The sequence below is a fragment of the Bariatricus massiliensis genome (assembly GCF_900086725.1).
GTDB lineage: Bacteria > Bacillota > Clostridia > Lachnospirales > Lachnospiraceae > Allocoprococcus > Allocoprococcus massiliensis.
Map to the genome: position 1 here is coordinate 1180959 of NZ_LT574838.1, position 230686 is coordinate 1411644.

216 protein-coding genes, 1 tRNA gene and 4 pseudogenes (2 of these 221 only partly in view) are annotated in these 230686 nt (G+C 46.0%); 50 read left to right on the forward strand and 171 right to left on the reverse strand.

Annotated elements, in window-relative coordinates; genetic code table 11:
* Positions 1-589 carry the 5' end (the start) of a uracil permease gene (gene uraA, locus BN6465_RS17250; protein ID WP_066737531.1) on the reverse strand. Its footprint begins 665 nt before the window's first position, so 589 of the gene's 1254 nt are visible here — the first part of the coding sequence; its start codon is at positions 587-589; the stop codon falls past the left edge of the window.
* 252 nt (positions 590-841) lie between these two features.
* Here uraA and BN6465_RS17255 point away from each other — a divergent pair, with 252 nt between their 5' ends.
* The gene (locus tag BN6465_RS17255; RefSeq protein ID WP_066737533.1) at positions 842-1603 is read left to right on the forward strand and encodes an SDR family NAD(P)-dependent oxidoreductase; all 762 of its coding nucleotides are present in this window, start codon (positions 842-844) and stop codon (positions 1601-1603) included.
* Positions 1604-1670: 67 nt separating this feature from the next.
* On the opposite strand, the gene BN6465_RS17260 is transcribed toward BN6465_RS17255, so the two are convergent.
* The 4 genes from BN6465_RS17260 to BN6465_RS17275 all read right to left on the reverse strand — a co-directional run bounded on the left by BN6465_RS17260 (position 1671) and on the right by BN6465_RS17275 (position 14210).
* Positions 1671-4892, reverse strand: a complete 3222-nt coding sequence (locus BN6465_RS17260; RefSeq protein WP_066737535.1) for a discoidin domain-containing protein — start codon at positions 4890-4892, stop codon at positions 1671-1673.
* The gene (locus tag BN6465_RS17265) at positions 4889-10282 is read right to left on the reverse strand and encodes a discoidin domain-containing protein (protein WP_199882860.1); all 5394 of its coding nucleotides are present in this window, start codon (positions 10280-10282) and stop codon (positions 4889-4891) included. Before BN6465_RS17265 ends, BN6465_RS17260 begins: the two co-directional genes overlap by 4 nt.
* A gap of 205 nt (positions 10283-10487) precedes the next feature.
* Positions 10488-10898 carry an ureidoglycolate lyase gene (locus tag BN6465_RS17270; RefSeq protein WP_066737538.1) on the reverse strand — a complete coding sequence of 137 codons (411 nt, stop codon included), beginning with the start codon at positions 10896-10898 and terminating at the stop codon, positions 10488-10490.
* Positions 10899-10925: 27 nt separating this feature from the next.
* On the reverse strand, positions 10926-14210 hold the full coding sequence (locus tag BN6465_RS17275) for a DUF5107 domain-containing protein (protein WP_066737539.1): 3285 nt from the start codon (positions 14208-14210) through the stop codon (positions 10926-10928).
* A gap of 165 nt (positions 14211-14375) precedes the next feature.
* Here BN6465_RS17275 and BN6465_RS17280 point away from each other — a divergent pair, with 165 nt between their 5' ends.
* The 3 genes and pseudogenes from BN6465_RS17280 to BN6465_RS21645 form a co-directional block, all read left to right on the forward strand.
* Positions 14376-15221, forward strand: a complete 846-nt coding sequence (locus BN6465_RS17280; RefSeq protein ID WP_066737540.1) for an AraC family transcriptional regulator — start codon at positions 14376-14378, stop codon at positions 15219-15221.
* Between the two features lie 169 nt (positions 15222-15390).
* Positions 15391-15682: pseudogene (locus BN6465_RS21640) on the forward strand (nucleotidyltransferase family protein).
* A 99-nt stretch (positions 15683-15781) separates the two neighbouring features.
* Positions 15782-15952, forward strand: a pseudogene (locus BN6465_RS21645) (IS256 family transposase); the annotation flags it as partial.
* 299 nt (positions 15953-16251) lie between these two features.
* Here the strand turns inward: BN6465_RS21645 and BN6465_RS17290 are convergent.
* From BN6465_RS17290 to BN6465_RS17305, 4 genes are all read right to left on the reverse strand, one after another.
* Positions 16252-21735 carry an Ig-like domain-containing protein gene (locus BN6465_RS17290; RefSeq protein ID WP_066737541.1) on the reverse strand — a complete coding sequence of 1828 codons (5484 nt, stop codon included), beginning with the start codon at positions 21733-21735 and terminating at the stop codon, positions 16252-16254.
* A gap of 361 nt (positions 21736-22096) precedes the next feature.
* Positions 22097-23131 carry an arabinose ABC transporter substrate-binding protein gene (locus tag BN6465_RS17295; protein WP_227183504.1) on the reverse strand — a complete coding sequence of 345 codons (1035 nt, stop codon included), beginning with the start codon at positions 23129-23131 and terminating at the stop codon, positions 22097-22099.
* A 74-nt stretch (positions 23132-23205) separates the two neighbouring features.
* Positions 23206-24225: an ABC transporter permease gene (locus BN6465_RS17300; protein WP_066737544.1), complete on the reverse strand. Its 1020-nt coding sequence runs from the start codon at positions 24223-24225 to the stop codon at positions 23206-23208.
* Positions 24222-25781: a sugar ABC transporter ATP-binding protein gene (locus tag BN6465_RS17305; protein WP_227183502.1), complete on the reverse strand. Its 1560-nt coding sequence runs from the start codon at positions 25779-25781 to the stop codon at positions 24222-24224. The genes BN6465_RS17300 and BN6465_RS17305 overlap by 4 nt, the downstream gene beginning before the upstream one ends.
* 401 nt (positions 25782-26182) lie before the next feature.
* Here BN6465_RS17305 and BN6465_RS17310 point away from each other — a divergent pair, with 401 nt between their 5' ends.
* Positions 26183-27841, forward strand: coding sequence for a fibronectin type III domain-containing protein (locus BN6465_RS17310; protein ID WP_066737546.1), 1659 nt, complete (start codon positions 26183-26185; stop codon positions 27839-27841).
* Between the two features lie 105 nt (positions 27842-27946).
* Here the strand turns inward: BN6465_RS17310 and BN6465_RS17315 are convergent, their stop codons facing one another.
* The 4 genes from BN6465_RS17315 to BN6465_RS17330 form a co-directional block, all read right to left on the reverse strand.
* Complete coding sequence (locus BN6465_RS17315; protein WP_066737548.1) at positions 27947-29827, reverse strand: beta-L-arabinofuranosidase domain-containing protein; 1881 nt, start codon at positions 29825-29827, stop codon at positions 27947-27949.
* A gap of 23 nt (positions 29828-29850) precedes the next feature.
* Positions 29851-30678 carry a carbohydrate ABC transporter permease gene (locus BN6465_RS17320; protein ID WP_066737550.1) on the reverse strand — a complete coding sequence of 276 codons (828 nt, stop codon included), beginning with the start codon at positions 30676-30678 and terminating at the stop codon, positions 29851-29853.
* A gap of 9 nt (positions 30679-30687) precedes the next feature.
* The gene (locus BN6465_RS17325) at positions 30688-31572 is read right to left on the reverse strand and encodes a carbohydrate ABC transporter permease (protein WP_066737552.1); all 885 of its coding nucleotides are present in this window, start codon (positions 31570-31572) and stop codon (positions 30688-30690) included.
* A 72-nt stretch (positions 31573-31644) separates the two neighbouring features.
* Positions 31645-32907 carry an ABC transporter substrate-binding protein gene (locus BN6465_RS17330; protein ID WP_066737553.1) on the reverse strand — a complete coding sequence of 421 codons (1263 nt, stop codon included), beginning with the start codon at positions 32905-32907 and terminating at the stop codon, positions 31645-31647.
* A gap of 229 nt (positions 32908-33136) precedes the next feature.
* Between BN6465_RS17330 and BN6465_RS17335 the strand changes: the two genes are divergently transcribed.
* Positions 33137-34060 carry a helix-turn-helix transcriptional regulator gene (locus tag BN6465_RS17335; protein ID WP_066737555.1) on the forward strand — a complete coding sequence of 308 codons (924 nt, stop codon included), beginning with the start codon at positions 33137-33139 and terminating at the stop codon, positions 34058-34060.
* A gap of 89 nt (positions 34061-34149) precedes the next feature.
* Here BN6465_RS17335 and BN6465_RS17340 read toward each other — a convergent pair whose 3' ends face one another.
* From BN6465_RS17340 to rpsJ, 34 genes are all read right to left on the reverse strand, one after another.
* Positions 34150-36132 carry an oleate hydratase gene (locus tag BN6465_RS17340; protein ID WP_066737557.1) on the reverse strand — a complete coding sequence of 661 codons (1983 nt, stop codon included), beginning with the start codon at positions 36130-36132 and terminating at the stop codon, positions 34150-34152.
* A gap of 102 nt (positions 36133-36234) precedes the next feature.
* Complete coding sequence (locus tag BN6465_RS17345; RefSeq protein ID WP_066737559.1) at positions 36235-36798, reverse strand: TetR/AcrR family transcriptional regulator; 564 nt, start codon at positions 36796-36798, stop codon at positions 36235-36237.
* Positions 36799-36931: 133 nt separating this feature from the next.
* The gene (locus BN6465_RS17350) at positions 36932-37468 is read right to left on the reverse strand and encodes a bL17 family ribosomal protein (protein WP_066737561.1); all 537 of its coding nucleotides are present in this window, start codon (positions 37466-37468) and stop codon (positions 36932-36934) included.
* A 286-nt stretch (positions 37469-37754) separates the two neighbouring features.
* Positions 37755-38714, reverse strand: coding sequence for a DNA-directed RNA polymerase subunit alpha (locus BN6465_RS17355; RefSeq protein WP_066737563.1), 960 nt, complete (start codon positions 38712-38714; stop codon positions 37755-37757).
* Between the two features lie 117 nt (positions 38715-38831).
* The gene (gene rpsD / locus BN6465_RS17360; protein WP_066737565.1) at positions 38832-39425 is read right to left on the reverse strand and encodes a 30S ribosomal protein S4; all 594 of its coding nucleotides are present in this window, start codon (positions 39423-39425) and stop codon (positions 38832-38834) included.
* Between the two features lie 95 nt (positions 39426-39520).
* Positions 39521-39916 (reverse strand): 30S ribosomal protein S11, encoded by a 396-nt coding sequence (gene rpsK / locus BN6465_RS17365; RefSeq protein WP_066737567.1) that lies wholly within the window; start codon positions 39914-39916, stop codon positions 39521-39523.
* Positions 39917-40070: 154 nt separating this feature from the next.
* A complete protein-coding gene (gene rpsM / locus BN6465_RS17370; protein WP_066737569.1) occupies positions 40071-40439 on the reverse strand; it encodes a 30S ribosomal protein S13 in 369 nt (122 codons plus the stop codon).
* A gap of 438 nt (positions 40440-40877) precedes the next feature.
* Complete coding sequence (gene rpmJ, locus BN6465_RS20350) at positions 40878-40991, reverse strand: 50S ribosomal protein L36 (protein WP_074017808.1); 114 nt, start codon at positions 40989-40991, stop codon at positions 40878-40880.
* Between the two features lie 174 nt (positions 40992-41165).
* The gene (gene infA / locus BN6465_RS17375) at positions 41166-41384 is read right to left on the reverse strand and encodes a translation initiation factor IF-1 (protein WP_004607275.1); all 219 of its coding nucleotides are present in this window, start codon (positions 41382-41384) and stop codon (positions 41166-41168) included.
* A 1-nt stretch (position 41385) separates the two neighbouring features.
* On the reverse strand, positions 41386-41652 hold the full coding sequence (locus BN6465_RS17380) for a KOW domain-containing RNA-binding protein (RefSeq protein WP_066737571.1): 267 nt from the start codon (positions 41650-41652) through the stop codon (positions 41386-41388).
* 5 nt (positions 41653-41657) lie between these two features.
* Entirely contained in the window at positions 41658-42422 is a 765-nt protein-coding gene (map, locus tag BN6465_RS17385) for a type I methionyl aminopeptidase (RefSeq protein ID WP_066737573.1), read from the reverse strand.
* A 3-nt stretch (positions 42423-42425) separates the two neighbouring features.
* Positions 42426-43070, reverse strand: a complete 645-nt coding sequence (locus tag BN6465_RS17390; RefSeq protein WP_066737575.1) for an adenylate kinase — start codon at positions 43068-43070, stop codon at positions 42426-42428.
* A 97-nt stretch (positions 43071-43167) separates the two neighbouring features.
* On the reverse strand, positions 43168-44520 hold the full coding sequence (gene secY / locus BN6465_RS17395) for a preprotein translocase subunit SecY (protein ID WP_066737577.1): 1353 nt from the start codon (positions 44518-44520) through the stop codon (positions 43168-43170).
* Positions 44520-44960 (reverse strand): 50S ribosomal protein L15, encoded by a 441-nt coding sequence (gene rplO / locus BN6465_RS17400; protein ID WP_066737578.1) that lies wholly within the window; start codon positions 44958-44960, stop codon positions 44520-44522. The genes secY and rplO overlap by 1 nt, the downstream gene beginning before the upstream one ends.
* Before the next feature lie 25 nt (positions 44961-44985).
* On the reverse strand, positions 44986-45168 hold the full coding sequence (rpmD, locus tag BN6465_RS17405; protein ID WP_066737579.1) for a 50S ribosomal protein L30: 183 nt from the start codon (positions 45166-45168) through the stop codon (positions 44986-44988).
* Between the two features lie 13 nt (positions 45169-45181).
* On the reverse strand, positions 45182-45691 hold the full coding sequence (gene rpsE / locus BN6465_RS17410; protein WP_066737580.1) for a 30S ribosomal protein S5: 510 nt from the start codon (positions 45689-45691) through the stop codon (positions 45182-45184).
* A 14-nt stretch (positions 45692-45705) separates the two neighbouring features.
* A complete protein-coding gene (rplR, locus tag BN6465_RS17415; RefSeq protein WP_066737581.1) occupies positions 45706-46074 on the reverse strand; it encodes a 50S ribosomal protein L18 in 369 nt (122 codons plus the stop codon).
* A 19-nt stretch (positions 46075-46093) separates the two neighbouring features.
* Positions 46094-46636, reverse strand: coding sequence for a 50S ribosomal protein L6 (rplF, locus tag BN6465_RS17420; RefSeq protein ID WP_066737582.1), 543 nt, complete (start codon positions 46634-46636; stop codon positions 46094-46096).
* Between the two features lie 178 nt (positions 46637-46814).
* Positions 46815-47216, reverse strand: a complete 402-nt coding sequence (rpsH, locus tag BN6465_RS17425; RefSeq protein ID WP_066737584.1) for a 30S ribosomal protein S8 — start codon at positions 47214-47216, stop codon at positions 46815-46817.
* A 279-nt stretch (positions 47217-47495) separates the two neighbouring features.
* The gene (locus BN6465_RS17430) at positions 47496-47681 is read right to left on the reverse strand and encodes a type Z 30S ribosomal protein S14 (RefSeq protein ID WP_066737586.1); all 186 of its coding nucleotides are present in this window, start codon (positions 47679-47681) and stop codon (positions 47496-47498) included.
* A 12-nt stretch (positions 47682-47693) separates the two neighbouring features.
* The gene (gene rplE, locus BN6465_RS17435) at positions 47694-48233 is read right to left on the reverse strand and encodes a 50S ribosomal protein L5 (RefSeq protein WP_066737588.1); all 540 of its coding nucleotides are present in this window, start codon (positions 48231-48233) and stop codon (positions 47694-47696) included.
* 23 nt (positions 48234-48256) lie between these two features.
* Positions 48257-48568 carry a 50S ribosomal protein L24 gene (gene rplX / locus BN6465_RS17440; RefSeq protein WP_066737590.1) on the reverse strand — a complete coding sequence of 104 codons (312 nt, stop codon included), beginning with the start codon at positions 48566-48568 and terminating at the stop codon, positions 48257-48259.
* 15 nt (positions 48569-48583) lie between these two features.
* Positions 48584-48952 (reverse strand): 50S ribosomal protein L14, encoded by a 369-nt coding sequence (gene rplN, locus BN6465_RS17445; RefSeq protein ID WP_066737592.1) that lies wholly within the window; start codon positions 48950-48952, stop codon positions 48584-48586.
* A 13-nt stretch (positions 48953-48965) separates the two neighbouring features.
* Positions 48966-49220: a 30S ribosomal protein S17 gene (gene rpsQ, locus BN6465_RS17450; protein ID WP_066737593.1), complete on the reverse strand. Its 255-nt coding sequence runs from the start codon at positions 49218-49220 to the stop codon at positions 48966-48968.
* Positions 49221-49248: 28 nt separating this feature from the next.
* Entirely contained in the window at positions 49249-49458 is a 210-nt protein-coding gene (rpmC, locus tag BN6465_RS17455) for a 50S ribosomal protein L29 (protein WP_066737596.1), read from the reverse strand.
* Positions 49448-49885, reverse strand: coding sequence for a 50S ribosomal protein L16 (gene rplP, locus BN6465_RS17460; RefSeq protein ID WP_066737598.1), 438 nt, complete (start codon positions 49883-49885; stop codon positions 49448-49450). The genes rpmC and rplP overlap by 11 nt, the downstream gene beginning before the upstream one ends.
* The gene (gene rpsC / locus BN6465_RS17465; RefSeq protein WP_066737600.1) at positions 49885-50541 is read right to left on the reverse strand and encodes a 30S ribosomal protein S3; all 657 of its coding nucleotides are present in this window, start codon (positions 50539-50541) and stop codon (positions 49885-49887) included. The genes rplP and rpsC overlap by 1 nt, the downstream gene beginning before the upstream one ends.
* Before the next feature lie 11 nt (positions 50542-50552).
* Positions 50553-50939 carry a 50S ribosomal protein L22 gene (gene rplV / locus BN6465_RS17470; RefSeq protein WP_066737602.1) on the reverse strand — a complete coding sequence of 129 codons (387 nt, stop codon included), beginning with the start codon at positions 50937-50939 and terminating at the stop codon, positions 50553-50555.
* A 31-nt stretch (positions 50940-50970) separates the two neighbouring features.
* Positions 50971-51252, reverse strand: a complete 282-nt coding sequence (gene rpsS, locus BN6465_RS17475; RefSeq protein ID WP_066737604.1) for a 30S ribosomal protein S19 — start codon at positions 51250-51252, stop codon at positions 50971-50973.
* Between the two features lie 25 nt (positions 51253-51277).
* Complete coding sequence (rplB, locus tag BN6465_RS17480; protein WP_066737606.1) at positions 51278-52120, reverse strand: 50S ribosomal protein L2; 843 nt, start codon at positions 52118-52120, stop codon at positions 51278-51280.
* A 196-nt stretch (positions 52121-52316) separates the two neighbouring features.
* Positions 52317-52622 (reverse strand): 50S ribosomal protein L23, encoded by a 306-nt coding sequence (rplW, locus tag BN6465_RS17485; RefSeq protein ID WP_066737608.1) that lies wholly within the window; start codon positions 52620-52622, stop codon positions 52317-52319.
* Positions 52622-53242 (reverse strand): 50S ribosomal protein L4, encoded by a 621-nt coding sequence (gene rplD, locus BN6465_RS17490; RefSeq protein WP_066737610.1) that lies wholly within the window; start codon positions 53240-53242, stop codon positions 52622-52624. Before rplD ends, rplW begins: the two co-directional genes overlap by 1 nt.
* A gap of 30 nt (positions 53243-53272) precedes the next feature.
* Complete coding sequence (gene rplC, locus BN6465_RS17495; RefSeq protein WP_066737612.1) at positions 53273-53953, reverse strand: 50S ribosomal protein L3; 681 nt, start codon at positions 53951-53953, stop codon at positions 53273-53275.
* A 74-nt stretch (positions 53954-54027) separates the two neighbouring features.
* Complete coding sequence (gene rpsJ / locus BN6465_RS17500; RefSeq protein WP_066737614.1) at positions 54028-54345, reverse strand: 30S ribosomal protein S10; 318 nt, start codon at positions 54343-54345, stop codon at positions 54028-54030.
* Positions 54346-55307: 962 nt separating this feature from the next.
* Here rpsJ and BN6465_RS20870 point away from each other — a divergent pair.
* Together BN6465_RS20870 and BN6465_RS17510 are read left to right on the forward strand one after the other, a co-directional pair.
* A complete protein-coding gene (locus tag BN6465_RS20870) occupies positions 55308-55460 on the forward strand; it encodes a hypothetical protein (protein ID WP_154670283.1) in 153 nt (50 codons plus the stop codon).
* A gap of 161 nt (positions 55461-55621) precedes the next feature.
* The gene (locus tag BN6465_RS17510) at positions 55622-56719 is read left to right on the forward strand and encodes a sulfite exporter TauE/SafE family protein (protein WP_066737618.1); all 1098 of its coding nucleotides are present in this window, start codon (positions 55622-55624) and stop codon (positions 56717-56719) included.
* Positions 56720-56793: 74 nt separating this feature from the next.
* On the opposite strand, the gene BN6465_RS20570 is transcribed toward BN6465_RS17510, so the two are convergent.
* The 9 genes from BN6465_RS20570 to BN6465_RS17560 form a co-directional block, all read right to left on the reverse strand.
* The gene (locus tag BN6465_RS20570; protein WP_066737620.1) at positions 56794-58329 is read right to left on the reverse strand and encodes a sensor histidine kinase; all 1536 of its coding nucleotides are present in this window, start codon (positions 58327-58329) and stop codon (positions 56794-56796) included.
* The gene (locus BN6465_RS17520; protein ID WP_074017809.1) at positions 58301-59008 is read right to left on the reverse strand and encodes a response regulator transcription factor; all 708 of its coding nucleotides are present in this window, start codon (positions 59006-59008) and stop codon (positions 58301-58303) included. Before BN6465_RS17520 ends, BN6465_RS20570 begins: the two co-directional genes overlap by 29 nt.
* Positions 59009-59093: 85 nt before the next feature.
* On the reverse strand, positions 59094-59567 hold the full coding sequence (locus BN6465_RS17525) for a glycine/sarcosine/betaine reductase component B subunit (protein ID WP_066737624.1): 474 nt from the start codon (positions 59565-59567) through the stop codon (positions 59094-59096).
* A 14-nt stretch (positions 59568-59581) separates the two neighbouring features.
* Complete coding sequence (gene prdD, locus BN6465_RS17530; RefSeq protein WP_066737626.1) at positions 59582-60340, reverse strand: proline reductase cluster protein PrdD; 759 nt, start codon at positions 60338-60340, stop codon at positions 59582-59584.
* Positions 60341-60425: 85 nt separating this feature from the next.
* Positions 60426-61151: a D-proline reductase (dithiol) protein PrdB gene (gene prdB / locus BN6465_RS20575; RefSeq protein WP_082891766.1), complete on the reverse strand. Its 726-nt coding sequence runs from the start codon at positions 61149-61151 to the stop codon at positions 60426-60428.
* Between the two features lie 20 nt (positions 61152-61171).
* Positions 61172-61447 carry a CBO2463/CBO2479 domain-containing protein gene (locus BN6465_RS17545; protein ID WP_066737630.1) on the reverse strand — a complete coding sequence of 92 codons (276 nt, stop codon included), beginning with the start codon at positions 61445-61447 and terminating at the stop codon, positions 61172-61174.
* Positions 61448-61463: 16 nt separating this feature from the next.
* A complete protein-coding gene (prdA, locus tag BN6465_RS17550) occupies positions 61464-63329 on the reverse strand; it encodes a D-proline reductase (dithiol) proprotein PrdA (RefSeq protein ID WP_066737632.1) in 1866 nt (621 codons plus the stop codon).
* Between the two features lie 60 nt (positions 63330-63389).
* A complete protein-coding gene (prdC, locus tag BN6465_RS17555) occupies positions 63390-64718 on the reverse strand; it encodes a proline reductase-associated electron transfer protein PrdC (protein ID WP_066737634.1) in 1329 nt (442 codons plus the stop codon).
* 141 nt (positions 64719-64859) lie between these two features.
* Positions 64860-64957 (reverse strand) — tRNA-Sec (locus BN6465_RS17560).
* A 288-nt stretch (positions 64958-65245) separates the two neighbouring features.
* On the opposite strand from BN6465_RS17560, the gene BN6465_RS17565 reads away from it, so the two are divergent.
* The 5 genes from BN6465_RS17565 to BN6465_RS17585 all read left to right on the forward strand — a co-directional run bounded on the left by BN6465_RS17565 (position 65246) and on the right by BN6465_RS17585 (position 70615).
* Positions 65246-66277, forward strand: coding sequence for a proline racemase family protein (locus tag BN6465_RS17565; RefSeq protein ID WP_066737636.1), 1032 nt, complete (start codon positions 65246-65248; stop codon positions 66275-66277).
* A 111-nt stretch (positions 66278-66388) separates the two neighbouring features.
* Positions 66389-66976, forward strand: a complete 588-nt coding sequence (locus tag BN6465_RS17570) for a TetR/AcrR family transcriptional regulator (protein WP_066737638.1) — start codon at positions 66389-66391, stop codon at positions 66974-66976.
* Between the two features lie 185 nt (positions 66977-67161).
* Positions 67162-67881, forward strand: a complete 720-nt coding sequence (locus tag BN6465_RS17575; RefSeq protein WP_066737640.1) for a FadR/GntR family transcriptional regulator — start codon at positions 67162-67164, stop codon at positions 67879-67881.
* A gap of 1 nt (position 67882) precedes the next feature.
* Entirely contained in the window at positions 67883-69412 is a 1530-nt protein-coding gene (locus BN6465_RS17580; protein ID WP_066737641.1) for a phytoene desaturase family protein, read from the forward strand.
* Entirely contained in the window at positions 69413-70615 is a 1203-nt protein-coding gene (locus BN6465_RS17585) for an iron-sulfur cluster-binding domain-containing protein (protein WP_066737642.1), read from the forward strand.
* A 71-nt stretch (positions 70616-70686) separates the two neighbouring features.
* Here BN6465_RS17585 and BN6465_RS17590 read toward each other — a convergent pair whose 3' ends face one another.
* From BN6465_RS17590 to BN6465_RS17600, 3 genes are read right to left on the reverse strand one after another with little or no spacing between them, the layout of a single operon-like run.
* A complete protein-coding gene (locus tag BN6465_RS17590; RefSeq protein WP_066737643.1) occupies positions 70687-71880 on the reverse strand; it encodes an ABC-2 transporter permease in 1194 nt (397 codons plus the stop codon).
* Entirely contained in the window at positions 71867-72784 is a 918-nt protein-coding gene (locus BN6465_RS17595) for an ABC transporter ATP-binding protein (RefSeq protein ID WP_066737644.1), read from the reverse strand. Before BN6465_RS17595 ends, BN6465_RS17590 begins: the two co-directional genes overlap by 14 nt.
* Positions 72781-73695 carry an ABC transporter ATP-binding protein gene (locus tag BN6465_RS17600; protein WP_066737646.1) on the reverse strand — a complete coding sequence of 305 codons (915 nt, stop codon included), beginning with the start codon at positions 73693-73695 and terminating at the stop codon, positions 72781-72783. The genes BN6465_RS17595 and BN6465_RS17600 overlap by 4 nt, the downstream gene beginning before the upstream one ends.
* A gap of 120 nt (positions 73696-73815) precedes the next feature.
* Between BN6465_RS17600 and BN6465_RS17605 the strand changes: the two genes are divergently transcribed.
* Entirely contained in the window at positions 73816-74397 is a 582-nt protein-coding gene (locus BN6465_RS17605) for a TetR/AcrR family transcriptional regulator (protein WP_066737648.1), read from the forward strand.
* A gap of 59 nt (positions 74398-74456) precedes the next feature.
* Here BN6465_RS17605 and BN6465_RS17610 read toward each other — a convergent pair whose 3' ends face one another.
* The 19 genes from BN6465_RS17610 to BN6465_RS17700 all read right to left on the reverse strand — a co-directional run bounded on the left by BN6465_RS17610 (position 74457) and on the right by BN6465_RS17700 (position 94105).
* Positions 74457-75608, reverse strand: a complete 1152-nt coding sequence (locus BN6465_RS17610) for an amidohydrolase family protein (protein ID WP_066737650.1) — start codon at positions 75606-75608, stop codon at positions 74457-74459.
* Entirely contained in the window at positions 75608-76723 is a 1116-nt protein-coding gene (locus BN6465_RS17615) for an amidohydrolase family protein (RefSeq protein ID WP_066737652.1), read from the reverse strand. The genes BN6465_RS17610 and BN6465_RS17615 overlap by 1 nt, the downstream gene beginning before the upstream one ends.
* Before the next feature lie 56 nt (positions 76724-76779).
* On the reverse strand, positions 76780-78477 hold the full coding sequence (locus tag BN6465_RS17620; protein WP_066737654.1) for a peptide ABC transporter substrate-binding protein: 1698 nt from the start codon (positions 78475-78477) through the stop codon (positions 76780-76782).
* Positions 78478-78535: 58 nt separating this feature from the next.
* Entirely contained in the window at positions 78536-79510 is a 975-nt protein-coding gene (locus BN6465_RS17625; RefSeq protein ID WP_066737655.1) for an ABC transporter ATP-binding protein, read from the reverse strand.
* A 1-nt stretch (position 79511) separates the two neighbouring features.
* Positions 79512-80543 carry an ABC transporter ATP-binding protein gene (locus BN6465_RS17630; RefSeq protein ID WP_066737656.1) on the reverse strand — a complete coding sequence of 344 codons (1032 nt, stop codon included), beginning with the start codon at positions 80541-80543 and terminating at the stop codon, positions 79512-79514.
* 12 nt (positions 80544-80555) lie between these two features.
* On the reverse strand, positions 80556-81506 hold the full coding sequence (locus BN6465_RS17635; RefSeq protein WP_227183500.1) for an ABC transporter permease: 951 nt from the start codon (positions 81504-81506) through the stop codon (positions 80556-80558).
* Positions 81507-81529: 23 nt separating this feature from the next.
* Positions 81530-82465: an ABC transporter permease gene (locus BN6465_RS17640; RefSeq protein WP_066737657.1), complete on the reverse strand. Its 936-nt coding sequence runs from the start codon at positions 82463-82465 to the stop codon at positions 81530-81532.
* 23 nt (positions 82466-82488) lie between these two features.
* Positions 82489-83169 carry a GntR family transcriptional regulator gene (locus tag BN6465_RS17645; RefSeq protein ID WP_066737658.1) on the reverse strand — a complete coding sequence of 227 codons (681 nt, stop codon included), beginning with the start codon at positions 83167-83169 and terminating at the stop codon, positions 82489-82491.
* 203 nt (positions 83170-83372) lie between these two features.
* Positions 83373-83609, reverse strand: a complete 237-nt coding sequence (locus BN6465_RS17650) for a DUF3343 domain-containing protein (protein ID WP_066737660.1) — start codon at positions 83607-83609, stop codon at positions 83373-83375.
* The gene (locus BN6465_RS17655) at positions 83609-83812 is read right to left on the reverse strand and encodes a sulfurtransferase TusA family protein (protein ID WP_066737662.1); all 204 of its coding nucleotides are present in this window, start codon (positions 83810-83812) and stop codon (positions 83609-83611) included. Before BN6465_RS17655 ends, BN6465_RS17650 begins: the two co-directional genes overlap by 1 nt.
* 144 nt (positions 83813-83956) lie before the next feature.
* A complete protein-coding gene (gene yedE, locus BN6465_RS17660) occupies positions 83957-85054 on the reverse strand; it encodes a YedE family putative selenium transporter (protein ID WP_066737664.1) in 1098 nt (365 codons plus the stop codon).
* A 39-nt stretch (positions 85055-85093) separates the two neighbouring features.
* Positions 85094-86233 carry an aminotransferase class V-fold PLP-dependent enzyme gene (locus tag BN6465_RS17665; RefSeq protein ID WP_082891767.1) on the reverse strand — a complete coding sequence of 380 codons (1140 nt, stop codon included), beginning with the start codon at positions 86231-86233 and terminating at the stop codon, positions 85094-85096.
* Between the two features lie 179 nt (positions 86234-86412).
* Entirely contained in the window at positions 86413-86916 is a 504-nt protein-coding gene (locus BN6465_RS17670) for a hypothetical protein (protein ID WP_066737668.1), read from the reverse strand.
* Positions 86917-86932: 16 nt separating this feature from the next.
* A complete protein-coding gene (locus BN6465_RS17675; protein ID WP_066737670.1) occupies positions 86933-87844 on the reverse strand; it encodes a selenium metabolism-associated LysR family transcriptional regulator in 912 nt (303 codons plus the stop codon).
* Positions 87841-89757: a selenocysteine-specific translation elongation factor gene (gene selB / locus BN6465_RS17680; protein ID WP_066737672.1), complete on the reverse strand. Its 1917-nt coding sequence runs from the start codon at positions 89755-89757 to the stop codon at positions 87841-87843. The genes BN6465_RS17675 and selB overlap by 4 nt, the downstream gene beginning before the upstream one ends.
* A 17-nt stretch (positions 89758-89774) precedes the next feature.
* Positions 89775-91202: an L-seryl-tRNA(Sec) selenium transferase gene (gene selA, locus BN6465_RS17685; protein WP_066737674.1), complete on the reverse strand. Its 1428-nt coding sequence runs from the start codon at positions 91200-91202 to the stop codon at positions 89775-89777.
* 63 nt (positions 91203-91265) lie between these two features.
* A complete protein-coding gene (selD, locus tag BN6465_RS17690) occupies positions 91266-92315 on the reverse strand; it encodes a selenide, water dikinase SelD (protein ID WP_082891768.1) in 1050 nt (349 codons plus the stop codon).
* A gap of 24 nt (positions 92316-92339) precedes the next feature.
* Complete coding sequence (yedF, locus tag BN6465_RS17695; protein WP_066737676.1) at positions 92340-92948, reverse strand: sulfurtransferase-like selenium metabolism protein YedF; 609 nt, start codon at positions 92946-92948, stop codon at positions 92340-92342.
* A gap of 134 nt (positions 92949-93082) precedes the next feature.
* A complete protein-coding gene (locus BN6465_RS17700; protein WP_066737678.1) occupies positions 93083-94105 on the reverse strand; it encodes a CPBP family intramembrane glutamic endopeptidase in 1023 nt (340 codons plus the stop codon).
* A 340-nt stretch (positions 94106-94445) separates the two neighbouring features.
* Between BN6465_RS17700 and BN6465_RS17705 the strand changes: the two genes are divergently transcribed.
* Positions 94446-95303, forward strand: a complete 858-nt coding sequence (locus tag BN6465_RS17705; RefSeq protein WP_066737680.1) for a class I SAM-dependent methyltransferase — start codon at positions 94446-94448, stop codon at positions 95301-95303.
* 59 nt (positions 95304-95362) lie between these two features.
* Here BN6465_RS17705 and BN6465_RS17710 read toward each other — a convergent pair whose 3' ends face one another.
* From BN6465_RS17710 to BN6465_RS17720, 3 genes are all read right to left on the reverse strand, one after another.
* A complete protein-coding gene (locus BN6465_RS17710; RefSeq protein WP_066737682.1) occupies positions 95363-97150 on the reverse strand; it encodes an aminopeptidase P family protein in 1788 nt (595 codons plus the stop codon).
* Between the two features lie 305 nt (positions 97151-97455).
* Positions 97456-98073 (reverse strand): TetR/AcrR family transcriptional regulator, encoded by a 618-nt coding sequence (locus BN6465_RS17715; protein ID WP_066737684.1) that lies wholly within the window; start codon positions 98071-98073, stop codon positions 97456-97458.
* Positions 98070-99176, reverse strand: coding sequence for a radical SAM protein (locus BN6465_RS17720; protein WP_066737685.1), 1107 nt, complete (start codon positions 99174-99176; stop codon positions 98070-98072). The genes BN6465_RS17715 and BN6465_RS17720 overlap by 4 nt, the downstream gene beginning before the upstream one ends.
* A gap of 195 nt (positions 99177-99371) precedes the next feature.
* Between BN6465_RS17720 and BN6465_RS17725 the strand changes: the two genes are divergently transcribed.
* Positions 99372-99587 (forward strand): LbetaH domain-containing protein, encoded by a 216-nt coding sequence (locus BN6465_RS17725; RefSeq protein WP_066737687.1) that lies wholly within the window; start codon positions 99372-99374, stop codon positions 99585-99587.
* Positions 99588-99657: 70 nt separating this feature from the next.
* Here the strand turns inward: BN6465_RS17725 and BN6465_RS17730 are convergent, their stop codons facing one another.
* Positions 99658-102093 carry a PAS domain-containing hybrid sensor histidine kinase/response regulator gene (locus BN6465_RS17730; RefSeq protein ID WP_066737688.1) on the reverse strand — a complete coding sequence of 812 codons (2436 nt, stop codon included), beginning with the start codon at positions 102091-102093 and terminating at the stop codon, positions 99658-99660.
* A 181-nt stretch (positions 102094-102274) separates the two neighbouring features.
* Here BN6465_RS17730 and BN6465_RS17735 point away from each other — a divergent pair, with 181 nt between their 5' ends.
* A complete protein-coding gene (locus tag BN6465_RS17735) occupies positions 102275-103741 on the forward strand; it encodes a GntR family transcriptional regulator (RefSeq protein WP_066737689.1) in 1467 nt (488 codons plus the stop codon).
* A gap of 10 nt (positions 103742-103751) precedes the next feature.
* Here the strand turns inward: BN6465_RS17735 and BN6465_RS17740 are convergent, their stop codons facing one another.
* The 25 genes from BN6465_RS17740 to BN6465_RS17865 form a co-directional block, all read right to left on the reverse strand.
* Positions 103752-104189 (reverse strand): DUF3021 family protein, encoded by a 438-nt coding sequence (locus tag BN6465_RS17740; RefSeq protein ID WP_066737690.1) that lies wholly within the window; start codon positions 104187-104189, stop codon positions 103752-103754.
* Positions 104190-104201: 12 nt separating this feature from the next.
* Positions 104202-104639 carry a LytTR family DNA-binding domain-containing protein gene (locus BN6465_RS17745; RefSeq protein ID WP_066737695.1) on the reverse strand — a complete coding sequence of 146 codons (438 nt, stop codon included), beginning with the start codon at positions 104637-104639 and terminating at the stop codon, positions 104202-104204.
* An 11-nt stretch (positions 104640-104650) separates the two neighbouring features.
* Positions 104651-105565, reverse strand: coding sequence for an ABC transporter permease (locus BN6465_RS17750; RefSeq protein ID WP_066737697.1), 915 nt, complete (start codon positions 105563-105565; stop codon positions 104651-104653).
* Entirely contained in the window at positions 105558-106481 is a 924-nt protein-coding gene (locus BN6465_RS17755; RefSeq protein ID WP_066737699.1) for an ABC transporter ATP-binding protein, read from the reverse strand. The genes BN6465_RS17750 and BN6465_RS17755 overlap by 8 nt, the downstream gene beginning before the upstream one ends.
* A gap of 365 nt (positions 106482-106846) precedes the next feature.
* Positions 106847-109108 carry a bifunctional diguanylate cyclase/phosphodiesterase gene (locus BN6465_RS17760; RefSeq protein ID WP_066737702.1) on the reverse strand — a complete coding sequence of 754 codons (2262 nt, stop codon included), beginning with the start codon at positions 109106-109108 and terminating at the stop codon, positions 106847-106849.
* 104 nt (positions 109109-109212) lie between these two features.
* Positions 109213-109983, reverse strand: coding sequence for an ABC transporter permease (locus BN6465_RS17765; RefSeq protein WP_066737707.1), 771 nt, complete (start codon positions 109981-109983; stop codon positions 109213-109215).
* Entirely contained in the window at positions 109973-110863 is an 891-nt protein-coding gene (locus tag BN6465_RS17770) for an ATP-binding cassette domain-containing protein (RefSeq protein ID WP_066737709.1), read from the reverse strand. The genes BN6465_RS17765 and BN6465_RS17770 overlap by 11 nt, the downstream gene beginning before the upstream one ends.
* A gap of 91 nt (positions 110864-110954) precedes the next feature.
* On the reverse strand, positions 110955-112511 hold the full coding sequence (locus BN6465_RS17775; RefSeq protein ID WP_066737711.1) for a sensor histidine kinase: 1557 nt from the start codon (positions 112509-112511) through the stop codon (positions 110955-110957).
* Positions 112508-113182, reverse strand: a complete 675-nt coding sequence (locus tag BN6465_RS17780; protein ID WP_066737713.1) for a response regulator transcription factor — start codon at positions 113180-113182, stop codon at positions 112508-112510. The genes BN6465_RS17775 and BN6465_RS17780 overlap by 4 nt, the downstream gene beginning before the upstream one ends.
* Before the next feature lie 159 nt (positions 113183-113341).
* Entirely contained in the window at positions 113342-114682 is a 1341-nt protein-coding gene (locus BN6465_RS17785; RefSeq protein ID WP_066737715.1) for an FtsW/RodA/SpoVE family cell cycle protein, read from the reverse strand.
* Positions 114679-115014, reverse strand: a complete 336-nt coding sequence (locus tag BN6465_RS17790; RefSeq protein WP_066737716.1) for a PadR family transcriptional regulator — start codon at positions 115012-115014, stop codon at positions 114679-114681. The genes BN6465_RS17785 and BN6465_RS17790 overlap by 4 nt, the downstream gene beginning before the upstream one ends.
* Positions 115015-115116: 102 nt before the next feature.
* Positions 115117-115986: an SIR2 family NAD-dependent protein deacylase gene (locus BN6465_RS17795; RefSeq protein WP_066737718.1), complete on the reverse strand. Its 870-nt coding sequence runs from the start codon at positions 115984-115986 to the stop codon at positions 115117-115119.
* A complete protein-coding gene (locus BN6465_RS17800) occupies positions 115986-116381 on the reverse strand; it encodes a pyridoxamine 5'-phosphate oxidase family protein (protein ID WP_066737720.1) in 396 nt (131 codons plus the stop codon). The genes BN6465_RS17795 and BN6465_RS17800 overlap by 1 nt, the downstream gene beginning before the upstream one ends.
* 321 nt (positions 116382-116702) lie before the next feature.
* Positions 116703-117146: an Rrf2 family transcriptional regulator gene (locus BN6465_RS17805; RefSeq protein ID WP_066737722.1), complete on the reverse strand. Its 444-nt coding sequence runs from the start codon at positions 117144-117146 to the stop codon at positions 116703-116705.
* 138 nt (positions 117147-117284) lie between these two features.
* On the reverse strand, positions 117285-118505 hold the full coding sequence (pepT, locus tag BN6465_RS17810) for a peptidase T (protein WP_066737725.1): 1221 nt from the start codon (positions 118503-118505) through the stop codon (positions 117285-117287).
* A gap of 201 nt (positions 118506-118706) precedes the next feature.
* A complete protein-coding gene (locus tag BN6465_RS17820) occupies positions 118707-120005 on the reverse strand; it encodes a glycine/betaine/sarcosine/D-proline family reductase selenoprotein B (RefSeq protein ID WP_082891770.1) in 1299 nt (432 codons plus the stop codon).
* A gap of 13 nt (positions 120006-120018) precedes the next feature.
* A complete protein-coding gene (locus BN6465_RS17825; protein WP_066737734.1) occupies positions 120019-121311 on the reverse strand; it encodes a glycine/sarcosine/betaine reductase component B subunit in 1293 nt (430 codons plus the stop codon).
* Entirely contained in the window at positions 121311-123191 is a 1881-nt protein-coding gene (locus BN6465_RS17830) for an aminopeptidase P family protein (protein ID WP_066737736.1), read from the reverse strand. The genes BN6465_RS17825 and BN6465_RS17830 overlap by 1 nt, the downstream gene beginning before the upstream one ends.
* 41 nt (positions 123192-123232) lie before the next feature.
* Positions 123233-124930 carry a M3 family oligoendopeptidase gene (locus tag BN6465_RS17835; RefSeq protein ID WP_227183511.1) on the reverse strand — a complete coding sequence of 566 codons (1698 nt, stop codon included), beginning with the start codon at positions 124928-124930 and terminating at the stop codon, positions 123233-123235.
* A gap of 10 nt (positions 124931-124940) precedes the next feature.
* Complete coding sequence (locus BN6465_RS17840) at positions 124941-125903, reverse strand: ABC transporter ATP-binding protein (RefSeq protein ID WP_066737740.1); 963 nt, start codon at positions 125901-125903, stop codon at positions 124941-124943.
* Positions 125900-126877 carry an ABC transporter ATP-binding protein gene (locus BN6465_RS17845; RefSeq protein WP_066737742.1) on the reverse strand — a complete coding sequence of 326 codons (978 nt, stop codon included), beginning with the start codon at positions 126875-126877 and terminating at the stop codon, positions 125900-125902. The genes BN6465_RS17840 and BN6465_RS17845 overlap by 4 nt, the downstream gene beginning before the upstream one ends.
* A gap of 39 nt (positions 126878-126916) precedes the next feature.
* Positions 126917-127795: an ABC transporter permease gene (locus tag BN6465_RS17850; protein ID WP_066737744.1), complete on the reverse strand. Its 879-nt coding sequence runs from the start codon at positions 127793-127795 to the stop codon at positions 126917-126919.
* 6 nt (positions 127796-127801) lie between these two features.
* Complete coding sequence (locus BN6465_RS17855; protein ID WP_066737747.1) at positions 127802-128737, reverse strand: ABC transporter permease; 936 nt, start codon at positions 128735-128737, stop codon at positions 127802-127804.
* A 30-nt stretch (positions 128738-128767) separates the two neighbouring features.
* Positions 128768-130306 carry an ABC transporter substrate-binding protein gene (locus BN6465_RS17860; RefSeq protein WP_154670286.1) on the reverse strand — a complete coding sequence of 513 codons (1539 nt, stop codon included), beginning with the start codon at positions 130304-130306 and terminating at the stop codon, positions 128768-128770.
* 82 nt (positions 130307-130388) lie between these two features.
* Entirely contained in the window at positions 130389-131600 is a 1212-nt protein-coding gene (locus tag BN6465_RS17865) for a metal-dependent hydrolase family protein (RefSeq protein ID WP_066737751.1), read from the reverse strand.
* Between the two features lie 364 nt (positions 131601-131964).
* On the opposite strand from BN6465_RS17865, the gene BN6465_RS17870 reads away from it, so the two are divergent.
* The 3 genes from BN6465_RS17870 to BN6465_RS17880 are packed head-to-tail and all read left to right on the forward strand — an operon-like array spanning position 131965 to position 134974.
* Entirely contained in the window at positions 131965-132570 is a 606-nt protein-coding gene (locus BN6465_RS17870) for a TetR/AcrR family transcriptional regulator (protein WP_066737753.1), read from the forward strand.
* 25 nt (positions 132571-132595) lie between these two features.
* Entirely contained in the window at positions 132596-133870 is a 1275-nt protein-coding gene (gene pepT / locus BN6465_RS17875; RefSeq protein ID WP_066737756.1) for a peptidase T, read from the forward strand.
* On the forward strand, positions 133871-134974 hold the full coding sequence (locus BN6465_RS17880) for an aldo/keto reductase (RefSeq protein WP_082891771.1): 1104 nt from the start codon (positions 133871-133873) through the stop codon (positions 134972-134974).
* Here the strand turns inward: BN6465_RS17880 and BN6465_RS17885 are convergent.
* The 11 genes from BN6465_RS17885 to BN6465_RS17935 all read right to left on the reverse strand — a co-directional run bounded on the left by BN6465_RS17885 (position 134971) and on the right by BN6465_RS17935 (position 147917).
* Complete coding sequence (locus BN6465_RS17885) at positions 134971-135966, reverse strand: Gfo/Idh/MocA family protein (RefSeq protein ID WP_066737758.1); 996 nt, start codon at positions 135964-135966, stop codon at positions 134971-134973. The genes BN6465_RS17880 and BN6465_RS17885 overlap by 4 nt on opposite strands.
* Before the next feature lie 6 nt (positions 135967-135972).
* A complete protein-coding gene (gene dhaL / locus BN6465_RS17890; RefSeq protein WP_066737760.1) occupies positions 135973-137712 on the reverse strand; it encodes a dihydroxyacetone kinase subunit DhaL in 1740 nt (579 codons plus the stop codon).
* Between the two features lie 15 nt (positions 137713-137727).
* Complete coding sequence (locus BN6465_RS17895; protein WP_066737762.1) at positions 137728-138291, reverse strand: phosphoheptose isomerase family protein; 564 nt, start codon at positions 138289-138291, stop codon at positions 137728-137730.
* Positions 138292-138308: 17 nt separating this feature from the next.
* A complete protein-coding gene (locus BN6465_RS17900) occupies positions 138309-139196 on the reverse strand; it encodes a sugar phosphate isomerase/epimerase family protein (protein WP_066737764.1) in 888 nt (295 codons plus the stop codon).
* Between the two features lie 24 nt (positions 139197-139220).
* Positions 139221-140222 carry an ABC transporter permease gene (locus BN6465_RS17905; protein ID WP_066737766.1) on the reverse strand — a complete coding sequence of 334 codons (1002 nt, stop codon included), beginning with the start codon at positions 140220-140222 and terminating at the stop codon, positions 139221-139223.
* Between the two features lie 16 nt (positions 140223-140238).
* Entirely contained in the window at positions 140239-141744 is a 1506-nt protein-coding gene (locus tag BN6465_RS17910) for a sugar ABC transporter ATP-binding protein (protein WP_066737768.1), read from the reverse strand.
* Between the two features lie 77 nt (positions 141745-141821).
* On the reverse strand, positions 141822-142820 hold the full coding sequence (locus tag BN6465_RS17915) for a substrate-binding domain-containing protein (RefSeq protein ID WP_066737770.1): 999 nt from the start codon (positions 142818-142820) through the stop codon (positions 141822-141824).
* A 234-nt stretch (positions 142821-143054) separates the two neighbouring features.
* Positions 143055-143645 carry a hypothetical protein gene (locus BN6465_RS17920; RefSeq protein WP_066737772.1) on the reverse strand — a complete coding sequence of 197 codons (591 nt, stop codon included), beginning with the start codon at positions 143643-143645 and terminating at the stop codon, positions 143055-143057.
* A gap of 223 nt (positions 143646-143868) precedes the next feature.
* A complete protein-coding gene (locus tag BN6465_RS17925) occupies positions 143869-145278 on the reverse strand; it encodes an ATP-binding cassette domain-containing protein (RefSeq protein ID WP_066737775.1) in 1410 nt (469 codons plus the stop codon).
* A gap of 4 nt (positions 145279-145282) precedes the next feature.
* Positions 145283-146287, reverse strand: coding sequence for a sensor histidine kinase (locus tag BN6465_RS17930; protein ID WP_066737777.1), 1005 nt, complete (start codon positions 146285-146287; stop codon positions 145283-145285).
* Between the two features lie 13 nt (positions 146288-146300).
* Positions 146301-147917, reverse strand: a complete 1617-nt coding sequence (locus BN6465_RS17935) for a response regulator (RefSeq protein ID WP_066737780.1) — start codon at positions 147915-147917, stop codon at positions 146301-146303.
* 315 nt (positions 147918-148232) lie between these two features.
* Between BN6465_RS17935 and BN6465_RS17940 the strand changes: the two genes are divergently transcribed.
* Positions 148233-148436, forward strand: coding sequence for a cold-shock protein (locus tag BN6465_RS17940; protein WP_066737782.1), 204 nt, complete (start codon positions 148233-148235; stop codon positions 148434-148436).
* Between the two features lie 91 nt (positions 148437-148527).
* The gene (locus tag BN6465_RS20360; protein ID WP_082891827.1) at positions 148528-149217 is read left to right on the forward strand and encodes a M24 family metallopeptidase; all 690 of its coding nucleotides are present in this window, start codon (positions 148528-148530) and stop codon (positions 149215-149217) included.
* 106 nt (positions 149218-149323) lie between these two features.
* Here BN6465_RS20360 and BN6465_RS17950 read toward each other — a convergent pair whose 3' ends face one another.
* A complete protein-coding gene (locus tag BN6465_RS17950) occupies positions 149324-150469 on the reverse strand; it encodes an aldo/keto reductase (RefSeq protein ID WP_066737784.1) in 1146 nt (381 codons plus the stop codon).
* 286 nt (positions 150470-150755) lie between these two features.
* Between BN6465_RS17950 and BN6465_RS17955 the strand changes: the two genes are divergently transcribed.
* On the forward strand, positions 150756-151412 hold the full coding sequence (locus tag BN6465_RS17955) for a phosphoribosyltransferase family protein (RefSeq protein ID WP_082891772.1): 657 nt from the start codon (positions 150756-150758) through the stop codon (positions 151410-151412).
* 78 nt (positions 151413-151490) lie between these two features.
* The gene (locus BN6465_RS20875) at positions 151491-151670 is read left to right on the forward strand and encodes a hypothetical protein (protein ID WP_154670287.1); all 180 of its coding nucleotides are present in this window, start codon (positions 151491-151493) and stop codon (positions 151668-151670) included.
* A 108-nt stretch (positions 151671-151778) separates the two neighbouring features.
* On the opposite strand, the gene BN6465_RS17960 is transcribed toward BN6465_RS20875, so the two are convergent.
* The 7 genes from BN6465_RS17960 to BN6465_RS17990 all read right to left on the reverse strand — a co-directional run bounded on the left by BN6465_RS17960 (position 151779) and on the right by BN6465_RS17990 (position 160410).
* Positions 151779-152966: a M20 family metallopeptidase gene (locus BN6465_RS17960; RefSeq protein ID WP_066737786.1), complete on the reverse strand. Its 1188-nt coding sequence runs from the start codon at positions 152964-152966 to the stop codon at positions 151779-151781.
* A gap of 33 nt (positions 152967-152999) precedes the next feature.
* Positions 153000-154523 carry an AbgT family transporter gene (locus tag BN6465_RS17965; RefSeq protein ID WP_066737788.1) on the reverse strand — a complete coding sequence of 508 codons (1524 nt, stop codon included), beginning with the start codon at positions 154521-154523 and terminating at the stop codon, positions 153000-153002.
* A gap of 169 nt (positions 154524-154692) precedes the next feature.
* The gene (locus BN6465_RS17970; protein WP_082891773.1) at positions 154693-156354 is read right to left on the reverse strand and encodes a ribulokinase; all 1662 of its coding nucleotides are present in this window, start codon (positions 156352-156354) and stop codon (positions 154693-154695) included.
* Positions 156355-156366: 12 nt separating this feature from the next.
* Entirely contained in the window at positions 156367-157134 is a 768-nt protein-coding gene (locus BN6465_RS17975) for an SDR family oxidoreductase (RefSeq protein ID WP_066737792.1), read from the reverse strand.
* 71 nt (positions 157135-157205) lie between these two features.
* Entirely contained in the window at positions 157206-158021 is an 816-nt protein-coding gene (locus BN6465_RS17980; protein ID WP_066737794.1) for a carbohydrate ABC transporter permease, read from the reverse strand.
* A 13-nt stretch (positions 158022-158034) separates the two neighbouring features.
* A complete protein-coding gene (locus BN6465_RS17985) occupies positions 158035-158913 on the reverse strand; it encodes a carbohydrate ABC transporter permease (RefSeq protein ID WP_066737797.1) in 879 nt (292 codons plus the stop codon).
* A gap of 123 nt (positions 158914-159036) precedes the next feature.
* Positions 159037-160410 carry an ABC transporter substrate-binding protein gene (locus tag BN6465_RS17990; RefSeq protein ID WP_066737802.1) on the reverse strand — a complete coding sequence of 458 codons (1374 nt, stop codon included), beginning with the start codon at positions 160408-160410 and terminating at the stop codon, positions 159037-159039.
* Between the two features lie 385 nt (positions 160411-160795).
* On the opposite strand from BN6465_RS17990, the gene BN6465_RS17995 reads away from it, so the two are divergent.
* The 3 genes from BN6465_RS17995 to BN6465_RS18005 are packed head-to-tail and all read left to right on the forward strand — an operon-like array spanning position 160796 to position 163787.
* Positions 160796-161860, forward strand: a complete 1065-nt coding sequence (locus BN6465_RS17995; protein WP_066737804.1) for an NAD(P)-dependent alcohol dehydrogenase — start codon at positions 160796-160798, stop codon at positions 161858-161860.
* Between the two features lie 39 nt (positions 161861-161899).
* Positions 161900-163399 carry an FGGY-family carbohydrate kinase gene (locus BN6465_RS18000; RefSeq protein WP_066737806.1) on the forward strand — a complete coding sequence of 500 codons (1500 nt, stop codon included), beginning with the start codon at positions 161900-161902 and terminating at the stop codon, positions 163397-163399.
* The gene (locus BN6465_RS18005; protein ID WP_227183488.1) at positions 163392-163787 is read left to right on the forward strand and encodes a VOC family protein; all 396 of its coding nucleotides are present in this window, start codon (positions 163392-163394) and stop codon (positions 163785-163787) included. Before BN6465_RS18000 ends, BN6465_RS18005 begins: the two co-directional genes overlap by 8 nt.
* A 128-nt stretch (positions 163788-163915) precedes the next feature.
* Here the strand turns inward: BN6465_RS18005 and BN6465_RS18010 are convergent, their stop codons facing one another.
* The 9 genes from BN6465_RS18010 to BN6465_RS18050 form a co-directional block, all read right to left on the reverse strand.
* Positions 163916-165163 carry an ROK family protein gene (locus BN6465_RS18010; RefSeq protein ID WP_066737808.1) on the reverse strand — a complete coding sequence of 416 codons (1248 nt, stop codon included), beginning with the start codon at positions 165161-165163 and terminating at the stop codon, positions 163916-163918.
* A gap of 19 nt (positions 165164-165182) precedes the next feature.
* Complete coding sequence (locus BN6465_RS18015) at positions 165183-165848, reverse strand: HAD family hydrolase (protein ID WP_066737810.1); 666 nt, start codon at positions 165846-165848, stop codon at positions 165183-165185.
* Between the two features lie 183 nt (positions 165849-166031).
* Positions 166032-167825 carry an L-fucose isomerase gene (locus BN6465_RS18020; protein WP_066737812.1) on the reverse strand — a complete coding sequence of 598 codons (1794 nt, stop codon included), beginning with the start codon at positions 167823-167825 and terminating at the stop codon, positions 166032-166034.
* Positions 167826-167838: 13 nt separating this feature from the next.
* A complete protein-coding gene (locus BN6465_RS18025; protein ID WP_066737813.1) occupies positions 167839-169332 on the reverse strand; it encodes a rhamnulokinase in 1494 nt (497 codons plus the stop codon).
* 19 nt (positions 169333-169351) lie between these two features.
* Positions 169352-170113 carry a GolD/DthD family dehydrogenase gene (locus BN6465_RS18030; protein WP_066737815.1) on the reverse strand — a complete coding sequence of 254 codons (762 nt, stop codon included), beginning with the start codon at positions 170111-170113 and terminating at the stop codon, positions 169352-169354.
* 118 nt (positions 170114-170231) lie between these two features.
* Positions 170232-171230: a sugar ABC transporter substrate-binding protein gene (locus BN6465_RS18035; protein WP_066737819.1), complete on the reverse strand. Its 999-nt coding sequence runs from the start codon at positions 171228-171230 to the stop codon at positions 170232-170234.
* A 67-nt stretch (positions 171231-171297) separates the two neighbouring features.
* Positions 171298-172281 (reverse strand): ABC transporter permease, encoded by a 984-nt coding sequence (locus BN6465_RS18040; RefSeq protein ID WP_066737821.1) that lies wholly within the window; start codon positions 172279-172281, stop codon positions 171298-171300.
* A complete protein-coding gene (locus tag BN6465_RS18045; RefSeq protein WP_066737823.1) occupies positions 172278-173777 on the reverse strand; it encodes a sugar ABC transporter ATP-binding protein in 1500 nt (499 codons plus the stop codon). The genes BN6465_RS18040 and BN6465_RS18045 overlap by 4 nt, the downstream gene beginning before the upstream one ends.
* A gap of 44 nt (positions 173778-173821) precedes the next feature.
* Positions 173822-174460, reverse strand: a complete 639-nt coding sequence (locus BN6465_RS18050; protein WP_066737824.1) for a class II aldolase/adducin family protein — start codon at positions 174458-174460, stop codon at positions 173822-173824.
* A 340-nt stretch (positions 174461-174800) separates the two neighbouring features.
* On the opposite strand from BN6465_RS18050, the gene BN6465_RS18055 reads away from it, so the two are divergent.
* The 3 genes from BN6465_RS18055 (at position 174801) to BN6465_RS18065 (ending at position 177223) form a co-directional block, all read left to right on the forward strand.
* Positions 174801-175565, forward strand: a complete 765-nt coding sequence (locus BN6465_RS18055; protein WP_066737825.1) for a DeoR/GlpR family DNA-binding transcription regulator — start codon at positions 174801-174803, stop codon at positions 175563-175565.
* 269 nt (positions 175566-175834) lie between these two features.
* The gene (locus BN6465_RS18060; protein ID WP_066737827.1) at positions 175835-176290 is read left to right on the forward strand and encodes a transposase; all 456 of its coding nucleotides are present in this window, start codon (positions 175835-175837) and stop codon (positions 176288-176290) included.
* A gap of 174 nt (positions 176291-176464) precedes the next feature.
* Positions 176465-177223 (forward strand): DeoR/GlpR family DNA-binding transcription regulator, encoded by a 759-nt coding sequence (locus tag BN6465_RS18065; protein ID WP_066737829.1) that lies wholly within the window; start codon positions 176465-176467, stop codon positions 177221-177223.
* A 12-nt stretch (positions 177224-177235) separates the two neighbouring features.
* Here BN6465_RS18065 and BN6465_RS18070 read toward each other — a convergent pair whose 3' ends face one another.
* From BN6465_RS18070 to BN6465_RS18090, 5 genes are all read right to left on the reverse strand, one after another.
* On the reverse strand, positions 177236-178255 hold the full coding sequence (locus BN6465_RS18070) for a sugar ABC transporter substrate-binding protein (protein ID WP_082891776.1): 1020 nt from the start codon (positions 178253-178255) through the stop codon (positions 177236-177238).
* Between the two features lie 23 nt (positions 178256-178278).
* A complete protein-coding gene (locus BN6465_RS18075; protein WP_066737832.1) occupies positions 178279-179241 on the reverse strand; it encodes an ABC transporter permease in 963 nt (320 codons plus the stop codon).
* An 18-nt stretch (positions 179242-179259) separates the two neighbouring features.
* The gene (locus BN6465_RS18080) at positions 179260-180753 is read right to left on the reverse strand and encodes a sugar ABC transporter ATP-binding protein (RefSeq protein ID WP_066737833.1); all 1494 of its coding nucleotides are present in this window, start codon (positions 180751-180753) and stop codon (positions 179260-179262) included.
* A 215-nt stretch (positions 180754-180968) separates the two neighbouring features.
* Entirely contained in the window at positions 180969-181922 is a 954-nt protein-coding gene (locus BN6465_RS18085; protein WP_066737834.1) for a carbohydrate kinase family protein, read from the reverse strand.
* A 19-nt stretch (positions 181923-181941) separates the two neighbouring features.
* Positions 181942-183066, reverse strand: a complete 1125-nt coding sequence (locus BN6465_RS18090) for an ROK family transcriptional regulator (protein WP_066737835.1) — start codon at positions 183064-183066, stop codon at positions 181942-181944.
* 168 nt (positions 183067-183234) lie between these two features.
* Here BN6465_RS18090 and BN6465_RS18095 point away from each other — a divergent pair, with 168 nt between their 5' ends.
* The gene (locus tag BN6465_RS18095) at positions 183235-184272 is read left to right on the forward strand and encodes an NAD(P)-dependent alcohol dehydrogenase (RefSeq protein WP_066737836.1); all 1038 of its coding nucleotides are present in this window, start codon (positions 183235-183237) and stop codon (positions 184270-184272) included.
* Positions 184273-184344: 72 nt separating this feature from the next.
* On the opposite strand, the gene dhaL (BN6465_RS18100) is transcribed toward BN6465_RS18095, so the two are convergent.
* From dhaL (BN6465_RS18100) to BN6465_RS18155, 12 genes are all read right to left on the reverse strand, one after another.
* The gene (gene dhaL / locus BN6465_RS18100) at positions 184345-184986 is read right to left on the reverse strand and encodes a dihydroxyacetone kinase subunit DhaL (RefSeq protein WP_066737837.1); all 642 of its coding nucleotides are present in this window, start codon (positions 184984-184986) and stop codon (positions 184345-184347) included.
* A 16-nt stretch (positions 184987-185002) separates the two neighbouring features.
* Positions 185003-185998 carry a dihydroxyacetone kinase subunit DhaK gene (locus tag BN6465_RS18105; protein WP_066737839.1) on the reverse strand — a complete coding sequence of 332 codons (996 nt, stop codon included), beginning with the start codon at positions 185996-185998 and terminating at the stop codon, positions 185003-185005.
* A gap of 26 nt (positions 185999-186024) precedes the next feature.
* Positions 186025-187017 (reverse strand): aldo/keto reductase, encoded by a 993-nt coding sequence (locus BN6465_RS18110; RefSeq protein ID WP_066737841.1) that lies wholly within the window; start codon positions 187015-187017, stop codon positions 186025-186027.
* Between the two features lie 32 nt (positions 187018-187049).
* Positions 187050-188009 carry an ABC transporter permease gene (locus BN6465_RS18115; RefSeq protein WP_066737843.1) on the reverse strand — a complete coding sequence of 320 codons (960 nt, stop codon included), beginning with the start codon at positions 188007-188009 and terminating at the stop codon, positions 187050-187052.
* A 23-nt stretch (positions 188010-188032) separates the two neighbouring features.
* On the reverse strand, positions 188033-189511 hold the full coding sequence (locus BN6465_RS18120) for a sugar ABC transporter ATP-binding protein (protein WP_066737845.1): 1479 nt from the start codon (positions 189509-189511) through the stop codon (positions 188033-188035).
* A gap of 105 nt (positions 189512-189616) precedes the next feature.
* A complete protein-coding gene (locus BN6465_RS18125) occupies positions 189617-190765 on the reverse strand; it encodes a substrate-binding domain-containing protein (RefSeq protein ID WP_199882861.1) in 1149 nt (382 codons plus the stop codon).
* A gap of 79 nt (positions 190766-190844) precedes the next feature.
* Positions 190845-192260 carry an L-fucose/L-arabinose isomerase family protein gene (locus tag BN6465_RS18130; RefSeq protein ID WP_066737849.1) on the reverse strand — a complete coding sequence of 472 codons (1416 nt, stop codon included), beginning with the start codon at positions 192258-192260 and terminating at the stop codon, positions 190845-190847.
* 210 nt (positions 192261-192470) lie between these two features.
* Entirely contained in the window at positions 192471-193253 is a 783-nt protein-coding gene (locus BN6465_RS18135) for an IclR family transcriptional regulator (RefSeq protein WP_066737851.1), read from the reverse strand.
* A gap of 125 nt (positions 193254-193378) precedes the next feature.
* Positions 193379-195058 carry a putative ABC transporter permease subunit gene (locus BN6465_RS18140; protein WP_066737853.1) on the reverse strand — a complete coding sequence of 560 codons (1680 nt, stop codon included), beginning with the start codon at positions 195056-195058 and terminating at the stop codon, positions 193379-193381.
* Positions 195042-195776: an ABC transporter ATP-binding protein gene (locus BN6465_RS18145; RefSeq protein WP_066737855.1), complete on the reverse strand. Its 735-nt coding sequence runs from the start codon at positions 195774-195776 to the stop codon at positions 195042-195044. The genes BN6465_RS18140 and BN6465_RS18145 overlap by 17 nt, the downstream gene beginning before the upstream one ends.
* Before the next feature lie 53 nt (positions 195777-195829).
* Entirely contained in the window at positions 195830-196135 is a 306-nt protein-coding gene (locus tag BN6465_RS18150; protein ID WP_066737857.1) for a hypothetical protein, read from the reverse strand.
* Between the two features lie 130 nt (positions 196136-196265).
* Positions 196266-198773 (reverse strand): LuxR C-terminal-related transcriptional regulator, encoded by a 2508-nt coding sequence (locus BN6465_RS18155; RefSeq protein WP_066737859.1) that lies wholly within the window; start codon positions 198771-198773, stop codon positions 196266-196268.
* Between the two features lie 165 nt (positions 198774-198938).
* Here BN6465_RS18155 and BN6465_RS18160 point away from each other — a divergent pair, with 165 nt between their 5' ends.
* A complete protein-coding gene (locus BN6465_RS18160; protein WP_066737861.1) occupies positions 198939-199352 on the forward strand; it encodes a hypothetical protein in 414 nt (137 codons plus the stop codon).
* A 97-nt stretch (positions 199353-199449) separates the two neighbouring features.
* Here BN6465_RS18160 and BN6465_RS18165 read toward each other — a convergent pair whose 3' ends face one another.
* Both BN6465_RS18165 and BN6465_RS18170 read right to left on the reverse strand, forming a co-directional pair.
* Positions 199450-199833: a DUF3783 domain-containing protein gene (locus BN6465_RS18165; RefSeq protein ID WP_066737864.1), complete on the reverse strand. Its 384-nt coding sequence runs from the start codon at positions 199831-199833 to the stop codon at positions 199450-199452.
* Positions 199830-200696 (reverse strand): YitT family protein, encoded by an 867-nt coding sequence (locus BN6465_RS18170; protein ID WP_066737872.1) that lies wholly within the window; start codon positions 200694-200696, stop codon positions 199830-199832. The genes BN6465_RS18165 and BN6465_RS18170 overlap by 4 nt, the downstream gene beginning before the upstream one ends.
* A 153-nt stretch (positions 200697-200849) precedes the next feature.
* On the opposite strand from BN6465_RS18170, the gene BN6465_RS18175 reads away from it, so the two are divergent.
* Positions 200850-201815, forward strand: a complete 966-nt coding sequence (locus tag BN6465_RS18175) for an AEC family transporter (protein WP_066737874.1) — start codon at positions 200850-200852, stop codon at positions 201813-201815.
* A gap of 22 nt (positions 201816-201837) precedes the next feature.
* On the opposite strand, the gene BN6465_RS18180 is transcribed toward BN6465_RS18175, so the two are convergent.
* From BN6465_RS18180 to BN6465_RS18190, 3 genes and pseudogenes are all read right to left on the reverse strand, one after another.
* Positions 201838-202299, reverse strand: a complete 462-nt coding sequence (locus BN6465_RS18180; protein WP_066737875.1) for a low molecular weight protein-tyrosine-phosphatase — start codon at positions 202297-202299, stop codon at positions 201838-201840.
* Positions 202300-202395: 96 nt separating this feature from the next.
* Positions 202396-202557: pseudogene (locus BN6465_RS18185) on the reverse strand (helix-turn-helix domain-containing protein); the annotation flags it as partial.
* Complete coding sequence (locus tag BN6465_RS18190; protein WP_082891782.1) at positions 202544-202735, reverse strand: type II toxin-antitoxin system RelE/ParE family toxin; 192 nt, start codon at positions 202733-202735, stop codon at positions 202544-202546. The gene BN6465_RS18190 and the pseudogene BN6465_RS18185, both read right to left, overlap by 14 nt.
* An 804-nt stretch (positions 202736-203539) precedes the next feature.
* On the opposite strand from BN6465_RS18190, the gene BN6465_RS18195 reads away from it, so the two are divergent.
* From BN6465_RS18195 to BN6465_RS18230, 9 genes and pseudogenes are all read left to right on the forward strand, one after another.
* On the forward strand, positions 203540-203728 hold the full coding sequence (locus BN6465_RS18195; protein ID WP_066737877.1) for a helix-turn-helix domain-containing protein: 189 nt from the start codon (positions 203540-203542) through the stop codon (positions 203726-203728).
* Positions 203725-204432, forward strand: a complete 708-nt coding sequence (locus BN6465_RS18200) for a response regulator transcription factor (RefSeq protein ID WP_066737882.1) — start codon at positions 203725-203727, stop codon at positions 204430-204432. The genes BN6465_RS18195 and BN6465_RS18200 overlap by 4 nt, the downstream gene beginning before the upstream one ends.
* Positions 204433-204434: 2 nt before the next feature.
* On the forward strand, positions 204435-205358 hold the full coding sequence (locus tag BN6465_RS18205; protein ID WP_066737884.1) for a sensor histidine kinase: 924 nt from the start codon (positions 204435-204437) through the stop codon (positions 205356-205358).
* Positions 205359-205515: 157 nt separating this feature from the next.
* Complete coding sequence (locus tag BN6465_RS18210) at positions 205516-206439, forward strand: ABC transporter ATP-binding protein (protein WP_082891783.1); 924 nt, start codon at positions 205516-205518, stop codon at positions 206437-206439.
* Positions 206423-207166, forward strand: coding sequence for an ABC transporter permease (locus BN6465_RS18215; RefSeq protein ID WP_330384841.1), 744 nt, complete (start codon positions 206423-206425; stop codon positions 207164-207166). Before BN6465_RS18210 ends, BN6465_RS18215 begins: the two co-directional genes overlap by 17 nt.
* A gap of 9 nt (positions 207167-207175) precedes the next feature.
* Positions 207176-207937 (forward strand): ABC transporter permease, encoded by a 762-nt coding sequence (locus BN6465_RS18220; protein ID WP_066737889.1) that lies wholly within the window; start codon positions 207176-207178, stop codon positions 207935-207937.
* Between the two features lie 39 nt (positions 207938-207976).
* A complete protein-coding gene (locus BN6465_RS21650) occupies positions 207977-208102 on the forward strand; it encodes a PspC domain-containing protein (RefSeq protein ID WP_408605617.1) in 126 nt (41 codons plus the stop codon).
* Between the two features lie 240 nt (positions 208103-208342).
* A pseudogene (locus BN6465_RS18225) lies at positions 208343-208643 on the forward strand (hypothetical protein).
* Positions 208644-208678: 35 nt separating this feature from the next.
* Entirely contained in the window at positions 208679-209023 is a 345-nt protein-coding gene (locus tag BN6465_RS18230; RefSeq protein ID WP_066737890.1) for a hypothetical protein, read from the forward strand.
* A 230-nt stretch (positions 209024-209253) separates the two neighbouring features.
* Here the strand turns inward: BN6465_RS18230 and BN6465_RS21085 are convergent, their stop codons facing one another.
* The 5 genes from BN6465_RS21085 to BN6465_RS18260 form a co-directional block, all read right to left on the reverse strand.
* Positions 209254-209571 (reverse strand): hypothetical protein, encoded by a 318-nt coding sequence (locus BN6465_RS21085; RefSeq protein WP_066737891.1) that lies wholly within the window; start codon positions 209569-209571, stop codon positions 209254-209256.
* A 269-nt stretch (positions 209572-209840) separates the two neighbouring features.
* Positions 209841-210254 (reverse strand): DUF3788 domain-containing protein, encoded by a 414-nt coding sequence (locus BN6465_RS18245; RefSeq protein ID WP_066737895.1) that lies wholly within the window; start codon positions 210252-210254, stop codon positions 209841-209843.
* A gap of 121 nt (positions 210255-210375) precedes the next feature.
* Positions 210376-211035, reverse strand: coding sequence for a CatB-related O-acetyltransferase (locus BN6465_RS18250; protein ID WP_066737897.1), 660 nt, complete (start codon positions 211033-211035; stop codon positions 210376-210378).
* A 159-nt stretch (positions 211036-211194) separates the two neighbouring features.
* Positions 211195-211671: a tRNA (N6-threonylcarbamoyladenosine(37)-N6)-methyltransferase TrmO gene (tsaA, locus tag BN6465_RS18255; RefSeq protein ID WP_066737899.1), complete on the reverse strand. Its 477-nt coding sequence runs from the start codon at positions 211669-211671 to the stop codon at positions 211195-211197.
* Positions 211672-211720: 49 nt separating this feature from the next.
* Positions 211721-212539: a MerR family transcriptional regulator gene (locus BN6465_RS18260; protein ID WP_066737901.1), complete on the reverse strand. Its 819-nt coding sequence runs from the start codon at positions 212537-212539 to the stop codon at positions 211721-211723.
* A 123-nt stretch (positions 212540-212662) separates the two neighbouring features.
* On the opposite strand from BN6465_RS18260, the gene BN6465_RS18265 reads away from it, so the two are divergent.
* From BN6465_RS18265 to BN6465_RS18280, 4 genes are all read left to right on the forward strand, one after another.
* Complete coding sequence (locus BN6465_RS18265; RefSeq protein ID WP_066737903.1) at positions 212663-213559, forward strand: helix-turn-helix transcriptional regulator; 897 nt, start codon at positions 212663-212665, stop codon at positions 213557-213559.
* A gap of 73 nt (positions 213560-213632) precedes the next feature.
* Entirely contained in the window at positions 213633-214580 is a 948-nt protein-coding gene (locus BN6465_RS18270) for a multicopper oxidase domain-containing protein (protein WP_066737905.1), read from the forward strand.
* Between the two features lie 117 nt (positions 214581-214697).
* A complete protein-coding gene (locus tag BN6465_RS18275) occupies positions 214698-215543 on the forward strand; it encodes a metallophosphoesterase (protein ID WP_066737907.1) in 846 nt (281 codons plus the stop codon).
* Between the two features lie 95 nt (positions 215544-215638).
* The gene (locus BN6465_RS18280) at positions 215639-216382 is read left to right on the forward strand and encodes a GNAT family N-acetyltransferase (protein ID WP_066737909.1); all 744 of its coding nucleotides are present in this window, start codon (positions 215639-215641) and stop codon (positions 216380-216382) included.
* A 43-nt stretch (positions 216383-216425) separates the two neighbouring features.
* Here BN6465_RS18280 and BN6465_RS18285 read toward each other — a convergent pair whose 3' ends face one another.
* The 4 genes from BN6465_RS18285 to BN6465_RS18300 form a co-directional block, all read right to left on the reverse strand.
* Complete coding sequence (locus tag BN6465_RS18285) at positions 216426-217334, reverse strand: signal peptidase I (protein ID WP_066737910.1); 909 nt, start codon at positions 217332-217334, stop codon at positions 216426-216428.
* A 99-nt stretch (positions 217335-217433) separates the two neighbouring features.
* On the reverse strand, positions 217434-217928 hold the full coding sequence (locus tag BN6465_RS18290; RefSeq protein ID WP_066737912.1) for a hypothetical protein: 495 nt from the start codon (positions 217926-217928) through the stop codon (positions 217434-217436).
* A 125-nt stretch (positions 217929-218053) separates the two neighbouring features.
* Positions 218054-218986: a LysR family transcriptional regulator gene (locus BN6465_RS18295; RefSeq protein WP_066737914.1), complete on the reverse strand. Its 933-nt coding sequence runs from the start codon at positions 218984-218986 to the stop codon at positions 218054-218056.
* Between the two features lie 84 nt (positions 218987-219070).
* Positions 219071-219412, reverse strand: a complete 342-nt coding sequence (locus tag BN6465_RS18300; protein WP_066737915.1) for a response regulator — start codon at positions 219410-219412, stop codon at positions 219071-219073.
* A 191-nt stretch (positions 219413-219603) separates the two neighbouring features.
* Here BN6465_RS18300 and BN6465_RS18305 point away from each other — a divergent pair, with 191 nt between their 5' ends.
* From BN6465_RS18305 to BN6465_RS18315, 3 genes are read left to right on the forward strand one after another with little or no spacing between them, the layout of a single operon-like run.
* On the forward strand, positions 219604-220320 hold the full coding sequence (locus tag BN6465_RS18305; RefSeq protein WP_066737916.1) for a LytR/AlgR family response regulator transcription factor: 717 nt from the start codon (positions 219604-219606) through the stop codon (positions 220318-220320).
* A 10-nt stretch (positions 220321-220330) separates the two neighbouring features.
* Entirely contained in the window at positions 220331-221836 is a 1506-nt protein-coding gene (locus tag BN6465_RS18310) for a hypothetical protein (RefSeq protein ID WP_066737917.1), read from the forward strand.
* The gene (locus BN6465_RS18315; RefSeq protein WP_066737921.1) at positions 221833-223767 is read left to right on the forward strand and encodes a sensor histidine kinase; all 1935 of its coding nucleotides are present in this window, start codon (positions 221833-221835) and stop codon (positions 223765-223767) included. The genes BN6465_RS18310 and BN6465_RS18315 overlap by 4 nt, the downstream gene beginning before the upstream one ends.
* Here the strand turns inward: BN6465_RS18315 and BN6465_RS18320 are convergent.
* A complete protein-coding gene (locus tag BN6465_RS18320; RefSeq protein ID WP_066737924.1) occupies positions 223757-225046 on the reverse strand; it encodes a hypothetical protein in 1290 nt (429 codons plus the stop codon). The two genes, BN6465_RS18315 and BN6465_RS18320, sit on opposite strands and share 11 nt — an antisense overlap.
* Before the next feature lie 14 nt (positions 225047-225060).
* Positions 225061-226161 (reverse strand): flagellin lysine-N-methylase, encoded by a 1101-nt coding sequence (fliB, locus tag BN6465_RS18325; protein ID WP_066737926.1) that lies wholly within the window; start codon positions 226159-226161, stop codon positions 225061-225063.
* Positions 226162-226410: 249 nt separating this feature from the next.
* Between fliB and BN6465_RS18330 the strand changes: the two genes are divergently transcribed.
* Positions 226411-228654: a sensor domain-containing diguanylate cyclase gene (locus BN6465_RS18330; RefSeq protein WP_082891785.1), complete on the forward strand. Its 2244-nt coding sequence runs from the start codon at positions 226411-226413 to the stop codon at positions 228652-228654.
* Positions 228655-228753: 99 nt separating this feature from the next.
* Here BN6465_RS18330 and BN6465_RS18335 read toward each other — a convergent pair whose 3' ends face one another.
* The 3 genes from BN6465_RS18335 to BN6465_RS20580 form a co-directional block, all read right to left on the reverse strand.
* On the reverse strand, positions 228754-229926 hold the full coding sequence (locus BN6465_RS18335) for an iron-containing alcohol dehydrogenase (protein ID WP_066737928.1): 1173 nt from the start codon (positions 229924-229926) through the stop codon (positions 228754-228756).
* Between the two features lie 102 nt (positions 229927-230028).
* Positions 230029-230646 carry a manganese catalase family protein gene (locus BN6465_RS18340; RefSeq protein ID WP_066737930.1) on the reverse strand — a complete coding sequence of 206 codons (618 nt, stop codon included), beginning with the start codon at positions 230644-230646 and terminating at the stop codon, positions 230029-230031.
* A protein-coding gene (locus BN6465_RS20580) for a spore coat protein CotJB (RefSeq protein WP_082891786.1) crosses the window boundary here: on the reverse strand, positions 230647-230686 show its final stretch. It continues 422 nt past the right edge of the window; the window shows 40 of its 462 coding nt (coding positions 423-462); its start codon lies beyond the right edge, outside the window; its stop codon occupies positions 230647-230649.

Below are 230686 nucleotides of genomic sequence, written 5' to 3' on the forward strand. Positions count from 1 at the left end.
AAAGAGCCGCCACATAACCCGAAATGACCGCAATCAATATGGGAATCACCGACAAAAACTTCCGGAACAAAATCGAGCCAAACACAGCGACCCCCGCTGTCACCAAAAATACAATCACTTTCCTAGAATCTATCTGCTCATCCAAAAGTCCTGCATTGCCTGCAGCGCTCCCTGCCAATTCCAGCCCGATAAGAGCCACAACCGGCCCCATCGCTGCGGGCGGCAGTACAATATCAATCCAGTCAGAACCAAACTTATAAATAATTAGTGCCAGGATACATCCGCAGAATCCAACCGCCACAAATCCTCCCAGCGCATATTCGTATCCCCACTTCGCAATCACGATACCTGCAGGCGCCAAAAATGCAAAACTTGAGCCCAGATAAGCCGGTGCTTTCGCTTTCGTAATCAAAATGAACAGCAAAGTCCCCACACCATTCATGAACAATACAACCGCCGGATTAATCCCAAAAATAAACGGAACCAGTACGGATGCGCCAAACATGGCAAACATATGCTGAATGCTCAGCGGTATCAATAGCTTTGCCGGCACCTTGTCCTCAACCTGAATAATCTTACGTCCTTCCATCTTAACTTGTCCTCCTCATGCTCTCATAAAAATAAACCACAGGCAGTCCATATCCCCTAACCCGGTTTTGCCCGCCGCTTATTTTAGTATATCATATTTTTTGTTCAAATACAGTACCGTGTCCCTCAATATTATTTGTCAGTTTTTTTACACTTCTTCTATTTATTTTCTGTTATTTCCATAGTATAATAGCTTATAAGAGGATGAAATCTATAGATTGTTCTCGCATACATTAAAGGAGGTAATAGGAAAATGGGATTATTAGAAGGTAATGTAACAATTATCACAGGCGGTGGCCGTGGTATCGGGTATGGCATCGCACGTGCCTTTGCCAAACAGGGGTCAAACCTTACGATCTGTGGTCGTACAGAATCCACACTGCTTCATGCCAAAGAAGAATTAGAGAAAGAATTTGACGTTGAAGTACTTTGTGTGGCCGCCGACGGCTCTGATGAAGCACAGGTGCAAAATGTCGTAGATAAGACTATTGAAAAATATGGAAAGATTAATACAATGGTCAACAATGCCCAAGTTTCTAAATCCGGCGTGTTACTGGCCGATCATACCAAGGAAGATTTTGATTTAGCAATATATTCAGGACTGTACGCCACCTTTTTCTATATGAAAGCATGTTTCCCCTATCTAAAGGAAACGAAAGGCTCAGTTGTAAACTTTGCGTCCGGAGCCGGCCTCTTCGGCAAACCCGGCCAATCTTCTTATGCGGCGGCAAAAGAAGGAATCCGTGGTCTTACCCGTGTAGCCGCTACTGAGTGGGGCGAGTTCGGAGTTCGCGCCAACTGTGTATGCCCTCTGGCCATGACAGAAGGTCTGGTGAAATGGAAAGCAGAATATCCACAATTGTTCGAGCAGACGATCAAGGGAATTCCACTGCAGCGTTTCGGTGATCCTGAGACAGATATCGGTTCCGTAGCAGTATTCCTCGCATCCGATTTGGCTGCCTATGTATCGGGTGAGACTATCACTTGTCAGGGCGGAAGCGGACTGAGGCCGTAATTTTTCAATAATAAAACTAGCCGCAGGCTCCCCAAAAGTCTGCGGCTAATCTCATTTTTTCTCTCTTTTATCTTTTTCTCTTTTTGTATCCGACAGCTCCGGCCAAACCAATCGATGCTATCACAAGTACTACCCATACGCCTGTATTCACTGTATCGCCGGTCTGTACCTTATCCGTCGTGCCATTTCCCGGTTTTTGATTCCCCTCTCCTAACGGTTTCTCTGTTCCCGGTTTTTCGTTCCCCGGTCCATCCGGATCTACTGGTTTATCAGGCTCAGAGATGCCTTTCACTACTATCACATCAATTTCAGCTTCAATGCCTTCTGGATTCTCTACTCCTTCCGTCAGCACCAGCTCACCGGTAAGAGTGGCCTTGCCCTCTCTATCCTTGACATACCCCTCTTCTTTCCAGCTAACTTCTAGCTGGCGCTCTTCCCCATTTTCCAATAACGCTGTCACAGAATGCGGAAGCTTCAAATCCTTAAATACAGTCCCAATTTTGACTTCCAGTCCTTCCGGCTTTGTCACACCAGTAATTTTAAGCGGCATCTCCGGCTCTTCTGTCTGTCCGGGGAATACTTCCTCGAACTTCCATGCATCCTTCCACTCCATAGTCATAGCCTTTGCCTCAGCGTCAAATTCCAACGGAAGCCAGATATATCGTGAATCCTTCAAATCATTGGGAATCCATCTGTCGCCGATATAGACATACTGTCCGGGAATCTTATTTCCCTCGGTGTCCCTCACCGGAAGTATAAAGGTGCTCTGGCTGTGAAATGTAGTGCCCCTGTTCGGATCCGAGACCGGATTCCCTGAAAGGTCATAATCACCCACACAGAACGTCTGGTTTTCAGCCCAATCGGTAGACATGATATCGCCCTTCACCCATGACCACTTGCACGGATTCGGATTCCAGCCTGACTGTCCCGATGTCACCATGTAATAGGTGTCTCCCTCTTGGAAAACAGCCGGTGCTTCTCGGTAGTGTCCCGGGAACACTTTCACCCAATCCTTGCCTTCTTCTGTTCCCGCCACATCAGTATACTCTTCATTCAGCCTGTGTATAATAGTAGTTGCATTCTCCTCTGACGCATAAATCAAATATCCCGTACCGTCGTCATCCACAAATACATTCATATCCCTAAGCATGCCCGCGTCTGTCGGGTTATCCGGCAGTAATCTCTTCGTTCCGAGGAACTTAAAAGGTCCTATCGGAGAATCACTGACTGCCACGCCGCCCATTGCATCATAATACTGACCTGCTGCCGGTCCGTCCTGATGCCACCACATCACATACTTTCCGGTGGACTCATTGTACATTACCTTCGGTCTTTCCACTACCTTATTCCAGTTGAAGTTCAAGTACAATGCTCTTTTATCCTCATAGCTCATTCCCTCATAGAGGGCATTTGCCTCCTCGATAAATTCCGGAGTTGAATACTGTGAAAGTGTAGGGAACGGCGCTTTTGCAACAACCGGTCCCCCTCCACCCGAGGTGTATCCCGGGAATTCCTGCAGAGGGCTGTTCTTATATTCCTCTGTTTCCTCTGATAAATACAGCGGGTAGTCATCACTTGGCTCACTGCCGTCTACTAACTGCGGATTATTGAATACAGGGAACACAACACCCTCATTTTTCCAGTTATATAAATCTTTTGAGGAGTAGCAGGAAACACCCACTGCTGGATTGCCGCTGGTCGCTCCTGTATTTACATTGTCTGTACCTTTGTGGTCTCCATACCAATAATAAGTTTTTGTCTTTTCGTCATAATTAATATTACCACTGTGGGCCTGAATCACTGCCCCATCGGTATCCAGCCACACTTCTCCGCTTTTAATCTCTGTTACATTGCCCACGTTGGTGTACAAGTCCACCAGTTTTTGCAACTCTTTTTCAATCAGTACTACAGATTCCGGGGTAAATGTCTCGCCTTCCACTTCACTGAGCTTCTTCTCAATCGCATCCACCACGGCCGGTTTATCGGACGCTTCTTTAATCTCCTTAAGTTCCGTGATAAGCTCTGCAATTCTCCCTTGCCCGTCATCCACGTCGGCGCCCTGACCGAACTGCATCTCGGCACAGCCAATAGTATTGCCATCACCACCTATGGAGAATGCCTGCAGCGCTATATAACGTGCATTCACCGGACGAAAGCTTGAGACATAATCATCCATAGAAGTTACATCCCAAAGTCCTGTCGCCATATACTCAAAATGTTCATCTAAAAATTCTTGTTCACCGGTAACATCAACACCCTCCAGATTCTCATTACTTGTCCAGATTCTATGGCGCTTCACTCTTCCATTCTGACTATCCTGCCTTGGTGTGTAGGTAATCTTAGAAAGATTGGAAACCGTTTTCCCTAAATCAAACACAAGATAATCGCCGGCTTCAAAATAAAAAGATTCATCCGCCCAGCTTGACTCAAAAAATGTGCTCTTATCCCCATCAAGCATCTTGGCGCTTTCGTAGCCGGACGCCTCGCTGGGAACATATTTGACCGAAACTTTCAGTTCTAACTCCCCGGCGATTGCCCGCTCCAGACTCCCAATGTGAACAGCCGTATCCTCATTTGCCAGAACCTCAAACTGCGCAATGTCAGCCTCTGCCCTATCTATCTTCTCCTGAAGCTGTGCTTTGTAATCCGCATCCTCGGACTCCGCTAATTTCTCCTTTGCCGCTTCAATCAGTGCAGCCAGCTGGTCCTGTCCTGAGACAACACCCTCTTGAACTCCCACATTGAACTCGGCACAGGTCGTAGTGTGCTTGGTCTCACCGCCACTTACGTTAATGGATGTATCCCACACACGCAGGGTAATATACTGTGCCTTCCGGGATGCAAATGTGGCGAATTTGTCTTCATTATCACCTCTGTCCGTGTCCGAGAACTCCCAGTAGCCTCCCGCTGCCACTTTCATAGCATCCTTGCTCTCTCCGGTAAGAATTTGATACTTTTTCACCTTTCCGTTAATGTCATCCTGTCTGGGGGTATATTTCACCTGACTGACATTGTCTTTTAACTCTCCCAGATTGATTGTGAAAACATCCGCCGGGTATTCGTCCCCTGGTCCTGTCCAATCTGTACTCCAGAGAGTATTTTTATCCCCGTCAAGAATGTTGGCAATCGGTGTGCTTGCATGCTGGCTTATACAATCTTCAACAGACATCTGAGCCTGTTCCAGCCAGCTCACCCCCTCCTCCGCTTTCACGGAGGAGCTCGGGGGCAGAGTACTCAGGGCTAACGCTAGACCAAGTACCAGCACATTGATTTTTCTTAAAGTTTTCATCTTTTTCGTCCCCTTCTCTTCTTTGTAATACAAACGCCCACAATACCACCGAATGCCAGCACAAGAATAACTGCCCACAAATCCATATTGGCACTATCGCCCGTCTCTACCTTGTCTGTCTTATTTCCATTGCCCGGTTTCTGCTCCTGATTACCGTCTGAAGTTCCCGGTTTGTCTGGAGTATCTGGCTTATCCGGATCTACCGGCTTGTCAGGGTCTATCGGCTTATCGGGCTCTATCGGCTTGTCAGGGTCCTCACCCTCCTTGACAATCTTAATCTCCACCGTGTCCGTTATTTCCGGATTAGACTTTAAGGCTGCCCTAACATATACTGTGCCTTCTGCGGACGGCTTCAGCACTCCGCTTATAGATACCTTCGCAAGAGCGGATTTTTCTCCATTCTCATCCAAAACTGACCAGCGGACCTTCGTATCATTTGCATTTTCTGGCTGATAGGAAATTCCCAATTCCAGCGTGCTTCCAAGCTCTACCGTAGTCTTATCATCCTTGGATACAATCTTGATACTCTCAGCGGGAATCTCTTTTTCATAGACGATGAACTCACTGAGCGCGATGCCCATGCCTTCCTGATGCTTCATGGTAATACGGATCTCTGATGTAGTAACCGCGTCAAAGGTGATAGTATTTGTCCCTTTGACAAACCCTGTTGTCATAGAAGGATTGCTCACCAGAACGTAATTATTCTCCTCATCCAGATACTCCACGATGACCTCCTGAGGCGCTTTACAGCCACTATCCTCAAAGAATGGCAGTTCTACGGTATCTACAGTATAGGACTTGTCAAAGATTCCCATAATTTCTGCTGGATTCGGATAATTACCACTGGTATTCCAGTCTGTCCATGAACGAGATGGCGTTTCCACATCTATACGCCCGTCGTTCAGCTCCAATGCACGGTCCTGCGGATTATTGTCATATCCAATCTGACATGTAATTGTATTTTCTCCAAGCTTTACATTACCGCCGTTGGACTTCTCCACTACATTGTGACGGCTCTTGGTCTCTGTGCCGATGACTGACTCGTTAATCTGCTCTGCATTTACTTCAAACTGTGGGTCGAACTCATCAGAATTCATATAGTTGAGAATGGAATTCTTAAGCGCTCTCGCCTCAGGATAATCATTCTGTAACTGCTCTAGTCCCATGGAGGAGACCATTAATTTACCTTCTCCTATTCTTGCCTCGTACAAAAGTCCCATCGTTCGGATTGTGGAGAAGCTGTCAAGCACCTGAACCAACGGCTGAATCTTTGTGCCGTCCTCCTGCGTCAGATTCTCAAGCACCATTGGCCGTCCTAGTTTCGCCATAGGCCACCACTGATAATTGGAGTGGTACTCTGTCGGGAATCCGTCAAATACCGGATGCTCCGGATCCATCAAAAGCCCCATGGACCCCGGCTGTGATTCGCTTACAAACTGGGAAGACCAGAATGCAGTTGTAAATGTTCCAGTAATACTATTTGGCAGCGCTGTTTTACTTGCATCCGGAGTAAGCAGGACTTTTCCGCCCTCTCCCAGAACATACATTGCTTCTTCATCAAGGAACTCTGTAATGTACACATCGCCCTCCGACGCTTTTTCTCCTGACGGGTATACCCAGATATCATAATAATTCTCTACATCGCCCAGACCGATTGTAAGCTTCAGCTGTTTCGGCTCCTTGACACCCGCTAAAGAAATTGTAATCTCCTCCGCAGTCGTCACATCGCCCTGCTTAAACTCTACGTTGTCGGTTTTCCCTTCTGCGACTGTTGTTTTTCCGTCGCTTAGGCGGTAGAACATCTTCCCGCTCATATCGTCCGGCCCATAGTTGGCAAGCATTAGCTTACCCTTGAACTCTTCGTCATTTGTCCACACAAACTTCTCTGTCTCCAAAAGCGCCGTCTCTGGACTGAAGAAGGTTGCAAATTCCTCTGGATTGGCAAAATCATACGGCTTCGCCTCTCCCAGTGCATTCATCATACCTACAAGGGCCGTGCTCTGACCACTGAAATCTTGAATTCCCAGCAGAGAGATTCCACTCATGTTCTTTGTGCGCAGCGCCGCCTCGATTTCCATTCTATACCCAATTCTTGAGAGCATTCCGCTGGCATCAATAAATTTCTTTGTTGTCTCGTCTGAAACTCCCTTTTCTGCCAGACGCGCCTCCACCAGCTGCAGATTACGCGGCTCCAGAACGCCTGTATACTTCTCAAGCTCTGTAAGCACGTCCGGGAATACTTGGAACTGGCCTACCTCAAAGCTGAACGCCGGAACTCCTGATTCCTTTGCCGCACGCTGTATTGCGTCATTATAGTTTGCCGTGGACGCCGGTCGTGTCTGGTTGATGAATCCACTCATGCCCGCGTAAATTCCACGCATTGATGTACCGTTATACACCTGTCCTGTAAAGAAATCGGAATTTGACGTTGGCTTCGTGCTGCCGTAATCGCTGTTCGAGGCAAAGGAATAAAGCCTTGTGCTGTCCGCTTCCTTCAACTGGCCAATCAGCGCATCCGCATACTCATATCCGCCCCCCGCGAAATGCAGCTCATTACCGAATGTAAACATGACAAATGACGGGTGGTTCGCATACTCCTTTATAATGGCATGCGCTTCTTTCGTAAAATATTCTTTCTCTGTATCGTCCCCAAACATGCTGCCCGGATCCCAGCTGGAAAGCTCTGGCTGCAGATACATCCCCATTCTGTCCGCTACTCGGAACGCCGCATCCGGAGGACACCAGCTGTGAAAGCGCACAGAATTGATTCCGAAGGACTGGTAGGAGGCAAATAATTTTTCCCAGCCCGCATCATCCATAGGCGCATACGCTGTCAGCGGAAATACTGCGCAGTTTGCTTCATTTCTGAGAAATACTTTCTTTCCGTTATTCATAAGCTGCTTTGTGTCCTTGTCCACCTCAAACACACGCATACCGAACTTTTCTTTTGCTTTCTCTCCGTTATCCAGCTGAGCCTTCATGGTATAAAGATTTTGTTCAAACTCACTCCACAACTTCACAGACGCTCCCATATCGTAATCCGGAACAGAAATTGTTGCCTGCTCCCCTGCCTTTACCGATACAACAAGTTCTCGCTCTGTAAGGCCCTCTGCCTGAACTGTCAGTCTTCCACTGTAGTCTTCGGCGCTATTGTTCTGTACATCCACTTCCACCGCGGCGGACTTCAAATCCTTATTCGGATATACACGTAAATCTGAAATATTTACAGCATCCTTTGCACGAAGTTCAAATGCACCTACGATGCCATTCCAGTTTGTCTGTGTCTCCTCTGTAGCCATTGAGGAAGTAGTGATAGCATCCTTTGGAGAATGTGTATAGGAGTTATCCACCTCTATGGTGATTATATTGAGCTCGCCAAACTTAATCTGGGATGTCAGATTGTATGTCTGACTCACCGCCATAAGGTTCGAGCTGTCTGGCGCCAAAATCTCCACATCATTCACCCACACTCTTGTCTCACGGGAGCGTTCCATAAACAGTGTAATCTGCTTTCCTTCCCACGCATTAGGAATAAATACCTGACGCTCAAAGGATGCAGGGCCTGTATAGACATAATATCTACTCAAACGGCGAGGATCCTTAAAGGAATTGTAGCTTCCCTTTTTGTTCTCATCTAACGTGCCCGGAAGTGTTACGTTATCGGCCAGAGCTTCACCCTCTGTATAAGCACCCATCTTGAAATCCCACTTCCCAGCAAGACTGTAATGATTTTCTCCAGCGATACTCATGCCGTCTAAGGTGGCTTTTAAGGCCACCGCCGCTTCGTGTATTTCTACCGCTGTGCTGTCCTTATTACCCGCCACATCCTGTGCCGTCTTGATTGCAGCCTCCATTAATTTCTTATCTTTTCCTTCCAGCTTTTGGGCAAGCTCTTGGGCTTGCTTAATAAACTCTTTTAAATCCTTTATCCCATATCGATTCACTTTATCTGCGAATTTTTCTTTTTCTTTCTGTATCTTTTCAGCTACCTTATAGCATTCTGAATTCGTGCGTTCCTCCTTCAGACTCTCCGAAAAACTATCCAGCACTGTGCGGAATTCTTCCTTTGTCTCCTTGGAATACTGTCCGATTTCATCACCTGTCTGGGCATTTCCCAGAAGATCTTCTGCTTCACTGTATGTATTCAGCATCAGAACGCGTCCGCGGTCATAGCTGTCCACCGCCACCTCTGCGATTGCTGTGTTGGCATCTGAACCTTCCAGCGCCTTGATACATAAATACCTTGCCTGCCTGTAATCTACCGAAATCTCAGTGATGCTTGAGGCACGGAACTCTGCCACCAACTCCATCGCATCCAGTGTGTTCCCTGCATACAGTTCACCCTTCGTGATTCTGCCGCTTCCCATATCCTGTCTAGGCGTAATCTTTATCTTGTCCAGCATAAATGAATACCCTAAATCAATGGTAAGCTCATGCGGATGCTCCGTGTTTTCTGGCGTCCACTGAGAATGCCATATGGTAGACAAATCTCCATCCACAGCCTTTGCCGCCTCATAACCGTCATTCTCTGTATTTGCTGTGGCTGTCATCGTAGTATGGGGAATCCCTCCTATCAAGGCTTCCTCCTCTGCCTTGTTACTTGCCAGCAGTCCATCTATGGCATTTTTCGCCGCCTCAAGCGCCATCCATACCGCATCTCCGTCACCTGATCCAGTGAGAGCTTCCAGATTGTTTTTCGCTTCCTTTAAAATATCTACCGCTTCCGTCGTGAACTGATGCTCTCCACTTCCCACATCCGCAGAGGCATACTCCAGAAGCCGTTTCACCCTTTCTAATGTTCCATCGATTTCCTCGTCATAGCTTCCTTCTTCCTGACTTGCCAAACCGAATTTAAGCTCTGAGGCAGACGCACTGTAAGTATCATTGTAATTGCTGTCTACCTTCTCGCGGGCTACGAACCTTACAAGCGCTGCAGATGTGGCTTTGAACTTGGCCTCCGCCGTCTTTGCGCGCTCCCATGTTCCTTCCGTGACTTTCTGAAGATTCTCCTCATTATTGTCCGGGCTTATCCACACTTCATAGGATGTGATAAACTGAAGTCCGGCGGCATCCCTTGCCACATAGACAAGAGAATCTATCGTCTGCGCTTCACTGAATTCCACCTGTATCCAGTGCGGAAATGTAGGCGCATCCGCATCCCACGGGGTATGCCAGCAGTTATTGCGGTCATCCTCAATTCCATCCACTACTTTCTCTGGCCCATAGCCCTCAGCAAATGAACTGGCCGTAACCTCTTTTACAAGCTCATTGCTCACGTATGCCTTTTCCGGCTCATCCGCAGCCTTTACATCTGGTATCGGCTGGGGCACAACGCCCAAAAGCATGGCTGCAGTAAGCGCCAGTACGCCGATTTTCTTAATTCCTTTCATACTTTCCTCCTTCATGAAACACTCATTATGCTGCTATATTCCTCCTAACCAGATTGTAACTTTGGCCGACTGTTTTGACATTATACAAATTTGCCTTTCTATTTATAAATATTGCTTCATTTTTTTGTGTGCTTTTAACAAAGGAAAACCGGATGCGTAGATTTCGCGCATCCGGTTTTAAAAGGAGTCTGTCCCCAATGGACAATTAAATCATCACTGATTTGGCTGTATCATATTCATAAAATACTGATTCCACTTCACGGTTCTCTGTAATCTTGACCGACGCTTCTGGGGTCAGCGTTAGCACCTGATGCCAGATTCCTTTCTTCAGACAGATTGGCTTATCCAGTACAAAGGCCCGGTATTCCTCAGGCGTATCATGCCCTGCCACAAGAAGAACCGTGATTCCTTCCAGCGGTTCAAAGGACTCTTTGGAGAAAGGATGATTTTCAATCCGCCGGATTTCTTTGTTCTGGTAGCGGAACACTGCCACCCGCCACCCCCCTTTCTCCTCCGTGTCAACAATAACAAAATCTTCCCTGCACTTTACTGGGAACTCCAGCACTGTGCCGAAGGGGGCAAATGCTTCACTTGTCACACTTTCCAATTGCCTCATAATCAACCACCTTTCCTCATATCGCTGTTATTCCGCCAGTTTCAGATAAATCCGACAGTTCTGATGATTATAATCATACTTCAGTGCTTCTTTGAACCAACGAGCGGCTTCCGCCTTATCTCCAAGTCCCAATCTGGCAAGTCCCATCAAATAATAGCAGTGAGCTTTGTTCTTCTTATTTAAGTCATCCTCAAATATGAGGAAATCCGGTAAAGAAACTGCAAAGTAATCAATTTTCATCTCATCCCGAAGATGCTGCTCTCCGTAGTCCAGAAGCTTATAGAAACAGGCATAGGCCTCCTTCTTCTCACCAAGCTCCTCTTTTGCAAGCCCTTTGTAGAGAATCATATCCGCCGGCTGATCATAGTAATACATCATCCCTGCCGGTTCATTTTCACCAAGCTGCGCCACACGGAACGCCTTCTCCGCCTCTTCGTTTTGACCGAGGGCCTTCTTCGCTATGCCGAGGTAGTAATACAGATTGTTATCCTTTGTACCTTCCAGACGTCCTTCGCCCAGATTCTCCGGATATACAAGTGCTTTTTCCAACAGGTCAAGGGCCTCCTTTGCATCCCCTTTCTTGAGTTGCTCCTTAGCCATTTCGGTAAGCGCTACCTTATACTGAGTCGTAATCTTACCCTCTGCACCTTCCCATGGCCGGAAAGTATGGGACATAATCACTTCATAAGCCTTCTCATGTCTTCCGAGCAGATTATAAAGTGTCACATACTCTATCATTACATCATCCCGCTCAAGTGGAAGCTGCGGATGGTTCTCATAATTTTCCAGACGGGTGGCAAAATCCACGTCCAGCTTCTTATAGAGCTGGTCCAGCTCAAGAAATACCCTTGCGTCCGTCTCATCAAGTGCAAAAGCTTTCTCCATCTCCCGCCTTGCGCCTTCAATGTTTCCCTGCTTATTGTAATAGGCAAGTGCCAGATTCCTGTGCACGGTAGGATAACTGCCATCCAGTTCAATAGACTTCTCCCAGAGCAGTGCCGCCCGTTCAAACTGCAGCTTATCATAGCAAAGGTTGCCCAGATAATAATACGCCTTTGCCCCCTGACTAAAATGCTCCATAGCCCCTTCCAGAACAGCAATATCTTCCAATTTATTTGGGAAACAATACAAAGGAGAACAGGCATTGGCATTAGCATACTCTGTCTGCGCCTTCTCCGCATATCCCATCTTCTGTAAATAATGCGCTTTGTAGTAAGCCAGCATAGGAGCTTCTTTCGTGCACTGGTTAAGAATCTCAACCGCCTCCTCGAAACATCCTGCTTCTGCATAATCTCTCGCAGTCTGAAGATAGTTTTCATGAAAATCACGCATCAGTGCATTCATTTCCTCCAAAATATTCTCTTTATCCTCTCCGGAAAGCTGTGCCAGTTCAAATCTGGAAAGATAATCAAAACCATCCACTTTAAGGTTGTCCAAAGCCTGTGCTTTTGCCTCCTCAATTCTTCCCAGCTTACGCAGAATTACTACTTTTGCTCCTCTAGCCTTAATATTATGAGCATTTTTCACCAGCCCTTTTTCTACAAACTCCAGAGCCTCTGTGTAATTTCCCCGGAGCATCTCAATGGCTGCCAGATAGTAAAAGGACATTTCCTGCTGTTCATTGCTCCATGTGGCTTTATAAAATGCGTCAAATGCCTCATCGTTCTTGCTCTGGTAAAATAGTGCAACTCCCAAAAGATAGTATGCTTCACTGTCATATGGGTTCGGATTCTTCCGTGTAAGCCGCTCAATGGCCTTTCTAAAATGCCTCTCAGCCTCTGCAAAGCATCCCCTTCTAAAGAGCAGAAGGCCATAAGCATTGTTAATCCGGATGTCACCTTCATCTCTCTTTAATCCTTCCAGATAGTAAGAATCCGGTAAATATGTGGCGTGACGATACTGCTCGATGTGCTGTCCTGTCAAGAACAGTTCTTCATTTGTCATAATCTCTTCCGGGTCTTTAGCCGCCTGTGCCGGTTTTGCCAACTCCGGAATTCCCTCTTCCTTCGCCTGATAAGCAACCAGAAGCTTGTCTCCTGAGCAGACCTCCACTTTGACATCACTTGCTTTTGCCCCGGAAATCTCGATGCTCTTCTCGTAAATATCGCAGGGGGACAGAACCGCTTCTTCCTCAGACACAAGCTGACCTTTGTGGTATACGCTGACCTTAGCATCCTCGTAACGGCCCGTGGCATAAACAGTCACCTGTGTCTTTCCATCTGCCACTTCCACACCGAGCACAGCATTGATGGTAGCATTTTTTACGGAGCCCACCTTTTTGTAAGGCATGAAATATTGCCGGAATGTCTTTTCCTCAAAAGGCTTCAGCCATGTGAAGTCCGGCTGGTTATCTGTATACACTCCTGTCATTAACTCTATGTACGGACCGTCCTCATCGGTCAGGTTTCTGTCCCACGCCTGTCCGAACTCTCCGCATCCCCAGGTCCATTGTTTCTTCCCCGGCGAAATGTGGTGGTCCGCCACATGAAGGATTCCTGCCTCCTGACGGTAATCATAGCCGCCTACAAAATCATAGTCTGATTTCTCCGCCATGTAGGAAGTTGGCACTGGAATATTTTTATACCGAGAAATATCCACGCCTTCACTATAATCATGTTTATAGTAAACACCCTTAGCGATAGGAAAACGAGAAACGTCTCTTTTCCCGTGGTCCATCACGGAATGTACATCCGGCGGGAATATGGACTGCGTATAATCATTGACCGGAACCGCCGGGTTAGCCCACCAAAGAAAAGTCTGGGGCATAGCAGTACGGTTATAGAGCTGTCCCCTGATTTCTATATAGGCCTTATCCGGATATAGGGTAAATCCCGCAATTCCCTTCGTTCCATACATCTGATCCACATCGTTGACCAGCAATGTCTTACTGCCGCCTTCATTTTCCTGAATCAAATAGTCTACCGGCATGTAGGTAGTCGGGCGGTGATGCTGGGGCCAATTGAACTCAATTCCCCCTGATATCCATGGCCCTACAAGTCCTACCAGCGCCGGTTTGATTACATGATTGTAGTAGACAAAATCATATCCATTGGTCTTATCGTAAGCTCTCTGGATTCTCCCCCCAAGTTCCGGCAGAACCATGACCTTCAAGTACTCATTTTCAAGATAGACCACACGGTAAGTCTTATCCTTCTTTTCGTGACTAATCTTCTCAATAGTAGGATAGGGATATACCTTGCCACTGCTGCCCTGATACACTCGTTTTTCCAAAAACATCGGATTTTTATCCGGTTCCCCCACCTCATAAGTAGGGATGACAACATTTTCTTCCCAGATTTTTACCTCGTTCATCCTTATCTCCTTTGCTTCTATTATTCATTTAATAATTTAACCATATTATATCTGGCTACTTTCACAGAATCATTACTTTTTCTTGCCTATGGATTTAAATAAATTGCTCTTTTCAATCAACTGTTTTTCCTATATAATTACAGTATAAAATGAAGGAGGGTCGTTATGCGTTCTCAAGAATTAAAGATATCTCCCCAATCGGATTATTATGTTTATGTCCCCAGCGCACTGGCAAAGAAGCTCTATCTTTATCCTGTATCAGTTGGGTATTTTATCTATGAACCGGACTATTTTATCAGCCGAAATAACTTTGACAGTTTCCTTATCATGCATATAGCAAAGGGTACTTGTCATATTAATACCGAAGGCAAAAATTATAAAGCGAACGCTGGGCAGTTTGTATTGCTGGACTGCTATATTCCCCACAAGTACGGAAGTCCTGATGCTTGGGAGGCCATCTGGATACATTTTGACGGCCCGCTGGCGCGGGAGTATTTTAAAGAAATCACAGGAAACTACGGACATGTAATTAGCCCCAACAACCCTACCGCACTCAGCCACTCCATGGGCAAGATATATGACTCTTTCCATAATGCCCTGCCCATTAACGAATCCAAGCTTTCTGGCTACCTTACCAACGTGCTCGACGGCTTCTTAAGCGCACCGGAAAATAAAAAGTCCTTCCTACACACCGTCACTATCGCCGACAGCGTGGCTTATATCAACGAGCATTTTCATGAACCGATTTCTCTGGATGAGCTGGCAGCAAAGGCGGGGCTGAGCCAGTTTCATTTTACAAGAATTTTCACAAAAGAGACGGGGTTCACCCCCCATCAGTATTTAATCAATACGAGAATCTCCGCCGCACGTTTTATGCTGAAATCTTCTGAGACATCGGTAAAAGATATCGCCTTCAGCACCGGCTTCAACAGCGAGAGCAGCTTCTGCTCTACCTTTAAAAAATGGGAGAAGAAGACGCCGAGCCAGTATAGGGATGAGATTTTAGGTTAAATATTTTACACCTTCCAAAAAAATGAGAGAAAATTTACATTCCGCCTTTTTGTACGATTTGGAGCATTCTTCTATCAACACCCCAAATCTCCTTCGGTTCGTTGACACCCCCTCTGACAGATGTTAGTATTTAAATACAATCTTTTTTTTACAATCACGGGGGTACGGTATGGGAGAAACAGGTATCAGGCAACAGGTAATTGAAGAGATTCAGGCGCTGGCTCAAAAATATAACGTCAGCAAGGTCATTTTATTTGGCTCCCGCGCAAGGGGGATTTCAGAAGAACCAGCGATATTGATTTGGCAGTGACGGGTGGTGATTTCGATCGTTTCGCTCTGGATGTGAATGAGGATACATCGACCCTATTGGAATATGATATTGTGAATTTGGACAGAGATATGCAGCAGGAGCTGCGGGATTCAATAAGAACGGGGGGATGATAATCTATGAAAAAATATGAAAACTTTTGTGTTTCTCTGGCAAAGATGAAAGAAATCTATAACTACAATGAACCATACGACAACGTTATCCTGACCGGATAACTGGAGTGTATGAAAATAATTCCATGAGGAGTTGGAAACAGAACTAAGATGCTATCACGCCGATTTTCAAATTTTCCACAGCGGTCAGAACGTTTGAAGCCACAAAGAAATGGTCCATGCCAATCAGGAATTGGGGGCAGGTATATGGTGAACTAAGCATCATGTATGAGGGCAGACTGCCTGAATAAGCTAATTCAGCCTATTTATCACAGGCGGATTTTCCGCCTGCTTTTGACATGCAACAGTAGTTGCTGTTATATATAAAACAAAGACTGATGTGATTTCTGCTCGTCAGACCAGAGATCTGCCAGTGGGTTGGTATGTACCCACATCCAACTTCCTACAGATTCTACCTCACGATAGACACCCTTGCCTTCGCTATATCCTTCCCACTATCAGGCGAATTCCGGACTTGTACGTTTAGAAACGTATGCCGCCGGGCGCACGTTCCCCAAAAATGAGGCCTCTTAGGCCTCATTTTTTATCCTTAATGTTTCTTTCTTTTCCTATATCTGGAAAATCCAAGCAATCCAAGCGCTGCCACCACCAATACTGCCCACATGCTTGTATTCATTGTATCACCGGTCTGTACCTCATCTGTTGTGCTGGTCTCCGGTTTTTGACCGCCTTCCGCGGCTGGTTTGTCCGGATTTGGTTTGTCCGGATTTGGTTTGTCCGGATTTGGTTCATCCATGTCTGGTTTATCCGGATTACTTTCTTCAGTCACCGTCACTTTGCATTGTGCCTTAAAGCCGCCGTCCTCTGTAGTCACTGTAATGACAGTCTCACCCTTAGCCACAGCCTTCACCATTCCCATCTGGTTGACGGACGCCGCCTCCGGAGCGCTGCTGCTCCATGTGACATTTTTGTTTGCTGCATCCGCAGGTGTAACTTCCGCCTGTAGTTTCACAGCAGTTCCGATTTTCAGTGTAATCTCTTCTTTATTCAGTGAAACTCCTGTCACAGCTATCTCTCCTTGCGCCGGAACCAATCCCGCAATGGCATCCAGAAGCTTTTCCGTCATGACATCTGTGTCGTGTTGTGTTGCATTTGTCAAAGCTCCAAAGCTCTTTGCCTGCTGGTAAATCTTGTCGAATTCCTTCCATGAATCCGGCGTATAGTCCTCCCGCTTCCGAGTCCCTGCGTCCTCCAGAGCTTTGTTGAATTCTGTCGTGTCCGCCGGTGTGGTCAAATCCTTGGGCAGTACTGTTACCTTGTACTGTGCCTTCCGGTTGCCCATATTGACTGCGCCTTCTGCAAAAATAGTTCCCTCCATGGTGTACGTACCCGCAATAAGCGGATTGTAGGAAGATGTATTCCAGATTACAGGAGCCTCGGCTTCGTTCTGGCCATCCACGGTAATCTTCACCGTCTTAGGGAATGTGATTTTGCTCATAAGCTTCTCCAAAGATGTTCCGAACCGTACCTCTGCCTCAGGAAATTCCTCTATCGCTGTCACCATATGTCCGCTATAAATCTGCAGTTCCGCTATAGCCGCCGCATTTTTGCTTGTGGAGTCCATAACTGCATCCTCCACAATTAATTTTATGCTGTCCGCCTCTGTCTGAGGGAAGGTAAATACAAGCTCCTTTTGTTTTTCATCAAACACTGCATGCTCTATAACCATGTCATATTCAGTCTGGCCGCTTCTCTTTACAGCTATGCTGGCTCTCAGTATGGCTCCTCCTATATTACCTTTTCTCGCCGTGCAGCGGATGGCGCTCACTGCCGTCGGCCGGTCAAATACCAGTTCTACCTCCTGAGGCATCCCCTGCTCCGGATTGGAGTAATCAGAATGCCAAAATGTATTCTCATCTCCGTCAGTCATGTTAGCCGCCGGGAAAGATGGATCCTGACTGCTCACATTAATCTGTAAGGAATCCGTAGGTACTGCCTCCGCTTTGGCAGCGCCTACTACCACGACTACACTAGTCTCATACGTAATCTCCTCTGCAGTTACCCGCACTGCAATTTCTGTCATTCCTGCACTTATACCGGTTATTGTTCCTTCTGCATCTACTTCCGCCACCTGACTATTCTTACTTTCGTATTCGACGTCTGCGCCCTGAGGCATATCTACGTTATTGCCCTGATAATCTACACATTTCACTGCAATGGCTGCTTTCTCATCTACCGCTATCTCTTCCTTAGCACTTGCCGTGATTCCCTTCATATCCTTTGCAGGCAAAAGTGTTCTGACATATTCCGCCTCCAGCTCGACCTCCGGTTTAAATTTATCCGAGCTCATATACTTCTTCACAGAATATAACAGCTGCTTTGCAGGCGCAGATTCCTTATTCAAAAGGTCAATAGATGAAACTACAAGCTTACCTTTTCCTACTTTTGCCTCAAAGAGCGTGCCCAGACGGTCATCCAAATCAATGGTTGGAATGGCCTGCACCATCGGTTTTAAGGACACCGGTGCGCCTTCCAACAAAATGCTGCGCGAATTGCTAACCAAATCGTACCACTGCCAGTCCGCATAGGTATCTGTCGGAAAGTCTGCGAATATGGGGTGCTCTTTATCTATGTAACATCCCAGAACATACCCGTCATTGTCAGCATTGTGGAACATAGGGCTCCAGAAATCAGGGCGGAAGGTCACAGCCTTGCTCTGTGGAAGCGCCGTACTTGTACCATTTGAAACAATCAGTACATTCTTTCCATTCTCCAGATCCTTTTTGGCCTGATTATCGAACTGGGTGTACACGGAAACATCATCCGGAGTCTTCTCGGAAACATCATCCGGATATACCCAAACAGAGTAGTCATTGTCTCCTGTGGCGTAAGGAGCGATTCCAGCGCCCGGCTTCTCTGTCATCTCCAGTCGCAGCTTCAGTTTCTGTGCCGTCTTCACCCCACTCAAATCCGCTTCGATTGTCCCTGCTTTTGTCACCTTGCCTTGAAGCGCTTCTATCGCCTCCAGTTCACCGGATTGAACTTTTGTTCCATCCTCCGTCTCAAGCGTCCATTTCACTCCGGTCGTCACATCTGCCGCACTGTAATTCGGGATTACGATATCTGCAGTGTAAGTCTCATTATTCTTCCAGACAAATTTAGAGAATTCTCCAAGCACCGTAAGTTCTGAGCAGGATCTTCTGAATTCCTCCGGGGTAATATCACCCTTTGATTCCATAAATGCATCCAGCATGCCCACCAGTGCAGTTCCCTGCCCCGAGAAATCCTGAAGTCCCAGAAGCTGGAAGCCTCCCGCCCCCGGTGTCCTTAAGTATCCCTCGGTCATGTAACGATAAAGCATGGCTGATAATTCTCCTGAAGACTGGTTGAACTTCTTTGCCATGTCTCCCATGCCGCCACCTTCCAGTATCTTTTGGAAATGCTCCAGATTTCGTGGCTTCATCAGTGAATTTTTATCATAGTATTTCCGAATCTCTTCTTCATAGTCAGGATATACCTGAAGCTGACCCGGCTCATGTGCCAGAAACGGCACCGGCGTCCGATTCGTATTGTCCCAGTGATTCCAGTCTGTAGTCGGATCGACTCTGTGGAGATAGTTGGCTCCCCGTGTAGGCACGGATCCGGAAAATTCCACATTACTCGTGTATGCGCTCCATCCTGCGATATCCGTATAGAGTATCTCCGGTTCCAGCTCCTCACATTTCTCAAGGAAAATATTGTAATAGTAAAATCCGGGACGAAGCTCGTTGCCAAGGGCCATCATAACTGCCGATGGAGAATTTAGGAAAAATTCAGAAATCTTCACGGTTTCATTCCAGTAATAGTCAGATACCGAGGTATCGCCTTTATCAATATCACCAAACATCTTATGTCCCCACTGTGGCAACTCGTACTGTATGTACAGCCCCAGAAAATCCGCCGCTTGAAACGCTGCTTTTGGCGGTACCCATGTATGAAAGCGAACATGATTAAATCCATAGTCCTTATATATTTTCATGACCTCAAGCCATGAATCCAAATCCATAGGTGCATATCCGGTCATAGGGAATACTGCGCAGTTGATTTCGCCTCGAAGCTGTGTAGCACGCCCGTTCACAGAGAACTGCTTTCCGCCGTCTCCCACGTAGAGCGCCTCAAATTTGCGCATACCGAAGCTCTGTTTTTCCACGCTGGCATGAACCTCTTCTCCTGCGGCTGAGCGCAGCACTGCCGTCATCTCATAGAGGTTGGGATTGAATTCATCCCATAAGAGCACACTGTCTCCCATCTTGTATTCCAAGGTCAATTCTGCTTTGTTTTCCCCCTCCGGTATCGCATAGGCGAAGCTCTGTACATCAGCAATATGTTCCCTTGACTTATTGTTATAGCTTTTTGCCCGCAGCTCTATGCTCCCACTGACAGCGCCTTCCTTTCCATCTCTTGCAACCGTCATCTTCACACGGGCAATATTGGCATCCACATCTGGACGTATCTTAAAGCTTTCTATATGTATCACAGGTGCCGCTTCAAGCTTTATCTCGCCGAGAATACCATTCCAGTTTGTCTGAGTATGCTCACTTACCATATGCCCCCATGGGAAATCCTTCTCAAACGTAGTGTACATTGCTTCTGGCATATCTTTCGGTGAATTGTCAACCTCGATGGTGAGAACATGACTCTTTCCCGCCTGTACGTTAGCAGTCAAGTCATACTCATGAGGGGCCGTATAGCTCTTTTCCTGCCCGCTTCCCACTTGATTTCCGTCAACCCACACTCTTGTCTTACGCGTACGCTCTAAGAATAAGGTGACCACTTTTCCGTCCCAGTCTGCTGGAATCTCAATCTCCCTCTGATAGGTGGCCGCCCCGGTATATACATAATCCCGGTTCAGATATGTTGGAGAAATATTGGAAGTATTATCATTTCCCTTCCCATTCTCATCCATGCTGCCCGGAAGCGTTACCGTCTCATTAAGATTCTGCGCCTCCTCCATGGCAGCCATCTCAAAGCTCCATGTCCCTGAGATGTCAATACTGTCACTCTCGTCCTCTATGATGATAGTACTCATAAAATCCGACATGGCCTTTTTCAGCTTTTGATATTCTCCAAAAAGCTTGTCCATATCCGTTTCGCTAAGTTTTGCTTCCGCCGCCGTAATTGCAGCCTGAAATGCTTCCTTGGCCTCCTCCGGGCAGTTTCCTGATTCAGTCCCCACCTGTGTTCTGGCATCCAGCGCCTTCGCCTCTTCAATTAACTGTTCAAAGTTCGCCCGGCCAAAGATTATCTGTGATGCCTCAAATGCAACAACTGCCTCCGCAAGCTCCTCAAGCGCCTGCTCTACCTGACTGTCGTCTCCTGCGAGCGCCCCCTCGGCGCTGTCAGCCGCTCCCCTCAGGGCATCTACAGCCGACTGTGGATACTGATTAAAATCCTTTCCCACTACCGCATTGTCCGCCAGCGCTCTTACTTCTTTAATCTTTTCTATTAGCTCTGCTCTCTTCTCTAAATTCACATCGTCTCCATAGACATATGCCTCAAACTCGGCAATCGCCATAAAATTGCTGCTTCCTGTTATCTTTATATGGCTGGCCTTACAGTTCAAGACAATCGTTGTCTCCGCCCCGCCTCCGTCTGTAAGACGCACATCTTTCACGGCCTCCGTGTAATTCTCACCGTCCAGACTTGTCCACACTGTACAGAACACATTGTTAATACTTTCGTGGGCCGGATTGACATCTTTGCGTGAGGTGAGCTTGATGCTCTCTACCTTCTTGGCCTCCGCATTATCCTTGTCCAGCTGAACGCTGAACCAGTGGGGCGGAATATCATTCCCCTCCCATTGACCATGCCAGAGCGTCCCTGTATCCCCATCAATGGCCTTGTCTGCGGTATAGTTGTCCGCCCCTGCGCTGCTGGCGCTAGCGCTCATGTTTGCTTTCGGCCAGCCGACGCTCTCTGTAGCGGCCGCGGCCGAAACGCCGGTATCGTCGTCCGCACGAGCGACCATCACATTTCCCAAAATCAGGGAAAATGTCAGCAGTGCACTTAAAAATCTGCGTGCTTTTCTTCTCATTTTTTCCTCCTTCTAGCTATATTTGAGTCTTAATTATTTGAATTATAACCTCTACAGATAAGATTTACATTACGGTTATTTGCTCCTCTATTTATAATTTTTGCTCTATTCCATATTATTTAATCAGTATTTTTGTGCACTTTGTATAATCTCAGGGTCTACGGTATGGGAGAAAGTTATAACCACAACGAACTGTACGACAACGTTATCCTGATCGGATTAGTTTCGCCTACAATCATAAAGTAGTCGAGGACAACTGGCTATAATATACTGCCACTACAAATAGAATAAATGCTGCCCGCAGCCTAATCTGGTTACGGACAGCATCTTTTTGCCTTTAATTACCTTTGCTTCTCTTCAATTATTCAGCGTAGCTTCCCATCTCTTCTTTGTAATTTTCCGGTGTTACTACCACTGCGTCTACTGCTGTTTCCATCTCTACCTCTTTTCCTTCGATAAGGTCAAGCAGTACTTCTACAGAACCTGCCCCTACAGACTCAGCTGAGAAGTAAGCAGATGCCTTCATGCATGTTCCGTCAGCACCCTTGTTATTCCATTCATCTTTCGCCATGTAAGCGCCAAGGCCAACTACGCAGGCATCTTTATCAAGACCAGCGCTCTCAAGTGCACGTACCGCACCAATACAGCCTTCTTCATTAGCTCCTGTTACAATCCACTTTTTGATTTCCGGATGAGCTGTGATAACTGCTGCTGCCGCCGTGTTACCTTTGTCCGTTGTTCCGTCATAGTCAGCTTTGAAGATTTTTGCCTGATCGAATTCCGGAACTAATTCTGTAAACTTGTCAAATTCGCCTTCTGCACGAGGTACACAGCTGGAAACAGTATCCATCGTCATCAATAACATACCAACTTCCGGGTCTTCTGTGAGCTTGTTTTCTTTTGTATAGTTCGCAAGCCATTCACCGTTTGCTTCACCTATCTTATATGCATTGATACCTACCCATGGCACAAGTTTTTTACCGGCTTCATCTTGAAGTGCATCGTCCGCCGCAACTACAGGAATCCCTGCCTCTTCACACTTGGATACAGCCGCCTGAGACATGGTCTGGTCCGGGATACAGGTCACGATACCTGATGCATTGTTTGCAATGGCATTGTCAATCGCTTTTAAGTATTCTTCCGGATTCATCTTTGCGTCTACATAGATGAATTCTCCTCCAGCATCCTCTACCGCCTTCTGTGCGGCTTTTCCTTCATCGATGAACCATGTCTGGTCACCTGCTTTATAGATGCCATAGACTACCAGCTTTTCGCTCTTTGCATCTTCTTTTTTCCCAGACTCCTTTTTCTCTGTTTCTCCGTTGCTGCATCCTACAAGCATAGCTCCTGTCATAGCCAATGCTAAAAGTGCCGCTGCCACTCTTTTCATTTTCATATAGAGTTCCTCCTTATAATGGGCGCCCCTGCGCCATATTTTCAACACACACTTTCGTGTGAATTGTACTGTTATTAAGCTGCATTTTTCATACTTGCCGCAAGCAGTTCCTTGTCTCTCTTTTCTTTTCTGATATAGTCAAATGTCAGCGCAAACAACAACAGTGCTCCACGCGCTACATACTGCCAGAAAGAAGGTACATTCACCATGATCAAACCGGTATTGAATGCCTGAATCAAAAGTACTCCGAGTACGGTGCCGCCCATGCTTCCCACACCGCCCGCAAAAGATACACCGCCAAGAATAACTGCCGTGATGGCATCAAACTCCAGATTGACGTTGGCCGCGGGTTGTCCCGCGTTCATACGTGCAGAGAATACAATACCGCCCATTGACGTAAGCACACCGATTAAAATGAAGCAAATAGTAATAATCTTCTTAGGATTCAGTCCGGCAAGCCTTGCCGCCTCCGAGCTTCCTCCGATTGCATACACGCTTCTTCCAAATTTTGTCTTCGACAGAATAAATCCAAATAAGACGAAGGATATAATCATAAGCCATACCGCAACCGGCAGCTGAAGTATTCTTAATGTTCCAAGCTTGATGAATGCAGTGTTGCTGACTGCAACCGGCTTTCCGTCACAGATGATATAAGCAAATCCTCTTACAATCGCCTGTGTTACCAATGTTGCAATGAATGCTTCCAGCTTAATCTTGTTGACCATCCATGCGTTAAACAAGCCTACAAGAGCGCCGGCTGCCAGTGTTACAATAATGGCGATCCACAGCGGTACACCCCAGCTCAAAAGAAGTGCCGCCATGACTCCGGAGAATGCTGCAAGCGAGCCGGGGGACAAGTCATTCTGTCCTGCGATAATCAAATATGTATGTCCGACCGCAACCACACCTACAAGAGAGGCCGCAACCAGAAGGTTGACCATATTCTGCCAGCTTAAAAAGTTGCTGTTCAAAGAGGTGAAAAGTACAAATACCACAATGATAGCTGCCATTAACACCAGTTTGTCTCCGCCGATGGCCGATACGACTTTCTTTAATCCACTTTCTTTCTTTTCCACAGTCTCTACTTTTTTCATTCCTTTACTTCTCCTATCATTCCTAAACTCAAAAGCTTATCCTCGGTTGCGTCCGACGCCATGATCTCCCCTGATATCCGCAGAGATTTCATGACAATAATCCGGTCGGAAAGTCCCATGACCTCCGGAAGTTCTGACGAAATCAGAATAACGCCCAGCCCCTGCTTTGCAAATTCACAAATCATCTCATAAAATTCGGATTTGGCTCCCACATCGATTCCCTTTGTAGGTTCATCCAGAATGAGAACCTTTGGCTGCGTCGCAATTCCTCTGGCAACGATACATTTCTGCTGATTCCCACCTGACAGCTCCACAATTTTCTTATCTGGTGACGGAGTCTTTATCTTGAACGTATCAATTCCCTTTCGTGCTTCCGACTTTTCCTTTGCCGTACTGATAACTCCAATTGAGTTCGAGTTCCTGTCCAGCAGGGAAATGTTGATATTCCCGGCCACGCTCAAGTTGGAGACAATTCCCTGAAGCTTTCTATCCTCCGGCACAAGAACGATTCCATTGGCCACCGCCTCCTTAGGAGAACGATTTACAATCTTCTTTCCCTCCAGCCATACCTCGCCGCTCCGCATCTTATCGGCACCAATTATGGCCCGCATAATCTCTGTTCTTCCCGCCCCGACTAGCCCTGAGAATCCCAGAACCTCACCCTTTCTCAAGGTGAAAGATACTTCTTTTACATAGTCGGAGGAAACCCCTTTGACCTCAAGCAGAATATCTCCGATCTCCTTACTCTTATCAAGCTTTGCGTAAATGTCTCCAAGGTCACGGCCCACCATCATTTGAATCAATTTCTTCTCCGGTACCTCATGGGTATTCACTGTTGCTATGTACTGACCGTCTTTAAAAATAGCCACCTTGTCGGTAATTCTCTGTATCTCACTCATTCGGTGTGATACATAGATGATAATTTTCCCTTCTTTTTTTAACTTTTTTATAATTTCAAATAAACTGTCGATTTCTGCGTCACTCAAACTGGCTGTAGGCTCATCAAAGCAAATGACCTTTAAGTTGTCACGGCTGTAAGCTTTCATAATCTCAACCATCTGCTGATACGCAATGCTCAAGTCTTTTACCTTGGTGGACGGCTGAATGGGAAGACCAAAGTCTTCAATAATATTCTTCGCCATTTTGTTCGCCTTCGCGATGTCAATCACCCCAAGCCTGTTGGACGGCATTCTTCCCAGATAGATGTTCTCCGCCACACTCAGCTCCAGCAGAATCTGACGTTCTTGATAAATAACGCTGATTCCCTCTTCTATCGCCTCATGGGGAGACCGGAAATGCTTCTGTTCCCCGTTCAGAAGGTATTCCCCTTTATCTGGCTGATAATCTCCGTTCAGCACTTTTAAGAGTGTGGACTTGCCCGCCCCATTCTCCCCGAGAAATGCCAGTACCTCGCCTCCATATGCCTTAAAGCAAATGTCATCAAGTGCCTTTACCCCCGGAAAATATTTGGAAATATGCTTAAATTCAAGAATACTTTCCATCTCTTTCCTCCCTTTCTTATCGTGTATCACTTCGGAGACTTTTGTTCTCCGCATTCAGACTTCCTTGTCAATTTGTATGTTAAAGCGATTATAGTACATATTTTTTTGTGTATCATTACTGAAACTTGCCTATCCATTTAAAAAAATTGCTTTTTATTTTCATTCTCTCTTTGATTATCCTTGGCGGAAGTAATATTTGCATTATGCAAAATTGCTGCGGTCTTTATAAATCTTGCTTCGCTGTTATCATACCTATATATTTTCCTTGTATCATTTTTATCGTCATTATAATCTGTTAATTATTGATTTTATTATTTATTTACAATTAATTCTTTATGATTTTATTAATTTTCTCTCACTTTAAACATATATCTGTTTTCTTATGCTATAATAATAAGAACAAAAACCAGTATTTAACATTTAAGATATCATACGAAACAGAAAGAGGTGAGATTATGAAATCAAGAGGAAAAAAATTGTTATCTACACTGCTGGTTATAGTCATGGTCTTTTCGACCAGCGCGCTATATGTTCTTGCAGCTGACGCGCCGGTTTCCAACGAAAAGGAACCGCAATTATATGCCAGCACGGAAAACAGCATTATACTCAAAGCAGAGGCAGGTCATAAATATGCGGTACAAATAGACAAAGAAGAAGACAAAGTGTGGCAATGGGCCAGTGCCGAACAATACAATCCCGAAGACCACACTGTTAGTTTCACAGGCCTAAAGGCAGACACTTCTTATACCTTTGCCAGCATGGCAGACGATGGCGATGAGGTTCTGCCCCAGAATATACAATCCTACAAAACTAAGTCTTTGATTGAAGAAGAAACTAAAGAAACACAAATTATAGATAATAACAATGCGAAAAATGATGCGCCATCAACCCCGCAGGCCGGCAAACCGTCGCTTCCTGAAGTCGAATCGAGAACAGACACCAAAATCCGATTCCAGCTTCCCGGCGATTTAGACGCAAAATTTGCAGAGGGTTATGAAATTTATTTTTCAAAGGATAAAGGCGTTAATTTTGACCTTCTATCTGCGCCTTACGAAGTGACTGGACTGGACGAAGATACCGAATATATCTATTATGCGCTGATTGCGGCAGGCACCTATGACGGAACGGCCTATTTACAAAGTGATTCCACCGACCATGCGAATGTCAAAACACTAAAATCTGCAGCCGCCGCGCCCGAGGCTCCCACAGTATCAAGCAGAACAGAAACCACCATAACGCTAGCGGCAAAGGACAATCAAGAATTTGCTATCGTCCAAGGCAATATGGCTGGCCAGTGGCAGGTATCACCAGAATTCACTGGTCTGACGCCTAACACAGAATACAAATTTATAACACGCTTTGTCTTTGATTCCGATGAAGCCATGGAGAGTAAAGCAAGTGAAGCAGTGACCACAAAAACGGTGATTCCTTTTACCGGCTCCACCATCACAGGTATTACGCCCAACGCTTCTTATACACCGGGCACGTCCCTCACAGCGGCAGCTGCCGGGAACGGTATGGAGAATACTCATCCTGTCAAGAATGACACCCGCTGGGTACCCGACAGCTGGTACTGGAACAGTAAGAAAGTCAGTAAATGGGACAAAGAACCTTATTCTATCCCATTTACATTAAAAACTGCCGGGAATTACAAGCTCACCGTTAATTTCAGGCTGGAAGAGTATGATGGTTCTGCTTGGACTTCCCTAAATAAAACGGAAGCCTCCTCTGTGGAATTTAAAGTTACGGCTCCGACTGTGGAGAAGTATAACATCACCGCATCCAGCGGCACCGGGGGCAAGATATCTCCTTCCGGAACCGTCAGTGTGGAAAAGGGGCAAAACAGTACCTTTACTTTTACATCAGATAAGAACTACAAAGTTTCCAAAGTCTATATTGACGGCAAGGAGACTAAAGTCAAAAATAATAATTACACCTTTGAAAATGTAAGTTCGGACCACAAAATTTCTGTAACCTTTGAAAAAACCTCCAAACTTACCGCCGCCAAGACAGGGGACAATTCTATGCTTCCTCTCTGGATATTGGCCGGCATTTCCGGCTGCTGTATCGTTGTATTGATTGTCAGGCGGAGATACAGTAAGAAGAATTTATAATGATCACTAAGTATGCATAGTAATGCGGCTTTTGCCACCCATAATAAAATGCACTGTCTGGCGTCATGCAGACAGTGCATTTTCTGGTTTTTATAAAATCGGCAGCTACTCCTCACAATATGGAAATTGTGTAATTCTCAGGTGTGTACATCCAAACGGTATCAAACGTATTTCCTCTTCCTTCTCCGCTGTTGGCACCGGGCTGACCGGCACGTCCTCGGCCGTGCCTTTCTTCATCTTCCAGTCCTTCACTCTTTTGGCCCTTGCCTTCAGCACCACCGGCGGACGTTCCTTGGAAAACGGGTAAGCGGCCTCCTCCACGTTGGCTACAGAAATTTCTTTTCCCTTGATCAGTGCATAATTCCAAGGACTGTGAGACGTAACCTCATAATCAGAAATTCCCGCCTTCTCCCGGTATGCCGTCCACTCCTCTTCCATATCTAACGCATATACAAGCGGCCCCCTCTCCACAGCCAGACTATTGTGGTGCCAGCTGCTGATAAAGATTTCGGCTTTAAACTCAACTATCAGACAGTCCCCTTGCCTTAATCCCTGCTCCAAGATAAGAAACTGTTCTTCTTCCCGGAACTCGGCCAGCCGCGAATTACAGGTGATACTACACTGACGGCACCATGCCGGCCTGCGGATTTTCAGCAGGACAGGCTGTGCCCCCGCCTCTTTTATCTCATAGCGTACCGTCGTTTCTGACGGATAGTTCGTCTGCGTTTCAATGCAGACCCGCTCTCCGTTTATCTCGGTAGTCAGGCTGTTGGGCGCGAACACCATAGATACCAGCCGGTCCCCCTCTTTGAACCACAGACTCTTTAAAAATTTGGGCCAGGCCTGATGCATATTCGCTGTACAGCAGCCGAAATTCGGCTCCAACCCATATGTATTAGAATCAGGAAGATTATTGAACCAGTCCCGCTCTTCATTGGTAGCGGCCACCTGATTCGCCTGCTCCAGATATTGATGGCCCATATAGTCCTCAGTAAACATGGCCGGATAGGCATTATAAGCAATACGCTCCAGATAATCTCCATACTTTGCCTCTCCAAATATTTCCATGATGACTTGGAGGCTGAACATATACTCGGCAACCGCGCACAGCTCCGTCCCTCTGGAAGGGCTGCTGCCGCTCAAATGCTCGTCCCCATTGATTGCCCCTGTGGCCACACCGTGATATTTTACCATCTTCCGAATCGCCTGCTCCTGCAGTCCAGCATAGGCCTCGTTCTGCGTGAGCCAGGCAGTGACAGCCGGATATTTAAAGGCCATAGTCACATTTACAATATGTGTGGCATGGAATTGCATAAGCTTTGGAATCATATCTTTTGAAAACAGCTCTAATTCTTTCCAATTATAATATTCCTCGGTAGGTCTCGTAAAGGGAAGTTGGCGGAACATCTCATTCCAATCCCTGCTTTGTTCTTTCACCAGTCCTGCAAGTTCCAGCAAGTACTCCTCAGGCCGTTGTTCATAGAACCATTTAATGCAGTACAAAAGCTCTGCGCTCCTCGCCTTTCCCCAGCCAGTGAGGGGCCTCAAGATTAGGGTTTTCAACTGATACCGAAAATACCTATCCATAAATTTCAGGACTTCTGGCTCCTCCGTAATTTCATAATACTGTATCAGTACTTTGAGCATTACCATCCGGGACCACCAGTCATCTTTGCTTGCGTCTGGGCCGAAATTTCCTTCCTCATCCTGACTGTCAATGGTCCACCTTACAAAGCGGCGAGCAGTTTCATACAACTCTTTATCTTCGATCAGATAGGCTAACGGCAGAATACCGTCCACAAAATATGGCCCCCTTTCCCAGTTTTCCCCGCTTCCACCCAGCCATCCGCTGTATTTTCCCACGCTCTCCCAAATATCGAACAATTTTCCCGACAAGCCTTCCGCCTGAATCTCCAATTGTTTTTTCAGCCAACCTTCCGGCTTGACTTCCTTGACTTTAAGCGTCTGCATTTTTTTGTAAAACATAAATATCCTCCGTCGAGTTCATTTTATTTCATGGCTCCTCCAAGCATCCCTTTTATGAAGTATTTCTGCAAGAAGATGAATAAGAGCATAATCGGAGCAAGGCCTATAATGGAACCGGCCGTCAAAAGCCCCCATTCGGTTCCGTACTGGCCGATTGCTAGATTAGTAAGTCCTACGTTAAATGTCTTTATCGAATCATTATTCGCAAAAACAACCGCAATCAGATAATCATTCCACGTAGTATAGGCCGAATATATAAAAATCGTGGCAATGGAAGCCCACGTTGTAGGCATCATGATTTTGAAAAAAATCCGGATGTCCCCGGCCCCGTCTATCTGCGCCGCTTCCCTCAGTCCATCAGGTATGGCGTCAAATGCATTTTTCATCATGTAGATGGCAAAGGGTGTCTGAAAAGTGGCGTAAATCAATATCATGGACAATCTGGAATTCGTAAGCCCCAAATTTGCCATCACGGAATACAGCGGAATCATCAAAGTCTGGAAGGGAATCATCAGCGCTGAGATAATCAAAAGCATTACTATCTTTTTCCCTTTTACCTGCATTTTGGAGAGGGCATAACCTGCGAGCAGGCTTACTGCCGCTACAAGAATCATTGTCAGTAGTGTCGTGACAACTGAATTTTTTAAATATCCAAGAAATACCCCGTCATTTTTCAGCAGAATCTCTTTATAGTTCGTCCAATTGATCCCTTTAGGGAGCAATTGAGGCGGCTGCTGGTATATTTCATTCTTCCCCTTTACAGACGTTATAAATGTCCAGTACAGCGGCATTAATATAATAAGGGACAGAATGGTATTGGCAATTATTTTTCCGGTATGTTTTTCTCTCATCCTCTCCTCCTACTCCGTCGGGTCTTTCATCATGCGCATCTGCAAAAGGCTCAATAGCAGCATAATGGCCAACAGTACCATTGTCATCGCAGAACCATATCCGAACTTATAGTATTTGAATGACGTATTGTAAATATAATGCACCAAAGTCGTCGTTGTCTCTGTCGGCCCTCCCTTGGTCATAATTAAAAACTGCTCAAATGCCAGCACGGAGCCAATCACCGACATAATCATGGCTAACCCTACCTGCGGCCTGATAATAGGCAATGTTATGCGGAAAAATCGTTGTATTTTGGATGCTCCGTCTATGTCCGCCGATTCATATATCTCCATATCGACTGACTGGAACGCCGCCAGAATAATAAGCATAGAGAATCCCGCCATTTTCCAAGTAATCATAAACACAATCGCCGGAAGTGATGTCTTCTCTGTCCCCATCCATAAGACCGACTTATCAATTACACCAAGCTTTAGAAAAATGTAATTCAATATACCATACAAATCATTATAAATCCAAAGCCAGATTAAGCTGCATGATGTCATAGAGATGACCACTGGCGAAAAGTAAATCGTCCGGAACAAAGTCACGCCTTTGAATTTCCCGTCGATCAGCAGTGCCAGAATAAAAGCCATAATGAACAAGGCAGGCGTGACCAACAGCGTGTATTTGAAAGTGAACACAAGCGACACTCCAAACTGTCCGTCTGTAAATAAAGCTTTGTAATTCTCTAATCCTACAAATATTTTTTCTCCTAGCAATGGCCAATCGAAGAACGACATCAGCAGGGATTGTATAAACGGCAGGCAGAAGAACACCAGATTAATCAGCAGCGCCGGGCCGATAAATAGATATGGTATCATTGTTTTTTTTATTTTCCTGCTTCTACTTCTCATATTCTTTCCCTTTCTAGTACCCGCAGGGTGGAAATGAGTGCGGCCGGTATGCCTGCCGCACTCCCTATCTACTTACTGCATAATCTTATTAATCTCATCTGTCGCGGCCTTGAATGCCTCCTCTGCGGTGGCATTTCCCATCAGGCAGCTCTGCGTCGCATTGACCAGCGGCTGATTCATTTCATTATAATTCTCTGACCAAGATGCGCGGGAAACCTTCAGAGCCTCCTGCAGTACCTTGTATTTATCATTCCCGTTAAAATATTCGTTGTCGAACAAATCTGTTCTTGCCGGCAGAAGTCCGTTCTTGGCAAATAACTCTACCTGAACCTCCTCGCTGAGCGCATACTCGACAAAGTCCCACGCCGCCTCTTTATGTTTTGACTGCTCCATGACCGCAATCAAATCTCCGCCGCCAAAGGAGGTGTATTCCCCATTATCACTTTTCGGAATCAGGCAGACCCCAAAATCAAAATCAGGGTAATCTGTCAAGAACGTATAGAGCTGTGAATTGCCCAGCACCGTCATACTTACCTTTCCAGTCAGGAACGCATCCTGCGACTCAGACCAAGAATAAGTGGTAACTCCTTCCGGGGTCACCTTATATTTATTCGTCAAGTCATCATATAGCTGAAGTGCCTCCACCGCCTGCGGCTGATCCAAAAGACAAGTTTTTCCATCCTCGGATAGAAGGTCTCCTCCGTTGCTCCATATATAAGGGACAAAGGTAAACATCTGTCCGCCGCCTCCGTTATAGGTATAGCCGAACCGCTCGTTGGTGGTCAGCTTCTGTGCATATTCGATCAACTGAGTCCAGTTCTCTGGCCCTTTTTCAGGATCCAGCCCTGCCTCTTTGAAGTGCTCTTTGTTATAAAACATTACGGAAACATCGGGTGCAAACGGTATCGCATACTGTTTTCCGTCATATTTTCCAAGCTCCACCATTCCCTCACTAAAAGTATCTTTGTATGGGAGTTTGTCAAACTGTTCCGTCACGTCAGAAAGTGCCGAAATTGAATTGTAATACGGTGCAAGAATATCATCCAGTGAAACGATGTCCGGAACATTACCCGATGACAATGCTAACGTGAGCTGGTCAGTCAGTTCATTGTCAGGATAGACCACTGCATTTACTTTCACCTTATCCTGCTTCTCATTGTACTGTTTCACAGCGGCCGTGATGGGCGCTTCCATCTGTTCTCTCACCCATATGGTAACTTCTGTCTTTCCGCCGTCCTTTTTTTCCTCTTTTGCTCCTCCGGAGCATCCAATTAGCCCTAAACATAATGAAATACAAAGCCCCGATGCCAATAATCTTTTCACAATCTTTTTCATACTTTTCCTCCTTATGGTTTGATTTTCCTGATATTTCATGAAATATTCTAACTATAAGCAGATTATATCTTGTGATTTTAGAATTAACAATGTATACTATTAACATATTAGTATAATAAAATTAACACAGTTTTTGATGATTATTATAATATAATTAACATTTTTTTTTTTAAATCTAGACTATAGTTCTGATTTTCGACATAATACGTCGTACAGAAAGGAGATAAAAATGATTTACATGCATTTCGAGTGTCCTCCCACTCCACACTTTATTGCGGCAGGTAAGGCAACTTACCGCAAAGGCGATAAACACAAAAAACGCTCCAACATCGGAGTGTTCGACCTGCTCTTCGTCGTTTCCGGCAGGTTGTATATAGTAGAAGAAAATGAACATTATGTCCTAGATAAAAATCAACTTCTAATTCTTTCTCCTGACAAGACTCACCACAGTTATAAACTCTGTGATACGGAGACTGTGTTCTATTGGCTTCACATGGGATGCACCGGCTCCTTCTATGAATCCGGACATCTGCATCCGGTCAACCGTACAGTCAGCAAGTCTTTGTTCAGAGATACTTTATTTTATATTACGCTCCCCAAATACCACCAGCTTCCTGAGCCTCTTGCCGATACACTGAAAAAATATATTGAACCATTGTTGATGTTTACAATCAATAAGTACAACAGCCAGACAGAATCCACCACACTGACTACCCGTAATTACACGAACTTAAATCCCCTGCAGCAGCAGCGTTTATTTGTGGATATCCTAAATCTCCTGAACTTAGACACAAAGTTCAGCAATGCCTCAGATAGTCTGGCCTCTGAGGTTATGCAGTATATTCAGAATAACTATCGTGAAAGCTTCACCATTAAGGACTTGGCCAAAAAGTATAATTTCCACCCGGTACATATCATCCGCTGTATGAAGAATTCTTACCACATCACTCCGATTCAGGCCCTGACTACTATTCGATTGGAAAAATCGCGGGAGCTGTTATTGACAACGGAATCCAGTATACGGGAGATAAGCGAAGCTGTCGGCTTTTCCTCCAGTGCATATTTTACTAAGCAGTTCAAGTCATATTACGGAGTCACGCCTTCCGAGTTCCGTCTCCAAAGCAGCAGCGGCGCATATAGCTCGCCCCTGTGATTGTCTCTGTTCCTCGTAAAACAAATATCTTGGCAAATAAAATGGCATAGACGACAGTAAATATCGTCTATGCCAAATCTCGTTTCCTTTTACATATAGTCCTTCAGAACATGATGCTCTCTGAGCAGTTTTTCAATAACATTTCCTTTTACAAACCGTATGAGTGGTTTCTTTAGTGCGTTCAGCGGCCCGGGCAGCTTGATTTCAAACGGTGATTTTCCGTCCATTAGCTTTACAGAACTGTCAAGCAGCTCTCTGATATCGTAGACGCTTCCCCATACTTCCGGAACCCCCCGGTCTACCCCAAGCAATCCGTAGACAGCCTCCATCGCCGTCCTTACCGAATATTCTGTAGTGAAGACAGTGTCTCTCGGTGTATCCGCAAACTGTCCTAAAAACGCAAAGTTCACACATCCGTCAGGAATGACGTCCGGTCTGTCCCCTTTGGCTCTCGGCATGAAAAACGCTGTGATATACGGCATCATGGTCGGAACACATACGGCGCTATTTTCTGCCAGCTCCGGAATGAGTTCTGTCGGAACTCCTATATGGTATAGCCATTCCTCCGTAATCTCTTTTCCGGTACAGTCTCTCATGGGCTTTTTCACATAATCTCCGGGGACATCTGTAAATAATCCGTATACCCACACACAGACCTTATCCGGGTCTTGCTCCTTAAACTGTCCCTGACGATTGATCGTCCAGCTCATCAGCCATTTAGAATCCTGACAGCTTACAATTCCTCCGGTTACCACCTTGCCGCTCTTCGGGTCACGTTTGCAGATATTGGTAATATACGGAATGATTTTGTCATCCTGCGTGGTGATTGTGGCAGACTCCCAATTGGTCTTAGCTATATCGGAGCAGAATTTCTCCGGATGGCCAAAGGCCGCATTCTGCTTGGCAATATTTTTCCACAAGTTCCAACATCCGCTAGTCCTTACCTCCGCGTCCCCGTTTGGCGCATGGTTCTGGTCTCCGTAAATCGTTCCTTCGGTACAGCTACCGTTCGTCACAAATACCAAATCATTTTCTGTGAGAAGAATTCCCTTCTCCGCCCCCTTAACCTTACACTCAATGGCTGTCGCCACTTTTTTATTTTCTTTACAATCAAAGATAACGTTGGTCACTTCTGTATTGAATTGGAAATCTACACCTGCCTCCTCCAGATATCTCTGCATCGGAAGAATCAAGGATTCATACTGATTATATTTTGTGAACTTCAATGCGCTGAAATCCGGAAGGCCGCCGATATGGTGGATAAATCTCTGGAAGTACAATTTCATTTCCAGTGCACTGTGCCAGTTTTCAAAGGCAAACATGGTACGCCAGTAGAGCCAGAATGTGGAATCAAAAACTTCTTCGTCAAACACATCTTCTATCGTTTTATCATACAAATCTTCGTCTTTTGTCAAAAAGAGCTTCATAATCTCCATGCAGCCCTTCTGGCTCAGATTGAACTTCCCGTCTGTGTGGGCGTCTTCTCCACGGTTAACGGTAGCTCTGCACAAGGAGTAGTTTGGATCATGTTTGTTCAGCCAGTAATATTCATCCAGCACAGAGACGTCCGGTGTCTCAATGGACGGGATACTGCGGAATAAATCCCACAGGCATTCAAAATGGTTTTCCATCTCCCGCCCGCCGCGCATAATATATCCTCTGGTGGAATCATAGATACCGTCACAGGCGCCTCCTGCAATGTCCATGGCTTCCAAAATGTGTATATGGGAGCCCGGCATCTGTCCGTCTCTTACAAGGAAACAAGCCGCCGCTAAAGAAGCCAAGCCACTTCCCACGATATATGCGTTTTTTTCATCGACTCCCGCCGGTTTTTCCGGTCTGGCAAATGCCTCATAGTTGCCATTACTATAGTAGATGCCTTTACTGTTTTTAGCATCCTTTCCCCGCTCGGTGTTGCGGTAATCCTTTTCCTGCTCCACCGTTTTATTATTTTTTGTATTTTGAGGTTCTTCATTCTTACTCTTCATAGATTTCTTCGCGTATAATGCTGCCGCGCCTGCACCTACTGCCAATGCGGAAGCAACACCGATTTTAGTACCTTTTTTCGCCATAACTGTTACCACCTTTCTTATTTTTGTTTCGCTGTACTCTTATCATAATCACCATATCTTTACTCTGCAATTTACAAAACGAGGCAAATGATAAGCTTTTTATCATTTGCCCCGTTTTGTAAAATTGTGAATAGAATTCCCAATGTTTCCTTTGAGTGTAATACTGATTTTATCTGTTATATCATCGTAGTCTTCCTTCATGCCGTCTTTGATCCAGTCAAGCATAATACCTACGAATCCGTATTTATAGAAGTCTGCAATAAATGCTTTTTCCTCCTCGGAAATATTGATTCCATCTGATTTTTCTTCCACCACTCCCATCAGCAAGTCATGTGTCAGCTTAAATAGATAATTCTCTATCTGCTCCCTGCTGAGCGTGCGGTATACGTTCATGATGAAAGGTTTATTTTCCACAACTGCCTCAAATATCTGCAGCAGCCCTTCCTGCCATGTGTCGTAAGTCTTCTTTCCCTGAATCGCTCTTCTTGCGTCCTCCAGACATACCCATTCCACGAAGTCATAGATATCCTTAAAATGATAGTAGAATGCCATTCGGCTGATTCCACATTCACCGGTCAAGTCATTGATAGTAATCTTGTCCAAGGGCTTTTTCAAAAGCAGTTTCTTAAAGGCCGCCTCCAATGCATATTTTGTCGCGTTTGACATAAATTATTCCTTCCTTTTAGGATAAAGTGGACAAGTCCACTTCAACTCCTCATGAAATAAAGAAAAGCCTGCGCAGACCCCTCTCGGACTCTTGCACAGGCTGCCTATTTATACTCTTAATAGCACGCTGTTATTATACTAATTCAATCAATACTTCCATAGCAGCGTCACCTTTACGCTGTCCGATCTTGATGATTCTTGTATAACCACCATTGCGGTCTACATACTTAGGAGCGATTTCTGTAAATAATTTATCTACCAAATCAACTTCCTTAGTATTTTTCTTTCTTCCTGCATTTCCAGCCGGAACTTCTTTAACCGGGTAAAGAACCTTCAACATCTGACGTCTTGCATGAAGTCTGGACGGAGCATCTTTTTTGATTGTCTTCTCAACTTCGTCGTATACAGTAACTTTCTTACCGTCTACAACTTCTTTGACTCTCTTGCCGTCTTTATCTTTTCTGGCAACTTTTGCTTTGATTGTTACTTCTTCAAAGTTGTCTTTTTCTTTCACTGCGGAAGCGATAAGTCCTTCTGCAATCTTGCGGATTTCCTTAGCTTTTGCTTCTGTAGTTCTGATTTTGCCGTGCTGTAACAGCATTGTTACCTGATTTCTTAATAATGCTTTTCTCTGGCTTGACGTTCTGCCAAGTTTTCTATATTTTGCCATTTTTCTAGTCCTCCATTATTTGGGACATATCACATGCTTCTTCGGACTTACTGGATATGCCATCTGGTTATGCTTCATCGGGCTTACTAGCCAGATAATTGGGTGTCAAAAGGGAGTTCGCACTAACCTCAAGCTGCGCCTTCCGGCTTGTGCTCGCTAAGTGAGACGTGGTAGTTCCTTCGTCTCTAAATTCGTCTCTCGTCTTCGACTCGGTCTCATTAAGATACGAAGAACGGAATTCGCACTAACCTCAAGCTGCGCCTTAGGCTTGCTTTCGCTAAGTGCTCTATTCCTCTCCCTGGCTCAGCTCTAGGCCGAGTTCTTTTAATTTTGCAAGAACTTCTTCCAATGATTTGCGTCCGAGGTTGCGGACTTTCATCATATCTTCCGGAGTTCTGTTGGTAAGCTCTTCTACGGTATTGATTCCTGCTCTCTTGAGACAGTTGTAGGAACGTACGGAAAGTTCCAGCTCATCAATACTCATTTCCAATACTTTCTCTTTTTCATCATCTTCTTTTTCAATCATAACCTCGGCTGCCTGAGCAACTTCAGATAAGTCGATGAATAATTTGAGATGTTCGTTCAGTACTTTGGCCGCAAGACTGACAGCCTCGTCCGGCATCAATGTCCCGTTGGTAAATACATCCAGTGTCAGTTTGTCAAAATCTGTAATCTGACCGACACGTGTATTTTCTACCGTAAGGTTTACACGTTCTACCGGTGTATAGATAGAGTCAATCGGAATCACTGCGATAGGAAGGTCATCGCTCTTGTTCTTGTCAGCACTCACATAGCCGCGTCCCTTTGTAATAGTCAGCTCCATGTAAAGCTTGCTGTCGGCTCCTCCATTCAGTGTAGCGATAACTGTCTCAGGATTCATGATTTCAATATCAGAATCCACCTGAATGTCAGCAGCTGTCACAACGCCTTCTCCTTCAAACTCAATATAAGCTGTCTTCGGCTCATCTGTATCGGAAGTATTTTTGATTGCCAGTGATTTCAGATTCATAATAATCTCGGTAACGTCTTCTTTTACGCCCGGAATAGAACTGAATTCATGCAGTACACCGTCGATTTTAATCTGGCTTACAGCAGCACCCGGAAGGGAGGAAAGCATGATTCTTCTAAGGGAATTTCCCAGAGTTGTCCCATATCCTCTTTCCAGCGGCTCTACCACAAATCTGCCATATCTCTTATCATCTGAAATTTCAGTAATTTCAATATTCGGTTTATTAAAATCAAACACTATTTTGGTCCCTCCTTGTGGGTTATTAAATGTTGAGGGTGTCTGTTTCCTAACAGAACCTTAACGAACCTTACAAACAGGTTCGTTAAGTGGTGCATTTTTCTACAGAAATCCGCTCTATTTAGAATATAACTCGACAATCAACATTTCGTCTACAGGAACATCGATTGCTTCACGAAGTGGAAGCTCTTTTACAGTACCTTTCAGATTCTCGATATCAACATCCATCCAATCCGGTACCATGCGTCCGCCTGTCACTTCCACGATATCTTTGTATCTCTGGGAGCCTTTTTTTGCCTCTTTAATCTCGATCACATCGCCTGCTTTTACAAGGAAAGAAGGAATGTTTACCTGTTTTCCGTTTACCAGTACATGCTTGTGGTCTACAATCTGTCTTGCCTCACGTCTTGTTCTTGCAAATCCCATACGGAATACTACGTTGTCAAGTCTGGACTCAAGGATGATCATCAGGTTTTCACCTGTCATACCCTTCATCTGTTTTGCTTTTACATAGTAGTTTCTGAAAGGTTTTTCCAAAACACCGTAGATAAATTTAGCTTTCTGTTTTTCACGCAACTGAAGACCGTACTCGCTCATTTTTCTATTTGATCTTTTTAACTGTCTGTTAGACTTTTTGTCAATTCCTAAATATACCGGATCCATTCCTAAAGAACGGCATCTTTTAAGAACTGGAACTCTATTTACTGCCATGTTCTAATATCCTCCTACATTAATGACGTATTACAGCGGATTGCTCTTAGCACCGCTTGGTTTCCTAATCCTACTAAATCACCAAAAGCCCGAGACTAAACTCTTCTGCGCTTCGGCGGGCGGCATCCGTTGTGCGGTACCGGTGTTACGTCTCTGATGCTTGTTACATCAATTCCGCAAGCCTGAAGTGCACGGATTGCTGCTTCTCTTCCTGAACCAGGTCCTTTTACGAATACGTCTACTGTTTTAAGACCATGTACTAAAGCTGCCTTTGCTGCTGTTTCAGCTGCCATCTGAGCTGCATATGGAGTAGATTTCCTTGAACCTCTAAATCCCAGACCGCCTGCACTTGCCCATGATAAAGCATTTCCCTGTGCATCTGTCAAAGTAACGATTGTGTTATTGAAAGATGACTGGATGTGTGCCTGTCCGCGTTCAACGTTTTTCTTGACACGTTTTTTTGTCACTTTTTTTGTAACTTTCTTAGCCATTTAAACTAACCTACACTTTCCTAAAATTATTTCATTGGTTTCTTTGCAGAAGCTCGATTCACTAAGCCCCCTTAGGTAGTTCTGCGCACCCTCGGTGCTCAGAACAAAGAAATAGCTAACCTCAAGCTGCGCTTATCAGCTTGCTTTCGCTAAACTATTTCTTTTTATTAGCAACAGTTCTCTTTGGTCCTTTTCTTGTTCTTGCGTTGGTCTTTGTCTTCTGACCACGAACTGGAAGACCTTTTCTGTGACGGATTCCTCTATAGCATCCGATTTCCTGAAGTCTCTTGATGTTCATGGCGATTTCACGACGAAGATCACCTTCTACAGTCTGAGTTTCGTCGATTACTGCGCTGATTTTCTTAACTTCTTCATCTGTTAAATCTCTGCAGCGAGTGTCAGGATTAACTCCTGCTTCTGCTACGATACGGGTTGCGCTTGTTCTACCGATTCCGTAGATATAAGTCAATCCGATTTCTACACGTTTGTCTCTTGGTAAGTCTACACCTGCAATACGAGCCATTTGTGATTTCCTCCATTTTCTGTTTCATGTTCTGGTTCTGTCCATTGTCAAAAACTGAGGCTGCGGGCAACGAACTAAGTTATGCCCTACCGGAATCCTGTTCCGATATCCCAGCCCAGATGCGTCGGTATCCGCATCCTTTCCGGCAACCGTTTATTCGGTTAATGACCGCCGGTATTTAAGCAATATACTAGAAACCACCTAACCCGTGGTGTCATGTATATTAAATAGTAGATAGCGCCCACACACACCCTGGCGTATCCTACTATCAGCCGCCTAAATTAGTTTGCACAAAATTAACTTGAGACTTCTTAGTCTCATTAAGACATACAAGTTCCGTGCGCCTAAGCTCCTCTGTCGCCTGTCGGCTCGTCGTCGCTAACGCTTGGGAACGGCTTTCTCACTAAGCTCAGCTACGCTTCGCTAAGTGTTCAATGCCTAGCCTTGTCTTTGTTTGTGCTTCGGGTTTTCGCAGATAATTCTGACGCTCCCTTTTCTTCTGATAACTTTGCATTTTTCGCAAATCGGTTTTACTGATGATCTAACCTTCACGTCAAATCCTCCTTTCATACCTTATCCCTGACCGCATAGCTGCGGTATACGTTGAGGGATGCCCTATCGGGTATACCTTGCTTTGTCTGCAGTTTCTACTATTCCCAGCCAATTTGTCCGAGAACAGTTCGCCTAATATTATAACACTACTTTTTTCCTAAAGTCAATACTTTTTTATTTATCTCTCCAGATAATCCTTCCTTTAGATAAATCGTATGGTGACAGCTCTAATGTAACTTTGTCACCCGGCAGAATTTTAATAAAGTTCATGCGAAGTTTGCCGCTGATATGCGCAAGTACTTGATGACCATTCTCCAATTCAACCTGAAACATTGCGTTGGGCAGTTTCTCTACTACAGTTCCTTCGATTTCGATTACGTCTGCTTTTGACATGTTAGTTTTCCTCCTTCATTCCTGCTTTCTGGTTTTCATACTCTTTCAGTATCCGTTTAATTCTCACATCGTCCGCTGCTTCTATTTCATACTGTCTGCGAATGAGCTGCACATGTTTTCTTTTTTTCTTTTTCAGCTTGGCAAGTGTTCTAATCTTACCGTCCGCTAGATATACATATGTCTCATCCAAATCAATAATTACATAGATTTTTCCGCTATCATGTCCGGCCAGCGACTTTGCAAGCATTCCTTTTTCCCATCTATCCATACTTCCTACACCCCTTGGTCCGACAATGTCAGAAGCTTCGGTTCTCCCTTTGTAATCAGCACTGTATTTTCATAATGTGCCGATAAAGCGCCGTCCTTTGTGACTACTGTCCAGTCATCCGAAAGCCATTTGACCTTTTCTGTGCCGGCATTGATCATAGGCTCAATTGCCAATGTCATTCCCGCCTTCAGTTTCGGCCCGCGCCTGTTCATAGGAAAGTTTGGAATCTCCGGCTCCTCGTGGAGGTGAGTACCGATTCCATGTCCACACAACTCCCGCACAACTCCATAGCCTTTTGCCATAGCATATTTTCCGATTGCCTCTGAAATCTCAAATAGATAATTGCCTTCTTTCGCAAACTTTATACCCTCAAAGAAACTTTCACGGGTAATCTGTATCAATTCCTGTGCCTCGCGGCTTATCTGCCCTACCCCGTAGGTGCGGGCCGCGTCGGAATGATATCCCTTGTATATAACTCCTGCGTCAAGACTTACAATATCTCCTTCTTTGACTATACGTTTGCCGCTCGGAATCCCATGGACTACTTCTTCGTTGACAGAGACACAGATAGACGCCGGATACCCGTTGTAATTTAGGAAAGAAGGCTCGCAGCCGTAGCTGCGAATCACTTCCTCACCCAACCTGTCAATATCCAATGTTGTCATTCCCGGCTTCAATGCTTCCCGAAGCGTGTCATGTACGATTTCCAGAATCCTTCCGGCTTCTGTCATCAGCTCAATTTCTCTTTCTGATTTAATCGTAATCGACATATATTACTCTCCTAATATAGAAACAATTGCTGCAAATACGTCTTCCATATCTACAGTTCCATCCACAGTCTTTAAAATACCGGCTTTTGTATAGTAGTCAATCAGCGGCTGTGTCTGTTCATGGTAAACGCCAAGGCGTTTCTCTACTGTTTCCGGTTTGTCATCGTCACGAAGAATCAATTCTCCTCCGCAAGTATCGCAGATACCGTCTTTTTTAGGCGCCGCGTATACTAGATGATATGTAGCTCCGCAGCCTACACACGCTCTGCGGCCGCCCATACGCTTAATAATGTTTTCATCCGGAACATCAACATCGATGGCATAATCCATCTTCTGCCCCTGTGCTTCAAGAGCCTTGTCAAGGGCTTCCGCCTGAGGAATCGTTCTCGGGAATCCGTCAAGAACATATCCCTTCTGGCAATCCTCCTGATTCACTCTGTCTACAACCAAGTCTACGACCAGTTCATCGGGAACCAAGAGTCCCTGATCCATAAAGGTCTTCGCCTTTTTTCCAAGCTCTGTACCGTTCTTGATATTGGCACGGAAAATGTCGCCTGTAGAAATATGTGGAATATCATATTTGGCAGCTATTTTCTTTGCCTGTGTTCCTTTGCCCGCTCCCGGCGCGCCTAACATAATTATCTTCATTCTGCGGCCTCCTTTTATTTTTGTTTAGATAGTACTTAACTCGTTGGCTTTTATTCCCCGCAAGGAATAAAAAACAACGAGCTAAATTGTCTTATTTTTAATATCCAAGGAAACTATTTTTCATATTATTTCCTTTGTTATTTAAAAATCCTGTATAGTTACGCACGAGCATCTGTGACTCAATCTGTTTAATTGTCTCCAATACTACACCAATGATAATAATCAGTGATGTACCACCGAAAGAAACATTTGCTCCCAGCGTTCCGTTGAATACGTACGGAATAACCTGAATGATAACCAGACCGCATGCACCTACAAAAATGATATAATGCAGAATTTTATTCAAGTATTCTACCGTAGGTTTGCCCGGACGAATACCCGGAATAAATCCCCCGCTCTTCTTCATGTTATTTGCGATTTCCAACGGGTTAAAAGTAATGCTCGTATAGAAATATGCAAAGAAGACTGTCAAGGCAATGTAAATAAGAAGTCCCCATGAATATTTAATATGCTGTGGGTTACACCAGTTTCCTGAATTAAGTCCACGGAGAATCTCGCTGCCAATTCCAGTCCCATCTCCTTTTCCAAGGAATGACGCTATCACGATTGGGAACTGCATAATGGATGATGCGAAGATTACCGGGATAACTCCAGCTGTATTCACCTTCAGCGGAATGTTAGTGGACTGTCCGCCCACGGTCTTTCTGCCCTGAACCTTCTGGGAATACTGAACAGGAATTCTTCTCTCACCGCCTTGTAGGATTACAGTAAGTACTACTAATACTAAGATGATTGCAAGTATAATAAGTCCTGCAAGTCCTCCTTTAGCAAGTCCTTTTCCTTTGATGAACTTCTCATAAAGGGTCGTAAGGTCTGACGGCACACGGGATAAGATATTGATGAGCAGGACGATGGAGATACCATTTCCCACACCCTTCTCCGTGATACGTTCACCGATCCACATAAGGAATGCAGAACCAGCTGTCATAGTAAGAACTACAATCGCTGCATTTACAAAATTGTATTCTTCTAAGAATCCCTGACGTCCAAAGCCTACTGCCATAGCAGTGGACTGAATCAGCGCCAGAGCAACCGTCACATAACGGGTGATTGCGGTAATCTTCTTCCGGCCATCCTCGCCCTCCTTCTGCATTTCCTCAAGCTTCGGAATTGCAATTGTAAGGAGCTGCATGATAATGGAAGAAGTAATATACGGTGTGATACTCAATGCGAATATAGCCATCTGTTCAAAGGAACCGCCGGTGAAGGCGCTGAAGAAATTGAACGTTTCACCGGACTGATTCGCAAAAAAGTCTTTAATATACTGCCCATTCACTCCCGGTATCGGCAGCTGTGAGCCTAGACGTACTACAAACAACATCGCAAGGGTATACAGTATCTTTTTCCGTATATCATCAATTTGAAACGCCTTACGGAATGTCTGTAGCATTAGATCACCTCTGCTTTTCCACCAAGAGCTTCAATCTTTTCTACAGCGCCTGCGCTGAACGCATTTGCCTGAACTGTAAGCTTTTTGGTTAATTCTCCATTTCCAAGAATTTTAACACCATCTCTCGGGTTCTTAACGATTCCCGCTTCGATTAATGTCTCTACAGAAACAACACTATCATTATCAAACGCTTCCAGAGCACTTATATTAATTCCAACAATTGTCTTAGAGTTTCTACATGTGAATCCTCTCTTCGGGATTCTTCTGTATAACGGCATCTGGCCACCTTCGAAACCAGGTCTTGTTGCTCCTGAACGAGCTTTCTGTCCTTTGTGTCCTTTTCCGGCAGTCTTACCGTTTCCTGAACCGTGTCCACGGCCTCTTCTGAAATTATCGCTATGTTTTGCCCCATCAGCAGGTCTTAAGTTTGATAAGTCCATTGTGACACCTCCTTATCTATAAGATTTAAGCTTCTTCTTCTACTTTTACCAAATGTCTTACCTGCTGTACCATTCCTCTGGTCGCAGCATTATCCGGTAAAACAACTGTCTTGTTAAGCTTTCTAAGGCCTAACGCTTCTACTGTTTTTTTATGTTTCGGAACAGCGCCGATTGTTGATTTTACTAATGTGATTTTCAAGTTTGCCATTGTAATCTCCTCCTTAGCCTAAAATCTCTTCTACAGATTTACCGCGAAGTTTAGCTACGTCTTCCGGAGCTTTCACCTGACTTAATCCATTAATAGTAGCAAGTACTACGTTCTGTTTATTTCTGGAACCCATGGATTTTGTACGGATGTTTTTGATTCCTGCCATTTCAATAACGGCACGCGCCGGTCCTCCGGCGATAACTCCTGTACCATCCGGAGCTTTCTTCAGAAGTACGGAAGCGCTTCCGAATTCTCCTACGAGGTCATGTGTAATACTTCCATTATCATCCATTGATACTGTAATTAATTTCTTCATAGCATCTTCTTTTCCTTTGCGGATAGCTTCCGGAATTTCAGTTGCCTTTCCTAAACCTGCACCAACATGGCCATTTCCATCACCAACAACAACTAAAGCTGTGAATCTGAAGTTACGACCACCTTTAACAACTTTGGTAACACGTTTGATTGATACTACTTTTTCGTTCAGCTCTAACTGACTTGCATCAATACGTTCTTGTTTCATGTGTGCTCCTCCTTCTAGAATTCTAACCCAGCTTCTCTTGCTGCGTCTGCTAATGCTTTAACTTTTCCGTGATAGATGAATCCTCCTCTGTCAAATACAACAGAAGTGATTCCTTTCTCGATTGCTTTTTTCGCAATCACTGTTCCAAGATATGCTGCTGCATCAACGTTGTTGGTCTTTTCTAATTCAGCCTTCACGTCTTTCTGAAGAGTGGATGCTGAAACAAGAGTATTTCCAACTGTATCGTCAATAATTTGAGCATACATATGATTATTGCTTCTAAACACAGCCAAACGCGGTCTTTCAGCAGTACCGCTGAAACGGTTGCGCAGTTTTCTATGCTTATTTAAACGAACTTCGCTTCTTGATTTTTTACTAACCATTTGTTCACACTCTCCTTACTTATTTTTTACCAGTCTTACCAACTTTACGTCTGATAACTTCATCAGCATACTTAATACCTTTACCTTTGTATGGCTCCGGTCTTCTCTTATCTCTGATTTCAGCTGCGTATTGGCCTACTTTTTCTTTGCTGATACCCTTAACGGTGATTTTGTTCTGTCCTTCGAGAACTGTCTCAATTCCTTCAGGGTCTTCCATTTCAACTGGATGAGAGTATCCTAAACTTAATGTTAACTTATTGCCTGATTTTGCTGCTCTGTAACCTACACCGTTGATTTCAAGAACTTTCTCATAGCCGTCAGTTACACCGACTACCATGTTGTTAATGAGAGTTCTTGTCAATCCGTGCAAGGATTTCATTTTCTTCAAGTCGTTCGGTCTTGTTACAACGATCTGACCTTCTTCTTGTTTAATTTCCATCTCTACCGGGAGTTCTCTTGTGAGAGTTCCCTTAGGACCTGTTACAGTCACTACATTATTCTCTGCAATCTCAACAGTAACGCCTGCCGGAACTGCGATTGGAAGTCTTCCTATACGTGACATTCCATTTACCTCCTACACTTAAATTCTCGGAACGGGGGCTAAGCCCGCTCTGTTTTCAGTTGCTTGCGCAAGGAAGTTCTTCTCGCTAAGCTCGATAATACCTCGCTAAGCTCCAAGAACGCCCTCGCACTAAGTTCAAGCTTCGCCTACGGCTCGCTTTCACTAAGTTGCTTTCGGGCTACCAAACAAACGCTAAAACTTCTCCGCCTACTCCGCGTTTTCTTGCTTCTTTGTCGGTGATTACGCCTTCGTTTGTGGAAATGATTGCTGTTCCCAGTCCTCCAAGTACCTTCGGAAGTTCATCTTTACCTGCGTAAACACGAAGTCCCGGTTTGGAAATCTTTTTGAGGCCAGAGATAACTTTTTCATTTTTGTCAGCACCGTATTTTAATGTTACACGGATTGTTGTGAAGTTTCCTTCTTCTACTAAATCATATTTTTTGATGTATCCTTCATTTAAAAGAATATCAGCGATAGCGATTTTCATTTTAGATGCAGGGATATCAACTGTATCGTGTTTTGCAGTGTTTGCATTACGGATTCTTGTAAGCATATCTGCAATTGGATCACTCATAGTCATTTGGGCATCCTCCTTTTATATTCTAATTATCATAGGTTTGCAATACCGCTCCACTTAGTCTTTCTAAGACAGACAACGTTCCGTGCGCCTAAGCTCAAGCTTCGCCTTCTGCTCGCTTTCACTAACGCTTGGAAACAGCCTTCTCACTAGACTCGGACCGGCGCAACCTTAAGGTAGTTCTTCTCGCTAAGCTCGAAAATACCTCGCTAAGCTCCAAGAACGGCCTCGCACTAAGTTCAAGCTTCGCCTATGGCTTGCTTTCACTAAGTTGCTTTCGGCCTACCAACTAGCTTTCTTTACTCCTGGAATTTGTCCTTTGTATGCCAGTTCACGGAAGCATACACGGCAGATTCCATATTTTCTTAAATACGCATGTGGACGTCCACAAATTCTGCAGCGGTTGTATTCTCTTGTAGAGAATTTCTGTTTCTGCTGCTGTTTATTTTTCATTGATGTCTTAGCCATGAATTTCCCTCCTTACTTAGTGAATGGCATGTTGAACTGTGTTAATAATTCACGTGCTTCTTCGTCTGTCTTTGCAGTTGTAACGAAGATTACGTCCATACCTCTAACCTTGTCAACCTTATCATATTCGATTTCAGGGAAAATCAACTGTTCTTTAATTCCAAGAGCATAGTTACCTCTTCCGTCAAATGCGTTCGGGTTTACACCTCTGAAGTCACGTACACGAGGCAGTGCGAGGTTGATGAGCCGGTCAACGAACTCATACATTTTTTCTCCCCTTAAAGTAACCTTACATCCGATTGCCATGCCTTCACGAATCTTGAAGTTAGCAACAGAGTTTTTAGCTTTTGTCAGAACAGCCTTCTGGCCGGTAATCTTTTCCATATCAGCTACAGCTGAATCCAATGCTTTCGCATTGTCTTTTGCTTCGCCTACACCCATGTTGATAACAACCTTATCGAGCTTCGGCACTTCCATAATATTTTTATATCCGAATTTTTTAACCATGTTGTCCATGATTTCATTCATATATTGTTCTTTCAGTCTACTCAAAGCTTTGGACCTCCTTCCTCGAATTAATCAATTACATCGCCTGTTGATTTTGCAACACGCACTTTTTTATCTCCGTCCATCTTGAAACCTACTCTTGTAGCTTTTCCTTTATGGACATACATTACGTTAGAAGCGTCGATTGGACCTTCCTGATGGATAATCCCGCCTTCTGCGTTAGAAGCGCTCGGTTTTGTGTGTTTTGTTCTGATGTTGACACCTTCCACAAGAACAGTACTGTTTTTCTTATCTACAGAGATAACCTTGCCTTCTTTATCTTTATCTTTACCAGCGATTACTTTAACAGTGTCGCCTTTTTTGATTTTCATTGTTGACATTATGCTCGCACCTCCTTACAGTACTTCTGGAGCCAGTGAAACAATTTTCATAAACTGTTTTTCACGAAGTTCTCTGGCTACAGGTCCAAAAATACGAGTTCCTCTTGGGTTTTTGTCATCTTTTATAATTACAGCTGCATTTTCATCAAATCTGATGTAAGAACCATCTTTACGGCGTGTCTTATTTACAGTACGGACAACAACTGCCTTTACAACGTCGCCTTTTTTAACAACGCCGCCTGGTGTTGCATCTTTGACCGTAGCAACAATAATGTCGCCGATAGCTGCATATCTTCTTGTAGAACCGCCCAACACACGGATACAGAGTAATTCTTTAGCACCTGTGTTATCTGCTACTCTTAATCTGCTTTCTTGCTGTATCATGCAGGTAAACCTCCTATTTAACTTTTTCTACTACTTCGACAAGTCTCCATCTTTTATCTTTGGATAACGGTCTTGTCTCCATAACTTTTACTCTATCGCCAATCTTGCATTCGTTATTCTCATCATGTGCTTTCAGCTTATAAGTTCTTTTTACGATCTTATTGTAAAGCGGATGTTTTACATGGTCTTCAACTGCAACAACAACTGTTTTGTCCATCTTGTTGCTTACAACCTTACCAACTCTCGTTTTTCTCAGGTTTCTTTCCACGGTTTTGCTCCTTTCTAGAAATCACTATCTATGCTTGTTCGTTCGCCTTTTCAGTGATCACTGTCTGAATTCTTGCGATATTTTTTCTAACTTCTTTAATTCTGCTTGTATTATCTAACTGGTTTGTTGCGTTCTGGAATCTCAGGTTAAAGAGTTCCTTCTTAGCAGCTACTAATTCTTCATTCAGTTCTGCAGCTGATTTTGCCTTTAAATCTTCTACAAATGTCTTAATTTTCACTGTTATCACCGCCTTCTAAATCTGCACGAGAAACGATTTTACATTTACAAGGTAATTTGTGCATAGCAAGACGCAGAGCTTCTCTTGCAACTTCTTCAGGTACTCCTGCAAGCTCGAACATTACTCGTCCTGGTTTAACAACTGCTACCCAGTATTCTAAAGTTCCTTTACCGGAACCCATACGCGTTTCAGCCGGTTTCGTAGTTACTGGTTTATCCGGGAAAATCTTAATCCAAACTTTACCGCCACGCTTGATGTAACGTGTCATCGCGATACGGGCTGCTTCTATCTGATTGGATCTAATCCAGCATGGTTCCATAGCAACGAGGCCAAACTCACCGTTCGTGATTTTGTTTCCTCTTAATGCTTTACCTTTCATGGAGCCGCGGAATTGTTTTCTACGTTTTACTCTTTTTGGCATTAACATTATTTATCGCTCCCTTCCTTACTTGCCTTTGTTGGAAGTACTTCGCCTTTGTATATCCATACTTTAACACCAACTTTTCCGTAAGTTGTGTCAGCTTCAGCGAAGCCATAGTCAATGTCAGCTCTCAGTGTCTGAAGCGGAATCGTACCTTCGCTGTAGAACTCTGTACGAGCCATATCAGCTCCGCCGAGACGTCCGGATACGGAAGTCTTAACACCAAGTGCTCCTGCTTTCATAGTTCTTCCCATACAAGACTTCATAGCACGTCTGAAGGAGATACGGTTCTCCAGCTGCTGTGCGATGTTCTCAGCTACTAACTGAGCATCCTTGTCTGGTCTCTTAACTTCTTTGATATCTACGATTAATTTTTTGTCTGTCATCTTCTGAAGTTCTGCTTTTACCTTCTCGATTTCAGATCCGCCTTTACCGATTACTACACCCGGTTTAGCTGTATAAATAATAATTTTTACACGGTCAGATGCTCTTTCGATTTCAATCTTAGAAACACCGGCACTGTATAATTTCTTTTTAAGAAATGTTCTGATTTTGTGGTCTTCTACTAAATAATCTGCGAAGTCTTTTTCAGCATACCATTTAGAGTCCCAGTCTTTGATTACACCGACTCTCAAGCCATGAGGATTAACTTTCTGTCCCATTATTGCCCTCCTTATCTTTCATTCAGCACTAAAGTAATGTGGCTCATTCTCTTTTCGATTCTGTAAGCTCTACCCTGTGCTCTCGGTCTGATTCTCTTCATTGTTGGCCCCTTATTTGCGTAACATTCTTCAATATAAAGGTTCTCAACGTTCATACCGTTATTGTTCTCAGCATTAGCGATAGCTGATTCTAATAATTTCTTTATAATGCTTGAAGCGTATCTTGGGTTGTAAGTTAAAATACCAAGCGCTGTTGTAACATCCTTACCTCTGATGGCATCCAATACGAAACATGCTTTCTGAACAGAAACTCTAGCGTAAGATAACTTCGCTGAAGGTCTTGTGTCTTTGTTTGCATTTCTTTCTCTCTTAATTTGACTTCTATGTCCTTTTGCCATGGGATGAAACCTCCTTTCGATTCGTTAAATATTATCTAACTTTAGATTTCTTTTCGTCTTTTCCATGTCCTCTGTAAGTTCTTGTAGCAACGAACTCTCCGAGTTTATGTCCAACCATATCTTCTGTCACATATACCGGAACATGCTTTCTTCCGTCATGAACTGCGATTGTATGTCCAATCATCATTGGGAAGATTGTAGAACGACGAGACCATGTCTTGATAACGCCCTTGTCTCCTGATGCGTTCATTGCTTCCACTTTCTTAAGCAGGCTTGCGTCTGCGAATGGTCCTTTTTTAAGTGAACGAGCCATAGGTTCTAACCTCCTTCAAAATTGTCTATTTGATTCCTCTACCGTCTTTTCTTCTGATGATCAGCTTGTTAGACTGTTTGTTTTTCTTACGAGTCTTAAGACCAAGTGCCGGTTTACCCCAAGGAGTACACGGACCCGGACGGCCGATTCCAGTCTTACCTTCACCACCACCGTGTGGATGGTCATTCGGGTTCATAACAGAACCACGAACTGTAGGTCTAAAGCCCATGTGACGTTTACGTCCTGCTTTACCAACATTGATGAGGTTGTGGTCACCATTTCCGACAACGCCGACAGATGCGCGGCATTCGATCGGAACCATTCTCATTTCGCCTGACGGCAGTCTGAGTGTTGCATATTTGCCTTCTTTAGCCATTAACTGAGCGCTGTTTCCGGCTGAACGAACAAGCTGTCCGCCTTTTCCCGGGTGAAGCTCAATATTGTGAATCTGTGTACCAACCGGGATATTAGCAAGCGGCAGGCAGTTTCCTACTCTTACTTCTGCTTCCGGTCCGTTCATAACTTTCATTCCGTCTGTTAAGCCTTCCGGAGCAAGGATGTAAGCTTTTTCTCCGTCTGCGTAGCAGATGAGCGCGATGTTTGCGCTTCTGTTCGGATCGTATTCGATTCCGATTACTGTAGCCATGATTCCGTCTTTTTTACGTTTGAAGTCTACAAGTCTATATTTTCTCTTAACTCCGCCTCCGCGGTGTCTAACTGTAATTTTACCCTGATTATTACGTCCGGCTGTCTTGTTCAAAGATACAACTAAGGATTTTTCCGGAGTTGTCTTTGTGATTTCGGAGAAATCAGAACCGGTCATATGTCTTCTGGAAGGTGTATATGGGCGGTATGTTTTAATTCCCATTACTATATCTCCTTTCGTTACTTACTAATTATTTGTGTCACGGAATTGCACCGTTTAAATGATTGAGTCACTTAGTGGGGATGTTCTCCTCGCTAAACTCATCTGCCACCACTTGAGTGGGGACGTTCTCCTCGCTAAGCTCCGAGAACGGGTCTCGACTAAGACTCAATCTTCGCTCCGCTCGTTTTCGTCAAGTCTACAGACCCTGGAAAATCTCAATCTCAGCGGATTCAGCTGTGAGCTGAACGATAGCTTTTTTTGTCTTTGCTGTCTTTCCGAATGTCATAGAGCCACGAGCTCTTTTTTTCTTTCCGTCAAGGTTCATTGTGTTGACATTTGCAACCTTTGTTCCCGGGAACATTTTTTCAACAGCTTCTTTAACCTGAGTCTTGGTAGCCTCTGTGTGAACTAAGAATGTGTATTTCTTGTCAGCCATAAGCTCCATTGTCTTCTCAGTTACTACTGGTTTAAGGATTACATCATAATACTGAATGTTTGCCATTATGCGTACACCTCCTCGATGTTTGCAACAGCAGCTTTCGTTGCGATTACTGTGTTGTATTTCAGGATATCATACACATTGATTGTATTTGTGCGGGCTGTCTTGATGTCAGCGATGTTTCTTGCTGAAAGCTCTGCGTTCTTGTTTCCGTCTTCTAATACAACTAATGCTTTAGATACTGACAGGTTGTTTAATACTTCCTGGAATTTTTTTGTCTTGATTTCGTCGAAGTTGATTTCATCAACAACAATAAATTTCTTAGCCTCTACTCTGGATGTCAGTGCAGACTTAAGAGCAGCTCTTTTTTCTTTTTTGTTCAATTTGAAAGAATAATCTCTCGGTGTCGGTGCGAATACTACTCCACCGCCTGTCCACTGCGGAGATCTTGTAGAACCCTGTCTTGCATGACCTGTTCCTTTCTGTCTCCACGGTTTTCTTCCGCCGCCGGAAACTTCAGCACGTGTCTTTGCTTTCTGTGTTCCCTGACGATTATTTGCAAGCTGGCTTACAACTGCCATGTGTACAAGGTGTTCGTTTACTTCTACACCAAATACAGCGTCGTTTAAGTCGATTGTGCCAACTTCTTTACCTTCGATATTGTAAACAGATACGTTTGCCATCTGTGTGTTCCTCCTTTCCTAGTGCAAATCTTAGATAGATTTTACAGTTTCCCTGATTGTTACTAAAGATTTTTTCGGTCCCGGTACGGCACCTTTTACTAAGAGCAGATTGTTCTCAGCGTCTACCTTTACGATTTCAAGGTTCTGAACTGTAATTCTCTTTGCTCCCATGTGTCCTGGCATCTTTTTGCCCTTGAATACTTTACTCGGGTCTGATGCAGCACCATTGGAACCAGCGTGACGATGGAACTTGGAACCATGTGCCATAGGTCCTCTGTGCTGGTTGTGTCTCTTGATTGCACCCTGGAATCCTTTACCTTTGGAAATAGCTGTCGCGTCGATTTTGTCTCCAGCCTCAAAGATATCTGCTTTAATTTCCTGAGCCAATGCAAATTCGTCTGCATTGTCGAATTTGAATTCTCTTACGAATCTTTTTCCGCTTACGCCGGCCTTGTCAAAGTGTCCTTTTTCAGCCTTTGTAACACCGTGTCTGTGCACGATTTCTTTTTTGCCGTTCTTGTCAACGTTAACGATTCTGTCTTTCTTGTCAACGAATCCAACCTGAACTGCGCTGTAACCGTCGTTTTCAACTGTCTTGATCTGTGTTACTACACATGGGCCAGCCTGAAGAACAGTTACCGGAGTTAACACTCCATCTTCGTTGAAGATTTGAGTCATTCCGACTTTGGTAGCTAAGATAGCTTTCTTCATTATAATTACCTCCTGTGATTTACAGCGGAACGTGGCTTGCACGTTCATCCTAAAACTTAGGAATTACTGTGTTCTTATTTGCTTTTCATTTTGATATCAATATACACGCCTGCCGGCATTTCCAGTCTGGACAATGCGTCTACAGTTTTCTGTGTAGGTGTGATGATATCGATGAGTCTCTTGTGAGTCCTCTGCTCGAACTGCTCTCTGGAGTCTTTGTATTTGTGAACCGCTCTTAAGATAGTAACTACTTCCTTCTTAGTCGGAAGAGGTACCGGTCCGCTAACCTGTGCTCCGTTCTTCTTTACAGTTTCGATGATTTTCTTGGCAGATGCATCTACTAATTGATGATCGTATGCCTTCAATGTGATTCTCATTACTTGACTTGCCATAAAAAAAGTCGCCTCCTTTTCGTACTTAAACCTCAGTACGACAAGCGGTGACTGTACACTTCCCCGTGTGTGTCGTGAGCAACTCACACGTTGTTACCACATTTCAGTGGCTGTTATGATTCGTACAGTGACTTGTCGCCAGTTTCCTAACTTGACATTCGCTCCGCGGAAAACCTGCCATATATGGGCAGCAACCTCTCGCTTCACAGCTATCAATGTCACAGCTTTTTTAGTATACATGATTAATATTAGGTTTTCAAGTAGTTTGTTGAAAATATTGTATTTTTTTCAATACAATCAATTTAAGTAAAAATTCATAATCATTTCCTCTATATTATGATGTCAGGGTCAAAAGGTTATACAATGCATGCTTGCATGCAATTGGATAACTTTGGGACCCGTAAAACATGAGAAAGTAGCCCGATTAGGGCGGATTTCGAATGTTTTTAGGATTTTGGGAGCACGAAGTGCGGAGAAATCCGTAGACATCAAGGTCAAAGAGTGTTTTGACCCCAGCATCATATTATAATAGAAGAAACACTATTAGAAATTAATTGTGTCTCTGCTCAGCGTACAATTGTACGCATAAAAATACAATAGTTTTCAAATTATTTATTGACACTACCACGACAACGTGGTATAGTGTAACCAACTTAATTGAGAAAAGACGTACAACCAAGGGCGGTTCCGTAACAGAGGGATACCGCTATTTTTGAAAACTCAGTTGAGTCCGACCAATTTGGTTGTTATTGCAGTTATATTGTTGCCGATTGTTTCCCCCAAGAATAATCCTGCAGCGATAAACTCCAATTGATATATACATCCTCTTTGTAGGAGCATTCCCCAGCTTTGTATATAAAACAAACTGCAATGCAACGAGGAAAAACCTCTCAATGACATACCAAAAAGAAAAGGCATGACTGCTGTCATGCCTTTTCTCTTACCCAAAAGGAGGAAATACCATGTCCGAAGAGAAAAAGCAAAAAGCACAAGAGTCCAAGCCAGAAGAGTTAAAGGATGAATATAAGGCCGGCCAAAATGACGAGTGGGCCGCCGATTCTCAGGACGAGCTGGAAGACTGGATCGAAGAACAAGGGATACAGCTGCGCTACTAACGCGCAGCTTTTCCGCCCCTCATTATCATCTGTTTTTCTACGGTGCACACGCCTTAACTTCCTTTAATTTTTACATTATTTATTCTTTACATTTCTCCCTAACTCGCCTATACTCTTTTATGGATATTAAATATAGTTAAATTTCATTGGGAGGAAATTTTATGGACATTATGTTACTTATCAAGGCAGCAATTATCATTTATGGTTTCGTCTTCGCCTTTATTCTCGTCCGCGACTGTATACAGCACAAGGAAGACTTTACCCGCACAAAGCTGGTACCTTTGGCGGCAATCGGCTTCATCAGCGACCTACTTGATACTTGGGGAATCGGCAGCTTCGCTACATGTCAGGCCGGGTTCAAGTTCAGCAAATCTTGTGATGACGAGATGATGCCGGGCACATTGAATATCGCCCACACCATCCCTACTATTCTGGAATTCCTGCTTTTCCTTGAGCTGATTCAGATTTCAGGTGTCACATTGATCGCATTGATTGCCGGAGCTGTTGTGGGGGCTGTTTTCGGCGCATCTATTGTATCCAAGTGGTCAAAGAAACTGATTCGTATCGCGCTGGGCTGTGCACTGGTAATTCTAGCGGGAGTGCTCTCCTGTAAACTGGCACATATAGGCCCCTTCGAAAGTACAATGAAGCCAGCGAAAATTGTTTCCGAAATGCAGAATCAGGGAATCACGATTGTAGGGGGAGACATTTGGGCCGATAAGACCGCCCAAAGCTCTAAACTCAGCAAACGTGAGCAGGCCGTATTCAGCGACCCTTCTGTGGCTCCGAGCGAATTGAACCACGTGATAGACGCCTTGAAAGAATCAGGAAACACGCAGATTGATAAGCGCAAGCTTTCCTCGGCTATCAAGGACAATTTGATATATGAGCTCACCGGTTCTAAGTTGATTATAGGCGTAATCGGAAATATGCTTTTAGGTGCGCTGATGACAATCGGCGTCGGACTGTACGCACCGTGTATGGCTTTAATCAGTACCTTAGGCATGAACGTAACGGCAGCTTTCCCTGTCATGATGGGTTCCTGCGCCTTTCTCATGCCTTCGGCCGGACTTCGCTTTTTAAAAGCCGGCAAGTATGACCGTAAAGCAGCGGTGATGATTACTATCTTCGGATGCGTTGGAGTATTTGTGGCCTATAAGGTCGCATCCATGCTGCCAATGAATATTCTCACCGGAATCATCGTGTGCGTGATGCTTTATACCGCATTCACCTTCTTCCGCGACCGCAACAAGGCGTAAATTATTTGAATAACATACAAAAGTCCGTGTAATCATACACGGACTTTCTGTTTATATATAGACTCCCCAGCCAACTACAAAGCCTCCATTATTACAGTCACTTTAAACTGGTCGCCATCAATCTCTACGTGGAAGGTTCCACCCATGTTTTTCACGAAGCTTTCGGCAATGGCAAGCCCAAGTCCGTGTCCTTCAGTATTTCTAGCTCTGTCCGCCCTCGCGAAGCGTTCCAGCACTTCCTCTTCCGTAAAATCCATCTCATACGAAGATGTATTTTTAACGGCCACTTCAATCTTCTTTCCCACACGTGTTTCCTCTATATAAATACGTGTTCCCTTCAAAGAATACTTCAAGGCATTGGAAATTAGATTTTGGAATACTCTGTACATTTTTTTGCTGTCACCAATGAATTTTGCGGGTTCTTCAGACAGCCTCTTCCTAATCACCATGCCGCTCTCAGTAATCGCGTCTTCCATATCCCCCAGCGTCTGCTCCAGCAGTTTTTTCATATCCAGCTCTTCCAGCTCGAGTTCCACCGTACCGCTGGTAGCCTTTGACAGCTCAAAAATATCCTGTATCATATCTTTCAGTTGTTCCTGCTTCACGCCCAGAATTTCTACATAGTCTTTCGCCTCACTGCTAAGCTCTTCCTTTTTCAGCAAATCAATATAGCCCACCATGGAAGTAAGCGGTGTCTTCAAATCATGGGAAACATTTGTAATCAAATCTATTTTCATCCGTTCCGCCTGCATTTGTTTCTCCATGATGTGTTTTAGATTCTTGCTGATACCGCAAAGCTTTTCCGAGGAACGCCGGATATCCGGATCGTCTATCTCTTCCGTTTCCAGCTCCAGATTCCCCTCCGCCATCACATCGATTTGATGTAGAAGTTTCCCCACATCTTTATAGCTTTTGCTTTTGAGCCTTATTATGGCGGCTCCTATAAGTACTCCAGCCACGGCAACCCCACTGATGAGGACGAAGAACGGCGACCACCATACCGCCAGCCCTTCATAAAGGTTTATCAAAAGCATGGCCAGTGCGCTCAGCATTACGACCACAAGTCCAAAATGTTCTTCTTTACGGAGACGCTTTTCAAACAATTCCGCCTCTTTCCAAGAACGATACTTTTTCCACAGAACAGAATCTTCTTCGATAGTTCTCAGAAGCTTTTTTCTAACAAACAGCACGATCATTCCCTGAAGAAGTGCACTGGGAAGAAGAAAAACGCCAAAACTGATAAATAAAGAGGGGACAAATCCCCAGCGGTACTGTAATGAGTAATTCCCTCTCATACCGGATGTTATAGCCCAAACACCTAATAACAGCAGCGCCGTCATGGCGGCGAGGATTTCTGTTTTTACTTTATCCCACCAGCCTGCCTTCAACTCTCTGCGCTCTTCTTCCGGGTAGGAAGTGATATATGCAAAAATCGCTATCGTTTCCAATACTATCAGTGTCAAAAGGCTCGCCATTTCCAGAGTACTTACTCCGTAACTGCCCGGCGACCTCCACAAGCACAGGTGTATTACCAGCGCCACCGTAAAAATTCCCCAAATAATAAATACTTTTTTTTCCTGCTTACTCATATTTTTCAATCTTATAGCCAATGCCCCACACCACCTTCAAATATTTTGGATTTTTCGGAGTGATTTCGATTTTCTCACGGATACGACGTATATGTACTATGACCGTGTTTTCACCGGCATACGCTGTCTCCTGCCATACTCTCTCGTAAATCTGCTCCGCCGAAAAAACGAATCCGGGATGTTCCATCAGGAGTTCTAGTATCTTATATTCTGTGGCCGTAAGTTTCACCGGCTCCCCATCCACCATAATCTGTTTGGTGTTCCTGTTGAGCTCAAGCCCTCCCGTGCGGAGCACGTCTTTGTCCGCCTTGCCGTCTCCTGCCGCGCCGAACTGGAAATACCGCCTTAGCTGGGATTTCACCCGTGCCATAAGCTCCGCCGTATTATAGGGCTTGGTGATATAATCGTCCGCTCCCATGGACAGGCCGATGACCTTATCGCTTTCTTCTGTCTTCGCGGACAGCATAATGACAGGAATATTGTTCTGCTCTCGAATCTTCATCAGCGCCGACAGGCCGTTCATCTGCGGCATCATGACATCCATGATAATCAGATGTACTTTATCTGTAACAAGTCTATCGAGAGCCCCTATTCCGTCATACGCTTTAAGCACACAATACCCTTCCAGCTCTAGAAGCTTGCCGAGCGAGCGCACAATCTCTTTGTCATCGTCAACAACTAAAATACGATATTGCTCCATCCCTAACTCCTCCGGTCTTTCGTTTCTCATTTGAAAGTGTACTATAAAAAGCTAAGATTTTCTCTTCATAAATCTAACATTTTTCTTAAGATTGATTCCGCCTGCGCATCTCCAGCTTAAGACGGGCGGTTACCTTCCGGGCATCCAGTTCCGTCACATTATTTTCCCCTACCATATTCGTCTCCACGCCCTCGGCGCTTTTATTAAAATCCAGAATACCGCTCAGATAATCATTCGTGACAACAAACTGGCCCGCCGTGCCGCTGAATTTCAACCCCGTCACCGGTATGCCACGCTTGCCCAGCTGCTCTGCCGTGTTGGCAAAATCCACATCACTGTTTCCCCAGCCGTCCATGGACATAATGACACCGTCCGCGCGCATGGCTTCCGCCCAGACTGCGGCTCTAGTTCCCACAAGCATCTTTTCTTCATTGTCATCCGGTGTCCCCACCAGCATAATACCCATCAAATCCAAATCCTCATCCGATGAGACCACATCGAGAAGCGGATCTCTGAAATGATGAAGAGAGGTTTCTTTTGTCGATGGTCCTATTCCCATATTTTCTGCACCTCCTACTGCATGGAACGGATGATTCCGTCCCTGTATTCATTTGGCGTCACTATGACCGGCATATTTCCCATATCAATAATGGAATGCCCCGCTTCCGTACCGGACGGCTCCTTCGCAAAGAGAGAAGTATCATACATAGCGCCCTGCCCGGCGACCTGTTTGATAATCAGCACCCTCTTTTTGCCGGGCCGGGCCACATCGTGGTACTCATGGCGCTCCGTACATTTTTCCCCACGGAACTTTTTCATCTGCTCCCGGAAGATTTTTATAAATTCATCACAAGCCCGGTGGGCGGCCAGAACACCTTCGCGCTCCTGTCCCATACCGGCTTTCAAGACAACGTCGAAGGAGACGATGAAATCCCCATTCCCCGGCGTCCCTGCCCGGTTCAGATATAATTTCTCACGCAAATTGCCCTCCGAAGAGCCGAACTCATGAGCCTGTTTTCCATTCACATCCACTCCCGTCAGCATCACATAGACGCCCGTCAGCGTATGGGTAATTCCCTCGCCCAGAGCGCCAAGCACCTTCGTCGAAATTGGAATGATATCCATGATCGTATTCGTCCAACGGTCATGAGCCCCCGGACGGATCACCTGCACATCCAGCTTCTCAAGCTGGGGGTATTTACTAAGTATCCCTTCCAAAACATCAGAACTCACTGTCATTTTTCCGTCTACCGTCACCCTGTTCTCATCCCCCGCCAGAACCTCCGTGACATGATACGCTTTAATGACAAGTCTGCGCAAATCCTTCTCCATACAATTCACCTCCAAATTGCCAGAATATTTCTGGAATTGTAGAGGGGGACAGGTCCCGATGAATCGGGACCTGTCCCCCTTGAGCTTAAACTTTAGCTACATATTCGTAAGGCAGTGCTACGACTTTACCCGGCTGGTCAATCTTGATCAGCTCTCTGAGTGTATCTTTTACGATAGCAGTCTGCATTTCTACGTTGTTAGGTTCTCCGGCGTTAGCTCCCATCGGAACAAGCGGAGCTACCGCACGTGGTGTACCGGTCTGACGAACAACCGGAGGAAGAGCAGCAATAATGATTGTAGGAATTCCTGCTTCTTCAATCGCTCTCTGCACCAATACTGCAGAGCGGTGGCAGGTACCTCAGCCAGCGGTGAGGATTACAGCGTCTACGCCTTCCTCAATAAACATCTGTGCGATGGCCGGACCAGTTTCGTTCTTGAACTTCTCCTGATTTCCGCCGCCGCCCATGAATCCGGCGTGTACCGGTGCGCATGCTTTGATAAATCCTTCTTTTGCAAGCTCATGGATTCTATCAATCGGGAACATACAGTTAATGTCCTTGTTGACATCTCCGTTATCATATCCACCGTGGGATACCATCAATTCATTTGACGGCATTGTGTCAGTAATCTTTCTCCAAGTAAAGTCACCTGCAAGGTTGAATCTTTCCTGTTCTTTATGGTGTACACCCGCTGCTGTCGCAAGTGCAATCGTCATATCTTTTAATTCTTTTGTCACAGGCGCCCATACCGGCGGCGGAGTAATCGGAACATAGATTTCTGACTGCAGTCCTTTAACAACTGTTAAACTCATGTTATTACCTCCTACAAATTCTATTTATCATCTTTTCGAGACTTCATTTCTTCCTGTCGTCTCTGATAAGTGTCCAGGTTGCTTACATACTTTTCATTGGCTTCCGGCCCGAGCTGCTCGACAAAACTCATGTTCCATCCCACTTCCTGACCGACCACTAACGGATAATCCGTAATCAGCATACGCATCGGGATTTTCAGATATCCCAATCTGCCTTTTAGGTCAATACCGACGCAGCCGTCATGTATCTCCACGATTACGCCTTCCATATAAATGATTTTATCGCCATATTTCATCGTAGGTCACCTGTTCTTAGTCGTATTTTTCTTTTCTCTTCTGGCTCATCGGCAGAGACTGTTCATTTGCTACAAGCTCAATGGTCTTGTCCATTGTCTTGGAAATAAGCTCTACGTTTGTTGCCTTCACATTCGGATTCCACTTCTTCTCCGGCTTTGCAACTTCTTCTTCAGCCATGGCTGCTTTCAGCATAGCAAGAGCACGGATTGCGTCTTCGTGGCAAAGTGTGTTGCACGCAAGTACTTCGTTCTCGATACCTGACTCAGACTTGTTGTTGTCAACCATATGAGTCATGTACTTGTTACCAACTACAAGCGCACCCTGAACTGCACAGAAGGACATACCAACTACAGAGATTCCTCTCATACCAATCTGCTCGATATGGCTTGCGAAATCAATATGGTTGTTTCCAAAACCTTCTGTAGTAACGAATGCTCCGTCAACGTCAAGCGCCTCTACCATCATGCCGACACGTTTGGATACATAGAATTTTTCCGCATTGATCTGCGGGCTTCCTACGAACAATACGCCGCAGAGGTCAACTTCTTCATCATGGAGAGCCTCAAGAACCAGCGGTTCTCTCCAGTAATGTCTGGACATTTCTTTAGACGCAGGTCCGATGCAGGTAAGTGCATGGATACATCCGTCAAGAACTTCCAGCGGAGAAACCATAACCGGTACGTTGCCAAGGTCAACGTTCGGTCTTGCTCCCAGAACGCCTACAGGCTCAATCGGAAGAATCAGGTTGTCATGCATAGCGCCCTGTCCCATGATTTCCTTTACAATAACAACTTTCTTTTTGCCAGGTCTTCTCACCTGCTCAAAAGTCTCTGTATCTACAACAAGACTGTCATCTTCCACACTCTTGAGTGCTTCTCTGATTTCCTGTGTGATTACATCTGTTGCGGAATGAGCAGCCAGCGGTCCCGGTCTTTCCATGTTGGTGCCTTCTTTGATGACAACTTCTGTCTTGATGAAGATTTCACCCTTTTCCGGAGCTCCCGGACGTCCCCACATAATGTTCTCATCCAGATATCCCTCAGAAGAACCAAACTCACCAATCTGTACGCCGTTGTCGTCGGTTCCTGTAACCATCACAACAACACCGTCAAGTACTCTTGTTGTACCTGTTCCGACCTCATCCTCGCCCTCTTTTGTAGCGATTGGCTGAACATCCATGATTGTCTCAGAATAAGTATGGTACTGCTCCGGAGTGATGATATCAATCTTCAGGCTGTGTACCAATTCCTGAGAAGCAACTGCCTCTTCCTCGATTCCTTCACGAATGTAAAGAACAGTTCCTTCAATCTTTGTCTCCGGTCCACGTCTTACTTCCGTGATTTTGTAATGCTTTCTTGAAACGCTTCTGATAACCTTCGGCTCCAGTTCTGCTTCCGCTACTGGTGCTGCCACTGGAACCACCTGCGCCGGAACTTCTGCCATTGCAGCACCGTGATTAAAACCCATCGGCATTTCGATGTCGATATCTTTGCCTTCCCCAATATGAATCTTCAGCACGCCGCCTGCGCATGGAGCATGTGGTGCAACTGGCGCTACTGGTGGCACAGCCGGTGCTTCCGGTGCCGGAACTTCTTCTGCCGGCGCTTCTTCTACTGCCGGAGCCGCAACCGCCTGAATTCCTTCCAAAACGTCCGCGGTAAGCGGTGTAAGAGAATCACAGGTCTTTGTAAGTGTTGCTCCAATTACCTGTTCGATAGTAAGTGCACCATCGAGATTTAATAAGTTGGAATCTACCAGATCATCAAAGATGGCCGGATCTTCCAGATTTGCTGCTTCGATTGTAACGCCTGCTTCTGCTCTGCAGCACAATACCGCAGGGTCTTTTGCATGTTCTTTCGCTGTTTCAGCTGTAATAGACATAATATTTACCTCCTCGTTGGTTTCTGAACATCTATACAATCACATTCGTGACGGTATTACTTATTTGCCTTCCGGCAGCTGGTCTACCTGTTTGGATACACGCAGGTGACGGTAAAGTGGATGAGCGATTGTTCTCATCACATGGTCTGTCTGATGGAATACCTTCAGTCCCATCTTAGGCGCCGAGCCCATGACCGTGTTAGAACAGTCAGAACAATTGCCAATGATTATATATTCACAGCCGTCCTTCTTGAACTGAATGTTGTTCTTTGCCTGTCCCGGACAGTTGCCCGGACGTTCGCACTTAAGCGGCGCACCCGGCTTGTTCTCCACGGCCTGTTTACATCTTGCCACGGAAGCAACCTCTCCATTCATCTTTGCGCATATATCCTTCATACGCTCTTCACTACCGCCGCAGGCACATACCAACAGACCTACTTTGGCTCCGTGTAAATCCGGGAATTCAATCGTTACGATAATTCCCCCTGTTGTCTTTGTAATAGGCTCGTCCGCTTCCACGGCTCTTCCTGTAAACGGTCCGCCCATGATAATTTCACCGTAAACTCCGTCGATGCCGCCGGCTCTCTCGATGAGTTCCCCAACACTCGTTCCAACCGGGACATCCATGTATACATGTGGTTCATTGCCGCCGTTTAATTTACCAATAACAGTTAAATTCTTGGAGAAACAAGGCTTTCTCTCTTCAATTGCCTCTGTCACTCTTGCCAATGTCTCTACATTACATACGATTGCGTTAGCCGCTGACGGAAGCTGGGTCGTCTCCAGCTCGATTCCAAGACATTCTCTCACTACCGCTCTCTCTTCTCCCATCGGATAAATATCCGGAAGGAGATGAATCGTGATTGCCTCTTCATCCTTCAATGCTTCCCGCAGTCTTGCAACTGCCTTTTCATTCTTCTTCTTAATCGCAAAGATACCTTTCGCCGCATTGGAAATCTCCATGCAGTACTTTACTCCGCGGATAACTTTCTCGCAGTCCTCTTCGAGCTGCAAAATGTTGTGCCTAAGCCCCGGCTCACACTCTGCCGCGTTTACTAAGATGTAGCCGCCCTGCAGATCAGCACCGAGCTTTACTCCTGTCGGAAATCCGGCGCCTCCCATACCGACAACGCCTGCCGCTTTTACCATATCCAGCTTACTGCCTTCTGCGATCGGAACGAATTCGTCCTTCTGCTCTTCGTCTGGTTTGATGATAATGCGGTCTTCCTGCACGTCCTCTACAACTCCGTATGCACTGGAAAAGATATTGGCTCCCAGTCCCGTCGGGGTTGCAATCAAGGTACCTTTTTCCACCCTGTCCCCAGCTTTTACAATCGCTTCACAAGGCGCACCTACATGCTGACGCAACAAAATCTGTAAGTTTCCCATGACTGTTCTCCCTTTCATTCTTTTATATATGTGAAAAGCGAACGTTAAAAAACGGTCGCTCATTCTCATCCATACATTAGTTACCGAAATTTACGCAAAAAAAATTAACTATAATCAATAGAAAAAATCTATTATCTTTTTTGGCGAGGGCATGTGGGAATCGAACCCACCCAGGACGCTCTTAACGCCCCACACTAGTTTTGAAGACTAGGAGGCACACCAGTTACCCATCTACCCCCAAATAACTTTCCGGTGTTTTTTACTGTACCACAGTTTATTTTGTTTTTCAACATTTATTTCTTTTTTATTCTACCAAATAACCGTTGACTTTTCAAGGTTTTTCGTAGATAATAATGAATATATACTGTACCATGTACTAGAATCTAGTCTATTTGTTAGTTTTTTATCATTGTTTTTAAAACATTTTCACAAAAACAGCACTACATTTTTGTGAAAAACAGAAAAAATAAGTTTCTCATCTTATAGGCTTTTTCTATTACTAATTATTCTAAGGAGGTATTTGGATAATGGAAATCAATCCAAAGTTAAACACGGGCGCATTCGAAGCGTCATTTCACTGTATTGATACGCATACTGTTGGGGAATATACGCGTATCATTATGTCCGGTTTTCCGCAGTTAGAGGGAAACACAATGATCGAACGGAAGAATTTTCTCGCAAAACATTATGACAAGTTTCGTCAGGCACTGATGTTTGAGCCAAGGGGACATCATGACATGTTCGGCGCTCTTCTCACAGACCCGATTCACGAGGAGGCCGACTTCGGTGTTATCTTCATGGATACAGGCGAATACTTAAATATGTGCGGGCACGGCACCATCGGCTCTGTCACCGCTATCATTGAGACAGGTCTGGTAGAGGCAAAGGAGCCATATACAGAAGTAGTATTGGACGCTCCGGCCGGAATTATTCGCACAAAAGCAGAAGTTAAGGACGGAAAAGTGCTGAACGTTACTTTGACAAATGTTCCGGCTTTCTTATACAAAGGCAACTTGACAACTACAATCGACGGAAAAGAGATTAAATATGACCTTTCCTTCGGCGGCAGCTTCTTCGCTCTTGTAGACGTGGAACAGCTGGGCTGGCATGTAGACGCTGAATCCGTACCGAAACTCACTGAATTCGGTATGAAGGTTATCGAGCAGGTAAATAAAGAAGTGGAAATCAGCCATCCAGAACTGGATATCACCACCTGCGATTTGGCAGAACTCTACTGCTCCACCGATACACCGGGCTGCGACAGACGTAACGTGGTAATTTTTGGAGACCACATGGCTGACCGTTCTCCTTGCGGAACAGGTACAAGCGCTAAGCTTGCTACATTATATAAGAGAGGCGAGATCGGCATCGGCGAGCCCTTCGTATACGAGAGCTTTATCGGCTCCCAGTTCAAGGGTGTAATCAAAGAAACCGCGAAAGTCGGCGAATTTGACGCTGTAATACCTCAGATTACAGGAAGCGCTTATCTGCTGAGCGAAGCAACTTATGTCATCGACCCGGATGACCCGTTGAAATACGGCTTCAAGGTTGGAAGATAAATAAACTGACAACTATAAAAACCACAAGATTTCTTCTATGAATTCTTGTGGTTTTTTTGGTTTTATATTATAATAAGAACATCGGAAACAACGGAAAGAAAGGGGAAACCAATGCCAAAGAAACGACGTTCCACAAAAAGCCGCATTATCAAAGCTGCGTGGACTCTATTTTACAAAAGCGGATATGAACAGACAACGGTGGATGAGATCATAGCTGCTTCCAAAACTTCAAAAGGAACCTTTTACCACTATTTTAAGGGGAAAGAAGCTCTGCTCAACACACTCTCTTACCTGTTCGATGAAAAGTATGAAGAACTTGCAGGAATCGTAGATCCCAATCTGTCTGCGTATGACAAGCTGCTCTTCTTCAATCACGAGCTTTTCTATATGATAGAGACAAGTATTGATGTAAATCTGGTGGCTTCCCTCTACTCTTCCCAGCTTGTAACAAAGGATAAGCGTTCTCTGCTCGAGAATAAGCGCTACTATTTCACATGGCTGACCGAAACTATCACCGCCGCCATTGAGTCCGGGGAGTTCAACGCCACCAGCACGACTCAGGAGCTGTTGAAGATCTACGCCATGTACGAGCGCGCACTGCTCTATGACTGGGCGCTCAGCAAAGGGAAATACTCCCTGACTGAGTACAGCGATAAACTGCTGCCACATGTGCTGGATCAGTTCGTGGAGGGAATTTAGGGAACGAAGTTTCCTAATGCTAGAAAATGAAAGAGGACTTGTAAGGTCTAGAATCTTACAGTCCTTTTTTTGTGCAAACCTAAATTATTAGATAATTATTATTTTTATTGTTATTAGTCAGATAATATGTTATAATATGGTTGGTGGTTAGACCACAGAATTTTCTGCGAAAGGAAATCAGCGATATGAAATATCATAAGTTAAAGGCAGAGAGCCTGAAAAATATATTTGTTCATGAAATGCAGGAAAAAATATTTTCCGGAGAAGTTCAAATTGGAGAGCAATTGCCGCCCGAACGGGAGATGGCTGAAAAGATGGGAATTTCCAGAAGCCTTGTCAATTCCGGACTTCTGGAGCTGGAGAGTCAGGGGTTCGTCCACCGGATTCCCCGGAGGGGAACAATCGTGGCGGACTACGAAAAAAATGGCACATTACAGATTTTGGTGGCATTGATGAATTATGATTCCTCCCGCATCGACTATCCCCTTTTCGAAAGCATGATGGAAATGAGATATTTGATTGAGTGCGAGAGCGCACGTCAGGCAGCGGAACGGATTACAGTGGAGGAGGCCGCCGGGCTGGATGCACTTGCCCGGCAGATCGGGGAGGCCGGACATCCTGAGGACGCACTGGAGCCTTTGGTGCTGTTTCATTACCGCCTGACCCAGCTTTCCGGAAATACGGTCTATGCCATGACCTTCAAGAGCTTTGAACCGGTGGTCACCTGTCTGACGAAACGATTTCTGGAGTTGTCCCCTGACCTTGGCAGAACCGAAGTTCTGCATAAAGTTCTGGTGGACGCTCTCCTCTCCCGTGACGGGGAAAAAAGCGCGGTATGCGCCCGCACCTGTCTGGAGCAGGGAATAGGCGCTTTGCGGAAGCAATATAAATTAAAGGAGGGATAATATGTTAACGTATGATGTCGTTGTGGTAGGCGCCGGCAACGCCGGTATGTCTGCCGCCTGCAAGCTTGCTATGAGCGGCCAAAAGACACTGTTGATCGAGCAGCACAATCTGCCCGGCGGATGCGCCACCAGCTTTCGGCGCGGCCGGTTTGAATTTGAGACCTCCCTACACGAACTCTGTGATTATGGGCCTGCTTCTGACCCGGGGGATGTGCGGCTGCTTCTCAAAGATTACGGGATAAATGTTAAATTTCTGGAGGTTCCCGATACCTTCCGGGTCATTTCCACCGCGCGCAGCGGGCGGGAGATTGACGCCGCTATGCCGGTGGGACAAAAAGCTTTTATTGACAAGATGGAGGAATATGTGCCCGGCAGCCGGGCTTCCATGGAGGATTTCTTTACACTGGGGGACGAGTGCAATGCCGCCACTATCTATATCAATCAGTCAAACGGCAGTCCGGATTCCGAGTACATGAAAAAGCATTTCCCCAATTTCCTCCGCACTGCGGCACACACGACCAACAAGGTGCTGGATGCCCTTAAAATGCCACGGGATGCTCAGGATATTCTGAATACATACTGGTCCTATCTTGGTGTGGACACAGAACGGCTCACTTTCATGCATTATGCGGCCATGGTTCACAAGTATGTAACCCGCTCTGCTTATATTCCGGAGCTAACCAGCCATGGCTTATCGCTGGCATTCATCGACCGCTTCCAGCAGCTGGGCGGTGAAGTATGGTTCAATACCAAGGTAGAAAAGGTATTGTTTGAAAATGGGGCAGTCAGTGGAGTTTCCACCACACAGGGGGATGTGGCTGCAAAGCATGTAATATTGAACTGCAACCCTCACACAGCTTATGCCACCATGCTTCCAAAGGAAGTCATTCCGGAGCGGGAGATTCGTCTGGCCAATGCCAGAACCCACAGCGCCCGGGCGTTCGTGCTTTATCTCGGCCTGAATAAAACGGCAGAACAGCTGGGGCTTACGGATTACAGCATCTTTATGCCGCCGACGATGGATACCGCAAAAGCATATCAGGCGCTTTCCTCTCTTGAGACGAACGATTATATCATCAGCCTTTGCTACAATATCGTCAATCCGAAGGCTTCGCCGGAAGGCACGTGTATGCTGTCCTTCACTACATTTTACAGCGATGAGGTTTGGAAGGATATCTCCCCGGAGAATTATGTTAATACGAAGAATCAGATAGCCTCCCGCATGATTGACAAATTTGAGCGGAAAACGGGTGTGAAACTGCGGGATTATATTGAGGAGGCGGAGGTGGCTACCCCGTGGACCTTTGCCCGCTATATCAATACCCCTCAGGGAACTATGTATGGATACGAGACCAATGAGTGGGACAGCATGATGGCCCGGTTGATGAGCCTTAACACAGATTACCCTATTCCGGGACTTAAGTTCGCAGGGGCACACGGCCCCCGCGGAGACGGCTATAGCTCCACTTATATCTGCGGTGAGCTGATTGCCCGTCTCACTCTCAAAGATATGGCAGAGGAGGCGAAGTAAATGGCATTAAATATTAAAGTCGGCCCAATCGGCGCACTAGACATGTTGAAGTTTAAAAATCAAGTAAAAAAGAGAAACCAGATAATCGACAGCACGACCCCCGCCCCCCTGCCGGAAGAATACGGCACTAACGCAAGGGCGCGCGCCCTTCATCCGAAGGCTCAGACTCTGCTGGTAAAAGAGGTGCGGCAGCATCAGCCGGATGTGAAGAGTTACCTGCTGGGCAGAGAAGACGGAGAGCCTACGGCCTATTTCCGGGCGGGGCAATACCTCTCCGTGCGTCTCTCCATTGGCGGTTCGGAAATCACCCGGCCTTATTCCATCAGCTCCGCCCCGCAGCTTGCCCTGCAAGGCAATTATTGGATAACAGTCAAACGCACATCTCCCGGGTTTGCAAGCGATTATATACTGGAGAATTGGCAGGAAGGAACTGCCGTAAATGTATCCGGCCCGGAAGGAGAATTCTACTATGAACCGCTCCGGGACGCAAAGACAGTCATCGGGCTGGCTGGCGGAAGCGGCATCACGCCCTTTTTGTCCATGGCCTATGCTATTCGGGACGCCGCAGAAGATTTCAATCTGACTGTGCTCTATGGAAGCCGGACAAAAGAGGATATCCTGTTTGCGGATGAATTTGCTGCCATCGAGAAAGAATGCCCCAAGGTTCATCTGGTCAACGTACTCTCCGACGAAGAAAAAGAAGGGATGGAACACGGTTTTCTGACGGCATCCCTGATACAGAAATACGCGGGGGAAGAGCCCTTCAGTGTATTCGCATGCGGCCCGTCCGCCATGTATCATTTTCTGGACACAGAGCTTCCAAAGTTGAATCTTGAGCAAAAATATATCAGAAGGGAACTTCTGGGCGCAGAGAAACAGCCTTGGACTCTGCCGGGTTATCCCACGGATAAGAAAGATCAGATATTCCAGTTGACCGTAAAATATGTAGGAAATGAAAAAGTGATAGAAGCATCTGCCAACGAACCGGTTCTGGTGGCCATCGAGCGGGCTGGAATTGCAGCGCCCTCCCACTGCAGAAGCGGTGAATGCGGATACTGCCACAGCCGTCTGGTCAGCGGAGAGGTATATATCCCGGAGGTTTCGGACGGACGGCGGGCCGCAGATAAAGAGTATGGCTATATCCACCCCTGCGCGTCCTATCCCATTTCGGATTTGGTAATCGAACTGCCGGGCGTCTATTGATGTTGACCATCTATCCACAACCATAAACAAGGGAGACAGTGACTCGCACGTGCCACTGTCTCCCAATATCATTATAAAGGCAAATCCTTCTTCTGAAAACGGATTGCCCCGGCAACATAGCAAATAACCGCGATTGCCGCAAGTATGCCCAGTTTCCATATAAACGCAGTATTCAGCGAATCTGTACCCACCGTACTGATAGATTCAATATCGTACAGCCCAATCAGCGTAAGTCTATTAAAGATTCCCAGTGCCTCGACACCCATACCGGAGTCTACCATATTCTTCGAGCCAAACATTCCCATCAAGGAGGCTATAAAGAACCATACCGAAAGCCCGCCCCCAAATGCCATCGCCTTCTTGCTCTGATTAAATATACAATTTCCCAAATAACAAATACCGGCTATCGCCTCCAATAAAATATACATTCCCACATACAATACGATAATTTCTAACACATCGGCCTCTCCAAAGATTACAAAGGTGGAGATAATTCTTGCGGCACAGGTCACGGTCAGAATTAAAAATGGAGCGATGAGCAGAAACGCCGCCTGTGTGATGACCACCGCAGAACGCCTTGTCGGAGTAGAAAGCACATACGCCATGGAGCCTTGGTCCACTTGATCCACCAGCAGCGAATTGGACGCAAACACAATGAACAGAAGCATTGGCAGAATCGCCATCACCGTAAAATGCATTTGGTCCAGCATAGATGTCATATCCATCTCACTCATATTTTCAACAAGGTCAGCCGGAACTCCCATCACTTCAAACATCGTATTCATCATATCCTCTATATCCAGCTCCTCGCCGCTAAAGCAGCCTTTTACCTGCCCAAGCGCATAGGTATATTCGAATTGATGCACGTAAGTATCCAAAGAAATATCCGATTGCTTCAACTCTGCCGCCGCCTGCTCAAGCCCTTCTACACTCAACTCCATATCCGCCTGCTGGTTCATCAATTCGAAAGCCGCTTCATATTGGGATTTGTCAGAAGCCTTCTCGAAATCATCATAGGACAATGCAGTCTGGGCCATGTCATTATAAGAAGCCATTACATACAGATATGAATAAAACTCCTGCTGTGCATCGGTCACATCTGCACTTGACTTGTCGGCGCCTATCATACTCTTGGCAAAATTAGTGACGACACACATCAAAATCATAATGACAAGTATAGCCACTACCAAGACATAATTTGATTTCACATTCTGCTTCATCAAAGTTCCCGAAAAAAACCTCGTTTCCTTCTTAACATTTCCCATTTTTATTGGCTCCTTTCTGATAAACCTGCATAAAATACTGTTCTAAGCTCAAATGTTCTTCCCGCAGAGAAGACACCTGATAATCTTTTAATATATGGAATAAGTGGCTTGTTTCTTCGACAGGCATTTCAACGGTACAGCAAAGCTGCGCCTCTTTTTTCCCTATCACAAACCTAAATGCCTCGGTGAATCTGGCAAGTTCCTCCTTAGAAGAGAAATAAATACGGAATGTTTTTGTCTTCCAATGCCGGAGCTGCCAAAGCTCCAGAGTGTCCACAATATGACCGTCTTTAATCATCGCTACACGGTCACACACTTCTTCTATCTCTTCAAAGATATGGCTGGACATAAAAATAGTACGCCCCTTTTCCTTCTCCTCTCTTACCAGATTCAAAAAGGCGTCCCGCATGAGCGGATCCAGTCCGGTTGTGGGTTCATCCATCACAAGAATTTCTTTGTCCGCCATCAGCGCTGCCACGATAGCCGTTTTCTGCTTCATCCCCTTTGACATGCGTTTCAAATTGGCAGTCGGATCAAGTTGAAGCAGCTCAATGACATGATTCATGTAGGAGAAATCAGTTACACCCTGATATTCTGCCTGCAGCTTCAGGAAATCTGTACCGGAAGCCAGCGAAGGAAATGCGATTTCTCCCGGAATGTAGCTGACATACTGCATAATCTTTGTGGCATTCTTCCATGAGTCGTATCCCAGCACGGACGACTGTCCCTTATCCGGCCGTACAAATCCCATTATCTGCCGAATCGTCGTCGTCTTCCCGGAGCCATTAGTGCCCACATACCCGAACACTTCTCCACGGTGGACATCTAAATCCACATCAAAAATCCCCCGCCCTTTTCCATAATCCTTCGTTAGCTGATTTATCTTAATGACCGTATCCGTCATCTTTTCACCCCCTCAAACACTTTGTCTTCCTTATAGAACTGCATGAAATAACTCTCCAGTGTAAAAGAAAATTCATGAAAATCGATAACGTTGAGGCTGGTAATATCAGAAATAAATTGATTAATCTGGCTGTCATCCACATGGACGCGCGCACGGTTCTTTTTCGGGTTCTTGGATGCGAACTGATAAGGAAGAGACACGAATTTATAATATGACTCTTCATCACCGAACGTAACCCGGTAAATCCGATTGCTGTGCTCCTTCAAATCTTTTGCGATAAATTCCGATACCACCCGCCCGTCCTTAATAATCGCAATCCGGTCGCAGGTGGCGTCTACTTCATGAAAAATATGGGAAGACAAGAAAATTGTCTTTCCCCGTTCCTTTTCCGAGACGATATAGTCGATAAATGTTTGCTGCATAATCGGATCCAGACCGGATGTAGGCTCATCCAAAATCAAAATATCGGGGTCGTGCATAAAAGCGGTGACAACAGCAAGCTTCCGCTTTACGCCCAGACTCATTTCCTTCGTATGGATATTCGGGTCAAGTTCGAACCGCTCCAGCAGCATCTTACAATACGCATCGTTTCGAATCCCCCGCATCCTCTCCATCATTTTCAAAAACTGTGTACCTGTAATATCTGACGGAAGCGCGATTTCTCCCGGTAAATATCCTATACTGTTCTGCAGGCTTGCCGCAAAACGCCAACTGTCTTTCCCTAATATACTGGTTTTCCCCTTCTGCGGCTTCGAAAATCCCATCAGATGGCGGATTGTCGTCGTTTTCCCCGCGCCGTTAGGCCCGAGAAAACCGTAACATTCGCCTTTATTCACGGAAATAGACACATCAAAAACACCTCTTCCATGTCCATAATCCTTAGTAAGATGCTCTACATCAATAATCGGCAAATAAATCCCTCCTTACTTATACTTGCAAAATCCAACAACCTGTTGTATTGTAAGTATATATGAGGCGTTTTGAATTATCAACCAACAATAATAGTGACTTTGTCGGATTACGGGGGGACTATGAAAAAATCAGAAATTACGACCAAAACAAGAGACAAGCTCATTGATTCCTTTTGGACAATCTATTGCGAAAAAGGAATCCACAAGACGACCGTGGGGGCCGTCACAAAATCAGCCGGTTATAACCGCGGGACTTTTTATGAGTATTTTACCGATATATATGATTTGCTTGAGAAGCTGGAAGAAAAATTACTTGAGGACTTGAAAGTACAGATAGCCCAGCAGTTCAAATCGGGATTGCCCAAAAGTTTCGCTGATTTTTCAAACACATTTTCCTATGTATTCTCACTGTATGGGGATAAGCTCTATGTTCTGTTAAGCGCGCAGGGCGACCCGCATTTTGCCGCAAAACTCCAAAAAGAACTGCGCCCCACGCTGCTTTCCATTACTGGGCTATCGAAGGATGACCCCTATTTAGATTATTTGACTGCCTTTGGGTTCTCGGCTATGTTAGGTTTGGTAGGACATTGGTATGAAAATAAAAAAGAAATGAGCATAGAAGAGCTATTCCGGCTGTTGCAGACTTTAGTCGCGACTGGTATTTTAGGCTACACGGGAAAAAAACCTTTCGAAGAGAAATGAACCACTGGTGATACTGGCAAAACTGAAAAAAGGCAGGTGGAATTCCTGCCTTCTTTCGTCTAGGATTTCTCATAAACAATCTTTCCGTCAATGATTGTACACTGAACCTCAGCGTCCGTATCCAATCCTAATTTTCCTTTTACCAGAATGATATCTGCGTCTTTCCCTATCTCAAGGCTTCCGATTCTCTCCTCCGCACCAATAATTCTGGCCGGATTGATGGTCACCATGCGCATAGCCCGTTTTTGGGAAAGACCTTCCCGGACGGCCTCTCCGATGTGGTGGTAAAGGGATTCCTCGCTCAATATAGGAGAATCCGTGATAATCGCCACATTGACACCTCTATCATCCAAAAGTTTGACTGCCTCTACATCTATTTTTCTCCGTTCCCCCGGACAGCGGTATGTGGCAATGGGTCCGTAACATACGTCACAGCCGCTCTCCACGATTTCATCCAGATAATCCGTCGCTCCCCACGCATGTTCCAGTGAAAAATGAACGCCGAATGCCGTAGCCACTTCAATAGCCGTCAACATATCATACTGCGTACAGTGAATTTTGCAGGGAATCTCTCCTTTTAATGCCGGTATGATTCCTTCCATATCTGCATCATATGCCGGATTTTTTCCGCTTTCCTTGTCCTCCAGATACTGCTTAGCTTTCCGGAATGTCTCCCAGAGAACTTGCGCCACGCCCATTCTTGTCATTGGCAGCCTTTTCATATCACCATATGTATTTTTCGGGTTGCCCCCCAGCGCAATTTTCACTGCACAAGGAGCCTTCAGCGTCATATCAAAAATATTGTCGCCATAAGTTTTTGCCGCGAATGCCTGCCCGCAAAAAACATTTCCACTTCCCGGCGTAATCAGGAGTGTGGTAATACCGTTTCGGTAACATACTTCAAATTCTCTGGCCTTCGGGTTCACTCCGTATCTGGCATCCACTCCCGCCGTCACAGGGTCTGTCATTTCATTGGCGTCATCTACCGAAGCGCTGGCGTTAAAGTCAAACAGCCCGATATGAGTATGTGCGTCAACAAGCCCTGGCATAACATAATAACTCGATGCATCTATAATCTTTGCCCCGTCATCATCAAGGGAATCCGCTATCGCTTTAATCTTACCGTCCTCGATAAGGATATCCCCTTTCCGATAGTCTTCGTCTTCGGCCATCGTACACAGTATTCCATTCTTAATCAAGATACGCTCCATCAGAAAATCACCTCCCCATTTATGATGCTGTGGCGCACCCGCGCCGCATATGAAGTGACAGGATGTGCCGTAAATACAGAGATGTCCGCATCCTTCCCTTCCTCCAATGTCCCAAGCCTATCATCGACTCCAAGCATTTTTGCCGGATTCGCAGTCATCATCTTGACAATCTCCTCCGCCGGAACTCCGGCACGGTAGACCTCAATCGCATTCCACAAGAATACCTCACGCCCTTCCGAACTTCCTCCGTTTGTGTTTGAAAAGGCGATTAGGTTTCCGTTGTCCACCAATTCCCGTATACGAGAAATATCCATCCTATTCTTGGCAATCTGAGACATATTATTGATATTGCCCAGAATCAAACCTGCTTTGCTCCTCTTCATCTCCTCGATACAGTCAGAGAAACAAAAGGCCTCCGTAAGGCACATCTGTATCTTCTCCTCCGCAAACATATGAAGAATCCCGTCAATTTCTCCTTTTGTATTTGCAGCGACAAAGACCGGCATTTTCTTTTCCTCAAAAACATCACAGATTACCTGCTGTGCCGTACTTCTTTCTTCTGGCCCAGTCGTCTTTGCCCCACGGATTGCTTCTTTCATGAGATAGAAAATCCCCATTCTTGTCTTGGGAATCTGCTTCCGCTCCCCATATGTCCTCTTCACATCTTCTGTGACACTACACTTTAAGGCGGCGCCGTCCTTTACCGTCCGTTCACTCATCTTAGCAGGAGCCGTTTTATAGACCGCAATCTGCCCACCCATGACATTGGTATTTCCCGGGGTGAGCCCGACGGCAGTGATTCCACTTTTATAGAATTCTTGGGCATTCACCTCGTCAGGATCGATGCTGTACCGGATATTCATCTCCGGTGTAATTGGATTGGTAGCTTCGTTATGATCCATATATCTGCCCGGAATACCCATGGCGCCGATAACGGAATGGGGATCAATAAATCCAGGGAATACATGACATCCCGTCACATTGATTACCTCGGCTCCTTCTTCGCTTAGCTGTTCGCCAATCTTTTTAATCTTCCCTCCCTCTGTCAGAATGTCCATCTGCTTCGGGATACTTCCGTCACCGGCATGAAGGATGCCGTTTTTTATTAAATACATTTTTCCCCTCCATATACAAAGGCAATCTTTACGATTGCCTTCGTTTTTACTGCTGTTTACTTGTCGACAGACACGTTTGACCAGTCTGTGTTGCCATTTGTTGAGATATAGTAGCCATTCACATACTTTTTGATGAAGCTTGAAGATTTCAACTGATATACCGGTGAGAGCACAGCATTCTTAACAAGCAGCTCTTCTGCCTGAAGATAAATGTCTGCCAGCTTCTGCTGATCCGTTTCCATCTTAGCCTGATTCAAAAGCTCTGTGAATTTCTTTCCGTCGTCATTCTTCCATCCAGTCTTATTTGCATTAAAATATCCCTGCTCCGGTTCAAAAATAGACATGAGTCCGCTCGGCTCGTTATAGTATGGTCCCCAGCCTGACTGTGCGATTTCATAGTCTCCTTCTTCAATCTTATCCCACATGATATTCCACTCCATCATGTCTATCTGGATATTAATGCCAAGAGTCTCCTCCCATGACTGCTTCATGTACTCTCCGATTTTCTTAGAAAGCTCATCCGTTCCACGGGTCGCATAACGCAGAGTTACTTTTGACGTATCCGTATCTTTACCGAGCTCTGCCAAGCCTTCTTCAAAAAGTTTCTTCGGATCTGGATTTTCATCCTTGAGTGTCTTGACAAATTGATTCTTTCCGTCGACCAATTCCACGTATGTCTTGTCGCCTACCATGGTTGTATCTGGAATCATGGCCTCGTTTACAACGGCATTGCCGTTAAAAATAGTTTCCACAAAATTCTCACGATCAAAACCAATTGTTAATGCCTGACGGATTTTTGTATTCTGCAGATATTCATTTCCTAAATTGAACATATAGAATTCTGTGTTACTTGCCGGAACTGAAAATGTTTCAGAGTCTCCTGCCGCCTCAATCTGTTTTGCCCAGTTGTCGTCCTGCGTCCCGGTAAGGTCTAATTCGCCATTCAAGTATGCCTGAACTGCAGTTGCATTATCCTGAATAACCTTATAGTTAATTTTATCTAATTTAGTATTTTCAGCATTCCAGAAATTTTCGTTCTTCTTCAGAACCATCTCCGTATTCTGGTTCCAGCTCTCTACTACAAACGGACCACTGTAAAGTGTCTTTTCCGGACTGACTCCATAATCCTTTCCCCATTCTTCGTACTTATCCTGACGTACCGGATACAAGCTGCATATAAGTTCTGGGAAATAAGCCGCCGGGTGAATAATTTTAATTTCTAATGTAGAATCGTCTATTGCCTTCACGCCGATTGCCTGCGGATCTCCTCCGTTATAAAGCGCTTCCGTGAACCCTTCAATCATTCCGTCATACAGCCATGCATTGGTAGCCGCCACTGCAGGATCCGCCATCAGTTTCAGCGTATACTCAAAATCTTTAGCCGTTAACGGTACTCCGTCATTCCATTTGGCTTCCTTGCGAATCTTAAAGGTATAAGTCATTCCGTCTTCACTTACCTCAAAACTCTCTGCGCTCGCAGGCCCAACTTCATTGGTATTGTTCTCTGCCGTCCGGTTTCTGAGAAGCGGTTCCTGCACCATGCCATGCGCGGCATTATCCGGCGCCGTCGTATTTAATATGGGATTCAGGCCTACTACAACAGAGTTGTATGAATAGTTAAGTACCTGTTCGCCTCCCTTTCCACTTTTACCGCCCTCTGACTTTCCACTGTCCTTTCCTCCGCAAGCCGTAAGTGAACCCGTCACCATAACAGCCGCCATCAACACTGCAAGAATTCTTGTTCTTCCTTTCATATGCGTCCTCCTTCTTCTATATTAACGGTTCCCTACCGCCAATATGCTCTGTCGTCTCTTACTCTCCAATTTCCTCAACCCGATGACACGCCACAAAATGTTCCGGTTCAACCTCCCGAAGTCCGGGTGTTTCATGTGTACATGCCTCTGTGGCATATTTGCATCTCGCCGCAAACCGGCAGCCCGGTTTTGGATTGATGGGGCTTGGTATCTCGCCCTCCAGCGGAATTCTCCTTTTCTGCTTCTCTTCCTTAGGATCCGGTATAGGAATCGAAGACATCAACGCCTTCGTGTACGGGTGAAGTGGTCTGTCATACAGCACATCACTGGTCGCGAATTCTACCATATTTCCCAGATACATAACTCCTACACGGTCTGAAATATGCTTCACCATGGATAAATCATGGGCAATAAAGAGATAAGTCAGATTCTTCTTCTCCTGAAGTTCAATCAATAGATTGACCACCTGCGCTTGGATGGAAACATCCAGCGCGGAGATTGGTTCATCACACACGATGAACTCCGGCTCTATCGCCAGCGCCCGTGCGATTCCGATACGCTGCCGCTGCCCGCCTGAAAATTCATGGGGAAATCTCAAAGAATGCTCTTTATTAAGACCGACCAAATCAAGAAGCTCCAGTATTTTTTCCTTCCGCTCCTCCCCCTTATATAATCCGTGAATATCAATCCCTTCCCCGATGATATCCGCCACCGTCATACGTGGATTCAGGGAAGAGTACGGATCCTGAAAGATAATTTGCGCCCGTCTTGTAAATTCTTTCTTCTCCTTCTTATTCAGCCCATGGATATCAACACCGTCAAAAAACACTTGGCCTCCGGTGGCCGGATAGAGACCCATGACTGTCTTCCCGCATGTAGTTTTGCCGCATCCCGACTCACCTACAAGTCCCAGTGTCTCGCCTTTATAAATCTTAAAATTTACCCCGTCTACCGCTTTGAGTATTTGTTTTTTACCCACTTTGAAATACTTTTTCAAATCTCTTACTTCAATCAACGTCTGTTTTTCAGCCATCTTATCTGTTCCCCCTTACCATATTCTCAGGGAGGCCGCTGTGGTCTGCCTTCGGATGATGCAGCCAGCAGGAACACTCCTGCGTCTCGCTGAACTTCACTGTCTCCGGGTACTTATTTCTGCATATACGCATCCCGTACTCACATCTCGGCGCAAACGCACATCCTGTGGGGGGATGAATCAAATCTGGAGGGGTACCCTTAAGTGAATATAAGGTTTCCTTGTTGTTTGTATGTATTTTGGGTACTGAACTTAAAAGAGCCCTCGTATACGGATGTGTGGACTGATAGAAAATTTCATCCACGCTTCCCCTCTCTACAATCTTCCCTGCATACATGACCTGAATCCGGTCCGCCACGCTGGCGACCACCCCTAAATCATGAGTGACAAGAATCACCGCCATGTTAAGCTCCTTCTGCAATTCCCCGATCAAGTCCATTATCTGCGCCTGAATCGTCACATCGAGGGCTGTCGTCGGTTCATCCGCAATCAGTATCTCCGGCCTGCACGCAAGCGCCACCGCAATCATAGCTCTCTGGCGCATCCCACCGGAAAATTCAAAGGGATATTGCTTCAACCTCTGCGCAGCATTCGGAATCTTTACCATCTCCAGCATCTCAAGCGCTTTTTTCAGAGCATCTGCTTTACTTATTTCATTGTGTATTAAAATACTCTCCGCAATCTGTTCACCTATTCTCATGGTCGGGTTGAGAGATGTCATCGGATCCTGAAAAATCATGGATATTTTGCTCCCTCTGATCGCGGTCATCTCATTTTCTGATTTCTTCAGAAGATCCTCTCCGTTAAAAAGTATCTCCGCACCTTCTGAGCCGCCAATCTCTGTCTGCTCCATAGGAAGCAGTCCCATAATAGCCTTAGATGTAACGGTCTTTCCACATCCAGACTCTCCAACAATGGCCAGCGTCTCTCCTTTGTTAAGATAAAAATCCACTCCACGCACAGCATGGGATGTTCCCGCATAGGTGTGGAACGAAACGCTCAGATTCCGAACCTCTAATATCTTTTCATCCATTCTTTCGTCCTCCTATTTCCTAAGCTTCGGGTCTAATGCGTCCGATAATCCGTCTCCAATCAAGTGGAAGGAGAGAATCGTAAGTACAATCATAACGCAGGGGAAAAACAATTGGTGCGGATAAAACATCAGCTGCATCTGTCCGGAAGAAGCCAAGGCTCCCCAGCTCGTCTCCGGCGGCCTTACCCCCAGTCCTATATAACTCAAAAATGCCTCACTGAATATAAATCCGGGAACTGCCATCGTGATATCTACCATGATAATTCCCATCGTGTTCGGCAACAGGTGTTTTAAAATAATACGTCCGGTGGAAGCTCCCAGCGCTCTCGCCGCCTGTACATAATCCTGCTCCTTGAGCTGAAGAATCTGGCCACGCACCATACGGGTGGTCCCCACCCAGGCCGTAAGGCTCATGGCAAAAATCAGGGAAAAGGTACTCCTTCCCAGTACAACGGACAAAATAACTACTACGATCAAGTAAGGCAGATTCCCCAGGAATTCACAAAATCTCATAATAAGGTCATCCACCAGTCCCCCTTTCAAACCTGCGAGCGCCCCCAAGAGAGAACCGATGACGAACATAACGAGTGTACAACACAGGCCGATGTATATGGACACACGGCCGCCCACACAGACGCGGGTAAACAAATCTCTTCCCATATCATCTGTGCCGAACCAGTGCTCCTTACTGGGCAGCTGATTCTTCATTCCAGATTCAATCTTTTGATAATTCTGCCCTGAGACCATCGGGCCCACAAACAGCAGAAGGACAACTAATATTAATAAGACAAGTCCAAATATAGCCAATTTGTTTGAACGGAATCTTCTCCACACGTCCGCCCAGTATGTAAGGGACTTTTCTCCAATGTCTTCTCCCGACAGCCCTTCGGTACCTATACGCTCGAACTGATCGTCTAGCTGGTCGTTCTCCTGCGGAAGAGTTCTTTTTTCTACCATCTCCATAATAAAACCCTCTCACCCTTTCTCTATTTGCTGCCTTTTGCGACACGAATTCTCGGATCCACAATCCCGTACAAAATATCTACAAGTATCAACGCTCCTACAAACAACATAGCAAAGAAAATCGTCAGCCCGATGATCATCGTATAATCATTGTCAGAAACGGCTTTAACATAATAAAATCCAAGTCCCGGAATGGCGAACATCTTCTCTATTACGAATGATCCGGCAAAGATTCCCGATAACGCCGGTCCCACCATCGTAACAATCGGTATCAAAGAATTTCGCAGAACGTGTTTGCGCAATGTCCTGCGGCTCGTACATCCCTTCGCCTTAGCTGTCACAATATAATCCTCTCCGATTACCCCAAGTGTGCTGCTACGCATATATTTTGTGTAGGAGGCAATTCCACCCAGTGCGTATGCCGCTACAGGTAATACATAATTCGTCCACTGTCCCCACCCGAACACAGGAACAAGTTTCCACTTAAAGGCAAGAAAATATTGCAGCACTGCCGCGAACACAAAGCTCGGCACACAGATTGCCAGTACCACCAGCACCCGGATTACATGATCCGCCGCCTTACCTCTTTTCAGAGCTGACACAAGTCCAAGCGAAAGACCGATAGATACCTGAAATACAAGCGCAATCAACCCTATTTTAGCCGATACCATTGTGTTTTCTTTGATAACATCATTTGCAGTCTTCCCCGTGTAGATAATGGATTCTCCAAAATCCCCCTTTGTAACCAGATTTTTCATGTAGAGGGCATACCTCTGGAACAATGGCTTATCGAGTCCATACTTGGCACTGATTATTTCCTGTGCCTGTTCCGGCATCTGGCCTACTTTCGCTGCTATGGGATCTCCCGGCGCACCTGCGACAAGAAAAAATGTGGCCGTAGCAATCAGAAACAGGGTCAGTATTCCAAACGCCAACCTCTTCCCCAAAAATTTGAGCATTCTCTCTTCCTCCTTCGTTTTCTTTAATTGCTCTGGGATTGTTCCTTTATGTACAACGTCTCCGGAACAACCATATAATGTTCGCTAACAGCTTCTACTACCTTATCTACACCTGCATCCTTTTTCAAAAGATCCAGTATATACTGGTGATTGATTGCCAAATAATCATATGGCATCAGCTCTTCGGTATTCATCGTGTAATAAGTCGCCGCATTAGCACCTCCCAATGATTTCCACATCTGATACAATTTTTCACAGCCTGCCTCTTCTACCATTGCATCATGGAATCTTTCGTCCGCTTCAACAATATCGAACAACGATTTCTTTTCTGCCGCCTCTGCTATGTCATCGACTGCCTTCTGGAGCTTATTAATTCCTGCCGTGCTCATCCTTGCCGAATAAATCTTAACCGCCAGCCCTTCTAACGTAGAACGTATTAAATAAAGTTCCTGCATGTCACGGTGGGACAGCAGCCTTACCACACATCCCTTGTGAGCCTCATAAGTAATCAGCCCTTCCTCTTCTATCTGCCTAAGCGCCTCACGGATAGGGCCTCTGCTTACCTGAAGCATCTCCGACACATCGGCCTCCACGATTCGTTCTCCCGGTTTGATTTCGCCAGAGAATATTTTCTTCCTGAGCACTTCTACGACCTGCTCTCTGATTGTTGTTTTCACTATCGCCGGTTTCTTTCTTTTTTCCATAAATTGGTCTCCTGTCTGTCTTTCATTGAGCACTTTCACTAATTAAAGTATATCAATATGATTGTTGATTGTCAATTGTCAACAATTTACAATTATTACCATTCTACTGCGCACACATTTAATAAGAAGAAAAAAATACGCCAACTGTCATTTTAACAGTTGACGTATTTTGTGTTGTTCACCTTTACTCTTATAACTCGAGGCTATACCATGCACTCATGCATTTCCTCTTCTTCGATTCCCACACTCTGCATCACTTTTTTGAGTGCATCTCTGCACTCTAAATCCGCGCACCACGAAAGTCCGCAGCCGGCAGATATGGCCCTCGGCACGGGTATCAGTCTCCCCGATGCCCCTTGTTCTTTACACGCTTTCTCCATCGCCATAGCATCCGCCGTGGTGTGAAATGTTACTATCAGTTTTAACTCTTTCTTTCTCATTATTCAATCACAATTTCAAATTCAGAGCCCTTCTCCGTCGAGGTCGCCTTTTTTCCGTGGTCTTTCGCATATTTTTCCACATTCGTCTTCTGGTGCGGCTCGCTGACCAGCACTTTAATCGGTCCGTCCGTCTCCTTCAACGCTGCTGCCGTCATCATAAGCGGTTCTGGACAGGAAAGTCCTCTTGCATCTACTTCCTTCATGTTATTTACCTTCTTTCCTAAAATACCACAAACGCAGAAAAGGAAGCGGCGCACAGCGCCATTTACTTTTCAAGTGGTGGCTTTCCGGTATAATAATTATACCATAATTTTTATGTAATATCCACGCAATCCTCTATCCTTGTCTTACTTCGCCGCTTCTCTCTTGTTCGTAAATGCGATGACAAAGCAGACAACGATGCAGATGATTACGGCTACTTTTCCGTTCGGTGTCGCCGCTCCCATCACCAATTCCTGTGTCTCTGCGTTCATGGCTGTTCCGCTGGACGCAAGTCCCAGATTATGGCACAGCGCCGCTCCAAAGAAGAGTCCCAGCACAGTCACTGCCGCGTCTGATGAACCCTGTCCGGCCAGAACAAGCTGGCGCAGAGGGCATCCTCCGGCCAATACCGCTGCAAACCCAACAGCATACATACCAAGAATATTCCAAAGATGCTGGGAATGAGCGATGATTCCCGGTGTGTTAAAGCCTACTACAAACTTTCCGGTCGCGATGTTGAAGATCAACATGACAACAAACAAGCCTCCGATTACGGTAAGCAGATCAAAGTTTTTCATCAATACAACGTCACGGATGCTTCCCGCGAAGCACATCCTTGATTTCTGCGCGAAAATACCAAAAATGAGTCCTCCCAGCAATGCGATGATAATTGGCGCATGTACGCTTCCCGGTCCGGCCTCGCTGGATTTCAGCAGAGTAGTGCATACCGCCAGAATTAAAATGCCTGCCATAAGAATCGGAAGTATTGTCCCGTTGGTCTTATTCGTCTCATGCGCCCTGCCAAGGCTGAAGCCTTTTTTCAGCGCAAACGCCCCGGTAGCTACACCAAGAATAAATCCAATCAACGCCACATATGCATTCAAATCTCCGGCCGCCATACGCAGAATCATACGCAGCGGGCATCCTAAGAATACCAGTGAGCCAATCATGATGACGATTCCCAGTATAAAACGTATCATCGGCGAGGAGCCTGCCGTTGAACGGTATTCCTTGGTTGCCACCGAAATCACAAATGAGCCTAAAATGATGCCGATGATTTCCGGCCTTGCGTACTGCACTACCTCTGCCTGATGCATGCCCAGCGCTCCTGCCGTGTCACGCACGAAACAGGCGATGCAGATTGCCATGTTGGCCGGATTGCCGAAATATGCCAGCGCCGCCGCCACAAGGCCGCACACCGCGCCCGCAATGGCCAGTTTTTTCTTTGAGTCTGATAAATTCATGTCTGTCCCTCCTACAACTTTCTCTCTTGCCGCGGACAATTATTCTTCTTCCGCAAGTTCCTTCACCGCGCGAATGGCGGTGTCAATTTCCTCTTCTGTGTTAAAATGCGAAAAGCTGAATCTCACGGCCCCCTGCTCTACCGTTCCAAGAGCCTCGTGCATCAACGGCGCACAGTGCGCACCCGGACGGGTAGATATATCATATGTCATAAGCAGCTCATCGCTGACTTCAGAAGAGTCGTAATCACGGATATTTAATGTCACAATAGGGCATCGCTCTTTTCCGGAAAAGTCCCCGTAGACCTTTACTCCCGGAATCGCCTTTACACCCTCATAAAATCTCCACATCAATGCCTGTTCACATGCGCGGATGCTGTCAATTCCTTCTTCTGCCAAGTATTCCAGCGCCGCGTGAAGCCCGGCAATACCATGGCCGTTCAAGGTTCCCGCCTCCAAGGCAGTGGGCATCTCGCTGGGATGGGTCTTACTGTAAGTCTGTACTCCGCTTCCCCCGCTTTTCAGCGGTCTGACCGCCAGCCCTTCCCGCACATACAGTCCCCCGGTCCCCTGCGGGCCCAGAAGTCCCTTGTGCCCGGTAAAGCACAAAATATCAATTCCATCCGCCTGCACATCGATGGGGAATACCCCCGCGGTCTGGGACGCATCCACAACAAAAAGAACCCCATGCCGGTGGGCAATCTCCCCCACCTTCCTGATGTCCACCAGATTCCCGGTAAGATTCGAGCCGTGAGTACAGACGACCGCCTTCGTGTTCTCACGTATTTCCTTCTCTATATCATCATAGTCTATCGTTCCCTGCGGATTGCTCTTCACAATGGAAAGCTCCACGCCTTTGTCCTGCATCTCATAGAGCGGGCGCAGCACAGAATTATGCTCCAGCATCGTAGTGACCGCGTGGTCTCCCGGCTCCAGAATCCCTTTGATTGCCGTGTTCAGGCTTTCCGTGGAATTACTTGTAAATACAATCTGCTTTGGATTCTCCGCATGAAAAAATCCCGCCAGCTTCTCCCTCGTATCGTATATTATTCTGGACGCTCCAAGAGAGGCCGCATGCGCGCCCCTTCCCGCATTTCCCATAGAGCAGAGCGCCTCTGCCACCGCTTTTGCAACCGACTCCGGCTTGTGCATGGTGGTTGCCGCATTATCCATATAAATCATAGTATCCCCTTCTGTCTTATCTTTATCGTTAAACATAGTTTTGTCAATTCATGGTAATTTAAGTATAACCATTTCCAGAAAATGAGTCTAATCGAAAAGAACAATAGAAAATCTTATTTATAGATTTTCTCAATAAGTGACAGCATTAGAAAGGAGGGTGTGCTTGACACCCTCCTTTGTTAGAACGTAGTTAAGACCAGTTTATTAATCTTACCGTCTGCCACCTCAGCCCTGCCTTCCAGTTTTTGCTCACTTCCGTCAACATCCAATATGACCTGAAATTTGTAATAATCATTGTCCTTTTCTATATTAGTTTCCAATACCTCACATGTTTCACATTCAGAATGTAAGCCGGAAATATAAGAAAATATCTTTTGTTCAAAATTTTCTAATCCATGGGCATCCAGATATTTTCCGTACACCTTTGAAAATTCTGCCTCTGCCTTTTCTGCTTTTTCGAGAGATTCTTTTTGTGTTTTTTCATCCACTCCCTCACCTATAATGGTCGCAGATTCCATAAGCAGCTCATTCAGTTTGATGTTTTCTTCGGATTTTGTCAACGCAGTATTCAGAAATTCTTTTATCATTTTTTCGTCCTTATCCTTTGGACGAAGGAAAACAAACGCGGCACAGACAATCACGCACACTGCTATCACTAGATATATCCACTTTTTATTTTTCATACTCATCTCCTCCGTTTTATCTCACAGGGGCGCCGTACATATCCCGCACTAATTTCAAAAACCGTTGTGCAGACGGTGAAAGTTGGAAATTTTTATTGTATACCAGATTGAGATTCCTGCTTTTATTTTCAGACGGCATAGGGAATTCCAGTACGCTTCCCGCCTTGATTTCCTCCAATGCCGCAAGCTTGGATATCACGGTAATACCAATGCCGGTTTTCACCGACTTTTTAATCGCCTCGGTGCTCTCCATGCTGGCCACCACGTTCAATCCGTCCACAGTGAGGCCGCAGTTTTTCAGCAGCTTCTCTGCCTCTTTCCTTGTACCCGAACCCTCTTCACGCATGATGATCGGCTCCTCGGTCATCCACAAAAGTGAATTCTCCTGCGAGAGAATCTTTTGGTATCTCTCTGTATTTGGCATGAGAACAACCAATTCATCCTGATAAAAAGGCACGTATTTGCAGTGTTTCTTGTCGAGAACCGTACCGGTGAACCCGATTTCCACCATATGGGACGCAACCTTATCCACCACTTGCTGGCTGTCCGCCTCCAGCATCTTAAACTGTTCCCCCGGATACTGCCTGCTGAATCTGGCTAGTATCTCAGGAAGTATGTACTGCGCCGGAATGGTGGACGCCGCTATGGTAATGCATTTCACATCTTTCTTTCCGTTCTCAAGAAAGACGTCTACAATCTTTTCCTCCAACTCAATCATCTGCTTTGCGTATTCATACAACAGTCTGCCGTCCTCAGACAGATTGACTTCTTTTGTGTTTCTCACAAACAGCCTGACATTCAGTTCCTTCTCCAGAGAGGATATATGCGCACTCACGGTGGGCTGTGTGAGATACAATTCTCTGGCCGCCTTGGAAAAGCTTCCGCCGTCTGCCACATATACAAATGCTTCCAGTTGTTTTAAATTCATAAGTAAGATACCCTTTCGCTCTCTGCTCCTGTCTTTTTGGTAACTTTGATACTATCCATGTATTCCAGAATGGGCTTTGCGCTCTTTCTGCTGGTAGAGAACATATCCCTTACCTGAGCGATGGTGATGACCGGCTCTGTCTTCAAATGGCCGGTAATTTTCTCTTTTGCCTGCTCCATAAGAGACGCCAATGTAAACATCTCCTCGTTAATCCGTATGACCCTGCCCTCGTCAATCATCATAAGCACCACATCTTCTGCGGTCTCCTTGGGAATCTTGCCCAGCTCAATTTCTGAGAATCTCACGAAATCATAAGACGCTCCGGTAAAGGCCTCCGTAAGCAGCTTCTCCGTCTTCAAGAAAAGCTCATCTCTAGGCACGGTAAATTCCGGCAGATAAAGATATTCTTCCCGCCGTCCGTAAACGCCCTCTTCCGCCATACGCTCTACATAAGCATCGAATACAATGGGCTTCACCTTCTTCAAAAAGGTGTTGTGAATCTCCGCCTTCTTCATACCATAGCGGTATGGGTGCAGCTTATGATAATCGCCCAGCTTCTCTAATATTTTCTGGCGTACCGCGAATTCGCTGTCCCTATGCCACAGATACACGTCCTTCTTCATCGGGAATTCATAGACAGTTCCGGCCGTCTTAAGCTCGTCCAGATATTCTGTCAGCTCTTCCGGCGAGTGGGCCATGATTTTCGCAAGCTCTGTGAGCGTCACCATGGTCTCTCCATGCTCTTTGATATTCAGCTCCATGACATCCGCCAGCGAGCCGGACTCTTTTCTTTGCAGCTCCTCGATGGAAGTCTCGTCGAACCGCTTCTTTCTCTTCGGATTCGGCTCCAGCACCACGCCTCCGCCGATGGTTTCCAGCGGGGAATAGAAACGTACGACAAATTTGTCCCCCCGTTTTAGGGCAATCTCTTCTTCCAGCCTGAGCTGCACAAGCCCGCTCTCTCCCGGCCCGATTTCTTCTTTGTCGAGCAGCACGGCACGGCATAGAATCTCACTTGTACCTGTATAAAAATGAAGCCGTTCGTGGTTGGTCACGATACGCATGGATGAATCCAGCACATTGAGCTTCACATCCAGAAGCTCGGTGTTTTTCATACTGTTCTTCGGCGCCAGAACACAGCCTCGCTTGATTTCCTTTTTCTTTACGTTGGACAGGTTGATAGCCACCCTCTGTCCGGCATAACACACGTCCTGACTCTGCCCGTGCACTTGTATACTGCGGATTTTGCACTCTTTCCCGATAGGGTACATCTCCAGTACATCTTCCTTGGTAATCTTGCCGGAAATCAAAGTACCGGTAATGATTGTCCCAAATCCGGACAGTGTAAACACGCGGTCAATGGGGAGACGGGGTATGGTCTGGATGTCCTTTTCTTCCAGTTCATCCCTTGTCAGCCGTTCAATGGTATCCTTCAGTTCGTCCAGCCCCTGCCCCGTGGCGGCAGACACCTTGACTACCGGCGCGTTTTCCAAAAAGGTTCCCTTCAGCTCGTCCTGCACTTCTTCTTCCACAAGCTCCAGCCACTCTTCGTCCACCAAATCGCACTTGTTGAGGACGAGGATACTCTTTTCAATCCCCAGTATTCCGAGGATGTCCATATGCTCTCTTGTCTGCGGCATGATTCCCTCATCCGCCGCGACCACCAGCATAACGAGGTCCATACCTACCACACCAGCCACCATATTGTTGATGAACTTTTCATGTCCCGGCACATCGATGATTCCTACCCTGTCCCCGCTCTTCAAATCAAAATAGGTAAAACCGAGGTCGATGGTGATTCCCCGTCTCTGCTCTTCTTCCCAGCGGTCGGTGTTGCGTCCTGTCAGCGCCTTGATCAACGTTGTTTTTCCATGGTCTATATGACCTGCTGTTCCGATAATTATATTTTTCATAAGCTAAAATCTTCCTTTTATATTTGCTGTATCAGGCAGGTTTCTTCGCATACTTCCAATTCCTTCAACATATCTGCGGCCATGCGGAACCATCTGGATTCCACCGTCCTCACATCCAGATAGATGGTGTCGTTGGCCGTCCTCGGAATCATCGGAACCGGCAGGTGGCGCATCCGCTCCTCCAGCTCTGCCACACTGATTTTCTCCGGCTTCAGTGTGACCGCCATACTCCGAATCCGCTCCAACGGAAGAGAGCCTCCTCCAATCTGGGACTCGCATTCTTCCAAGCCGATTTCCGCAGCGATACCTGCATTTTTCAAAATTCTCCGGAAAGAACGCGCCCGCTTTTCTACCTCTTCAAATGGCTCGGTGATCATACGCAGTACCGGAATATTTTCTATGGCCTTTTCCTCCGACAGATACTCCATCAGTACGAGTTCCAGCGCCGCCGCCGTAAACTTATCAATTCTCAGCGCGCGTGTCAGCTGGTTCTTCTTCATCTGGTCAATATATTTTTTCTTTCCGATGATGATGCCCGCCTGCGGCCCGCCCAGCAGTTTGTCCCCGCTGAAGCAGACAACATCCGCACCTTTTTCAATAGAATTCTGCACCGTCGGCTCATAAGTAATTCCGTATTTGCTCAAGTCGATCAGCACACCGCTTCCTAAATCCTCGATAATAGGAATCTCATGCTCCTTGGCAAGTGGCACTAAATCGTCTATCGTGACTGTATCCGTAAACCCTACAATCCGATAGTTGCTTGTGTGTACCTTCAGAAGTGCTTTTGTCTCCTCCGTGATAGCCTCTTCATAATCAGCATAGTGCGTCTTATTGGTAGTGCCCACTTCAACAAGGGAGGCGCCGCTTTGCTCCATCACATCGGGTATACGGAACTTGCCGCCAATTTCCACCAGCTCCCCGCGTGATACAATGACTTCGCCCCCTTTTGCCATGGAGCTTAAGATGAGCATGACAGCCGCCGCGTTGTTGTTTACCGCCATGGCCGCCTCTGCCCCGGTTATTTTACAGAGCAGCTCTTCAAAATGAGAGTACCGTTCTCCTCGCTTTCCCGCCTCCAGATTATATTCCAGATTAGAGTAACCGCTCACCAGCCCCATCAGGCGCTTCATATGTTCCTGACTTATGGGCGCTCGTCCAAGATTGGTGTGAAGTATGGTTCCCGTTCCGTTGATTACCATCTTCATATTCGGCGTGTGCATCTTTGCCGCCCGCAGCTCTATGCGGCTCACCAAAAGCGCAATCTGCTGCTTCGCTTTCTCCTCATCCTCACAGGTTCCGATAAATGCCCGCAGATGGCCGAGCTCCTCTCGGATGGCTTCCATCACCGAATCCCTGCCATAATGTTCAATCATTTCCTGAACCGCTTCCTCTTCCAGAAGGATATCCACCTTTGGAATGCTGCGGTATAATAAATTCTTATTCATTTTCATCCTCTTAAAATTCTTCATTTTCCCGTACTATCAGCGCATACAGGTATATCCGCCTGCTTATGGATGCAGGCGGATTAATTTGTCACTCTTTGGGGACACATATCCAATTATCGAAACTTTCGTGTCCAATTCTTTCTTTTCAAATGCTTCCATGACCGCCGGTGCGCACTGTGCAGGCACGGACAACAGCAGTCCGCCCGAAGTCTGCGGGTCGTAGAGCAGGTCTATAAAATGCTCCTCCACGCCGCCCATGTCTACCTTGTCTTCTGAGTAGCCTCTGTTCTTGTAAGCCCCCGCAGGAACCAGCCCCATCTTTGCGTAGGCGGCAGCCTTCTCAAGATAGGCAATATCATTTACCTTCAACTCAAAGGTCACCTCGCTGGCCTCCGCCATTTCGACGCAGTGTCCGAGAAGTCCAAAACCGGTTATGTCGGTGCAGGCATTTACTTCAAAATCGTCCACCACTTCTTTTGCTTTTTTATTCAACGAGGCCATCACGGTGGTCGCTTCTTTTATCGCCGCCTCGGAGGCCATCTCGGCCTTCACCGCCGTATTTACAATACCGGTTCCCACCTGTTTTGTGAGAATCAGTACATCCCCCGGCTTACAGCCATAATTCTTAAATATCTTATCCGGGTGAACAAAACCGGAGACGCACAACCCGTATTTCGGCTCGTCATCCTGCACGGAATGTCCGCCCACAAGAACTGCTCCCGCCTCTTTCACTTTATCTGCGCCCCCCGCCAGAATCTCTCCCAGTATAGAAGGATCCAGACAGTTGGGAAATCCGACAATATTAAGTGCAATCTTAGGCTCTCCTCCCATGGCGTACACATCGCTCAGGGAATTGGCCGCCGCTATCTGACCAAACATATAGGGGTCATCGACAATTGGAGTGAAGAAGTCGACTGTCTGAATCATAGCGATATCGTCGGTCACTTTATAGATTGCGGCATCATCGGAAGTCTCGATTCCAACCAGAAGGTTGTCATCCTCGAACTTCGGTAACTTACCCAGCACCTGGGCAAGGGTCTCAGGACCTATTTTGGCCGCTCACCCCGAAGTCTTTGACATTTGGGTCAGCTTTATGTCTTTCTTTGTACTCATCTCGCTTACTCCTGTTGATTTATTTTATGGACGGATAATCTTGTCTGCCTGTGCCATCGTCTCCACGATACTGTACATATTGGTGACAGCGCCTACTGCCAGCTTGTCCTTCAGCTGGTAATAGTCGAGGCAAGTTCCACAGGTGAGAATCTCAACCCCCTGTGCTTCCATCTCTTTTAAGTCTTTGAGTGAATCGGAGCCCTCGGTCGTAAGCGTGGCCCCGCCATTGTAGAACAGGATTGCTTTTGGCAGTGTATCAAGCTGGCTTACAGCGTAGATAAAGCCTTTTATCAATACCTTGCCCAGTTCCTCATTCCCTTCTCCCATGCGGTCTGAAGCGATGACAACTACGGTATTATTGCCCGCCGGCGCGCATGCGCACGCCTCTTCCTCCGCCTCTGCCGTAGTCACGCCTCCCTTTACAGAGATTACTACTTTGTATGCTTTTTCACCCGTCTGCTCGGAAGTTACTTCTCCTCCGGAAGCCGCAGCCATCTTGGAAACATTCTGTACGGCAATCTCGTTGTCCACCAGAACCTCTATGACCTCCGGTCCCGTCAAAGCCTGCATTGCTTTCTTGGTCTTAATCACCGGTGTAGGGCATGCATCTCCCATCGCATTAACTGTTATCATTTTCTTTTCCACCTTTCTGTCTTTTTCTTAAGTCAATTTCCCCTTGCCCGGATACGCCGGGCGCTTCTTCACTTATAGAAATATTCTATCACTGTTTTCGTGGAAGGTAAACAAAAATTTCCATTTCGTAACTATTAACCCTTTGTTTTTTGTTTTCGAAAATAGCTGCTTGCCAGAAAACAGCCGAATATAATGCCGTTTACAACCAGCAGCATGGCCACCTCTTGCCAGCCCAGCATCTGCTTCTGGTTCTCCGTATAGTTTTCTGCCAATGCCACCATATTATTGTTAAGGTAATGAATGATGACAGGCACCCATATATTTTCTGTTTTCATATAAGTATACGCCATGAAAATACCGAGGGTAACGCAGGTAATAATCTGGCCCGCCAGCGAAGTCACTCCATATTCAGGGGTACTGTAGTAGAAAAAATTGAGCGGAGAATGCCACACTCCCCACAACAGGCCTAAGAGAAGCACCCCTTTCACCAAGCCGAACCGTTTCTGCAGTAATGGCTGCAGATAGTACCGCCATCCGTATTCCTCTCCAAAAAAGGGAAGGAAAGCAACAAAAAAATTCACGAACAAGGAAAGCATATTAGCGAACGAAAAAACTCCTCCAAAGGAATCTTTTACATCCAGTATCTCACCCTGCAGTGCATAAATCAGAGCCAGACGCAGAACGTAGAGCACGATGAATAGTACAACGCAGAACACGGATGTATTCCCGTTCTTTTTATTAAGGCCGTATGCCCGCCTGCTTTCCCTGCCCGCCTCCAGCAAAATCATTAACCATGAGAGCAGGCTGCCGAGCATGAGTATACTATTCAATCCCGTCTTCCAACCGTCCGACGGAAGAAATATGCTCAATATAGCCGCTAAAATAACAATACCCGTAATGATAAGGTACGAGAGAAAGAATCGTTTGGGAAGCAATTTATCTCCCTTCCTTGTCAATAAATAGGCCACCATAACTCCCGCCGCCGGATAGAACATCTGAGCCAGCGGAATGATGCCGGTATCTATATTTCTCTTATAGCCATACCACAACAGTACCCCCATTATAAAAGTAACCCCATATGCGATGGCTGCAAAAATCATTAATTGCTTTTTCTCTGTACTAGTAAATTTGGGGTGTGTCTTATCAAATGTATTCATGCTTTTCCCTCCACCTTCTAATCATCTAATAACCTTTTGACCCTGATGTCTACGGATTTCTCCGCACTTCGTGCTCCCGAAATCCTAAAAACATTCGAAATCCGCCCTAATCGGGCTACTTTCTCATGTTTTACGGGTCCCAAAGTCATCCAATCGCATGCAAGCATGCATTGTATAACTTTTTGACCCTGACATCATCATATCTTGTTTTCTATGCTTTATCAACACTTATGCTGTTTTTCCCTTTTCTGCTTGTCCTTCCGGCGTTTGTCCGTTATACTAAGTATGCAATGTATGAAAAGTATTTAGGAAAGACTTTATGGAAAGGAAACTATAGATTATGTGGATAGCAGATGGATGGAAAGATTATGAGGTAATTGACGCTTCCAACGGCGAAAAATTGGAGCGCTGGGGGCAGTACCTTCTCGTGAGGCCGGACCCGCAGGTTATATGGGATACTCCGAAAACGGAAAAGGGATGGAAAAATAGAAACGCACACTACCACCGTAGCCAGAAAGGCGGAGGGGAATGGGAATTTTTTGATCTGCCCGAACAGTGGCAGATACACTACAAGAATCTTACCTTCAATCTCAAGCCTTTCAATTTCAAGCATACCGGGCTTTTCCCGGAACAGGCCGCAAACTGGGACTGGTTTTCGGAAAAAATCAAACAAGCTGGCAGGCCGATCAAGGTGCTGAATCTCTTCGCCTACACGGGGGGAGCCACACTGGCGGCAGCCGCAGCAGGCGCTAATGTCACCCACGTGGACGCCTCGAAAGGCATGGTGACATGGGCAAAGGAAAACGCCGCGTCCTCAGGACTTAAGGACGCTCCCATCAGATGGCTCGTAGACGACTGCGTCAAATTCGTAGAACGAGAAATACGCAGAGGCAACCATTACGATGCCATAATCATGGACCCACCCTCCTACGGGCGCGGACCCAAAGGAGAAATCTGGAAGATCGAAGAGGCAATTCATCCTTTGATCAAGCTGTGTACAAAAATATTATCCGATGACCCACTGTTTTTCCTGATTAATTCATATACGACCGGGCTGGCGCCCGCCGTATTGAGCTATATGCTCGCCACAGAACTAAAAAAATTCGGCGGCAGCGTTGACTCTCAGGAAATCGGGCTTCCGGTAAGCTCAAATGGGCTGGTTCTCCCCTGTGGGGCAAGCGGCCGGTGGATGAAATAGTCAAGGGGGACAGGTCCCAACGCGTTGGGACCTGTCCCCCTCTACAATTCACCGAATTGTTAGACTTCTCTAGTATATTTTTTCAGCCATTCTGTTTCTTCTTCGTTCAGATATGGTGAAACTTTTTCAAATACTGTCTTATGGTAGTCATTGAGCAGTTTCTTGTCTTCTGCTGTCATGATTTCCGGATTGATCGCATCCAAATCCATCGGGATAAATGTAATTGGCTCGAAGTACATGAACTGTCCGTATTCGTTCAGTTCTCCTTTTTGTGTAAGGAGCTCATTCTCGAGGCGGATACCATGGGAGCCTTCAATGTAAATTCCCGGTTCGTCTGTGATAATCATACCTTCTTCAAATGGAGTAATCTCTCCTGCCCGGAACTGCCAGCGGAATCCGGTCGGTCCTTCATGGATGTTGAGAAGATATCCTACACCATGGCCTGTTCCGTGATTGAAGTTTAAGTTTCTGTCCCAGAACGGCTTTCTTGCCAGCATATCAAGTGTCATTCCTGTTGTTCCGTAGAGGAATTTAGCACTTGCGAGCTGCAGGTTACTGATAGCGACCAGTGTAAAGTGATCCTTCATAATCTGAGGAACTTCACCCAGTGCGTATGTTCTTGTGACATCTGTTGAGCCTTCGTAGAAACCGGCTCCTGTGTCTGTCAGGAAGAGGTTTCCTTCCTTTAACTCTACATCTGTCTCAGGAGATGATGTGTAATGTACAATCGCTCCGTGTTCTCCAAAAGAAGAAATAGGCTCAAAGCTCGGGCGGATAAAGTTGCCCTGCTCTGCACGGAACTCATCCAGCTTTTCAGACGCGCTGATTTCTGTAATTGTCTCTTTTCCCACATTCTCCTTCAGCCACTTCATAAACTTAACATGTGCAACACTGTCTTTAATCTGTGCCTTACGGATATTTTCAATCTCAACTGAATTCTTCATTGCTTTGAATAAAACAGCCGGGTTTCTCTGCTCAACTTTCGCAACACCCTCCGGGATATTGTTGTACAGAGCATAGTTCAATTTGCCCGGATCGATGAGAAGTACTTCATCCTTGCATACGTTCTTGATATCTTCGTAAATATCGTTGTATGGATGAAGAACGATGCCGTCTTTCGCAAAATCAGCTTTGATTTCATCGCTTAATTTCGCTTCGTTGATGTATAAGTCTACCTTATCCATCTTGATGATTGCATAGGACAATACGAGCGGGAAGAATTCAATATCGTTTCCACGGATATTCAGTGTCCAGCAAATGTCATCCAATGTTGTAAGTACATGTGTGGTAGCACCGCATTTTTTCATCTCTTCACGGATACGTCCCAGCTTATCTGCAACTGCTTCTCCAGTATACTTAAGCTCCAGTGCAAATGCAGGTTCTTCGGAAAGAACCGGACGGTCTTCCCACACTTCGTCAATCAAATCATAATCGTATACAACCTTGCCGTTCTTTGCGGCAGCGATTGCTTCGTATCCCTGTCCTTCGCCCATTGCCACTACGCGTCCGTCAAATCCTAACGCTCCGCCTTCCGGCAATGCTTCTTCCAGATACGCTTCCAATGTAGGAACTCCCGGCTCTCCCATCTTCATCAGTTCCACGGTAGTTCCTTCCAGCTGTGCCGCTGCCTGAATAAAGTATCTTCCGTCTGTCCAGAGACGAGCCTCTGTCTTTGTGATAACTGCGGTTCCTGCGCTTCCAGAAAATCCTGTGATGAATTTTCTTGCTTTGAAATGTTCCCCAACATATTCACTCTGGTGGAAGTCGGCAGTCGGCACTACATATGCGTCGATTCCCTTCTCTTCCATCAGTGCACGCAGTTTCGCGAGTCTTTCTGGTATGTTCATGATAAAAACCTCCTTAAAATGTTTAGCGTTTTACTTATTTCCGCTCCGAACGCCCACTTCGCAAGCTCACTTGCTCAGTGACCGTTGCACTCACATGGATAATCATAAAGCTCCTTTTGACTGCTGGCAGTCAACGGTTCTTTTTGCTTATCCGCGTTCGTCGCTATACACACATTATACTCCAGTCTAGTGGGGAAAAGCAATTGTTTCTTGTGTAGTTTATATGAATTTGAGTGGTATTTCATCCTTTTTTTAGATGTTGTGCCCATGGGGTATACAAATGTATTTGTTCACAGTACAATCTTCTATTTTATCCGGTATATACGATGGAACTCCGCAACCTGCCTATTCAATACTGGCAATGCCTCCTCTGCCCCGCCTTCTCTTCCGTTGTATTTACTGAGTAAAAAGAATATGGGAGCATAAAAATTCATTGCCATGACTTCCGCGTCTGCATTAACAAAAATCCCTTCATCTATCATCGCCTCGAAAAGCGTCTTCTGGTACGCAATACTCTCTTCCATAAAAATCTTTCTGAATATCTCGTAAATATCAGGATTCTGATATTGTTCCATGGTTGCAAGCCTCCAGAATCTAGACAGGAAACTGTCCTGCAGATAAAAGAGAAACATCTTTCTGCTCAATTCCTGCAAGGTTTCTAACGTCACCTTCCCATAAAACTGGACCGCTTCATCAAGCAGCGACTCCTCCGGAAGACCAGCGTGTTCCGCAACTTGCGCCATTCTAGTACGCATTTCCACAACGATTGTATGAAATATCTCCCGTTTACTTTTGAAATGTTTGTACAGCGAACTATCTTTAATGCCTACGGCATCCGCTATATTCTTCACACTGGTTCCCTTAAATCCTTTTATAGAAAATAAGGTCAATGCTTCATCAATAATTCTCTCTTTTGTTGTCATTGCTTTCCTCCTCTCAACAAGGCCTTTACCTGTGCTTCCCTCTCATGGAGTACACATCCCCCAACATGTTCAGCCATAAGCACACCCTCACGTTTTAGTCTTAAAAACAACGGAGATTCAAGGGCCTCCTTAAGCGGTGTATTTGTCAGATTTGTATCCGAATAAGGTGAAAATGGACATGGCTCTGCACCACCATAGGGATTAATATGGAAGAATCCTCTCCCCGCCGCCAAACAGCCGCCTGAGGTTTTCTCGTCTCCTGGAAAAGCAAGGAACACCATCTCCTGCTCCCTTTCCCTGAGACATTTAAGACGTCTCATCATCAGTTCCCGGTCTATTTCATCTAGCGCCGACACGCTATCCGCATTTCCCATAGGCACATACTCCACAAAAATAACGCCTCCACATCCTTCGTTTTTCAAAAATTGAAGGAACTCCCCGCTCATAACTTCATCTATATTCTCCTTTTGGACAGTGATAGACACACCGAACAGAATCCCCTTTTTATGTAGACTGTCCATAGCTTCCCTAAGCCTTTGAAAGACACCCTTTCCCCGCCGCTTATCGGTTACCTCTTCACTTCCTTCCATACTGAGGATTGGTACTAAATTTCTGGCATGCAATAGAAGCTCTAAATACTCCTCATTTATCATTGTACCGTTGGTAAATACCGGAAACATAATCTTCTTCTGTTTGGCTGCGGCCTTAAGAATATCCTGCCTCACAAAAGGTTCCCCACCTGCTAAAAGAATGAATGATATCCCCAGCTCTACAGCTTGGTTGAAAATATCCGCCCACTGCGCAGCAGATAGAAGCTTCGGCGAATTCCTATCGTCCCCGTCCTGACAGGTCTTGTTTGCTCTTGCATAACAACCTTGGCAGTGAAGATTGCACTGATTTGAAATACTGGCAATCAGGAAAGGTGGAATATGTCTGCCCTCTTTCTCTGCTTCGTCCCTCAATGCCGCCGCTTTTTTATTTGCCTTCGCATACTGAAAAACAAACTGGCTGGCATCAGGATTACGAAGGGATGTCCGCAAAATTCCTCTTACTATATTCTCAACGCCATTAGTTAAATACAACTCCAAATTGAATTCTTTCATAAGTTATCCCTCTCTTCTTTAGCTAGCATTCACTAGCTTCGTTTCATACATTTTAGCAAGTAAACGCTAGCCTGTCAACGCCCACTTTGCACATTTATGAAACAAAGTTTATAATAGACGAAACAAGTTAGGTAGTGTATATTATGAAAAGCTTATTGTATTATCAATACAGCCGCCATTGTGGAACATGATTGTGTGATAGAAGATTTTGTAAATATCTCTCCAAAAGCTGCTATGGCCGGTCATACAAAAATAGATGCAAAAACTTTCTTAGGAATTGGCAGCACCATTATTGACGATGTAAAAATCGGCAGAAGTGCAGTGATAGGGGCTGGGGCAGTCGTAATCAGAGATGTTCCGTCCGAAGCAACCGTTGTAGGTGTTCCTGCTAAAATAATAGAACAAAAATAACGGTGTTGCCCGGTATCAGAAAACTCCTCTGTGCCGGGCAACACCGCCCCTTCTCTGTCATATTTCAATCCTAAACATGCACATTTGTATTTCCTGAGGCGAGCACTTTATTCAGTGTGTTATAAAGCAATTCCGTATCGAACGGTTTCGCAATATGTGCATTCATCCCCGCCTCCAAAGCAGCCGCCACATCCTCCTGAAATGCGTCCGCGGTCATTGCTATGATAGGGATATCTTGAGCGTTGGCACAATCCGAGGCGCGTATAATTCTTGCTGCCTGATACCCATCCATGACAGGCATCTGAATATCCATCAAGATGACATCACATTCCCTCCCACGCTTATCCACAAAATAGTCTACAGCTTCCTTTCCATCTTGTGCACAATCGACCACGGCGCCGGCCATTTCAAGCAGGTCTACGGCAATTTCCAAGTTCAACACGTTGTCCTCCACAAGAAGAATCTTTTTTCCCTGCAGCAGGTTACCGGTACTAAAATGAGAATTATCCTGTGATGTTCTCTGTGGTTTCGTGGCCGTGAGAAGGGAATTATATAAAGAGGAGGCAAAAAAGGGTTTTGCAAGAAACAAATTAGCCCCCGCCTCCCACGCCTCTGCTTCTATACTACTGTAATCGTAAGCAGTTATAATGATAATCAAAGTGTCAGGCCCCACAATAGAACGAACCTGTCTCGTTGTCTCTATCCCATCCATATCCGGCATCCGCCAGTCGATCAGGCACACATCGTACTCTTCCTTTGTCTTATAAGTACGGCGGATCTCCTCTACCGCGTCTTTCCCGCTGAATACCTCTTTTGCTTTAATTCCCAAATTTTTCAGAAGCAGTGATGTATAGGCACAGTCATCCCTGTCATTATCGCTCACCAGCACACGAAGCGAATCCATAGACGGATAGTTCAGATATCTTTTCTTTTCAACAGACTCGAATGGAATCTCGACCGTAAATACCGTTCCCTTTCCCACCTTGCTTTTTACACTTATCGTTCCCTCCAGCAGGCTGACTAGATTTTTGGTAATCGGCATCCCAAGACCGGTCCCTCCGCTATTTATGCCTCTTTCGTGCTCCTGTTCAAAAGGTTCATACAAATGCTGGAGAAACTCCTCACTCATACCGCGCCCATTATCACTGACCGTAAATTCCAGCCACATTCGCTCCTTCCGGTCTGTAGTCTGTCTAACCTTTAAAGTTACGGCGCCGCCCTCCGGTGTAAATTTAACCGCGTTAGATAAAAGGTTAATCAATATCTGGCCCACACGCATCGAATCGCCGATTACTTCCTCCTCTTCCACCGCCTGTATGGTTTCCTTGAATTCTACCCCCTTAGCCGCTGCCTGAGGATAGATAATGGTCGTCACCGAATCCATAAGCTGCTGAAGACTGAACGCTTTATGGTCAACAGTCAATTTGCCCTCCTCGATTTTGGACATATCTAAAATATCATTGATAATAGAAAGCAAATGTTTAGATGAGTAACTAATTTTACTCAGGCAGTCCTCCACCCTTGCAGTGTCGCTGCTATGAACGGCGGCTATCGTCGTCATCCCTATGATTGCATTGAGCGGTGTCCGGATTTCATGGGACATTCTGGAGAGGAAATCTTTCTTTGCAGAATTGGCCTTCTGGGCGCTGGCAAGCGCGTCTCTAAGCTGCTGGGCCTGAGTTTCCAGCTTGGCCTGCATCTGCCGCAGCTCGGTCACATCGGTCACATCTATATATATCACTAAGTACACAGGGCAGCCGTCTACCCAGTCAATACAATCACCGTTGGCCTGCATCCACAATATGTTCCCTTCCTTGTTCTGCATTTTTGCAAGAAATTTAATGTGCTCCCCCTTTTCTATATTTGAAAACTGGGAAATAATAGCCTCTCTGTTCGCCTCCATGTTCAATTGAAAAATAGAATCCAAGGAGCCGCTTTTGTCCTTTAAGCCTAAAAATGAAGCAAACTGTTCATTGGCCTCTAAGAGCTTTATATGAAAGTGTTCTTTCACAAGATATTTGCCGACAAACCCCGGAATATTATTATAGGTAATGGATTGTGCTAAACGCATCTCCACCAAATCATTGACATCTGTAATCACCGTATAGGAGATTCTGCAGCCCTTTACTACATTTTGTGTGAAAAATCCATTCATCCGCACCCACCGGTGGGCTCCCCCTTTCACGGGCATCCTCGTGATGAGGGCATATTCCGAATGTCCCTCATTGACAGCTTCCACCACAGCAGTACTAATTTTTATCAGCTCTTCTTCATAGTGATGGTATTGATAATAGATATCGGGGCGGTTATGAAATAGTTCTTCATATTCTTCCTGCGGATAACCAATGAGCTGATAATAAAACTCATTCGCCCATATCATAGTAAAAGCATCATCCAGCAAATGTTTGCTGACGCTCACCTGCATAGACTTCATCAGCAGTCCATAGTCTTCCTCCAATTCACTCCCCGACTGTGTCATTTTGAACTCAATCTCCTGTTGTTCCATATCATTACTTCCTTCCAGCCTCTCTGTATAGCCCCACTGTGTTCATATACCAATTTATTTTACACAAAGTATACCAAATAGCTGACAAGATAGCAACTAGTGTTAAAAATTTTGCAAGCTGGAATCGGCGCCAAAACAATGCTATACTATACATAATTGAAGCTTTTTGGAGGATTTACATTTGAAAAAAGAATTTGAATTGAATCAGATTGTCTATAATATTATGGCTTTGCAGATAAGATTTGGAACATATAGATTCTCGGACCACCTTCCCACCATGGATGAGGCAGCAAAACTGCTTCTTGTATCCGTAGATACGGTGCGCTCCGCTTACCTGCAATTGAAAAAGAATGGTTACATCACGCTCACGAAAAAAAGCGGCGCCACCGTCAAGCTTAACTATAGCAACGAAGAAATCGAGCAGCATATTCAGATGTTTTTTTCCCAGCGCCGTAGCATAACAGCAGATGTGGGCCAAGCCTTCAGGCCTCTGCTTTGTCACGCCCTGTGGCTTTCTTTCAAGAACCTGTCACCGGATATGCTGGAAAAGGCAGAACAACTGGCTGTCTGCAGCGATATCCCGCCCCTCCACTCTATGCTTCACCATTTACAATATAATTACAGCACTTTAAAAAACGAACTATTCCTGCGCTTAGTCCTTCAAATATTCCAGTATTTTCAGGCCCCCTTTTTGAGCGTCCCGGAAAATATGAATTATTTCTCAGACAGGCCTAATCCGCTAATCAATATGATTGCCCTGTGCCGGAAAAAAGATTGGGTTTCTCTTTATACTGCCATCGAAGATTATCAAGACTATTTGTGTACTGCGTTCAATGACTTCTGTGACAGACGAATAAAATGCCAAGCCCCCGCTTCCACCGAAGGCTTTGTCTGGAGCACTTACCCCAAGCCTTCTCAGGTATGTTATACACTGGGAGTACGGATATTAGAAAGTATCAACGACGGCAGCTATTTCCCCAATGACTTTCTTCCTTCCCTTACACAGCTGTCGGACATATACCATGTTTCGGTCAGCACTGTCCGCAGAACCTTATCTCTGCTCAACAGTATGGGAATCGTAAGGACAATAGCCGGAGTAGGCACCCAAGTACTTACGCTTGAAGACAGCTATGAAATGTGTGACTTTACTTCCCCGGCCGTGGCAAGGCGCCTGTTCTCGTTCGAGCAGTGCCTTCAGCTCCTCGCACTTACCTGCCGCTCAGCTATCACAACTACTTGGGCAGAACTTGAACCGGAGGCTATCCACAAATGGAAAAAGGAAACAGCGCGGGCAAAAGAAACCCAGCGCTATAATATGACTGTATTCCGCTCCCTTGAGCTGGCCGCATTATACTCCCCTTCAGAGACTGTGCGTACCGTATATTCAGATACCATCCGGCAGCTTTTTTGGGGCTATCCGCTGCAGAACATGCATGGAAACGCTCATACGGTAAAAGCATTTTACATTCCATATATCTCTACTCTTGAGCATGATATAGACACCGGCAACGCAGAAGGATTTGCCTCCCATCTGGAGGAGCTCCTGTATTATGAGCTAAAAATTACCGCTGATTTTCTTGTGCAGAAAGGGATTTGCAGCGCCACCGACTTGTTCGTTCCGGATATCAAGTCCGACCGGCTTCCCTGACTGCTGCATTTTACCCTCTATCCCGCAGTTTTTGATTCATCTGCTCGGCAGTTTTATACTCCGCAAAATAACCGGCTCCCACCACGACCGCAAACACAGCGATGATACTTATTTCCATCGCCAGCACCATTTTCCAGCTGGAGAAGGAGAACCAATCGTACAGCGCTCCGCACCCCAGCACGACCACATTTACAAATATAAAATATAGAAGCATCCGTGCAAGCATACTTTTCTTAGATACCTCCCGCTCTGTGCCGCAGGGAATGAGAAAACTGCCCAGCGTACAGATGGCCGATACGCTCAGTATCTGCCAGAGTATGCTGACGCTCAGTACATCCTTTCCTCCCCAGAAAATTCCGATATAGACTGCAGTCACGCAGATAACTGCGGTCGTGATTCTGGTGAAAATGTCCAGCATGGTCTGCAGCCGTTTTATTATATTTTTCATCCGTTATTCCTCCTAAAGGCCAAGCTTCTCTTTCAGGCTGCCCACATATTGTCTGGAAATAATCACCTTTTCCCCGTTCTTCAAAAGAGCCTCGAACCGCCCGCCAAACGCAGGCGCCAGACTGTCTATTTTGTTGAGATTTAAGATGACCGCCTTCGCCACCCGCACGAAATCCCGCGCGGGAAGCAGTTCTTCCAGCTCATACAATTTATTTTTCGTCTCGTATACCTCTTTTTCACAGCAGGCAAAGACTTTTTGGTCCACCGACTCAAAATAATAGATTTCCTCCGGCTCAATCCGATGAATCTCACCGTCCCTATATACGTTCAGGCACATGCCGCCCTGTTTGAACTGCCTGAGCATCTTCATCAGTTCTTCGTCCAGCCGGCTGCACTTTACTATGATTTCATCCTCTTCTCCGGGCGCGGTATCTATAATCGTTATCTTCATGCTGCTCCCTTCTACCTGTCACTGATATTTTTTCTGCGGGCTGTCAGTATGACTGCCGTCAATGCTATCATACCACATATACCGAGAAATAGGAGTTGAAATCTGCTTCCCACATTACGTGTTCCCATCATAATATCGATTCCCATATACTCCCGGTAACCGCTGACGACCTCGCCCGGGAGCCCCTCAAATGTAGCGGCCAGCGCATCCTCGCAGCAGAGCTTTCTCATAAGGGACGTCCCGTGCAGTACGGGGATATATTTCAATACCTTTGCCACCCCTTCCGGAAGCGCCCCCATGGGAAGATAGATCGCGCCTACAAATCCCACCAGCGTTCCAACTACCGTTGCAACGCCGGACCACGCGCTGCTGCTTTTTATGAAAAGTGCGGCAAGATACATAATGACCGCGAATATCCCCGTATTCAGCAGTGTGTACAGCACAATCTGCGCCAAAGCCGCAAACGGCAGGACAGCCCCTCCGTCTGCCCGGATGTATACAAGAGACACGGTGAGCGTAAGCATGCAGAACACAGTACCAATGATAACTGCGGCCGCTACATAGGATACTGCGAGAAGTCCTTTGCTCACCGGCGCAGAGTAAAAACTTTCCAGCCGGTTCTCATTGCCATCGTCCACCATGATTCCGATTACAGACAAGGTGACTGTCACCGCATTTACCACCATGAGCCCGGCCAGCGTCCAGTACTGCACCAAATGCTCCGCATTTTCCAGATCCAGCGCTGCATCCCGGATTCCTCCGTATTTGACAAGCATATCCGTCACACTCTCCACATTCATACTTCCGAGGAATATCCCCATCAGCATCAGTACAATCAGCATCGACAAGAGCGAGAAGAACACTGCCGACCTGTCCCTCAGGAACACCATACAATTCCGTCTCGTCAAATTCAAAAATTTACGCATACTCCCGCTCCTTCCTAGTCGCGTTAAGAAAAACATCGTCCATCGTCCCCTGAATCACCTCGAACCCCTCAAGAAGCTCACGAACCTCTTCTACAATCGGCAGGGCGGACATCGTCTGCTCCAGAGGTATATATATCCGCTCCTCCTTCTTCTTAAACGCAATATTATGGCTGTCCAGAAACTCCAATATACCATTCAGCCCTTCTGCTTTCGGAATCAGGCTCAGTTTATCTTTAGCAAATTGCTCTTTCAAGGAAAACGGTGTCCCGTACTGTACCAGATGCCCACTGTCTATGATTGCGATATGGCTGGCCCGGGCGGCTTCTTCCATATAATGAGTCGTGAGAAAGACCGTCATATTCCACTCTTTCCTCAGGCTGTGAATCGTGCGCCACACGTTCTTTCTTGCCGCGGGATCAAGCCCTGTAGTCGGCTCATCCAGAAACAGAATATCTGGTGTATGCATCAAAGCTCTGGCAATCTCACAGCGCCGCTTTTGACCGCCGGACAATTTGCCGTAAGGCCGCCGGATAACGTCCCCCAGCTCTAGAATCTCACAGACATTGCGCAGATTCGTCAAAAGCTCCTTCTTATCTGTCTCATACAGGCTGCCCCGCAGCAACAGGTTCTCCCGAACCGTAAGCCTTTTATCTAGACAGTTGTTCTGGAATACCACCCCTATGCGCCGCTTAATCTCATCGTTATCTTTCCCCAGCTTCAGCCCGTCAATCTCAGCCACTCCGTCCGTGGGCGCCGAAAGCGTACAGAGCATATTGATCGTCGTCGACTTTCCCGCGCCGTTCACCCCCAGAAAACCAAAAAGCTCTCCCCTCTCCACTGTAAAGCTTATATCATCAACCGCCTTCACATCTTTAAAATACTTCTTCAGATGCTGGATTTTTATAACCTTCTCCATGTCATGCCCCTCCCGCTTCTTTTTCTGTACTATATTTCTTATGGCCAAAGATTGCAATAGGCATTTGGGTATGTTGCAAAATATGGGTACTAAGCTGTAAAAAATGGCAGGTCATTTTCTTATAAGGTTATCTTTTGTTTTTTTTAAGATATTTTATAAACATTTTTACTTGCCGACATATTTCCTTCACAAATCTTTTTTATAATAGGATTATCAAATAAAGAAGACAGTAGTTGTGCTTAACAACTTTCGAGAGTATGATTACTGGACTTCGCCTAAAAACAATTAAAATTTACATAGATTCTACTAAAAGAGCCGCTAAGAAAAGATTTTTATAATCTCATCTTATCGGCTCTTTGCTTCCCTTATTCTGCCACTGGAGAATAAGCTATCTGTTCGAACTCGTCCACCGGCATGGGCTTGGCGAAATAAAAACCTTGCCCTATATCACACGAAATCGACTTTAAGAATTCAAGCTGCACCTCATTTTCAATTCCTTCCGCCACCGTCGTGATAGACAACGCCTTGGCCAAATGGATAATACTTTCTATCACCATTTTCCCCCGGGGGGACGTGGACTGCTCAGAGAGAAATTCCTTGTCCAGCTTCAGCTCGGCAATATCTAACTCCTTCAGCGTGTTGAGGGAAGAATATCCGCTTCCAAAATCGTCCATTGATATGGTGAATCCCATGTTGTGCAGTTTTCTGACGACCCCTTTGACATGTGTAAGATTGCTCATAGCCACGCTCTCAGTGACTTCGAGAATAATCAGGGATGGATCTATGTGGTACTGATTTACAATCCCGTAAAATTTGTCCAGATAATCATCGTCGTAGAAAAATATTCTGGACTGGTTCACCGAGATAGGAATCGCCTCATACCCCTGCCGTATCCAGCCGGAAACTTTCCGGCAGGCCTCCTCCAGCATATACATATCCAGCTCTGTGATAAAGCCATTTTCTTCGAAAATAGGAATAAATTCATCCGGGTAATGAATCGTACCGTCTTCAGAGCACCAGCGCACAAGAGCTTCCGCACTGTGAATACATTCATCTTCTAAATAGTATTTAGGCTGTAGATACATCTGAAATTCCTTATTTGCCAAGGCGGCCTGCATCTGGCTCTCTATCTCTACCTTTTTGCGCGCCTTATCATGCAGCGACTGGTCATAAAAAGCAATGGGATTGGCAGTACTGCCGTTCACACTGTTAAGAGCCAGAAGCGCGCCGTTAATAGCCGTATCCGGGGAGAAATTGTTCCCTTTATTTATCTTTACCTCCTGTAAAATATGAATACCAAACGTACAGTTAATGCGGTACTCCTGATTGGGACTCACCGTATACTGATTGATTGCTTCATATATCTTCTTTATTCTGCCAGTCAGCTCTTCTTTGTCGTGATAAAAAAGAAGCATGCCGAAGTGGTCTGCATTATCCCTGTAATACCGCTCGCCCTCTTTCATGTTCAGCCGCAGAACCGACGAAACGTGCTTTAGCAGAAGATTTCCTCTCTCAAAGCCAAAGAACTCATTGACAAATTTGAATCCACTTACATTCATAAGCACCACTGCGTAATCTGTCCGTTCCTTCAGTAGAATAGACAAATCCGCCACAAACCGGTTCCTATTGTCCGCACCTGTCAAGATGTCTTTATACGCGAAGGTCTGCAGTGTTTTGTCCTCCTTTTTCAACAGACTGTAAATATAAAAGAACAGAACGCCGAACAGCACAAATAGACAGCCCATGACCCACGCAAATACAGTAAACAGAGAATTTAGATTATGATTCAAAAATGTCTGCGGCACCACACAGAATATCTGCCAGTCATTGATCCCTATCGGGATAAAGGTTGCCCAGTAGGCATTTCCCTCATGGTGGAACGTGGCAAAGACATCCCCGCCCTTTTTTAAGTCGGCAAGTACAGATTTCTTTACATCCTCCATGGTTTCCCCGTCATCAAAGACATTGTCCATCTGTTTTTGGATTGCCGCATGTTTGGAGCGGATGATAAAGTTCCCCTCCTGATCGACAATATGTACATAGGCGGCGCCGTCAAAAATCTGCTGATTTATAACATCCGAAAATTTAGATTCGAGGCGGGTAGCCGTAAGCGCGCCTATCACATGTTCCCCCGCGTAAACCGGTACTCCGTAGCAGATAATAGAATCTTCCGACAGCTTATCCTTCATGGACTCCGAAACTGTCCACTCACCAGATAACGTCTTTTTTATGAACTCTTCATCGCTGACATCGATATCATAATGTTTCGTTCCATCAGTATCTATAAAATAGCCTGTGCCGTCCGGAGATACCAAGCCCATCCGCATAAAGTCATTATGGCTGCTTTCCTCCTCCAAATGAGCAAGGGCAAACTCCAGATCAACAGTCTCCTCTCCTCCGATAAAGTTGGACAACGCACTCAAGGTCTGGATATCTCCGTCTATCTGTGCAGTAATGATATTCTTATACTGGGAAACAATCTCCTTCATATACTTTTGTGCTTCTTTCTCCTGCGTATCCTTGATACTAAAATAAGAGACACCGCCAACCAGCACAAGCACAATACTAACGATAGAGACCAATATAACGGATATCCGAATCTGTTTCTTAATATCTCCTGTATCCAAACCCTTTCCTCCTCTGTCATCGACGTCCAATTATAAATATATCATATCACGATAACAGAAATATGGCATCATCAACCTTATCTAAATGTAGGAAAAGATTCCTTTTATTTTGCCACTCTGCGGTTCTTATAGCCCGCCGCTAAGAGTAAGATTCCGCACACTGCGCCGAGAAACAGGTAAGACTGTATCATTGGCCCAAAATTATAACTTCCTCCCTGCCAGAAGTCGATAAAATCGCTTCCAATATAGCTCATCGGCAGAAGCCCCGCTACATACTGCAGAGCCTTGGGCAGCTCATTGGTCTGTACGCCCATCATGCCGCAGAGTATCATAGCCCCAAAATAAAATACCATGGTAATCGCATAAGTAGGGCCAAACTTTTTCAAAATCCCTGATAGTCCGTGGGCGATTCCGAAAAAGATAGCTGCCAGTATATAGTGGCATAAGAGCAGGCACAAGGCCGTTGAAACTGCCGGTACTTCCATATCCAATGTCAGATAGGCAATCGCTGTATAGAAAAACAGGCCCAACGTCAATACGACCGCCTGCGCGATTCCCTTGGCCAGCATAATGCTTCTCTGGGGAATCCCAAATAAATTGAGCCTCACCGGAATTTCCTTTTCCATCTCCTGTGAATAATTGGCCGAATGTCCCAACAGGACGACAGCCATACTGACAATCAGGCTCATGGTGATGAAAATAGCTGTATTTACTTTCGGTACCATAGATTCTGGCACATCGCCCGTAATGGCATTGCTCATGATCAAGAGCATTAAAATCGGAAATATACATCCGAAAAATGCAATAAATGGATTGCCGGCCAAATTGACCAGTTCATATACAATTAATCTTGCATTACACTTTTTAGTTTTCATATTCCGCTCCCCCTCTCTGCCCCTTAAATATCTTTTTAGCGTTGGTGGACATAATCTCTATATCACTACTGCTCCGCTTGAAGTTCACATCTGCGTCCACAAGAAGTCCGGCAATGCGGTGTTCACTTTCAACATCCCCGCTGGGCAGGGCCAGCAGATGTTCCGGCGCCTCAAGCTTTTCAATCCCACTCACCAGCGCCCGGTTCTTTTCCGTGTTGTCAATAATAAAGATAGAGCGGCCGCAATACTTTCGGAACAGTTCTTCTTTACTTCCAAAGTCCACAATGTGCCCCTGTTCCAGCAGAAGAATTTTGTCCGCCATCATCTCCAGCTCTTCATAATAATGAGAAACGATACAGAGTGAATTTTCTTTGTCCTTATACCAGTTCACCAGCTTTTCCATCAGTCTCTGCCTCGTCTCAAAGTCCAGACCTGACGTCACCTCATCGTAAAAGGTCAGAGGCGCGTTCTGCAGCATGACCATAATAATGGTGAGTCGCTGCTTCTGTCCGCCGGAGAGGTGGGAAAAACGCTTATACAGGCATTTTTCAAATTCAAAATAAGAAATCAATTCCTGCAGGGCCTTGTTATTTTTGATAGACGTATCTAAGATTGTCTCCATAATTACCTTGACCGGCATCGTATTAACATATTCGTTCTGCTGCATGTGAACCGCCATCTGCTCCCGCTTCAGCTCCGTGTGTATACTTCCTTTATAGTCTGTCAGTCCCAGAATGGACTTCACCAGCGTAGTTTTCCCCGCTCCGTTGGAGCCGATGATGCCGATCCGTTCCCCCTCCTCTATGACAAACGGACGGTCAATATGAAGGGCGACCTGCTTTCCGTAACGCACTTGAAGATTATCAATTGATAAAAGCATACTCTCATTTCCTTTCATTATTCATTTGGGAAGTTCCTACTTCCGTTGTGCAATCATCATAACAGATATACATGAATTCCAAATGAAGATGCTATGTGAATTCTTTGAGTGTTGCACATACACTGCCAGCCGTATTGGCAATCTCCACCTTCCACCCAAGAATCTCCGCATAGTAGGCCGTCACGTATAAGCCCAGCCCCCGTCCCTTCTGCCGGGTATCACTGCTCACGAAAGGTTCGTATATATGGGGAAGCAGCTCCTCATCTATGTGCGCGCCGAAGTTCTCGACAGTAAGCCCCTTCTCCCCTTCATATATCTTAATCGTTTCCCCCGCGGGAGTGTAGGCCACCGCATTGGAAACCACGTTGTCCACAATTTTTTTCAAAAGCTCTCTGTCGGTGTACGCCTGCATATTCACCTTATTCTTTCTGACTGTCAGCCCTTTCTCCTCTGCCTGAACCCTATAATTTTCTAAAAGCTCATCCAAAAGCAGGTCAATGTCCACCGGTTCTCGCTGGATATGCTCTGCGCAATGGTTCAGATAGAGGATATCTTCAATGATTTTCTGCATAGACTTCAGCTGTCTTTTTACCTCTGGCAGATATTTCTTTGTATCTTTATATTTCCCTACCTCCTCCATCATACCGTCCACCAGAAGCAGGGCGGCAGTCACAGGGGTCTTCAGCTGATGGGAAGAGGCTCTCAAAAATACTTCCTGCCGTTTATTTTCACCGGCAAGCTCCTGATTCTTCTCTTCCAGCTCCAGATACTGGCTCCGCAGTCGTGCGTACAATTCATTCAGGGTATTCCCCAGCTCGCCTATCTCGTCTTTCTCTTTCATTTTAAGAGGCGCAATATCCCCCATTTTGGATATCTTAATCTCCTGTGCATAATCTGCAAGACGTATGACCGGATTGACAATCTTCCTTGAAAATATCTGTGAGCCTACAAGTACAAGCAGCAGGACGACCACTGCTATCATCGGAAGGCTGCCTAGCACAATCGGGCGTATTTCTTTCATCTGTGGTGTTGTGACCGGCATAAAAGAAAAAATAAGGGCGTCGCTTGTCATGCTGGACGCAATGTAGGTAGTGTACTGGTTCTCTCCGTCCGTCATGCCTCCCTCAAATACAACGATAGAATCCGAAATCACATGGGACTTGGTTTCCGTCGTCACTAAGCCCGCCATATCTTTACTTGCGTTCAGAACAAAAGAAAGCGGATAGTCTTCATCTTTATTCGGGACAAGCGCCTCTTTGATTTCGTCCCAATCAGGTTCCGGGAAATCCACTTCCTCCGTGTCCTCCGCTTGGGCGACCGCATCGCGGAAGGAATCCAGTGTATCCAATAGAATGCCGCTTTTTAATTCCATCTCCACCTTAAAAGCCTTTCCCACTACATAGACCTTGCTGCCGTGAAGCGGCACTTCAACGGTAGCCGCCCCTGTGGGATTTTTCACGATCAATCCGTCGTAGCTTCTGTTTTCCAGATATCCTTCCTGAAGGGAAACAACCGATTCCAGATTATCTTCCTCCATCTGGCTTACATACAGAGACGGAAGCATAAAGGAAAAGTATAAAACAATGAACATAACTAAAATCAGCGAGATTGCTATACTGTAGCAGAACGTTTTTTTTGACAGCCTCATCTGTTTTCCTCCTGAAACTGATATCCCACGCCAATCACTGTCTTGATATAGTTCTGAGGCAGCTTTTTGCGCAGATTCTTTACATGGGCATCTATTATGCGGTCATTACCTATATAATCTTCATTAAATATACTCAAGATTAACTGCTCTCTCGTGAATACTCTTGACGGCTCCCGGTACAGTGTATACAGCAGCAAAAATTCACTCAGCGTGAGCGGAAGGGGCTGACCGTCATAGTAGGCCTGATACCCCTTTTCATGAATAGTCAGGCCACGTTTACCTCCACCTTTATCTGACTCCTTGTTTCCTGTAGTACGACGGAGAATGGTCTCCATCCGTTTCAGCAAAATGATAGGGGATACCGGTTTAATCACATAATCATCGGCATACGCGTTGAACGCTCTTACCTGTGTCTTTTCATCCTCCAGAGCCGTCAGCATAATCACCGCCATGTCCGGATGCCTCTCTCTGATAAGAGCCAGCACCTCAAGCCCGCTCTTTCCCGGTACCATAATATCGAGTACCGCCATATCGAATTCCCGGCTTTCCAGGAGCGCCGCCGCCTCATCACCGTCACCGGCCTCCGTTACCTCATATCCCTGTATCTTCATATATTCTGCCAGAACCTCTCTGATAGTAGGCTCATCCTCTAAAAATAATATTTGAATCATCCTGTCTCTCTCCCTCAATACAAACTCCGGTTTCACATTTAGTATATCATGACCTTATGAATTTGATATGAAGATTGTGAGCAAAAGAACAAAGTTTTCTGTGTAAATAAAAACCCTTGTCCTGACTTTCTAAGCCAGAACAAGGGCAAACAATTTACTTTAGACCCACATTCTTTTTCCTTCTGCCGTGCTCTTCTGCGGTATCACATTTTGATACCGGTAAATACTGAGTATCAGCCCCAGCATACAATAGGTCACCAGCATACCCGACGCTCCGTTAGTGACAAAGGGACAATAGATAGCGCTGTTCGGAAAGATGCCTGTATTCACAAATATATATAATATTAACTGTATTAAAAAAACAACGGAACTTGAAGCTCCCATCAGCATTCCCAGCTGATTTTTTTGTCTGAGGGATATACGCAAGAGGCGGAAAAACAAAAACGCTATCAACCCCGCCAGCAAAATCGCTGCCATAATCCCATAGTATACCGCCACATAAGAAATCACAAAATCCCCGCTCTCCGGTAGTACAATTTTTGATGTGTTTTCAGCGGCTCCAAAGAACTTGCTCTCTGAAAGAAGTGTCCTGACCATACTGATTTGATAGCCGCCTGCCGAAGGATCCAGACTAATCCATGTCCGCAGCCGCATACTCTGATACTCGGCGCCAAACTGCATCACTCCAAAATAGAAGATGAATGGCAAAAGTGCTGCTCCCGTCCAAAGTACCGCCAGTGTCTTCTTCCTTGAGATTCGGAACCAGTCTTTGTAGACCGCGATGGACAGCGTCACAAGAAATGTAGGAAGCAGAATGACTGCCGTTGTGATACCGGAAATGACGGCAGCCGCAGACAATATGGCAAACATAAGAGCCAGCCCCTTTACCACCGCTCCTAATTTCTGCTCTCGGAAACTGTACAATACTCCGGCATAAAGCGGGACAAACAAAAAGAATAAATATGTGTAAGATATGGCAGTTCCTAAAATCGGAATCTTAAAATAATACTTTCCGTTGTATTGCATTCCAAAAAGCCACATATTTAGAATCATAACGATTGCGAGAAGAGCCATCAGCTCTCTTGCCCAATATCCGACCCGGCTGTAATCTATATGGCACACGGCCAGCATCAATCCAAGCCCAATAAACATATAAAACACATTATGCCCTAAACCACGCACTAGAATCGTTGAATCCTCCATCTGCAGCTTCAGCAGGTATTGCACCATCAGCCCGGCGGCACTGAGTATACCAATCAGAGCAATCATCCCCCAGGCCATCTTAGGCCGGTGTATTCTGTCCAGCTCATTCCCTGCTGCCACCGGATCTCCCATCTCCCGGACCGCGGCTTCCTCCGCCTCACGTCTCTCCATCCCTTCACTCATAAATTCAGCCTTCTGCTCTTCAATATGCCCCCTAATCTCCTCTGAAACGGCGCCTCTCGCCTTTTTACTGCGAATCTGTTCCGTCAGAATCTGTAAATACTCCTCCTGTCTCATACCGCCCCTCCTATATTCAACACATGCAGCACCGCCTGAGAGTACATGTTCCACTCTTCTCTTTTCTCTCCCAGTACTTTATGCCCCTCCTGAGTGATGCGGTAATATTTACGGGTCTTTCCTCCCGACTCCTGTTCATAAGCTGTGAGAAGATTCTTCTCCTCCAGACTGTGAAGAAGCGGATAAAGAGTCCCCGCCTTTAATTCGAACACATTCTGCGAGCGCTTTCTAAGTGTGTCAATCATCTCATAACCATACATGTCTTTCTCCGACAGCAGCTTCAGTAATAACATTGAAGTACTGCCCGAGAGAAGACTCTTGTCAATCGCCATGTAAATTCCTCCTTCCATTTGTAAATATTATATCGACCATCTACATACAGTATATATCGGTCATCGATATATGTCAAGAGGTCATTACAACAGAAAAAGGCCTTACAGCAAATCGTCTATCACTTTCCCTATATCACCATTGATGCAGACCGACCTACAGGCAATTTCTTTTGGGCACACAGCTTCCCCGTAATTGACACACGCAAAGACAGCTTGCGGGTTTTTTGCCGTCATCTTCCAAAATGGATATTTAATAATACCCGGGGTATTTCCACCTACTCCAAGTTCCATGAAAAGAACGTGCCGCTCTTCACAGCGCCGGATAAAATCATCATATCTTGCGGCCGCGGCATACCAGCCTTCATCCTGTACGAAAGTATCATCACATCTCAGATTCATTGTCATAGGCCTTCCGCACACAGGGCATTTTGGTACCAGCTCTGCTGGGATTTTCATATCTCTTTGCTCCGAGGCCATACGGTATACCATCTCTTTATTGTCATAAGTCTTATCATGGCAAGCCTCTGAGCATTGCCAGAGACCGTAGTCTCCCTGTGTGTAGAACAATCGTGTTTTGTCAAACCCTGCAAGCTGAAACTGATGGTCAACATTGGTCGTCAACACAAAATACTCCTTATCTTTTACCAGACTAAACAGATCGCTGTAAGGCTTGCCAGCGGAAACCTCATACCGGTTCACGAGAATATGCCTTGACCACCAAGCCCAATATTCTTCCAATGTATCATAGGGATAAAATCCGCCCGCATACATATCGCTAATCCCGTATTTATCATGAAAATCCGAAAAATATTTTTTAAATCTTTCTCCGTTATACGTCAATCCGGCCGAGACGGACATTCCTGCACCTGCACCGATTACAATCGCATCGGCAGTTTCTATCTCAGTTTTCAGTCTAGCAATCTGTATCGGGTAACTCTCGGCAGATGTCATACACGGTTTCTTTAAAAACATTAAAACTCATAAGGTGGATTGCCCGAAAAGTCAGCAATCACACCGTGAGGATTTGCGAGGTAGAAAACCTCAAAAATAGGATTGGCCGCTTCGCCGTACTGTCCTTTTACAATGGGGTTTTGAATGCACATTTCTTTCGCCGCCATATTATTTTCAAATACAGCTTTCCCATGAAGCCTTATCCAAGCGTACTCGGGACTGGAGACTGAAATTTCAATTTCGGGATTTGCCTGCATATCTTCATAGACATCCTTTTGGCTATTTGTGCAGAACCAAAGCTTCCCTTCAAGCTCTCCCGAAAACATAAATGGGCGGCATTTTGCCTTCCCATCACGACCGACAGTTGCGAGATATTGTACGGGATTCTCATTCAAAAACTCAATTACTTTCTTCATAGCTATTACCTCCGTTTTTTAATTGTAATCTTCTTTGTTACAACCGAAGTATAACGCCTTTTCGTTGTAATGTCAATAGTTACATCGTATTTTTTACACCCCTTTTCCTATAGAACAAAGTGGACAAGTCCACTTCAACTCCCTATATCCCTCACTCATGAGGGACTTGTACACTTTGTGCGCCAATGTGCGGCTGCGAAGCAGCTTTCCTCTGCACATTGTGTGCATCCCCCGGAGGGTTTTATTATATAGGAAAGTTCGAAGGACTTTCCTATATAATAACAAAAAACCACCTCCTTTGAGGAGATGGCTTAAACGGTATTATCGCTGTTCACTTGCAATATAGGTCTGCGTATCTCTTACGACATCCGCAACGGTTATATTTTTCATTGATTGTTCTAAAGAGCTCTGGATGATATTGAGCTTGTCGTCAAGACTGTGATGGATATTGCGGCCGACAGGACAGTCTGTATTAGGATTTTCATGGAAATGGAAAAGTTGATTGTTTTCTATACAGTCAACCGCATTGAAGATGTCCAGAAGAGTAATTTCATCCATCGGCTTCGCGGCACTTACCCCGCCGCTTCCTCTCGCAACTGTTACAAGCCCTGCGGCCTTTAACTGTTGTAATATTCTTCTTATCACTACTGGATTGACGTTTACGCTCCCCGCTATAAAGTCACTTGTCAGCTTATACTCATTCTCAAATGTATCTATACAAGCAAAAATATGAATTGCTATTGTAAATCTGCTTGAAATCTGCATATGGCGTCCCCCCTTTGTGTCGGTAAGGATATTATAGCACGCGTTTGATGTAGGGTCAATGGTTACAACGAGAGAGGGAAAAAAGAGGGAATCCTTCCCTTACAGAAGTCTTCCCTCCCCGCTCAACCATCTTTTTATTTAGCTTTCTGCGTAAATTCTTATAATCTCTTTTGTAATCTCAACTACCTTATCCATAGCTTCTACGGTAATGTGCTCCATCGGGCCGTGGTATGCATATCCGCCGGTTCCAAGGTTCGGGCAGGGCAGACCCATGAAACTCAGTCTTGCTCCGTCTGTACCGCCTCTGATCGGTGATACGTCTGGCTCAACTCCTACGTTCTCGATTGCCTTTTTCGCATTTTCGATCAAGTGGAAGCATGGCTCCACCATCTCCTTCATGTTGCGGTAACCTTCGTTGATGACAAGTTCTACCGTTCCTTCTCCGTATTTCTCATTCATCTTCTCTGCGATTTCCTGAAGGAATGCTTCTCTCTTCTCGAACTTCTCTCTGTCATGGTCTCTGACCATATATGTAAGTCTGGCGTACTCTACCGCTCCTTCTGAATTGTACAGATGATAGAAACCTTCATATCCTTCGGTTGTTGCCGGTGTCTCATTTTCCGGAATCATGCCATTGATTTCCATAGCGATGAACTGTGCGTTCACCATAATATCCTTTGCGCTGCCCGGATGCACGTTTACGCCGTGTACCGTAAAGATGGCGGTAGACGCGTTAAAGTTCTCATACTGAATCTCGCCTTCCTGCCATCCATCCAACGTATAACCATACTGTGCTCCAAAACGCTCAACATCAAAATTGTCCGGGCCGCTTCCGATTTCCTCATCCGGTGTAAATGCTACACAGATTTTCCCGTGAGGCAGTCCTTCCTTTATAATCTCGTCCAAAGCAGTCATGATCTCTGCGATTCCCGCCTTGTCATCCGCTCCCAGAAGCGTAGTCCCATCGGCAGTAATCAGAGTTCTTCCTGCAAGCTTTGTAAGATGCGGGAAATCTTTGACGCTGATAACTCTGCCGCTGTCTCCAAGTACCACATCTTTTCCGTCATAATTTTCAATAATCTGAGGCTTTACATCCTTTCCAGAAAATTCCGGCGCTGTATCCATATGTGCGATAAAACCGATGACCGGCTTGTCTTCACATCCCTCTGTCGCCGGGATACTGCCATATATGTAACACTTATCGTCCACCTCGGCGTTGGCCACACCAATCTCGTGCAGTTCCTGAACCAGCTTGTGCGCCAAATCGAATTCCCTCTTTGCGGAAGGTACGGTGTCGCTGCCTTCCTCGCTTGTCGTCCAAACGGACACATAATCCAGCAATCTCTTATAAGCTTTCATTATTTGCTACTCCTTTTGATATATTTTATTTGGTTTCTTATATCCCCTTGGTAAATATAACACAATAAATGGTTTTATACAATATTGTTTTGGGTGAAATCACCAATACTCTGTAACAAATAAAGAGGCTGCCTGAGATAAGCAGCCTCTTTATCAAGAGAGTATCCGGTACCGAATCGGATGTTCTGATATTGTCTTAAATTAGAAAAATGTCTGTTCTTCCACGTCCGTGGAAATGGCTGTCACCGCACGCATCATATAGTCTCTCCGCATGGCGAGCTGGTCGTCAACAGGCAGGCTTGAGTCACTGCACGGGTTCGTTATCGCTACGCCCGGAATAATTCGGTTGCTTCCGATTACCCTTGCCACATCGACCATATTAGTAATGTGTGCCACCGGAATTCCCGCACGCTCGATTTCTTTTACCATCGCTGCACCGCAGCGTGTACAGCTTCCTCACGTACTTACGAAAATGCATCCGTCCACCTGCTTGGCATGTAAATCTTCCGCCATCTCTCTTCCCATGCGCTTTGCTTCTTTTACGATGGTAAGATTGCCCGTGGTCACGTACATTTCCGGGTGAAGACTTCCAATAATGCCCTCCTTCGCAAGCTCTTTTACGACTGACACCGGCACGAGAGCCTCCGGATCTTCATTGACATTGTTGGTACTGTAACCGCCATGAACACTATAGAATTCCCCTTTTCGAAGGGCATCCAGATTGGAGATGTCGTATGTTTCCCAAGTGGAGGCCGTGCCGGACGGGATGTGGTCGGGATTCCCTACAGGGACGAGGCTGCCCGTAGTGACAAGAGCCACTTTCGCCTTACTCATATCTTCGATTCCTTTGGCGGGAACAACTCTGTCGCTCAGCTCGATCTTCATCTCCGTTTCATAAGGCTTCCCTTCCAATCTGGCGAGCATCATCTCGACGGCACGCTCGACCGGCGTCTTCTCCACGAAAACTGCCTTGCGTATTCCCCTCGGGAAATATCCTTCTTCCTCCGCTCCTAAAAGCTCCTCCCCGGCTAAAATCTTGTTGGCCAAAGCCGCGACTGACGCGATATCCTTGCGCATCTTCACAGCGCTCTTATTTCCCTTTAATATGTAAATATCGCTCTCCCGAAACGCGTCGACACCGGGATTTTCGGGATTCATGCTGGTAAAGACCGGTACTTTATATTTCTCGCTGACAAATTTGCATATTTCCCCGCAGCTCATGCCATAACGCCCGGACTGAAACGCGGGGCCCGCAAAGAAAATATCAAATTCTTGTTCGTCGAGAAACTTCTGGATAGTCTGGAGCGCTTCCTCTTTGTGCCCTGTCATATAATTGTCACCGCAGATTACCGTATGCGTTATTTCCACATCTTTCAGCGCGTCCTGCAATGCCATGCCCGGCCCTACCGCTCCTGTTTTGATAACCGGAGCGAAATCAGCCTGATCTTCACCACCAATATTTCCAAAAAACTGATTAATATAATGTATCGCTTTTTTCATCTGCCTTTTCCTCCTAAAAATCCTTGACGGTCTCGCAAAGCCACCCTGTATTGTTTCCAGAGCCGCTTAAGGCAAAGGAATTTATGACAATTGACCCATCCGGCCTCAGGCTGGGGCCATATATTGAGTGCGTAGGCCATGTGCCAAAATAGTAATCCCTGACGATAGACTCCAAATCTCCAATGACATGCTCCATAGGCGGGAGTTCGAGAATCGCGCTGGTCTCCCCGGTAGATACGATTGCGACAGCCCGGGGGTCTACCGTCATCTTGCCTGCATGTTCACAAGTAATGCCCACCGTTTTTACTCCACGGGATTCAAGCTCTGCTACATTGTAAAAAAAGTCTACATCTATATTGCTGCCTCCGCCCCACTCGACAATGACGGCTGCATCTAGTTTTAACAGGGACGCCATTTCACCTGAGCGCAGTTTATTGGCATTCTTCACTTCATCGGATACGTCAGCCGGTACCAGTATCACACCGACAAAGTTGACTGTTTTGCCGTGTTCTTTATACAGGCGCCGGATAAGCGGTAAGTTCTGCGCGTCGTAAGTGGTCATTGCCTGTCCTTCGCACTGTCCGGCTACAACATAGCCGTCCAGCATTTCATTTGGATGAATGAACACAGGCGCCATATTATGGCAGTCTCTTCCGGCAAACTTCTCGTTCAATCCTGCTTCCAGCTGGCTTACCACTGTGAGAAAAGCGGCGACACGGGGCAGCTTTTTCTCTTCCGCCTCCGCGGCTTTGGTCTCCAGATCATAAATCTCCCAATCTTCCGGCTCCTGTCCTTCCAGCGCCTTCCCAATGTACTCCGCCAGAAGATGGGCCGCCAGACGATGTTCTTCCTCCACCCGGAGCGTAAGTTCAAGGTCCTTTTCATTGACACGCTCTGCATAAATGACCAAGTTCACTAATTGAGATAATGCACTGTACTGTGCCCCCGGCCCGCTCATATCCACGATTCCATTATCCATATTGCTGTATTTGCCCGAAACAATTACCGCTGTCTTCTGCATTGCGTAGATAATTCCCTCCCCGCATTTGGATACGGCTCCCGTATATCCCGGGAAGATACAGCGTCCATCCGGCCGGAATCGCACTGCCACAGCAGCCTTTGCCGGTGCGATACGTACACTGTCCCCCGGATGAACTACATAGAGCTCAATGTTTTTCAGCTTGCCTTCCGGATTGATGTGGGCGATGGCTTCTTCCTTATTCACGGTCAGAAGTCCGTCGCTGAACTTTGTTTTATCTCCGAATACGATATCTTTTACATAAAAATTGCCTACTTTCAGTGCCATTATGATGTTCCCCCTTCATCCTTTCTTATCGTTCCACTTTTAAATATGGGAGCCGTGGCTTTCCGTAAGTATTCCACTTCTTCTTCCTCCAAATGAGGGCTTAACACCTCAAATGTCTTCGCATGGTACGCATTGATCCACTCCACCTCGTCATCATGCAGCAGATCCGGCTTAATAATCTCCCGTTCCAGCGGATGATAGAACATATTGTCAAACCGGTAGAACTCGCCGAATTCATTGACGGTATCCGGTACTATGACAAGGTTATCCTCCACGCGCATTCCATATTTCCCCTCCCGGTATACCCCCGGCTCCAATGCCATGGTATTTCCCAGCTTAAGGGGCAGCTCCGAAAATGCCCAGTCTTTTTTATAGGAAGCCTCCGCAAGCGTCTGAGGCCCTTCGTGCAGACAGTTGCAGTATCCTAATCCATGCCCTGTGCCATGTCCATACTGAAGATGATGGTTCCACATGACAGTCCGGGCAACACTGTCCAAACACTGTCCGTTGGTGCCCTTACGGATAACCTGACGGCAGATTGCGATGAACGCCTTTAATACTACCGCATAGTCCTTCCGTATCTGCTCATCGTATTCAGACGGCCCCAGATAAATCGTCCGGCACATATCGACAGAGCCACAGATATAGTGAGAGCAAGCGTCAACTACGATGAGGTTCGACGGTTCCAGCTCATCGGACTGTTCTTCTGTCGGTGCATAATGCGGCCATGCTCCATTTTTCCCATAACCTGCGGACAATGTTATGACACCAGCGTCATAAATGTATTCCGGGCTGCGCTTTCTGTATTCCTCCAATAAAAGATGGGTGTCGTACTCTGTGATCCGCTCCTTGCCCACATGCTCCCTCAGATACCGGAACATACGGAAAAGGGCGATACTCTCCATGATGTTGGCGCGGCGGATATTTTGCAGCTCCACCGGATTCTTTACCGCCTTCAGATCGTTCACGATATCGAATCCCTTCACAATCACACACGCTTCCGGAATGGAGGAAGGCATAAGGTAATTAGTCCTGCTCGGATCCATATACACCCGGGCTCCCGCAGGTATCTTCCTAAGCTGCTCCACCAGAGCCTCTACAGGGTATATTGTATAACCGTCTGCAATAAGCTTTTTCTTAAGCGTTTCGGGTATCATCTCTACTTTACAAAATAGCTGCAGGGTCTCCGGTGTCACCACCATGTGGGACGCAAAAATAGGACTGATCGATTCATATCCGCGCATATTGGTGAGCCACGGCGGCCCTTCCAGACCACCCACCACATAGTACTGGGCGCCTCGTGCCTCCATTTCCCTGCGGACTTCTGCCTCTTTTTCCTTCCGTGTCTTTCCTGCGTATTTGATGTCATGCTCCCAGATAGGCCTGTAGTCCGGCTCTGGCCTGTCCTTCCAGATGCGGTTAATCAAATCTTTCCCCGGTTCTATGACGATGGACACGCCAGTGAGGCTGTCAAAGTGTTCCTGCATCAGCAGTCCTTTTGACGTGCTTATCGTACGCCCGTCCACCCCGAATACCAGCCGGCTTTTCCCGCTTGCCTTCGCATAACTGCTTATCCAGCCCAGATAATGTTCCGCCGGGACTTCCGACACATTGTATATCTGCACGCCCTCCACCTGCACCTGAGCGGCAGCCTGCAGGTGATAACGGGAATCTGTCCAGAACCCCACCTGATCTTCTGTAATGATCGTATAGCCGGAAGAACCGGTAAATCCTGTCAGCCAGCGCAGACTGCGCCAAAAATCATGTACCACGCCAGAGATTGCCATGTAGGCGTCCTCTGTCGTCACCATATAAAAATCCATAGCTTCCATTTTCATTTCCCGACGCAGGCAAGCAATCTTTTCCTCAAACTCTGTCATGAACGCTCCCTTCTTCTGGCCGGCGGCCAGAATATTTTGACTTATCGTTTCAGGTCATTTAACAATTCATTTAATTTATTTTCTGCATAGTCTCCCAGTTCTTCAAGCATTCCCTCTTCAAACGGGGACGCTATCTGTCCTTCTTTTATCATATCAAGATAGGGCACCCAGCCTCCGATTCGGCATATATTCAAATAATTGCCCCAGGCGGTCTCTTCCCCCTGCTCGTTTATCTGGCGGAATAACTGCAGCGCACTGGTCTGGGCCAGCGCATAGTCAATATAGTAAAACGGACTCTGGAAAAGGTGCAGCTGCTTATACCAGAAAGTACCCTTGTTAAAAAAGCTGTCCTTTCCATAAGAGCGGTGCGGGAGATAGATCTTCTCCAGCCGCTTCCAGACTTCTTTATAGTCTTCCGGCCCATACTCCGTGTGGGAATACACCTCGTCCTGAAATTCGTCGATAATACAGCACCACGCAAGCAGGGTGAGACAGCTGGCAAGATGCGTGTATTTCTGCCTGCCCACATCCCCGGCAAAAAACGCTTCATAACTCTTCCAGAAAAAGAACTCCATTCCCATAGAGTGTACTTCACAGGCATCCGATGCCGGGTAGAACAGCTCCATTGCGGGCATATCCGGAGTCATGTACAGCTGGAACGCATGGCCCAGCTCATGGGAATACACCTCCACGTCCTTTGGTACATTGCTGAAGTTGGTCTCTATGAACGGGGTCTTGGGATGGGGAACAAAATACGCCATACCGCCCAGTGCCTTATTAGGCCTTGCATAGAGGTCGAGCACTCCGTGGGACAGTATGAATTCATAATATTCATGTGCCTCCGCCCCCAGACTGTCCATCGCCTTTTTCGTAATTTCCTTGAGCTCTTCCTCATTTTGGAATTTCAATTCCAGCTGTTCCGGGAACATCAGCTCTTCATCGTAAAAATACAGTTCTTCCACCCCTAAGCGGAGTCGCTGCTCTTCCCGTATTTTTGTATTGATCGGCACAATGTATTTCTTGACATTCTCCCGGAAACTGCGCACCTGCTCCAGCGTATAGCCGCTTCTCTGCCTCTGCCGGAACGCCATCTCCACGTAGGAGGGGAATCCCAGCTTTCGTGCCTGTGTCCGGCGGACTTTCACAAGCTCGTCAAAAATTTTGTCAAATTCCGCTTCCCGCTCTCGATAAAACCGCTCGTATGCGGCGTACCCTTTTTGTCTTTCCGCCCTGTCAGCGCTGCTGAAAAGTGCGACTGCCTTCGGGTAGGCCTGCTCCACTCCGTCAATCACCACATTGCCAGCAGAAAGCCGGATACTTTCTGACATCAACACATTTTCTTTTTTGATATCTTCCACGATTTCTTCCGAAAAAACATCCCGGTTGCAATCCAGCAGATTGAAAAACTGTGGAGAATACCGCTCCTTCAGCTCCTCCGTAAACCGGGAAGCTTTCAGAATCTGATAGAACTTTGCGTCCAGCGCGCTCCACACGGGATTGAACTCCGCCCAGAAAGCATCTTCTTTCCGGTAAAACTCATCTGCGGTATTCAGTGTATAGCGTATTTTCACAATCTCCCGCATAGAATAGAGTTCTCTGCGAAGCTCCATCAACTCGTCCACCGCCGCAATCTGCTCCTTGGCGTTTTCTGCCTGTTCAATCAGAGGCAGTAGTCTGTCATACTTTGCCCTTACTTCTTCCGCCTCCGGCCTGTTATACTCATAGTCCTGAAATTTCATCTTCTGCACCTCATTTCTCTCCGTCAAAAAGCCTGCAGCTCACAAAATGTCCCGGCTCTACCTCCCGCAGCGACAGTTCGCAACTGGTGCACGCCTCTGTGGCATAAGCACAGCGGGGCGCAAATCTGCATCCCGGTTTAGGGTTGATCGGACTTACGACTTCCCCTTTTAATATTTCCTGCTTTTTCCCCCTCACAGAAGTATCGGCAACTGGTATGGCGCTGAGCAGCGCCTTCGTATACGGATGTATTGGATTCGCAAATATTTCTTTCGAGCTGGCAAGCTCGATACATTGTCCCAGATACATGACCGCTATCCGGTTGGATATATGCTTTACGACAGAAAGGTCGTGCGTGATGAACAGATACGTCAGGCCATATTCATCCTGCAGATCCATCAGCAGATTCAATATCTGCGCCTGAATCGACACATCCAGCGCCGATACCGGCTCGTCACAGACGATGACCTTGGGATTCAGGGCGAGGGCTCTGGCAATCCCGATACGCTGACGGCGTCCTCCGTCCAGCTCATGGGGGTAGGCATTGATCAGGCGGGGAGCAAGGCCCACCGTCTCCATCAGCTCTTTTACCCGCGCCTCCGTCTCCTGTTTTGTCTTGTATACTTTATTGAGATTAAGAGGCTCCGCAATCAGGTTGCTCACCGTCATACGGGGATTCAGCGAGCTGTAGGGATCTTGAAATATAATCTGCATCTCTTTGCGCAGTTCTTTGAGCTTACTGCCTTTAAGCTTCGTGATGTCTGTGCCGTTATAATAGACAGAACCCGAAGTGGCTTCGTGCAGCCGCATCACCAGACGTCCAAGGGTGGATTTTCCGCAGCCGGATTCCCCCACTATCCCAAGAGTCTCCCCCCGGTTGATGGAAAAGTTGATTCCGTCCACAGCGTGCAGATCCCCCTGTCTGGTCTTAAAGTATTTTTTTAAGTCTACTACTTCAATCAATTTTTCACTCATACCTGTCTCTCCTTAAACAAATGGCATCTGACATAATGTTCACCGCCCATGCCGCAGCTGTCCGGGACTTTATTTTTACAGATTTCCATACATTCGTCACAGCGGGGATGGAAATAACATCCTTCCGGCAGATCTGCCGGGTCAGCCATAAGCCCTTTTACCGGTGTTAGGCGGCGGGTCTCGACCGTGAGATCCGGTATGGAGCCGAACAGCCCTTTCGTGTACGGATGGTGTTCTCTGCTTTTGTCAAATATCTCATATACTGTGCCGTATTCAATAATCTTCCCTGCATAAATGATTGCCACATGGTCGCAGATCTGAGCCACAATCCCCAAGTCATGGGTAATCATCAACATGGACATGTTCAGCTTTTGTTTCAGTTCTTCCATCAGGTGCAGCACCTGCGCCTGTATCGTCACGTCTAGGGCTGTCGTCGGCTCGTCGGCTATCAGCAGCTCCGGATTGGTGGACAGCGCAATCGCGATAATCACTCTCTGCTTCATGCCTCCGCTGAACTGGTGGGGATAATCATTTTTCCGACTCTTCGGTATCCCTACTAATTCCAGCGTGGAATCCACCATGTCGCTGAGTTCCTGCTTTGACAGGCTCCGGTGGAGGTCAATGGCCTCGGCAATCTGGTCGCCGACAGTGAGTACAGGGTTCAGGCTGGACATGGGATCCTGAAATATCATGGATATCTTATCTCCCCGCACTTTTCGGATTTCCGTGTCATTTAACTCCAGCAGGCTTTTTCCCTCAAATAAGATGTCGCCGGATTTGATCTGCCCGACTCCGGACTGAAGGAGCCGGAGGATGGACAGGGCAATTGTCGTCTTGCCCGCCCCTGTCTCGCCTACCAGTCCAAGTGTCTCTCCCTTTTGGATGTTCAAGTCTATCCCATTCAGTGCATAGTTTGTATCCTCACTGGTCTGATACTGTACATGCAAATCTTTTATTTCCAAAATATTTTCCATAGTATCTCCTTCTCATTCAAGTATGCTTCCGCGTATCCATCAGTTCTTCAGCTTCGGATCCACCGCGTCGCGGATACCGTCGCCCACAAGATTCAATGCCAGCACCGTCACCATGATGAATAATCCGGGGAAAATAACCAGATTAGAATTATACCGCATGACATCACGTCCTTCAGAGAGCATGTTGCCCCATTCCGGATCAGGCGGCGTCACGCCCAGTCCCAGATAACTCAAGCCTGCTGCTGTCGTAATGCTCCATCCAACGCCCATCGTGAACTGTACGATCAAAGTCGCCAGTACGTTGGGCAGTATATGCTGCATCATAATATGTACCCCATTCCCCCCGACAGCGGTGGAGGCCTCTATGAATTCGTTGTCCTTAATGGTGAGGACCGAAGAACGGGTCAGTCTCGCATAGCTTGGCACATTCGCTATAGAGATTGCCACGATCAGGTTGGTGAGGCTGGGTCCCAGCACGGATACGATGGCAACCGCCAGAATCGTGGTAGGCAGCGCGATGAACATATCAATAATACGCATGAATACCGCGTCCACCGTTCCACCCATGTAACCTGCGACAGCGCCCATGAGCCCCCCTACCAGCAGCCCGATAATACTTCCGGAAAATCCTATGAGCAGGGAGTAGCGTGCTCCCCATACAATACGGTAAAAAATGTCCCGCCCAAATCCGTCAGTGCCGAATATATGCTGAAAACTCGGGGACGCCAGCTTGTTCGGAATATCCTGTGTGATAATATCTTTTTCGTAGTCAAGCAGAAATCCTCCCAGAATGGCCGTGGCAAAGATGATTAAAAGAATGACCAGACCTAGGATGGCCAGCTTTTCTTTTTTAAAACGGTACCATACATCCTGAATAAAGGAACGACTTTTACGTGGTGCTGAATCTGTATTCTTCATATGCTATCACCTCTTATTCTCATACTGTGCTTTAATACGTGGATCGATAAAACCATAAGATATGTCAACCAGCAGTGTTACAACACAGAATATCAGTGATGTCACCAGCACGGCGCTCATAACAACCGGAACGTCCTTTGTACGCACACCGTTCAAGAGCAGCGTTCCCAATCCCTTCATACTGAACACGGACTCGATCAGGACTGCGCCGCCCAAAGACCAGCCAAAGTTCATTCCAATCGCCGTCACTACCGGTATCAGGGCGTTTTTCAGTGCATGTTTGACGATGACCACCTTTTCCGGGGCCCCCTTTGCCCTTGCCGTGCGGATATAGTCCTGACGTATGACCTCCAGCATGCTGGAGCGGGTCATACGCATATTGGACGCGATGTTCGCGGCGGACAAAGTCAAGGTGGGCATAATAAAATGTATAAACTCAGTGGAGCCGATCGCCGGCAGCCACTGAAGTTTTTCGGCAAAAATCAGCATCAGCATAAGTCCCAGCCAGAATGACGGCATGGCCGTCAGCAGTAAGGCTATAATGGTCGTTATGGCGTCAAAAAGTGAATTCTGCCGCAGGGAGGACAACACTCCCAATGGGATGGATATCGCCGTGGAGACTACCATGACAAGTATCGCCAAAAAGAAGGTCGTGGGAAACCGGTCCACGATTTCATCCATGACCGGCATCCTTGTCCGGTAGGAGTTCCCCAGATCACCGTGCAGCAGACCGCCCATATAGTTAAAATACTGCTTGACGGCAGGCTGGTCTGTGCCCAATTCTGCGCTGAGCGCCTCTATCTGCTCTTCCGTTGCCTTTTCTCCGAGAATCAGACGGGCAGGATTGCTGGGCGAAAGCTGCATAATGGTGAAAATGATGATAGATATACCTATAAGTACAGGTATCACTTGTAAAAGTCTTTTTAAAACAAAACGCCCCATACCTTTCCTCCTTTAAATTTAAACTTGCATTTACCAGTAATAATTGTAGATATCATATTCTCCTACCGGAGTTGCCTCGACACCCTTAAGGTCTGAGTTGTGGGCAATATTGGCGGTCGGCCAATAGATGTATTTACAGCAATGGGCATCTTCTACGAGCTGTATCACTTCTTCATATATTTTCTGGCGCTCTTCCGGGTCTGTGCTTACCTCGCCCCGTGCCAGAAGTTCGTCTATCTCCGGGCTGTTCAATCGGTAATAGTTACCTGCCATAACCCCGTCAGATCTGTAAACATAGCGGAATGTGGAAGACGGGTCCGGTGTGTACTGGCCGAATCCTCCGAACTCCATCTGGAAATCACCATTTTCAAGGTCTGCATAGAATGCAGAGTTCTCAAGCTGTACAATCTCAACGTCAATGCCGATTTCTTTCAGATTCGCCTGAATAACCTGAGCATGGGTCGTCTTGGAAGACTGGCATTTTAATTCCAGTGATAGACCATTTGCATACCCCGCCTCGGCGAGCAGCGCTTTGCCGCGCTCTACATCACGTTCAGCCTCTTTGAAGTTATCGCTGTAGCCGACCTGTCCTTCTCTGATAAATCCGTGGTCGGCGATTTTTGCTTCCCCGTATTCGGCCCCGTCTATGACGGACTTTTTGTCAATCGCAAGACAGATTGCCTCTCTTACTTTATCGTTGGAAAGCACCTCGTCCTCCATGTTGAGCGAGAGATAGTATGTATTGTTGCCGGATACTGTCTTGAGGGTAAGTCCCTCTGTATTACGAATCTGGTCAAAATCTGCACCGTTCATTGTCATAAAAGCATCGACTTCACCCGTTTCCAGCGCTACAAGGGCTGTACTGCGGTCCGTGATAAATCTCCATGTAACATTTTTGATCGGCGCTTCGCCATCCGGGTAATTCGGATCCGCTTCCATATCAATCTGCATGCCCTGTGACCAATTCACAAACTTGTAAGGGCCGCATCCGATAGGCGCTCTGGCAAACCCGTCCGGATCCGCCTCAACCACGGCTTTGGGAACAATATTTGCAAAATCCGCGATATAATACGGGAGATTGTTGTCAGGTTGATTCAAGTTAAAACGGAGATGTGTATCATCCACTGCCTCTACATTGTCAACAGCGTCCCAGAAGACATTTTGGAAAGCAGATTCCATCGTGCGTTCCATGCTGTAGAGTACGTCTTCCATCGTAACCGGATCTCCATTGTGAAACTTAAAATCTGTGCGCAATGTCATGTCAATCGTCATGCCGTCCTCAGATACCTCGTAAGATTCGGCAAGTCCCGGTTTGATTTCATCGGTAACAAAATCATGTGTGAGCAGAGATTCAAAAATAGCCAGCATCAAATTGGCCGTACCGATATTGCTGTGCATGTGCGGATCCAGCGTACTGATTTCTGCGGCCATACCAATCACGAGGCTGTCACGGGAACTCTCCCCCTTTTTCTCCCCAGTGCTTTTGCTCTTACTGCCGCACGCGCCAAGTAAGGCTGCCGTCATCGCGAGAGTTACTACAATTGCTACCATTCTTTTGAAGTTTTTCATATTCCTTCTCCTTCCTTTTTCCTTTTGTTTTATTTTCAATATACAGCCCCCCTTTTGTGGAAGTGTATATCAAACACTATATTTATCTGACTATCTTACCGCCCTTGATGATATACATCGGTTTCTTGTACATGACGCTGAAATCCTGTGCCGGGTCCCCGTCAATGACAAGCATGTCCGCACGTTTCCCTGTTTTAATCGTGCCGATGACATCATCTCTTCCGATGAGCGCCGCATTTTGAATCGTAGCCTGACGCAGGATATCGATACCGGCAAATCCGAACTTTTCTTTCCGGATTCTCAATTCTCCAAACGGGTCTTTCAAGAACTCGTCCATAAATAAATCTGTGCCAAATCCCATGAGTATTCCCTTGTTATACGCATATTTCATAGCGTCCAGACAAACTTCGAACATCTCTTTTGCCTGTCTTGCATATTTCTCTGCGTCAGGATAATTCCAATCCGGATTCATAATCTGTGTGAATATAGAAAGCGTAGGCACGATACCGGCCAGCCGCTTCAGCCCTTTTACATAATCCACTGTCTCATGGGATATCAGCGTCGCATGCTCCACCGTGCGTACTCCGCAGCGAAAAGCCTGCTCTGCCGCCTCTGCCCCGTGGGCATGAATCGCCACATAACTCCCCTGCATCTCGGCCGCTTCAACGGCTGCAATGATTTCATCGTCAAACAGGATGCGGCGTCCCGGAACTGTGCCGGGGCATATCATGGAGCCGCTGCCGTAGAGCTTGATGAACTGTGCCCCTTTTTGCAGATTCTTCCGCACGCCCTCCCGTACCTCCATGGGCCCGCTGACTTCATATGTAGTATATTTCCATATGGAGACATCCGTCCCCTGCAGATAGGGAACCAAGGTGAGCCCGCACGGGATGATCTCCGGCCCTTCCAGCAGACCGGACTCAATGGCCCGTCCAAGGTGGACTGTGGGATATTCCTCCGTATCACCTGCATCCCGCAGGGTGGTGTACCCATATTCAAGAAATTCTTTCGCGTAGCGGTAACACTCAAATACACGGTCACCCGAATATATATTTGCGCATTCATCGGCATTTTTCGACATATAGAGATGGACGTGAGCGTCAATCATTCCCGGCATCAATGTGGCTCCACCAATATCAAACACCTGAAAGTCTCCCCCCTCAGATACCGTACCGCATGGCAGAATCGCTTCAATCATCCCATCCTTCACATATACGTCACCAAATACAGTATCCGTCCCCTCCGTAAGCTCACGGATGAACTTACAATTTTTTATGACCAGCCCGTCACTCATGCCTCCATCCTCCCTATATTGAACATTTTATTTTGTGTCTTTTTTCGATATATGCAATTCAGTAAATCGCATTTACTAAATCCAATTTACTGCATTATCCCACATAACATCAGTCTTGTCAATATCTTTATATTCTTTATCGATATTATCTATATTTCACATCCAAAAAGCCTTTTCTTCTGTTTATCACACACATATTTCCTTGTTTTCAAACGATTCAGTCTTTTTGTATCCTCACCGCAAAATGTAAGTGCACTTAAATATCACTTGACAAGTATCCGCACTACTGTTATATAATTTATATAAGATTTACTGAATTGGATTTACCGAATTCAATCTATACTTTTAAAGGAGAATTTCTATCATGGGATTAACAAGAAAAGAGCAAGCTGCCCGCTCCAGACAAAAATTGTTGGACGCGGCTTGTGAATTAATTAGAAAAAACGGATATGACGCCACTTCAATTTCTGACATCACGCAGGCCTGTGGCATGTCCCCCGGTAATTTTTACAATTATTTCAAATCAAAAGAAGATCTTATACTGGCAATTGAGCGGGAACCATATGACTCATTTTTTGATGAACTAGAAAAAATCAGTGATCAGGCTACTATTAATCAATTGTGCAACTACATAAAATATTATGTCGACATCGCCGTCAACAAGTTCGGCGTAGGCTATAACCGGCAATGGTACGCCCAGCATATGCGTCCCAGAGAAGACTTAGAAAAACCGACCAAGCTGGAAATCACCATAAACGAATGCCGCCAGATACTGACACACGGTGTCCAGTCAGGAGAACTTGCCCACAATACACCTGTGGAAGATTTATCTGAATATATTGCGTTTGAACTGCACGGGATGAATATCTGCCACATTATGTCCGAAGGGACTTTTGACGCAATGGCTTGGACCGACAAGTACTGTGCTTACGTTGAGAATGTTATGCTGAAGCCATATTTTGTCCACTGATATTAACAGGAGGTGCTTTTTAGTTATGAATGTCCAAGATAGATTAATAAAATACGTACAGATAGATTCCGCTTCGGATCCATTTACCTCGCATCCTTCTACCCCGAGCCATCCCCGGGAGTGGGATATGGCGCATTTGCTGTACGATGAAATGAAGGAGCTGGGATTCTCCAACATCCGCCTCAGTGACAATTGTTATCTCTTTGGTGAAATACCTGCCAATATCCCGGATTGGGACGGGCCTGTCATCGGATTTATCTGCCACATGGATACTGCTTCGGAAGTGCCTGCGGAAAACATAAAACCACAGATAATCCACTACGAGGGCGGCGATGTGCTTCTCAACAAAGAGCTTGGCATCACAATGTCCAATAAGGAATATCCTGTTCTTGACCAGTTTGTCGGCTGTGATTTGATATGTTCGGACGGTACCACACTGCTCGGCTCCGATAACAAAGCTGCCATAGCAGAGGTGATGACTATGGCGGAAACTCTTTTCCACGATGACAGTATTAAGCATGGGAAAATAATGATTGGCTTTACACCTGACGAAGAGATTGGACGCGGCGGCGTGTATTTTGATATTGAAGACTTCGGTGCGGATTTTGCCTACACGCTGGATGATTGTACCTTTGGCGTATACACGCCGGAAACTTTCAACGCTTTCAATGTAGATGTATATTTTAACGGTACTGCCATACATACGGGCTGCGCCAAAAATATTCTCGTCAACGCCGTGAAACTGGCCGAGGAATTCGATTTCCTTCTCCCCCAGCAGGAGCGTCCCGAATTTACTGAAAAACGAGAGGGATTTTATCATCTGCACTCTTTTGACGGTACCATCGACAAAGCACACCTGTATTATCTGCTCCGTGATTTTGATTCAGACGCACTCGAACACCGGTGTGATATCATGCGTAACGCCGCCAATTTTATCAATGCAAAATATGGAGAGGGACGGGTAGAGCTTGTCTTTCATGATATGTACCGCAACATGAAGTCCGTCATAGACAAATACCCCAAAGTAACAGAACTTGTCTATGATACATTGCGTGATATGGGCGTTGAGCCGATATGCGAAAGCTCCCGCGGTGGATATGACGGGTGTACTATTACACTCAACGGGCTGCCCTGTCCTAATATTGGCTGCAGCATGTACAATTGCCACGGGTGCAAAGAATTTTCTGTAATTCAGGAAATGGAGAAAGTTATCGACATGATTACTCAGATGGTGAAACGCGCGGCTGATATGTCAAGAGAAGATTTCTATCGCTCCGGGCAGGCACACACGGAGGAGTAAATGATGTATTATAAATCCTTTAAAGGCAATAAAATCTCAACGCTGGGTCTGGGAAGCTTACGGCTTCCCACTGTTCCCGGCCATTCAGATATAATTGACCGCCCGAAAGCCCAGAAGGTAATCGATCAGGCATTTGCCAGCGGTGTCAATTATTTTGACACTGCCTACACCTACCACAATGGAGACTCCGAGCGTTTTCTTGGAGAAGCGCTTTCCAAATATCCCAGAGACAGTTATTACCTTGCCACGAAATTCTATGTGGCCGCCAGCACAAATATTAGAAGCGTATTTGAAGAACAGCTTGAACGGTGCCGGACAGATTATTTTGATTTCTATCTGCTCCACGGAGTTCAGGAACAATACATGGACAAATACATGGATTCCCAAAAGAACTATATCGGCTATCTTCTAGAACAGAAAAAGGCGGGACGCATCCGTTATCTCGGCTTTTCTTCTCATGCGGCGCCGGATGCTCTCGAGCGCTTCGTCAACTGGTATCCTGATTTTGATATGGCCTTGATTCAATTAAATTATCTGGACTGGACATTATTAAATGGAAAACGCCAGTACGAAATCCTGACAGCACATCAGATACCCATCTGGGTGATGGAGCCGCTGAAGGGCGGACGCTTGATTTCCCTAAACGAAAAAGCGGAGGCCATCCTACACGGGACAGCCCCCCACAATTCTCTTCCTTCTTGGTCTTTCCGCTATCTTCTCGGACTGGATAATGTACAGTGCGTGCTGAGCGGGATGTCAACGCCCGGACAGGTTGCAGAAAACGCGGCTATTTTTGAAGAAGGAAACAAGTTATCGCAGCAGGAATCCGACGCTCTTGCGGAGGCAGCCGCCGCATTTAAAAATGATTTGGGCATCCCCTGTTCCTCCTGCCGTTACTGCTGCCCTGCCTGTCCTGCCGGGCTCGACATTCCTTTGCTGATACAAGGTTATAATGAATTATCCATAAGCGGAGAGACATGGAGGATTTCCAGCCTGTCACAGACAGCCGGCCCCGATGCCTGTATCCAGTGCGGTGCATGTTCGAAACGATGCCCGCAGAAAATCGATATCCCCGCCGTGATGAGAGCTTACAGAGGCAGTTAACCTGCTGCCTCCAAAATCATATCCAGTATCCGTGCATTGCCGACAGTCTCCTCTTCTGTAATATAGGGAGACTCTTCTCCAAGCACGCATCTGCTGAACTGTGCAATCTCCAGCATATAATTGTCCGGACACAGCACGGTATATTCTGTGCATTCTTCGTCCTTGATTTCCACATTGTCCACGATACCGTTCACCGTCACGGTGAATTTACAGATATTGCGGCAGTTAAAATTGCATGGCACTTCAATCCTTCCTTTTTCTCCCACCAGCGCGTAATAGCCTCTGGCATAAGAATTCAAGGAGGAGTAGCCTGCCGCCTGTGTCCCGTCCTCATACTTCAGCAGGAAGGTATTGCTCACATCCACACCGTACGTGTCATCTATCTCCGCAAGCGCTTTAGCCTGAACCGGCATTTTGCCGAGAAGATAGGAAATCACACTGATGTCGTAACACGCCATGTCATAAAAAGCGCCTCCGCCAAGCTCCCTCTGCATGCGGATATTCCCCATGTCCGTCAGGACATCTGTCAAATGGGCCTCCACATATTTTATCTTACCGATAGTTCCTGCGTCCGCTGTCTGTTTTACTTTCTGCACAAGTGGCGCATGGCGGTAGGCGAAGGCTTCCATCAAAAGAACGCCTCTTTCCCTGCAATATTGGAACATTTCCCTTGCCTGTGCTTCATTCATCGCCAAGGGCTTCTCGCAGAGAATGTGTTTCCCTGCGTCCGCCGCTTTTTTTACCCACTGACAATGAAGCGTGTTGGGAAGAGGAATATATACTGCGTCCACCTTAGAATCCGCAAGAAGCTCCTCATACGCCTCATATGTTTTTTCTATAGGAAATAATTCACTGAATTCAGCAAGTTTCTCTTGTCCCCTGCTGGCCACCGCATACAGACAGGCATTATCTGCCTTCAAAAGCCCGGGAATCACCCGGTTCTTAGCGATTGCGGCGCAGCCCAATATTCCCCAGTTTACCTTTTTACCCATTGCCTTTTACCTTCCTTCCACGAATTCTCTCATCCCTTGCAAGATGAGCCATACCGAAGTGGCGCCGGCATCCTGATGGCCCACTGCCCGCTCCATGAGCGACTTGGCCCGTCCAAATTTGGCGGTATACTTCTTGGTGTCTTCCATTCCCTGCCGGGCTGCCTCTTCTGCGGCCTTCAGTATATCCAGAAGACTGCCATTACGGTTTTTCTCCATAGCCTCAACCGCCGGGGACAACGCGTCCACCATTGTCTTATCTCCTACCTGTGCTTTTCCCCGTTCTTGAATCGCCTGCAGGCTTTTACGCTCCATATTCACAAGGTCTTCCCCAAAGAGCACGGGCTTTGGCTCCATCCCTTTTGCCCCTGCTAAATAGAGACTTCCGAAGATAACGCCGGACGCACCGCCCATAGACATGAGCATGGCATTGCCCGCCGCCTCAAAGAGTGCATATGCATTTTCCTCAGTTTCCATATGGAGCAGTTTCTTTCTCGCTTTCTGCATCCCGCCTGCCATGCCGATGCCGTGGTCGCCGTCACCGATGGCACTGTCGATTTCCGTCAAATAAGGCTTGCTGGCAATAATCTTATCCGCTATGTAGAGCAGCATATTTCTAGTATCAGAGGCATTCAGCTCGCTCAGCTCCCCCTCCTTGCTGCGGACAATCTTGATTTCTTCCATCTCATCCACGTCTACCTCTGGCTCCTCTTCTTCGCCCTCTTCCAGCGTCTGCATACTGCCGGTCAGTTCTCCTTTGGCATAGTAAGGGGAGTAACAAGGCGCGTCCAGATATTTCTTGAGTTCTTCGTCCAGTTTTAAAATGGTGATAGAAAAGCCTCCCATCTCCATACAGGTACAGTATGTCTTCACCTCCGCGTCGTGGATAAGAATCCCATCCGCTGCCATCTTTTTATGGAGGTCATAGAAAACAATGTTCAATTCCAGAAGCGGTGTAGAGCCCAATCCGTTGACCAGAACAGCGGTCTCGTCCCCTTCCTTCAGCCCCATCTCTGTTTTCAGCTCCGTATACATCCGTTCTACCAGCTTATCCGCTGGCTGCATCTTTGTCCGCTCGATTCCTGGCTCCCCGTGGAGCCCCATGCCAAATTCCACCTCATCATCAGGAAGTTCGAAGGTCGGCTTGTCATTGCCCGGAAGCGTGCCCGGTGAAGTGGCAAGCCCGATTGTATTAATGTGGTCCCTCGCCTTTTCCGCGACCCTGACCACCTCTTCAAAGGGCAGTCCCGCATCGCAGGCTGCTCCGGCTATTTTTATGACAAAGACATCCCCCGCGATTCCCCGCCGATCTGTAATCCGCTCTTTCGGCGCAGATGCACAGTCATCCCACACCCGGACATGGGCAGTCTTCATCCCATCCGCCTGACACAGTTCCTCCGCCATATCAAAGTTCAGATTATCCCCCGCATAGCATCCATAGATAAAGAGAACTCCCTTCCCTTGATCCACCGCTTTTGCCGTCTCATATATCAGTTCCGGATTGGGGGACGCACAGATATTGCCGCAGGCAACCGCATCCGCAAGACCTGCGCCACAGTAGCCAGAGAAAAGTGGCTCATGGCCGCTTCCTCCTCCGATGACAAGTGCTACCTTCCCCTTGCGGTTTCCCTTATAACGAAAGGCATTGTAGTCCCCGATTTTTTTATAATATCGCTTATATGCGGTGAGATAGCCGGCAAGCATCTCCTCCACAACATTTGTTACATCCTCGTTTAAAATTTTTTTCATAGCAGCGCTTCCTCCTTACTCCACATTCCTGTGACGGCAGGACATTTTTTCAAATGACAGTTCCGGCGTTTCCTCCACAATGGTCATCACAATCATGTCGAAGGTTATCAACAGGCATTGCTCAAAAAGATTGCCCATGGGCTGCATGGACGGTACTACATCGTCCGCCCCCCGGTAGACTGCGGCCGGGAGAAAAAATACAGCGTCCGCCACTTCCTTCGCCGTCCGTCCGCTTGGCGAACCGGTCACCACATAGATATACGCTCCTGCCTCTTTCGCCCGCTCGCAAACATAGTTGATATGTCCAATCTGTCCGTCTCCAAGGGTCGCTATCACTAAGTCGCCCTTCTGGATGCCGGGCGTGGTGTCATCCCATATCCAGTGGATTTCCTTGCCCATGTGCATCAGCCGCATGGCAAAAGCACGGGTGGCAAGGCCCTCACGTCCAACACCGATCAAAAAGATTCTCTCATGTGCTTTCACGGTATCGATAAATTCTCGAAGCCCCTGCTGGTTCAGACTCTCATAAACCTTACGGTGTTCCTCCAGTATCGCTTCATACATTGTCTTAAACTCCATACAGAATCTCCTCCTCTTTATGAATCAAGTTCTTTATGCAGATAGTCCATCGTCCTCTTCATGCCCTCATATACATGGTCGTCCTCATCCTCAAAAATCGTGACCACCTCAAGGTACTGTACGATATCGGAAAGTCCGGACTCCTCCACGGCCTTCTTGATATACGCAGGCGTTACGATACCTTCCTTTGTAAAATCCCAATGGCGGTCCAGCATGCCGTCAGTCTGCTGCAGATGAATAGAACCTACATAGGGCGCACATTTTTTGAGCCACAGCGTCATATCTGCCTCTTCTTTTAAAAGCGGCTTGTACAATGCATGCCCCCAGTCAATGAGAAGCTTCACCGGAATCGCCGTTCCTTCCAAGTCTTTCATCATCTGAAGAGATACTTCCGGGCTGTGAGGGAATTCTGTCCAGAGCGGGGTAGCTTCAATGTGAATCTCCTCCAGACCTTTTTCCTTTCCATATTGGGCAAGCCGGCGGATATAATCCAGCATAATCCCATACAGCTCACTCCGCTTTTGTTCATCCCTCGCGTCGTCATAATTCATTCCGCCCACAGGGCTTCCAAGCACCTTGGCTCCCATCTTCACGGTCATATCCACTGCCCGTTTAAAATAAGTAAACGCGATTTCCCGCTGTAATGCAGACGGCGCCAGAAAATTGGCATAGCTGTAAGCCGCAAGGCCGGCGAAGGTGGCGTCAATAGCCACTCCCTCCGCCGCGAACGCCTCACGGTACTCCTCCACCATCTTATCCCGCTGCTCCTCGGGCCACCACGGGTCTATCAGGTCCCATGTAAACTGTACATGCTCCACCCCAAAGTCTTGGCGGCACATTTTAGCAAGCTGTTCTGGTTTCATCCAACGCTTTACCGCAAATGACAAATTAAGTCCAAGCTTCATATTCCTGCCTCCTTACCTATCACACTAATTCACTTTGATTTTCCGCTGTTTCCTCTCTCTGATCATGTCAGATATGGAACTGAAGGAAATAGCGATAACAACCACAATACCGGATACCGCAGACTGCCAGTATACGTTGACACCGAACAGGACAATCATATTCTGGATGATACTGATAACGGCGGCTCCGATGAGAGCGCCCGCCGGATTGCCAATCCCGCCCGTCAGGGACACGCCTCCGATAACAGATGAAGCGATGGAGTTCATCGGCCAGTTTTCTCCGATAGCGGACTGGGATGAGCCAAGCCTTGCCACATACAAAATACCTGCCAGCGCTGAGATAAATCCCACGATAGAATAAATCATAATACGGATGCGGTCTACTTTGATGCCTAGAATCTTAGCGGCCTCCCGGCTGTTGCCGATGGCATAAATATACCGCCCCGTTTTTGTCTTTTTCACAAGAAACAAAACACAGATCAATACAATAATCGTAAAAATAAATGGGATTGGAATTGGGCCTACATTCCCCTTACCGAAGATATAAATGCTCTCCGGAATCCCTGTGATGGCCTTCCCTTTTGTAAGCACCAGATTGATGCCTCCATAAACGCCCTGCATACCGATGGTGGCCACCATAGAATTTAATCTTAGCTTCGTGATAATCAACCCGTTGATCGCGCCGAACACCAGTCCCAGAATCAAAGCGATCACCAAAGATAAATAGGGATTGAATCCATAATTCACCATCATCATACCTGCTAAAATACCGCACAATGACGCAATCTTGCCCACAGACAAGTCCAGCTCTCCAATCAGAAGAAGCAGCGACTGCCCGATACCGATCATGCCGATGAACGCCAAATCCCTTACCAGCGCCTGCAAATTATAAATATCCAGAAAATACGGAGACATCACACTTGCAATGATGATCATCAGGATCAGTATCACGCCCATAGCTGTCATATTACTTTTCTTTAACGCACTGATTATGGCGTTATTCTTCTTTGCTTTTTCTTTACTCATAATACCCGACTCCTCTTTACTCAGATTTTAACTGATTCTCTTTTGTATTTACGCCGATAATCGCGCTCAATATTGCCTCCTTATCCGCCTCCGCGTCATACTCTCCGGCCTTCTTTCCCTCATATAGAGCGATAATACGGTTGGAGCATTTTTTCACTTCCTCCATCTCGGACGAAATCAGAATGATTCCGATGTTCTTCTCCTCCGCCAGTTCTTTCATCAGACGGTAGATTTCTGCCTTTGTCCCCACGTCGATTCCCTTCGTAGGCTCATCAAACACAAGCACTTTAGGCTCGCAGCACATAGAGCGCCCGATGATAACCTTCTGCTGGTTTCCTCCGCTCAAGAACTGAATGGCCTTGTCGGAATCCGGCGTCTTCACGTCATATGTATCAATTACTTCCTGTGCCAATTCACTTTCTTTTTTCCTTGATATTCCGATACCGGACTGCAGCTTTTCCAACACCGATATGGAAATATTCTCCCTTATGCTAAGTTCTGGCAGAATCCCCTGCTTCTTCCTCTCCTCGGGAAGATAGATGAAGCCGTGCTTTACCGAATAATTCGTATCTCCTAATTTCCACTCCTCACCGTCCAGCTTTACTTTGCCTGAGTACACCGGCAGATAGCCAAAGATGGCCTGCATCAACTCACTGCGCCCTGCGCCCACCAGCCCGGAGAATCCCAGTATCTCGCCTTTCTTAAGGTGGAAGCTGATATCTGTGAACCGCTCTCCCGTCAGATGCTCTACTTCCAGCAGGACATCGTCGCTGACCTTGGCCGAACAGTACCTCTGGTCCTGTATAACTTTACGCCCTGTCATCTGGGAGATGACCCATGGAATGTCTATATCCTTAATCTCTGAATAAGCTACTTTTTTACCGTTTCTAAATACGGTCAATTCCGAGCCAAGCTGAAAGATTTCTTCCAGCTTATGGGAAATAAAAATGACAGCCTTGTTGTCTGCCTGTATCTCACGTATAATCTCGAACAAAATCTGGGTGTCCTCTGTCGTAAGGCTAGTGGTAGGCTCGTCCAGCATCAGCACCTCATAGTCTTCGTGGACTGTGGCACGGGCAATCTGCAGAAGCTGCTGCGAGGAGACAGAGATATCCCTTACAAGCTCATCCGGCTTCACAGGAATCCGGAACCGCTCCAGAAGGGGAACCGCCCTCTCCTCCAATACTTTTTGATTGACTAACCCTTTGAAACCCGACTTTTCATATGGGAGAAATAGATTCTCCGCCACGGACATATACCCAAACAAATCAATCTCCTGCGGCACATAGGCAACCTTGTCAAACAGCGCTTTATTCTTCAACGCATTCTGTCCGTCAATGAGAACCTCTCCCTTTTCCGGCTCATAGACTCCCGTCAGACATTTGATCAAGGTACTCTTCCCCGCACCATTCTCGCCGATAATGCAGTGAATCCTGCCAGCCTCAAAGGCAACATCCACAGAATCCAGGGCAACTACGCCCGGAAATAATTTTGTAATATCGTGCGCCTCCAATACTTTCATAGGCTCGCTCCTTCTCTATCTGAAAAGAGGCTTGTGGCTTGAGAAACCTCCAGCCACAAGCCTCTTTCATCTTACTGTTATTCCTTTACCATTTTAATCCACTCATCAATATTTGTCTCATCGATATAAGCGATACCTGTATCGACTTTCTTCGGAATATCGATACCGATATGTTTCTGCCACATCATCAATACTGCCATGGAGCCCTGCATCTGCGGGATTGTGGAGGATGTTGCGGAGATGGTGCCTGTCTTGACATAATCAAGAATTTCAATCAGGTTATCCATAGCAACGAAAGTCACTTCTCCTGCTTTACCGGCTTCTTCGATTGCTGCCGCAACTCCTGAGCCACATGCATCACAGTTCAAGAATCCCTTAAGGTCAGGATTTGCTGCCAGAACGGCTGCTGCCTGAGACTGTGCTTCTTCTACGTTATCGTTGTCAATACCACCGTCTACCACTTCGATTTTCGGATATTTTGCCAGTGCATCCAAGTGTGCCTGATATCTCTCTGCATGGTTTGGAGCTGACGGGAACCCTTGCATAACTGCAACCTTTCCTTCCTCGCCAATCAACTCTGCCAGCTTGTCAGCCGCGATAGTTGCCTGCTCTTTGAAGTCGTTTCCTACAGAAGTAAGGTTGCTGCCTTCCGGTGTAGGTGCATCGAACAAAATAACCGGAATTCCCTGAGCCTCGATCTCTTCTATAACAGATTTACTTCCGTCGTAGTCAACCGGGTCAAGCGCGATACCGTCCGGTTTCGTCGCGGCCGCCTGCTCTAATACGGAGTTCTGCTCTGCAACATCGGATTTCTGAGGCGCACGGTAATCAATCTTTACCTTCACGCCCAGCTGGTCTGACAGTGCATCAGCCTGAATCTGTGCCCCTTTATTAACTTCGTCGAACCACGCATGTACCGTCTTTGGAACGATGACAAAGGTCAAATCTTCCCCTGTCGTTGTTTTCTTCTCTCCCTCAGAACCGCCGCTTTCTTTGCTTGAGCCCTGATTACAGCCTAACAGCATGGCAGACGCCATCGCCGCTACGAGAATTACTGATAAAATTTTCTTCTTCATATGCTTTCCTCCTTAACATAATATTTTCTTCCGTTCATGAAAGTAATTACATTATAACGACGATGGACGACAAATCCAATGCGAAAAAATTTAGAATTGGTGGGAGAATTTTATGGACATTGCCACATCTTTCAGAAATGTTTACAACGGTATTTGATAAAATAAAAGCAACGAATAAGCGATTGCTTCTACATGCTCATTCGTTGCACTTTTATATTTTAATATATCTGTGAGTCATTCAAAGAATTTTATTATTTGAAACTCACCTTGATTTATGATTATATAATATCCAACCGGCCTATCTCCTGAATATAAATGATGCCTGCCATAATAATCGACAAATTTAAGGTACAAGTCACACTCTTCCATTTTTTCAAAATGTGAAACAATATTTTTTTCTGTTATTTCCTTCTGCGCCAAAAATACCTTTCCACCTTTAGTACTTCCCGCCAAACTGATTTCCACGTCTTTGGCAGTAATTTGCCCGTACGTATATAAAGCAGTAATACTGTCAAAACTTCCAAAGTGCCTCTCCGTATATATCCCTGCTCCAATTAGTCCGATGATGCCCAGCACACATAACAAATGAATGCCTATATAGTATATTCGCTTCAACCTATATCTCAACACTTCACAGTTTAACATAAAGATAAACAAGATAAAAATTGCCAACATAAACTGATATACAATATGGTTCTTCAAGCAAATCCAAACAGAAATAAGCATCAACACTACTGTAACGCAAACTCTCGCCGTGGGTGTTAAAAAATGCCAGATTATTGATGAAAGCTTTCTTTGATTATAGCGTTCTTCAAAATCACTCAATTTCTTACCTCATATTACCGCTTCTATGGTCGTGTCTCTATTCCTGCATAAATCTCGATTCTACATCCAACACTGTATCAACGTCACTACCTATCGCTTTAAAATCATTTAATACTGCAACCTTTCCATGAATCAAAATTGAGAACTGTTTTCGCAATTATCTATAGATAATTATACCATAAATATAAGGATATTCCTACGTAATTTCCTTTCTGCTCTTCCACTATACAGCGATAAACCGGTCGCTGATATCTCCCATATATTCGTCTCTCGACTTAATCACTACCACGCACGTCCCTCCCGCGGCAATTTTTTTCATATAAGACTTCACCAGTGAAACTCCATAAGTGTCACACTGTACAAACGGCTCCAAAAGAATCATGACTCTAGAGTTATACACATGCCACCGCTCCAGCGTCAATACAATCCTGTCGTTGACTCCCAGCGCCCGGATCCGGTCGCCGCTTCCCACTCCGCTCTGCCCGATTTCCTTCTCCAGCATTTTCACCAGTTTATGCTCCGCCATGGTATATTCCAGCGACGAAAGTTTATTGAGCGAGGGCACTAAAAGATTTTCTCCCACCGACATGCTTGGCAGAAGCTCTTCCATGTCCCCCAGACGAGCCACAGAGACAATCCCGCTTCTTACGCAGTCCGTAATATCCCGAAAGTCACATATCTCTTCCCCCAATATCCTCTCCACACCTTCCTTACAGCTCCGCCCGGAAAGCACAGCGAAGATATGCTCCTTTTCCCTGCGGTTAAGCGCGAGTATGGTCACGATTTCTCCTTTATGAAACGTAAATCCTAACTCCTTGCCTTTTCCCGTAATCACGTGGTTCACTTTGTAGATTCGCTCCTTCTCCCCGTTCGTCTCCACATTCATTCTGTCCAGCGAATGTTTCTTCGTTCGAATACTTGTGCCCAGCATAAAGCTCTCCAAATGCCGGATGTCCTTTACCTCATCTCTTCGACATTTTTTAACGATTCTCCCTTTTTTGAAAATGATAAGTCTTTCCGCCAAAATACTGGTTATCATGTCGGAATGGTTGTTGATGACCACAGTCATCCTGCCGCAGATGAGACGCTTAAGCTCTCTCTTGAACTGTACGATTTCTTCCGCCGAAAACCCTTCGAATTCGTCTTCGATTACCAATATCTTTGCACGCCTGAAATAAGCCTTGGCCACATCCACAAGGCGTTTTTCCAGCTCAGTCAAATCACGGAGCCGTTTTAGCGGATCTATCCCGAGGCGCAGTTCATCGAACAAATCTTGTATCTCCTTGGCCAGCCGCTTTTTCCGCAGCATGACAAAAGGTGACTGAGCGCCCACCAGTCCAATATATTCAGCGGCCGACCAGTCTTCGATGCGGTAATTGGAATCCACAATCTTATAGACCGTATCCGCCAGTTCCTCGGAGGACACAATTCTTCTGCCGCATACACTGACAATACCACTGTCATATCTCTGCCCACCTGTCAGTATCTCCACAAGAAGCTCTTTCCCTGACCCGGCCAGACCAGAAAAACCGGTGATTTCTCCCTCCAGCAGGTAAAGGGATATATAGTCGAGCCCCCTGCCGTTCTCCCCTGCATAATTCATCTCCTGAATCCGCAGTATTTCTCTTTTCATCTCCCTATTCCACTTTCCTTTCACTGCTGGCTGGAACCGTGATTTCTACATCCGTCCCCTGATTCGGCGTACTGTACACGCTGAGTCCATACTCTTCTCCAAAAAGAAGCTGAATCCGCTTGTGGATGTTCGGCAGTCCGATTCCCGTATTCGTCTGGCTTTTTCCATCTTTGACCCTTGCCACCATACCAGAATGTATACACTCATTTAACTCCGCAAGCGTCCTGCCGTCCATACCTTTGCCATTATCCGATACCGTTATAATCAGGTTCTTTTCCGTGACAATAATCTCTATCGTCACCTTCCCGCCTTCCAGCTTTTCCTCCAGTCCGTGAAAAATGGCGTTCTCGACCACAGGCTGTATAATCAGCTTGGGAATACGGAATTCGTAAGCAACTTCATCTTCCTCATCGATAAAGATTTCCATAGAGAACCGGTTATTGAAGCGGTACCGCTGAATCATCATATAATTCTCAATATTATTCAATTCGTCACGCAGCGTGACCAGACTCCCCTTTCGGCTGATGCTGTACCGGAAAAAGGCGGACAAGGCCTCCATCATCTTCGCAATCTCCGTATTGCCGTCAATCAATGCCTGTCCCCGGACAGACTCCAGCGTATTGTACAAGAAATGAGGGTTGATCTGGCTCTGCAGCGCGGTAAGCTCCGCTTCCTTGTCAAAGAATTCGGCTGAATTTTTTCTCGTGCGCTCCTCTGCGTGCTTATTCATCAGCAGTTTTATTTTCTTGATATAAGGTATCTCGGCGGACGCCCCGGCCAGCCTTTCATCACTTCCATTTTCCCTAATACAGGCTTCCAGTGTCGCGTCCAGCTCTCTTAGGGGCTTCATGATATTCCACATGACCGACACAATAAAAACACTCTCTCCTATAATGCATACGCCGATAAGAACTCCCGGAGTCCCTCCCCACATCAATAGAAGCAGAAGTAACACTACAAATACACATTGTATAACTAAATATTTCTTAATACGTTTAGTTAAGTCCATATGCTGCCCTCTCTTATGAATGGAGCTTGCGGTAAAGCGCCGGCTTTACTCCCACTGTCTTCGAAAAAATCTGGCTGAAATATCTGGAGTCTTTATAGCCCACCTTTTCCGCCACAGCCGCTATCGTCTCGTTGCCCTCCCGCAGCATCTTCTTCGCCATCTCCATTCTTATGTTGACCAGATAAGCGCTGAAATTCATTCCCGTCTCCTTCTTGAACAAAACACTAAAGTAAACCGGATTTAATTCTACGATGCCGGCAATATCTTCCAATGTTATTTTTTCTGCGTAGTTATCGTCCACATACTGCTTTGCCTGACGGATAGGACGGGTGGACTCTGTCTCCAGAATTTTAAGGCTCATAGTCAGATAATCCCCGAGATTCTGTTTTAAAAGCTCTTTCAGTTTGGTTATGGAATAGCACTGGTTGACGGAGGCAAACAAAAACTCTTTTAAATCGTCACTTTCCCGGCTCTGTACCTCTACATGTTCAAAAAAGTAGCTGATAATCTCCTCAGCCAAAGGGTAACAAAGGGAAAAGTCCAAGTCCTCTTTCAACATGAACGGGCTATATATCTGATTGACCGACTGCTCAAGCCCCTCTCTGGAATAAGTCTCTACCGCCTGTTTAAGTTTCGCTTTGTGAGGCTTTAGATAATCCTCGATCTCCTTTTCTGTCTCACACCGAAGAATTTCCGCATAGATGAGCCTTCCGGTGCCAAGTTTAATTCGATTACCCGCCGCCACCTGCGCCTCTTCTATAGAATACCGCATTTGTGCAAACTCGTTCTTCTCAGTACCCACGCCGATCGTCACCACATATTGCTCAAACCCCATCAAGTAATCTTGGATATCCGACAATATTGCGCCGATGACTCCTTTGATTTCCTTGGATTTTTCTGCTTCGTAGTTGAAGAGACAGTAAAGATGCATGCCCGGCTTCTCACATATCAGTTCTTCTTTGGCGTGCCCGTCCAGATTCTGCTCCACAATTGCCAATACCTTCTCCATAGTAAGCCGGTCCTGCTTTTTATCCGATTTTTCGAAATCAGTGTAGTCCAGCTTGATATCGATTCCACGGTAAAGCGCAGCGTCCAACACGACGTGATACGCCTGCTCCATTTCCGTCTGGGACGGAATTTGTTCCTTGTCCATGATGTGGCTCAGTAAGTCTCTCCTGATAATGTGTTCGCTCACGCTGACCGTACGCCTCATCTCCCGCTCTGCCTTCACTGCCGCACAATCCCGGGACAGTTCTCCCGTCAGCTTTTGAAGTACCTCGTTCAACTCCGTCTCACTGATAGGCTTCAGCAGGTAGTCATTGACTCCATACTGCAGCGCCCGATGTGCATACTCAAATTCTTTGTAGCCGCTGATGATGATAAAACGAATATCCTTCGCGATTTCTTTTGTCATACATACCAGATCGAGCCCGTTGATCTTCGGCATCCTGATATCCGTAATCACAATATCCGGACGCTCGTCCAAAATCACCTGATAAGCGGTCTCGCCATTATCGACCACATCCGTGCAGATCAAGGGAAGTTCATCCCATTTTATTAATCTTTTAATCAACTGCCCTATGCGGAACTCATCATCCACAATCAGTATTTTCCATTTTCTCTCCTGCATATTATTTTCCTCATTTTCAGAATAGGTTTCTCTTTTGCCTGCTAAACTATTAAGTCTAAGTGTAGCATAAGTATTTTTTCATTACAAATATAAGTATCCTCACCACCGTAATTTCAGAAATTTAAAATTATTTTCAGAATTTTCAAAAAATTACTTGACACATCGCATAACCCATGTTAGAGTAAAGAAGTATTTTGAATAAGATTTGGATTCACATATTTTTGTAAATCATTTATCTTCATTTGATGACTTACAAAAATATGTGATTTTTTATTTTTATGTTGAAATATAATAAAATATTAGGAGGTATCTTTCATGAATAAAGGTACAGTAAAATGGTTTAACTCACAAAAGGGATTTGGATTTATCACTAACGAAGCAAACGGAGAAGATGTATTCGTACATTTTTCAGGAATCGCTGCAGAAGGTTTTAAGTCCTTAGAAGACGGACAGGAAGTAACATTTGATATTACTGCCGGAAGCCGTGGAGATCAGGCCGTTAACGTTTACGTTGCATAAGTAAATGAAACTTAAAACAGCACCCAGCGCCATCATTAGCGCGAGGGTGCTGTTTTTTTATAACATATGTCTTATTTGGGAGATGGCTTATATGATTAATTTGGATATGCAAGATTTGAATAGAGCTACAATGAAACATCTAATAAAAAACATTGAAACTGGAATGTCTTTATCAGAGATTAGAAGAATTTGCGAAAAATTTATGCTTGATAATGGCGCAGATTCCTTTTGGTATTGGAATATAGGGGCATTTGTTTTTGCTGGTGATGAAACTACTGTCTCTGTATCGGGAAAAGACTATCAGACCTCCGAGCGGATAATCGGCCTCAACGATATTATTACCGTTGATTTAAGTCCTCAGAATAACAATATATGGGGCGACTATGCAAGAACAATTATTATTGAGGATGGAAAAGTTATTGATAAAATAGAAAATATTCGTAACAGCGAGTGGAAGCAAGGTTTACAAATGGAACAATATTTGCATAAATTACTAATTGAAAATGCTGCTCCTGATATGACTTTTGAAGAATTGTATTATTTCATAAATGACGTTATATCGAATCATGGTTTTTTGAATTTAGATTTCGCGGGAAATTTAGGACACTCTATTGTAGAGGACAAAAACGATAGGATTTATACCGAAAAAGGAAACAAAGCGAAATTATCCGAAGTAAAAATGTTTACGTTTGAGCCACATATAAGTACCCCTAATTCTAAATATGGATATAAACTGGAAGATATCTATTACTTTAGAAAAGGAAAGTTAGAAAAATTGTAAATTCTTATTTATGGGGACATTTTCCACGAACCAGCACACGTGATGAGAAATGGAGACTTTACACGCCCTGTCTTCTGACGAAAACAGGGCGTAGCACAATTCCTTTTTATCTAGCCAGCAGCTCTTTGGCCCTGCCCATGCGCTCTACGACCGGAACGCCGAAAGGACATCGCTTTTCACATGCACCGCAGCCGATACAGTCAGACGCATTTGCCGAAAGAGCTTCGTAATGTGCCCTCACGGTCGGCGGAACCGCCTCCTGCATTGCCGCAAGATCATACAGCTTATTCACCATAGCAATGTCTATCCTGACCGGACACGGCTGGCAATGGCCGCAATAAGTGCACTGTCCGGAATAGGCATGATAAGGCGCTTTTGCAAGCACACTGGCATAATCTTTCTCTTCCAGCGATGCCGTCTCATAGGCAACAGCCTCCCTCACATGCTCAGGAGTATCGTATCCGACCATAACACTTGCCACCGCCGGTCTAGTCAGGGCATAATGCAGGCACTGTACCGGTGTCAGCGCTACCCCAAAAGGTGACGCCTCCGCCGAGAAGAGCCGTCCTCCGGCATACCCTTTCATTACAGTGATTCCCACGCCTCTCTGCTCACACAATCTGTATAATTCTTCCCGCTCGGGAGCCATCCCCTTCAGCTTTTCATCATATGTATCCGCGAAATACTGCTCCATATCTTCTGTGGCAGGCATCAGATCAAATGCCGGATTCACACTAAAAAGTATCATTTCTATCTCTCCGCAAAGCGCTGCCATCTTTGCCACATCCGGGTTATGTGTGCTCATACCGATATGGCGGATCGTGCCGCATGCTTTCAGGCTCCGGACATACTCCATAAATTCCCCGCTTATGATCCGCTCAAATTCCGCCTTCTCATCTACAAAGTGAATCATCCCAAGGTCTATATAGTCTGTATCAAGACGGGCAAGCAAATCTGCAAACGCTTCCTTTACTTTATCCATCTCCCGAGTCCGCACATACTGACCATTCTGCCAAGTGGACCCAATATGTCCCTGAATAATCCACTTCTCACGCCTTCCTTTCAATGCCGCCCCGATATTGGAACGGACATTGGGCTCTGCCATCCAGCAGTCCAGTATATTGATGCCCTGCTCCTCACAACAGTCAATTACCGCCCTGACCTCTTCCTTGTCATGCCGCTCCAGCCATTCTGCCCCTAAGCCGATTTCACTGACCTTCAGTCCCGTTTTTCCCAAGTCTCTGTACTTCATAATCAACTCTCCTTTCACTCATGACCGCAAAATGTACATTACTAGATTTTTATTTAGTAAGATGTCAGGATTAAAAGGTCAATTTATGAATACCAGCATGAATTCTGTAAGCATCAGAGTTCAATATACCTTTTGGCTCAACATCTTAATATAAATTTATCACAACTATTCCTCCAGTACAAACATACTTATATCTTTATAGACCACTTCCCTCGCGCCTAAACTTATGGTATAATAGTCCCGCAATTACTGAACGAAAAATTTATGCAAAAGAGAGGAAATAATTATGCGTTACCAGCCACCTTATTTTGATTTTGAGTTATGTGGAGTGAAGCGAAAGCTTCCTTTTGTAAAAATTAAAGACGATATGGCTCTGGCCAGCTTCTGCGTCGTATCTGACACTGAGCTTGTCAAGGCCGCAGCCCCCGCTCTTGTAGCCAAGATGCCGGAGGTAGATATACTTCTGACCGCAGAGGCGAAAGGTATCATACTTACTTATGAGATGAGTTCTTTGATGGGGATGAAAGACTTTGTTGTGGCACGTAAAACAAAAAAGCCTTACATGCAGAATGTTCTTGAGGCCAATGTTTTCTCTATCACCACTCAGGCAAAGCAGACTTTATATTTAGACGGCTGCGATGTTGAAAAGCTTCGTGGTAAAAGAATTGCTATTATAGACGATGTTATCGCTACCGGGGAATCTTTGAACGCTCTGGAAAAGCTCGCAGAACTTGCCGGAGCTACCGTGGTGACCCGAGCCGCACTTTTAGCAGAACTAGAGTCTGTATACAGAGACGATATTATATACTTGAAAGAGCATTATGTGTTCACCCCCAACGAGGACGGAACCTTCACTCCGATTGAATGCGAAACTAAGAAACGGATACGTGAAGTTGACGATTTAGAGGTAGAATCCACTCAGGTTACAAGCACTACTCTTTAAGAGAATAAAATCTCGCAAGCTATACGATGGCGCTTAATCGGTAGAATAATGTGCGGCATATAGCTTGCGAGGTTTTTCTTGAGAAGAACAGAAAAGCCGGGAGGAGTCGTGTCCTCAGCCGGGCGGCTTTCGAAAACTTCCGTGCACGGCGTTAAGTGGAAAGCTGCTGATACACTGTCCGTAGTTCTTAGAGAATCGGGAATGGAGTCCCTATGGGCGATGTTCCCGAGACTCTTAGAAATGCGTGGCCGGGATTAGCAGATTGGGAACGTGCCGTGGTAGGAAATTTTCGAAAGCCGCCCGGCTGAGGACACGACTCCTCCCGGCTTTTCGTCCCTTTATTATGAGAAACCTAACGCTATGCGCTTACATTCTTGTTTCTTTAAATTCTTTCCATGCTTTTTCCCGTAATTCTTCATTTACAAGATACTCGCAGGCGCACACTGCCATTCCTTTGGCTGCCAGCATCATGCCTTGATAGCCTTCCGGTGAGTTCGCGGCTCTGCAGAAGGGCTCTGTGTGGCAGACGATATCGTCCGGCCCCATCTTAAAATAGGAGCCTAATGTCGGGCACACATAACTGATATCCCCTACGTCCCACGCAAAATTCTGTTCATCGTATTTCTTGTAAGGTGTGCCTGTACGGTCCAGATATTCCGCAAGTACCAGTCCCAGCTCATGGTTAGAACGAGTATCACGCATAGGATTTTTCACGATTTCCAACTCATAATCGCAGCCTGTCACCAGCGCCGCAGCTTTGGCGGAGTTCTCAAGATTGTGCATCACTCGTTCCAAATAAGCCGAAGTCTTAGAGCGGATACTGAACTCGAGGCCGCAATTGTCCGGGATAGTATTCGATACCACACCGCCTTCGGTGACAATGGCGTTGACTACATCGCACGCCCTGTCCTGCTGGCGGATAGCGTTCATATTGTTCATGCAAAGCATTCCTGCGGTAAGCGCATTTTTTCCTAATTCCGGCGCGCCTCCCGCATGGACGGCCACCCCTTTGAAACGTACCTTGACTGTAGTCGCAGCCAGCAGGCAGCGCTCAATTACAGTCTCACATTCTCCGTGGGCCGTGAACACACAGTCTACATCTTTGAAATACCCCTGCTCAACTAAAACAACCTTAGCCCCATAGTTGGGTACGGTCCCTTCTTCTGCGGGAGAACCTATCACACGCACCTCGCCGCCAAGCTGCTCAGCCAGTTCTGCAAGGACAATGCCCGCTCCCACTGCGGAGCTGCAAAAAAGATTATGTCCACAAGCATGTCCCACGTTGGGAAGCGCATCATATTCTGCGACAAAGGCGATGACCGGCCCCGGCTTATTCGATTTTTTAACAGCCTGAAATGCCGTGTCCATCCCACACAGGCCTCTTGTCACTTCAAAGCCGTTCTCTTCCAGCATGTCCGTGAGCAGCTTTGAGGCCGTATATTCCTGATGCCCCAGCTCCGGATTCTCCCATATCGTCCGGCTTATGGCGGTCAAATCTTCCCGTCTCGTTTCCAGCTCTTTTTCAATACCTTCTACATATTTTTCTGCTAACATCTTTCTCTCCTTTTACCTGTTTATGCTCCTCAGTTACATAAAAATCGTACTTCCCGGTCCTAACGGCAGGTTGAAACCGAACCAAACCAGCAGAAGCAGCACCCATGCGACGGCAAAGGATATGACAAGGGGAAGCATGGTCGCGATTATCGTCCCCAGCCCCGATTTTTTATCATATTTTAAGGCTGTCATAATGATGAACGGCATGAACGGCTCCAAAGGAGAAATCGCATTCGTCACAGAGTCCGCTATACGGAAAGCCGCCTGTGTAAACGCAGGTGAAAAATTCAGTTTCATAAACATCGGCACAAAAATCGGTGCCATCAGCGCCCATTTAGCGGAAGCGCTTCCAATCACAAAGTTAATCAGCATCGTGATACCGATAAAGCATATAATCAACGGCGCTCCCGTCAGCTTACTTTTGCTCAAGAACTCAGAGCCCTGTACAGACAGGTAAAGCCCCAGATTGGACTGTGAAAAGGCCTTGACGAACTGGCCTGCAAAGAAACAGAGAACCACGAAGCCCGTCAGCCCTGACATGGATTTGGTCCACATCTGAATAATGTCTGCAGATTTTCTTATCTTCTTCGTGCGGATTCCATATCCCAGACCGGCCACAAGGAAAAACAACGTCAAAATCGGCACCATCGCGCTCATAAACGGGGAGTTGATAATTTCACCATTCTCGCCTCTGAGAAGTCCATTTTTCGGTATGATTGTCAGTGCCACCAATACTAAAAATCCAAGTACTGCGAACAGCGCCCATCTCATTCCCGCCTTCTCCTGCTCTGTTACAGCGGTGATTGTTTCCTCTTCCGTCTCATCCACATTCCCAGTATACACGCCGAGTCTCGGCTCGATAATCTTGTCAACCACAAAGGTTCCCACAATCGTCAGCACAACCGTCGACGCCGCCATGAAATACCAGTTCACGGTAGGATTCACGGTATAGTTCGGATCAAAAATCTGCGCTGCGGACTCCGTAATGCCAGACACGAGAATATCCGTCTGGGTAATCATCAGGTTTGCGGATAACCCAGCCGCCACACCGGCGAACCCGGTAGCAAGTCCCGCAATCGGATGGCGCCCCATCCCTTTGAAAATCATTGCCCCGAGAGGCGGAATAATAACAAATGTGGCAGAACCTGCCAGACTTCCCATGATTCCCACCAGCAGGACAATCCCTGTCACAAGCGCTCTCGGCGCCCCTGCGATACTGGACTGGATGACGGTTCTTACAAGCCCCGTCTCCTCCGCGATACCGATACCCAGCATAGACACCAGCGTCACGCCAAGCGGACTGAAAGTCACAAAGTTCTCGACCATCGAATTCAAAAGCCAAATCAGCCCGTCCTTGCTGAGCAGATTGGTGATATGCTGCACCTCCCCCGTATTCGGGTGCGGAAATTCAATGCTGCTGCATAACGCCGATACAATAATAACCACCACGGTTAGAATCATAAAAATATACACCGGGTGGGGCAGGCTGTTTCCGAACCGCTCAATCCCATTCCAGACTCGGTTCCCACTCTTCTTTTGTTGTTCTTTTTCTCTCATCTTTTCCTCCAAAAAATTAATAGAATCGGTTTACCAACATATTTTATCATATCATCGCCATTCTTCCAATACCAATTATAACCTTCCTTCGTTCACATCACAAAGCGGGCGGTATCAACGTACCGCCCGCTCTGTGGCTTCTCAGTGTGTTTTCCAAGTATTTTATCGTCTAGGCCAGCTCTGTCTCCACAGCCTCTCCCAGACAGAGGTAGTCTTCATACATCTGCTCATACATTCCCCGTTTTGTATCATCCGGAAAGTAATTGGCTTTATAAGTCTCGCAATAGGTTCTCTGTCCCTCTTCCACGGAGGCAAATACTCCAGCCGCCACCGCCGCGTAGACAGCGGCTCCTTTGGCGCACATCTGCTCTTCCTTACATACCATGATCGGCACGCCCAGCGCATCGGACATCATCTGCATAATGAACGGCGACTTCTTAGCAATTCCTCCCACTGCGATGATCCGGTCAATCTGAAGGCCGTTATCCACCAGTGAATTGTACACCCGTTTACACCCAAACACGGTTCCTTTTACAAGTGCGCAGTAGATAGAAGGGGCCCTTGTCCCCAGCGACAGTCTGTTGATCGCCGCCCTGACAGATTCATTCAGTTTTGGGTATCTTCTTCCATTGAACCAATCCAGTGCCGTCAAATCTTCTTCTATACAGTTCTTCGCTTCCTTTTCCAAGGAAGGAAGAATCTGCCCCGCAAGATAGTCCGTCAGCTTTTGCCTCTGCTCCCTGCCCAGAATTTCTTCCGGAATCTCCATCTGTCTCATAGGCCACAGAAGCAATTCCTTGAACCAGGCATAGACGTCTCCGAAAGCCGGCTGGCTCATCTCCAGCCCTACATATCCGGGAACGATAGAGTCCTCCGCCTGGCCACAGTATTCCTTCAGATTCTTGCCCCGCAGGACTTCGGGCTTATCCACCAGCATTTCCACCGTGGAAGTGCCAACGACCTGTACCAGCGTGTGCAGGCCTACGCCCGCGCCCACGCCTCCTGCATGGGCATCGAAGGAGCCGGCCCCGATTTTAGCCTCCGGGTTCACCCCGAGACGCCCGGCCCATTCTTTGGAAATCGTACCGATACAAGTGCCCGCAGGCACCGGGCTCATTTTATACCGCTCGGCCACATCACACAGGTAAGGATCCAGCCTGCCCAGGCGTTCTTCTGACGGCAGGCCGCCAAACTCACTGTGCCAGAGAGCTTTATGTCCAGCCGCACAGGAACAGTGTGCTATCGTATCCGGATTGACGTTTCCTACAAGCAGCCCCGCAATCCAATCGCAGTGCTCTGTCCAAGTCCATGCCGCCTCTCGAATGCGCTCATCTACTCTGGTCGTGTGAAGGATTTTCGCCCAGAACCATTCCGAAGAATAGATTCCCTGATATTTCGTATAATCGATATCTCCGGCGGAGAATACTTCATTGATTTCTTTTGCCTCCTCCACCGCGGTATGATCCTTCCACAGATGGAACATGGCATTGGGATTATCTTTAAATTCTTCCAATAGGCAGAGCGGTGTTCCCTCCCTGTCCACCGGGCCCGGTGTGGAGCCGGTCGTATCCACAGCGATTCCTATGATATCCTGCCCCGCGCCTTCGCCTGCCCGGTCAAGGGCCGTCTTCATCGCTGCCTCCAGCCCTTCTATATAGTCCAGAGCGTGCTGCCGGTACTGTACTGCGGCAGGGTCGCAATATCTTTTTTCCGCCCACCTCGGGTAGGCGCACACGCCGTCGGCAACAGCCTCGCCCGTGACGGCATCCGCCAGCAGTACCCGCACCGAATCACTTCCATAGTCTACTCCGGCAACTAGTTTACGTACCATACTCATTCTCCCTTAATAACATGCATATCCGCCGTCGATCTCCAGATTTGCCCCGGTCGTGTAGGAGGCTGCCGGACTTGCCAGATAGAGGATTCCCCCTGCCATCTCCTGCGCTGTCGCCATGCGTTTTGTAGGACACATGGAGAACCAGATATCCTGCCATGCCTTGTTGGTAGTAGCCGGTGTCATGTCTGTACATACATATCCCGGACTGATGCAGTTTACACGGATGCCATGTTTGGCCCACTCGCAGGCAAGAGATTTTGTCAGGTGGATGACCCCGGCCTTCGCCGCATTGTATGCAACCTGCTCCTGCGGATAGTTGACGATGGTTCCAGACATGGATGCCGTATTAATGATAGAACCGCCGGTGCCGTCCTTAATCATAATTCTCCCCACTGCTCTGGCAACAAGGAACACTGCGTCCAAATCAATGGCAATTACTTTTCTCCATTCTTCGAAAGTCATATCCTCACATCTTACACAATAGGCAATCCCTGCGTTGTTGTGCAGTACATGGATCGCTCCTAATTTTTCTTTCGCCTCTGCCACTGCGGCGTTCACTTCATCTTCGACTGTCAAATCAGCCTTGATTCCATAAGCCTCTCTTCCCAGAGCCTGAATCTTCTGGACTGTCTCGGAAGTGTCTATTATGTCGATTATCGCCACATCTGCCCCCGCTTCTGCAAGCGCGATAGCCGATGCCTGCCCGATACCTCTCGCCGCTCCTGTCACAACCGCTTTCTTTCCATCCAGCCTAAAAGAATCTAAAATACTCATAATTAAGTCCCAACCTTTCTTTATTTATATTGATGATGTTGGGGTCAAAACACTCTTTGACCCTGATGTTACTAACCTTTTACAGAGCCTGATGTCAGCCCCTTTACCAATGCCTTCTGTGTGAAGAAGCCCAGAATAATCGGAATGATACAAATCAATGTACCCGTCGCGCACATCTTGCCCCAGAAGTATCCCTGCTGCGTCATATATTTACTCATGTATACGGGCAGCGTAGCGGCCTCTGTATACGTGATAGTCACGGCAAAGAAGAATTCATTCCAAGTTATGATAAATACTAAAAGCGCCGCGGAGAAGATTCCGTTTCTCACAAGCGGAAGCATGATTTTTGAAAATGCCTGCAGCCGGTTGCATCCGTCCAGCTCCGCCGCCTCCACAATTTCCAGCGGGACTTCCTTAAAGAAGTTGGTCACAAGCCAGACCATGAGCGGCACGCCTGCTCCACAATACAAGATGACCAGCGCCAGCGGATTGTCCACAAGACCGATTCTCTGAAAAATCAGATACACCGGGATAATTACCGCTATTGCCGGAAGAAATGTGGTGGATACAAACCAGAAATACACATTGTTCGGGTTTTTAAGCGGTGTAAATACAAGCGCATACCCCGCCGGAACCGCCAACAGAACCGTGAGGATTACCGTTCCCAGCGTAATCATCACCGAGTTGCCCAGATATTGAAAAAAGGTATCCGACAACACCGTCTTATAGTTTTCCAGTGTAGGCGAGAAAATAAATCCCGGAACTACGACATCCACCTCTGCCTTAAAGCTGGAAACAATCATATAAATAATGGGAAAGACCCAGACCAATGCTATTACGACCGCCAGAAGACAGAGAAGTACGTGTTTGATTTTTGCTTTTTTCATATCACTGCCTCCTTTACTCGCTCTTGTTCGTCGCTTTGAAGAACTTCTGCGTCAAAAATAGTGTAATTGCTACTGTAACTACGGCGATTGCCGCCGCCTTGCCTACCGACCAGTCATAGAAGATCGTGCGGTATGTCAGATAGGGCAGATTGGCCGAGCTGACTCCCGGTCCTCCCTGTGTGGTAACGTACACGAGGCCGAATACCTTCAATATATTGATAAGCCCCAGCGTCATTGCCGTTATAATATGGTTCTTTATGATCGGTATATCGATCGACACCAGCCGCCGGAACCCATTTGCCCCGTCAATCTTGGCGCTCTCAATCACATCATCCGGAATATTCTGTAGTCCGGCCATAATAATCAAGAAGAAGAACGGCGTCCATTGCCAGATAATCAGGATGATTACCGTGGCCAGCGAGTGCCTTCCAAAAAAATCAATGGGCTGTATACCGAAAAACTTGCATATGTAATAATTAAGTCCCATGCTCGGATTCAACAGCAATGTCTTCCACACAATACCCACCACGGAATCCATCACGAAATACGGCATTACCAGAAGTGTCCTGAAGAAATATCCTCCCGGGAACTTACGGTTAAATAAAACGCCCAGAAGTATGGCAAGAACCGTACACAGTACGAGACATACTACAATAATTATCAGTGTGTTTTTTAATACAATATAAAAATTCTTAGAGGTAAGAACATCCACGAAGTTCTTAACACCGTTGAACTTGATTCCCAAGTCAGGCCGTTTAACGTTCCACTTTAAAAAGGAAAAAATAATGGTAACGACGAACGGTATCTGCGTGACCGCGGCCACAAAGATGACTGCTGGAAGCAGCACTTTGGTGCTGTGGTCTTTTTTTCCATTTACTTTAGGTTTACTCATTTGGGGTTTCCTCACCAACTTTCCTTGTCTGCCAAACATCTCATATCTTTTGAAACGAAGAGCCGGCTATCCTGCCGGCTCTTGCTGACAAATCATACTCTTAAGCAGATTCTTGTCCTGTGACTAATCTCTGTATCCGCCTTCTTCAGCCGCGTTATCGATTGCTTCCTGAGAAGCTGAGATACATGCGTCCAAATCCTTCTGTCCACTTACAAAGGATGCCAGCTCTGCAGCGATGCTTTCACCCCAAGAAGAATATTCCGGTAAGTTCGGAAGAGAGTTTCCTGTATAAGGTGTATCATTGATCGCCGGATGAATTGCGTCTGCAGATTCAATCGCTACTCTTGTAGTTGCCGCAAAATCACATGCATCCAGATATTCCTGATTTTCATATGTAGAAATTCTTGTCCCGGAAGGTGTAGACGGGAATCCCTTTTCTTCCTGAACCAATTTGACATATTCTTTGCTTGTTGCCCATCTCAAGAAATCAAAAGCTGCGTCCTTATTCTTGGAGCCTGCTGTAATACCGATTCCCCATCCACCGATAGTTCCGGTGTTCTCTTTCTTATCTGTCGGAGCCGTGGCGTATCCTACTTTACCCTTTACAGCGGAATCATCTTTAGCAAATGTTCCTGCAGATACTGTTGCGTCATAGTAGATAGCAGCTTTACCCTGCGCAAATAGATTCAAGCATTCTGTATAACCGCATGTTGTAGGGCTGTCCTCTGCAACAGTGAGAAGCTTCTTATAAAATTCCCATGCCGCTCTTACTTCCGGAGTATCGTATGTGGCATTCCAGTCCTTATCATAATACTGTCCGCCGAAAGCGTTCATGATAGAGCCGAAGATGTACATATTTTCACCATATCCTGCAAGGCCACGGATTGCTATACCGGACACACCGTTTGCTTTGTCATCACATTTTGCCGCTAAATCATAGATTTCTTCCCATGTCGGATTCTCCGGCATCGTCAAGCCCTTTGCTTCAAAGATTTCCTTATTATAGCAAATCATTGTTGATTCTGAGTAGAATGGAAGTGCCGCAAGTCCTTTTGTCTCAGAGGAGCAGGAAGTTCTTACTGACTGGAAAACATCATCCAAATCGTATTTCTTCTGCTCTTCCTCGGAAAGAGCGTCGAACATCGGATCCAGTGCCTCTGTCCATCCATTGTCAAGGTATGTACCCATATCACTTGTTCCCAGTGTAACAAGGTCATACTCTCCTCCTCCAAGTCCTACATCCTGTGTAATCTTGGAACGGATTTCATTTTCAGAAAGAATAGTGAAGGTTACCTTCACTCCCGTCTCTTCTGTATACTTTTTAGATAACTCTTCCATAATGACCATCGCGTCATTGTTCACGCTGGCTACCTTGATTTCTTTTGTTTCTTTTCCGCCTCCGTCTGAATCCCCCGAATCTTTCTTAGAGCCGCAGCCGATCATCATTGTTCCTACCATGGCAACTGCCAGTGCTACGCTTAAAATTTTCTTTTTCATTTTAATTCTCCCTTTCATTAAACTTTTTTCGATAAACTCTTACCAGACGTGTCTACAGTTTTTGTTTTTCCGGAAAACAATTTTTGTTGCCTAAAGTTTATTGTGTGAACTTTTATCGTAAACTTAGCATATCACCTCTTTTTTCATCTGTCAACCCACTTTATCGTCATTTTATACAGTTTTTTATTTTCATTTGTTATATTTTTATCAATAATTCGCTTTATTTTATCAATTTTACCTGTTGCACATGACATTTTAGTGTGCTATTATTTGTTTATCAAATATACTTTGTTGGTTTTCTACAATATATATTCAGTTTTTTTAAGTTTATTTAGAAAACCATTTATCAATTCTATGAATGTTTATATCTGAAAGGAGATTAGTTATGGAGATTCCTAAAAAAATGAAAGCTGCCGTTATGAACACAACGGGAAAGCTTGACTTCGAGATGATCGATGTACCGGAAGTAAAGGATAACTGTGTATTAGTAAAATTAGATTACGTAGGTGTATGCGGCTCAGATTCCCATTTATTTGAACACGGTTTTATCGGAGAGAGCGTTGTGACTGAGCCTATGGTACTCGGGCATGAGCCCGGTGGCGTGGTTGCCGCTGTGGGCAAAAATGTCACTTCGTTGAAGCCGGGAGACCGGGTGGCTGTAGAGCCGGGCGTTCCCTGCTGGGAATGTGATTTTTGCAAACAGGGCAAATATAACCTCTGCCCCAATGTTTATTTTTACGCTTCCCTCCCTGTGACGGAAGGCTGCTTTGCCGAATATATCGCACATCCGGCCAACTTGTGCTACAAGCTGCCTGACAACGTAAGTACTCTGGAGGGCGCTCTCATGGAGCCTCTGGCCGTAGGTTTCCACGCAGCAAGACAGTCCGGTGCCTTTGTAGGTTCTTCCGCCGTTATACTAGGCTCCGGATGTATCGGTCTGGTGACCATGCTTTCTTTATTAAGTATGGGCGTGAAAGATATTACCGTGGTGGACGTGATGCAGAACCGTCTGGATAAAGCGCTGGAACTGGGCGCCGCGCATGTGGTCAACGCATCCGAATGTGACCCGGTAGCCAAGGTAATCGAGCTCACGGGAGGAGGCGCAGACTTTTCCTTCGAGACTGCGGGAAATGCCACGACGCTCTTCCAGATAGCCAAAATGACCAAACGTGGCGGTACCATCACTCTGGTCGGATACACCAGTTCCGGCAAGGCAGAGCTTAACGTCAACTGGATCATTGACAACGAAATGTCCATAAAGACTGTTTTCCGTTACCGCAACCATTATCCTACCATTATTAAGGCCGTCTCTGACGGTATCATCCCTCTGAAAAAGATTGCTTCTGACATTTTTGAATTCAGCGACATCCAGAAGGGTATGGAATATGCGATTCACAATAAAAACGCAGTAACAAAGGCAGTAATCCGAATTAACCCGGACGCCGAGTAGACGTCTTACCACACCCCTTCACGGAAAGGAGCTTAGATCATGTCATATATCGGATTGGACGTAGGCACTTCCGGCTGCAAAGCCGCCGTCGTCAGCACCGCCGGAGAAATCCTTTATTCTGCCGGCCGGGAATATTCCTTCACATCTCCAAAGGCTGGTTATGTAGAGCTTGACCCTGCCGAAGTCTGGCTGGCTGTAAAGGAAGTACTGCGGCAGATAGCCCCTCACGCACAGGACGCGCGCACGATCGCCGTCTCTTCGATTGGGGAATCAATGGCCATTCTGGACAGCGAGGACCACGTGCTCTGCAATGGCATCGTATATCTTGACCAGCGGTGCGTTGATACACTGCCGGAAATTGAAGAAAAAATATCTGCCCACCGGCTTCACAGCATCACGGGCGTCTCGGTAAACCAGATGTTTACACTCAACAAGTTTCTCTGGTACCGCAGGCATATGCCGGAAATATTAGAACACGCAGACAAATACTTTTTATTTGGTGATTATATCACATACATGCTCTCCGGGGTGCGCGCCATCGACCCCGGGAGCGCCTCCCGTACTATGTTTTTTGACGCAGGAACTTTGGAGTGGTCAGAAGAAATAGCAGAGCTCTTCGATATTCCTATTGACCGCTTTTCCAAAGTCACTACGCCGGGCACAGTACTGGGGCCAATCAAGCACGCTCTTGCCGAAGAGCTTGGACTCCCCCGGACCCTCTCAGTTATCATGGGAATCCATGACCAGTGCGCCGCTACCCTTGGCTCCGGTTCTCTTTCTCCCGGCGAAGTGATGATGGGACAGGGTTCCACCGAAAGCATCAACTGTGTGGTTCACAAAGACCATCTAAACGAAATGATTATCGAAAACCAATTATGTTTTGAGCCGTACATCGACAAGGAGCACTATATTATCATTACCGGAAACCTGACCCACGGCTCCAGTATTACATGGTTCGTACGGAATTTTTACGAAACTGGCTCTGACACGTTTTCTTATGAGCAGTTGTATAGAAACTGCCCCGAAAGTGCGGGAAATGTATTCTTTCTCCCCTATCTTTCCAAGGTCAGCCTGATGGACCCTAAGAACCATGCGCTGGGCGGATTTCTCGGGGTAGACGTGACCGTCACCAAACCGCAGATGTTCCGCGCCCTCTTGGAAGGTCTCTGCTACGAGGCCAGAGTGAGCATGGAAATCTTCGGCAAAATAGGGGTGGACATAAAGAAACTCACTGCTTCCGGCGGTGTTTCCAAGGCAGCACTCTATATGCAGATGAAAGCAGACGTCATCGGCTGCCCGATACATATTTTAGAAAACCCGCAGGCTGGCATCATGGGACTCGCCGTTATCAGCGCAGTTTCTGCCGGGGATTATCCCACATACGCCGACGCGGTGCAGGCTTTCGTGAAGACTGGAAAGATCTACACCCCTGCGCACGGCTATGAAAAACAATACCAAAAATACCAGTTGATCAGCCGCAGTATTAAGACGCTGTACGATGAACTGGACGCAGAAGAAAAGGAGGATGCACATGATTAAGAACAGACCCCTTGACCACATTGGTCTGGCTGTTTCCGACGTGGAGGCCGATGCCGTCTGGTATCAGGAAGTACTTGGGCTTTCTGTCAAAGGTAAATTTCAGAATCCCGAAGGCCGCAACGTATATTTTCTTTCCACAGCAGACGGTTCTGTCACCTATGAGATGTATCAGGATGACAGTCTGGCCGCCGGCGCCAAAGGAAAAATCGACCATATCTCTTATGTTTCAAACGATATCGAAGCAGATTATAAATTTTGCGTAAATGCAGGATATGATATCTGTACAGATGGAATCGAAGGAATACCGAATTTCTGGAAGCAGGGCTGTAAATATTTCAAAATCAAAAGCCCTACGGGAGAACAAGTAGAATTCTGTCAGGTGCTGTAACCAGCGCCAAAAATTATGCGGAGAGCTGTTCTCCCCGCATATGAAATATGCTGCCATCATCTCATTATAAAGAACTGCCGCCCCGTCTGATATTACAGGGGCGGCAGTTCTTCCTATTCCCAGCAGCCTCACGGCTGCTTTTTATACACTTCAGTTATAAAATCAATCATCTCATAAGTGCGCAGGTAATGCTTCACCATCGCCAGCCCCGCCCCCACCAAAATTCCATTTTTATCAAAGTCTGAAAACTGGATGTTCAGCGTTTTATAAAGCTCCGGCGGCAAAAAACGCTTCATATAAGCGTACAGCTGACGTTCAAACTTCTTGCTTCGGATAATCTCATCCCCCAGTACGATCACCTCCGGATTGAGAATAAACGTAAGCCCAGTCAGTCCATATGCCAGATAACGCGCAGCGCGCTTCATCACCCATTCCGCCAGATCGTCCCCAGCCTCATAAGCGCTATAGATTTCTTCCAAAGTCGAGTCTTCCGCCAGCACCGTATCCGGATAATCCATCCAGTTCTCCCGCACATTGTCCCTGATAGAGAGTGGCGAGGCATAGTCCTCCCAGATACCGCTGAAATCACTGTTCTTACCGTGCCGTCTAGTCAGGCAGTTGATGCCCATATGCCCCACTTCGCCCGCGATTCCATTGAAACCGCCGAAAACTTCCCCGCGGATAATGATTCCTCCGCCAAATCCGATTCCCCCTACAATACTGAGCAGGGATTCGGGCATACGGTCGCTTTTCTTACCAAGTTTATGCCACTCTGCAAGTGCACTCATATTCGCGTCATGATCGACCCAGATTTCCATATCCGGGAACATCTCCCTGAACGCGCCCTTAATGTCCACTTCACCCAGCACTTCCACATCATCCGCCTTGATATAATAACGGTCTTCCTCGTGCAGGAGCCACCCTAGCGTAGCCACCGAAAGTCCCAGTACTTTCAGGTTATTATCCCGGCTGTATGCAAGCTGCTTGTCCACTTCTTCCTTATACTGTTTCAGAATCTTCTGAATATCGCTATCATCCCGATAGGGCACTTTCACGTAATTGCGGATTTCCCCATGCACATTGCACACGGCAGCCGCCACATAGTCTTTTCTGATACAAAGGATGACCGAGACCACATCATCCATGCAAAGGCTCAGCCCGGCGACCTTCCTTCCGTTACTGGCCGAAATCTGCCCGATATCCTTCACAATCCCCATCTCCAGAAAGTCCCGGATAATATTGGTGATTGTCGCCTTGTTCAATTCTGTAATTCTTACCAAATCCACACGGGATATCTCAGGATGTTCCATCAATGTCTGCAGCACAATACACCGGTTCTTTTTCTGAATGTCAATAATATTCGAACCTAGCTTCATAAATTTTCCCCCAGTTTTTTTATTCTGCCGGCACAGTTGTTTCTATAATATCTATCACCGCTTCAAGCGTATCTGCCTTTGCAAAAATCATACCGCGCAGCTCTTCATCCGGCTGTGTCAAATCAGGCACCATAATAGTACAGCACCCGGCGCCGTGCGCCGCACGCACCCCATTAGGCGAATCCTCCAAAGCGATACAATTCTCCGGCGCCAGCCCCATCTCTGCAGCCGTCTTCAAATAAATATCTGGCGCCGGCTTACTATGCTCCAAATCCTTCCCGGAGCAGAGATAAGAAAAATACGGCGCCGCCCCTATTTTATTCAAAAAAGAACACGCCCGGTTCTTCTCCGTGGCCGTAGCCACACAAGTTATATAATGGTGTTTCTGCAAATATTGAAGTAATTCAAACAGCCCCGGCTTCACTTCTATCTCATGAGACGAAAAATATTCATTGACATATCCTCTATAAAGCGTAAGAACACTCTGATGGTCATAGCCGGCCCCCAAATATTGCTGCATCAAGGGGCCCGCCAAACGTTCGTCGAGGCTCCGCAGCATCAGCGCATGTTCCCGTTTCATCGGGAATCCTAGTTCATTTGCTGCTTTGCACAGATAATAATTATAATGCTTTTCCGTGTCGATCATCAATCCATCCATATCAAATATGACGCCTTTAATTTCCATATTACGCAATTTCCTTTCCAGCATTTTCTTCTGTAGATATCCTCTAGTTGCTAGGGTCATACGATAAAATATTCACATGTAAATTGTATCATATTTCATGTACAAAGGCACGTAATTTATAGGAAAAAACAGACTGTTTCCCGTCTTGGATGTCGTTAAAAGACGTTTCCCGTGGGTTTGACACTACTTATAGAGTGCTCCATAAGCCGCACACGCCCGGTAGTCCTGCGCCTCCTTGTCCATCCCGAAGGCATTCCAACTGGCCGGACGGAAGATGGACTCCTCCGGTACATTGTGCATGCACACCGGTATCCGCAGCATCGAGCACAGCGTGATCATATCCGCGCCCACATGCCCGTAGCTGATGGCCCCATGGTTCGCCCCCCAGTTGTTCATCACGTCGTAGGCGCTCTTGAACGCCCCCTCACCCGTGACTCTTGGCGCGAACCACGTGCACGGCCATGTATAATCCGTACGCTTCCACAGGCTGTCCGACACCTCCTCCGGAAGCTCCACGCTCCAACCTTCCGCCAGCTGCACCACAGGGCCCACTCCCTTCACCAGATTCACGCGCACCATGGTCATGGGCATTCTGGCCCGCGTCTCGAACCGGGAGGAATACCCGCCTCCCCGGAAGTAGCCCAGATCCGCCTCGCACCATGTGGTGGCCTTCAGGCAGGCGTCGATGTCCGTTTCCGTCATCTCCCAGAAGGGCTTCATGCTCCCCCTGCCCCCGGCGTCCCTGGCCGCACCGCTGGCATCCAGGCAGCAGGCCCCGGAGTTGATCAGATGCAGGAAACCGCCCGCTTCTTTCGCCTCCCCTTCCAGTTCATACCCAGTCACTCTCTTCACCGCTTCCCCGGACCAGCAGGTGCGTACATCCGCGAACATCTGGGCCCGGTTCGTCAACAGCTTCAAGAGCAGCATGCCCACCCCGTTCAGGGTGTCGTTCTCCGTGGCAAGGATGTAGGGCTCCCTCGCCCCGTTCCAGTCGAAGGAGCTGTTCAGGATGGCTTCCGGGAAATCCGTGTTGGGCAGGTGGTCCGTCCACTGACGCTGTCCTTGGAAGCCCGCCGCTATGGCGTTATGCCCCAGCTTCTCCTCCCCCCATTCCTCCGGGAGCCTCGGATTCCCGTTCATCAGGTCCTTGATGATGAGGGCACATTTGATGGTGAATTCCCAGTTGTAGTCCTTGGCTTCCCGGTCGTGCTGTACTTCCAGAGGATTCTTGTCCCATCCCTCCGGGCAGCGCTCCTTCACCCACGCCCGCGCCTTCTCATATTCCTTCTCGTCGTAGATGCCCCGCTCTATCCTCCGCAGCACTTCCACCTCGTCCACGGACTCCACCCGCATGCCCAGATATTCCTCGAAGAAATCTGGATCGATGCCGGAGCCGGAGATGCCCATGCAGGCAGCGCCTATCTGCAGATAGGACTTCCCGCGCATGGAGGCTGCGGCCACCGCGGCCCTCGCGAACCGGAGCAGCTTTTCCTGCACATCCGCGGGGATCTCTTCATCATCCGCCTCCTGCACATGCCTTCCATAGATGCCGAAGGCGGGGAGCCCCTTCCTTGCGTGGGCGGCCAGCACTGAGGCCAGATAGACCGCGCCGGGGCGTTCCGTGGCGTTGAGCCCCCAGACTCCCTTGATGGTCATGGGGTCCATGTCCATGGTCTCCGAGCCGTAGCACCAGCAGGGCGTCACGGAGAGGGTAATGTCTACGCCCGCGGTCCTGAACTTCTGGGCACAGGCGGCAGCCTCCGCCACACGGCCGATGGTGGTGTCCGCCACGACGACTTCCACCGTTTCTCCGTCTGTATAGCGGATATGCTCCTCAAAGAGCCTCTTCGCCGCATTGGCCATGGACATGGTCTGTTCTTCCAGTCCGCCCCGCACGTCCAGCAGTCCCTGTCTGGCGTCAATGACCGGGCGGATTCCGATTACGGGATGCCTTCCTATCACTCTCTTCTCTGCCATTTCTTTTTCCTCCTTAAACCGGTTCCAGTCTGCATATCTCGCAGAACCTTATATATTGTTCTTTCCATATCTCTGTGTCTTCAGGGTAATAGTGGGTTTGGGGGAAGGTATTGCGGGAAATTTCCCGAATTTCCTCCTCGGATTCCACTTCTCCCATTCCATAGGCCTGCAGCAGGATATTCCCAGCGCAGGACGCCTCTTTCGCCCCGGTTATCACCTCTGTGTTTGTCACATTGGCTATATATTGGTTCAAAACCGTGACCGCATTGGCCCCTCCTATGATATAGAGTGTATCTACTTGTCTACCGGTAGTCTTTTTCAGTGCCTCCAGCGCATAAGCACATTTAAGCGCCACACTCTCATAGATGATACGCGCGATCTGCCCCACATCCGTCTCCGCAAAGCATCCCTGCCCCGTATCGCTTAGATATTTGACAATTTCCCCCGGCATATCCTGCGGGTTAAAGAATGCATTACATTCCGTGTCCACCACGCCGGCAAATAGTCTGGACTCCACCGCTCTTTCAACGATTTCCGGAAAACTCAAATTCATTCCCATGGCATTCCATTTTCTCCGGCACTCTTGAATCAGCCACATCGCCATCACATTTCTTTTGCAGAGCGTTTTCCCGAAAGCAAGTGCCGTGTTGGATAAATTATATCGGTAGCTCATCTCATTGTCCGCCGGTTCAGGGAGCTCCATGCTTACAAGAAACCATGTACCAGTTGCGATAAAGGCCCAATTTTTCCGTTCATCCACCGGGACCACTACGCTGGCAGACGAAGTATCGTGCACAGCAGGGGCTACAATCTGGAAACGGTTCGTACCACACCAGTCCGCGATAGATTGTTCTACCAGACCGAGTCTGGTTCCCGCAGGAACTACTTTAGGCTGCGCGCTCTTGGGCACGCCAAAAATATCAAAAACCTCATCTTCCCAGCTCCCCTTTCTCATGCTGAACATCTGCGAATAGGAAGCGGCCGAAATCTCCGAGATTGGATTGCCCGACAGCAGATACATCAGGAGATCGCCCAAAAAAAGTATTTTTTTGCCGTCTCCCAGTGCCTCCGGATTTTCCCGCAGCAGGGCTATCAATTGATGAAGTGTTGTATCCTTCAGCTTTCTCTGGGTCGTCAGCTCATACAGCCTGCGGTAGCCAATCTTTTCCTCCACATACTCCATGGTATGCTCTGTCCTCGTATCCCGGTAAAACACCGGAATCCCTTGTACGGCGCCCTGCCCGTCAATGATGCCGAAATCGCTGGCCCACGTGTCGACGCCCAGACTCCGTATCTCGACCCCCGCTCTTCCCAGCTCAGCCAACACCTTCAATATCTGCTCATATATACCGTATACATTGATACATAGATGATTCTGATACATCATTCTCGGTGTCTCGAATCTGCCGACTTCTTGAATATTCAGCGTCCGGTCATGGGTCAGCTCACCTGTATAGATTTTTCCGTTGCTGGAACCTACGTCTACAGCAACATATTTCTCCGCCATATTTCCACCTCTTTAAAAATCAGCACACCGTAAAGCCGCCGTCAACCACAATATTTGCCCCGTTAATCATGGCAGCCGCGTCACTCGCAAGGTAAGTCACCGCCATAGCGATCTCATCCATCTCCGCAAAACGTCCCGCCGGAATCTGCGCCAAATGCGCCGCTCCCCGTTCTCCTACCCAATAGTCTCTGGCCATCGGGGTCATAACTACGGTAGGGGATACCGCATTGCATGTAATTCCATATTTCCCCCACTCTAACGCCAAATCTCTCGCCACCGCAAGCAGGCCGGATTTGCTGGCCGAGTAAGCCACATGTCCATAGAGGGCCACCACCCCCGCCTGAGACGCCATGTTGATGATCCGCCCGCCGTTTCCTGCTTTTATCATCTCTCGTCCCACAATCTGGGATACGAAAAAGGCGCCGCAGAGATTCACATTGATTACGCTCACGAACTCCTGCTCACTGATTTCGTCGGCCGGCGTTCCAGAGCCAAGCCCCGCGATATTGCAGAGGATATCAATTTTCCCTTTTTCCTCAATAATCTGGTCGACCGCTTTTTGTACCTGCTCCGGCTTGGTGATATCAAGGGCGTATGCCACAGCCCCCATCTCCTGTGCCGCTTCCTTTACCGATTCCGCCAAATCAAACAGTACCACATCAGCACCCTTTCTCTTCATCATTTTAGCGGCCGCGTTTCCGATTCCGCTGGCTCCGCCCGTGACAACTGCCACCTTGCCATTCAGGCTCAAATTTTCATCAAATCCTCTATATTCATTCATCTCATTATCCTCCTGTCCAAGCAGACCGCTCGCAAGAACTTTTTGTCCACTTTCAACAACAGGGAGCCGCCGCTGCTTGCCAGCCCGTCTCCCTGCCACATCTCATTATTCTACTGAATTATTTAATCTGCCCATTTTCTGTGTGAACTTTAATCCATTCATCCACATTGCTGGAATCAATCAATTCGCCGTCGACAAGTTTTGTCTCTTTGTCAATTTCCCCTTTAAGCACTCTATCGCAGATATCGAGTGACGCTTCTGCCTGTGCGTAAGCATTCTGTACGCAGGTCGCAGTCAGTTCACCGTCTTTAATAGAAAGGCACGCATCCGCCAGTCCGTCGACGCCGTAGGAAGTCATCTCTCCTTCACGGCCTACAGCCTTCGCAGCCTCAAGTGCGCCGAGAGCCATGGCATCATTCATGGAGATGATAGCGTCAATCTGGTTGTATTTCTGGAGCCAGTCTTCCATAAGAGCCATGCCTTCATCTTTGTACCAGTTGGCAATCTGCTCGTCAAGAATTTCAATGTCAGGCCTTGCTTCAAACAAAGTCTTCTCGAATCCTTCTCTTCTGCCGATAGAATGTACGTTGCCGGAAGGCCCGAGCAGAACGACTACTTTACCATTTTCCGGAATATCTTCCAGTGCTACCGCAGCCGGAATACTTCCCTGCTGGACCGGATCGCAGTCTACGCAGGAGGCGTCCTCAGAACCCTTGTTAGTTCCATTTACCGTACATACCGGAATCCCCTGCTCGATAGTTGCATTGATCGGATCCATCAGCGCCTCCGTGTCAATACTCTGGATAACAACCATGTCGTACCCCTTGGACACCGCATTTTCAAGATTGGAAATCTGGGTTCCCACATCGTTTTTATTGTCGATTATGGTAACTTTGTAATCCGGATAATTATCTGCCAGCTTTTCAAAGGACTGGGCGAGCCATGACGCGTAGGTAGCCGTCATATCGCCAATCAGAACAGCAATCTCCTTCTTGTCTCCGGATGTTTCATCTTTCTTCTCTCCACCTGTCTCCTCTTTTTTGGATGAGCATCCGGCAGCCAGCATACTCACTCCCATGGCCACTACAAGCAGCATGGATAATACTTTCTTTTTCATAACTTTTTTCCTTCCTTTCTCCTTTTGTTTTATCCTAATCCCGCTTCCCTGCAGGAATTAGCTCTGTTTAGTTCTTGTCCTTCTTCTGTGCAGTCACTTCCTGATCGCCTACAATCCGCACGACTCGTTTTCTCTGCTTGGATTGAATGTCGAAGATAACCGCGATAATAATTAAAGTTCCCTTCAATATGTATTGCAAATAAGACTGTATTCCTACGAGATTCATAATGTTATTGAGAATACCGATTACGAAAGAGCCGATCAGTGTTCCCGGCGCCGTTCCGATACCACCGGTAAAGCTGGTTCCTCCGATGATGGTAGCCATCAGCGCATCCGTCTCAAGCCCTGTGCCGGAAGCCGGAAGTCCGGCGTTCAGCCTTGACATCAGCACAACTCCGCCAAGCCCGGCCAGCAGGCCTGAAATGATGTAGGCAGCCATCTTCACTTTCTTTACTTTGATTCCAGAAGCCACGGCCGCATCCTCATTTCCCCCGATAGCATATAGATAGCGCCCGTATTTTGTCTTCTTTAATATAATGAAAGAGATAATTCCAATTACCAGCATGATCACGACCGGTATCGGTATCGGCCCCAGACTTCCCTGCCCAAACACACGGAAGTCACCGATTTTATATACGTTCTGTCCGTTGGTATATAGGAAGATAATACCGTTTGTTATCTGCTGCATGGCCAGCGTAACGATGAAAGGCGGCGCAGAAAACTGTGTCACAGCAATTCCGTTGACCACTCCCACGATTCCGCCGAGGATAATGCCCGTCATCAGCGCGATGAACAGAGAGCCCGTCGCTATGTATACGATACAGGCAAAGGTTCCCGACATGGCCGCGTTTGTTCCCACGGACAAGTCCAGCTGTCCGGCAATAATCAACATCGTTTCACCAAAGGCCAGTATGGTCACGACGCTGATCTGTCTGGAAACATTAATCAGGTTCTGTGCGGTGAAGAAACTGTCATCCAGAAAAGCACAGATGATGACCAGACCCAAAAGTATCAGCACACTGGCATATTTGCTCAAATTTAACTTTTTCACTTATTCGTACCTCCTACTGCATACTTCATGGTGAGCTCCTGCGAGAACTCCTCCCTGTTCAGCTTTCCTGTAATTCTTCCCTTGCACATGACATACATGCGGTCTGTCATCCCCATAAGTTCAGGTATTTCCGAGGATATCATAATAATGGCGCAGCCTAGCTTTGCCAAGTCCTCGATAATCTTATAAATCTCATATTTGGCGCCCACGTCGATTCCCCGGGTAGGCTCATCCAAGATGAGGACTTTGGCGTCCAGCATCAGCCATTTTGCCAGCACCACCTTCTGCTGGTTGCCGCCGCTTAAGTTTTCAATCTTTACACTCAGCCCCGGTGTTTTTACGTTCAGCTTTTTTATCAGTTCTTTTGCTTTTTCCACCTGACGCTTAGAGCCTGCGAACAGTTCTTTACTGACGCAGTTGTCGGAAAGCGTTGCATTGTCCAAGATATCCCGGCAGCCTACTATGCCGTATTTTCTCCGGTCCTCCGACAACATGATGATTCCTTCCCTCATGGCAGTCCCTATATTGCCGAGCTTCAGCTTTTTCCCTGACAGGAACACCTCCCCGCTGGTGATTGGATCCGCTCCGGACAATGCTCTCGCAAGCTCCGTCCTTCCTGCTCCCACCAGACCGGATATCCCGACGATTTCTCCCGCCTTTACGGTCATGTCAATATGTTCAAACATGCCCTCCGAGCACAAGTCCTTTACTTCCAGAACTGTCTCTCCGATAGGCACCGTCTCTTTGGGGTATAGGTTAGAAATCTCACGGCCTACCATTTGGGCTATGAGAGAGTTGTCGTCATAATCGCTAGCGGGCCCTCCCCCTACCACTTCCCCGTCTCTCAGCACCGTGATATCATCCGATATCCGGAAAATCTCATCCATCTTGTGGGAGATATACACGACGCTGATGCCTCTTTTTTTCATGTCCTCAATTTTCCGGAACAGCAATTCTACCTCTTTGGTCGTGATGGCCGAGGTAGGTTCATCCATGATGACCACACTTGCGTTAAAGGAGATAGCCTTGATAATCTCCAGCATCTGAATCTCAGATACCGAAAGATTCTTTATCTTGGTCTGAGGCTCATAATTCAGCCCTTCATTTTTCAAAAGCTCCTTTGTCCTCTGCCGTACTTCTCTCCAGTTCACAAGCCCCTTCATTTTCCCGTTAGGAAACTTCCCCATAAAAATGTTCTCCTCTATGGAAAGCTCCGGTATATAATTCAGCTCTTGGAAAATCATGGCGATGCCTTGCTCTCTGGCATCTATGGGATTCTTTATGACCGTCTCTTTGCCGTCGATGATTATAGATCCCCCGTCCGGCTTGTAGATTCCGTTCAGCACCTTCATCAAGGTAGACTTTCCCGCACCGTTTTCCCCCACCAGAGTATGTACCGTGCCCGGCCTGATTTTGATGGATACGTTATTGAGGGCTCGTACACCCGAAAAGTCTTTCGTTATATTTCGAAGTTCTATCTTGTATTGCGGCTGCATCTTGCTCCCTTCTTTCTTCCTTCTTTCCCTGTATCTGAGTCAGCCTATTTCCACTTGGAAGACCAGATATTTTTAAAATGTTCAATGTCCCCCTCCGGTAAATCTACCTGCTGCCCCAGCATATTTGCAAAAAACAGAGTCTTTGTAATGGCTTCTGCCGCCTCTACCTTGTTCATCGCGTCTGTTACCGTAGGGCCGACAGCCAGAACACCATGGTTTCCTAACAATACGATGTCCGCATGTTCGAACAGCTTGTCCGCTCCTTTTAAGATTTCTTCTGTCCCCGGCTTTCCGTAAGGCACAATCTCAAAGGTATCGAAATTGCCCATCATTTCCGGATACGCCTTCGTTGTAATCGGGATATTGCATATCGCATAAGCAGTCATAAATGTAGGATGGCAATGTACGACTCCGCCAATATTATCCCTTAATTTGTAAGTCGCCATATGCATCGGAAGTTCAGACGTGGGCTTTGCATTTCCACCTATCTGCTTTCCGTCTTCATCGATTACCGCGATCATATCTTCCGTAAGCAGAGCCTTATTCTTAGTCGTCGGTGTAATATAGATAATTCCGTCCCGCTTTGTAGAAATATTTCCTTCAAACGTATTTACCAGATTTTTTTCATCCAGTCTCTTTGCCACTTCCATAACTTCTCTGATTAACTCTTTGTTCACTTTCATTACCTGCCTCTTCCTTTTATTTTGCTCTGTTAGAACTTTCAATTTTGTGCTTATTATAGTTGTTAAATCGAACAGTGTCTATATTTTAAATGTTCAATTTTCTGTTTTTTACAACATTATTTTTCTGTTTTCTAACAATTATAGGTCCTATTTTCGGCAGTTTTAGGTATAATATTGCTTTATTCAACATTTTATTATATAATAATTACATAATTTTACATTTTTAAACAATTTTTGTTCGTTTGTTCATTCTCATGCTTGGCGCATGACATAATCAAACTTATTTCAATCATTTTTAGGAAGGAGAGGCTGCCTTTCTTGGGGCCGCCAACACTTAATTATGAAAACAGAAGCACGTCAGATTCTTATTTATGAACTCATCAAATCACGGGGAGAGGTGACGGTGGCGCTGCTGGCCGAACATTTTTCCGTATCTCCCATGACTATCCGAAGAGATCTGGACGCGTTGGAACATTCCAGCCTGATCCGCCGGGAATACGGCAAAGCAGTCCTGCTCGACGACAGCAAAAAAGAAATGTCCTTCAGTTCCCGGTATCAGGTCAACCATGCCCTCAAACGCCAGATTGCCATGTTGACTATCAAACATATAAAAGATGTGTCCTCCGTGTATATCGACGGAAGCTCCACCGCTTATGAATTCGTCCATGCACTGCCCTCCAGCAAAAGGCTGACTATTTTCACTAACAGCGCTGTCGCCCTTCTGCATCTCAGAGACTGCCCAAATATCAATACCTTTGTAATCGGAGGCTTTCTCGACAAGGACAGCAGCACACTGGATTCCGAGATTTCCGTCAATATCGCCAAAAATATTTTCGTGGACGCCACCATTATTTCCTGCAGCGGGTTTTCCACACAAGGTTTTTTTAATAACGGGATTACAGGTTCACAAATAAAAAAAATTATGTTGGAAAACTCACAACATAATTATTTATTGGCGGATCATACTAAATTCAATACACAGGGAGTTTTTCTTTTAAACACGTGGGATGCGGTGGACACACTGGTATGCGACCGGCCCTTTGACCCAAAAGCTACTAAAATCATCGAAAACCACGGTGTAGAAATCATTACCGGAGCACCTTGATTCGCAAGCGTCTTTATATTTCAGACACTTTAACAGCATTCTCCGCATTTATGCGGAGAATTGCTTTGAATAATATTTTACATTCTAACTTTATCATTTTTCACTTTTCCAGTCAATATTTTTGTACTATATTAACATTTTTTGTTATTTCATAACACTCTTTTCTTTTTTCCACAACACAAACAGTTTGTTTTGTTGTATAATAACATACGCCTCTAATCAGAACTTTCAACAAACTTTAAACATACATATTTTCAGGAGGTAGTATTATGTCACAAAAAACAAATTCCCCGGAAACCATGCTGGCCCAGCTCCTTGTCGAGACTTTTTCTCCCACTTCCATCCAAGATGTCCACCTTATTATGAGACGTCTCTTTTCCGCCGTTCTGGAAAAAATGGCAGAGGATGAGATGAATCGTTTTCTCGCAAATTCTCCCGGAAATTACAGAAACGGAAGCACGGCACGGACAGTCCGCTCTGTCTATGGCGAGCTCTCGCTCTCACTTCCCCGCGATCGTTTTTCACAATTCCACTCCACCATCCTCCCAAGTCACAGGAGGACTCTTCCCGAGATTTCTTCTAAAGTAAAAGGGCTCCACGCACTTGGCTGTTCCCGGCGCCTGACTAGCGCAATCATAAAAGAATTGTATTGCTGCAGCCTTTCCTATCAGGCAGTTTCGGATATTCTGAACGAGGATTCAAAGCAGCCTGTGCAGAACCACTGATCTACGTTCTACGCTAAAAATTCATATCACTCGCTTATGAGGAGGCGGCTTTGCCGCTCTCATTGGCGTGTTATCTTCTTCCACTTTGCAATCACACAGAAAACTTGACAAATATTGGTAATTTTCATAAAAAGACGTTAAAGTCAAAGAGTATATACGAAGGAAGAGAATACTATGGGGAAGAAACAAGAACGTTTAAAGAATATAATCAAATTACTGCAGGATGAACCTAATATTTCAATAAAGAAGCTGGCGCAGGATTTTTCTGTGTCCGAGATGACCATACGTCGGGATTTGGCAGATCTGGAAGCGTCCTCCCTGTTAAGTACAAAGCCATATGTGAACCCGCTGGCTTTATCCGGCGCCTTTTCACCGGACTCTCTCTCCCCTGACACCCTCCCCTCTATTCAAATAGGCAGGCTCGCCTCCACTCTAGTGGAAAATAACGACATCATCATCTCCGATTCCGGTCCTGCCGCCTCCTATATGTGCAGCACCATACAGCCAAATCTGAACGTGACGGTTCTCTGTTACGATTTCAATACGCTAACGGCCCTCCACGGCCGCTCTAATATAACGACAATCTTTGCCGGTGGACGCTGCCACGCATCAGACGGTGTTTTTGAATCTCAGGAGGGAATCGATCTGATAAAGCGCCATCGCGCTTCTAAAGTTTTTTTCACAGCCGAGGGCCTTCATTCTACTTTGGGCGCCACCTGCACCCGCAGCTATCTTGCCGCCTTAAAACGCGCGGCCGCAGAGTGTGCCGGATGTAGAATACTCCTAGCCGATTCCACTGCGTTCGACCGGATTTACCCCGATTTTTTTCTTTCCGTACAGGATATAGATATTCTTATAACAGACAAAACCCCCGCCGAAAACTGGCGGAGGTTATTATCTCAATTGAAAATTCAGGTGATGACGGCTGATTAGAAGATTCGCCCGCTATTTGACCGCGTCATATTCCTCCTGTGTAATAATGCCGATTTCAATATATTTTTCTATATATTCATCTACATTTTCCGGAGTAATCAATATGGTCTCAATCGTCTCTTCTACCTTGTCTTTTTCACCGGTAAGCAGCTGGTATACCGCATCCAGATTTTTCTGTGCTAATTCGGCCGTATCCTGCATTACAGTGGCATCTTGTGTGCCCGCTTTAATGCGGAGCAGTGCATCTGGATTCGCATCGACGCCGTAGTACTGAGTCTCTGCAAAGGTAGGGTCGTCCTTGACTACTTCATAGCAGGCCTTTGCCAAATCGTCGCCTATCGTAAGAACAGCGTCGATTTTTCCATAAGCTTGAACCCAGTCTTCCATCGTCTGCATAAAGGTCGCCTGATCACTTTGGGTACAGATTTTTTCTGCTACCACCTCGCAGTCACTTCTTTCTTTTACAAAGATATCCTTGTACGCCTTCAGTCTGCTCTCTGTGTGCAGATTTCCGGGATTGCACGACATAATCGCAACTTTTCCATTTTGTGGAATCTGTTTGACCGCCAGTTCCGCAATGGCTTTTCCCTGCTCATACGGGTCGGCGTCAATCCACGAAGCACCTTCAATATCCCGGATTCCTGCGTTGGTAGTGATAATTTTCACGCCCGCGTCAGCGGCAGATTTGACATAGGGTGTCTGGGAATCGCTGTCATTGGGCTGTACGATAATTCCGTCATAGCCTGCCGCCACGCCCTGCTCAATAATCTGATTCTCTTTGTCATTGTCGGCTTGAGAGTCCTGAACGTCGAAGTCGAATTTGTCTTTGTATGTCTTCTCCCAGTATTTTTCAAAATCCCCCGCCAGACGCGCCGCAAAAGTATCCGCCTGATTCCGGCTTACATAGAGGACTTTATACTTCCCCTCTTCCTTTTTGCCCGCTCCGTCATCCTTTTTCCCGCAGGCAGCCATGGACACCACCAATGCCGCACACGCTGCTACACTGATTGCTTTTTTCATTTGTTTTCTCATAGTCTCCTCCTTAAATTATTTTTTTATTTTACAGAACCTTTTCTGTTCTTAAAATAGATATCCCAAATAACGGCGCCGCCGATGATAATGCCTCTTACCACCTGCTGTAGATAAGAATCAATTCCCATCAGATTCATAATGTTATTCAGGAATCCCACAATAAATGCGCCGATCACCGTTCCCACAGCGGAGCCCACGCCCCCTGAGAAGCTCGTCCCGCCTACAATCGTCGCAATCATTGCGTCAAACTCATAGCTTACGCCGCCGTTAGGCATGGCGCTGTTGACTCGCGACAAGTAGATTGTAGCAGCGATACCTGTCAAAAGGCCGTTCAACGCGTACACCTGCATTTTCACTGCCTTCACACTGATTCCCGATGCGTTGGCCGCATCTTCATTTCCTCCTACGGCAAAGACCGCTCTCCCGAGCTTTGTTTCCTTTGTCAAATAGACGACCGCCAGAATAATCACGATGGTGATGTATATGCTGTTCGGTATTCCAAATGTGTTCCCCTGCCCTACTTCCTGCAAGTCCGCGCCAAGTCCCGACTGATTCTGCCCCTGTGTGATATAGAGGGCAAGCCCACGGGCCATGAGCTGCATGGCAAGTGTGGCAATAAAGGGAGGAGTGTTAAAACCCGTTACCATAATACCGCTGATCAGGTTACAGACAACCGCCACAGCAATTGCCGCCGCAAAGGCCACCGCCACACTGGGCGCTGCTTTGTATGCGTACAGCGCTATCACACTGGCCAGCGCCAGATTAGAACCTGCCGCAAGGTCAAGACATCCTGCCGATATTAAGAGCATAGCCCCCAAAGCCAATAAAATATTGACAGACTGCTGCTTTGCCACATTCAGCAGGTTGGCCGGCTGAAGAAAGTTCTCATTCGCGAAATTGCATACGATGACCATCACGACCAGTATAATAAATAGACTGTACTTCGATAAATATCTGGAGATATCTATTCTTTTCTTTTTCTCCATGGTAAGCCTCCTCCTGTTCTACGATACCGCAAAGCTCATGATCCGCTCCTGCGTAAATAATTCTCTCTCCTCTAGGCATCCGGAAATCTTTCCTTCCCGCATGACATATATGCGGTCACACATTCCTATGAGCTCCGGAAGCTCGGAAGATATCATGATAATGCCTTTTCCGCTCTCCGCCAGAATGTTCATAAGCTCATAAATTTCCTTCTTGGCCCCCACATCGATTCCTCTTGTTGGTTCATCCATGATGATTACCTGTCCAGAATCACAGAGCATCCATTTGGCCAGAATCACTTTCTGCTGATTCCCTCCTGACAGATTCATGATTGGCGTTTCCATCGAAGGTGCTTTTACTCTGACTTTTCCAAATACTTCCGCTACTTCTTCCCGTTCTTTTTTCTTATGGCTCCATCCTTTATAAAAATACTTTTTCAGTGTTGCAAGGGCTGCATTTTCCAACACGCTTCTCACCGGAATAATACCGAACCTTCTCCTATCTTCCGTGACCATGGTGACGCCTTGCTCGATAGCACTGCGGATGTTCTTAACTTGAATCTGCTTTCCATTCAAAAAAATTTGTCCGGAATTATATTTTTCCATCCCGAAGACCGTATTCATCACCTCAGTCCGTCCGGCTCCCACCAGTCCTGCAAACCCGACAATTTCGCCCCTCCTCACATGGAAACTAATATCCTCAAACACGTTATCTTTCGCAAGCTTCTCCACACGCAGAAGCTCTTCGCCTATTTCTATAGACACCTTTGGATATTGGTTCTCCAGCTTCCGCCCGACCATCAATTCAATAATCTCGTCCACATTTGTCTCGTCCTTATCTAAGGTCGTAATCGTCTTCCCATCCCGGAGCACCGTGATTTCATCGGCAATTCTAAATATCTCATCCATCTTATGGGAAATATAGATAATGCTCATCCCCCTGTCTCTCAAGTCTTTGATTTTTTGAATCAAGAACTCAACCTCCTGATTAGAAATAGAGGATGTAGGTTCATCCATAATTAAAATCTCTGCATTAAAAGAAATTGCCTTCAATATTTCTAACATCTGAATGTTGGATACACTCATATTCCTGAGCATCGTGTCTGGCGCATAGTCCAGCCCTTCCTTTTCTAAAAGCGCCTCCGTCTCTCTTCGAATCCTTTTCCAGTCCATCTTTAATGGATTTTTTTTATGCCACCGGCCCAGAAACAGATTCTCCTCAAGCGTCATATCCGGCACAAATGATAATTCTTGAAAGACCATGGATATCTTATACTTCCGGGCATCCGCCGGAGAAGCAATATGTACTTTTTCTCCGTCAATGATAATCTCTCCCGCATCCGGATGGTACAGGCCATACAGCACCTTCATCAAGGTAGACTTGCCCGCGCCGTTTTCTCCACAGAGAACATGGACGCTGCCCTTTTTTAGCTGAAAGCTCACATCATCCAATGCTTTCACTCCCGGAAAGGATTTGGAGACATGGCGCAGCTCCATTTTGATTGTCTCTCCCACGTGTATTCCTCCCTCCCACTTTTGTTTTATGTATTTTGTACTAATATCACAAATTTTATTTTTAGTATTTGTCGCTTTGTACTAGTTGTTTTTTATTATATCCTATTTTTTATTAATGTCAATATTTTTTATAAATTTATTTTGTAAAATTACTTTTTAAAATATAAAAGGAGCCGGAAGGGGGAAACCCTTCCGACTCCTCGTGCCTTATTCATTCAAATTTCATTCTTTTTAAGAAACTCCAGTATTTGCTCTTCCCCCGTCACTCCCAGATGACCGCCATAGCTCATGGCATTAACTGCCCCAGTGGCGCAGGCGAAAGTCACACACTTTTTATGACTCCAGCCTTTTAGCAGTCCGTGTATAAATCCTGCCACAAAATTATCACCACATCCGGTGGTATCGAGAGCCTTTACCGGAAATGCACCTATCTGAAATGTCTCGTCCGCGTCTTGGTAATATGCACCTTTACTTCCACATTTTATCACCACGTGTCTGGCCCCTTTTTCTAAAAAGAATTGAGCCATTGCCGGAAGCTCACTCTGGCCGGTCACATACTCAGCCTCCTCATAACTCGGCAGGAGGTAATCAATGTCTTTGTACAAATCATGGAAGGCATCCGGCCCCAGCGATTTGATGTCCGTGTTCAAATCCGCCACCGTCACAGCCCCGCACGCTTTGGCTTTTCTGAACACCAGCCGGATTCCTTCGCCGTCCATCTCCCCCAGCGAATAAAGGCTTGCCGCGCTGACTACCTTAGTCCTCTCAAACACGGAAAAATCGATGTCTTCCGGCTCAAGACCATAATTTTGGGACGGCCCCACAAGAAAATAATGCTCACCATCCGGCTGAATCGCCACCACCACCGAGGGGACACGGCAATCCTCCCTGCGTACCAGAAGGGAAGTATTGATATGTTGTTCGATATCCTCGAGTATCATATTCCCCACCGGAGAACAATCAAGCCTTGCCAACAGAGAGGCCCTGTCCCCCAGCTTGGCTAAAGTCACGCTTTCATTAACCGCATCCCCTCCCGAAGTAAAGATAAGCTCCTCGGCACAGGTCGCGTTCTGAAAAAACTTTTCTGTATTCAGCTCCAAATTAGTCATCACAATATCCTGTGTCACCTGACCAATACAGATGACATCGAACTCCTTTTGCTTGTCCATCTCTAATTCCTCCTCATCGTTATACACTTTTAATGAACTCTTCAATGTAAGAAAGCGCCGCCCCCAGCGCTGCCGCTTCAAATTCGCAAGTACACGCCCGCACATATCCACCATCAGTCGCAAACGTGCAGCGTTCACTGACAAGCTGCCGAATTTCCCCGATATACCGCTTTAAGTATGTACCCATATAACCACCGAGCACGACCTGACAGTCCAGACACATATTGACATCATTGATTAAAATAGAGAGGTTCCGCAAGTATTCTTTGAGAAGCGCCTCATATTCTTGGTTTCCTACATCCAGCTCTCTGAAAAATGTTTCTAAGTTATTGTCTGTATGTCCGGAGAGGAACAAGGCCGAACAATAAATCTCGGCACACCCTTGTTTTCCGCATGAACATCTTCTGCCGCCGGGCTCAATCGTAATATGGCCAAACTCGGCACTCCGGTTGTTTCTTCCCGCATAGGGGACTCCATCGACCAATATAGCGCCCCCTACTGTATTACTTAGAAGCAGATATGCTATTGTCTCATTCTCATAGTCATTGCGCCAGAACTCCGCAATCCCCGCGCAGCTGGCATCATTGAACATATGGCAGGGGAAGGAAAAATATTTTTCAAAAATCTCACAAAAATTGGCCGGCAAGGGAAGCGTGGCCGCGTTGATAATCTCTTTCTTGTCAAAGGATACGATTCCCGGTACCGAGATGCCCAGACCGAGTATCTGTGCGGGATTAATGTGATTCTGCCGGACAAATGCCTCAACATTGTCCCTCAGGGCAATATAACTGGCCTCATTTGCCCCGACGGTAAATTTCTTTCTCACATGATCAATAATACTGCCGTTCAAATCTGCAAGCACCAATGAAATGTGATGAGGCGTAATGTCCAGTCCCATAGCTACCCGATAATTGGGAACAATGGAGATTGCTCTGGCCTTTCTCCCTATCTGGGAATCAAAGGTTCCATTTTCCGAAATCAGCCCCTCCTCTTTCAATGAATTGAGATTCTGCGTCGTGGTCGGCAGACTCAAATTCAGCTCCGCCGCTATCTCCTGTTTTGAAATCCTCTGCCTGGAAGCTATCAGGCGGAATACTCTGTTTCTGTTATATTGTTTTACTGACTGCCTGTTTTCCTGCGTCATACCCAAACCTCACTATTAGTAAATTTTCTGACTTAGTCTATGCTTATCATATAACATATTTCTAATTTTGGCAATTAATTTGCTTGACTTTTTGTCTGATATGCAATAATATATAAACACATTAGATAAAACACTTTTATAAAATATATTTTCATAAAGGAGGATACAATGATGAAAGCTGCATACCTAAAAGAGAAAATGAACATAATTATCCGGGATGACCGTCCTCTTCCGGAGCCTGACGACAGTCAAGTCCTGATTAAAATGGAATTTTGCGGTGTCTGTGGTTCAGACGTGCATTTTTACAGAGAGGGAAAGGTTGGCGATACCCCAGCTCCCAAAGACTTTATTCTTGGGCATGAAGCAGCCGGCACCATTATAAAGGCCGGGAAAAATGTAAGCGGGCTGAATCCGGGTGACCGGGTAGCCCTTGAACCCGGTTATACTTGCGGGAAATGTGAATTCTGTAAAACGGGCCGCTATAATTTATGCCCCGATGTCCAGTTCTTTGCCGCGCCGCCGGTCTCCGGGGCGCTTCAGGAATATGTGGTACATCCGGCAGATATGTGTTTCAAACTGCCGGACAACGTCAGCACAGAGGAAGGGGCCCTTGTGGAACCTCTGGCCGTAGGTATGCATGCGGCGGCACAGGCCGGTGTCACGCTTGGCAGCAGTGTCCTCATTCTTGGCGGAGGATGCATCGGCCTCGTCACCCTTTTGGCAGCAAAAGCCCGGGGAGCTTCCAATATTGTTGTTGTGGATTTGTTCCAGAAACGTCTTGATATGGCAAAGGAAATGGGAGCCACCGCTGTCATCAACGCAGAAAGCGAAGACGTGGCCGCCCGTGTAAAAGAAGTGTTTGGAGACTTGGGCGCGGACATCGTATTCGAAACGGCCGGAGCCATCTCTACCATCCAGCAGACTCCCTACTACGTCAAACCGGGGGGAACGGTCTGTCTTGTCGGTATGGCCGCAGAAAGTATGGTGAACTACAATTTTAACCAGATCATGATGAAAGAAGTCACGATTAAATCTGTTTTCCGCTACCGCAATCTTTACCCCGCTGCCATCGCCGCCATTGCAAGTGGGGCAGTCAATGTAGAGCAGATTGTCACCCACCGTTTTAAATTTGAAGACAGTGACTTAGCGTTTCACACTGCCGTAGTCCATGCCAAGGATGAAATAAAAGAAGTCATAGAATTCTAATTCCCACACACAGAATGGGGAAAGCCTTCGGGGTCATATCCCCCATGCTTTCCCCATTTTCTTGTTCACAAATTATCTAAGCATTTCTATCATTCCGTCCGCCATGGCACACAGTATGATACAGCAGGATGTAGCCCCTGCATCCAGCACTCCACGGGAACGCTCTCCCAGACGGCTGGAACGGCCAAATTTGGCCACCATATCTTTCGTAGAGTCTCTGCCCGCCTCAGCAGCCGCTTTCATAGCGCTCAGGGCATCCGCAAAGCCGATGCCCTCGGATGCCGACTTTTTCAGTGATTCTACCGCCGGGGCAAGGGTATCTACCAGCGTCTTATCACCGACCTTAGCCTCCACGATTTCACACAGACCGTTAAGCCCGGCTTCCAGCATAGCGGCAAGCTGCCCTACTTGTATTTCCTCGAACTCCTCACCGGCCTCCGCCATATCCATAAAAATAGTACCGTAAATCGGCCCCATAGAACCGCCAATTTCATTTAAGAGAATCATGCCTAGTTCATCCAGCCCTTCGCTGAAGGTAAATTCTTCGTCTTGAAACCGCTCCTCGAACACGCTGAACCCTTTGTTCATATTCATGCCGTGGTCGCCGTCACCGATCAGGCCGTCCACTTCGCCCAGATAAGCTTTGTTCTCCTGAATTGCCTTTACAATCTTTAAAAGTACTGGTTTTCCGTCTGCATTATAAAATGTATTCATTCTTCCTTCTTCCTTCCTAAAACTGCTTTAGTCCCATGCTGTTGACCGGCAAATCAATCAGCTCCTTCAGCTCATCATCCAACTTCATAACAGTGAGGGTAGCCCCCATCATTTCCAGAGAGGTAAAATAATTCCCTACATAAGCTTTATAGGTTTTGATTCCCTTCTCCGCAAGGATTTTGTCAATCTCATCATAGAGCACATACAGTTCCATAACCGGAGTCGCCCCCAGACCGGACACAAGAACAACCACCTCGTCTCCGGATTCAAACGGGTAATCCGGTACCACGATTTCTACCATACGCTTTGCCATCTCCGCTGCGGTCTCCAGCGGGCAGACCTCTATTCCGGGTTCTCCGTGGTGCCCGATACCCACTTCCATGGTACCGTCCTTAATCTCAAAATTAGGATGCCCTACCGCCGGCAGTGTGCAAGGTGTGAGACCGATTCCAACGCTCCGTGTATGGTCGATTGCCTTCTGTGCAGCCGCGATTACTTCGTCCAGACTTCCTCCCAGCGCGGCCTTTGCGCCGCCGGCCTTCCACATCAGGACTTCTCCCGCTACGCCCCGCCGTTTTTCTCTCTGGTCCTTCGGCGCAGACGCTACATCATCGTTGGCCACCACCGTTTTCACCGTGAGGCCCTGTTTTTTCGCCATTTTCACAGCCATTTTCACATTCATGTTGTCCCCGGAATAGTTTCCGTAGAGACAGGCCACACCTTTTCCGCCGTCTGCCGCCTTGAAAGCGTCCAGAAAAGCCGCCGCAGTCGGGGAAGAACAGATTTCTCCTACCGCGACCGCATCGCACAGATTCTTGCCGCAGTATCCGACAAAGGCGGGCTTGTGCCCGGAACCGCCTCCAGTCACCACCCCTACTTTTCCTTCCGGGATATTTTTAGCCTTTACCACTCTGGGGTTGTCTGTCTTCTCCACGATATCACTGTGAGTCTTCAAAAACCCCTTCAGCATCTCATCCACAATATGATCCGGGTCGTTCAAAATTCTCTGCATTTTTATGTCCTCCTGTTATGTTAATACTAGTCCTCTCTGTATGGCGGTGTCAAGAATTCTTTCCCAACCTGTACCGGTACATGTTTTGCCACGATGGCCTCCATCTCAAGACACTGCTCCGGTGTCAGCGACCATCCCAGTACTCCCGGAATGTCATCCAGCTGGGCAGGATTTCTGGCTCCCCAAAGAGCGCAGGAAACTCCCTTGTCCAGCACCCAGCGCACCGCAAGCTCTGATACCGTCTTGCCAAATTGTTTTGCGTACTCCTTCAACTCATCCACCGCCGCAATATGATTGGCAAAGTTCTCACCCTGAAATTTAGGATCCGTCTCGTTTCTCATATCTCCCTCACGGAACTTCATGCCCACATAATATTTGCCGGAGAGCATGCCACGGCAGAGTGAACTGTAAGAGAGTACATTGATGTCATTTTCCAGACAATAAGGTATCTGATCTTCAAACAGTTTGTTCTCCAAAATATTGTAGGACGGCTGCAGTGTGTGAATCGGCGCAGTCTTCCGCCACTCGTCCATCTGCGCATTGGACATATTGGATACACCGATTGCCCGTATTTTCCCTTCTTTAATCAGCTCCATCATCGTTCCCGCAGTCTCCGCAAAGGGCACTTTGATATCCGCCCAGTGAATCTGGTACAAATCGATGTGGTCCGTGCGAAGCCGTTTTAGGCTCAGCTCTACTTCTCTGCGTATCGTCTCCGGACGGCAGTCGCGGTAAACATTGCCCTCTGCGTCCCAGCTCAGTCCACATTTAGTAGCCAGAACCGCCTTGTTCCTGTATCCGCCCTCAGAGAGTGCTTTCCCCACGACCTCCTCGGAATGGCCCTGCCCGTATACCGGGGCAGTATCAACTACCGTGATGCCCATGTCAAGCGCTTTTCTTATTGTCTGCACTGCCTCCTCAACGTTCGTGTCGCCCCAGTCTCCGCCGCCGATTGCCCAAGTACCGAGACCTACTCTTGATAGCTCCAGACCATCCACCTGTGTTTTTTTGTACTCCATACCAAAACCTCCTTTGATATCTAATAAATTATTTACTTAGTTTCCGTTTTCTTTTTTCTGTCAATGCTGATGAACACAGCCAATACAAGTACAAATCCTTTTACAATACTCTGCAGATATGGGGAAAGCCCCATCATGTTCATGCCATTGCTGAGAATCTGGATGATAAACGCTCCCAGAATCGTTCCTCCGATGCCGCCCACGCCGCCGGACAGCGGTGTCCCGCCGACTACGACCGCCGCGATTACATCCAGCTCAAATCCTTCGCCCAATGTAGCTGTGGCCGCAAGCACACGCGCGCTCTGCAGCAGCCCGGCTATACCGAACATGACTCCGGCGAACACGTACACAAGGATTTTCGTCTTTACGACCTTAATTCCGGCCAGCGCCGCTACACGTTCTCCGCCGCCTACCGCTCTGGCTTCTTTTCCAAATGGAGTTTTTTCAAGAATAATATAAGAAATAATTACAATTATCACCATGAAAAATGCCGTGTTTGGAATATTAAAAAAAGCTCTTCCTGCAAAAACTTTCAGAAACTTCTGGTCCTTGATTTGAATGGGCACTCCCTGTGTCAGAATCAAAACTACGCCCCGCAGCGCGGTCAGAGTTCCCATCGTAGTGATAAAGGACGGAACACGTCCCACCGCGAATACGATTCCGTTGATAAGTCCGCACAGGCCGCCGGCAATGATTGCAAAAACAAAGGCAAAAATGCCAAACCGCGGCACGGTCAGCGCGGTCACAACAGCGGAAAAAGCCAAGACTGAGCCCACCGACAAGTCAATGGAGCCCGTCATAATGACGAAAGTAGCTCCCATCGCCGATACAAGCAGTGTCACGACTTGAACCAAAATAACTGTAAAGTTATTCCATGAAAAAAAGCGGTTGTTCATGAATCCGAACACAACGCACATTACAACAAGAAATATAATGGGAAAATAATCGCGGAACGCTTTCCCCTTCATCCGCTCCTTTAAATTTAGCTTCATAGTCTTCTCCTCCTCATTGTCCCTTACAACATGTAAGTAATCATACTTTCTTCCGTAGGAACTTCATCAAATTCATACATTTTACTCATTTCACCCCGCCTGAGAATCATAGTGCGGTCACAGAGCCCGATCAATTCTCCCAAGTCTTCGCTCAGCATAATAATTGCCATGCCCTCTTTTGCCAGATTACTGATAACTGTATAAATCTCCAATCTCGCTCCCACATCAATTCCACGTGTTGGATTATTAAGCAGAAGAATTCTGGGATTTGTGGCAAGACATTTTGCAATCACAACCTTCTGCATATTTCCGCCGCTCAATGAATCACAGGGCATTTCGCCAGAGTTGGTCTTGATAGTCACTTTTTCTATCATTTCGTCGGCTGTCTTTTTTTCTTTTACTCTGTCTATAAAGATACCCTTTCTCTTCATTGCTCCCATGTTGATATTATCTTTTATAGAAAAGGTCGTAATCAGACCTTCCAATGTCCTCTCTCCCGGCAGCAGGGAAAATCCTGCCTTCATGGCGTCGTGAGGATTTTTATGTAAATACTCTTTATTCTTAACCCAGATTTTTCCGGCAGTCTCTTTTTCATCGCCGAAAAGTATGCTCAAAAACTCGTCTCCTCCGGAGCCCTTCAGGCCTCCTACTCCTAGTATCTCGCCTTCGTGCAGTTCGAAGGTGATGTCCTTCAGATTATCCCCGGCAGACAACCCTTCCACCTTCAATACGATTTCGCCGGAAAGACTCTTCTTCTTTTCCGGATAAATCGTAGATAGTTTTCTTCCAACCATTAGCTGCTGGATTTCTTCCTGTGTCACTTCACTGATAACTTTATCCGTGACCCATTTTCCGTCCTTCATGATTGTGGCAGTATCCGCAATCTCAAAAATCTCATTCATATGGTGCGTAACGACACCGATTGCCATCCCCCGCTCCTTGAGCCTCTTTACAATATGAAGGAATGCTTTTACTTCATTGTAATTGAGGAATGCAGTTGATTCATCAAAGAAAATAACTTTGGGATCATAGGCAAGCCCTCTTGCCACTTCTATTGTCTTCCACTGTCCGAGATTCAGCGTCTGTATGGGATCTGTGGCCTTAAAGTCAACTCCTATTTCATCCAAAATCTTCTGAGCAGCGGCGTTTAATTTTTTTCGGTTTATTAGTCCTGCCGGGTTTCTGAATTCCCGAAGACGGTTGATATAAATATTCTCCGCAATACTTAAAAACGGATTGATGGTCGTTTCCTGAAATACATAAGCCACACCGGACATAGCCGCCTCTACATAACTGCTCGGTTCAAATGGCTGCCCGTCCAAGAGCACCTCTCCCTCATCTTTTTTGTGGATACCCGATACAATTTTCAATAGAGTGGATTTCCCGGCGCCGTTCTCGCCTACAATGGCTCTGATCTCTCCGGAGCGAAATGTCACACTTACATTGTCAACGGCAACTGTAGGGCCAAATCGTTTGCTTACATTTTTAACGGTAAAATTCACTTGCTTCACTCCTATCCTCAATTTCAGAAAAGGGATTGATGTGCATTCCGTGAAGAATGCACATATCATCCCTTTCTAAAATCTTGCTCTGCTTAAATTTTAATCTTAGTATGTAATTGCCGGCGGCTCCGGTGAAGCATCCGGATTGTAAGTACGTGAATACTCTTCCGCGTCATATGGAGGCAGGAAGTCAACGAATACAGATAAGAAATCATCTACATCGTCTTGGAATACCGGAATCGGTGTAAGCTTAACATTCCGGTCAGCCGGAAGGTCGAAACCATTTAAGTAATCGTACATCATAGTCACTGCAAATGCGCCCTGCAGCCAATGTCCACCTACGTCAAACAGCATCTTTCCGTCTTTTACGCTCATTACGTTCTCTTCATTTAAGTCCATGCAGACAATCTTGATATCTTCGCCTGGCACGTAGCCCAGTGACTGAACCGCTGCCAAAACGCCTGTACCTGTTCCGCCGTTGGCTGCCCAGATACCTTTGATGTCAGGATTTCCCTGCAGGAGAGACTCGGTAACTTCTTGAGATTTATCACGGACGAAATCTCCTGTGACCTCACCAGCGATCGTAATCTTTTCGCCTTTGCCGGTGTACTCTTTGTAAGCCTTCTCAAAACCGGCCCTTCTGTCAACCGCAACAGTAGAACCTGCTGTTCCGTTCACAACGCCCACAACTTTTTCGCCGTCTGCGTTTGCTTCCATACCGTCAAACAACGCACAAGCCATCTGATATCCTGACTCTTCGTCGGATGGCCCTATGAATGCCAGATAATTGTCGTATCCCTGCTCACCCGGCGCAATTTCCGGAATATAAGCATCGATTACGATAACCGGTATATCCGCTGCTTTTGCAGTTTCCAGACATTTTGGCCCCATGTCGAAGTAGGCAACAAAAATCAGGCCGTCAATGCCTGAGTTACAGGCAGTCTCAATGTACTCCGCACACTTGTCTGAACTGTCTTCACAGTTATAAGTTGTGATCTTGACCCCCAGTTGATCCGCAACCTGCTCAGAGAGCGTCAGACAGTTATTCCAGAATTCATGTCCCAGTGACGGTAAAATCATACCAAAATGTAAATCCTCTTTGGCAGGGCTTCCGTCCTTTTGAAGTTTTTCCTTACCGGAACTTGTCGTTTCCTTTTTCTCCGGTTTTGTCTCCTCTTTCTTGTCACCGCACCCAGCTGTCAGACCGACAACCATCATGGCGCATAGCAACACTGCCATCAGTTTCTTTTTCATTTCATTTCCTCCTTTTTGGTGGTCACCCACTTTTTTTATCTGCATCCGGCCGGAATACAAATTCATCACAAAGCAGTATTTATTCTTCCCCCAGCATCTCCACGTCGATATTCAACATTTTACAAATCATCTTCAACTCTTCCACATGATTTCCGTACACGGCATGGCAGTGGTTGGCGTCAAACTTATCCAAAAATATCTCATGGTCAAATGGGAGTTTTGCGAAAACGTGCGGCCATTCTTTTGTCGTCTCCGCCTCTTTCTCCTTCGGCATCTCCACGAACTCTGTGGGGATGATAGTCATACGGTATTTGCCTTCATACCTGTTGAGTCTAGCAATCGTGGCCGTCCCCGGCTTTGTCTGCAGGTTCACATGACATCCGCCGCCCGCATAAATCTCCAGACATGGATATAAGGTTGTCTTGGCAAGGTTCGCTTTATAATCGTCTGTTCCAGTAACGTAATATGTAGATTGAGAACCGCAGTTGCAGAAAATCATCACATCATTTTCCGCGTCATAATGGCGGATATCCATAAAGATTACCGGATCATTGGTGAGAAGCTTCAATATCTGCATAGTGAGCGCCGCGTCAGAGTCGGCTTCACAGGCACACACACATGGCTCCTTCGGCCCGTCCCAGTCATAAGGGTCGTTCATAAACGCAGCACTGAGACACTCGGTACAATAATGACGGCTCATTTCATAGTGGCATTTGACGCCGATAAAGTCATATCCGTTTTCTTTTACGATCGCTTTTGTAGCCTCATAATGGCGAATCTGCTCTTTCAGTTTCTCCTCCGTCAGGCGGTCGCCGTCATACTCAATCGCCCCCACATTCTCACTCAGCCAACGGAATGCCTTCTCCACCTGCTCGTCGTCCACCTCCGCAGCTTTTCTCACAATCTCTGACTGATCCATATGATCCACGTCCACTCCAAACTGTCTCTCCCAGTCCTGCATACTGACTGTGGAACTGTACATGCCAAGGCTTCGTCCGCCTAGAAGTCCATACTTCTGACCGTTCAAAGAGGATACGACCTTGGCGCACTTCCCGAACTCTGTAATCTTGCCCAGTACTGCCGGGTCACGGAAGTCCCCTGCGGCACGGAAATGTTCAATTCCCAGATGGTGCAGCGCTCCTCCGGCTGCCAGCATGGCTACCATGCCCGGCCAATCCGGATTCAAGTTCGCCGCGAGAAGGAAAGGCCCCTTTCCGTTTTTCGCCGCTATGGCAGAAAAATTAGGGAACGCGAATACTCCATAAGAAAAGATTGTTCCGTCCACACCTTTTGCTTTCAGCTTCTCCGCCTCTTCTTTCGCCGCTTCTGCTGTATCTACCAGCCGGTCCGCAACGATGACATCCACCGTTCCATCTTTCTTTAATTCTTCCTCAATGACATCCACCTGAGCCTGTACGATATCCTTTAACTGCTCATGTACTTCTGGATCTCCGTCCGAAAATCCAATCAGTCCTAAAATTGGTTTTCTCACCATTGTTTTGTTCCTCCTTTTCATGCTCCTTCGGGTTGACCACATTTCATATATGAAATTGCTATTTCTTATTTGAAATTCTATGCTTTTATCCTATCACATCGTCCGTCAATTTGCAATATTATTGTGTATTTTTCCGTCTTTTTATGTGCGTTTTGACAGTTGTGCACAAAAAAACAGAGTGATTTTACATCACTCTGCCGAAAATAATTTCTAGTTTTCCTTCTGCTGTCCATTCACTTTTTCAGATATAGCTTTCCCCGTACCTATCACAAGCCTTTTCAACCTCTCGAAATTTACCGGGTCTTTATAATCATCAATACTTCCTGTAATGCCCACAGCACCGACGCATTCGCCGTCAGAACCAAAGACCGGAGCAGCAATACATCCGATTCCCCAGTTGAACTCCTCATTATCCATGCCGTAGCCCCGCTCTTTTGTCTTTCTCAGCTCCTCCAGCATGTCTGCTTTATCTACAATTGTCCGCTCTGTTTTACGCTCAAGCACTGCCCCCTTCAAAAATACTTCCTGCGTCTCTACCGGCATCTCAGCCAGAATGCATTTCGCGCCGGCACTTGTATTGATTGCCATAGATGTGTAGAGATGGGCTATAAAATTAACCGGAGCAGCGGACAATACCTGCTCTATGTAGATGAACTCATTACCTCTGCGCACCGCAAACTGCGCTGTCTGGTTCGTCTCTTTGGATAGCTTTTCCATAAATGGCTTTACAATATTTCCAATCGTATACTTATCCGCGTAGGAAGCCGACAACTGCGAAATCTTGTGCCCCAACACATATTTAGGCGGCCGCTCACTGACCTGCATCACATATCCTCTGGCCACCAGATTCTTGATGATGCGGAACAGCGAGGCAGACGGGATGCCCAAATCTTCTGTCAATGCCTTCAAAGTCTTGGCAGACGTGCTTCCGGCCAAATATTCCATTACATCTAGCGCTCTCTCCACTGCGGGAACCGTCACTGTATCTTTCATACTTCTTTCCCTTCCTATTTCCATTCACAGAAACAGTTTATCATACAAGTGTTTGATTTGCCAGATTTTTATGTCCATTGTCTTAATATGTCGAATTCTTTCAACCTTGTATCCACCGGCAGAAATCATTCTAATTTTTGCAAACGCCTTTCCCCATACAAATAAAAGACTTGGTCGATTAGAACGGCTACAGCCAACAAGATACCGCACACAGCACTCATAAAAATCCACGGTCTGCATGTCAGAGCTTTGACTCGCCCGCTTATTCCGAAAACCAGAATACATTCAAGTACAATCCCTATGAGAAAAAGTACAAATCCAATTCGCCCGCTGTGGGCAACCTGCTCTTCCCCTTCCCATGACAAATTGGGGTTGAGTAATCCGTATATCATTTCCAAATCCACAATGATATACAGAAGAAGTAGATTGAATATCAATATGGGGATTACAGACCACCAGGGAAGTCCTTTCAAAATAATCAACAAAACTATACCGATTAACATATAACCGCCGCTTCCTATCCAGCAGACCACAAGAGCCGCATTACGCTTAGCCTTCAACTGCTTTTTTAAGGAAACCGGGATTTGCTTCATGGCTAAAAAGCTTTTCCCCTCTCTGGAAATGGACGTCACAGCAATTCCATTGAGACTTGCCACAAAGCTCGTGACGGCAAATACGATACAAAACAGAAGAAAGATATAGTAGGCTGTCGATTCCGAGCCAAGTAACAACTTCTCAATGCTCAATGCCTCGCTCTTTTCCGCCTCGGAAAAGAAGAACGGTAGAACTAAAATCAACGGCCACCCCAAAGTAAGGAACAGACAGCTCATATAATAGGCCGGAGTACGCAATACTGTGCGTAATTCTTTTCTAGTATAACTCCGCACAATGCCGACATGCTGGTTCTCCTTCCGCAGCTGCCTTTCGCTCATCTTTTTATGTGAAGCCGATGTCTCCTGCAGGCCGACTGCTCCGGAAAGATATAAACATCCGGCAATAAGACGAAACACAAGCATCGCAGCAGCAACAACGATGCAGAGCCACAATATAGATAACATATCCTGCTTAATCATGACGCGGAGCAGAAACGGAATATCAGGAAATATCATATTCAAACGCTTAAGCGTCTCCGCAAGATGCTCCACAACCGCTTCTATATCAGTTAACTTCATACCACCCGTAACATTTCTTATAACATTATAGAAACCTGTCAGCAAAAACAGCCCGATGGCTCCCAACGCCGTCGTACGTTCTTTATTTTTGGCACGCCCCAAGAAACGCATTACAATCATTGCGACCAGCGCAGAATAAACAAGCGGAACCAGTGGTACTAAAAGAACAGCCAAAACCATTCCGACCCAATAACCTGCCGGGGCTTTGGCCGCATAACCGAATCCAGCCAATACTGGAAACAGTACCGTCAGACTGATTCCATATTCATACAACGCCGCTACAATAAACTTTGCGCCTGTAATCTGCCCCGCTGTAAAGGGCATGACCAACAGACTGTTCAGATTAGAAGACAGATAGAAACTATTAATGCAGGCCGCAATCCCCGTACCGGATATCACTATGGATACTACAAAAAGGAGGAAGCCAAGGATGCTTCCACCCCCATCTATTCCGCCGAACACTCTTTGTATAAAAACCCCTCCCCGGAACAGGTAGTAAAGGACTGGTAAAAGGCATAACAGTAACAATAGATTCGCCAACGTTCTGCCGTTTATTTTCTTTTTATCATCCGCCCCTCCCGAACCCAGACCACATTTCAGCAGGACAGATACCAATTTAATTGTCTTTTCCATCGCCAGTAAGCTCCAAGAATATCATTTCAAGACCCATGTCTTTCGGGTACTGTAGTTTCAGTTCATCCAAAGTGCCCATAAACTTAATTTCCCCTTTACGGATAATCACAACATTGTCGCACAGCTTTTCCGCTACCTCCAGTACATGTGTAGAAAAAAGAACGGATTTCCCGCTTGCCGCATGTTCTTTCATCATTTGCTTAAGCTCATACGAAGCCTGCGGATCAAGTCCTGTCATGGGTTCGTCCAATATCCACACTGACGGACTGTGAATCAATGCCCCCATGATCATTATTTTCTGACGCATACCGTGGGAATAGCTCAGTATTTTATCGCCCAACGATTGTTCAATGCCAAAGCGTTTGGAATAAGCGTCAATAAATTCATTCCTTTTATCGGATGGAACATTATATATATCCGCCATGAAGTTTAGATATTCTATACCTTTCAGCCTCAAAAAATTGTCCGGCGTATCGGAAACATATCCAAACTGTTCCTTTGCTTTCAATGGACTCTTTACAATATCTATATTATTAATCAGTATTGCGCCAGAATCCGGCTTCAGAACACCAGTAATCATCTTGAGCGTTGTGGTCTTGCCTGCCCCGTTTGGCCCTATAAAACCAGTGATTTTTCCATCCGGTACATTCCAGACAGCGTCAGCGACCGCCGTCTTTTCTTTTCCGTATCTTTTTGTTACATGGTTGATTTCTATCATGCTGTACCTCTCTCTTAATCGCCGGCGTTATGCTGGCAGCGTAAAGAATCCATTTACTTCTTAACTAATACCTTTACTACAATTATGATGTTGCCCACGATGCATAGGGCAGTAGCCACAAGAAGCGCAACCACAATCCATCCATTGATCTTATCCTCGCCAAGAAGACGGAGTGAATAGACCGTCCCCAAGGCACACGCTCCCAGCAAAAATATCATAATACCCGCCGGTCTGGGATACTTTTTCAACGACTCTTCCGTATACTTTTCCTTTCTAAGCAGCAACGGCTTATTGGTTATTATCATAATAACTCCCATAATCATAATTAATGCCATAAAAATCTGATCCATTCCAAGCATATAGCCCCTCCCTTTTCTCTCTCCGCCGAACAACAGCATATTTTGTTGTATTTTAATATATTTTATCGAATAGCGCATCGGTAACGTGAGGGTATTTTACCAAAAAACTGAACTGTCCTTTTCTATATGTTCAATCTTCATCTACAATATGAAGCCGCCGCATTTTCAAAATTGCCTCATCCATAGTAGAAACGTCTAATTTATTGTATATAAGCTCTATATGGGAGCGCACTGTTGAAAACTGAATCCCCATTTCCTCCGCAATTTTGCGGTAGCTGTATCCCTTGCACATCAATTCCGCCACCCTCTTCTGTTTCTGTGTGAATTGAACACCCTCTCTACTCTCCTGCCTGCAAAGCCCACCGCCGCTTTCGGCTTTTTCGGCAACTTTAATATACAGCCTTCTCACAAATTCATCCAGAAGGACACCGTCATAGTCCCCGCGCATCGACCAGTTCTTCAGAGTGGATAACATATTTTTCAATTCGCCTCCCTCGTTGACAAAGACCTGCTCATAGCCAAGACGCTGCGCTTCCGCTATGGCTTCCGTCAAATATGCCAGCGCTTTTTCACGATTCCTGCGTTTCTTGTTCCAAAAAGAAACAGCCAGTAATATCTTTGCTTCCATAACATCCGTCCGCCGCTTTAAGACTGTACACATCTCCAGAATCTTTTCTAACAGTATAATGGCATGATTAAATTCTTTTAGCGCCATGTATGCTCTTGCCGTGGTGAAATGACGGTAAAGCCCAAAAAAATCCAGCTCTCCATAGACGTCCGTTCCTCTGGATTCTAGCCATTCTTTGGCCACATCCGCCTCGCCCCTTTCTAGACGGCCACTGCAAATAAGCGCGTCAAAATTAGATTGAAGATAGAATGCTCCGTCCTCCTCAATCATTTTTTCGATATTCTTATGGATAACATTCTCCTGTTCCGACTGTCCAAGGGCCCGAACAACTTCCAGCAGCAGGGACAGTACGCAGAATTTAGATTCTGGCGCGAATTGCTTCTGCATTTTAGAAACTGCAAGCAGCGCATGCTCCTGTGCCCTCTGTAAATCCCCCATTTCATAATACAGTCCTCCGGAGGCACAAGCTGTAAGCATACCGGACTCTTCTCCCAAAAGCGGGCCTAGCGTCTTCTCCAGTTCTCCTACCCTCTCATTGATATCTCCAGGAAGAAGCTCCGAAAAATCCCGATACGCTTTATGGTAAAAAGGAAAACATAAGGTTGCCGAACCACGCACACCCTGAAACTCACAGCATATCTGGGCTTTGGCAGCCCATTTTGCAATATCGGTCAACGAGACCCGATAATCCATGGCGTACAAGAAAAATATATTGTGCGAGAGCTCCGGATTACGCTCCACAATCTGAGGATAGTTTTTGTAATATTGATCTGCGTACTCTATAAATTTTTCCAGCCTTCCTTCATTGCGGGCAGTAAAAGCCAGCATAAAATACAGGAAAGGATACCGTTTTGGAATCTCCGTATCAAGCATGCTGCGAACCGCACGCATCACCTGCTCCGTGTCAAATTCAGAGCGGGCTACCTTCTCCAGCAAATCAAAGCATTCGGCTATCTGTTCATAATCCTTGATAGAAGAAAATTTTACTACCGCATGATAAAAGTCATTTTGCTCCAGATACCATCTCCCCGCCGCCCTAATTTGACTATCACGGTATTCCTGCGGCTTTTTGTAAAACTTACTTTTTAAAAAATTCTGAAAAAGCTTGTGAAAATGATAGGTTCCTCCTCGCTGCTTAGACAGGAACACCCCACCATCCACCAGCTGTTCCAACAGTTTACGGCTGTCTGTACGCCCAGTCATAGCATTGCACAACCCTTCTGTGAGCTCATCCTCTATACATACAGCTATCATAAATTCTCTTAAATGTTCATCCCACATTTCCCAAATCTGTGTATCCAAAAATTCTTCCAGCCAATCTTTTGCGCAAGCCTCTGTCGGTATCTTCTCCATAAGCAGCAGCGCATTGATTCCGATAGGCCATCCTTCCGTGTAAACACAGATTTCCTCCGCCTGCTTCTCCGTGATAGTAAGCTTCCTGCTTTTATATAATAAATAAATTTCCGAACTGTTAAACAGCAGCTGTTTCCCGGGAATGAACGTAATACTGTTTCTCAATATCAGCCCTCCAAACGATGAAGGGATATCCGCTCTGCTTAAAAGGCATATTCTGATACCCTGCGGAAGCCGCAAAAGAAAATCTGCCAACAATTTCTGAAGAGAATACTCCGTTATATAATGTAAATCATCAATTACCAAACGTCCCTTGCTTCCCTTCGGTATAGCCGCGGCCGCTTTCATTAGAAACTCTGTCGGGGCTTTGCTAAAATCCGGACCAGCTATGTATGTCAATGCCTTGGCAGGTGGCCCCTCCGTCCACATCTCCTCCAGCGCTCCCGCCAGTTTACCACAAATATCGGCCACTGTATTATCATATTCATCCAGCGCTACAAAAGCATTTGCCTCTTTTTTCACCTGCATCCACTGATTAGCAAACACCGTTTTTCCATATCCAGCCGGTGCCTGTATATATAATATCCGATTATCAGCGTCCGTCTCAGCCAGCTCTGTCAGTCTATTACGCTGAAGAATTGTATTCAATACTTCCATTTTTATCCTCCGTAAAATCCAAAACTTTATCGCATTGCAAAATAAGTATAACATTATCTTCACATATTTGTCTAATCACCCCCACATTACCGATGTTTTTTCATTTTGAAAGTATTAAAATAACCAAGAGATAATGTATAATTTACAAAAAGAGGAGGGCAAAATATGCCAGGTAAAAGTTATATTAAAATTGCAAGTGTATTATTGATTATCAGTTCCATTCTTTGTTTTATTGTATACCCAATTGCAGGAATCTTGCTTGGATATGCTACTGTAAAAACAGAGTTGAACTTAGGATGGCTATTCGTTGTAATCTGTCTGCTCTATACTGTCGCAGCTGTACTTCAAATGATAGCAGGCGTAAAAGGAGTGAAGGGCTGCAATTTGAAAGAGGCCGCTCCGTCTTTAAAGAAATGGGGAAAGGTTGTTTTGGCAATAAGCATAATTGCGGCCCTAAGCAATCTTATAGACTCTGTTTTGCAGGGGGACTCTATCGCGGTAAGCGTCCTTAGTTTTTTAATTAGTTTTGTTGTGCCCGCACTGTACATTTATGGTACTTCATTGAACGAAAAAGCTTAGATTGATTTAGTTAGACCATAAACACAAATAAAAAAAATGGACAAAGTAATGGTAAATCCATACTGTTGTCCATTTTTTCGAATCAGCCGAAATATGATTAGCCTTCTTTTTTTGTCATGGCTTCGTGCTCCCTTTGAAGCTCCTCATAAAGCTCCGGCACAGTCCAGTTCTTGTTCGTGTCTGTCAATATCGCCTTATAGTTCACTGGAGCTATCCCGCTCTTTCGCATAAGGAACAGCATTTGATTGAGATGATCCTCCGTAAGCCCCGCGAACACCATCATCTCCTGCTCCAACTCTTCCCCCTCATACCGGGCATCTACGGGCGGAATCTCCTTATTCCCAGCCAAATATCCGACAGGCTGTAAATAGTCGCTCTTATCCACCAGCTTCATACGCAGCTTGACCGCCATCGCCATCATCTGGATCTCTCTCAGCTTCTTTTTATCCTGAAAATTAATCAGCAATATGCTCTCTCTCATAATCTTGCTCCTCTTCTCTGATTATTTCCCCACTCACCAATGACCTCGCCGACCGTAGATACCGTGACAAACGCTTTAGGATCCGCCTTATGGATATAATTTAACAGCTGTGCATATTCCGTCCGTGTCAGAATCGTGACCACTTCTGTCTTCTCCTTATTGTCATATCCACCGTAGGCAGGATACAATGTCGCCCCACGGTGCAGTTCATGCACAATAAAGTCCTGAATTTCACGATATTGCCCAGACAGTATACAGACACGCTTGCGGATCTTGAATCCATCAATAAAGTTGTCCAAAACCATGCCGCACAAATAAGTGCCGAGCAGGCTGATCGCCAATGTCTTTCTATCGTAGACAAACACAGAGCTCGCTGCCGTCAAAAATCCAATAATCGTCAATGCTTTTCCAATCTCCATGTGGAAATACTTGTTCATGAACTTCGCCACAACATCCAAGCCTCCTGAGGACGCATTGGCATTGAACAACATCGCCTGCCCAAAACTCACCACAAGGACATAACATATCGTGTTCACCAGCGGGTCGTCCGTCAGCATCGGAACCTTTGGCGTCACGACCTCGAAAATCCCTAAAAATACCGGAAGAAGGATAGATGTAATTACGGTTTTGACCCCAAAATCCTTTCCGATAAATATAAAGCCGAGAAGCAAAAGCACCATGTTGAGCACAAATGTCATCGTCGAAATCTTGAACGGAAGAAAGTTCGACATTACCATGACCAGACCAGAAATACTTCCGACCACTATTTTACTCGGCATCATCAAATAATATACCGCTGCTGAAATAATGAACATCCCCACGACCAGCGTCAAATACTCTTTAAAATTAATCTTATTTTTCATTGTTCCTCTCCTTTGTTTCCCCAAAAATCCCGCATGAACATCATAACATAGATTATTCTAAAGTGCTATGCCAATGAAAAAATCTAAATTTTTCTTGTGAAAAACGAGGTTTACAGTATAATAAAAGTATTGAGCAAAGAAAGGAACGAAAAAATGAATGTAATGACCGCAGGACAGCAAATGTTTGTCATATTTTTACTGATGATGGCCGGATTCCTATGCCAGCGCCGTGGGCTTATCGATTCCTCCGGAAGCGCCTGCCTCTCCCGCCTCGTCGTCAATGTCTTTAATCCGGCGATGATATTCTCAAGCGTACTCGGCAACGCCGCAGTCCGGACGGAAGACTCCCTGCCCATGCTGTTTGCCGTGTCCGCAGGCATTTTTATATTTTTAATCGCCACAGCCGGGTTACTCTCTCGCTTTGTAAAGGCTGCCGAGCCAGAAAAGAAAATCCAGCACCTGATGTACGTTTTCGGCAACGTAGGTTTTGTAGGAATTCCCGTCATCAAAGCTTTGTTGGGCTCGGAGAAACTCATCTACGTGGCAGTCTTCATTCTGGAATATAATCTGCTCCTCTACAGTTACGGAACTTTCCTTCTGCAGAAAAAAGAAAATTCCCGCCTGAGCCTAAAGAACCTTTTCAGCAGGAAAACCTTGACGGCGCTAAAGCCTTGTGTCAACATGGGTACCCTAGCCTGCGCCGCTACTTTCATTGTATTTTTATCCGGCTTCCAAATCCCCGGGCCCTTAAGCGACAGCCTGATGCATCTAGCAAACGCCACAACTCCGGTGTCTCTGCTTGTAATCGGAGTCACCTTGGGGATGGAAAAACACATCACCGCCCTGTTCACCAGCAGGAGCCGCTATATCTTTTGCTTCTGGAAGTTGTTTGCCATTCCGCTCATCGGCGCCTTCCTTCTCAAACTGCTGCCCGTTTCCGAAACGCTCTGCCAGACTTATCTGATTCTTATGGCCATGCCGGTAGGAAACATAAATCTGATGCTCGTACAACAGAATGGAATGGACGGCAACGAGTGCGCAAGGACCATCATTCTTTCAACGTTGCTCTCCGTTATCAGTATTCCACTGGTGGTGCTGGTCTATACCGCTTTTCTCTAAGCGGCCCATTGTTCAGCCAGATCTATGTGTCGTGCTCCAGAATATGGAGAAGAAGCGCCTCACAGCCCTCCACCACATCATCATACGTACGGTCAAAATTGCCCGTGTACCACGGGTCTGCAATGTCCCTCGGGCTGTCCGTGAAGTCCAGCAGCCTATGCACCTTGTACTGAGGGTCGCTGCCGATAATCCGTTCAATATTGCGGATGTTCCGGTATTCCATACCGATAATGTAATCATAGTCGTCATAATCTTTTTTCTTGAGCTGTACCGCATATTTGCCGTCCGTGCGGATTCCGTGCTCCTTTAGCTTCTGTACCGTTCCCCAGTGCACCGGATTGCCCAGCTCCTCACGGCTGGTGGCGCAGGATGCGGCCGATATCCAGCCGCCGTGGCCACGGCTCTGTATCATGTTGCGGAAAACAAACTCCGCCATGGGGGAACGGCAGATGTTGCCGTGGCAGACGAATAGTATTTTTATCATGTTCTCAAACTCCTTATTTTCTCTGGTTTTCAGTTATTGTTTTATCTAACATAAACAAGCGTACCACTACATTCAATAGTACGCCTGTCGCTTTAGAATACCCGTTTTTTCTGCAAGTTGCTTCTGTGTAAGGTTCTGAGAAGTCCTTGCATCAACAATTGCTCTTATCACATCAAATTCCGGCTGTAAATCATCATATTCCTTTTTAAATTCCTGATTCTGCATCTGTTCTTCTAAAAAGTCATCAAATTTTTTCATTCTTATCAGACCTTTCAATATAATCATCTCGATATGTCTTCGCACATTCTATCTCTAATTTAGGGGGTTTCTGCGTCTTTTTTACAAACCCATTTGTCAGTATTATTTTACCATCATAGTAGAAGAAATATAACACTCTTGTAGTATTTTCATAAAACTCGATTGTAAATTTATCCATACTTCTTCCGTGTGTTTTCCAACATCATTATATGGCACATATACCATATCGTCAATATTATCTTTTTCTCCTTATTCTGGTATTTGGTAAGTTACAAATATGACTTTCTTTCAAAGTCTAAGCGACTGTGGGTGGCTGATTTCTCCCGGCCCTAGCACAGATTGGGTAGACAGTGTCTGCCCAATTAACATCATATGAAATTATCTAATAAAAGCCCATCAGTTTTACTCTTACATATTTACATTGTAGATGTGACAAAAAACATGTCTCTCCTATTTCTGTTACTTAATACAGTCAAACCAGCATGAATATTAATCTTCGCTTGTAAACTCGGTGCGGAGTGGAAAATCCAACGAAAGCAAGCTGAAACAGGCAAAGAAACGCTGTCAGGTGGGCTGATTTAAAAAAGGAACAGCTAAAGGAAAAAAACACCCTAGAATAGACAGGAGGAATGAATATCATAAGGGTTTGTACGAGGGAGATTGTGAACGGGGAGATTGTGAACGGGGAGATTGTGAACGGGGAAATCATCTGGTCTAAAGTAATGTAACGCTTATAACTATAAAATCGTGGCGGGTAGGGATAGCACCTTATCCGTCATTTTTTATGCTTTGCGACCTGTTTAAATAAAGTGCTTCGACATTGAAAAGCGTTACATTATCAATGCTGATAGTTTCTGGATAGGGCAGGTGAGCGTAAAAGCTCTGCTTATGCTTTTCGGATGATAAACAGTTCATATTTGGTTACTTGATATTGTTCGCTCAAACGGATATAATATGTTCAATACGTATTAGGAGGTCAGAAATGTTTGAGTATCTAACTGCACAAGAAGCAGCAAATAAGTGGAATATATCTGCTCGGCGGGTGCAACGTTTATGCAAAGAAGAACGGATTGACGGTGTTATCAATGTAAATCGTGTATGGCTGATACCAAAGGACGCAGAAAAGCCTGTTGACGGCAGGACAAAACAAGGAAAGGAGCTGACAACATGAATACGGTTTTGATTATAGATGATGATAAGGAGCTTTGCGCTCTTATGAAAAAGTGTATTGAGCAGGAAAATCTTTCTGCTATGGTTGCACATAGCGGTACGGAGGGATTACGCCTTGTTGAAGATAACAGAAGTGATAGTTTTCTTTCCCTTATTATTTTAGATGTGATGATGCCTGACATTGACGGCTTTCAAGTTTTGAAAAAAATCAGAGAAACCAGCAATACGCCCGTACTTATGCTTACAGCAAAAAGCGGCGAGGAAGATAAGGTTTTCGGGCTTCGGCTTGGAGCAGATGATTACCTGACAAAGCCTTTTAGTATCAATGAGCTTATGGCGCGTGTCAATTCACTGATACGCCGTTATACTACCTTAAACCCCACCTCTGCGACAGATACGGACTGTATCATTTTACAAGGTATGGTGATTGATAAAGGAAATCGGATAGTTTCAGTCAATAATGTTCCTATTGAACTTACAAGCAAGGAATTTGACTTGTTTTCATTTCTTGCTTCCAATAAAGGGCGCATATTTACCAAAAAGCAGATTTATATGCAGGTATGGGAAGAAGAATATGCGTTTGACGACAGCAACATTATGTCTTTCATCAGCAAATTGCGGAAAAAGATTGAACCAGACCCCGACAGACCGTTTTACATTCAAACGGTTCGTGGCGTTGGGTACCGCTTCAACAAGGAGGCTTGAGCATGGATATAAACAGTTATCTTCTTGTGGGACTTGTTTTTGCATTGGCAGTTATTTTCTATCTTGTCCTAAAGCTGTATCGTGTCCGGGAACAGATTTCCTTTATTAAGGATGCTTTGGAAGATTTGAAACGCGGCAATCTAAACCGCCGTGTTTTAGCACAGGAAAATGATATGACAAAACAGATTTGTTACGACATAAATGAAATTGCTATCAGCAGTCAAACGCAGCTCATTCATCAGAAGCAATCGGAGCAGGCATATAAACGCTTGATAACAAGCCTGTCCCATGACGTGAAAACGCCCCTTGCTTCATTGGTGGGGTATTTGGAAGCAATCGAAAGCAACATTGTGACGGGCAAAGAAAAAGACGAATATCTTCATGTTGCCTATGAAAAATCGCAGCACCTAAAGCATTTCGTTGAAAACCTTTTTGAATGGGTAAAACTGGACTCTGGCGAGCAGGCTTTTCACTTTGAAAATACGGATTTGAACGAATTGACCCGCAATATCATAGCGGATTGGGTTCCTGTTTTAGAAAGCAGTAATTTTGAGTATGAATTTACGATACCGGAAACAGAATATACGGTACGAATAGATATAAACGCTTATACCCGTATTCTCAATAATCTGCTGCAAAACACCATTACCCATAGTGAGGGCAGCAAAATGACGCTGCAAATCGTTGAAAGCAGGCAGAAAGCGAAAATCGTCATAGCGGATAATGGGAAAGGTATTTCTTCTGATAATCTGCCGCATATCTTTGAACGGTTGTATCAATGCGACCATTCCCGTTCTGCAAAGGGGAACGGTTTAGGATTAGCGATTGCAAAGGAGCTTGTTGCGGTTCATAAAGGAACGATTACCGCAGACAGTACCCCCGGCAAGGGGACAGAATTTATCATATCACTTCCGAAAGCTCTGTAATCCACAGGGCTTTCTTGCTATGAAAACAAGATAAAAGCAAGGTTACGGCAAGGTTTTGGCAAGGTTCGTGCCGTATAATTCTAATTGTAAAGGGTATGGTTCTTCCGTTGGTTTACCCTCTTACAAGAATTAGTTAATGAAAGTGAGGAATTTCTATATGAGTCATTTTGCGATTGAAGCAAAGCAACTGACTAAAAAGTACGGCAGGCAGACCGTAGTAAACAAAGTCAATCTTCATGTGAAGAAAGGGCGAATTTATGGACTGCTTGGACGCAATGGAGCAGGCAAGACAACCATTATGAAAATGATTTTGGGGCTGATCCCTATCACGTCCGGCAAAGTAGCCGTATTCGGGCAGAATATTGAGGGACAGGAAAAAAGGATATATCCCCGTATCGGTGCCATTATCGAAACGCCGGGGTTTTATCCTAATCTGACCGGAACGGAAAATTTGCAGATTTTTGCAAAGCTGCGCGGTACAGCCGCCCCTAATGCGGTAAAAAAGGCATTGGAAGTAGTGGGGCTGCCTTACAAAGATAAAAAGCTGTTCAGCGCATATTCCCTTGGTATGAAGCAGCGTCTTGGCATTGCCAACGCTATTCTCCATGACCCCGAGTTATTGATTTTAGATGAACCCACAAACGGACTTGACCCTATCGGTATTGCAGAGGTACGGGAATTTATCAAGAAATTAAGTGTAGAGCATGGGAAAACAATCCTGATTTCCAGTCATATCCTTTCAGAAATATCATTGCTTGCAGATGATATAGGGATTATTGACAATGGCGTTCTTTTAGAAGAAAGCAGCATGAGTGAATTAGAAAAACGGAACAGCAAATATATTCTGTTGCAGGTTTCGGACGTTCCCAAAACGATACTGACCTTAGAACGTCAATTCCATGTAAAAGACTACTCCGTTCAAGATGAACATACCCTACGGATTTATGACACTTCTTTGGATATGGGAGAAATCAACAAAACCCTTATCTTGCAGGACATAACGGTTATCAGTTCAGGTCTTTGCAACGATACCTTAGAAGATTATTTCAAAAAAATCACAGGAGGTGAGGGTATTGCTTAAACTGGTTCAAATTGAATTTTGTAAGTTGCGCCGCAAAAAACTTATATGGCTTATGCTGCTGTCTGCCTTTATCATGCCGTTCTTTGCATTTTTGTATTTTGGCTATTTGGGACAGACAGATATTGCCCCCGCAAACTTTTACAAGTGGTCTGCCTTTGGATTTACGCTGTTTATAATCCTGCCTTTCATCTTAGGTCTGTTTGGGACTATGCTTATGCACGACGAAAACAGATATGATATGTTAAAACAGCTTTGGATTGTTCCAGTCAGTAAAATGGGATATTTTTTCAGCAAGTTTTTTGTGGTGCTGATTTATTCTATCGGCTTTATGCTGATTAACGCACTTGCTTCCGTATTGTTCAGCGTAATTCCTAACTATGTATCCTTTGGCTGGGGCAGTATCGCATTTCTTTTGGAAAGAAGTTTGGAAATCGCTGTATTGACTGCTCTTGCTGTATTGCCGATATTGGCAGTATCCGCCTTACAGAAAGGCTATATTCTTCCAATCTGCATTACATTGATTTACGTTTTAGCCGGGTTCTTAATAACACCAGTCAATTCTTGCCTGCACCCTCTTTCCTGTATAAGTGTGATTATTGCAAGAAACGGAGCCATTTCGGAGCTCACGCTCCCGCAAAATAGCGTTCCACTTGCTCTTGTTAGTATTGGCTTATGGGTGGCTGCTTCTATTCTGCTTGTAAATATCAAGTTAGGAAAGAGAAAGTAAGGTGAAAAAATGCGAATATTATTATGGGCGGAATTTCAAAAACTCCGTCGCTCCAGTATCATTCTGTTCACAATTTTTGCAACCATTTTGATAGCTGTCATTGTCTTTGTAGGCGGCATAACGACCGTAACTGCCGAGCAATTAACGACGGATACTTTTGGTTGGTATATGACAATCACACAGGTCTGGGCAACCATGTTTGTGCTTCCCGCTGTTATCGCCCTTTTAGGAAGCTATATGATTTGCCGCGAAGAACAAGACGATACCATGAAATCGTTACGGCTTATTCCGGTGAATGAAGCAAAATTAACGGCTGCAAAGATGATTGTTGCTTTCATTTTTAGTATCTTGGTTTATTTGCTGCTCTTTGCAATTACATTTTCGATAGAAGCTGCTCTGCATTTTTCAGACTTATCAATGAAAGTTGTCTTTGACTTCTTGAAGATGTACTTAATAGAGGGTGTGGGTGTATTTTTAGCCGTTTCACCTATTATTGCAATCGTGCCATATTTGAAAAAAAGTTATTGGCTTGCATTGGTGATGGCTGAAATCTATTCCTTTGCAGGCTTGTTTATGAGTATGTCGAACACATCGAAAACATTGTATCCCATAACAGCCATTTTTGGCGTTTCGGGATATTATGAAACGACTACCTCAAATTGGATTGTAAGTTTCGGGGTTCTATTGTTATGTGGTTGCCTTTCGTTCTTTATTCTGGCAGGGCTAAATCGCAGCAGGAAAGGAAATAAACATAATGAAAAAACTATATAGAGTTAGAAAAGGAAAAATGCTTGCCGGGGTCTGGGCGGTCTGGCAAACTATTTTGGAGTAGACCCCAAAATAGTACGGCTGCTCTGTTTCGGACTTATTGTAGCATACGGAAGCGGATTGTTACTTTATATTCTATTTGTTATTTTTGTACCGAAAGAACCTTGAACTGCCAGAGTATCTAAACCTAACCTACAACTGACAAATAAATAGCTTAATTAAAGTATCTAATACAATCTGCCGGATGACGGCAAAGAAAAAAGCCGTCGCAGAGCAGACATATTTTCATGCATCGGCGGCTTTGATTTTCAGAGCCGCATTGGTTTGACAACCTTTGCGGTTTTTTGTTTGTCGTATTTTGTCGGCTGTCGTTCTCCACCTCTCAATCTGGATTTTCAAAAAGTTCAGATTGGAGGAAACAAAGAATGGCATAATAACCATGGCAAAGAGGAGCTCGAGCAGCTCCGCATCTATGACCGAGCAGATTTTAATTCCAACAGACGGTTTTTCCGATTTGTTCAATGAAATCGAAAATGAAAATCTGTATTGGGTATTGCTCACGGTGGACAAGCGTACTCTGCAAATCGTTCTGCTGAAAATGCAGGGCTATTCTACAAAAGAGAGTGCCCCGATTGTAGGACTGGCAACGGGTGCTGTTTATGCAAGGTTAGACCACCTGCGTAAAAAGCTGAAGCAATTTAAGCGTTAAGGATAATATCGCAATTTTTTCGGGAGGAAATTAAAATGGCGATACCTAAAAGGGCGTATATGCTTCAAGCGATAGAAACAGAGAGCGGAATGAGTTATCATATCAGTTTCCGTGATGGTATGGGAAAGGTGCATAGACTGAATGTGTCCTATGATTTTTATATGGCGTTTCGGAGATTGGAGCTTGACGAACGCAACTTAGAGAATTGGGATTGGCGGCACAGCGAGTTTTCAGAGGTCTGGGATAAAACGCTGAACAGACGGGCGTTAAGGCTTCCTAAAAGCGTGGACGAGCAAATCATTGACGGGGAACGAAACGAGTTATTACATCGAGCAATTTCCCCTGTGTCCATTTCCTGTAAATCAATCATTTTGTCCTAGCACCTCCAATTTAATCAGCCAATAATCTCTTCTTACTGGAATCTGTATGATCTGCAACCCATTTAATTAGATGATACCATTTCCCGAATTTAAACTTAATTTTTGAATGAAACACAGATAAAATAATCTCTATATATTCACTTTGAAATGCGTCAATTTGTTTTAATTCCGGGCCGGTAAGGATATCTACGTTTTTATAATGAATATTATTTCGTAATCTGCGGTTCAGCTTAAAGACATCGGATTAAACTCCCTACTTCCAATCTTATAGCCGGGACAAACTCATTCAGCATATGAAGCAAGGAAAAATATGTATAATAATACAGGACTAAATACTTGTCTTGATTACACGGTTCTGGATTTTTAAAAAACACCGCGCTTGCATAAGGGTATTTAATTGGATGTATTTTGTTTTCTATTTCCTTTGCCTTTAATTCACATACCTCGTCAAATGCTTTTATAATATTTTCCGCAATATCTTTCTCTTCCAAACTGTCAAACAATTCTTTTATCAAGTTCTCTGGAACTTCTGCCGCAGAATTGAACAATTCTATTTTATCCTTTTCAAGCCCCGCAAGATCCCAAACTCCTCCCGTATTGCGTCAAGATGGGGTTTTCCTAATAATGCCTGCTTTTTTAAAAACCGCTCCCTAAATTTGGCCACTAATTTTTTAGTCCTATCAGCAGTGGGATTGTCTTCAAGCAATTTTGCCTGATACAACTCGTGCAAAAAGACCGAATTTTACTTTCTTCTGTGTATTAAAACATACATACATGGTTAATAAATCCCGTAATATTTCTTTAGCGACTGTATCATTCATACTGAACATTTCATCTCCAACATTTTCTGTATATCGCAAAAATTCGCTTCATTAGTAACACGATAATGAAGCCACCCGCCATCACCGCAAGGATATTTATTATCGATGCGTTCCTGCGTTTCTTTCTCCATCTGGTCATATAGTTTTTGAAATTGTTCATTGCTCAACCGAATCATAACCGTAAATGCGCCATTCTCCGCAAATACATTACACACCAATTTTTTCTTCTTCCTATGAGCGACCGCCCAGCCGTACTTATTCCCATATGGAAAGGATAGCTCCTGCGTAGTTTCGCAGACCTTTGACAGCCACTCATTTATTCGCATAAACAATTCCATGCAGTTGCCACAGTATGCGGCCATCTCATCATATGTCGGTCTATTCTGCTTATCAAGCATTCTCTCGTACATAAAATCCCTCCTTATCTTGAAGTGGCATATCCTCTTTCCCCGTTCCACTTCTGAAAAAGTCCAGAAAGCAATATAAACCTTCTGGACTGTCTCTTCTATTATATTTCTTATTTTCAGTGTCTTACACGGTTGATTTTGTCTGCAGGCTTACTTCCCGTAACACATGAATGTCGCCCGATTGAATTGCCCCGATATTCTCTGCAATCCTTTCCCTCGGCCACTTCCACCATTGGATTTCCAATAGTGCTGAAATGACCTCCTCGGGAAATCGCTTCTTAACCGGCTTTGCCGGAACGCCTCCGACAATCGTGTATGGTGGAACATCCTTCGTAACAACAGCGCGGGTGCCGATAATGGCTCCGTCTCCTATGGTGACCCCTGCTAGGACTACCGCCTCGTAGCCTATCCATACATCATTGCCAATATTGATATCACCTTTATTATCCCATGCGTTTGCCACATCTTTCTTGTCCAAATCCCATTCTTCAAAGAATAAGGGAAAGGGATAGGTGGACAGCGATGATAATGTATGGTTGGCGCTATTGAATAGAAATTTTGCCCCACAGGCAATGGAGCAGAATCTGCCAATCCGCAGTTTATCATGGTTAATTGGATAGTGATATAACACATTGTTTTTCTCAAACAATGTCGGGTCATTTACGAAATCATTGTACATCGTGAAATCGCCAATACATATGTTAGGGTTCGTGATAACCCCTTTCAAATAAATGGTCTCTTTATCTCCGCTCCGGGGATAGATTTGTTTCTCTGGAATAGTCATTGTAAATCCTCCTGTCATTTTAGAAATGTCTATTGAACTATTCCAGTAAAAGCAATGCAGCGCTTCATAATCCTCCACCTCTCTCTTGATAAAGTCATTATATCTCCTCGTCTGGGGAAAATCAAGTCACAGGCCCTCCGCAAGCCTATTTTCGCTCGTTCAAAAGTTAAATTCCTTTTCCCAAGCAAAATCGGCGGACTCTTCCACGCTCTTCGGCCAGTGGCCGCACCACTTTGGCACCCTCGGTGATTCTATCCTGTCAAGGCTCGGGGTGTAGGGCTTAATATCGATGAGCGGCGTATTGTCATTGGCGTCGATATAATCAATCTGTATCACGCCGCTTTGATAGTCGATCCGGATGATTTCCACCGTGGTCAATGCAATTGGATTGGGGCGGACAGGCGACCTTGTAGCAAATACCCCCATCTCCTCGGGGGCTCCTTTATAGGGCTGCTCCACCTTCAATACGGACCGGAACTGTGTGTCATCAAAATCGCTGAACCACCAGAAAACGTTGATGTGGCTGAATCCGTCCAATGCGGTCAGGGCCGGGATATATTCGGCCTCAAGTTTGAGAAAGGTTCCCTCCTCCTTCGTACAGATTGTCCCTATCGGTTTCACTTCATAATTACTCATAACTTTATCCTCCATTTCATTTACTGTAAATAGAGGATATGCCCTCACATCATGTCAGAGTCAAGAGTGGTATCTGGATTTCCGTCAAATAATTTTCAGGGTTTGCTTCGTTCCAAGGGCCCCGGTGTACAATCTGCCTGCTCGTCCTCCCCATCTCATACTGGTTCCTTTCCTGCAGCCATCTAGCAAAGGAGAGATAGCCTTCCGCAATATGTGAAAAGTCTCCATATACCATAGTGCAGGCCATCTGAGGGACCGCCTCTGTATGGCGGAACGTAAATCCCCCGCTGTCCTTCCCTGCCTTCTTTGCAATGGCGCACAGTTCTACATCCACATTCTCTTCTCTGTAATCTTCGTCATGATAAATAGAAAAGGTATCCCCTGAGATATCGATTTGATTCGCTTGGGCAAATGCAGACATCTCCCTCCAAAGTGCCCCTTCACCGTAATAATCAGGAATCACCCTGCGCAGGGAAAGTACATAGTAGCTGGGAACAGCTTTTATCGTCACATTATAGTTAATCTCGCTGTTGCCATGCTCCAATTCCTCTTTTGCAGCTTCGATTTTTCTAAGCTTCGCCTCTTCCAACTGTATATTGCGAAGGATTTCTTTATATTTTTTGTCAAGCTGGGCCACGATAACATTATCATTCTCGCTCTGAAGCGCGGCAGCTATTTCACTGACATTAAATCCGCTGTCACGGAGATAAATAATTTTATTCAATACTGGAATCTGTGAAGCTGAATACATCCGGTATCCGGTCCACTCATCGATTGCCGCAGGCCTTAAAAGCCCCATTTCGTCATAATACCGGAGCATCCTCACCGATACCTGAGCCAGTTTTGAAAATTCACCAATTCGAAACATATAGTCCCCCTCTCTCTACCTCCTAATTATAAATCCTATAGCATTACACTTCAATGACGTATCCAAATATTGACATGCTATGTCAGGTTTTATCTGCTATAATAGACAAAGGAGGTGCAGCAAATGAAAGAGAGCCGTTTATTTAAAATCGTCTACTATCTGCTTGACAAGGGCCGTACGACTGCCCCCGAGCTGGCGCAGGAATTTGAAGTATCGGTGCGGACAATCTATAGGGATATCGATGCCCTGAGTGAGTCCGGCATTCCGGTCTACGCCGAGACCGGAAGAAACGGCGGCATCTATCTGCTTGACAACTATGTCCTTGATAAGGCCCTGCTGTCTGATAAGGAAAAGCTTGAGATACTCTCTTCCCTGCAGAGTTTATCGGCGGCGGGCAGTCTATACGACGCAGAAGTGCTGACAAAGCTTTCCGCTCTTTTTAAAATACCGTCGGAAAGTTGGTTTGAGGTGGACTTCTCCCGCTGGGGCAGCAAGGCAAAGGACAATGCAAAGTTCGAATCCCTAAAGAGCGCCGTCATCCACCATAATACGCTGGCTATCGTCTATGTGAATGCCCGTGGAATAAAAAGCAAAAGAAACATCAATCCTCTTAAATTAATGTATAAGTCCAAAGAATGGTATCTGAAGGCCTACTGCACTGATAAAGAAGACTTCCGCCTCTTTAAGTTCAACCGCATTATTGAGCTGGAAGTTACAGATAATGTATTTCTTCCCATGGACTATCCTGATTCTCAGGATGTACCAGCTCCTTCTTGCCACAAGATTGTACTTCGGTTTCCCAAAGAAATGTCTTACCGTGTCTATGATGAGTTCGATGCCGAGGAAATCCAAGTGCTTCCTTCGGATGAACTGATTGTAACCTCGGAAATGCCGCTGGATTCTTGGCTTGTCGGTTATCTTTTATCCTTCGGAGCACAGGTTCAAGTGATGGAGCCAGCCTGCCTGCACGAGATTTTGGCTGAGCAGGCGATGAAAATATATGAAATAAACAGAGTCTAATCTACTTTACCAGAGTGTTTCTTCCAGCGCTTTCTGCATAGGATATACTAATCAAAGCTAAGGCAGGAATGTTATGGTAATCACACCTGGAATCGCGGATTGCAAATATACGGTTTACAATGGGAAAAAACTTTTTACATTAATCGCAGAAGAACTGGATTGGGAGCTGGTATATGGAATCAGGGTCCGGGCTTGGGGATACAATGGCTCCACCCCGGGGCCCACGATTCATGTTTTCCCCGGAGACGAAGTCATAATCCGAATCATCAACCATCTGCCCGTGGAAACAAGCGTCCACTGGCACGGACTGGATATCCCCAACAACATGGACGGGGTACCGCCCATCGAGCCTACACCATTCATAAAACCCGAATGTTACGTGGACTATTGCTTTAAAGTGACCAATCCACCAGGTACATACTTGTATCACTCCCATGTAGATGTTATGACGCAGGACAACGCCGGCCTCTTCGGCGGCCTGATCGTCGAAAATCCGGCCGACCAGAACCGGGACAGCTACAAGGATTATTTATGTCTCCTTCAGGAATGGGCCATCCGGCAGCTGCATTGGGGCGAATTGACGCCCGGACTCTATCCTCTGAATTTTATGGATCCGTCCTTCAACTTCTTTACAATGAACGGCACCTGCTATCCAAAGACGCTCCCCTTGAAAGTGAATTTTGGCGACACGGTACGTGTACGTTTTGGCAACATTCAGATGCATCATCATCCGATTCACCTGCATGGGCATGAATTTAAGCTGGTGGGAGCCGACGGCTTCCCCATAAAGGAAAGCGCCCAGATTTATAAAAATACAATTCTTGTAGCTTCCGGTGAAACTTGGGACATTGAATTCGAGGCCGACAATCCCGGAATCTGGCCCATGCACTGCCACATGCCCCATCATGTGACAAACAATGGCGCTCCTCCCGTAGGCGGCATGTTCACTACGGTCAATTATTGTGACCATACCCCTTCTGAATACAATTACTGCAGTCCCAGCTGGCCGCGAAGAACTTAAGTTTCTCTGCAAAACTTTAATATTTGATGAATCCTATTGACAAAAAGAGTGCGAATTCGTACTCTTTTTCTCATGGAACTGTTTCAATCCAGATAATATAAGAAGGAGAAGACAGGGATGCGCAGAGCAAAGAAACTACTCGTATGTTTATTTTTAATTATTATATGCTTCCTATCTATACTGGGATATGCCCGGTTTATAGAGCCAGATTTATTGACAGTAAACTCATTGGATGTAGAAACCAAGAAATCTATAAAGCCGTTCAAGGCAGTGTTTTTTACGGACACGCATTTTGGTAAATACTATGATGAAAATCATGCAGACAAGCTTGTAAGCAAGATTAATCAATTAGATGCGGATATCGTTGTCTTTGGCGGGGATTTACTGGATAACTATGCCCGCGACCGTGAGTATATGGATTTGGAATCTTTAAAGAATGCTTTGAAAGGCATAAAAGCAAAGGCAGGTAAATATGCTGTCTGGGGCAACCATGACTATGGCGGCGGCGCTTCACGCATCTATGAAGACTTTATGGCCTCCTGCGGCTTTAAAATCTTAAAAAATGAAAGTATGATACTGGCAGATTATGGAATAGAGCTGGTGGGATATGACGATTACCTGATGGGCGCCCCTGCCTCTTCCCTATACAAAAAGGACACCAGCCTTTATCAGCTCATCGTCGCCCACGAACCTGCTGTTTCACAGCTCATTGAAAATGAAGGCGAGAATTTTTTGTTGTGCGGCCACACTCATGGTGGACAAGTCCGCATTCCCTTTCTCACCACAAAGCTGCTTCCCCCGGGCTCCGGTAAGTTTGTGAAAGGCCTTTACACCGCGCAGGAAATCGGTACTTCCGTCTCTTTGCAAATGTATACGAGCAGTGGTATCGGTATGACGAGGTACCCTTTCCGCTTCTTGAATGTCCCGGAAATTGTTGAAGTAAATTTTAAGACAAGTCAATAATTTTCAAACCCTGACACAAGATGTCTAGTTTTATGCTGTATACTGGGTCTGTAACAGGCGGAGACTATATTTAGCCATCTAAGAGGAGAATCTATATGAGCGAAAAATTTATAAATATAACAATGGAAAATCTTGAGACCGAGCATCTATGCTGCGCAATCTCAGACAAAAAGCACCAGTGCGGAGTGCAGTCCAAAAAGGAATGGCTAAAGGAACGGCTTCCGGAAGGACATGTCTTTAGAAAACTTGACGAAAAGGGTAAGGTGTTCATCGAATATGCTCCGGTGGAAACAGCTTGGGCGCCTGTCCAAGGCCATAATTTTCTCTATATATACTGTCTCTGGGTGTCAGGCTCTTTCAAAGGAAAGGGGTATGGGAAGTCACTTCTTGAATACTGCATCAACGATGCAAAATCGCAGGGCAAATCCGGCGTCTGCGTTCTCAGTTCCAAGAAGAAAAAGCCCTACTTGACCGACAAAAAATTCGTCTCCAAACATGGTTTCGAAGTCGTTGACAGCGTTGACGAATACGAGCTCCTAGCCCTGTCATTCGACGGCACAAAACCACATTTTTCAGATAGTGTAAAACAAATGGGAATCAAGAGTAAAGAATTGACCATCTATTATGGGCTTCAATGTCCATTTATCAGTAACTGCATATCTCAAGTCAAGAGCGCTTGTGAAAAGGATGGAATTCCGCTGAATCTTATTGCAGTGGACAGCTTAGAGAAGGCCAAAAACGTACCGAGCATCTTTAACAACTGGGCCGTATTCCTTGACGGCAAATTCCAGACCGTACAGATGCTGAATGAAAACGCACTTAGAAAGTTGTTAAACTAGGATTGAAAATCAGAAAGGGCGGAATATTCCGCCCTTTCTGGTTTTATTTCTTTTTAGATTTATTACTGCCTTTTTTCTTCTTCTTTTCTTTTTTCTGCTTTTTACCGGATTTTTTATGTTTAGACTTTTTCTCTGTATTCTTCTCTGGCTCTTCTTCGGCGTATGTAACCAAGTCCGGCTCCTCCACAGGCTCTGCTACCTCTTCATTTTCTGAAGGTAATTCCGGAATCTCCTGCTCTTCGGCATCAACCGTAGCCTCCTGCTCAGTTACGGTATCCAATTTCTCATCAGGAACTTCTGAAACCTCACCGGAATCTTCCAAGGCCGGTTGTTGGATATCCTCAGACTCCACATCCATGTCAATCTCATGAATCTCCTCGGCATCAATCACATCTTCGTCATTTTCATCAGATTCCAACGCTTCCTTTTCTTCTCTGTCGAACTTATCCCAAAGAAGGCGGTTGATAAGGAGAATAAATAAAATAATTCCTAGTTCAATCAGAGCAAACGGGCTCTGGAGGAACAGAACAAACTTACCTATGTAAGGAACATGAAAAACATAGGTTCCCAAGACATCTTCTCTATAAGTAACATAATCATCATATCTGTCTGCGTTTTCCGCTATAGTAAAATACCTTTCTCTTCCAGTTTCATCTATTTGCCTTTTCTTAAAGTAATGTGTGAAAACTGTATCATCTCCGAATCTGTCTACTCTGAACGAAATTATAGTATTCACTTTAATATTCTCTGGATTATCGATCTTTTTCGAAATCACCAGAGAGCCGACGGGTATTGTAGGCTCCATACTATCTGTCAATATAACAAAAGTTCGATACCCGATATACTTATTTAATTCATCCGGGAAAAATTGTATCCCTATAATACAAACTATAAGAACGAGTACTATTAAGCCAAATATAAAATTAACTATCTTATTCATGAGTTTCTTCATTTATATTCTCCAGTACTCGTTAAATATTTCTTTTTATATGCTAGGAAAAGATACCGTCTCATGACGGTATCTTTTCATTAATATTTACATAAGCTTATATTATGGATTTGCTTTTTTAGCTAACGTTCCAGTTACCTCTAACTTTAAAGTTTTGCCTCCCAAATCTGTTGCATCAGCCTTTGGTTTCACAACAACTTGATACTCATTAGATGCTCCCACATTACTATCAACTCCTCCAGTCAGACCACTATCAGCGTCAGTCTGAGTTATCTCGACATCGTATTTACTTGAATCAATTATAGTATCTCCCTCTTTAAGGGCAGTTGTCAAAGTCAGTTGAGCATCTTCCGGTTTTGCCAAACCTTCTACTGTAAATTCAACATTACCAGTATACGTAGGAACCTCATCCCAAGTCCTTGTTTCTGTTAATGGTGCCATCTCAGCTGTAGATACTACAATTGGACTAGCTACACTCAATGTTCCTGTAGATGTTGTTTCCAATGTATCCCACACTGCAAATGACCCCACTGTAGTTGCCACAATCGCTGATACTGTCAAAAAGCTCAGCATACTTTTTTTACTAAATTTTTTCATTTCCATTCTCCTCTCAATATTTAACTTATAACGAATCTCGCAACCCGTGTTGTGTTTATGTCTTCATTATACGCAAAACATTGAGATTTGGCTAATGCCAATATATGATAGGCCAGTGATACGTTTTATGTATCACCGTTCTTATCACCGTAACAGTCCACAATCAGCTTTAAAAAGTCTTCGGCCTTATCCGACAGCGTTTCCCTTCTCCTCTTTAACCACAAAAGTTCCCGTTCAATGCTACAATTCTTAAGTCTGATACTACATATCTGCCCCTTTTCCAGCTCCTCCTTCTGCCATTTGTTCCCGAAAATAAATGCATCTGTGCGCTTCACCATGCTGATAATCGCATGGTAATTATTAACAGTAATCGTCTTGTCAAAATCCATCATCCCCACACTGCCGTCTATGCTCATGGAATAATTGATATTTGCAAAATAATCCGCCGGCATTTGTATCTTTGTAAAGGGCAGAAGCTCCCGAACCTCAATTTCCTCTCTGCCGTAAAGAGGATTATTCTTTCCTACATGTACATAGAGGGGGCCATATCCAATCGTATGAAGCTCCAAATCTTTAAGCTCTGACAACTTCCGCAACGCCCTGATCTGAACATTGTTAACCGATACGATTCCAATATCTGCCTTCCCCGTCTCCACATAATTCAAAACTTTTTCCACAGGAATTTCAAATAGAGAAATGCTGGTGTGGTTTGCCTTGATAGTCTCATAATACTGGAGCATCATGTCATCCCTCAAAATAATGCCGCCGATGGCGGCGCTGACTCTTGCCTCCACATATTTTTTTGTTTCCTGCCTCAGCTTCGCAATCTCATTGACCTGCTTCAGAATAGACTGCGCATAATAGTAAAGCCCTTCCCCGAACTCCGTCAACTCCACTCCCCGGTTAGAGCGCTTAAATATCTGCTCCCCCAACTCCGACTCAAGGCTCTTCACCGCCCTCGTCAGATTAGGCTGAGAAATATATAAGCTGGCGGCCGCTTTTCTCATACTCTTAAGCTCCGCTATCTCAACAAAATATCTCAAGTCTTTAATTTCCATGTATTGTCCCCCATTTTGTACGTATAATAATCTCTTAAAAATTATATCATAATTTTTCTTCTGGGGGTTTCGTTTTTTCTAGTTTTATTTCAACAGCTCTGCGGCCATTTTTTCAAGGAGCATCTCAGGCATAGGCTTGACCCAAAAATCATTGACGGGTATCTTGGCCGCTTTTTCCTCATATTCTTCCGTATCGCTGATCCACAGTATTGGTATTTTGCTGTTCTGTCCTCTGACATAGGTGCAATAGTTCATTCCCTTTGCTCCGTCCACTGCGATTACCGCCAATTGACAGTCGTCATTCTCCTTCAAATAATAGGCAAGTTCAATTCCATCGTTAAAAACTTTTACATTTGCAAGCCTAATCAATGTGACTGTTGTCCGCACTACATTTTCACTACAGCATAATGCAATTGTTTTAACCATATCTAAGCATCTCCCTGTTCTGTTTTATATCCTCAGCCCATATCCGTCTTTCTGTCTGTAGCATATCATTATTAATAATAAAAACAACCATTTGCAGGCGAACGGTATCTAAAATGAGGCAAACGGTTCTGCTTTTTTTACAATGCCTATGATATAATAAAATAGAATAATTATGTTTTGAGGTGAAATATTTGAAAATTGCAATTATAGACGATTCTGCTACAGACAGAGAAGTCTTGGTGACTCTCTTACATATGTTTTTTGAAAAAATAAATTTACCCGTAGATATTATAGAATTTTCTTGTGCGGAGTCATTTCTTACTACTTTAGAACCTGATACTTACAATCTTTGTTTCATGGACATTTTTATGGACGGTATGAATGGAATGGAGGCATCACAAATTGTCCATAAGGCCGCGCCCGATTGTATGGTTATTTTTCTTTCTTCAAGCGACCAATACATTGGAGAAGGTTATCGAGTCCGTGCCCTGCGCTATCTTCTCAAACCGATAACAGCGGAAAAGATTCAAGAATTCTTGCCCGAGTGCGTGGAACGTGTAGTCTTGAGCCAGAGGCGGCTGAGCGTGTCCATTGGCCGAAAAGAGCGGCAGATTCCTTTTTCCAAAATTTTGTATGCCCTCTCTTCCTCGAAGACAGAAATACATCTTCTAAATAACGTATTTACTGTATCTTCCCGGCAGACATTTGCACAGATTACCGCCCCTTTGTTGGAAGATTACCGTTTTATTTCCTGTGGACGGGGCGTGGTTGTAAACATGGCCCATACACTGAAGATTGATAAGGACTGTTTCATCATGGAAAACGGTGACAGAGTTCCTATTAGCCGTCGCCGCCTCAGTGATGTTACCGACCGTTTTATTGATTTTCAGTTTGAATATCTTATATAAGGAGGTCCCCATGAAAAAAAGACACTTTCTTAAATTCGCATTTGTTATGCTTTTTACTATACTGCTTCTGCCTTCTTTCACAGCCAATGCCAATTCAGATAAAATTGAGCTGACAATCATCGACGCGACCCCTTATAAACAGGGTTTTGTATTCTGCCGGGGCGATGAGGAAGAATGGGCGGATATCATGGAAGGTTGGCAGCGGGACTTTTCCTTTCTGGTCGCTTTTGATGAAACCACCCAAGAATATGCCCCTGTGGTGCTGGAATCCATCGATATCTCTGACGTTGACATCTACACTGTCGGCGAATACCATGTCCGGATAAACATGAAACTGGAAGACAGTTATACCGACAGATATTATATCCGTGATGAGAACTGTACCGTAGATATCCCTATCTACATTTCGGATGAAGCAGGGCTCAAGATGCATCTTGTACTGGATGCGTCTTTTGCCTACAAATTCGCTTGGTACGCCCCCGTCGAGTTTCTCCCCAGTGACATTCTATACCTTGAGGTGGATGCGGATACCTATTACACCAAAGAAGAACTCATTCAAGCACCTTGGCTTATATGCGATGATTATGACATAGCTACCCTCTCCATGAATCTTATATATATATTGAAACCGCTTCCTAAGGATACGGCTTATTATTTTTGTGTAAAAGTAGGCGATGATTACACGGATATCGTCCGTGTTTCCTATACAGATCCCCCCGCCATCTCTGATTCAGCGGGAATGGGTGGCAACCGTGACGGCGACGACCACGAAGAGCCGGAGCTCCCTCCACTTTCCCAGCCCGCTCCAGATGACAGCAAAGACTCTCCGGAAGCCGGAGACTCGGTAATTTCTTCAGGCAGCGCAGAAAATAGCGGGGCAGGTCAGGAGCAGAATTCCTCAAGCGTGGCAGGACCGGCAGGCTCATCCTTATCAGGTTCATCAAGCAATAGCCATCTCGCTTCTGCGGGCACTGCAGTGGAGACCGTCACGGCTACCAATACTACCATGTCAGGCGCCCGCATCCGCATGCTGCTTGACACGGAAGAAGAGTTTATCACCTTTGCGTGGAGCGGTATTTGTCTGCGAATCCCCAAAGATTATTTTCTCGCCTTGAATCTGTCAGATGATGATTTATTTTCTGTAGAAATGAAGCGGACAACCAATAGCTCTTTTACGCTTTCCATTGCCATAGGCGGAAAAGAACTGACTGAATTTGCCCCTTCTTCCGTACAGCTGTCTGTGGATGACACTGATATACCATATACGCTGTACTTGGACAATAATAAACTCAATACAACCGTGACCTGTCAAGACGGCTGCGCCATATTTGATGTGACCCGCACCGGTACATACCAGCTTCGGACGGAAGGACAAGCTGATACCGTCTCAGAAGTAAGTAATGAATCCGGCATACGCCGAATGTTCTTCCCTGCTGCTGCCGTACTCATGCTAGTCTTCATAACCGGTATTCTTATCTTTCTTCGTGTATGCAGAAATAGAGGGCCACGCCTATGATCCACTTTCCAAAACGAACTGTTATAAAACTCTTGTCGGTCATCGCGGTATCTGCCCTTTGTTTTTCTCTCATGGCAAGCCTTATTTATCGCTATGACAATAAATATACCCGCAGGACCCTTCAGCCGATTGGAGGCCTGCTTGCCCTGTCCGAAAAAGACCTGCAGGAAAATGCCTGTTATTTCCTTGCCGAGGGATGGAGTTTCTATCCGGACAAGTTATTTACACCGGAAACCTTTGCCGAGGAGGGGGCGCAGTCATTTGCTCAGATTATCACCATCGGGCAATATAATGACTTCTCTTTCGGGCAGCCCCAGCGGGGCACGAACGGTTCTGCCACTTACCGTCTCCTGCTTTCTCTGCCACAGACTCCTTATACGTATTCGCTAGCGCTTCCCGAAGTGTTCTCCTCCTATCGGCTTTACATTGGCGGTACACTTATTTCCGAATTGGGGAATCCCTCACCAGAGCATTATAGGCCGGCGGTCAATGAGCAGGTCGTCACTTTTACGGCCTCCGGCACAACGGAAGTGCTCTTGGCCGTGTCAAACCACTCCCACTATTACAGCGGGCTTACCTACCCTCCTATTTTTGGCGGGCCGTCTGATGTGAATCGAGTGCTTGATATCCGTCTCTTTCTGCGAATTGCGTCAATAAGCCTGATTCTGCTTATTGCGCTGGCGGCCTTTTTCTTTTGGCTGCGCGAGCACAACAGTCAGCAGGTGACACTGCTTTACTTCTTCGCCTGCCTCTGTCTGCTTGGTTATACGGCCTACCCGCTGATTACAACATTCTGTACCTTGGACAATCAAGTTTGGTACGCCTTGGAACTGTTGTGCTTATATGGTATGTATCCTCTGGTCATTATACTCCAGAACAAGCTCTGGCATCTTCCGGCAAGAACGGACCGATTCATCTGGGGCTTTATGTCCTTATTCTGCGCCGCCGCAATATGCTATGCCTTACTGCCCACAAGCTCCTATACTGTGCACCGGCTGTTCGAACTCTCGGCCCGCATTATCAAAATGTTCACCGCTGGCTGGCTATTAATCAACGCCCTGCTCGCCGCATGGCATGAAGAAGAGAAATCAATGATTTTGTTGTCGGGTACTACCGTTTTTGCCGCCGCTCTCGTCTGCGACCGGGTATTTCCTTACTATGAGCCTATATATGGGGGATGGTTCCCTGAGTACGGCGGTGTATTCTTAATATTATGCCTCGGTTTCATAATACTGAAATCCCTGACAGACTCTTACCGTCTTCAGCTTACCTTGACAGAAGAAAAAAGACAGCTCACACGGCAGATTGCTATGCAGAAGATTCATTATCAAGAATTAAGTGAAAAGATTGAAGATTCCATTCGGCGGCGTCACGATGAACGTCATCATTTAAAAATGATATGTATGCTGTTGGAAAATAATGAATTCGATAAATTAAAGGAATATCTGATGGATTACCATCTATCGGCCACAAATGAGGAACGGGCCGTCATCTGTACGAACCTTATCGTAGATGCTATTTTACAGTTCTATAGGCATCAATGCCAGGAAAAGCAGATTGCCCTTACCTTAGAGACCGATATTCCTGCCGACATACATATATCGAATACCGACCTTTCTGTCATCTTTGGAAATCTGTTGGAAAATGCGTATGAGGCCTGTCTGCGGCAGAATAGAAAAGATACTTACATCCATTTGACCGCCCATTACCGTAGCGGCTCCCTCCTCCTCCGGATAGAAAATTCCTCCGATAAGCCGCCCAGCAAGAAGAGCGGAAAGTTTCTATCAGCCAAACATGACGGATATGGCATCGGCACTCAGTCCGTAAAAGCAGCTGCCGCACGCTATGGTGGGCAGCTGAAATATGACTACAACGAGAATTTCTTCCGTGTCTCTGTTATTTTGACGGAGCAAGCAGATTCTAAATCATGATTTCCTCCTGCGCTTCACGAAGAAGCTGCTGACGGCGCTTTCTAGCTTGACGGGCTTTTCTCCTTCTCTCCCGTCTGACTTGAAGCATTCGATAATATATCCCTATAGCAGCGGCAGCCGCCGCTGCTATAATTCCAAATGCGGCCGCTGTTGCCACCGGAAACGGAATTTTCCGGAAGAGCACCTGCACGTTCTGATCTTCCTGAATATTGTCCAGCAAATATTTCTTGTCCTCTTTTCCAAGTGAAACTTTCTTCCCGTTAATCCTTAAAGCCTCCGGCTCGTATCCTTCTTTTGCCTTATAGGAAAAAGATACACGTTCTCCTCTAAGTACTTTCTCCGGTACTTCTTTTACGGTACCATTCTCGGCCGAAAGCTTCACTTGAAAATAGTAGGGCAGCTCTGTCCGATAAAATCTCACTGTAGAGATTCCCTCCGTATTTGTCACATTCACTACGGCCAAAAAAACCCCCGGCTCAAGCTCACACAGTGACTCCGGCTCATCGGCGGCAATGTTCTCAAATCCAAAATCCAGCTGTGCCGCTGCCGCCATCTCTCTTCGCTCTATCGAGTACGCATGAATAAAATCACCGATACCAAGTCCTAGTGTAAGGGGAAAATTAATAATATAATCACCGCACACCTCTAAATCCTGAAAGTTATCACCCTCTGCAGTATCCGCGTACTCTCCCAAATCTTCCACAATTTGAAAATCGGCATCCAATATTTTAAAGCTGTAACCGCCTTCCACATTTGTCTGGATGATATACTGATTCTTATCCTCCATATATCCGATTCCCAAAATATTATAGTCATCACTAATTTTAATCGTTCGCTTATATGCCAGTGTTTCCGGATCCATCACATAGATACATCCTCTGTTCTCCGGTATCATATGCGTATAAAGCGCAACATATATTTCTTTTGTATGCGGATTATACGCCATTCCGTTTCCATGCTCCCACACGGTGTCCTGTGTTCTTTTTGCCAGCGTATACGGCTCCACCTGATTGCCGTTCTCATCCTTATCCTTCCGATAGTAAGCCGATACCACATCAGCAGTCTCCCCGTCCTCTGCCAGATTCTCAATGGTAATAATATAATCTTCGGTGGCACAGATTGACTGTACCACGCCGGCACGCTCTTCCTCGTGCACCTGTTGCCATTTAAGATTCTGGAACGCGTCATCCCCCGCTATTTCAGCCCTGCCCACCATGACGGGACTGAGCGCCAAGATTACTGCGCCCAGCAGAACTCCCTTCCTTATTCTCTCCCACATTTTAACAACTCCCCTTATAATAACTTCTCCAGATTTTTATCCGAATGCTCTATCTCCCGCGAATATCGGTAAACAATTTCCTCTATATCCTCGCTGTCAAGCTGTCCGCCATTCTTTGCCCACCGGGCCATAAGTATCTCTTCCATCAAAAACACGTTAGTCACCGAGAACAATGCCTTTGCGTAAACCTTGCCGTCATATACCGCCCCACAAAAATAAGTAAAGATAAAATACACAAGGAGCTGCTCTTTCTGAACTTCCCAAGTGTTCCCCTTCTCCCTGACCCATGTTTCGAACGCTTCCCTCAAGGACGTGTAGGCCCCCGCTCCCCGCCAATAGAGGCGCTCTTCCGCCTCCTTAAGGCTCTTGTCCCAGTCTTCCCGTAAAAGCTCCAACTCATACAATTTTCCAAACAAAGCCGCTGCTTTTTCGTAACGCTTTTGTATATCCTCTATTTCCTCCATAATTTTAGACTCCACAAAACGCCGGGCGCCCTCGCCTTGGTAACGTTCAAAGAGCTCTCCGCAGGAAAACAGCTCCCCTCTGTTCACGCGCCCCTGCATGTCATGCGCAAGTCCAAGTATCAGCTTTGTACGGACCGCGACGGGCAAATCACGATTCTGCAATATCTTGATTATCACATCTCTGGCGTCCGCCAGCTCCGAATAGAGAAGCAGGTCAAAATCGGGGAACTCTTCCTCCCCTTCTTTCTCCACCGAAAGAAACGTTGTCTTTTCACTTTTGCTAAGAAGCAGCCTTGCCGCCTCCGGGCAGGATATGGAGAGACTGATTTCCCGGATCCCCTCAAATTCTTCAATATGTCTGGGATACAGCCTGCATGTCCTGCACAGACTCTCCCTGCCCAAGACCATATACATCTCACAGAGATTGTTCTCCTTCAGGAACGAACACCGTTTGTCCTTGGACTGGCGGAAGGTTCCCCGCAGCCAATTAACAGAGCGGAGCATCATTTTCCGGTAACTGCCCTTCACTTTCCTGTATTTTTTCAGCGATTTTTTATCGACAACAATCTCCCATCCCGCACAGCAGGTATCCTGACACTGTTCTGCCACACACCGGAATTCTCTGTAATAGTCAGGTATCGTATAAATCATTCTTCTCCTCCACATTTCAGGGCCGTCCCTTTTCCCTCTGCCCTATTTTACTCTCTGAAAAGATTATATTACATTTCCTCTACAGGCGCATCATAAACTACAATAATGTTACAAATATTTACAAATTCCGCAGATTTGCTGTATGATAAAAATAAGAAGCGCGGTTGACACTTTCATTTAGTCTTCTTATAATAAAAGTACCTATTGCGCAAGAGCGGACAGAAATACGAAGAAAAGGAATGTTTAATTATGGAACGAATTCTAGGATTGAATCACAGTGACAAAAATATGCAAATGCTTTGTGACAACATTCCCGGGGGAATTTTCAAGTGCCTGTTCGATGAGGAACTCACCCTACTGGAAATGAGTGCCGGCTTTTTATCCATGACGGGTTACTCTTATGAAGAAGTGGAACATGACTTACATAACAGCCTGCGCAGTTTAATACAGCCCGACGATCTTGCGGAAGCGTTAAAAACAGTGCGTGAACAATTAAAGCATGGCAACACCAAGGAAATTCAATACAGGCTGATCCACAAAGACGGCCACTATATCAATGTCATCGACAAGGGCACTCTTCTCGTCGATGAAAAGGGTCGTCAGGCTTTTTACTGCATCGTCATCGATATTACGCGCGAAAAAAAGATTGAGGAGGAACTCCGTCTTAGTCTGGAGCGTTATCAAATTATTATCAATCAGACCAACGATGTAATCTTTGAATGGGATTTTAGAAATAATGCTTTCCTCACCTCCAACACATGGGAAAAGAAATTTGGAAAGAATCTTCCTATGCCGGCAAAGGGATTCGATAATATTTTGCTGCATCCCGAGAACAGTCCTATCAACCCCAATGATTTTGATGAAGTCAAAAGCTGCATCCGTGATATTCAGGCAAGAATTCCTTATATTGAAAAGAAGCTGCGTCTCAAAGATGTTTCCGGCCGCTATATATGGTGTAAAATGCGTCTGACCCAGCAGTTCGCTCCCGATGGCACGCCTTTGAAGGTAATCGGAGCCCTCTCAGATATAGACCGGGAATTCCAAAAGTCGCAGACACTCAAGCGCAAAGCAGAGCAGGATGCTCTGACCGGAATGTACAACAAAATCACCTCCCACTCCTTAATCCGAAGTTATCTGCAGGATAAGCCGGATGAGGTAAGTGCATTAATGATTATTGATATTGACAACTTCAAGTCTATCAATGATACCTTGGGGCACCTGTACGGGGATGCCGTACTGACAGAGCTTTCCCGGGTGATGCGCCGTTCCTTCCGGGACGCCGATATATTGGGAAGAGTGGGCGGAGATGAATTCATCGTGTTTTTGAAGGGTATTTCCAGCGTGGATAATGCCCGGCTGAACGCGGAGAAAGTGCTGCGGCTTTTCTCGGAACTACGCTCAAAGGGAAAGATAGACACCTTCATATCCTGCAGTATCGGGGTAGCGCTCTATCCTATTGACGGCGAAGATTTCACGACGTTATACCGGAGTGCAGATCACGCGCTGTATCAGGCCAAGAAGGAAGGGAAGAACAGATATGCCATCTACGGAAGTCAAAGTCTCCGGCATCTGTACCCTAAGTCTTCTCCCCAAATCTGTTCTGAGACCGAGATTGAGACACCCGCTGACACCACCTCCGAAAAAGCCGAGATACTGGAGTATATTTTCCATGTACTCTATAACACTAAGAATTTGAAACAGGGAATATCCGCCATACTGGAGATTGTCGGACGGCACTTTGACGTCAGCCGTGTCTATATATTTGAAAACAGTGACAACAGCCTCTATTGCCGAAATACCTTTGAATGGTGCAATGAGGGTGTGGAGTCTCAATTAGATGCATTGCAGACGGTTTCTTACGAGGACGATTTGGGTGGTAATTTTCTTGCGAATTTTAACGAGGATAACATTTTTTATTGTTCAGACATCACTAAGCTCCCGAAGCTACAGTATGAGCTGCTGAACAAGCAGGATATAAAAAGCCTGCTTCAATGCGCGATCACTGATGACGGTGAAATGCGTGGATTTGTGGGATTCGACGAATGCCGTCAAAACCGCCTCTGGACAAAAGGCCAGATAGATGTGCTGGTACTTATCTCTGAGATACTGTCCACCTTCCTTCTGAAGCGCCGGGCCAGCGAACGCTATCGCCGTGAGAATGATGGGCTTATGTCCGTGCTTGATAATCAGAACGCTTGGATTTATGTAATCGATCCCGAAACTATGGAGATACGTTTCCTCAACAAAAAGTCACGAACTTCCTCATCCGATGTCTATACGGGCCGGCATTGCTATGAGGTGTTCATGAACCGCAGCGAGCCCTGCGTACATTGTCCAGCCGCACATCTCACAAATAAATGCACGAGCCATACCGTTGATTTGTTCAACCCTCGTCTGAAAATTTGGTTCAGCGCAGAGGCAACCACGATATCTTGGAAAGGACAGCGCTCTATCCTGCTGACCTGCCACGATATTTCAAGATATAAGATATAAAGAATGTGCCTCCCCCGGAAGATTTTTATAGGCGGGAATTTCCCGGGCTTGACCAGCCCCAGAGAAATTCCCGCCTATTTTCAGCTACTTGGTTTGTACTTACAGCATTTTATAAATATTCTCGCAATCCTCTCCGTTCAGCTCCACATAGTCGCCTAATGTTCGGCCTTCTATCTCCAGCATACGGAGGAGCGTAGGTATATCTTCTTTTTTCCCGCCCAATTCTTCCAGTGTCCGCGGCATTCCCAGTGATGTCCAGAAGCTTCTCAGCGCCTTGATACCGGCCCTTGCCGTATTCTCAGGGTCTGCAAAATCCATATGGCATCCGAACACATTGACTGCAAATCTTGCCATACGCATAACATTGTGCTCTGTGACATATTCCATCCACGCTGGCATCACCACCGCAAGTCCTGCGCCATGGGCACAGTCATAGAGTGCAGATAGCTCGTGCTCCAGATTGTGGCTGGCCCAGTCCTGCCCTCTGTCCATACCGCACAAATCATTGTGCGCAAACGTCCCGGCCCACATCAGATTGGCCCGTGCCTGATAATCTTCCGGATTCTCCATGACCTTCGGCGCCTCCGCGATGATGGTCTTCATAATCGCCTCCGCCAAATTATCAGTCAGCTCCACATCGGACGTGTTGGTAAAGTACCGCTCCAATACATGGGCCATCATATCCACAATCCCGCAGGCCGTCTGATATGGCGGCAGTGTCTCGGTCAAGGCCGGATTAAGAATAGAAAACTTCGGGCGCATGAACTCCCCGCCGCAGTCCCGTTTGTAGACTCCGTCTTCCCGCTCAAAGGATACGACACTTCCATTGGAACCTTCGCTGCCCGCCGCTGCTATCGTCAGCACCACTCCCACGGGAAGCATACCTTTTGGCTCTTTTTTCTTTGAATAATATTCCCAAATATCATCCTCATTCACGACACCCAGCCCGATTGCCTTGGCTGAGTCAATGACGCTGCCTCCCCCTACCGCGAGGATAAAATCCACTTTTTCCTCCCGGCAGATTCGGATTCCCTCATAAATCAAGGGACTCTTAGGATTCGGTTTTACACCGCCAAGCCTTATATATGTAAGCCCTTCTTTCTCCAAAGACGCACCCACTCTATCGAGCAATCCGCTCTTTTCCGCCGATTGTCCGCCGTAATGAAGCAGTACCTTTGTGCCGCCGAACTCCTTTACATATTTTCCCGCTTCTGTCTCCCTTCCTTCTCCGAATACAAACTTTGTAGGCATCTGATATACAAATGATTCCATATACACTTCTCCTTTTCTCATACTTCTCCCATAAGTATAGTACAAACAACAGCAAAATGACAGATAATTCTAAGAATCACCTGTCATTTTGCTCAACTTTTTTTATAGTTTACCGTGGAACATATCTTTGTCAAATTCCGGGTTAAAATAGTAAAAGTTCTTACTGTCTAATTGGTCTTTCGTCTTTTCCAGCGCTTCCCCGAATCTCTGGAAATGCACGATTTCCCGGCTTCTCAGGAATTTAAGCGGCTCCCTTACCTCCGGGTCGGTTATCATCCGAAGCAGGTTGTCGTATACGGTACGTGCCTTCTGCTCTGCCGCCAAATCTTCTGTCAAATCTGTAATCGCGTCGCCCTTGGACTGAAATTCCAGAGAAGTGAAGGGAACAGAAGATGCGGCCTGAGGCCAAAGTGCCGTTGTATGGTCGATATAATAGGCGTCGAACCCTGCCGTTTTCACTTCTTCCATACTTAAATTTTTAGTCAGCTGGTATACCATGGCACAGATCATTTCCATATGAGCAAGCTCCTCCGTACCAATGTCCGTGAGCAGGCCGCCCACTTCTTTCAGCGGCATGGTATAACGCTGCGCCAGATACCGCATGGACGCCGAAAGTTCCCCATCCGGTCCGCCATATTGGCTGATAATCATCTGGGCCGTTTTCGGACACGGTTTTGTAATCTTGACTGGAAATTGAAGTCTCTTTTCATAACACCACATTTACACACACGCTCCTTCCCAAGGCATCGGGCCTTTCTGC

What these genes read in the sequence shown, in the direction of transcription:
- BN6465_RS17255 (WP_066737533.1), top strand. Translation starts at nt 842, where the DNA reads ATGGGATTATTAGAAGGTAATGTAACAATTATCACAGGCGGTGGCCGT.
- BN6465_RS17260 (WP_066737535.1), bottom strand. Translation starts at nt 4,892, where the DNA reads ATGAAAACTTTAAGAAAAATCAATGTGCTGGTACTTGGTCTAGCGTTA.
- BN6465_RS17265 (WP_199882860.1), bottom strand. Translation starts at nt 10,282, where the DNA reads ATGAAAGGAATTAAGAAAATCGGCGTACTGGCGCTTACTGCAGCCATG.
- BN6465_RS17270 (WP_066737538.1), bottom strand. Translation starts at nt 10,898, where the DNA reads ATGAGGCAATTGGAAAGTGTGACAAGTGAAGCATTTGCCCCCTTCGGC.
- BN6465_RS17275 (WP_066737539.1), bottom strand. Translation starts at nt 14,210, where the DNA reads ATGAACGAGGTAAAAATCTGGGAAGAAAATGTTGTCATCCCTACTTAT.
- BN6465_RS17280 (WP_066737540.1), top strand. Translation starts at nt 14,376, where the DNA reads ATGCGTTCTCAAGAATTAAAGATATCTCCCCAATCGGATTATTATGTT.
- BN6465_RS17290 (WP_066737541.1), bottom strand. Translation starts at nt 21,735, where the DNA reads ATGAGAAGAAAAGCACGCAGATTTTTAAGTGCACTGCTGACATTTTCC.
- BN6465_RS17295 (WP_227183504.1), bottom strand. Translation starts at nt 23,131, where the DNA reads ATGAAAATGAAAAGAGTGGCAGCGGCACTTTTAGCATTGGCTATGACA.
- BN6465_RS17300 (WP_066737544.1), bottom strand. Translation starts at nt 24,225, where the DNA reads ATGAAAAAAGTAGAGACTGTGGAAAAGAAAGAAAGTGGATTAAAGAAA.
- BN6465_RS17305 (WP_227183502.1), bottom strand. Translation starts at nt 25,781, where the DNA reads ATGCGGAGAACAAAAGTCTCCGAAGTGATACACGATAAGAAAGGGAGG.
- BN6465_RS17310 (WP_066737546.1), top strand. Translation starts at nt 26,183, where the DNA reads ATGAAATCAAGAGGAAAAAAATTGTTATCTACACTGCTGGTTATAGTC.
- BN6465_RS17315 (WP_066737548.1), bottom strand. Translation starts at nt 29,827, where the DNA reads ATGTTTTACAAAAAAATGCAGACGCTTAAAGTCAAGGAAGTCAAGCCG.
- BN6465_RS17320 (WP_066737550.1), bottom strand. Translation starts at nt 30,678, where the DNA reads ATGAGAGAAAAACATACCGGAAAAATAATTGCCAATACCATTCTGTCC.
- BN6465_RS17325 (WP_066737552.1), bottom strand. Translation starts at nt 31,572, where the DNA reads ATGAGAAGTAGAAGCAGGAAAATAAAAAAAACAATGATACCATATCTA.
- BN6465_RS17330 (WP_066737553.1), bottom strand. Translation starts at nt 32,907, where the DNA reads ATGAAAAAGATTGTGAAAAGATTATTGGCATCGGGGCTTTGTATTTCA.
- BN6465_RS17335 (WP_066737555.1), top strand. Translation starts at nt 33,137, where the DNA reads ATGATTTACATGCATTTCGAGTGTCCTCCCACTCCACACTTTATTGCG.
- BN6465_RS17340 (WP_066737557.1), bottom strand. Translation starts at nt 36,132, where the DNA reads ATGGCGAAAAAAGGTACTAAAATCGGTGTTGCTTCCGCATTGGCAGTA.
- BN6465_RS17345 (WP_066737559.1), bottom strand. Translation starts at nt 36,798, where the DNA reads ATGTCAAACGCGACAAAATATGCATTGGAGGCGGCCTTTAAGAAACTG.
- BN6465_RS17350 (WP_066737561.1), bottom strand. Translation starts at nt 37,468, where the DNA reads ATGGCAAAATATAGAAAACTTGGCAGAACGTCAAGCCAGAGAAAAGCA.
- rpsD (WP_066737565.1), bottom strand. Translation starts at nt 39,425, where the DNA reads ATGGCAGTAAATAGAGTTCCAGTTCTTAAAAGATGCCGTTCTTTAGGA.
- rpsK (WP_066737567.1), bottom strand. Translation starts at nt 39,916, where the DNA reads ATGGCTAAGAAAGTTACAAAAAAAGTGACAAAAAAACGTGTCAAGAAA.
- rpsM (WP_066737569.1), bottom strand. Translation starts at nt 40,439, where the DNA reads ATGGCTCGTATTGCAGGTGTAGACTTACCAAGAGACAAACGTGTAGAA.
- infA (WP_004607275.1), bottom strand. Translation starts at nt 41,384, where the DNA reads ATGTCAAAAGCAGACGTAATCGAAATCGAAGGAACTGTAGTAGAGAAA.
- BN6465_RS17380 (WP_066737571.1), bottom strand. Translation starts at nt 41,652, where the DNA reads ATGGATAGATGGGAAAAAGGAATGCTTGCAAAGTCGCTGGCCGGACAT.
- map (WP_066737573.1), bottom strand. Translation starts at nt 42,422, where the DNA reads ATGTCGATTACGATTAAATCAGAAAGAGAAATTGAGCTGATGACAGAA.
- BN6465_RS17390 (WP_066737575.1), bottom strand. Translation starts at nt 43,070, where the DNA reads ATGAAGATAATTATGTTAGGCGCGCCGGGAGCGGGCAAAGGAACACAG.
- secY (WP_066737577.1), bottom strand. Translation starts at nt 44,520, where the DNA reads ATGCTACAGACATTCCGTAAGGCGTTTCAAATTGATGATATACGGAAA.
- rplO (WP_066737578.1), bottom strand. Translation starts at nt 44,960, where the DNA reads ATGGACTTATCAAACTTAAGACCTGCTGATGGGGCAAAACATAGCGAT.
- rpmD (WP_066737579.1), bottom strand. Translation starts at nt 45,168, where the DNA reads ATGGCAAACTTGAAAATCACATTAGTAAAATCAACAATCGGCGCTGTT.
- rpsE (WP_066737580.1), bottom strand. Translation starts at nt 45,691, where the DNA reads ATGAAACAAGAACGTATTGATGCAAGTCAGTTAGAGCTGAACGAAAAA.
- rplR (WP_066737581.1), bottom strand. Translation starts at nt 46,074, where the DNA reads ATGGTTAGTAAAAAATCAAGAAGCGAAGTTCGTTTAAATAAGCATAGA.
- rplF (WP_066737582.1), bottom strand. Translation starts at nt 46,636, where the DNA reads ATGTCACGTATAGGAAGACTTCCAATCGCAGTTCCGGCAGGCGTTACT.
- rpsH (WP_066737584.1), bottom strand. Translation starts at nt 47,216, where the DNA reads ATGACTATGAGTGATCCAATTGCAGATATGCTTACAAGAATCCGTAAT.
- BN6465_RS17430 (WP_066737586.1), bottom strand. Translation starts at nt 47,681, where the DNA reads ATGGCTAAGACATCAATGAAAAATAAACAGCAGCAGAAACAGAAATTC.
- rplX (WP_066737590.1), bottom strand. Translation starts at nt 48,568, where the DNA reads ATGTCAACAATGAAAATCAAAAAAGGCGACACTGTTAAAGTAATCGCT.
- rplN (WP_066737592.1), bottom strand. Translation starts at nt 48,952, where the DNA reads ATGATACAGCAAGAAAGCAGATTAAGAGTAGCAGATAACACAGGTGCT.
- rplP (WP_066737598.1), bottom strand. Translation starts at nt 49,885, where the DNA reads ATGTTAATGCCAAAAAGAGTAAAACGTAGAAAACAATTCCGCGGCTCC.
- rpsC (WP_066737600.1), bottom strand. Translation starts at nt 50,541, where the DNA reads ATGGGACAGAAAGTTAATCCTCATGGCTTGAGAGTCGGTGTAATCAAA.
- rplV (WP_066737602.1), bottom strand. Translation starts at nt 50,939, where the DNA reads ATGGCAAAAGGACATAGAAGTCAAATTAAGAGAGAAAGAAATGCAAAC.
- rpsS (WP_066737604.1), bottom strand. Translation starts at nt 51,252, where the DNA reads ATGGCTCGTTCACTTAAAAAAGGACCATTCGCAGACGCAAGCCTGCTT.
- rplB (WP_066737606.1), bottom strand. Translation starts at nt 52,120, where the DNA reads ATGGGAATTAAAACATACCGCCCATATACACCTTCCAGAAGACATATG.
- rplW (WP_066737608.1), bottom strand. Translation starts at nt 52,622, where the DNA reads ATGGCAAACATTCAGTATTATGATGTAATCCTTAAACCAGTAGTAACT.
- rplD (WP_066737610.1), bottom strand. Translation starts at nt 53,242, where the DNA reads ATGGCAAACGTATCTGTTTACAATATCGAAGGTAAAGAAGTTGGCACA.
- rplC (WP_066737612.1), bottom strand. Translation starts at nt 53,953, where the DNA reads ATGAAGAAAGCTATCTTAGCTACCAAAGTCGGAATGACTCAAATCTTC.
- rpsJ (WP_066737614.1), bottom strand. Translation starts at nt 54,345, where the DNA reads ATGGCAAGTCAAGTAATGAGAATCACATTGAAGGCATACGATCATCAA.
- BN6465_RS20870 (WP_154670283.1), top strand. Translation starts at nt 55,308, where the DNA reads ATGTCCGAAGAGAAAAAGCAAAAAGCACAAGAGTCCAAGCCAGAAGAG.
- BN6465_RS17510 (WP_066737618.1), top strand. Translation starts at nt 55,622, where the DNA reads ATGGACATTATGTTACTTATCAAGGCAGCAATTATCATTTATGGTTTC.
- BN6465_RS17520 (WP_074017809.1), bottom strand. Translation starts at nt 59,008, where the DNA reads ATGGAGCAATATCGTATTTTAGTTGTTGACGATGACAAAGAGATTGTG.
- BN6465_RS17525 (WP_066737624.1), bottom strand. Translation starts at nt 59,567, where the DNA reads ATGGGAATAGGACCATCGACAAAAGAAACCTCTCTTCATCATTTCAGA.
- prdD (WP_066737626.1), bottom strand. Translation starts at nt 60,340, where the DNA reads ATGGAGAAGGATTTGCGCAGACTTGTCATTAAAGCGTATCATGTCACG.
- BN6465_RS17545 (WP_066737630.1), bottom strand. Translation starts at nt 61,447, where the DNA reads ATGAAATATGGCGATAAAATCATTTATATGGAAGGCGTAATCGTGGAG.
- prdA (WP_066737632.1), bottom strand. Translation starts at nt 63,329, where the DNA reads ATGTCTATTACAGCTGAAACAGCGAAAGAACATGCAAAAGACCCTGCG.
- prdC (WP_066737634.1), bottom strand. Translation starts at nt 64,718, where the DNA reads ATGGGAAACTTACAGATTTTGTTGCGTCAGCATGTAGGTGCGCCTTGT.
- BN6465_RS17565 (WP_066737636.1), top strand. Translation starts at nt 65,246, where the DNA reads ATGGAAATCAATCCAAAGTTAAACACGGGCGCATTCGAAGCGTCATTT.
- BN6465_RS17570 (WP_066737638.1), top strand. Translation starts at nt 66,389, where the DNA reads ATGCCAAAGAAACGACGTTCCACAAAAAGCCGCATTATCAAAGCTGCG.
- BN6465_RS17575 (WP_066737640.1), top strand. Translation starts at nt 67,162, where the DNA reads ATGAAATATCATAAGTTAAAGGCAGAGAGCCTGAAAAATATATTTGTT.
- BN6465_RS17580 (WP_066737641.1), top strand. Translation starts at nt 67,883, where the DNA reads ATGTTAACGTATGATGTCGTTGTGGTAGGCGCCGGCAACGCCGGTATG.
- BN6465_RS17585 (WP_066737642.1), top strand. Translation starts at nt 69,413, where the DNA reads ATGGCATTAAATATTAAAGTCGGCCCAATCGGCGCACTAGACATGTTG.
- BN6465_RS17590 (WP_066737643.1), bottom strand. Translation starts at nt 71,880, where the DNA reads ATGGGAAATGTTAAGAAGGAAACGAGGTTTTTTTCGGGAACTTTGATG.
- BN6465_RS17595 (WP_066737644.1), bottom strand. Translation starts at nt 72,784, where the DNA reads ATGACGGATACGGTCATTAAGATAAATCAGCTAACGAAGGATTATGGA.
- BN6465_RS17605 (WP_066737648.1), top strand. Translation starts at nt 73,816, where the DNA reads ATGAAAAAATCAGAAATTACGACCAAAACAAGAGACAAGCTCATTGAT.
- BN6465_RS17610 (WP_066737650.1), bottom strand. Translation starts at nt 75,608, where the DNA reads ATGGAGCGTATCTTGATTAAGAATGGAATACTGTGTACGATGGCCGAA.
- BN6465_RS17615 (WP_066737652.1), bottom strand. Translation starts at nt 76,723, where the DNA reads ATGTATTTAATAAAAAACGGCATCCTTCATGCCGGTGACGGAAGTATC.
- BN6465_RS17620 (WP_066737654.1), bottom strand. Translation starts at nt 78,477, where the DNA reads ATGAAAGGAAGAACAAGAATTCTTGCAGTGTTGATGGCGGCTGTTATG.
- BN6465_RS17625 (WP_066737655.1), bottom strand. Translation starts at nt 79,510, where the DNA reads ATGGCTGAAAAACAGACGTTGATTGAAGTAAGAGATTTGAAAAAGTAT.
- BN6465_RS17630 (WP_066737656.1), bottom strand. Translation starts at nt 80,543, where the DNA reads ATGGATGAAAAGATATTAGAGGTTCGGAATCTGAGCGTTTCGTTCCAC.
- BN6465_RS17635 (WP_227183500.1), bottom strand. Translation starts at nt 81,506, where the DNA reads ATGGAGATGGTAGAAAAAAGAACTCTTCCGCAGGAGAACGACCAGCTA.
- BN6465_RS17640 (WP_066737657.1), bottom strand. Translation starts at nt 82,465, where the DNA reads ATGCTCAAATTTTTGGGGAAGAGGTTGGCGTTTGGAATACTGACCCTG.
- BN6465_RS17645 (WP_066737658.1), bottom strand. Translation starts at nt 83,169, where the DNA reads ATGGAAAAAAGAAAGAAACCGGCGATAGTGAAAACAACAATCAGAGAG.
- BN6465_RS17650 (WP_066737660.1), bottom strand. Translation starts at nt 83,609, where the DNA reads ATGAGAAAGAAAGAGTTAAAACTGATAGTAACATTTCACACCACGGCG.
- BN6465_RS17655 (WP_066737662.1), bottom strand. Translation starts at nt 83,812, where the DNA reads ATGAAGGAAGTAGATGCAAGAGGACTTTCCTGTCCAGAACCGCTTATG.
- yedE (WP_066737664.1), bottom strand. Translation starts at nt 85,054, where the DNA reads ATGAATTTATCAGACTCAAAGAAAAAACTGGCCATTGCGGGCGCGGTG.
- BN6465_RS17665 (WP_082891767.1), bottom strand. Translation starts at nt 86,233, where the DNA reads ATGATTTATATGGATAATGCGGCAACCACCATGCACAAGCCGGAGTCG.
- BN6465_RS17670 (WP_066737668.1), bottom strand. Translation starts at nt 86,916, where the DNA reads ATGAAAAATAAAAAGTGGATATATCTAGTGATAGCAGTGTGCGTGATT.
- BN6465_RS17675 (WP_066737670.1), bottom strand. Translation starts at nt 87,844, where the DNA reads ATGAATTTAAAACAACTGGAAGCATTTGTATATGTGGCAGACGGCGGA.
- selB (WP_066737672.1), bottom strand. Translation starts at nt 89,757, where the DNA reads ATGAAAAATATAATTATCGGAACAGCAGGTCATATAGACCATGGAAAA.
- selA (WP_066737674.1), bottom strand. Translation starts at nt 91,202, where the DNA reads ATGAATAAGAATTTATTATACCGCAGCATTCCAAAGGTGGATATCCTT.
- yedF (WP_066737676.1), bottom strand. Translation starts at nt 92,948, where the DNA reads ATGATAACAGTTAATGCGATGGGAGATGCATGCCCTACACCGGTGATT.
- BN6465_RS17700 (WP_066737678.1), bottom strand. Translation starts at nt 94,105, where the DNA reads ATGAATACATTTGATAAGACACACCCCAAATTTACTAGTACAGAGAAA.
- BN6465_RS17705 (WP_066737680.1), top strand. Translation starts at nt 94,446, where the DNA reads ATGTGGATAGCAGATGGATGGAAAGATTATGAGGTAATTGACGCTTCC.
- BN6465_RS17710 (WP_066737682.1), bottom strand. Translation starts at nt 97,150, where the DNA reads ATGAACATACCAGAAAGACTCGCGAAACTGCGTGCACTGATGGAAGAG.
- BN6465_RS17715 (WP_066737684.1), bottom strand. Translation starts at nt 98,073, where the DNA reads ATGACAACAAAAGAGAGAATTATTGATGAAGCATTGACCTTATTTTCT.
- BN6465_RS17720 (WP_066737685.1), bottom strand. Translation starts at nt 99,176, where the DNA reads ATGAAAGAATTCAATTTGGAGTTGTATTTAACTAATGGCGTTGAGAAT.
- BN6465_RS17730 (WP_066737688.1), bottom strand. Translation starts at nt 102,093, where the DNA reads ATGGAACAACAGGAGATTGAGTTCAAAATGACACAGTCGGGGAGTGAA.
- BN6465_RS17740 (WP_066737690.1), bottom strand. Translation starts at nt 104,189, where the DNA reads ATGAAAAATATAATAAAACGGCTGCAGACCATGCTGGACATTTTCACC.
- BN6465_RS17745 (WP_066737695.1), bottom strand. Translation starts at nt 104,639, where the DNA reads ATGAAGATAACGATTATAGATACCGCGCCCGGAGAAGAGGATGAAATC.
- BN6465_RS17750 (WP_066737697.1), bottom strand. Translation starts at nt 105,565, where the DNA reads ATGCGTAAATTTTTGAATTTGACGAGACGGAATTGTATGGTGTTCCTG.
- BN6465_RS17755 (WP_066737699.1), bottom strand. Translation starts at nt 106,481, where the DNA reads ATGGAGAAGGTTATAAAAATCCAGCATCTGAAGAAGTATTTTAAAGAT.
- BN6465_RS17765 (WP_066737707.1), bottom strand. Translation starts at nt 109,983, where the DNA reads ATGAAAACTAAAAAGTGTAATGCAAGATTAATTGTATATGAACTGGTC.
- BN6465_RS17770 (WP_066737709.1), bottom strand. Translation starts at nt 110,863, where the DNA reads ATGCTTTTATCAATTGATAATCTTCAAGTGCGTTACGGAAAGCAGGTC.
- BN6465_RS17775 (WP_066737711.1), bottom strand. Translation starts at nt 112,511, where the DNA reads ATGAGGCTGTCAAAAAAAACGTTCTGCTACAGTATAGCAATCTCGCTG.
- BN6465_RS17780 (WP_066737713.1), bottom strand. Translation starts at nt 113,182, where the DNA reads ATGATTCAAATATTATTTTTAGAGGATGAGCCTACTATCAGAGAGGTT.
- BN6465_RS17785 (WP_066737715.1), bottom strand. Translation starts at nt 114,682, where the DNA reads ATGAGACAGGAGGAGTATTTACAGATTCTGACGGAACAGATTCGCAGT.
- BN6465_RS17790 (WP_066737716.1), bottom strand. Translation starts at nt 115,014, where the DNA reads ATGGCGATTGACAAGAGTCTTCTCTCGGGCAGTACTTCAATGTTATTA.
- BN6465_RS17795 (WP_066737718.1), bottom strand. Translation starts at nt 115,986, where the DNA reads ATGTTTTTAAAGAAACCGTGTATGACATCTGCCGAGAGTTACCCGATA.
- BN6465_RS17800 (WP_066737720.1), bottom strand. Translation starts at nt 116,381, where the DNA reads ATGAAGAAAGTAATTGAGTTTTTGAATGAGAATCCCGTACAATATCTC.
- BN6465_RS17805 (WP_066737722.1), bottom strand. Translation starts at nt 117,146, where the DNA reads ATGCAGATTTCAAGCAGATTTACAATAGCAATTCATATTTTTGCTTGT.
- pepT (WP_066737725.1), bottom strand. Translation starts at nt 118,505, where the DNA reads ATGAAAGCTTATAAGAGATTGCTGGATTATGTGTCCGTTTGGACGACA.
- BN6465_RS17825 (WP_066737734.1), bottom strand. Translation starts at nt 121,311, where the DNA reads ATGGCACTGAAAGTAGGCAATTTTTATGTAAAAGATATCGTATTCGGA.
- BN6465_RS17830 (WP_066737736.1), bottom strand. Translation starts at nt 123,191, where the DNA reads ATGACAGAGTTTGAGGAAAAGATTGCTTGCCTGCGTCGGGAAATGAAA.
- BN6465_RS17835 (WP_227183511.1), bottom strand. Translation starts at nt 124,930, where the DNA reads ATGAAATTTCAGGACTATGAGTATAACAGGCCGGAGGCGGAAGAAGTA.
- BN6465_RS17840 (WP_066737740.1), bottom strand. Translation starts at nt 125,903, where the DNA reads ATGAGTGAAAAATTGATTGAAGTAGTAGACTTAAAAAAATACTTTAAG.
- BN6465_RS17845 (WP_066737742.1), bottom strand. Translation starts at nt 126,877, where the DNA reads ATGGAAAATATTTTGGAAATAAAAGATTTGCATGTACAGTATCAGACC.
- BN6465_RS17850 (WP_066737744.1), bottom strand. Translation starts at nt 127,795, where the DNA reads ATGAAGAATACAGATTCAGCACCACGTAAAAGTCGTTCCTTTATTCAG.
- BN6465_RS17855 (WP_066737747.1), bottom strand. Translation starts at nt 128,737, where the DNA reads ATGGGGCGTTTTGTTTTAAAAAGACTTTTACAAGTGATACCTGTACTT.
- BN6465_RS17860 (WP_154670286.1), bottom strand. Translation starts at nt 130,306, where the DNA reads ATGAAAAACTTCAAAAGAATGGTAGCAATTGTAGTAACTCTCGCGATG.
- BN6465_RS17865 (WP_066737751.1), bottom strand. Translation starts at nt 131,600, where the DNA reads ATGAGTGACGGGCTGGTCATAAAAAATTGTAAGTTCATCCGTGAGCTT.
- BN6465_RS17870 (WP_066737753.1), top strand. Translation starts at nt 131,965, where the DNA reads ATGGGATTAACAAGAAAAGAGCAAGCTGCCCGCTCCAGACAAAAATTG.
- pepT (WP_066737756.1), top strand. Translation starts at nt 132,596, where the DNA reads ATGAATGTCCAAGATAGATTAATAAAATACGTACAGATAGATTCCGCT.
- BN6465_RS17880 (WP_082891771.1), top strand. Translation starts at nt 133,871, where the DNA reads ATGATGTATTATAAATCCTTTAAAGGCAATAAAATCTCAACGCTGGGT.
- BN6465_RS17885 (WP_066737758.1), bottom strand. Translation starts at nt 135,966, where the DNA reads ATGGGTAAAAAGGTAAACTGGGGAATATTGGGCTGCGCCGCAATCGCT.
- dhaL (WP_066737760.1), bottom strand. Translation starts at nt 137,712, where the DNA reads ATGAAAAAAATTTTAAACGAGGATGTAACAAATGTTGTGGAGGAGATG.
- BN6465_RS17895 (WP_066737762.1), bottom strand. Translation starts at nt 138,291, where the DNA reads ATGGAGTTTAAGACAATGTATGAAGCGATACTGGAGGAACACCGTAAG.
- BN6465_RS17900 (WP_066737764.1), bottom strand. Translation starts at nt 139,196, where the DNA reads ATGAAGCTTGGACTTAATTTGTCATTTGCGGTAAAGCGTTGGATGAAA.
- BN6465_RS17905 (WP_066737766.1), bottom strand. Translation starts at nt 140,222, where the DNA reads ATGAGTAAAGAAAAAGCAAAGAAGAATAACGCCATAATCAGTGCGTTA.
- BN6465_RS17910 (WP_066737768.1), bottom strand. Translation starts at nt 141,744, where the DNA reads ATGAAAGTATTGGAGGCGCACGATATTACAAAATTATTTCCGGGCGTA.
- BN6465_RS17915 (WP_066737770.1), bottom strand. Translation starts at nt 142,820, where the DNA reads ATGAAGAAGAAAATTTTATCAGTAATTCTCGTAGCGGCGATGGCGTCT.
- BN6465_RS17925 (WP_066737775.1), bottom strand. Translation starts at nt 145,278, where the DNA reads ATGAAAAGAGAAATACTGCGGATTCAGGAGATGAATTATGCAGGGGAG.
- BN6465_RS17930 (WP_066737777.1), bottom strand. Translation starts at nt 146,287, where the DNA reads ATGGACTTAACTAAACGTATTAAGAAATATTTAGTTATACAATGTGTA.
- BN6465_RS17935 (WP_066737780.1), bottom strand. Translation starts at nt 147,917, where the DNA reads ATGCAGGAGAGAAAATGGAAAATACTGATTGTGGATGATGAGTTCCGC.
- BN6465_RS17940 (WP_066737782.1), top strand. Translation starts at nt 148,233, where the DNA reads ATGAATAAAGGTACAGTAAAATGGTTTAACTCACAAAAGGGATTTGGA.
- BN6465_RS20360 (WP_082891827.1), top strand. Translation starts at nt 148,528, where the DNA reads ATGATTAATTTGGATATGCAAGATTTGAATAGAGCTACAATGAAACAT.
- BN6465_RS17950 (WP_066737784.1), bottom strand. Translation starts at nt 150,469, where the DNA reads ATGAAGTACAGAGACTTGGGAAAAACGGGACTGAAGGTCAGTGAAATC.
- BN6465_RS17955 (WP_082891772.1), top strand. Translation starts at nt 150,756, where the DNA reads ATGCGTTACCAGCCACCTTATTTTGATTTTGAGTTATGTGGAGTGAAG.
- BN6465_RS17960 (WP_066737786.1), bottom strand. Translation starts at nt 152,966, where the DNA reads ATGTTAGCAGAAAAATATGTAGAAGGTATTGAAAAAGAGCTGGAAACG.
- BN6465_RS17965 (WP_066737788.1), bottom strand. Translation starts at nt 154,523, where the DNA reads ATGAGAGAAAAAGAACAACAAAAGAAGAGTGGGAACCGAGTCTGGAAT.
- BN6465_RS17970 (WP_082891773.1), bottom strand. Translation starts at nt 156,354, where the DNA reads ATGGTACGTAAACTAGTTGCCGGAGTAGACTATGGAAGTGATTCGGTG.
- BN6465_RS17975 (WP_066737792.1), bottom strand. Translation starts at nt 157,134, where the DNA reads ATGAGTATTTTAGATTCTTTTAGGCTGGATGGAAAGAAAGCGGTTGTG.
- BN6465_RS17980 (WP_066737794.1), bottom strand. Translation starts at nt 158,021, where the DNA reads ATGAAAAAAGCAAAAATCAAACACGTACTTCTCTGTCTTCTGGCGGTC.
- BN6465_RS17985 (WP_066737797.1), bottom strand. Translation starts at nt 158,913, where the DNA reads ATGAGTAAACCTAAAGTAAATGGAAAAAAAGACCACAGCACCAAAGTG.
- BN6465_RS17990 (WP_066737802.1), bottom strand. Translation starts at nt 160,410, where the DNA reads ATGAAAAAGAAAATTTTAAGCGTAGCACTGGCAGTTGCCATGGTAGGA.
- BN6465_RS17995 (WP_066737804.1), top strand. Translation starts at nt 160,796, where the DNA reads ATGGAGATTCCTAAAAAAATGAAAGCTGCCGTTATGAACACAACGGGA.
- BN6465_RS18000 (WP_066737806.1), top strand. Translation starts at nt 161,900, where the DNA reads ATGTCATATATCGGATTGGACGTAGGCACTTCCGGCTGCAAAGCCGCC.
- BN6465_RS18005 (WP_227183488.1), top strand. Translation starts at nt 163,392, where the DNA reads ATGATTAAGAACAGACCCCTTGACCACATTGGTCTGGCTGTTTCCGAC.
- BN6465_RS18010 (WP_066737808.1), bottom strand. Translation starts at nt 165,163, where the DNA reads ATGAAGCTAGGTTCGAATATTATTGACATTCAGAAAAAGAACCGGTGT.
- BN6465_RS18015 (WP_066737810.1), bottom strand. Translation starts at nt 165,848, where the DNA reads ATGGAAATTAAAGGCGTCATATTTGATATGGATGGATTGATGATCGAC.
- BN6465_RS18020 (WP_066737812.1), bottom strand. Translation starts at nt 167,825, where the DNA reads ATGGCAGAGAAGAGAGTGATAGGAAGGCATCCCGTAATCGGAATCCGC.
- BN6465_RS18025 (WP_066737813.1), bottom strand. Translation starts at nt 169,332, where the DNA reads ATGGCGGAGAAATATGTTGCTGTAGACGTAGGTTCCAGCAACGGAAAA.
- BN6465_RS18030 (WP_066737815.1), bottom strand. Translation starts at nt 170,113, where the DNA reads ATGAATGAATATAGAGGATTTGATGAAAATTTGAGCCTGAATGGCAAG.
- BN6465_RS18035 (WP_066737819.1), bottom strand. Translation starts at nt 171,230, where the DNA reads ATGAAAAAGAAAGTATTATCCATGCTGCTTGTAGTGGCCATGGGAGTG.
- BN6465_RS18045 (WP_066737823.1), bottom strand. Translation starts at nt 173,777, where the DNA reads ATGCAGCCGCAATACAAGATAGAACTTCGAAATATAACGAAAGACTTT.
- BN6465_RS18050 (WP_066737824.1), bottom strand. Translation starts at nt 174,460, where the DNA reads ATGAAAGTGAACAAAGAGTTAATCAGAGAAGTTATGGAAGTGGCAAAG.
- BN6465_RS18055 (WP_066737825.1), top strand. Translation starts at nt 174,801, where the DNA reads ATGAAAACAGAAGCACGTCAGATTCTTATTTATGAACTCATCAAATCA.
- BN6465_RS18060 (WP_066737827.1), top strand. Translation starts at nt 175,835, where the DNA reads ATGTCACAAAAAACAAATTCCCCGGAAACCATGCTGGCCCAGCTCCTT.
- BN6465_RS18065 (WP_066737829.1), top strand. Translation starts at nt 176,465, where the DNA reads ATGGGGAAGAAACAAGAACGTTTAAAGAATATAATCAAATTACTGCAG.
- BN6465_RS18070 (WP_082891776.1), bottom strand. Translation starts at nt 178,255, where the DNA reads ATGAGAAAACAAATGAAAAAAGCAATCAGTGTAGCAGCGTGTGCGGCA.
- BN6465_RS18075 (WP_066737832.1), bottom strand. Translation starts at nt 179,241, where the DNA reads ATGGAGAAAAAGAAAAGAATAGATATCTCCAGATATTTATCGAAGTAC.
- BN6465_RS18085 (WP_066737834.1), bottom strand. Translation starts at nt 181,922, where the DNA reads ATGGACAAGCAAAAGGAGTTCGATGTCATCTGTATTGGTCAGGTGACA.
- BN6465_RS18090 (WP_066737835.1), bottom strand. Translation starts at nt 183,066, where the DNA reads ATGACGCAGGAAAACAGGCAGTCAGTAAAACAATATAACAGAAACAGA.
- BN6465_RS18095 (WP_066737836.1), top strand. Translation starts at nt 183,235, where the DNA reads ATGATGAAAGCTGCATACCTAAAAGAGAAAATGAACATAATTATCCGG.
- dhaL (WP_066737837.1), bottom strand. Translation starts at nt 184,986, where the DNA reads ATGAATACATTTTATAATGCAGACGGAAAACCAGTACTTTTAAAGATT.
- BN6465_RS18105 (WP_066737839.1), bottom strand. Translation starts at nt 185,998, where the DNA reads ATGCAGAGAATTTTGAACGACCCGGATCATATTGTGGATGAGATGCTG.
- BN6465_RS18110 (WP_066737841.1), bottom strand. Translation starts at nt 187,017, where the DNA reads ATGGAGTACAAAAAAACACAGGTGGATGGTCTGGAGCTATCAAGAGTA.
- BN6465_RS18115 (WP_066737843.1), bottom strand. Translation starts at nt 188,009, where the DNA reads ATGAAGCTAAATTTAAAGGAGCGGATGAAGGGGAAAGCGTTCCGCGAT.
- BN6465_RS18125 (WP_199882861.1), bottom strand. Translation starts at nt 190,765, where the DNA reads ATGAAAAAGAAACTGATGGCAGTGTTGCTATGCGCCATGATGGTTGTC.
- BN6465_RS18130 (WP_066737849.1), bottom strand. Translation starts at nt 192,260, where the DNA reads ATGGTGAGAAAACCAATTTTAGGACTGATTGGATTTTCGGACGGAGAT.
- BN6465_RS18135 (WP_066737851.1), bottom strand. Translation starts at nt 193,253, where the DNA reads ATGAAAGATACAGTGACGGTTCCCGCAGTGGAGAGAGCGCTAGATGTA.
- BN6465_RS18140 (WP_066737853.1), bottom strand. Translation starts at nt 195,058, where the DNA reads ATGGAAAAGACAATTAAATTGGTATCTGTCCTGCTGAAATGTGGTCTG.
- BN6465_RS18145 (WP_066737855.1), bottom strand. Translation starts at nt 195,776, where the DNA reads ATGATAGAAATCAACCATGTAACAAAAAGATACGGAAAAGAAAAGACG.
- BN6465_RS18150 (WP_066737857.1), bottom strand. Translation starts at nt 196,135, where the DNA reads ATGCTTGGAATGGATCAGATTTTTATGGCATTAATTATGATTATGGGA.
- BN6465_RS18155 (WP_066737859.1), bottom strand. Translation starts at nt 198,773, where the DNA reads ATGGAAGTATTGAATACAATTCTTCAGCGTAATAGACTGACAGAGCTG.
- BN6465_RS18160 (WP_066737861.1), top strand. Translation starts at nt 198,939, where the DNA reads ATGCCAGGTAAAAGTTATATTAAAATTGCAAGTGTATTATTGATTATC.
- BN6465_RS18165 (WP_066737864.1), bottom strand. Translation starts at nt 199,833, where the DNA reads ATGAGAGAGAGCATATTGCTGATTAATTTTCAGGATAAAAAGAAGCTG.
- BN6465_RS18170 (WP_066737872.1), bottom strand. Translation starts at nt 200,696, where the DNA reads ATGAAAAATAAGATTAATTTTAAAGAGTATTTGACGCTGGTCGTGGGG.
- BN6465_RS18175 (WP_066737874.1), top strand. Translation starts at nt 200,850, where the DNA reads ATGAATGTAATGACCGCAGGACAGCAAATGTTTGTCATATTTTTACTG.
- BN6465_RS18180 (WP_066737875.1), bottom strand. Translation starts at nt 202,299, where the DNA reads ATGATAAAAATACTATTCGTCTGCCACGGCAACATCTGCCGTTCCCCC.
- BN6465_RS18190 (WP_082891782.1), bottom strand. Translation starts at nt 202,735, where the DNA reads ATGGATAAATTTACAATCGAGTTTTATGAAAATACTACAAGAGTGTTA.
- BN6465_RS18195 (WP_066737877.1), top strand. Translation starts at nt 203,540, where the DNA reads ATGTTTGAGTATCTAACTGCACAAGAAGCAGCAAATAAGTGGAATATA.
- BN6465_RS18200 (WP_066737882.1), top strand. Translation starts at nt 203,725, where the DNA reads ATGAATACGGTTTTGATTATAGATGATGATAAGGAGCTTTGCGCTCTT.
- BN6465_RS18205 (WP_066737884.1), top strand. Translation starts at nt 204,435, where the DNA reads ATGGATATAAACAGTTATCTTCTTGTGGGACTTGTTTTTGCATTGGCA.
- BN6465_RS18210 (WP_082891783.1), top strand. Translation starts at nt 205,516, where the DNA reads ATGAGTCATTTTGCGATTGAAGCAAAGCAACTGACTAAAAAGTACGGC.
- BN6465_RS18220 (WP_066737889.1), top strand. Translation starts at nt 207,176, where the DNA reads ATGCGAATATTATTATGGGCGGAATTTCAAAAACTCCGTCGCTCCAGT.
- BN6465_RS18230 (WP_066737890.1), top strand. Translation starts at nt 208,679, where the DNA reads ATGGCGATACCTAAAAGGGCGTATATGCTTCAAGCGATAGAAACAGAG.
- BN6465_RS18245 (WP_066737895.1), bottom strand. Translation starts at nt 210,254, where the DNA reads ATGTACGAGAGAATGCTTGATAAGCAGAATAGACCGACATATGATGAG.
- BN6465_RS18250 (WP_066737897.1), bottom strand. Translation starts at nt 211,035, where the DNA reads ATGACTATTCCAGAGAAACAAATCTATCCCCGGAGCGGAGATAAAGAG.
- tsaA (WP_066737899.1), bottom strand. Translation starts at nt 211,671, where the DNA reads ATGAGTAATTATGAAGTGAAACCGATAGGGACAATCTGTACGAAGGAG.
- BN6465_RS18260 (WP_066737901.1), bottom strand. Translation starts at nt 212,539, where the DNA reads ATGTTTCGAATTGGTGAATTTTCAAAACTGGCTCAGGTATCGGTGAGG.
- BN6465_RS18265 (WP_066737903.1), top strand. Translation starts at nt 212,663, where the DNA reads ATGAAAGAGAGCCGTTTATTTAAAATCGTCTACTATCTGCTTGACAAG.
- BN6465_RS18270 (WP_066737905.1), top strand. Translation starts at nt 213,633, where the DNA reads ATGGTAATCACACCTGGAATCGCGGATTGCAAATATACGGTTTACAAT.
- BN6465_RS18275 (WP_066737907.1), top strand. Translation starts at nt 214,698, where the DNA reads ATGCGCAGAGCAAAGAAACTACTCGTATGTTTATTTTTAATTATTATA.
- BN6465_RS18280 (WP_066737909.1), top strand. Translation starts at nt 215,639, where the DNA reads ATGAGCGAAAAATTTATAAATATAACAATGGAAAATCTTGAGACCGAG.
- BN6465_RS18285 (WP_066737910.1), bottom strand. Translation starts at nt 217,334, where the DNA reads ATGAAGAAACTCATGAATAAGATAGTTAATTTTATATTTGGCTTAATA.
- BN6465_RS18290 (WP_066737912.1), bottom strand. Translation starts at nt 217,928, where the DNA reads ATGAAAAAATTTAGTAAAAAAAGTATGCTGAGCTTTTTGACAGTATCA.
- BN6465_RS18295 (WP_066737914.1), bottom strand. Translation starts at nt 218,986, where the DNA reads ATGGAAATTAAAGACTTGAGATATTTTGTTGAGATAGCGGAGCTTAAG.
- BN6465_RS18300 (WP_066737915.1), bottom strand. Translation starts at nt 219,412, where the DNA reads ATGGTTAAAACAATTGCATTATGCTGTAGTGAAAATGTAGTGCGGACA.
- BN6465_RS18310 (WP_066737917.1), top strand. Translation starts at nt 220,331, where the DNA reads ATGAAAAAAAGACACTTTCTTAAATTCGCATTTGTTATGCTTTTTACT.
- BN6465_RS18315 (WP_066737921.1), top strand. Translation starts at nt 221,833, where the DNA reads ATGATCCACTTTCCAAAACGAACTGTTATAAAACTCTTGTCGGTCATC.
- BN6465_RS18320 (WP_066737924.1), bottom strand. Translation starts at nt 225,046, where the DNA reads ATGTGGGAGAGAATAAGGAAGGGAGTTCTGCTGGGCGCAGTAATCTTG.
- fliB (WP_066737926.1), bottom strand. Translation starts at nt 226,161, where the DNA reads ATGATTTATACGATACCTGACTATTACAGAGAATTCCGGTGTGTGGCA.
- BN6465_RS18330 (WP_082891785.1), top strand. Translation starts at nt 226,411, where the DNA reads ATGGAACGAATTCTAGGATTGAATCACAGTGACAAAAATATGCAAATG.
- BN6465_RS18335 (WP_066737928.1), bottom strand. Translation starts at nt 229,926, where the DNA reads ATGGAATCATTTGTATATCAGATGCCTACAAAGTTTGTATTCGGAGAA.
- BN6465_RS18340 (WP_066737930.1), bottom strand. Translation starts at nt 230,646, where the DNA reads ATGTGGTGTTATGAAAAGAGACTTCAATTTCCAGTCAAGATTACAAAA.